At 67.5% G+C, this 207,003-nt stretch carries 182 protein-coding genes and 4 tRNA genes (1 of these 186 running past the window's edge); 146 read left to right on the forward strand and 40 right to left on the reverse strand.

The window, feature by feature from the left end:
- On the forward strand, nucleotides 1-393 hold the 3' end of the coding sequence (locus TBIF_RS17595) for a cytochrome P450 (protein ID WP_024796068.1). Its footprint begins 963 nt before the window's first position; the window shows 393 of its 1,356 coding nt (coding positions 964-1,356); its start codon lies off the left edge, out of view; the stop codon is at nucleotides 391-393.
- A 79-nt stretch (nucleotides 394-472) separates the two neighbouring features.
- The gene (locus TBIF_RS17600) at nucleotides 473-1,321 is read left to right on the forward strand and encodes an alpha/beta fold hydrolase (protein ID WP_024796069.1); all 849 of its coding nucleotides are present in this window, start codon (nucleotides 473-475) and stop codon (nucleotides 1,319-1,321) included.
- A 69-nt stretch (nucleotides 1,322-1,390) separates the two neighbouring features.
- On the opposite strand, the gene TBIF_RS17605 is transcribed toward TBIF_RS17600, so the two are convergent.
- Nucleotides 1,391-2,572, reverse strand: a complete 1,182-nt coding sequence (locus TBIF_RS17605) for an ATP-grasp domain-containing protein (protein ID WP_024796070.1) — start codon at nucleotides 2,570-2,572, stop codon at nucleotides 1,391-1,393.
- A 164-nt stretch (nucleotides 2,573-2,736) separates the two neighbouring features.
- On the opposite strand from TBIF_RS17605, the gene TBIF_RS17610 reads away from it, so the two are divergent.
- Nucleotides 2,737-3,675, forward strand: a complete 939-nt coding sequence (locus TBIF_RS17610; protein ID WP_024796071.1) for a hypothetical protein — start codon at nucleotides 2,737-2,739, stop codon at nucleotides 3,673-3,675.
- Nucleotides 3,676-3,711: 36 nt separating this feature from the next.
- Here TBIF_RS17610 and TBIF_RS17615 read toward each other — a convergent pair whose 3' ends face one another.
- Nucleotides 3,712-4,989: a geranylgeranyl reductase family protein gene (locus TBIF_RS17615; RefSeq protein WP_024796072.1), complete on the reverse strand. Its 1,278-nt coding sequence runs from the start codon at nucleotides 4,987-4,989 to the stop codon at nucleotides 3,712-3,714.
- 84 nt (nucleotides 4,990-5,073) lie between these two features.
- Between TBIF_RS17615 and TBIF_RS17620 the strand changes: the two genes are divergently transcribed.
- Together TBIF_RS17620 and htpX are read left to right on the forward strand one after the other, a co-directional pair.
- Nucleotides 5,074-6,129: a polyprenyl synthetase family protein gene (locus tag TBIF_RS17620; RefSeq protein ID WP_051461631.1), complete on the forward strand. Its 1,056-nt coding sequence runs from the start codon at nucleotides 5,074-5,076 to the stop codon at nucleotides 6,127-6,129.
- Nucleotides 6,130-6,209: 80 nt separating this feature from the next.
- Entirely contained in the window at nucleotides 6,210-7,070 is an 861-nt protein-coding gene (htpX, locus tag TBIF_RS17625; protein ID WP_024796074.1) for a zinc metalloprotease HtpX, read from the forward strand.
- Nucleotides 7,071-7,106: 36 nt separating this feature from the next.
- Here htpX and TBIF_RS17630 read toward each other — a convergent pair whose 3' ends face one another.
- Nucleotides 7,107-7,598: a YajQ family cyclic di-GMP-binding protein gene (locus TBIF_RS17630; RefSeq protein ID WP_024796075.1), complete on the reverse strand. Its 492-nt coding sequence runs from the start codon at nucleotides 7,596-7,598 to the stop codon at nucleotides 7,107-7,109.
- Nucleotides 7,599-7,840: 242 nt separating this feature from the next.
- On the opposite strand from TBIF_RS17630, the gene TBIF_RS17635 reads away from it, so the two are divergent.
- From TBIF_RS17635 to TBIF_RS17765, 27 genes are all read left to right on the forward strand, one after another.
- Nucleotides 7,841-7,923: transfer RNA gene (locus TBIF_RS17635), tRNA-Tyr, on the forward strand.
- Between the two features lie 227 nt (nucleotides 7,924-8,150).
- Nucleotides 8,151-8,223: transfer RNA gene (locus tag TBIF_RS17640), tRNA-Thr, on the forward strand.
- Between the two features lie 41 nt (nucleotides 8,224-8,264).
- A tRNA-Met gene (locus tag TBIF_RS17645) sits at nucleotides 8,265-8,337 on the forward strand.
- A gap of 120 nt (nucleotides 8,338-8,457) precedes the next feature.
- The gene (gene rpmG / locus TBIF_RS17650; protein ID WP_024796076.1) at nucleotides 8,458-8,622 is read left to right on the forward strand and encodes a 50S ribosomal protein L33; all 165 of its coding nucleotides are present in this window, start codon (nucleotides 8,458-8,460) and stop codon (nucleotides 8,620-8,622) included.
- Between the two features lie 73 nt (nucleotides 8,623-8,695).
- Nucleotides 8,696-9,199: a (3R)-hydroxyacyl-ACP dehydratase subunit HadA gene (hadA, locus tag TBIF_RS17655; RefSeq protein WP_024796077.1), complete on the forward strand. Its 504-nt coding sequence runs from the start codon at nucleotides 8,696-8,698 to the stop codon at nucleotides 9,197-9,199.
- On the forward strand, nucleotides 9,196-9,627 hold the full coding sequence (gene hadB, locus TBIF_RS17660; RefSeq protein ID WP_024796078.1) for a (3R)-hydroxyacyl-ACP dehydratase subunit HadB: 432 nt from the start codon (nucleotides 9,196-9,198) through the stop codon (nucleotides 9,625-9,627). Before hadA ends, hadB begins: the two co-directional genes overlap by 4 nt.
- 195 nt (nucleotides 9,628-9,822) lie before the next feature.
- Nucleotides 9,823-9,895, forward strand: a tRNA-Trp gene (locus TBIF_RS17665).
- Between the two features lie 46 nt (nucleotides 9,896-9,941).
- Nucleotides 9,942-10,373, forward strand: a complete 432-nt coding sequence (secE, locus tag TBIF_RS17670; protein ID WP_024796079.1) for a preprotein translocase subunit SecE — start codon at nucleotides 9,942-9,944, stop codon at nucleotides 10,371-10,373.
- 115 nt (nucleotides 10,374-10,488) lie between these two features.
- Nucleotides 10,489-11,298, forward strand: a complete 810-nt coding sequence (gene nusG / locus TBIF_RS17675; RefSeq protein ID WP_024796080.1) for a transcription termination/antitermination protein NusG — start codon at nucleotides 10,489-10,491, stop codon at nucleotides 11,296-11,298.
- A gap of 63 nt (nucleotides 11,299-11,361) precedes the next feature.
- Nucleotides 11,362-11,796, forward strand: coding sequence for a 50S ribosomal protein L11 (gene rplK / locus TBIF_RS17680; protein WP_024796081.1), 435 nt, complete (start codon nucleotides 11,362-11,364; stop codon nucleotides 11,794-11,796).
- 87 nt (nucleotides 11,797-11,883) lie between these two features.
- On the forward strand, nucleotides 11,884-12,594 hold the full coding sequence (gene rplA / locus TBIF_RS17685; RefSeq protein WP_024796082.1) for a 50S ribosomal protein L1: 711 nt from the start codon (nucleotides 11,884-11,886) through the stop codon (nucleotides 12,592-12,594).
- Nucleotides 12,595-12,716: 122 nt separating this feature from the next.
- Nucleotides 12,717-13,265, forward strand: a complete 549-nt coding sequence (locus TBIF_RS23905; protein ID WP_148302317.1) for a hypothetical protein — start codon at nucleotides 12,717-12,719, stop codon at nucleotides 13,263-13,265.
- Nucleotides 13,266-13,543: 278 nt separating this feature from the next.
- On the forward strand, nucleotides 13,544-14,083 hold the full coding sequence (rplJ, locus tag TBIF_RS17695) for a 50S ribosomal protein L10 (RefSeq protein ID WP_024796084.1): 540 nt from the start codon (nucleotides 13,544-13,546) through the stop codon (nucleotides 14,081-14,083).
- Nucleotides 14,084-14,182: 99 nt separating this feature from the next.
- Nucleotides 14,183-14,563, forward strand: coding sequence for a 50S ribosomal protein L7/L12 (rplL, locus tag TBIF_RS17700; RefSeq protein WP_024796085.1), 381 nt, complete (start codon nucleotides 14,183-14,185; stop codon nucleotides 14,561-14,563).
- A 272-nt stretch (nucleotides 14,564-14,835) separates the two neighbouring features.
- A complete protein-coding gene (locus TBIF_RS17705) occupies nucleotides 14,836-15,951 on the forward strand; it encodes an ABC transporter ATP-binding protein (RefSeq protein ID WP_024796086.1) in 1,116 nt (371 codons plus the stop codon).
- Nucleotides 15,944-16,765, forward strand: a complete 822-nt coding sequence (locus TBIF_RS17710) for an MlaE family ABC transporter permease (RefSeq protein WP_038171773.1) — start codon at nucleotides 15,944-15,946, stop codon at nucleotides 16,763-16,765. Before TBIF_RS17705 ends, TBIF_RS17710 begins: the two co-directional genes overlap by 8 nt.
- A gap of 8 nt (nucleotides 16,766-16,773) precedes the next feature.
- On the forward strand, nucleotides 16,774-17,631 hold the full coding sequence (locus TBIF_RS17715) for an MlaE family ABC transporter permease (RefSeq protein ID WP_024796088.1): 858 nt from the start codon (nucleotides 16,774-16,776) through the stop codon (nucleotides 17,629-17,631).
- Between the two features lie 4 nt (nucleotides 17,632-17,635).
- Nucleotides 17,636-18,964, forward strand: a complete 1,329-nt coding sequence (locus tag TBIF_RS17720; RefSeq protein WP_024796089.1) for an MCE family protein — start codon at nucleotides 17,636-17,638, stop codon at nucleotides 18,962-18,964.
- Entirely contained in the window at nucleotides 18,961-20,034 is a 1,074-nt protein-coding gene (locus tag TBIF_RS17725) for an MCE family protein (protein WP_024796090.1), read from the forward strand. Before TBIF_RS17720 ends, TBIF_RS17725 begins: the two co-directional genes overlap by 4 nt.
- The gene (locus tag TBIF_RS17730; RefSeq protein ID WP_024796091.1) at nucleotides 20,031-21,032 is read left to right on the forward strand and encodes an MCE family protein; all 1,002 of its coding nucleotides are present in this window, start codon (nucleotides 20,031-20,033) and stop codon (nucleotides 21,030-21,032) included. The genes TBIF_RS17725 and TBIF_RS17730 overlap by 4 nt, the downstream gene beginning before the upstream one ends.
- A 3-nt stretch (nucleotides 21,033-21,035) precedes the next feature.
- Complete coding sequence (locus TBIF_RS17735) at nucleotides 21,036-22,286, forward strand: MCE family protein (RefSeq protein ID WP_084611769.1); 1,251 nt, start codon at nucleotides 21,036-21,038, stop codon at nucleotides 22,284-22,286.
- Nucleotides 22,286-23,593 (forward strand): MCE family protein, encoded by a 1,308-nt coding sequence (locus TBIF_RS17740; protein WP_051461621.1) that lies wholly within the window; start codon nucleotides 22,286-22,288, stop codon nucleotides 23,591-23,593. The genes TBIF_RS17735 and TBIF_RS17740 overlap by 1 nt, the downstream gene beginning before the upstream one ends.
- Nucleotides 23,593-24,840 carry an MCE family protein gene (locus TBIF_RS17745; RefSeq protein ID WP_024796094.1) on the forward strand — a complete coding sequence of 416 codons (1,248 nt, stop codon included), beginning with the start codon at nucleotides 23,593-23,595 and terminating at the stop codon, nucleotides 24,838-24,840. The genes TBIF_RS17740 and TBIF_RS17745 overlap by 1 nt, the downstream gene beginning before the upstream one ends.
- A gap of 186 nt (nucleotides 24,841-25,026) precedes the next feature.
- Complete coding sequence (locus tag TBIF_RS17750) at nucleotides 25,027-25,704, forward strand: hypothetical protein (RefSeq protein ID WP_148302319.1); 678 nt, start codon at nucleotides 25,027-25,029, stop codon at nucleotides 25,702-25,704.
- Nucleotides 25,705-25,716: 12 nt separating this feature from the next.
- Nucleotides 25,717-26,328 (forward strand): hypothetical protein, encoded by a 612-nt coding sequence (locus tag TBIF_RS17755; protein ID WP_024796096.1) that lies wholly within the window; start codon nucleotides 25,717-25,719, stop codon nucleotides 26,326-26,328.
- A gap of 353 nt (nucleotides 26,329-26,681) precedes the next feature.
- Nucleotides 26,682-30,173 carry a DNA-directed RNA polymerase subunit beta gene (gene rpoB, locus TBIF_RS17760; RefSeq protein WP_024796097.1) on the forward strand — a complete coding sequence of 1,164 codons (3,492 nt, stop codon included), beginning with the start codon at nucleotides 26,682-26,684 and terminating at the stop codon, nucleotides 30,171-30,173.
- Nucleotides 30,174-30,296: 123 nt separating this feature from the next.
- A complete protein-coding gene (locus tag TBIF_RS17765; RefSeq protein WP_024796098.1) occupies nucleotides 30,297-34,277 on the forward strand; it encodes a DNA-directed RNA polymerase subunit beta' in 3,981 nt (1,326 codons plus the stop codon).
- A 66-nt stretch (nucleotides 34,278-34,343) separates the two neighbouring features.
- Here TBIF_RS17765 and TBIF_RS17770 read toward each other — a convergent pair whose 3' ends face one another.
- Nucleotides 34,344-34,835: a SixA phosphatase family protein gene (locus TBIF_RS17770; RefSeq protein WP_024796099.1), complete on the reverse strand. Its 492-nt coding sequence runs from the start codon at nucleotides 34,833-34,835 to the stop codon at nucleotides 34,344-34,346.
- Between the two features lie 153 nt (nucleotides 34,836-34,988).
- Here TBIF_RS17770 and TBIF_RS17775 point away from each other — a divergent pair, with 153 nt between their 5' ends.
- Both TBIF_RS17775 and TBIF_RS17780 read left to right on the forward strand, forming a co-directional pair.
- Complete coding sequence (locus tag TBIF_RS17775; RefSeq protein ID WP_038171780.1) at nucleotides 34,989-35,462, forward strand: MarR family winged helix-turn-helix transcriptional regulator; 474 nt, start codon at nucleotides 34,989-34,991, stop codon at nucleotides 35,460-35,462.
- Nucleotides 35,459-37,054 carry a DHA2 family efflux MFS transporter permease subunit gene (locus TBIF_RS17780; protein ID WP_024796101.1) on the forward strand — a complete coding sequence of 532 codons (1,596 nt, stop codon included), beginning with the start codon at nucleotides 35,459-35,461 and terminating at the stop codon, nucleotides 37,052-37,054. Before TBIF_RS17775 ends, TBIF_RS17780 begins: the two co-directional genes overlap by 4 nt.
- A 58-nt stretch (nucleotides 37,055-37,112) precedes the next feature.
- On the opposite strand, the gene TBIF_RS17785 is transcribed toward TBIF_RS17780, so the two are convergent.
- Nucleotides 37,113-38,597: a flavin monoamine oxidase family protein gene (locus TBIF_RS17785; RefSeq protein WP_024796102.1), complete on the reverse strand. Its 1,485-nt coding sequence runs from the start codon at nucleotides 38,595-38,597 to the stop codon at nucleotides 37,113-37,115.
- Between the two features lie 114 nt (nucleotides 38,598-38,711).
- On the opposite strand from TBIF_RS17785, the gene TBIF_RS17790 reads away from it, so the two are divergent.
- The 6 genes from TBIF_RS17790 (at nucleotide 38,712) to TBIF_RS17815 (ending at nucleotide 44,557) form a co-directional block, all read left to right on the forward strand.
- A complete protein-coding gene (locus TBIF_RS17790; protein WP_038171850.1) occupies nucleotides 38,712-39,254 on the forward strand; it encodes a DUF3558 domain-containing protein in 543 nt (180 codons plus the stop codon).
- Complete coding sequence (locus TBIF_RS17795; protein WP_024796104.1) at nucleotides 39,251-39,778, forward strand: DUF3558 domain-containing protein; 528 nt, start codon at nucleotides 39,251-39,253, stop codon at nucleotides 39,776-39,778. Before TBIF_RS17790 ends, TBIF_RS17795 begins: the two co-directional genes overlap by 4 nt.
- Before the next feature lie 46 nt (nucleotides 39,779-39,824).
- Nucleotides 39,825-40,733: a PaaI family thioesterase gene (locus tag TBIF_RS17800; protein WP_024796105.1), complete on the forward strand. Its 909-nt coding sequence runs from the start codon at nucleotides 39,825-39,827 to the stop codon at nucleotides 40,731-40,733.
- A gap of 115 nt (nucleotides 40,734-40,848) precedes the next feature.
- Entirely contained in the window at nucleotides 40,849-41,928 is a 1,080-nt protein-coding gene (locus TBIF_RS17805; RefSeq protein WP_051461624.1) for an iron ABC transporter substrate-binding protein, read from the forward strand.
- A gap of 56 nt (nucleotides 41,929-41,984) precedes the next feature.
- Nucleotides 41,985-43,526: an ABC transporter permease gene (locus TBIF_RS17810; protein WP_148302320.1), complete on the forward strand. Its 1,542-nt coding sequence runs from the start codon at nucleotides 41,985-41,987 to the stop codon at nucleotides 43,524-43,526.
- Entirely contained in the window at nucleotides 43,523-44,557 is a 1,035-nt protein-coding gene (locus TBIF_RS17815) for an ABC transporter ATP-binding protein (protein ID WP_024796108.1), read from the forward strand. Before TBIF_RS17810 ends, TBIF_RS17815 begins: the two co-directional genes overlap by 4 nt.
- A 78-nt stretch (nucleotides 44,558-44,635) precedes the next feature.
- Here the strand turns inward: TBIF_RS17815 and TBIF_RS26330 are convergent, their stop codons facing one another.
- The 3 genes from TBIF_RS26330 to TBIF_RS17825 form a co-directional block, all read right to left on the reverse strand.
- Nucleotides 44,636-44,809, reverse strand: a complete 174-nt coding sequence (locus tag TBIF_RS26330; protein WP_235174852.1) for a putative endonuclease domain-containing protein — start codon at nucleotides 44,807-44,809, stop codon at nucleotides 44,636-44,638.
- A complete protein-coding gene (locus TBIF_RS23910; protein ID WP_235174854.1) occupies nucleotides 44,794-45,447 on the reverse strand; it encodes a hypothetical protein in 654 nt (217 codons plus the stop codon). Before TBIF_RS23910 ends, TBIF_RS26330 begins: the two co-directional genes overlap by 16 nt.
- A gap of 190 nt (nucleotides 45,448-45,637) precedes the next feature.
- Nucleotides 45,638-46,333 carry a TetR/AcrR family transcriptional regulator gene (locus TBIF_RS17825; protein WP_024796109.1) on the reverse strand — a complete coding sequence of 232 codons (696 nt, stop codon included), beginning with the start codon at nucleotides 46,331-46,333 and terminating at the stop codon, nucleotides 45,638-45,640.
- Nucleotides 46,334-46,429: 96 nt separating this feature from the next.
- Here TBIF_RS17825 and TBIF_RS17830 point away from each other — a divergent pair, with 96 nt between their 5' ends.
- The 10 genes from TBIF_RS17830 (at nucleotide 46,430) to TBIF_RS17875 (ending at nucleotide 58,906) form a co-directional block, all read left to right on the forward strand.
- Nucleotides 46,430-47,620: a lipid-transfer protein gene (locus TBIF_RS17830; protein ID WP_024796110.1), complete on the forward strand. Its 1,191-nt coding sequence runs from the start codon at nucleotides 46,430-46,432 to the stop codon at nucleotides 47,618-47,620.
- Nucleotides 47,621-47,635: 15 nt separating this feature from the next.
- Nucleotides 47,636-48,067, forward strand: a complete 432-nt coding sequence (locus tag TBIF_RS17835) for a type II toxin-antitoxin system Rv0910 family toxin (RefSeq protein WP_024796111.1) — start codon at nucleotides 47,636-47,638, stop codon at nucleotides 48,065-48,067.
- A 5-nt stretch (nucleotides 48,068-48,072) separates the two neighbouring features.
- Nucleotides 48,073-48,936 carry a MaoC/PaaZ C-terminal domain-containing protein gene (locus TBIF_RS17840; RefSeq protein ID WP_024796112.1) on the forward strand — a complete coding sequence of 288 codons (864 nt, stop codon included), beginning with the start codon at nucleotides 48,073-48,075 and terminating at the stop codon, nucleotides 48,934-48,936.
- Between the two features lie 29 nt (nucleotides 48,937-48,965).
- Entirely contained in the window at nucleotides 48,966-49,835 is an 870-nt protein-coding gene (locus TBIF_RS17845) for an SDR family oxidoreductase (RefSeq protein ID WP_024796113.1), read from the forward strand.
- Complete coding sequence (locus TBIF_RS17850; RefSeq protein ID WP_024796114.1) at nucleotides 49,835-52,036, forward strand: acyl-CoA dehydrogenase family protein; 2,202 nt, start codon at nucleotides 49,835-49,837, stop codon at nucleotides 52,034-52,036. Before TBIF_RS17845 ends, TBIF_RS17850 begins: the two co-directional genes overlap by 1 nt.
- Nucleotides 52,037-52,294: 258 nt before the next feature.
- Entirely contained in the window at nucleotides 52,295-54,109 is a 1,815-nt protein-coding gene (locus TBIF_RS17855; protein WP_024796115.1) for an Ig-like domain-containing protein, read from the forward strand.
- A gap of 19 nt (nucleotides 54,110-54,128) precedes the next feature.
- Complete coding sequence (locus TBIF_RS17860; protein ID WP_024796116.1) at nucleotides 54,129-55,886, forward strand: Ig-like domain-containing protein; 1,758 nt, start codon at nucleotides 54,129-54,131, stop codon at nucleotides 55,884-55,886.
- Nucleotides 55,887-56,007: 121 nt separating this feature from the next.
- Nucleotides 56,008-56,730, forward strand: coding sequence for a MerR family transcriptional regulator (locus tag TBIF_RS17865; protein WP_024796117.1), 723 nt, complete (start codon nucleotides 56,008-56,010; stop codon nucleotides 56,728-56,730).
- Between the two features lie 9 nt (nucleotides 56,731-56,739).
- Nucleotides 56,740-57,588: a class I SAM-dependent methyltransferase gene (locus tag TBIF_RS17870; protein ID WP_024796118.1), complete on the forward strand. Its 849-nt coding sequence runs from the start codon at nucleotides 56,740-56,742 to the stop codon at nucleotides 57,586-57,588.
- A gap of 148 nt (nucleotides 57,589-57,736) precedes the next feature.
- Nucleotides 57,737-58,906 carry a lipase family protein gene (locus TBIF_RS17875; protein WP_024796119.1) on the forward strand — a complete coding sequence of 390 codons (1,170 nt, stop codon included), beginning with the start codon at nucleotides 57,737-57,739 and terminating at the stop codon, nucleotides 58,904-58,906.
- Between the two features lie 20 nt (nucleotides 58,907-58,926).
- On the opposite strand, the gene TBIF_RS17880 is transcribed toward TBIF_RS17875, so the two are convergent.
- The 3 genes from TBIF_RS17880 to TBIF_RS17890 all read right to left on the reverse strand — a co-directional run bounded on the left by TBIF_RS17880 (nucleotide 58,927) and on the right by TBIF_RS17890 (nucleotide 60,109).
- Nucleotides 58,927-59,364, reverse strand: coding sequence for an SRPBCC family protein (locus tag TBIF_RS17880; protein WP_024796120.1), 438 nt, complete (start codon nucleotides 59,362-59,364; stop codon nucleotides 58,927-58,929).
- Nucleotides 59,361-59,702 (reverse strand): ArsR/SmtB family transcription factor, encoded by a 342-nt coding sequence (locus TBIF_RS17885; RefSeq protein WP_024796121.1) that lies wholly within the window; start codon nucleotides 59,700-59,702, stop codon nucleotides 59,361-59,363. The genes TBIF_RS17880 and TBIF_RS17885 overlap by 4 nt, the downstream gene beginning before the upstream one ends.
- Nucleotides 59,703-59,866: 164 nt before the next feature.
- Nucleotides 59,867-60,109, reverse strand: coding sequence for a glutaredoxin domain-containing protein (locus tag TBIF_RS17890; protein WP_024796122.1), 243 nt, complete (start codon nucleotides 60,107-60,109; stop codon nucleotides 59,867-59,869).
- 578 nt (nucleotides 60,110-60,687) lie between these two features.
- Here TBIF_RS17890 and TBIF_RS17895 point away from each other — a divergent pair.
- From TBIF_RS17895 to TBIF_RS17930, 8 genes are read left to right on the forward strand one after another with little or no spacing between them, the layout of a single operon-like run.
- On the forward strand, nucleotides 60,688-61,491 hold the full coding sequence (locus TBIF_RS17895) for a TIGR03084 family metal-binding protein (protein ID WP_024796123.1): 804 nt from the start codon (nucleotides 60,688-60,690) through the stop codon (nucleotides 61,489-61,491).
- On the forward strand, nucleotides 61,491-63,206 hold the full coding sequence (locus TBIF_RS17900) for an acyclic terpene utilization AtuA family protein (protein WP_038171786.1): 1,716 nt from the start codon (nucleotides 61,491-61,493) through the stop codon (nucleotides 63,204-63,206). Before TBIF_RS17895 ends, TBIF_RS17900 begins: the two co-directional genes overlap by 1 nt.
- Nucleotides 63,203-64,378, forward strand: a complete 1,176-nt coding sequence (locus tag TBIF_RS17905) for an acyl-CoA dehydrogenase family protein (RefSeq protein WP_024796125.1) — start codon at nucleotides 63,203-63,205, stop codon at nucleotides 64,376-64,378. Before TBIF_RS17900 ends, TBIF_RS17905 begins: the two co-directional genes overlap by 4 nt.
- The gene (locus TBIF_RS17910) at nucleotides 64,375-65,973 is read left to right on the forward strand and encodes an acyl-CoA carboxylase subunit beta (protein WP_024796126.1); all 1,599 of its coding nucleotides are present in this window, start codon (nucleotides 64,375-64,377) and stop codon (nucleotides 65,971-65,973) included. The genes TBIF_RS17905 and TBIF_RS17910 overlap by 4 nt, the downstream gene beginning before the upstream one ends.
- A 10-nt stretch (nucleotides 65,974-65,983) precedes the next feature.
- Nucleotides 65,984-67,999: an ATP-binding protein gene (locus TBIF_RS17915; RefSeq protein WP_038171788.1), complete on the forward strand. Its 2,016-nt coding sequence runs from the start codon at nucleotides 65,984-65,986 to the stop codon at nucleotides 67,997-67,999.
- On the forward strand, nucleotides 67,996-69,156 hold the full coding sequence (locus TBIF_RS17920) for an acyl-CoA dehydrogenase family protein (protein WP_024796128.1): 1,161 nt from the start codon (nucleotides 67,996-67,998) through the stop codon (nucleotides 69,154-69,156). Before TBIF_RS17915 ends, TBIF_RS17920 begins: the two co-directional genes overlap by 4 nt.
- Nucleotides 69,156-69,935: an enoyl-CoA hydratase family protein gene (locus TBIF_RS17925; protein WP_024796129.1), complete on the forward strand. Its 780-nt coding sequence runs from the start codon at nucleotides 69,156-69,158 to the stop codon at nucleotides 69,933-69,935. The genes TBIF_RS17920 and TBIF_RS17925 overlap by 1 nt, the downstream gene beginning before the upstream one ends.
- Before the next feature lie 8 nt (nucleotides 69,936-69,943).
- Nucleotides 69,944-70,549 (forward strand): TetR/AcrR family transcriptional regulator, encoded by a 606-nt coding sequence (locus TBIF_RS17930; protein WP_024796130.1) that lies wholly within the window; start codon nucleotides 69,944-69,946, stop codon nucleotides 70,547-70,549.
- Here the strand turns inward: TBIF_RS17930 and TBIF_RS17935 are convergent.
- Complete coding sequence (locus tag TBIF_RS17935; RefSeq protein ID WP_148302321.1) at nucleotides 70,546-71,778, reverse strand: hypothetical protein; 1,233 nt, start codon at nucleotides 71,776-71,778, stop codon at nucleotides 70,546-70,548. The two genes, TBIF_RS17930 and TBIF_RS17935, sit on opposite strands and share 4 nt — an antisense overlap.
- A gap of 466 nt (nucleotides 71,779-72,244) precedes the next feature.
- On the opposite strand from TBIF_RS17935, the gene rpsL reads away from it, so the two are divergent.
- The 8 genes from rpsL (at nucleotide 72,245) to TBIF_RS17980 (ending at nucleotide 114,066) form a co-directional block, all read left to right on the forward strand.
- On the forward strand, nucleotides 72,245-72,619 hold the full coding sequence (gene rpsL, locus TBIF_RS17940; protein ID WP_024796132.1) for a 30S ribosomal protein S12: 375 nt from the start codon (nucleotides 72,245-72,247) through the stop codon (nucleotides 72,617-72,619).
- Nucleotides 72,619-73,089, forward strand: a complete 471-nt coding sequence (rpsG, locus tag TBIF_RS17945) for a 30S ribosomal protein S7 (RefSeq protein WP_024796133.1) — start codon at nucleotides 72,619-72,621, stop codon at nucleotides 73,087-73,089. Before rpsL ends, rpsG begins: the two co-directional genes overlap by 1 nt.
- 152 nt (nucleotides 73,090-73,241) lie before the next feature.
- The gene (fusA, locus tag TBIF_RS17950; RefSeq protein WP_024796134.1) at nucleotides 73,242-75,347 is read left to right on the forward strand and encodes an elongation factor G; all 2,106 of its coding nucleotides are present in this window, start codon (nucleotides 73,242-73,244) and stop codon (nucleotides 75,345-75,347) included.
- 153 nt (nucleotides 75,348-75,500) lie between these two features.
- A complete protein-coding gene (tuf, locus tag TBIF_RS17955; protein ID WP_024796135.1) occupies nucleotides 75,501-76,691 on the forward strand; it encodes an elongation factor Tu in 1,191 nt (396 codons plus the stop codon).
- Nucleotides 76,692-76,932: 241 nt separating this feature from the next.
- On the forward strand, nucleotides 76,933-110,799 hold the full coding sequence (locus TBIF_RS17960; RefSeq protein WP_235174856.1) for a non-ribosomal peptide synthase/polyketide synthase: 33,867 nt from the start codon (nucleotides 76,933-76,935) through the stop codon (nucleotides 110,797-110,799).
- Between the two features lie 237 nt (nucleotides 110,800-111,036).
- A complete protein-coding gene (locus TBIF_RS17970; RefSeq protein ID WP_235174858.1) occupies nucleotides 111,037-111,786 on the forward strand; it encodes an alpha/beta hydrolase fold domain-containing protein in 750 nt (249 codons plus the stop codon).
- A gap of 436 nt (nucleotides 111,787-112,222) precedes the next feature.
- Nucleotides 112,223-112,378: a hypothetical protein gene (locus TBIF_RS25790; protein WP_158506368.1), complete on the forward strand. Its 156-nt coding sequence runs from the start codon at nucleotides 112,223-112,225 to the stop codon at nucleotides 112,376-112,378.
- 530 nt (nucleotides 112,379-112,908) lie between these two features.
- Complete coding sequence (locus TBIF_RS17980) at nucleotides 112,909-114,066, forward strand: hypothetical protein (RefSeq protein ID WP_024796139.1); 1,158 nt, start codon at nucleotides 112,909-112,911, stop codon at nucleotides 114,064-114,066.
- 111 nt (nucleotides 114,067-114,177) lie between these two features.
- On the opposite strand, the gene TBIF_RS23915 is transcribed toward TBIF_RS17980, so the two are convergent.
- The 3 genes from TBIF_RS23915 to TBIF_RS23920 all read right to left on the reverse strand — a co-directional run bounded on the left by TBIF_RS23915 (nucleotide 114,178) and on the right by TBIF_RS23920 (nucleotide 116,515).
- Nucleotides 114,178-115,332 (reverse strand): hypothetical protein, encoded by a 1,155-nt coding sequence (locus TBIF_RS23915; protein WP_024796140.1) that lies wholly within the window; start codon nucleotides 115,330-115,332, stop codon nucleotides 114,178-114,180.
- 188 nt (nucleotides 115,333-115,520) lie between these two features.
- The gene (locus TBIF_RS17990; RefSeq protein WP_038171791.1) at nucleotides 115,521-115,766 is read right to left on the reverse strand and encodes a WS/DGAT domain-containing protein; all 246 of its coding nucleotides are present in this window, start codon (nucleotides 115,764-115,766) and stop codon (nucleotides 115,521-115,523) included.
- Nucleotides 115,763-116,515 (reverse strand): wax ester/triacylglycerol synthase domain-containing protein, encoded by a 753-nt coding sequence (locus TBIF_RS23920; RefSeq protein WP_084611772.1) that lies wholly within the window; start codon nucleotides 116,513-116,515, stop codon nucleotides 115,763-115,765. Before TBIF_RS23920 ends, TBIF_RS17990 begins: the two co-directional genes overlap by 4 nt.
- Before the next feature lie 238 nt (nucleotides 116,516-116,753).
- On the opposite strand from TBIF_RS23920, the gene TBIF_RS25485 reads away from it, so the two are divergent.
- The gene (locus tag TBIF_RS25485) at nucleotides 116,754-117,854 is read left to right on the forward strand and encodes an adenine nucleotide alpha hydrolase family protein (protein WP_148302322.1); all 1,101 of its coding nucleotides are present in this window, start codon (nucleotides 116,754-116,756) and stop codon (nucleotides 117,852-117,854) included.
- Between the two features lie 45 nt (nucleotides 117,855-117,899).
- Nucleotides 117,900-119,066: a hypothetical protein gene (locus tag TBIF_RS25490; RefSeq protein ID WP_148302323.1), complete on the forward strand. Its 1,167-nt coding sequence runs from the start codon at nucleotides 117,900-117,902 to the stop codon at nucleotides 119,064-119,066.
- A gap of 197 nt (nucleotides 119,067-119,263) precedes the next feature.
- Here TBIF_RS25490 and TBIF_RS18010 read toward each other — a convergent pair whose 3' ends face one another.
- Nucleotides 119,264-120,694 carry a wax ester/triacylglycerol synthase domain-containing protein gene (locus TBIF_RS18010; RefSeq protein WP_024796144.1) on the reverse strand — a complete coding sequence of 477 codons (1,431 nt, stop codon included), beginning with the start codon at nucleotides 120,692-120,694 and terminating at the stop codon, nucleotides 119,264-119,266.
- A 341-nt stretch (nucleotides 120,695-121,035) separates the two neighbouring features.
- On the reverse strand, nucleotides 121,036-121,974 hold the full coding sequence (locus tag TBIF_RS18020; RefSeq protein ID WP_024796145.1) for an esterase/lipase family protein: 939 nt from the start codon (nucleotides 121,972-121,974) through the stop codon (nucleotides 121,036-121,038).
- 255 nt (nucleotides 121,975-122,229) lie between these two features.
- Between TBIF_RS18020 and asnB the strand changes: the two genes are divergently transcribed.
- Entirely contained in the window at nucleotides 122,230-123,954 is a 1,725-nt protein-coding gene (gene asnB / locus TBIF_RS18025; RefSeq protein WP_268746922.1) for an asparagine synthase B, read from the forward strand.
- 4 nt (nucleotides 123,955-123,958) lie between these two features.
- On the opposite strand, the gene TBIF_RS18030 is transcribed toward asnB, so the two are convergent.
- The 3 genes from TBIF_RS18030 to TBIF_RS18040 are packed head-to-tail and all read right to left on the reverse strand — an operon-like array spanning nucleotide 123,959 to nucleotide 126,668.
- Nucleotides 123,959-124,897 carry an ABC transporter permease gene (locus TBIF_RS18030; RefSeq protein ID WP_051461625.1) on the reverse strand — a complete coding sequence of 313 codons (939 nt, stop codon included), beginning with the start codon at nucleotides 124,895-124,897 and terminating at the stop codon, nucleotides 123,959-123,961.
- Nucleotides 124,894-125,700, reverse strand: a complete 807-nt coding sequence (locus TBIF_RS18035) for an ABC transporter permease (RefSeq protein WP_024796148.1) — start codon at nucleotides 125,698-125,700, stop codon at nucleotides 124,894-124,896. The genes TBIF_RS18030 and TBIF_RS18035 overlap by 4 nt, the downstream gene beginning before the upstream one ends.
- Nucleotides 125,697-126,668: a daunorubicin resistance protein DrrA family ABC transporter ATP-binding protein gene (locus tag TBIF_RS18040; protein ID WP_024796149.1), complete on the reverse strand. Its 972-nt coding sequence runs from the start codon at nucleotides 126,666-126,668 to the stop codon at nucleotides 125,697-125,699. Before TBIF_RS18040 ends, TBIF_RS18035 begins: the two co-directional genes overlap by 4 nt.
- Nucleotides 126,669-127,021: 353 nt before the next feature.
- On the opposite strand from TBIF_RS18040, the gene TBIF_RS18045 reads away from it, so the two are divergent.
- The gene (locus TBIF_RS18045) at nucleotides 127,022-127,252 is read left to right on the forward strand and encodes an MbtH family protein (RefSeq protein ID WP_024796150.1); all 231 of its coding nucleotides are present in this window, start codon (nucleotides 127,022-127,024) and stop codon (nucleotides 127,250-127,252) included.
- 102 nt (nucleotides 127,253-127,354) lie between these two features.
- Here TBIF_RS18045 and TBIF_RS18050 read toward each other — a convergent pair whose 3' ends face one another.
- The 7 genes from TBIF_RS18050 to TBIF_RS18080 all read right to left on the reverse strand — a co-directional run bounded on the left by TBIF_RS18050 (nucleotide 127,355) and on the right by TBIF_RS18080 (nucleotide 130,753).
- Nucleotides 127,355-128,158, reverse strand: a complete 804-nt coding sequence (locus TBIF_RS18050; RefSeq protein WP_024796151.1) for an alpha/beta fold hydrolase — start codon at nucleotides 128,156-128,158, stop codon at nucleotides 127,355-127,357.
- 80 nt (nucleotides 128,159-128,238) lie between these two features.
- Nucleotides 128,239-128,787 (reverse strand): Asp23/Gls24 family envelope stress response protein, encoded by a 549-nt coding sequence (locus TBIF_RS18055; RefSeq protein WP_024796152.1) that lies wholly within the window; start codon nucleotides 128,785-128,787, stop codon nucleotides 128,239-128,241.
- Nucleotides 128,788-129,405 carry a DUF6286 domain-containing protein gene (locus tag TBIF_RS23925; protein WP_024796153.1) on the reverse strand — a complete coding sequence of 206 codons (618 nt, stop codon included), beginning with the start codon at nucleotides 129,403-129,405 and terminating at the stop codon, nucleotides 128,788-128,790.
- Nucleotides 129,402-129,800, reverse strand: a complete 399-nt coding sequence (locus TBIF_RS18065) for an Asp23/Gls24 family envelope stress response protein (protein WP_024796154.1) — start codon at nucleotides 129,798-129,800, stop codon at nucleotides 129,402-129,404. The genes TBIF_RS23925 and TBIF_RS18065 overlap by 4 nt, the downstream gene beginning before the upstream one ends.
- Nucleotides 129,787-129,966, reverse strand: a complete 180-nt coding sequence (locus TBIF_RS18070) for a hypothetical protein (protein ID WP_024796155.1) — start codon at nucleotides 129,964-129,966, stop codon at nucleotides 129,787-129,789. The genes TBIF_RS18065 and TBIF_RS18070 overlap by 14 nt, the downstream gene beginning before the upstream one ends.
- A complete protein-coding gene (locus TBIF_RS18075) occupies nucleotides 129,963-130,277 on the reverse strand; it encodes an Asp23/Gls24 family envelope stress response protein (RefSeq protein WP_024796156.1) in 315 nt (104 codons plus the stop codon). The genes TBIF_RS18070 and TBIF_RS18075 overlap by 4 nt, the downstream gene beginning before the upstream one ends.
- Nucleotides 130,274-130,753: an Asp23/Gls24 family envelope stress response protein gene (locus TBIF_RS18080; protein WP_024796157.1), complete on the reverse strand. Its 480-nt coding sequence runs from the start codon at nucleotides 130,751-130,753 to the stop codon at nucleotides 130,274-130,276. Before TBIF_RS18080 ends, TBIF_RS18075 begins: the two co-directional genes overlap by 4 nt.
- 164 nt (nucleotides 130,754-130,917) lie before the next feature.
- Here TBIF_RS18080 and TBIF_RS18085 point away from each other — a divergent pair, with 164 nt between their 5' ends.
- The gene (locus tag TBIF_RS18085; protein ID WP_024796158.1) at nucleotides 130,918-131,706 is read left to right on the forward strand and encodes a crotonase/enoyl-CoA hydratase family protein; all 789 of its coding nucleotides are present in this window, start codon (nucleotides 130,918-130,920) and stop codon (nucleotides 131,704-131,706) included.
- An 8-nt stretch (nucleotides 131,707-131,714) separates the two neighbouring features.
- Here the strand turns inward: TBIF_RS18085 and TBIF_RS18090 are convergent, their stop codons facing one another.
- Nucleotides 131,715-132,815 carry a CaiB/BaiF CoA transferase family protein gene (locus TBIF_RS18090; protein WP_038171795.1) on the reverse strand — a complete coding sequence of 367 codons (1,101 nt, stop codon included), beginning with the start codon at nucleotides 132,813-132,815 and terminating at the stop codon, nucleotides 131,715-131,717.
- Between the two features lie 324 nt (nucleotides 132,816-133,139).
- Between TBIF_RS18090 and TBIF_RS18095 the strand changes: the two genes are divergently transcribed.
- Genes TBIF_RS18095 through narI form a run of 5 tightly spaced genes read left to right on the forward strand, consistent with a single transcriptional unit; the run spans nucleotide 133,140 to nucleotide 141,218 of the window.
- Nucleotides 133,140-134,366, forward strand: coding sequence for a nitrate/nitrite transporter (locus TBIF_RS18095; protein ID WP_024796160.1), 1,227 nt, complete (start codon nucleotides 133,140-133,142; stop codon nucleotides 134,364-134,366).
- Between the two features lie 10 nt (nucleotides 134,367-134,376).
- Nucleotides 134,377-138,081, forward strand: coding sequence for a nitrate reductase subunit alpha (locus TBIF_RS18100; RefSeq protein ID WP_024796161.1), 3,705 nt, complete (start codon nucleotides 134,377-134,379; stop codon nucleotides 138,079-138,081).
- A 43-nt stretch (nucleotides 138,082-138,124) separates the two neighbouring features.
- The gene (gene narH / locus TBIF_RS18105; protein WP_024796162.1) at nucleotides 138,125-139,789 is read left to right on the forward strand and encodes a nitrate reductase subunit beta; all 1,665 of its coding nucleotides are present in this window, start codon (nucleotides 138,125-138,127) and stop codon (nucleotides 139,787-139,789) included.
- Nucleotides 139,786-140,478 carry a nitrate reductase molybdenum cofactor assembly chaperone gene (narJ, locus tag TBIF_RS18110; RefSeq protein WP_024796163.1) on the forward strand — a complete coding sequence of 231 codons (693 nt, stop codon included), beginning with the start codon at nucleotides 139,786-139,788 and terminating at the stop codon, nucleotides 140,476-140,478. The genes narH and narJ overlap by 4 nt, the downstream gene beginning before the upstream one ends.
- Entirely contained in the window at nucleotides 140,475-141,218 is a 744-nt protein-coding gene (gene narI, locus TBIF_RS18115) for a respiratory nitrate reductase subunit gamma (RefSeq protein ID WP_024796164.1), read from the forward strand. The genes narJ and narI overlap by 4 nt, the downstream gene beginning before the upstream one ends.
- A gap of 18 nt (nucleotides 141,219-141,236) precedes the next feature.
- Here the strand turns inward: narI and TBIF_RS18120 are convergent, their stop codons facing one another.
- Nucleotides 141,237-142,103: an oxygenase MpaB family protein gene (locus tag TBIF_RS18120; protein WP_024796165.1), complete on the reverse strand. Its 867-nt coding sequence runs from the start codon at nucleotides 142,101-142,103 to the stop codon at nucleotides 141,237-141,239.
- 103 nt (nucleotides 142,104-142,206) lie between these two features.
- Between TBIF_RS18120 and TBIF_RS18125 the strand changes: the two genes are divergently transcribed.
- The 10 genes from TBIF_RS18125 to TBIF_RS18170 all read left to right on the forward strand — a co-directional run bounded on the left by TBIF_RS18125 (nucleotide 142,207) and on the right by TBIF_RS18170 (nucleotide 150,658).
- A complete protein-coding gene (locus TBIF_RS18125) occupies nucleotides 142,207-142,806 on the forward strand; it encodes a TetR/AcrR family transcriptional regulator (RefSeq protein ID WP_024796166.1) in 600 nt (199 codons plus the stop codon).
- A gap of 16 nt (nucleotides 142,807-142,822) precedes the next feature.
- On the forward strand, nucleotides 142,823-143,431 hold the full coding sequence (locus tag TBIF_RS18130; RefSeq protein WP_024796167.1) for a TetR/AcrR family transcriptional regulator: 609 nt from the start codon (nucleotides 142,823-142,825) through the stop codon (nucleotides 143,429-143,431).
- A 55-nt stretch (nucleotides 143,432-143,486) separates the two neighbouring features.
- Nucleotides 143,487-143,702, forward strand: coding sequence for a helix-turn-helix transcriptional regulator (locus tag TBIF_RS18135; RefSeq protein WP_024796168.1), 216 nt, complete (start codon nucleotides 143,487-143,489; stop codon nucleotides 143,700-143,702).
- A gap of 3 nt (nucleotides 143,703-143,705) precedes the next feature.
- Complete coding sequence (locus TBIF_RS18140; protein WP_024796169.1) at nucleotides 143,706-144,218, forward strand: hypothetical protein; 513 nt, start codon at nucleotides 143,706-143,708, stop codon at nucleotides 144,216-144,218.
- Between the two features lie 74 nt (nucleotides 144,219-144,292).
- Nucleotides 144,293-145,501: an acyl-CoA dehydrogenase family protein gene (locus TBIF_RS18145; RefSeq protein ID WP_024796170.1), complete on the forward strand. Its 1,209-nt coding sequence runs from the start codon at nucleotides 144,293-144,295 to the stop codon at nucleotides 145,499-145,501.
- Nucleotides 145,498-146,529, forward strand: a complete 1,032-nt coding sequence (locus TBIF_RS18150; RefSeq protein WP_024796171.1) for a phosphotransferase family protein — start codon at nucleotides 145,498-145,500, stop codon at nucleotides 146,527-146,529. Before TBIF_RS18145 ends, TBIF_RS18150 begins: the two co-directional genes overlap by 4 nt.
- A complete protein-coding gene (locus tag TBIF_RS18155) occupies nucleotides 146,526-147,260 on the forward strand; it encodes an SDR family NAD(P)-dependent oxidoreductase (RefSeq protein ID WP_024796172.1) in 735 nt (244 codons plus the stop codon). The genes TBIF_RS18150 and TBIF_RS18155 overlap by 4 nt, the downstream gene beginning before the upstream one ends.
- A gap of 109 nt (nucleotides 147,261-147,369) precedes the next feature.
- Complete coding sequence (locus tag TBIF_RS18160) at nucleotides 147,370-147,825, forward strand: helix-turn-helix transcriptional regulator (protein ID WP_024796173.1); 456 nt, start codon at nucleotides 147,370-147,372, stop codon at nucleotides 147,823-147,825.
- Nucleotides 147,826-147,835: 10 nt separating this feature from the next.
- The gene (locus TBIF_RS18165; RefSeq protein WP_024796174.1) at nucleotides 147,836-148,252 is read left to right on the forward strand and encodes a VOC family protein; all 417 of its coding nucleotides are present in this window, start codon (nucleotides 147,836-147,838) and stop codon (nucleotides 148,250-148,252) included.
- A 45-nt stretch (nucleotides 148,253-148,297) separates the two neighbouring features.
- Nucleotides 148,298-150,658: an ATP-binding cassette domain-containing protein gene (locus tag TBIF_RS18170; RefSeq protein WP_024796175.1), complete on the forward strand. Its 2,361-nt coding sequence runs from the start codon at nucleotides 148,298-148,300 to the stop codon at nucleotides 150,656-150,658.
- A gap of 17 nt (nucleotides 150,659-150,675) precedes the next feature.
- Here TBIF_RS18170 and TBIF_RS18175 read toward each other — a convergent pair whose 3' ends face one another.
- The 4 genes from TBIF_RS18175 to TBIF_RS18190 all read right to left on the reverse strand — a co-directional run bounded on the left by TBIF_RS18175 (nucleotide 150,676) and on the right by TBIF_RS18190 (nucleotide 153,638).
- The gene (locus TBIF_RS18175) at nucleotides 150,676-151,215 is read right to left on the reverse strand and encodes a PIN domain-containing protein (protein WP_235174860.1); all 540 of its coding nucleotides are present in this window, start codon (nucleotides 151,213-151,215) and stop codon (nucleotides 150,676-150,678) included.
- A gap of 13 nt (nucleotides 151,216-151,228) precedes the next feature.
- Nucleotides 151,229-151,663, reverse strand: a complete 435-nt coding sequence (locus TBIF_RS18180; protein WP_024796177.1) for a helix-turn-helix domain-containing protein — start codon at nucleotides 151,661-151,663, stop codon at nucleotides 151,229-151,231.
- A 92-nt stretch (nucleotides 151,664-151,755) separates the two neighbouring features.
- Nucleotides 151,756-152,463, reverse strand: a complete 708-nt coding sequence (locus TBIF_RS18185) for a GntR family transcriptional regulator (protein ID WP_024796178.1) — start codon at nucleotides 152,461-152,463, stop codon at nucleotides 151,756-151,758.
- Nucleotides 152,464-152,492: 29 nt separating this feature from the next.
- Nucleotides 152,493-153,638, reverse strand: a complete 1,146-nt coding sequence (locus TBIF_RS18190) for an acyl-CoA dehydrogenase family protein (protein ID WP_024796179.1) — start codon at nucleotides 153,636-153,638, stop codon at nucleotides 152,493-152,495.
- A 132-nt stretch (nucleotides 153,639-153,770) separates the two neighbouring features.
- Between TBIF_RS18190 and TBIF_RS23930 the strand changes: the two genes are divergently transcribed.
- Both TBIF_RS23930 and TBIF_RS18200 read left to right on the forward strand, forming a co-directional pair.
- Nucleotides 153,771-155,231: an aldehyde dehydrogenase family protein gene (locus TBIF_RS23930; RefSeq protein WP_038171798.1), complete on the forward strand. Its 1,461-nt coding sequence runs from the start codon at nucleotides 153,771-153,773 to the stop codon at nucleotides 155,229-155,231.
- A gap of 15 nt (nucleotides 155,232-155,246) precedes the next feature.
- Nucleotides 155,247-156,158, forward strand: coding sequence for an oxygenase MpaB family protein (locus TBIF_RS18200; protein WP_024796180.1), 912 nt, complete (start codon nucleotides 155,247-155,249; stop codon nucleotides 156,156-156,158).
- Nucleotides 156,159-156,164: 6 nt separating this feature from the next.
- Here TBIF_RS18200 and TBIF_RS18205 read toward each other — a convergent pair whose 3' ends face one another.
- Complete coding sequence (locus TBIF_RS18205) at nucleotides 156,165-156,500, reverse strand: hypothetical protein (protein WP_024796181.1); 336 nt, start codon at nucleotides 156,498-156,500, stop codon at nucleotides 156,165-156,167.
- A 119-nt stretch (nucleotides 156,501-156,619) separates the two neighbouring features.
- Between TBIF_RS18205 and TBIF_RS18210 the strand changes: the two genes are divergently transcribed.
- Nucleotides 156,620-157,093 carry a heme-binding beta-barrel domain-containing protein gene (locus tag TBIF_RS18210; RefSeq protein ID WP_024796182.1) on the forward strand — a complete coding sequence of 158 codons (474 nt, stop codon included), beginning with the start codon at nucleotides 156,620-156,622 and terminating at the stop codon, nucleotides 157,091-157,093.
- Here TBIF_RS18210 and TBIF_RS18215 read toward each other — a convergent pair.
- Nucleotides 157,090-158,376, reverse strand: a complete 1,287-nt coding sequence (locus TBIF_RS18215) for a TetR/AcrR family transcriptional regulator (RefSeq protein ID WP_024796183.1) — start codon at nucleotides 158,374-158,376, stop codon at nucleotides 157,090-157,092. The genes TBIF_RS18210 and TBIF_RS18215 overlap by 4 nt on opposite strands.
- A 281-nt stretch (nucleotides 158,377-158,657) precedes the next feature.
- On the opposite strand from TBIF_RS18215, the gene fadD5 reads away from it, so the two are divergent.
- The 12 genes from fadD5 (at nucleotide 158,658) to TBIF_RS23935 (ending at nucleotide 170,970) form a co-directional block, all read left to right on the forward strand.
- Nucleotides 158,658-160,241, forward strand: a complete 1,584-nt coding sequence (fadD5, locus tag TBIF_RS18220) for a fatty-acid--CoA ligase FadD5 (RefSeq protein WP_024796184.1) — start codon at nucleotides 158,658-158,660, stop codon at nucleotides 160,239-160,241.
- Nucleotides 160,242-160,455: 214 nt separating this feature from the next.
- Nucleotides 160,456-161,265 carry an MlaE family ABC transporter permease gene (locus TBIF_RS18225; protein WP_024796185.1) on the forward strand — a complete coding sequence of 270 codons (810 nt, stop codon included), beginning with the start codon at nucleotides 160,456-160,458 and terminating at the stop codon, nucleotides 161,263-161,265.
- A 16-nt stretch (nucleotides 161,266-161,281) separates the two neighbouring features.
- On the forward strand, nucleotides 161,282-162,142 hold the full coding sequence (locus tag TBIF_RS18230; protein WP_024796186.1) for an MlaE family ABC transporter permease: 861 nt from the start codon (nucleotides 161,282-161,284) through the stop codon (nucleotides 162,140-162,142).
- Between the two features lies 1 nt (nucleotide 162,143).
- The gene (locus TBIF_RS18235) at nucleotides 162,144-163,436 is read left to right on the forward strand and encodes an MCE family protein (protein WP_235174863.1); all 1,293 of its coding nucleotides are present in this window, start codon (nucleotides 162,144-162,146) and stop codon (nucleotides 163,434-163,436) included.
- Nucleotides 163,433-164,464 (forward strand): MCE family protein, encoded by a 1,032-nt coding sequence (locus tag TBIF_RS18240; protein ID WP_024796188.1) that lies wholly within the window; start codon nucleotides 163,433-163,435, stop codon nucleotides 164,462-164,464. The genes TBIF_RS18235 and TBIF_RS18240 overlap by 4 nt, the downstream gene beginning before the upstream one ends.
- 22 nt (nucleotides 164,465-164,486) lie before the next feature.
- Nucleotides 164,487-165,536, forward strand: coding sequence for an MCE family protein (locus TBIF_RS18245; protein WP_024796189.1), 1,050 nt, complete (start codon nucleotides 164,487-164,489; stop codon nucleotides 165,534-165,536).
- Nucleotides 165,533-166,645, forward strand: a complete 1,113-nt coding sequence (locus TBIF_RS18250) for an MCE family protein (protein WP_024796190.1) — start codon at nucleotides 165,533-165,535, stop codon at nucleotides 166,643-166,645. Before TBIF_RS18245 ends, TBIF_RS18250 begins: the two co-directional genes overlap by 4 nt.
- Nucleotides 166,645-167,697: an MlaD family protein gene (locus tag TBIF_RS18255; protein ID WP_024796191.1), complete on the forward strand. Its 1,053-nt coding sequence runs from the start codon at nucleotides 166,645-166,647 to the stop codon at nucleotides 167,695-167,697. The genes TBIF_RS18250 and TBIF_RS18255 overlap by 1 nt, the downstream gene beginning before the upstream one ends.
- Nucleotides 167,694-168,911 (forward strand): MlaD family protein, encoded by a 1,218-nt coding sequence (locus TBIF_RS18260; protein ID WP_024796192.1) that lies wholly within the window; start codon nucleotides 167,694-167,696, stop codon nucleotides 168,909-168,911. The genes TBIF_RS18255 and TBIF_RS18260 overlap by 4 nt, the downstream gene beginning before the upstream one ends.
- Before the next feature lie 2 nt (nucleotides 168,912-168,913).
- Nucleotides 168,914-169,450: an Rv1363c family protein gene (locus TBIF_RS18265; protein WP_024796193.1), complete on the forward strand. Its 537-nt coding sequence runs from the start codon at nucleotides 168,914-168,916 to the stop codon at nucleotides 169,448-169,450.
- A 73-nt stretch (nucleotides 169,451-169,523) separates the two neighbouring features.
- Nucleotides 169,524-170,429: an oxygenase MpaB family protein gene (locus TBIF_RS18270; protein ID WP_024796194.1), complete on the forward strand. Its 906-nt coding sequence runs from the start codon at nucleotides 169,524-169,526 to the stop codon at nucleotides 170,427-170,429.
- A 4-nt stretch (nucleotides 170,430-170,433) separates the two neighbouring features.
- Nucleotides 170,434-170,970, forward strand: a complete 537-nt coding sequence (locus tag TBIF_RS23935; RefSeq protein WP_084611774.1) for an oxygenase MpaB family protein — start codon at nucleotides 170,434-170,436, stop codon at nucleotides 170,968-170,970.
- On the opposite strand, the gene TBIF_RS18280 is transcribed toward TBIF_RS23935, so the two are convergent.
- Complete coding sequence (locus tag TBIF_RS18280; protein ID WP_024796196.1) at nucleotides 170,954-171,451, reverse strand: hotdog fold domain-containing protein; 498 nt, start codon at nucleotides 171,449-171,451, stop codon at nucleotides 170,954-170,956. The genes TBIF_RS23935 and TBIF_RS18280 overlap by 17 nt on opposite strands.
- Before the next feature lie 515 nt (nucleotides 171,452-171,966).
- Here TBIF_RS18280 and rpsJ point away from each other — a divergent pair.
- From rpsJ to map, 24 genes are all read left to right on the forward strand, one after another.
- A complete protein-coding gene (gene rpsJ / locus TBIF_RS18285; protein ID WP_003938093.1) occupies nucleotides 171,967-172,272 on the forward strand; it encodes a 30S ribosomal protein S10 in 306 nt (101 codons plus the stop codon).
- 28 nt (nucleotides 172,273-172,300) lie between these two features.
- Entirely contained in the window at nucleotides 172,301-172,957 is a 657-nt protein-coding gene (gene rplC, locus TBIF_RS18290; RefSeq protein ID WP_024796197.1) for a 50S ribosomal protein L3, read from the forward strand.
- On the forward strand, nucleotides 172,954-173,610 hold the full coding sequence (rplD, locus tag TBIF_RS18295) for a 50S ribosomal protein L4 (RefSeq protein WP_024796198.1): 657 nt from the start codon (nucleotides 172,954-172,956) through the stop codon (nucleotides 173,608-173,610). The genes rplC and rplD overlap by 4 nt, the downstream gene beginning before the upstream one ends.
- Nucleotides 173,607-173,921, forward strand: coding sequence for a 50S ribosomal protein L23 (gene rplW, locus TBIF_RS18300; RefSeq protein WP_038171805.1), 315 nt, complete (start codon nucleotides 173,607-173,609; stop codon nucleotides 173,919-173,921). Before rplD ends, rplW begins: the two co-directional genes overlap by 4 nt.
- 51 nt (nucleotides 173,922-173,972) lie before the next feature.
- Nucleotides 173,973-174,812 (forward strand): 50S ribosomal protein L2, encoded by an 840-nt coding sequence (gene rplB, locus TBIF_RS18305; RefSeq protein ID WP_024796200.1) that lies wholly within the window; start codon nucleotides 173,973-173,975, stop codon nucleotides 174,810-174,812.
- A gap of 13 nt (nucleotides 174,813-174,825) precedes the next feature.
- A complete protein-coding gene (gene rpsS / locus TBIF_RS18310) occupies nucleotides 174,826-175,107 on the forward strand; it encodes a 30S ribosomal protein S19 (RefSeq protein ID WP_024796201.1) in 282 nt (93 codons plus the stop codon).
- Nucleotides 175,104-175,511 carry a 50S ribosomal protein L22 gene (gene rplV, locus TBIF_RS18315; protein ID WP_024796202.1) on the forward strand — a complete coding sequence of 136 codons (408 nt, stop codon included), beginning with the start codon at nucleotides 175,104-175,106 and terminating at the stop codon, nucleotides 175,509-175,511. The genes rpsS and rplV overlap by 4 nt, the downstream gene beginning before the upstream one ends.
- Nucleotides 175,511-176,293 (forward strand): 30S ribosomal protein S3, encoded by a 783-nt coding sequence (gene rpsC, locus TBIF_RS18320; protein ID WP_024796203.1) that lies wholly within the window; start codon nucleotides 175,511-175,513, stop codon nucleotides 176,291-176,293. Before rplV ends, rpsC begins: the two co-directional genes overlap by 1 nt.
- Nucleotides 176,294-176,295: 2 nt before the next feature.
- The gene (rplP, locus tag TBIF_RS18325) at nucleotides 176,296-176,712 is read left to right on the forward strand and encodes a 50S ribosomal protein L16 (RefSeq protein ID WP_024796204.1); all 417 of its coding nucleotides are present in this window, start codon (nucleotides 176,296-176,298) and stop codon (nucleotides 176,710-176,712) included.
- Entirely contained in the window at nucleotides 176,712-176,948 is a 237-nt protein-coding gene (gene rpmC / locus TBIF_RS18330) for a 50S ribosomal protein L29 (protein ID WP_024796205.1), read from the forward strand. Before rplP ends, rpmC begins: the two co-directional genes overlap by 1 nt.
- Nucleotides 176,945-177,244 (forward strand): 30S ribosomal protein S17, encoded by a 300-nt coding sequence (rpsQ, locus tag TBIF_RS18335; RefSeq protein ID WP_024796206.1) that lies wholly within the window; start codon nucleotides 176,945-176,947, stop codon nucleotides 177,242-177,244. The genes rpmC and rpsQ overlap by 4 nt, the downstream gene beginning before the upstream one ends.
- A gap of 354 nt (nucleotides 177,245-177,598) precedes the next feature.
- A complete protein-coding gene (gene rplN, locus TBIF_RS18340) occupies nucleotides 177,599-177,967 on the forward strand; it encodes a 50S ribosomal protein L14 (RefSeq protein ID WP_024796207.1) in 369 nt (122 codons plus the stop codon).
- The gene (rplX, locus tag TBIF_RS18345; protein ID WP_024796208.1) at nucleotides 177,967-178,281 is read left to right on the forward strand and encodes a 50S ribosomal protein L24; all 315 of its coding nucleotides are present in this window, start codon (nucleotides 177,967-177,969) and stop codon (nucleotides 178,279-178,281) included. Before rplN ends, rplX begins: the two co-directional genes overlap by 1 nt.
- Before the next feature lies 1 nt (nucleotide 178,282).
- Nucleotides 178,283-178,849, forward strand: coding sequence for a 50S ribosomal protein L5 (gene rplE / locus TBIF_RS18350; protein WP_024796209.1), 567 nt, complete (start codon nucleotides 178,283-178,285; stop codon nucleotides 178,847-178,849).
- Between the two features lie 2 nt (nucleotides 178,850-178,851).
- Nucleotides 178,852-179,037, forward strand: a complete 186-nt coding sequence (locus tag TBIF_RS18355; RefSeq protein ID WP_024796210.1) for a type Z 30S ribosomal protein S14 — start codon at nucleotides 178,852-178,854, stop codon at nucleotides 179,035-179,037.
- A gap of 92 nt (nucleotides 179,038-179,129) precedes the next feature.
- Nucleotides 179,130-179,528, forward strand: coding sequence for a 30S ribosomal protein S8 (rpsH, locus tag TBIF_RS18360; protein ID WP_024796211.1), 399 nt, complete (start codon nucleotides 179,130-179,132; stop codon nucleotides 179,526-179,528).
- A gap of 11 nt (nucleotides 179,529-179,539) precedes the next feature.
- Nucleotides 179,540-180,079: a 50S ribosomal protein L6 gene (rplF, locus tag TBIF_RS18365; protein WP_024796212.1), complete on the forward strand. Its 540-nt coding sequence runs from the start codon at nucleotides 179,540-179,542 to the stop codon at nucleotides 180,077-180,079.
- Complete coding sequence (rplR, locus tag TBIF_RS18370) at nucleotides 180,080-180,490, forward strand: 50S ribosomal protein L18 (protein ID WP_024796213.1); 411 nt, start codon at nucleotides 180,080-180,082, stop codon at nucleotides 180,488-180,490.
- 31 nt (nucleotides 180,491-180,521) lie between these two features.
- The gene (gene rpsE / locus TBIF_RS18375) at nucleotides 180,522-181,196 is read left to right on the forward strand and encodes a 30S ribosomal protein S5 (RefSeq protein ID WP_024796214.1); all 675 of its coding nucleotides are present in this window, start codon (nucleotides 180,522-180,524) and stop codon (nucleotides 181,194-181,196) included.
- A gap of 2 nt (nucleotides 181,197-181,198) precedes the next feature.
- Nucleotides 181,199-181,378 carry a 50S ribosomal protein L30 gene (gene rpmD / locus TBIF_RS18380; protein ID WP_024796215.1) on the forward strand — a complete coding sequence of 60 codons (180 nt, stop codon included), beginning with the start codon at nucleotides 181,199-181,201 and terminating at the stop codon, nucleotides 181,376-181,378.
- A gap of 2 nt (nucleotides 181,379-181,380) precedes the next feature.
- Complete coding sequence (gene rplO, locus TBIF_RS18385) at nucleotides 181,381-181,827, forward strand: 50S ribosomal protein L15 (protein ID WP_024796216.1); 447 nt, start codon at nucleotides 181,381-181,383, stop codon at nucleotides 181,825-181,827.
- Between the two features lie 239 nt (nucleotides 181,828-182,066).
- Nucleotides 182,067-183,374 (forward strand): preprotein translocase subunit SecY, encoded by a 1,308-nt coding sequence (gene secY, locus TBIF_RS18390; protein WP_024796217.1) that lies wholly within the window; start codon nucleotides 182,067-182,069, stop codon nucleotides 183,372-183,374.
- Nucleotides 183,371-183,916: an adenylate kinase gene (locus TBIF_RS18395; RefSeq protein WP_024796218.1), complete on the forward strand. Its 546-nt coding sequence runs from the start codon at nucleotides 183,371-183,373 to the stop codon at nucleotides 183,914-183,916. Before secY ends, TBIF_RS18395 begins: the two co-directional genes overlap by 4 nt.
- A gap of 11 nt (nucleotides 183,917-183,927) precedes the next feature.
- Entirely contained in the window at nucleotides 183,928-184,719 is a 792-nt protein-coding gene (gene map / locus TBIF_RS18400) for a type I methionyl aminopeptidase (RefSeq protein ID WP_024796219.1), read from the forward strand.
- 78 nt (nucleotides 184,720-184,797) lie between these two features.
- Here map and dtd read toward each other — a convergent pair whose 3' ends face one another.
- Together dtd and TBIF_RS18410 are read right to left on the reverse strand one after the other, a co-directional pair.
- Nucleotides 184,798-185,232, reverse strand: coding sequence for a D-aminoacyl-tRNA deacylase (gene dtd / locus TBIF_RS18405; RefSeq protein ID WP_024796220.1), 435 nt, complete (start codon nucleotides 185,230-185,232; stop codon nucleotides 184,798-184,800).
- Nucleotides 185,229-185,693, reverse strand: a complete 465-nt coding sequence (locus TBIF_RS18410) for a hypothetical protein (RefSeq protein WP_024796221.1) — start codon at nucleotides 185,691-185,693, stop codon at nucleotides 185,229-185,231. The genes dtd and TBIF_RS18410 overlap by 4 nt, the downstream gene beginning before the upstream one ends.
- Before the next feature lie 301 nt (nucleotides 185,694-185,994).
- Between TBIF_RS18410 and infA the strand changes: the two genes are divergently transcribed.
- From infA to glmM, 12 genes are all read left to right on the forward strand, one after another.
- A complete protein-coding gene (infA, locus tag TBIF_RS18415) occupies nucleotides 185,995-186,216 on the forward strand; it encodes a translation initiation factor IF-1 (RefSeq protein WP_024796222.1) in 222 nt (73 codons plus the stop codon).
- 103 nt (nucleotides 186,217-186,319) lie between these two features.
- Nucleotides 186,320-186,433 (forward strand): 50S ribosomal protein L36, encoded by a 114-nt coding sequence (gene rpmJ, locus TBIF_RS18420; RefSeq protein ID WP_024796223.1) that lies wholly within the window; start codon nucleotides 186,320-186,322, stop codon nucleotides 186,431-186,433.
- 179 nt (nucleotides 186,434-186,612) lie between these two features.
- Nucleotides 186,613-186,987 (forward strand): 30S ribosomal protein S13, encoded by a 375-nt coding sequence (rpsM, locus tag TBIF_RS18425; RefSeq protein ID WP_024796224.1) that lies wholly within the window; start codon nucleotides 186,613-186,615, stop codon nucleotides 186,985-186,987.
- Between the two features lie 3 nt (nucleotides 186,988-186,990).
- Nucleotides 186,991-187,398, forward strand: a complete 408-nt coding sequence (gene rpsK, locus TBIF_RS18430) for a 30S ribosomal protein S11 (protein WP_024796225.1) — start codon at nucleotides 186,991-186,993, stop codon at nucleotides 187,396-187,398.
- Nucleotides 187,399-187,419: 21 nt separating this feature from the next.
- Nucleotides 187,420-188,025, forward strand: coding sequence for a 30S ribosomal protein S4 (rpsD, locus tag TBIF_RS18435; protein ID WP_024796226.1), 606 nt, complete (start codon nucleotides 187,420-187,422; stop codon nucleotides 188,023-188,025).
- Nucleotides 188,026-188,132: 107 nt separating this feature from the next.
- Nucleotides 188,133-189,188 carry a DNA-directed RNA polymerase subunit alpha gene (locus TBIF_RS18440; RefSeq protein ID WP_024796227.1) on the forward strand — a complete coding sequence of 352 codons (1,056 nt, stop codon included), beginning with the start codon at nucleotides 188,133-188,135 and terminating at the stop codon, nucleotides 189,186-189,188.
- 58 nt (nucleotides 189,189-189,246) lie between these two features.
- Nucleotides 189,247-189,792: a 50S ribosomal protein L17 gene (gene rplQ / locus TBIF_RS18445; RefSeq protein WP_024796228.1), complete on the forward strand. Its 546-nt coding sequence runs from the start codon at nucleotides 189,247-189,249 to the stop codon at nucleotides 189,790-189,792.
- 72 nt (nucleotides 189,793-189,864) lie between these two features.
- Complete coding sequence (truA, locus tag TBIF_RS18450) at nucleotides 189,865-190,725, forward strand: tRNA pseudouridine(38-40) synthase TruA (protein WP_024796229.1); 861 nt, start codon at nucleotides 189,865-189,867, stop codon at nucleotides 190,723-190,725.
- Entirely contained in the window at nucleotides 190,715-191,545 is an 831-nt protein-coding gene (locus TBIF_RS18455) for a hypothetical protein (protein WP_038171809.1), read from the forward strand. The genes truA and TBIF_RS18455 overlap by 11 nt, the downstream gene beginning before the upstream one ends.
- 468 nt (nucleotides 191,546-192,013) lie before the next feature.
- Nucleotides 192,014-192,457 (forward strand): 50S ribosomal protein L13, encoded by a 444-nt coding sequence (gene rplM / locus TBIF_RS18460; RefSeq protein ID WP_024796231.1) that lies wholly within the window; start codon nucleotides 192,014-192,016, stop codon nucleotides 192,455-192,457.
- A complete protein-coding gene (gene rpsI, locus TBIF_RS18465; protein ID WP_038171811.1) occupies nucleotides 192,454-193,002 on the forward strand; it encodes a 30S ribosomal protein S9 in 549 nt (182 codons plus the stop codon). Before rplM ends, rpsI begins: the two co-directional genes overlap by 4 nt.
- A gap of 144 nt (nucleotides 193,003-193,146) precedes the next feature.
- Complete coding sequence (gene glmM, locus TBIF_RS18470) at nucleotides 193,147-194,511, forward strand: phosphoglucosamine mutase (RefSeq protein ID WP_024796233.1); 1,365 nt, start codon at nucleotides 193,147-193,149, stop codon at nucleotides 194,509-194,511.
- A gap of 307 nt (nucleotides 194,512-194,818) precedes the next feature.
- Here glmM and TBIF_RS18475 read toward each other — a convergent pair whose 3' ends face one another.
- The gene (locus TBIF_RS18475; RefSeq protein WP_024796234.1) at nucleotides 194,819-195,694 is read right to left on the reverse strand and encodes a poly(ethylene terephthalate) hydrolase family protein; all 876 of its coding nucleotides are present in this window, start codon (nucleotides 195,692-195,694) and stop codon (nucleotides 194,819-194,821) included.
- A gap of 96 nt (nucleotides 195,695-195,790) precedes the next feature.
- On the opposite strand from TBIF_RS18475, the gene glmS reads away from it, so the two are divergent.
- The 7 genes from glmS to tsaD are packed head-to-tail and all read left to right on the forward strand — an operon-like array spanning nucleotide 195,791 to nucleotide 202,952.
- Entirely contained in the window at nucleotides 195,791-197,656 is a 1,866-nt protein-coding gene (gene glmS, locus TBIF_RS18480) for a glutamine--fructose-6-phosphate transaminase (isomerizing) (protein ID WP_024796235.1), read from the forward strand.
- A 10-nt stretch (nucleotides 197,657-197,666) separates the two neighbouring features.
- Nucleotides 197,667-199,130 (forward strand): NAD(P)H-hydrate dehydratase, encoded by a 1,464-nt coding sequence (locus TBIF_RS18485; RefSeq protein ID WP_024796236.1) that lies wholly within the window; start codon nucleotides 197,667-197,669, stop codon nucleotides 199,128-199,130.
- Nucleotides 199,131-199,132: 2 nt separating this feature from the next.
- Complete coding sequence (gene alr / locus TBIF_RS18490; protein WP_024796237.1) at nucleotides 199,133-200,272, forward strand: alanine racemase; 1,140 nt, start codon at nucleotides 199,133-199,135, stop codon at nucleotides 200,270-200,272.
- Nucleotides 200,269-200,709: a tRNA (adenosine(37)-N6)-threonylcarbamoyltransferase complex ATPase subunit type 1 TsaE gene (tsaE, locus tag TBIF_RS18495; RefSeq protein ID WP_024796238.1), complete on the forward strand. Its 441-nt coding sequence runs from the start codon at nucleotides 200,269-200,271 to the stop codon at nucleotides 200,707-200,709. The genes alr and tsaE overlap by 4 nt, the downstream gene beginning before the upstream one ends.
- A gap of 22 nt (nucleotides 200,710-200,731) precedes the next feature.
- Nucleotides 200,732-201,430: a tRNA (adenosine(37)-N6)-threonylcarbamoyltransferase complex dimerization subunit type 1 TsaB gene (gene tsaB, locus TBIF_RS18500; protein ID WP_024796239.1), complete on the forward strand. Its 699-nt coding sequence runs from the start codon at nucleotides 200,732-200,734 to the stop codon at nucleotides 201,428-201,430.
- Nucleotides 201,427-201,912: a ribosomal protein S18-alanine N-acetyltransferase gene (gene rimI, locus TBIF_RS18505; RefSeq protein ID WP_024796240.1), complete on the forward strand. Its 486-nt coding sequence runs from the start codon at nucleotides 201,427-201,429 to the stop codon at nucleotides 201,910-201,912. Before tsaB ends, rimI begins: the two co-directional genes overlap by 4 nt.
- Nucleotides 201,909-202,952, forward strand: coding sequence for a tRNA (adenosine(37)-N6)-threonylcarbamoyltransferase complex transferase subunit TsaD (gene tsaD, locus TBIF_RS18510; protein WP_024796241.1), 1,044 nt, complete (start codon nucleotides 201,909-201,911; stop codon nucleotides 202,950-202,952). The genes rimI and tsaD overlap by 4 nt, the downstream gene beginning before the upstream one ends.
- A gap of 4 nt (nucleotides 202,953-202,956) precedes the next feature.
- Here tsaD and TBIF_RS18515 read toward each other — a convergent pair whose 3' ends face one another.
- Nucleotides 202,957-204,711: a TIGR03767 family metallophosphoesterase gene (locus TBIF_RS18515; protein ID WP_024796242.1), complete on the reverse strand. Its 1,755-nt coding sequence runs from the start codon at nucleotides 204,709-204,711 to the stop codon at nucleotides 202,957-202,959.
- 257 nt (nucleotides 204,712-204,968) lie between these two features.
- On the opposite strand from TBIF_RS18515, the gene groES reads away from it, so the two are divergent.
- Nucleotides 204,969-205,271 (forward strand): co-chaperone GroES, encoded by a 303-nt coding sequence (gene groES / locus TBIF_RS18520; protein ID WP_024796243.1) that lies wholly within the window; start codon nucleotides 204,969-204,971, stop codon nucleotides 205,269-205,271.
- Nucleotides 205,272-205,366: 95 nt separating this feature from the next.
- Nucleotides 205,367-206,977: a chaperonin GroEL gene (groL, locus tag TBIF_RS18525; RefSeq protein WP_024796244.1), complete on the forward strand. Its 1,611-nt coding sequence runs from the start codon at nucleotides 205,367-205,369 to the stop codon at nucleotides 206,975-206,977.
- Nucleotides 206,978-207,003 lie beyond the last annotated feature (26 nt).

Consider the following 207,003-nt stretch of genomic DNA (forward strand, 5'->3'; position numbering starts at 1 on the left):
CTGAACTCGCCGGTGCCGGGCCTGGCGCGCCGGGCGGTGCGGGACACGGAGATCTGCGGCAGCTTCGTGCCGAAGGGGGCCTATGTCACCGCGACGCCGATGGCCAGCCACTACGACCCGTCGCTGTGGACGAGCCCGGAGCACTTCGACCCCGACCGCTTCTCGCCGGAGCGCGCAGAGGACAAGCGGCATCGGTTCGCGTGGATGCCGTTCGGCGGGGGCGTGCACAAGTGCATCGGGATGTACTTCGCCCAGCTCGAGGTCAAGACCGTCATGCACCATCTGCTGCGCGGCTACGAGTGGTCAGTGCCGGCGGAGTACCGGTGGAAGCTCGACAACACGACGCTGCCGGTGCCGAAGGACCGGCTGCCGGTGACGCTCCGCGCGCGGTAAGTTCGGCGGCCCGCCGCGGCCGTGGTTAAAGTTGAACTCATGCCCACCGTCCGGGGGGACAGCGAGGAAGCATGGTGTTATGAACGACGGTTTCGAGATGATCGCCCGTGAGCCCGGGGTGGAGCTGGCGGTCAAGCGCTCCGGATCCGGCCCGGCGGTCCTACTGATCGGCGGGTTGGGCATGCCCTCCCTGGTATGGGACATCTGTGGGCTGGCGGAGGCGTTGATCGCCGAGGGGTTCAGCGTCATCTCGTACAACGCCCGCGGCATGGCGCCTTCCTCCGCACCCGCGGCGCCCTACTCGATCGCGGGACTCGCGGAGGACGCGACCGCGATCTTGGACCACTTCGAGGTGGCCGACGCAATCGTCGTCGCGTATTCGATGGGCTGCTACATCGCCCAAACGCTGCTGCGCGAGAGCCCTGAGCGGGTGCGGGCAACGGTCCTGTTCGCGGGGCTGCAGCCGACGCCGTTCAACAGCATCGTCGGCGAGATGGAGCTGGGGCTGATCGAGAAGTACGGCGAGGTGCCCCACGAGGTGCTGGTCTTCGAGCAGCTGGTCACCACGCTGCACCCGGCGATGCTGCAGGACCCGGTGATGGTGCAGAACTGGCGAGATCTGCTGGCGGCGGGCAGTGGCGGCTGGGCGGGGCCGGAGGGCTTCAAGGGCCAGCTGGCCGCGTCGCAGGAGTGGCTCGGCGCGGGCGAGCCGATGCCGGAGCGGCTGGCTGAGATCGCGGTGCCGACTCTGGTCCTGGCTTTCGAGCACGACCTGTTCTTCCCACCGGCCCAGTCCGAGGCGACCGCGCGGCTGATCCCGCAGGCGGAGTTCGCGCAGATCGACGGCGTCGGGCACGGCGGTCTGTTCACCGGCCCCGGAGACAGCGTGGCGAGGATCGCGAAATTCTGCGTGGAGCAGGGCAAATAGCGAACCGGCAGCGTGCGGACAGATCCGCGCGCTGCCGGTTGAGCTGGCCTGGACAGTCGGCCGAGTCCCCTACTTGGGGAGGGGGTGGCCGTCCCACTCGTGGTCGTGCATGAACGCCTCGGGGATGCCCACCTTGTAGCGGACGGCCTCGCGGAGGATGCTCACCATCGCCAGCGGCATCGCGAAGGCCGGCTTCAGATCGTTGCGCTGGGTGATGACCTCGTCGGTGCGCAGCACATCGCGGATGAACTCGCGCATCGTGTGGCCGCCCCGCGCCGACTTCCGCCAGCCGTACATGAGCATGCCTGGACCGACCATCTTGCGCACCCCGGGATTGGGGGTGACCACGGTGTCATTGGTGCCGAAGAACGCGCGGTCGATCTGGTTGTTGGCCTCGAAGAGCATGATTCCGCTGGTGGCGCGCGGGTTGCACTCGATGGTCAGGAGGCGGCCGTCCGGCACGTCGATGAAGTCGAAGCCGATCTGGCCGGTGAAGTTGATCGCCTTCACGCGGTCGCGGACCCACTGCGCGATGGCCTCGTGCTCCACATGCGCGTAGTCCAAGCAGGAGTGGCCATCGATGGCGTAGTTCACCGGATAGAGGGTGTGGGCGAGCACTTCGCCATTGCGGCAGATCGAGTACGAGCAGTAGTTCTTGCCCTTGATCCACTCCTGCGCGATCCACGGGTTGCCGGGATCGAAGGTCACGTCCGGGAGGTTGCCAGGGTAGACCTTGTGGACGTCCTGCGACCCGCGGGAGTAACACTGCTTCAGCGCGAACGGCACCGTGAAGTCCAGGGCCTCGAGCTCCTCCTGGCTGCTGACCCGGGCAAACTTCATGGTGTCCACACCGAGGGAGTCGAGCAGCACCTGGAACTCATACTTGTTGTGCAGCCGGACTTCGGACTCGAAGTCGGAGAGGAACAATTGGCAGCTGTCCGGGAAGAGGTCCGGGTAGCGGCGCACCACCTGGGCGAGGATGTCCGTCTCCTCATGGACGGTGATCACTAGGTCGATGTGCTGCTCACGCACGATGCGGGCGATGTCGCGGGCCCACTCGACGGGCTCAAACTTCGGCCGTGCCACCCGGAACGCCTTCGTCACCGAGTTGGAGTAGCGCGAGATGGGGAAGCGCACTGAGTCCGCGACAAACACGGTGTGGCCGCCGGCTCCCATCAACCTGGCAATGTCTAGAGTTAGGAAAGACCTGCCAAAGGTGATGAGAATGTTTTTCCCACCTTGGTTGGACATCTGACCTCCGAGTTGACTAATTATTAGATGATGATTGGCATGCTAACGGACCTGCCATGATCTGAGACATATTATTTGCTCTGAGCACGGCCTGATTCGCGGACCCGTCAAGTGTTCATTACTCTGATGGCTTTGACAAAATTCATTAGGAAAGGGGTGGGCGCGTGTTCTTTTTTGGGGTGCTCTTCGCCAGCCTCGCTGCCGTTGCTTACGGGGTCTCGACGGTCCTGCGGGCGATGGGCGCACGCGATGCGGCGATCCTCGAGGAAGGGCAGTCGTCCGCCACCACCAAGAATGACGGCCCGTCGCTCGAATCCACCGTGAACACCTTCCGGAACCCGGAGTTCGTGTGGGGCACAGCATTTTTGGTAGTCGGCTTCATGGGTGGGGCGGTGGCGGCCAGATTCCTGCCCCTATTCCTATCGCAGACCATTGTCTCAGCCAACCTCATTGTCACCGCGCTGATCGGCTCCGTCGCACTTCGCAATAAGCTGCACGGCCGCGACTGGGTGGCGATGACCGTGGTGATCGGGTCGCTGTGCGCGTTGGGGTTCTCGTCCTCACACACGACCGGCGGCGGCGAGGACCGCACCTTCCACTGGGCCCTGTTCAGCGCGACGATGGTGCTGTCCGCCGTCGCGCTGTTGTGCGTGTGGAAATTGGGCAAGCGGGGGCCACTGCTGTACGGCGCGATCGCGGGCGCGATGTTCGGGATTATCGCGGTGGGCGTGCGAATCCTGGACGGAGTGGACCCCTTCGACCCGGCGGTGCTGCTACTGGACCCGGCCGCCTGGACCATCGCGGTCGCGGGCAGCGTCGGCTTCTACGTGCAGACTGTCGCGTTGCAGGTCGGGCGGGTCAATGGGGTGACGGCGGTACTGGTGGTCGGGGAGACCGCGGTGCCTGGCTTCATCGGCGTCCTGTTCTTGGCCGATGCCGCGAAGCCCGGTCTGCAGTGGTTGGCGGTCGTCGGCTTCGTCGGTGCGGTCGTCGGCGCGATCCTGGTGGCGCTGTACAACTCTGGCGAGTCCGACCACCTGGACGAGAAGGCGCCGCCCGCCGGTGGTTGGAGCCTGCGGGGCCGTTTCTCCACGGCGCACTAGGACGCCGGCGGCCCGCCCCGGGCTCCAGGCTTCTGGCTAGTCGCTGAACGGGGGCCGCTCGTCCACCCGCAGCGAGCCGCGCCCCGCAGTGCGCCACGCGCGGGCCACCACATCGGAGTCCTCCTCGGTGACGAGGTTGCCCATCACCCGCACCGCGACCTTCATCAGAGTCCGCGAGCGCATGCCGACGGGCCCGGTGGCGGGGAGGAAGCGCGGGACGGTGAGCAGCCCGGCGAGCCGGCGGGCGATCGAGAACGCCGCGCCGTAGTGCTCGCCCAGCAGAGCAGGCCAGGCCCTGGTCAGATTCGTGTCCAGGCCGCGCTCGCCCAGCAGGTCGACGAGTAGCCGGCCACCCTCAAGCCCGTAGTCGATGCCCTCGCCGTTGAGGGGGTTCACGCACGCGGCCGCATCCCCCACCAGCGCCCAGTTGGCGCCCGCGACGCCGGAGACCGCGCCGCCCATCGGGAGTAGGGCCGACGCGATCGCGTCGGGCTCGCCCGTCAGCCCCCAGTCGGCGCGGCGCTGCTCCACGTAGTGGTTGAGCAGGGGACGCAGCGCGCCGGGGGAGGGGCGCTTGGCCGTCGCGAGGGAGCCGACGCCGATGTTCACCCGGCCGTCGCCGAGGGGGAAGATCCACCCGTAGCCGGCCATCAGGGTGTCGGCGGGGTCGCGCAGTTCCAGATGTGAGGAGATCCAGGGGTCGTCATGGCGCGCGGAGTCGATATAGGCGCGTGCCGCCACGCCGTAGGCGGTGTCCCGGTGCCACTGCCGGCCCAGGAGCTTGCCCAGGGTGGAGCGGACGCCATCCGCGACGACGAGCACCTGGCAGCGGATAGTGTGCTCGCCGGCCGCGGTCCGCAGGGTCACCGAATCCACGCGGCCACCCGTCTCGAGCACCCGGATCGCCTGTGCGCCCTGGGCCATCACGGCGCCGGACTCCACGGCGGCCCTGCGGAGATGGTCATCCAGCTCGGCGCGGGGGACGGCGCTGCCCTCGTCGGGCAGGGAGCCGCCCGGCCATGGCAGCGTGAGGTCCTGGCCGAAGCCCATCAGGCGCAGGCCCTTGTTCACGGTGTGCCCGCGCACCCACGCGCCGAGGCCCAGTCGGTCCAGCTCCGCTAGCGCTCGGGGGGTCAGCCCATCACCGCAGGTCTTGTCGCGGGGGAAGGTTGCGGAGTCCACCAGGACCACGTCATATCCCGCGCGCGCGGCCCACGCGGCGGTGGCCGCGCCAGCCGGTCCGGCGCCGACGACAAGCACCTCGGCTGATGAGGGCAGAACACCAGGATTGGGACCAGTTAGGGTGGACGACACCAGTCCATCTTGTCAGGCGCTGCCAGCGATACCCGTCACCGCTACCATTGCGCTACGCGGGGGGCGCCACGAGTCGGCATGACAATGGTGGGACCCGAGCAACGAGACAGGACGGGTATTGAGATCGTGAGCACAGACGGGTCTACGGACACGATTGTCGCCGGGGTTGATCTGGGCGATCCGGTCTTCGCCGATCACATCCGCAACCGGATGGAAGACGTGGAGAAGCTGCTGATCAGCGAGCTGTCCATGGGGGAGGACTTCCTCACCGAGCCGGTGCTGCACCTCGCCATCGCCGGCGGGAAGCGCTTCCGCCCGCTGTTCACTTTGCTGACCAGCCAGTTCGGTCCCCACCCGGAGAGCTCCGACGTGGTCACCGCGTCGGTGGTTCTGGAGCTGGTGCACCTGGCGACGCTCTACCACGACGATGTGATGGACGAGGCCACGATGCGCCGGGGCGCCGTCAGCGCGAACTCGCGCTGGGGCAACAGCGTCGCGATCCTGGCTGGCGACTACCTGTTCGCGCAGGCCTCCCGCCTGGTGTCCACACTGGGCCCCGCCGCCGTCGAGATGATCGCTGTCACCTTCGCGGCCCTCGTCACAGGGCAGATGCGGGAGACCGTCGGCGCACGGGAGACCGCGCCCGTCGAGCACTACCTCGAGGTCATCAGTGAGAAGACGGCGTCGCTGATCGCCGCGGCCGGCAAGTTCGGCGGCACCTTCTCCGGCGCGGACAACGAGCGCATCGCGACCCTGCAGCGACTTGGCGACGCGGTCGGCATGGCCTTCCAGATCTCCGATGACATCATCGACATCTCGTCGAACTCCGACCAATCCGGCAAGACCCCGGGCACCGATCTCGTCGAGGGCGTGCACACCCTGCCGGTGCTGTTCGCGCTGGCCGAGGAGGGGCCCGACGCGGCCCGGCTGCTGGAGCTGCTGAAAGAGCCGGTCGCCAATGACACCGATCTCGCCGAGGCGCTGGCGCTGCTCGACGCGTCCCCCGGCATGGGCAAGGCCAAGGTCGTTCTCGGCGAGTACGCCGAGCGGGCCCGGGCGGAGCTGCGCACTTTGCCAGCGGGGCAGGCCAACACCTCGCTCCAGCGGCTGGTGGACTACACCGTCGAACGAGTCGGTTAGCGGCCAGGCCGGCGGGGAATGGGAACCGCCGGCCCCTGCTGACCGTTGGGTGTGTGTGTACCTCTTGTGAAGGAGTTGACGTGCATTCACACGCAAATGGCCTGAAGACAGCGCTCTTGCTCGGCGGCATGTCGGCGCTGATCGTCGTGATCGGCGGGCTCTTCGGCCAGACCGCCCTCATCATCGCCGTCGTCCTGGCCGTGGGCATGAACGCCTATGTGTACTTCAACAGCGACAAGCTGGCTCTCAAGGCCATGCACGCGATCCCCGTGACCGAGGTCGAACAGCCCGCGATGTACCGCATAGTGCGGGAGCTCGCGACCATCGCGCACAAGCCCATGCCGCGGCTCTACATCAGCCCCACCAACGCCCCCAACGCCTTCGCCACGGGTCGCAACCCGCAGAACGCGGCTGTGTGCTGCACCCAGGGCATCCTGGACCTCCTGGACGAGAGGGAGCTGCGGGGAGTCCTGGGGCATGAGCTCTCCCACGTCTACAACCGCGACATTCTGATCTCGTCCGTGGCGGGCGCGATGGCGGCCGTCATCACGGGCCTGGCCAACTTCGCGATGTTCGCGGGGATGTTTGGAGGGCGCCAGGAGGGGTCCAACCCGTTGGCGCTACTGCTGGTCGCGATGCTGGGGCCGGTCGCCGCGGGCCTGGTCAAGATGTCCGTCTCCCGTTCCCGGGAGTACCAGGCGGACCAGTCTGGCGCGGAGCTCTCCGGGGATCCGATGGCGCTGGCCTCGGCTCTGCGCAAGCTCGAATACGGCACCCAGGCCGCGCCGCTCCCGCCGGACCCGAAGCTGGCCGCGCAGTCCCACATGATGATCGCGAACCCGTTCCGGGTGGGGGAGAAGATGGGCAACATGTTCGCCTCGCATCCGCCTATGGCGGAGCGCATCCAACGGCTGGAGGGGATGGCCGGGCGCCGTCTCTGAGCGGACGCGCCCGGCCCCTGCCCGCAGTCTGGGGAGCTAGCGGTAGTTCACGAACTGCAGCGCGATGCCGAAGTCAGTGCCCTTGAGCAGCGCGATGACCTGTTGCAGGTCGTCGCGCTTCTTGCTCGAGACCCGCAGCTCGTCACCCTGGATCTGCGCCTTCGCGCCCTTGGGGCCCTCATCGCGAATCGTCTTCGCGATCTTCTTGGCGTTCTCGCTGGTGATGCCCTGCACGATGGTGCCGGTCAGCTTGAAGCCCTTGCCGGAGGCGATGGGCTCCCCCGCCTCGAAGGCCTTCAGTGAGATATCGCGTCGGATCAGCTTCTCCTTGAGCACCTCCAGGGCGGCGAGGGTGCGCTCCTCCGCGTCGGCGGTGATCACGATGTCCTCCTCGCCGGACCAGGCGATGCCGGCGCCGGTGTTGCGGAAGTCATAGCGGGTCGTCAACTCTTTGGCCGCTTGCTGCAACGCGTTGTCGACCTCCTGCCGGTCGACCTTGCTCACCACGTCGAAGGATGAATCAGCCACCACACACTCCTTTGCTGCTTGTGCGCCGACGAAAGGCTCGTCGACGCGATCAGACTTGTCCGGTCCGGGGACGATCCGAGACTGGACCGGACCACACCCCTAAGACCGTATAGGGGACGTGAAAACCCTGCGATGCACACCGATTTGCCAGCCGGTTTGCGTTCCCATGGGGGATAGCCTGTAGTCTCCGTAACGCACACAGCGAACAAATCCCCTCGGGGGTTTATCGCCGTGTGCAGCACGGCAGATTGCCCGAGCGGCCAATGGGAGCGGACTGTAAATCCGCCGGCTTACGCCTACGTAGGTTCGAATCCTACATCTGCCACACCATGGAGGTCCCCGGACCGCAGCGCAAGTTGCAGTCCGGGGACTTTTTTGGAGCGAGTTACTGGGAAGGTCTCCGGATCTGCCTGGAATACCCGCGCTGAACTGCCGATTTGGTGTCTTGGCGGGTCAGTGTGTAATCTTGCGAAGGCTTAACCAACAGGTGGTCGAGGGGCAGGGCGCGCAGCAGTGTGCGTCCATGTGCCACGATGACGGTAGGCAGAGCACGCCCCCTTAGCTCAGACGGTAGAGCGTCTCCATGGTAAGGAGAAGGTCAACGGTTCGATTCCGTTAGGGGGCTCGTTGAGGAGTAAGGTGAGAAATCGTCTTACGCTCAAGCGTGGCGGTGTAGCTCAGCTGGTAGAGCAAACGACTCATAATCGTTGTGTCGCCGGTTCAAGTCCGGCCATCGCTACTAAGTTCCACTTACCTAAGTAGGACTGCTCCAAGTAGGACTGCACGGCCCCCAATCGAGGGAGTTCGGCGCTAGGCCGAATTCTCCACAAGTACTGTTTTACCCAAAGGAAGGCATCTCGTGGCTGGCTCCGACGTTCGTCCAAAGATCACGCTGGCCTGCGAGGTTTGCAAGCATCGTAACTACATCACTCGCAAGAACCGTCGGAACAACCCCGACCGTCTCGAGATGAAGAAGTTCTGCCCCAACTGCGTTGCCCACCAGGTGCACCGCGAGACTCGCTAAAGGTTTTCAGTAAGAAGACGCGGCAACGGCTCCGGCCGCTGCCGCGTATTTTTTTGTTTCGGAAGAGGTCAACATGGCTGTGAACCCGAACTTCATCGACACCCACTATCACGTCGAGGACGTGTACGACGTGGGGCGAGAGAAGGTCCGCGAGTACGCGCTCGCAGTGAAGAACAGCCATCCGGCTCATCACGATGACGCGGCCGCGAAGGAACTGGGCTTCGACGGGCTGCTTGCGCCGCCCACGTTCGTCGCGATCTTCGGCGTCATCGCGCAGTCGCGGCTGCTGGAGCTCGGCGGGCTGGACGTCACCCGGGTGATGCAGACCGACCAGCGGATCATCTTCCATAAGCCGCTGGTGTCCGGTGTGCGCCTGGACTGCGAGGTCTCCGTGGACTCGGTCCGCGAGATGGCCGGCTCCGACATCGTCGTCACGAAGAACGTCATCACCGACAAGTCCGGGGATCCGGTGCTGACGACGTACACGACGATCGTCCACATGGCCGAGGATGCTGCCGCCGAAGACGCTGCCGCCGTTGTCGTTGCCGTCGCCGATGCCCAGGAGGCGCAGAAATGACCCGTCGTGCATTCGACAGCGTGAGCGTCGGTGACCTGCTGCCGGCCGCGATCGTGCCGCTGGAGCGCTTCGAGCTGATCCGCTATGCGGGCGTCTCCGGCGACCTGAACCCGATCCACTGGGACGACTCGATCGCGCACCAGATCGGCCTGGACGGCGCGGTGGCCCACGGCATGCTGACGATGGGGATCGGCGGCGGCTTCATCAACGAGTGGGTCGACGACCCCAGCGCGATGCTCGAGATCAACGTGCGGTTCACCAGCCCGGTCTATGTGCCGGCGCAGCTGGACGGTCCCGCCGAGATCGAGTTCGAGGGCAGGGTGAAGTCCCTGGACGCGGAGGCGAAGACGGCGGTGATCGCCATCGTCGCGCGGTCGCAGGGCAAGAAGATATTTGGCCGCGCGACAGCGACCGTCCAACTAGCGTGAACCCGTAGCCGCCCACTCGATTGGGACGTCGGCGTCGGGTGAAGTACACTGAGATTTCTGCGAGGGTCTGTAGCTTTGCGCTGTCTGTTTGCCGCGTTTGTTCGGGATGAATTTTCCCGGTCGAATATGGTGGGGCAGCGGGTCGCGAGAGCCGAGCAGGACGGTCGCAAGCCACAGCAGTGGCGAAGTGACCAAAGGGGCGTAGCTCAATTGGCAGAGCAGCGGTCTCCAAAACCGCAGGTTGCAGGTTCAAGTCCTGTCGCCCCTGCCCCGGAATTCAATGGATTTCGGCGGCTGCGATCGAGAGGAGCACGGTGAGCGACGAGCAGGACAAGAATGAGAGCGGGGCCGCGGATGCGGCTGGGCGCTCTGCGTCCGGTGAGTCCGCGAACTCGAGTTCCGATAGTTCGGTCTCCAAGAGCGCGGCGGCTGGTGCGATGCGCCCAAGTGGCAAGCGCAAAGCCGAAGCGAACGAGTCCGAAGCCAGCTCGGCGGCCGTTCAGGTTGTGAAGCCGAAGGTGCGGCGTGGTTCCTCTGAGCAGGACCACGTGAGCCGGAATCCGTTCGTCCACATCCTCACCTTCTTGCGTGAGGTCGTCGCCGAGATGCGCAAGGTCATCTGGCCGACCAAGAACGAGATGGTGACGTACACCATCGTCGTGCTGATCTTTATTGTCGGGATCGTGGGATTGACCACTGGCCTGGACGTCGGATTCGGCAAAGCTGTCACCGTGATCTTCGGTTGAGGCGAGCACCCATGAGCAAGGCCGATGGCCCCCGTGCGAACGCCCCCATTAAACCGATACTGGACGCGCGCCGCATTGGCGCCGCAGGTGACAAGACGAAGAAAGCGAGTGCCCAGTGAGCACCCACGAGAACGATGACGAGCAGTCGGATGTCGACCTGTCTGGCGCGGAAGAGGTTGACACCGACGCCGTGGCCGAGGCCGACACGCCAGCTGAGCCTGTCGTCGCCGAGGATGCCGACGCTGTAGACGGCCCGGACGAGTCGGCCGCTGCCGAGCAGCCTGCCGAGGAGGAGCCCGCCGAAGAGGTGGACCCCATCGTGGCGCTGAAGAAGGAGCTTCGTCGGCTCCCGGGTGACTGGTACGTCATCCACTCCTACGCCGGTTACGAGAACAAGGTGAAGACCAACCTCGAGACCCGCGTCCAGAACCTTGACGTCGGCGACTACATCTTCCAGGTCGAGGTTCCGACCGAAGAAGTCACCGAGATCAAGAACGGCCAGCGCAAGCTGGTCAACCGCAAGATCCTGCCCGGCTACATCCTCGTGCGGATGGAGCTCAACGACGAGTCCTGGGGTGCGGTCCGAAACACCCCCGGCGTCACCGGCTTCGTGGGGGCAACCTCCAAGCCGTCGGCGTTGAAGCTCAATGAGGTTGTCAAATTCCTGTTGCCCCAGGGCGACAAGAAGGCCGGCAGCGCGGGCAAGAGCTCGGATGGCACCGCGACGGATGCGCTGGGCGCCCCGATCATCGAGGTCGACTTCGAGATCGGCGAGTCCGTGACCATCATGGATGGCGCATTCGCGACGCTGCCTGCCAGCATCAGCGAGGTCAACGCCGAGCAGCAGAAGCTGAAGGTGCTGGTGTCCATCTTCGGCCGGGAGACCCCGGTCGAGTTGAACTTCAGTCAGGTTTCGAAGATCTGATCAGCCCTCAGCATCAATTACACATCCCGGTGAATAGCCGGGGACCGGAATAGGAAACGAAAGATGCCCCCGAAGAAGAAGAAGCTCACTGGGCTTATCAAGCTCCAGATCAACGCAGGCATGGCCAACCCGGCCCCTCCCGTTGGTCCCGCGCTCGGTCAGCACGGCGTCAACATCATGGAGTTCTGCAAGGCCTACAACGCGGCGACCGAGTCGCAGCGCGGCAATGTGGTCCCCGTGGTCATCTCGGTCTACGAGGACCGCTCGTTCGACTTCAAGCTGAAGTCGCCGCCGGCCTCGAAGCTCCTGCTCAAGGCTGCCAGCGTGGCCAAGGGCTCGGGCGAGCCGCACAAGGACAAGGTCGGCTCCGTGACCATGGACCAGCTGCGTGAGATCGCCAAGGTCAAGCAGGAGGACCTCAACTCCAACGATGTTGAGGCCGCCGCCAAGATCATCGCCGGCACCGCACGCTCGATGGGTATCACTGTCAACGGCTAATAGCCCTTGATCTGAACCCCCCAGAACTTCCTGTGGGAGGGCCTCGCGCAGGCTCGATAACCACAACTGACCAGTAAGGACAGCAGCATGGCTAAGCGCAGCAAGGCGTACCTCGCCGCCGCGGCAAAGATTGACCGCGACAACTTCTACACCCCCCTCGAGGCTGTCGGCCTCGCCAAGGAGACCACCTCCCCGAAGATGGACGCGACCGTCGAGGTCGCCATCCGTCTCGGCGTGGATCCCCGCAAGGCGGACCAGATGGTGCGCGGCACCGTCAACCTGCCGCACGGCACCGGTAAGACGGCACGAGTCATCGTGTTCGCCGCCGGCGCGAAGGCGACCGAGGCCGAAGCAGCCGGGGCCGACGCTGTCGGCGCCGAGGACCTGATCGAGCGGATCCAGGGAGGCTGGCTCGACTTCGACGCGGCCATCGCCACCCCGGACCAGATGGCCAAGGTTGGCCGCATCGCCCGCGTGCTCGGACCGCGTGGCCTGATGCCCAACCCGAAGACCGGCACCGTCACCAACGACGTGACCAAGGCCGTTCAGGACATCAAGGGCGGTAAGATCAACTTCCGCGTGGACAAGCAGTCCAACCTGCACTTCGTCATTGGCAAGGCCTCGTTCGAGCCGGCACAGCTGGTCGAGAACTACGGTGCCGCCATTGAAGAGGTCCTCCGCGCGAAGCCGTCCTCCGCCAAGGGCCGCTACATGAAGAAGGTGACCATCACGACGACCACCGGACCGGGCATCCCGGTGGATCCGAACCGTGTGACGCGCCTGCTCGAGACGGACTAGCAGCACGCCGAGCGAGTGAATTTTGGCCAGGGCCGATCCGGAGCAATCCGGATCGGCCCTGGCTTTTGTGTACTGCCAGCAGGAATGTGGCCCGCGCCAGTACAGTGCTGATCGTGGGACTGATGAGCTTGCTGACCTTGCCTGTGCGCGTCGCCGTCGCCTATACCCAGGCCACGATCGGCGTGGCCCAACTCTTTGCGCCGGGTGGGCCGATCCGGGTCGTCTACCGGTTGGCCGACCTCACCGACGAGGACCGCCCGCTGGGGCAGGCGCTCGCACGGGGTGGCGCCGTCGACCGGCTGCTGTCCGAGGGCGGAGTCCTGGTGCAGTTGACCGATTTCTCCGGCCCCCTCGGCAAGCTCGTCGAGCCCGGCGGACCCATTGACCGTGCGATGGCAGCCGGCGGCCCGATGGAACGGATCATCGCCGAGGAGGGGCTGCTCGACCAGTTGATGGCCCCGGGCGGCGCTATCGACCAGTTGATCCAGTTGGCCGAGGTGCTCGCCGGGCTGGTGCCACTGCTCGACAGCCTCGACGAGCCGACCCGCCGGCTCTCGGACGCGGCCACATCTCTCGGCGCGGCGATCCGGCCGCTGACCGCGACGGTAGAGGCACTCTCCGACCTGACACCGCGGATGCCGGGCCTGCCGAACGTGCTCCGGCGAGACTGATCCTCAGGGGCGCCGCCGCCGATTTGGAGTCTGGGGCAGCGCCAAGTACAGTTGCCAACGAAGTTCGACTAGATCGAAGTTCCACCGAAGACCGTAGGTCAACGCCTCTGAATCAGGGGCGGACGAAGGTCCGGGATAAACCCGGCGGCCCGCGCAGGAGGACGAGGTATCGAATTCGGACGCCGGCTTGCCGGAGTCTGAGATTCATTTACGCCCCGTGCGCCTTGCGCCGGGGCGTTTGGCTTTCTTGGACTCTTATGTGAGAGAGGAGGCGAAGTATGGCAAAGCAGGAGAAGGTCACTGCCGTTGCGGAGATTGGCGCGCGATTCAAGGAATCGAACGCTGCTGTCGTCACGGAATACCGAGGACTCTCGGTGACCGCCCTGACTGAGCTGCGTCGTGCACTCGGCGCGGACGTCACGTACTCCATCGCCAAGAACACACTGGTGAAGCGGGCAGCCGCAGAAGCCGGTGTCGAGGGTCTCGACGGCATGTTCGTCGGGCCCACCGCCATTGCGTTCGTCAAGGGCGAGGCCGTGGATGCGGCCAAGGCGATCAAGAAGTTCGCGAAGGACAACAAGGCGCTCATCATCAAGGGCGGCTACCTGGACGGCGAAGTGCTGTCCGTGGATCAGGTCAACGCAATTGCCGACCTGGAGTCCCGCGATGTCCTGCTGGCGAAGCTGGCTGGCGCGATGAAGGGCAAGACCTCACAGGCCGCTGCCCTCTTCGCTGCTCCCGCTTCGCAGGTCGCGCGCCTTGCCGCGGCACTGCAGGAGAAGAAGGCCGCAGAAGAAAGCGTCTCGGCCGACAGCTGATCCGCGCAAGCGAGTCACACCACCCCACAAGCGCACTCCGGTGCGCGCCCAATCTGTCGCGGATCGGCGGAATGGGAACCAACAGGAAGGACCGCCACCATGGCGAAGCTCACCACCGAAGAATTGTTGGACGCTTTCAAGGAGCTCACCCTCCTCGAGCTCTCTGAGTTCGTGAAGGCCTTCGAGGAGACCTTCGACGTCACCGCCGCCGCGCCCGTCGCCGTTGCCGCCGCTGGCGCGCCGGCCGCCGAGGCCGCTGCCGAGCAGGACGAGTTCGACGTCGTCCTCGAGGGCGCTGGCGAGAAGAAGATCCAGGTCATCAAGGTCGTCCGCGAGCTCGTTTCGGGCCTCGGCCTGAAGGAGGCCAAGGACCTCGTTGAGAGCGCCCCGAAGGCCATCATCGAGAAGGTCGACAAGGAGACCGCCGAGGCTGCCAAGGCGAAGCTCGAAGAGGCCGGCGCCAAGGTGTCCGTCAAGTAATTTGAGCCATCTCGGTCTCGCCTCCTAGGGGCGGGCCAACTGGCGCAGCAAAGGTGGGCCGTCCCCTCGTGGGGCGGCCCACCTTTGTCATTGTGGAACACCTGCGCCCAGCAATTAAGCCGGATGCGATCACGGCTATCCGCAGGTGAGAAGAGTCTGGGCCGAACTCTCCTTACTCGAGAGTCAGTCTGGTGCCGTGTTCTGGCCGACCATGCGTTAGAGTGACGACAGCCACATTGGAGTTCAATGCGGCATGAGCGCTGGGAGGTGCCGTGGGAGTCGAAGTTTCGGTCGAAGGCCTTACTAAGTCATTCGGATCACAGACGATTTGGCAGGACGTTTCGCTTACGCTTCCGCAGGGGGAAGTGAGCGCTCTCCTGGGGCCGTCCGGCACCGGCAAGTCAGTGTTCCTGAAGTCGCTGATCGGTTTGTTGCGCCCCGAGCGCGGCAGGATCATCATCGACGGCACCGACATCCTCCAGTGCTCCTCCAAGGAGCTGTACGAGATCCGGCAGATGTTCGGCGTCCTGTTCCAGGACGGCGCCCTGTTCGGATCGATGGACCTGTACGACAACGTCGCCTTCCCGCTCCGCGAGCACACCAAGAAGAGCGAATCCGATATCCGCAAGATCGTCATGGAGAAGCTCGAGCTCAATGGCCTCATCGGCGCGGAGCACAAGCTTCCCGGCGAGATCTCCGGCGGTATGCGCAAGCGGGCCGGCCTCGCCCGTGCGCTGGTGCTGGACCCGAAGATCATCCTGGTGGATGAGCCTGACTCCGGGCTCGATCCCGTGCGCACCACGTACCTGAGCCAGTTGCTGATCGATATCAACACCGAGATCGACGCGACCATCCTCATCGTCACGCACAACATCAACCTGGCGCGCACCGTTCCGGACAACCTGGGCATGCTCTTCCGTAAGCACCTGGTGATGTTCGGCCCGCGTGAGGTCCTGCTCACCAGCGATGAGCCGGTGGTCAAGCAGTTCCTGAACGGCAGCAAGATCGGCCCCATCGGCATGTCTGAGGAGAAGGACGACGCTCAGATGGCCGCGGAGCTGGCGCAGAAGGAAGCCGGACACCACGACGGCTCCCCGGATGACGACGTCCGCGGCGTCATCCGCCAGATGGAGGCGAGCCCGGGTCTGCCCGTCCGCGCGGCGGTCGGTCGCCGGCAGGCGCGTGTGCGCGAGATCCTGCACACCTTGCCGCCCGAGGCACAACGCGGGATCGTTGCCAGCCTCGAGGGCCGGTATGGTCCGGACTCCATGGATGGCGACTACGCGGCCGAGCCGGTGCATCATGCGGCCGTTGACGAGCCGGACACGGAGGTGTTCGCCGCCGTAGATAGAGGCGCGCACCACGTCCGCGGGGACGGGAATGTCTAACACCGGAGTTCTCACCGGTGGTAGCAAGGCGATAGATACCGCGGGCAAGGCGGTCAAGGGAGGGTTGGCTCAGGCGGGCCTGATCTTTCAGCTCTTCGTCGACGTTGCCAAGGCCTCAGTTCAGCGGCCATTCCAGTTCCGCGAGTTCATCCTGCAGGCGTGGTTCATCGCAAGCGTGACGATCCTGCCGACGATCCTGGTGGCGATTCCATTCGGCGCGACGGTGTCGCTCCAGACGGGCTCGCTGATCAAGCAGCTCGGCGCCGAGTCGTTCACCGGCGCGGCCAGTGTCGTGGCAGTGATTCAGCAGGCGAGCCCCTTGGTGGTGGCGCTGCTGATCGCTGGCGCAGCCGGATCAGCCGTGGCGGCGGACCTCGGATCGCGCACCATCCGCGAGGAGATCGACGCGATGAAGGTGCTGGGCATCGACCCCGTGCAGCGTCTGGTGGTGCCCCGTGTGCTGGGCATGGTCCTCGTGGCGGTCCTCCTCAACGGACTCGTCAGCGTGGTCGGCGTGGCCGGCGGCTATTTCTTCAACGTGGTCGCCCAGGGCGGGACCCCGGGCGCCTACCTGGCGTCGTTCTCCGCGCTGGCACAGCTGCCGGATCTGTGGATCGGCGAGATCAAGGCCGCAGTCTTCGGTCTGATCGCCGCGGTGATCGCGGCCTATAAGGGCCTGAACCCGAAGGGCGGCCCGAAGGGGGTCGGCGACGCGGTCAACGAGGGCGTCGTCATCACCTTCCTGCTCCTGTTTTTCGCGAACATCATCCTGACCGCCGTGTACATGTCGCTGGTCCCGGCAAAGGGAGCATGAGTTAAGAGATGACGATCGCAAAAGAGCACAGCATGCTGGGCATCCGTGCCAAGCGCCTCATGCAAGCGCCGCTGTCCGCGCTGGACCGTGCCGGGGAGCAGATGGGCTTCTACGGCCGCGTCATCGGCTGGGTCCCCCACACGCTGCGTCGCTATGGCCGGGAGGTCACCCGGCTGCTGGCCGAGGTGTCTTTCGGCGCGGGCGGCCTGGCCGTCATCGCCGGCACCGTCGGCGTGATTTTCATGATGTCGCTGTTCGTGGGCGTCGTGGTCGGTATGGCGGGCTATGCCGCGCTGGACCAGCTGGGCGCCTCGGTGCTCACAGGCTTCCTGTCCGCGTATGTCAACACCCGTGAGCTAGCCCCGATGATCGCGGCGCTGGGCCTCTCCGCGACCGTCGGCTGTGGCTTCACCGCCCAGCTCGGCGCCATGCGCATCTCGGAGGAGATCGACGCACTAGAGGTTATGGCGGTGCCGAGCGTGCCGTTCCTGGTCACCACCCGCATGATCGCCGGATTTGTCGCCGTGATCCCGCTGTACATTGTCGGGCTGTTGGCCTCCTATCTGGCGTCTCGACAAGTGAATACGTGGATGAACGGCCAATCGGGGGGCTCGTACGACCACTATTTCAACCTGTTCTTATCGCCGATCGATGTGCTCTGGTCGTTTGGCAAGGTGCTCATATTCGCCTTCGTGCTGATCCTGATCCACTGCTACTACGGGTTCTACGCCTCCGGCGGCCCCGCGGGAGTGGGTGTGGCGGTCGGCCGCGCGGTGCGAACCGCGATTGTGACGATCGCGGTGCTCGATTTTTTCCTGAGCCTTGCCATTTGGGGAACGACGACGACCGTGAGGGTGGGTGGCTAGAGCCATGGATTCGCAAACCTCGACACTGAAGCGTCGACTCCTGGGATTGCTGCTATTGGCTCTGGTGATCGGCTTTGTCGCGATCACCGTGCTGCAGTACAAGCAGGTGTTCACGAAGACCGCCACGATCTATTTGGAGACGGACAGCGCCGGTAACTCGCTGCCGGTGCGGGCGGACGTCAAGATCCGGGGCGTGCTGGTGGGGACGGTCGTGAGCCAGGAGGCCCGGGACAACACGGTGGTGCTCAAGCTCGAGATCAAGCCCGACCAGATGCACAACATTTCGGCGAACACCACCGCGCGACTGCTACCGAAGACGCTGTTCGGCGAGAGGTTCGTGGCCCTGCAACTGCCCTCGGATTCCACCGCCCCCATGGTCGAGATCAAGGCCGGGGGCACCATCGTGCAGGACTCATCCGGCAACGCCGTCCAAATCGACGAGATGCTGGACAAGTTGCTGCCGATCCTCCAGGCTGTGCCTCCGCAGGATCTTTCGGTGACGCTGACGTCGATCAACAACATGCTCGAGGGGCGCGGCGAGTCGATCGGCGAGCACCTGGTGCAGCTGTCCGACATCGTGACCGCGGTGGGGGACCGGCTGCCGGATGTGCAGGCGGACCTGCGCGGCTTGGCCGAGTTCTCCCGCGTGTACGCGACGGCCGCGCCTGACTTGATCGACGCGCTCGACAACTTGCGGACTACCAACGCCACCATCGTGGAGCGGCAGACGGATATTCGGGCGCTGCTGCTGTCCGCGACGGACACCGCCGCGCTGTCGGCTGATCTCCTGGACAACACCCGCGAGAGCTTCATCCGCGTCTCCGCCCAGTCCGTGCGGCCGCTGCAGGTGTTCGCGGACGCGTCGCCCGCCTTCCAGTGCACGTTCAGCTCGTTCGCCGACGTCGAGGTCAATGCCCGCGACATCGTCGGCTGGCAGGATCCGAACCCGGGCATCAGGGTGTCGCTGTCCTTCGTCAACCCGAAGGGCCGGTACCTCCCGAACCAGGACGAGCCGCGCTTGTTCGACACGCGTAAATCCAAGTGCTACCCGCTGGCACAGCCGGGTGTGCCGTACCCGATTCCGGACGGCAGTCTGAACGACGGCTCCTACCAGCCGCCGACCACCAACCCGGGTGAGGCGCAGCGGTTGTATCCGCCGTTGCCGCAGTACTCGACGGTGCCGCAGGTCGGCATCGCCGGCTCGCAGCTCGAGCAGGATGCGCTGGCCGACGTCTACTCGGGCGCCACGGGCGAGTCTCAGTCGAGCATTCCCGGCTGGACCACATTGATCGGCGCGCCCTCGCTTCGGGGCAATGAGGTGGAGTTCAAGTGAGAAGGCAACTACGGGGGCTCGGCGGCCCCATCACCAAGCTGATCATCTTCGCCGTCATCACCGTGCTCTTGACGGGCGTGCTCGCGGCCTCCATCGCCAACATCGGCGGTGGCAGCGGGTCGTCTTATAAGGCGCTCTTCGAGGATGCCACCTCGCTCAACGTCGGCGACGACGTCCGCATCGGCGGCGTGAAGGTCGGCCAGGTCGAGACGGTCAAGGTCGTCGACCGCAACCGCGCCGAGGTCGAGTTCTCCGTCAACCGGGACGGCGGCCTGCCGGCCAGCACGACGGCGGCGATCAAGTATCGCAACCTCGTGGGCCAGCGCTTCCTCTCCTTGGCAGCGGGCGAAGACGGCCAGAGCCAGATGCTCGAGGCGGGGGACACGATCCCGCTCGAGCAGACGACGCCATCGCTGAACCTGACCATGCTGTTCAACGGGTTCCGGCCGCTGTTCAAGACACTCCAGCCGGAGGACGTGAACGAGCTCGCCTACTCGATCATCCAGGTATTCCAGGGGGAGGGCGAGACGATGACGAATCTGGTGGCCAGCACCTCGAGCCTCGCGAACACCGTGGCCGATAAAGACAAGGTCATCGGAGAGGTCATCAACAATCTCAACGGAGTGCTGGAGACCGTCAACGAGCACTCGGACCAGTTCGACCAGATGATCGTCAACACCCGCGACCTCGTCGCCGGCCTGGCCGCGGACAAGGACACGGTAGGACAGTCGATCCAGAGCCTCGCAAATCTGACGGACGCGACGCAGGGCCTGCTCGAGCCGATTCGACCGTCGCTGCAGGGCTCCATCGCAGGCCTGAACAAGCTGACAACCGAGTTGAACGCGAACGGCGAAGAAGTCGACAGGGTGCTCCAGACCCTGCCGGTCAAATACGAGGCGCTGAACCGCCCGGCCATGTACGGCTCGTGGTTCCAGTTCTACCTCTGCGGCCTGGACGTGGTGTTGGGCCCGGGCCAGTCGCGCAATCTGAACCTGCCGGACTTCCCGACGGTCAACACTCCGCTGTACACCAATATCGCACCGCGTTGCCATGCGGAGGGGGGCCAATGACAGTCCGACGTAGTCCGGTGATCACCGGCATCATCGGCATCGTGATGGTGCTGCTGGCAACAGCCGCGGGCTTCTCCTTCTCGAAGCTGCCATTCTTCGGGGCCGGCACGACCTATACCGCCGAGTTCTCGGAGGCCGCGGGGCTGAAATCAGGCAACGAGGTCCGGGTCGCGGGCGTCAAGGTGGGGCAGGTGACCGGGGTCGAGCTGGACGGCAACAAGGTCCTCGTCAGCTACCGGGTGTCCGATACCTGGATTGGCGACAAGACCCGCGCCGGAATCGAGATCAAGACGCTGCTGGGCTCGAAGTACCTGAGTCTGGATCCGCAGGGCAGCCAGCTCGCCGATCCCGACGAGGTGATCCCGCTCGAGCGCACCAGCTCCCCGTACGACGTGATTGAGGCGTTCTCGGATGCGGCGCAGAGCCTTGAGGAGGTCGACACCGCGCAGCTCGCGCAGAGCATGCAGGTGCTGTCGGATGCCTTTGCCGGCACGCCGGAGAGCATTCGCGGCGCACTGGACGGCGTCACGCGGCTCTCCCAGACGATCTCCACCCGGGACGACGCGGTCCGCAAGCTGTTCGCCGAGACCAAGGAGACGAGCAAGATCGTCGCCGACCGAGATCAGGAGTTCCAGCAGCTGATCGCCAGGTCCGGCGAGCTGTTGGCGGAGCTCAACGGCCGCCGCACCGCGATCCACCAGCTGCTGGTCCAATCGCAGGAGGTGTCCAGGCAGCTCAGCGGCCTGGTCGCGGACAATGAGCAGCAGATCGGGCCGGCCCTCACCCAGTTGCAGACCTTCGTGGACCTGCTGGTGAAGAACCAGGACAACCTGGACAAGGCGATGGTCCAGGGTGCGCAGTTCTACAACCTGTTCAACAACTCGCTTGGCAACGGCCGCTGGTGGGACACCAGCGTCGGCAATATCCTGCCACCGGGCATCCCGGAACTGCCGAGCGATCGCGGTCCGATGCTGAACATCGATGGGGCGGGGAACTAACACATGGCCGTCATGAAGAAGTTATCCACCACGGCGACGACGCTGATTGTCCTCGGCGTGACGCTGGCGCTGATTGTGGGCGCTGCCGCCTGGTTCGTGCTGGCCAAGCCGAAGGCGACGACGATCACCGCCTACTTCGACCGCGCCATCGGCATCTACGTCGGCTCCGAGGTCCGAGTGCTGGGCGTGGAGGTCGGCAAAGTCACCGCGGTCACCCCGCGTGGACCCGACGTCGAGGTCGTGCTGAAGGTCAACGGGGATATCGACCTGCCGGAGGACGTGCGGGCACTGCAGGTGACCCCCTCCGTGGTGCCGGACCGTTTCATCCAGCTGACCCCGGCCTATGAGGGCGGACCCAAGCTGGACAAGACGGCGACGCTCGCGGCGGACCGCACCAAGACCCCCGTCGAGATCGACCAACTCTATGAGAGCCTCACCGAGGTCTCACAGGCGTTGGGGCCGGATGGGATGAACGCCGACGGCACGGTGACGAACCTGGTCAACACCGCCGCGGCGAACCTGGACGGCAATGGCCGGGCGCTGAACTCGACCATCGCCGAGCTCAGCGCGGCGGCCCGCACGCTGTCCGACTCCCGCGGGGACATCTTCGACACGGTCAAGAATCTGCAGGTGTTCGCGAACACGCTGGCCGTGCACGACGATGACGTCCGCCAGTTCAACACTCAGATGCAGCAGTTCAGCTCCTTCCTCGACGATGAGCGGGACAACATGGCGGGCTCAATCCAGACGCTGTCTGTTGCCCTGGGCGATGTCGCCCGCTTCGTTGGTGACAACAAGTCGCTGCTGGAGAGCAACATCGGCGGCCTCGAGACGGTGACCGGCACCATCGCGAACCGCAATGCTGAGTTGAAGGAGTCGCTCGCCCTGCTGCCCCTGGCCATCTCCAACCTGATCAACGCATACGACGCGAGCACCGGCCTGCTACATATGCGCTTGAACTTTCCGGATCTACAGGATCCGATCGGCGCCGGCTGCGAGCTGTTGAACATGGGCAAGTTGGGCCCGGGCATTCCGGAGTTCGAGGCGCTCAAGCGTCAGATGGCCCCGCTGATCAACAACTGCCACGAGATCGCGAACCAGATCACCTCGGGCGTGAAGACTCCGATGCTGAATCTGCCGTTCGGCATCCTCAGCGGGGACAACCTGCAGCGGGACCCCCTACCAGGCTCCGTGCCGGGTGAGGCCTCGCCCCGGTTTTCCGAGCCGTCCGCCCCGGCAGGAGGGGGTAACTGATGAGCACCAAGGAACAGACCGGATCGGTGCCGGTGCGGCGCGGGCTGCCGCGCCGCAAGTTCGCCGTCTCGGCGGCGTTGTGCGCGGTGGCCGTGGCGGCCTCGGCGTGCGGCACCCAGGGCGTCTACGCGATCCCGCTCCCGGGCGGCGCGGACACAGGTGAGAACCCGCTGAACATCACGGTGGACTTCGCCGATGTGGTGGACCTCGTCCCGCAGAGCGCGGTCAAGGTCGACGGGGTCACGGTGGGCAAGGTGCTGAAGATCGAGCTGGCCCCCAACGGCTGGGACGCCCGCACGAGCCTGGTGCTGCGCAGCGACGTGGACCTTCCGGCGAACGCGGTCGCGCACGTGAAACAGACAAACCTCCTCGGCGAGAAGTACGTCGAGATCGATGCGCCGGAGACGAACCCGTCGCCGAAGCTGCTCCAGAGCGGCGACACGATCCCGATCCAGAACACCGGGACCGGCGCTCAGGTCGAAGACGTCCTCGGCGCGCTGTCGATGCTCCTCAACGGCGGCGGCGTCGCCCAGCTCCAGCCCATCATCGAGGAGATGAACAAGGCCGTGGGCGGCCGCGAGCCGGAGGTGCGGGCGCTGTTCGAGCAGTTCACCAAGCTGGTGGCGGGCATCGACGAGCAGCGTGACGACATCACCCGGGCGTTCGACTCGTTGAACACCCTGAGCGGGACTGTGTTGCAGCAGCGCGAGCAGATCGACGGCGTCCTCAACGAGCTGCCAGAGGGCGTGGCGATCCTCGCCGAGCAGACTCCCCAGTTCCTGGACATGCTCACGCAGTTGGAGCGGCTCGGCGACGTCGGCTCGGGCGTGATCAACCAGACCCGCGATGACGTGATCGCCAACCTGCGGGCGCTGCGTCCCACGCTTGAGGCGCTGGGCGAAAGCGCCCCGGCACTGGTGGGCGCCCTCCCGATCTTGCCGACCTTCCCGATCCCGGACGAGATCCTGCCGGCCGTCAAGGGCGGCTACGCCAACGTCTACGTGATCTTGGATCTGCGGCTGGGGCAGGCCCTCGACAACTTGGGCGTCGGCGCGCCAGACCCGGTGTACGTCAAGCCGTACGGCGACCACCAGGTGCCGGTCGATCTGAGCAACCCCTGGATCATGGGCAACGGACCGCGCGCGGGCTGGCCCACCGTGTCGCTGCTGCCGACCCCGGACGCCGCGCCACCATTCGATCAGCGGGTAGGGGCGGCACTGCCCCTCGGCCTGGATCAGTTGCTGCCGGCGATCCCAGGCCTCGAGCCCGCCAGCGCACCGACGACCACAGGAGAGGGCGGCAACTGATGATCTCCAAGTTGATGCGGTTCCAGTTGATCGCATTTTTCGTGATCGCGGTGCTCGGCATCGTCTATGTCGGTGGCAAGTACGCGCGGCTGGACAATCTGGTCGGCATCGGCCAGTACACCGTGCACATGAACCTGAAGGAGTCCGGCGGCATCTTCCCCAACGCGGAGATCTCCTACCGCGGGGTCCCCGTCGGCCGAGTGGGGGAGATGCGGGTGACCGAGGCCGGACTGGTCGTGGACCTCAAGCTGGACTCGGGCGGACCGGATATCCCGGAGTCGACGAGGGCAGTGGTCGCCAACCGCTCGGCGATCGGTGAGCAGTTCGTCGACTTTCTACCGGAGTCCGAGAGTGGGCCGTTCTTGAAGGACGGCTCCACGATCAACTCCGATCAGACCTCCACCCCGGTGCCGATCGAGGATCTGTTCGGCTCCGTGTCCGCGCTCACGGGATCGATCCCCGTCGACGCCCTCCACACGACGTTCACCGAGTTGGGCGCGGCGTTGAATGGCCGCGGTGGCGATCTGGCGAGCCTGGTCGACTCCGTGAACCTGCTGACGGAGGCTGGCCACGAGGCCCTGCCGCAGACGCTGTCGCTGATCACGGACAGCGTCACCGTGTTGGGGACGCAGGCGGCGCAGGGCTCGGCGATCCAGTCGTTCTCCTCGGACCTGGACCGGATCACAGCCCAGCTCAAGTCCAGTGATCCCGACGTGCGGGCGCTAATCGGCACCGCGCAGGACGCCAGCACCCAGATTGGCGACTTCGTGGCCACCAGCGGCAACGACATCACCGCACTGCTCGTCCACACCGACGTGATCACCAAGGCGGCGGATGACGTCTGGGAGGGTCTCCGGGTCCTGCTAGCTGCGCTGCCGGCGCTGGGTGCCGCGGCGCCCGCGCTCGCGCCCGGTGACGGCGCGATCCACATGGGCGTGGTGCTCGAGACCAACAACCCGGTCCCCTGCAGCACGGGCTATGAGGGCACTCAGCAGATCCTGGCGGAGATGAAGGCACAGAACCCGAACTTCGACGACACCACCGATGATTTCCCGGTGAACCTGGACGCGCGTTGCGCCGTCCCGGTGGGCAACCCGTCGGGTGTGCGGAGCTCGGACCGGATCGCGCTGGCGGATCCGGACATCGTGCAGCCGTGGGACAACAAGCCCAAGCAGTTCCCGGACACCCTGTATCTGCGCCCAATCGCCTCGCAGCTGGCCACCGTCATGGGTGTGACGCCCCGCTAGTCCGAGGGGCGATTGCCAAGCCCGCGGCGCGGCCAGTCCTGGACGAATAGGGCCGGCGGCGCCGCGGGACTGCGTTGGAGAGCCTCGGGCCCAGGTGCGCGTAGCCTCCATGTGGATGACCGGCGATTTCTAGAGACGACCTTGTAGAGACGACCCGTTAGAGACGACCTTGTGGATGGGACAACCTTGAACGCACCGACGACCACGCCGCCGGAGCCAATGCCGAAGACGCGCAAGCGGGCCTTGGCCGCAGTGTGCGCGTTGCTGGTCCTCGCGCTCGTCGGCGCCGTCGTCGGCGGGGCCATGTGGGCGGTGGCCGCGCTGGGCAACGACACCCCGTTCGGCAACGCGGACGCCGTGGCCCAGCGCGAGCAGTTTCTGGCCGACGCGACCCAGGCCGCCATGAGTTTGACGACGGTCACGCCGGACGAGACCGACGCGATGATCGCCAACATCCAGTCCGCGAGCACGGGGGGATTGGCCGCGGATCTTGAGGATGCGTCGGTGCGCGAGCAACTCGCCAACGACATCAAGGCGCGTGGCGTCACGCAGATTCCGACAGTCGTGTCGATCTCCGCCTCGAAGTTAGACGCCGACGCGGGTTCCGGCCAGGCGCTGGTCTTCATCGCGCAGACGGTCACCGGGGATACCGGGGAATCGGTGTTGCGGCGCCAGGGCATCTCGCTGGATCTGGCCCAGGTCGACGGGGTCTGGAAGGTCTCCACTATGTCGCAACTGTTCGAGGGGTTCGGCACGATGCCGGGCGCGACCCTCGCCCCGGCTGATCCAGATGCGACTGCCACCGACCCTGGCGTCTCGACCGGGGGCTCCGCGCCCGCCGCCGAGAACCCGGCCGGATCCTAGGAGGAGGCACCAATGGGCTCACTTGAGAAGAACGCCGCAGAGCCGGCCGCGCAGGACGATGGCGCTGCGGCCACCGAACCTGCCACCACCGCCCCAGCCGAGGTGGAGGGCTGGCGCCGAGTCATCGTCGTGGGCATCGCCGCAGCGCTCTGCGCGGTGCTCGCGGGAGTTTTCTTCGTCCAGCGCAACAGCGCCGCCGATGACGCCGCATCCGCGCACTCCGAGGTCAACACAGCGTTCGTGGACGGGGTGGCCACCGCTGGGGTCGCGACCGCCGCCCGGGACATCATCACCACGATCTACACGTACGACTACAACACCATCGACGGGCATTCTGACCGCATCCGGCCACTGATGACGTCGGGCATGTTCGACGAGTACCAGAGCATGTCCCCGCCGAACTCTGAGATCATCAAGCAGGCGAAGACCTCGGTCTCGGCCGCCATAGACGAGCTCGGCGTGGGTGTCGTGTCGATCACCGGCGACACGGCGGTGGCCGAGGTGCTCCTCGGTATCGAGGGCAACAACGACGGTGCCGATATCGCGTCCGCGAAGATGCCACTGAGGGTGACGCTGAACAAAGTCGACGGCCAGTGGATTGCCTCCGAAATCAACCCCATCTGACAGCGAAACGCCGGGGCGGGTCTTGACGTGTGGGGCAAGAACAGTCACGCTGTTCCCCGACACATGAGGTACTCACAGAATTCCTAGGCTGCCCCGCCGGACGCGAAACATCCCGGCCGGGGGCGCGCTTTGCCGCCAGCTCGACAAGGGCCCAATTCTCCGCTATGGTTGGACGTTGCGCTGATTGCCTCCTGTCCGCTCTTCGATGTTTGGCCGGCAAATCGTCCTGACCATAGGTTATGGCAGTTCGATTCGACCGCGTCCTGCCCGAGGGTTTGTTTCCGGTTGCGATCAGCAAACTCCGCAGAATAGGTACAGCGGCGGCCGCTCGAACATCGGGCGGCCCGCGTGAGGTGCTGGAAGGACGCATCTTGGCAGTCTCTCGCCAGTCCAAGTCAGAATCCGGAATCCCCGGGGCTCCAAAGAGGATTTCGTTCGCGAAGATCCGGGAACCTCTGGAGGTGCCCGGGCTTCTTGATATCCAGACGGACTCTTTCGAATGGTTGGTCGGTTCCCCGAGGTGGCGTGATCGTGCGATCGCCCGCGGCGATGGTGCTCAGAGGGGTGGCCTCGAGGAGATCCTCACCGAGCTGTCGCCCATCGAGGACTTCGCCGGCTCGATGTCGCTCACGTTCACTGATCCGCATTTCGAGGATGTCAAGGCTCCCATGGAGGAGTGCAAGGAAAAAGACATCACGTACGCGGCGCCTCTCTTCGTGACCGCCGAGTTCATCAATAATGAGACCGGTGAGATCAAGAGCCAGACGGTCTTCATGGGCGATTTCCCCATGATGACGCCGAAGGGCACGTTCATCATCAACGGCACCGAGCGTGTCGTCGTCTCCCAGCTGGTGCGCAGCCCCGGCGTCTACTTCGATGAGACCATCGATAAGACGACCGAGAAGGAGCTGCACAGCGTCAAGGTGATCCCGGGCCGCGGTGCGTGGCTCGAGTTCGACGTGGACAAGCGCGACACCGTCGGTGTCCGCATCGATCGCAAGCGTCGCCAGCCGGTCACCGTGCTGCTGAAGGCACTGGGCTGGACGAGCGAAATGATCCAGGAGCGCTTCGGCTTCTCCGAGATCATGATGACGACGCTGGAGAAGGATTCCACCGCCGGCGTCGACGAGGCCCTGCTGGACATCTATCGCAAGCTGCGCCCGGGCGAGCCTCCCACAAAGGAGAGCGCGCAGACGCTGCTGGAGAACCTGTTCTTCAAGGACAAGCGTTACGACCTGGCCCGCGTGGGCCGGTACAAGATCAACAAGAAGCTGGGCCTGACGTCGGCGACGACCGATGACCCGCTGGTGCTGACCGAGTCGGATATTGTCACGACTGTCGAGTACCTCGTGCGTCTGCACGAGGGCCACAAGTCGATGGTCTCGCCGGACGGCGTCGAGGTCCCCGTCGAGGTCGATGACATCGACCACTTCGGCAACCGTCGCCTGCGCACGGTCGGCGAGCTGATCCAGAACCAGATCCGCGTCGGCCTGTCCCGCATGGAGCGCGTCGTCCGCGAGCGCATGACCACGCAGGACGTCGAGGCGATCACCCCGCAGACCCTGATCAACATCCGACCGGTGTCGGCCGCGATCAAGGAGTTCTTCGGAACCTCGCAGCTCTCGCAGTTCATGGACCAGAACAACCCGCTCTCGGGCCTGACGCATAAGCGTCGCCTGTCCGCGTTGGGCCCCGGTGGCCTCTCGCGTGAGCGCGCTGGTCTCGAGGTTCGAGACGTGCACCCGTCGCACTACGGCCGCATGTGCCCGATCGAGACCCCTGAGGGTCCGAACATCGGACTGATCGGCTCGCTCTCGGTGTACGCGCGGGTCAACCCGTTCGGCTTCATCGAGACGCCGTACCGCAAGGTCATCGACGGCGTCGTCACCGACGACGTCGACTACCTGACCGCCGACGAGGAGGACCGCCACATCGTGGCGCAGGCCAACTCGGCTTCCGACGCGAACGGCGTCCTTACGGACGAGCGTGTGCTCGTGCGCAAGAAGGGTGGCGAGGTCGAGTACGTCCCGCCCGTCGAGGTCGACTACGTGGACGTCTCCCCGCGCCAGATGGTGTCGGTCGCGACCGCGATGATCCCCTTCCTCGAGCATGACGACGCGAACCGTGCCCTGATGGGCGCGAACATGCAGCGTCAGGCTGTGCCGCTGGTCCGTTCCGAGTCGCCGCTCGTGGGCACCGGCATGGAGCTGCGTGCCGCGGTCGACGCCGGAGATTGCGTCACCACGGACAAGGCTGGCGTCATCGAGGAGGTGTCGGCGGACTTCATCACGGTGATGGCGGACGACGGCACCCGTCAGACGCACCTGCTGCGCAAGTTCGAGCGCTCCAACCAGGGCACCTCGGCCAACCAGACGCCGATCATCAATGACGGCGATCGCGTCGAGGCCGGACAGGTCCTCGCGGACGGTCCGTGCACCCAGAACGGTGAGATGGCGCTCGGCAAGAACCTGCTCGTGGCGATCATGCCGTGGGAAGGCCACAACTACGAGGACGCGATCATCCTCTCGCAGCGCATCGTCGAAGAGGACGTGCTGACCTCGATCCACATCGAGGAATATGAGATCGATGCCCGTGACACGAAGCTGGGCGCCGAGGAGATCACGCGGGATATCCCGAACGTCTCCGAGGAGGTCCTCGCCGACCTGGACGAGCGCGGCATCATCCGCATCGGCGCCGAGGTCCGCGACGGCGACGTGCTCGTCGGCAAGGTCACGCCCAAGGGCGAGACGGAGCTGACCCCGGAGGAGCGCCTCCTGCGCGCCATCTTCGGTGAGAAGGCCCGCGAGGTTCGCGACACGTCGCTGAAGGTTCCGCACGGCGAGTCCGGCAAGGTCATCGGGGTCCGCATGGTCTCCCGCGACGACGACGACGAGTTGGCGCCTGGCGTCAACGAGCTGGTCCGTGTCTACGTGGCGCAGAAGCGCAAGATCCAGGACGGCGACAAGCTCGCCGGCCGCCACGGCAACAAGGGCGTCATCGGCAAGATCCTGCCCCAGGAGGACATGCCGTTCCTCCCGGACGGCACGCCGATCGACATCATCCTGAACACGCACGGTGTGCCCCGTCGTATGAACATCGGCCAGATCATGGAGACCCACCTCGGGTGGATCGCCAAGACCGGCTGGAAGGTCGAGGGCGACCCCGAGTGGGCCAAGCGCCTGCCCGAGGAGATGTTGGAGGCGCCTGCCGACTCCAACACCGCGACCCCCGTGTTCGACGGCGCGGAGCCGGACGAGATCGAGGGCATGCTCGCCTGCACGCTCAAGAACCGCGACGGCGAGCGCATGGTCGACGGGACGGGCAAGGCGGTGCTGTTCGACGGCCGCTCCGGTGAGCCCTTCCCGTACCCGGTTGCTGTCGGCTACATGTACATCATCAAGCTGCACCACCTGGTGGACGACAAGATTCACGCTCGCTCCACCGGGCCGTACTCGATGATCACGCAGCAGCCGCTGGGCGGTAAGGCCCAGTTCGGTGGCCAGCGATTCGGTGAGATGGAGTGCTGGGCCATGCAGGCCTACGGCGCTGCATACACCCTGCAGGAGCTGCTGACGATCAAGTCGGATGACGTGGTCGGCCGCGTGAAGGTGTACGAGGCGATCGTCAAGGGCGAGAACATTCCGGAGCCCGGCATTCCGGAGTCGTTCAAGGTTCTCCTCAAGGAGCTGCAGTCGCTCTGCCTCAATGTCGAGGTGCTGGCGTCCGATGGCAAGGCCATCGAGATGGGCAGCTCTGACGATGAGGACCTGGAGCGGGCGGCAGCGAACTTGGGCATCAACCTGTCCAAGAACGAGTCGGCCACCATGGACGATCTGGTCAACTAGGTTTTCGGTCTCCGGCCGGGAGTGATCCCGGCCGGAGGCGGCAACTCAACTTTGAATTTGGCAGTCAGGACAGGGCGCTCCACCGGCCCAGTCCATATCCCATAAAAGGGGAAAGGAAGTTACGTGCTCGACGTCAACTTCTTCGACGAACTCCGAATCGGTCTCGCCACCGCAGAGGACATTCGCAACTGGTCCTTCGGCGAGGTAAAGAAGCCGGAGACCATCAACTACCGCACGCTCAAGCCCGAGAAAGACGGCTTGTTCTGCGAGAAGATCTTTGGTCCCACCAGGGACTGGGAGTGCTACTGCGGCAAGTACAAGCGCGTGCGCTTCAAGGGCATCATCTGCGAGCGCTGCGGCGTCGAGGTGACCCGCGCCAAGGTTCGCCGTGAGCGCATGGGCCACATCGAGCTCGCCGCTCCGGTGACGCACATCTGGTACTTCAAGGGTGTTCCGTCCCGTCTGGGCTACCTGCTGGACCTGGCCCCGAAGGATCTCGAGAAGATCATCTACTTCGCGGCATACGTCATCACCGCCGTCGAGGACGAGCTGCGTCACAACGAGCTCTCCACCCTCGAGGCTGAGATGACCGTCGAGAAGAAGGGTGTCGAGGACCAGCGCGACACCGATCTCGAGGAGCGGGCCCAGAAGCTGGAGTCCGACCTGGCGACTCTTGAGGCCGAGGGCGCCAAGGCTGACGCCCGTCGCAAGGTCAAGGATGCCGGCGAGCGCGAGATGCGCCACATCCGCGAGCGTGCGCAGCGTGAGCTGGACTACCTGCAGGAGGTCTGGACGACCTTCATCAAGCTGGAGACCAAGCAGCTCATCATCGATGAGCGCCTGTACAACGACCTTGAGGACCGCTACGGCGAGTACTTCACGGGCACCATGGGCGCCGAGGCGATCAAGAAGCTCATCGAGATCTATGACATCGATGCCGAGGCCGAGGATCTGCGGGAGACCATCCGCAGCGGCAAGGGCCAGAAGAAGCTGCGCGCGCTGAAGCGACTCAAGGTCGTCGCGGCGTTCCAGCGCTCGGGCAACTCGCCGCTGGGCATGGTCCTGGACTGCGTCCCGGTTATCCCGCCGGAGCTGCGTCCGATGGTCCAGCTCGATGGTGGCCGTTTCGCCACCTCGGACCTGAACGACCTGTACCGTCGCGTGATCAACCGCAACAACCGTCTCAAGAGGCTGATCGATCTCGGCGCGCCCGAGATCATCGTCAACAACGAGAAGCGCATGCTGCAGGAGTCTGTGGACGCGCTGTTCGACAACGGCCGTCGTGGCCGTCCCGTCACCGGTCCGGGCAACCGCCCGCTGAAGTCGCTGTCCGACTTGCTCAAGGGCAAGCAGGGCCGCTTCCGTCAGAACCTGCTGGGCAAGCGCGTCGACTACTCGGGTCGTTCCGTGATCGTCGTCGGCCCCCAGCTGAAGCTGCACCAGTGTGGTCTGCCGAAGCTGATGGCACTCGAACTGTTCAAGCCGTTCGTGATGAAGCGCCTGGTGGATCTCAACCACGCGCAGAACATCAAGTCCGCCAAGCGGATGGTCGAGCGTCAGCGCAGCCAGGTGTGGGACGTCCTCGAAGAGGTCATCAACGAGCACCCGGTGATGCTGAACCGCGCGCCGACGCTGCACCGTCTGGGCATCCAGGCGTTCGAGCCGCAGCTCGTCGAGGGCAAGGCCATTCAGCTGCACCCGCTCGTTTGTGAGGCGTTCAACGCCGACTTCGATGGTGACCAGATGGCCGTGCACCTTCCGCTCTCCGCGGAGGCGCAGGCCGAGGCCCGCATCCTGATGCTGTCCTCGAACAACATCCTGTCTCCCGCGTCGGGCCGACCCCTGGCCATGCCGCGACTGGACATGGTCACGGGTATGTACCACCTGACCCGTCTGGTCGAGGGCGCACTGGGCGAGCAGAAGCCCGCCGCCACCGACGAGGCCGCGTTCGGCGTGTACTCCACGCCGGCCGAGGCGCAGATGGCCGTCGACCGCGACGTGCTGTCCGTGCAGGCAAGCATCCGGATCCGCCTGGACAAGCAGCGTCCGTCGAAGGCCGTAGAGGCCGAGTTGTTCCCGGAGGGCTGGAAGTACGGCCAGCCGTGGATCGCCGACACGACGCTGGGTCGGGTGCTTTTCAACGAGCTCCTGCCCGCGGACTACCACTTCGTCAACGACGTCATGCCGAAGAAGCGCCAGGCCGAGATCATCAACGATCTCGCCGAGCGTTACCCGATGATCGTCGTCGCGCAGACGGTGGACAAGCTCAAGGACACGGGCTTCCACTGGGCCACCCGTTCCGGCGTGACCATCGCCATGACGGATGTCCTGGTGCCGCCGGAGAAGGAAGCGATCCTCGAGGCCTTCGAGGCGCGTGCAGAGCAGATCGAGAAGCTCTACCAGCGCGGCAAGCTCGGCAAGACCGAGCGCAACGGCGAGCTGGTCAAGATCTGGTCGGAGGCCACCGATGAGGTCGCCGTCGCCATGGAGGCGAACTACCCGGACGACAACCCGATTCCGATGATCGTGAAGTCGGGCGCCGCGGGCAACATGACCCAGGTGCGCGCGCTCGCGGGCATGAAGGGTCTGGTGACCAACCCCAAGGGCGAGTTCATCCCGCGTCCGATCAAGTCCTCGTTCCGTGAGGGCCTGACCGTGCTCGAGTACTTCATTAACACGCACGGTGCCCGTAAGGGCCTGGCGGACACCGCACTGCGCACCGCCGACTCGGGTTACCTGACCCGTCGTCTGGTGGATGTCTCGCAGGACGTCATCGTCCGCGAGGTCGACTGCGGCACCCCGCGCGGCATTACGATCTCCATCGCCGAGCCCGAGCTCGACGCGAACGGCGAGCCCACCGGCAAGCTGCTCCGCGACGCGCATGTGGAGACTGCGGCCTTCGCCCGGACCCTGTCCTCGGACGCGGTCGATGCCGACGGCAACGTCGTCGTCCAGGCCGGGTTCGACCTCGGCGACCCGGCGATCGAGGCACTGCTCGACGCCCACATCACCAAGGTCAAGGTCCGCTCGGTCCTGACCTGTGGCACGGGCACGGGCGTGTGCGCCCTCTGCTACGGCCGCTCGATGGCCACCGGCAAGCTCGTCGACATCGGCGAGGCCGTCGGTATTGTCGCCGCGCAGTCCATTGGTGAGCCGGGTACCCAGCTGACCATGCGTACGTTCCACCAGGGTGGTGCGGCCGGCGCGGACATCACGGGCGGTCTGCCCCGAGTCCAGGAGCTGTTCGAGGCACGTATCCCGAAGGGACGCGCCCCGATCTCGGAGCAGTCCGGCCGGGTGCGCATCGAGGACGACGACCGCTTCTACACGATCACGGTGGTCCCAGACGACGGCGGCGAAGAGGTTGTCTACGACAAGCTCTCCAAGCGCCAGCGTCTGGCCAAGCACCGTCCCGAGGGCGAGGCCTACGAGCGTCCCCTGCAGGCCGGCGACCACGTCGAGGTGGGCCAGAAGCTCCTCGAGGGCGCTGCCGACCCGCACGAGGTCCTGCGCATCATGGGTCCCCGCGACGTGCAGATCCACCTGGTCAACGAGGTGCAGGAGGTGTATCGCGCACAGGGTGTGTCGATCCACGACAAGCACATCGAGGTCATCGTGCGGCAGATGTTGCGCCGCGTCACGATCATCGACTCGGGCGCGACGGAGTTCCTGCCCGGCGCGTTGATCGAGCGCAGCGACTTCGACACGGCGAACCGCCGGGCCGTCGGCGAGGGCAACGAGCCGGCCGCAGGCCGTCCGGTGCTCATGGGCATCACGAAGGCCTCGCTGGCCACTGACTCGTGGCTGTCCGCGGCGTCGTTCCAGGAGACCACCCGAGTGCTGACCGATGCGGCCATCAACCGTCGCAGCGATAAGCTCATCGGCCTCAAGGAGAACGTGATCATCGGTAAGCTGATCCCGGCCGGAACTGGTATCAACCGGTACCGGAACATCCAGGTCCAGCCGACCGAGGAGGCTCGCGCCGCCGCATACGCGGTGCCGGCCTACGACGATCAGTACTACGGCCCGGACGGCGGCTTCGGCGCCGCCACCGGTGCGGCCGTCCCGCTGGACGATTACCCGTTCGGCGGCGACTACCGCTAAGCCTGCACCAACACACCGCGGCCCCCGACTCGATTCGAGTCGGGGGCCGCAGTGGTTTCCAGGCCGTCAGCGCGGGATCGTGAACTCGGTGACGGCGGCGGCTCCGGTCGTGGCGCCCGGCTGCAGGTCCGACCACTCGCCGGGGACCTCGATGACGGCGTAGGCGGAGGTGGGGAAGCGGTCGAGGATCTCGTCGGTGTGCGGGCCGGAAGGGTCGAGCTGCAGGATGGTCTCCGGGATTCCGGGGAAATGCGCCACGACAAGCAGCGTCTGGACGGAATCATCTGTTTCGGCGATGTCCAGGAGGATGCTCTCGGGGTCCGCCAGATACAGCCGGGGGGAGAACTCGGTCGGGACGTCGAGCTCGGTGGCGGCGAGGGTTTGGCGGGTGCGCTCCGCGGTGGAGCACAGCGCCGCGTCCACGTCGTAGCGCTCCAGGAGCTCGCCGGCCAGCGCCGCCTCGTGGCGGCCGCGGGGAGCCAACGGGCGGTCATGGTCGGCAATGCCGAACGGGCTCTCGGCCTTGCCGTGGCGCATCAAGATGAGGGTGCGGGTCATACCCCGACGCTAGTCGGTGGCGTGTATTACGAGGACAACGTGTCTCCGTGTGCGGAGCGGGTCGGCTGAGCCGACTGCGCCGCCAAGGGCCTGTGTCGAAGGTCATAATCCTTGCATTGGCGCACTAGTTGCACCGCCGTTACTATTTCGCCTGTGGATCAAACTGCTGCCGAGAGGCTCTCCTGCGCGATCGGGGTGCTCCTGGACCGCCTGCATGGCGGCTGCCAGACCGAGCTATTCGATGCGCTCCTCGATCTTGACCTTTCCTTCACCCAGGCCAGGGTGGTGTTCACGCTTGCCAAGCATGGCACCGCCCTGCAGATCAACGAGCTCGCAGAGCAGCTCGGGGTCTCCGTGGCGACCGCGGGCCGCAACGTGGAGCAAGTGATGGCGCTGGGCCTGGTGCACCGACGCGAGGATGCGGAGGACCGGCGCATCAAGCTGGTCACCCTGTCCGAGCAAGGGCAGGAGACCGCGCGCGTCTACGAAAGCGTCATGCGGGCACAGATTCAGACCTTTGTGCAGGTTGTGCCAGGCGAAGAAGCCTCCTTGCTGGCCGACGCACTCAATAACGCACTTGCAGGCGCTGACCTGCTCGCTGCCGACAGTCAGGACTTCGCACGATGAGTAAATCCCCATCCCCGGCGGCTGGGCCGCCCGGCGCGGCGCCGGCCGTCGACCCGGACAAGCTGGACGCGACCGTCCTGAAGATCTCCGCGGTGGTGGTGCTCGGTGCGATTATGTCGATCCTCGACATCACCGTGGTGTCCGTCGCGCTACCGACCTTCCAGCAGGTGTTCGGCAGCGATGGCGTTCCGCAGACCTACGCCGCCGTCGCCTGGACGATGACCGCGTACACGCTGGCGCTGGCCACCGTGATCCCGGTGACGGGTTGGGCCTCTGACCGGTTCGGCACCAAGCGCCTCTACATTGTCGCGCTGGTGCTGTTCATTCTCGGCTCCGTGGCCTGCGCCTTCGCGTGGGACCTGCCCTCGCTGATCGGCTTCCGCGTGCTCCAGGGCCTCGGCGGCGGCATGCTGATGCCGCTGGGCATGACGATCATGACCCGTGCGGCCGGGCCGCGGCGCATCGGCCGCGTCATGGCCGTGCTCGGCGTCCCAATGCTCCTGGGTCCCATCGCGGGCCCGATCCTCGGCGGCTGGCTCATCGAGGTCGCGTCCTGGCACTGGATCTTCATCATCAACCTGCCGCTGGGCATCATCGCGCTCATCGTGACGCTCAAGGTGCTGCCGAGCGACGCGCCCAAGCCGTCCGAGTCCTTCGACTTCGTCGGCATGCTGCTGCTCTCGCCGGGCCTGGCGCTGTTCCTGTTCGGCGTCTCCTCGATCCCGGAGGCCGGCACCGTCGCGGCCACCAAGGTTCTGGTGCCTGGGCTCATCGGCCTGGCCCTGGTGGTGGCATTCGTGTTCCACGCGCTGCGCAAGAAGGGCGCGCTGATCGATCTGTCCCTGTTCAAGAACCGCCAGTTGACGATCGCGGTGATCACCATGGCCATCTTCATCGTCGCGTTCATGGGCTCGGGGCTGCTGTTCCCCAGCTACTTCATGCAGGTGCGTGGTGAGTCCACCCTGATGGCCGGGCTCCTCATCGCGCCGCAGGGGCTGGGCGCGATGCTGACCATGCCGTTGGCCGGCAAGCTCGTGGACAAAATTGGGCCCGGCAAGATCGTGATAGTCGGCTTGGCGCTGATCGCCGTCGGTATGGGCTCGTTCAGCCAGCTCTCGGCGGACACGTCCTACTGGATCCTCGGTGGCTCGCTTGCGGTGATGGGCATGGGCATGGGCGCCACTATGATGCCGCTGATGACCGCCGCGTTGGCGACTCTGACGGACCACCAGATCGCCCGGGGCTCGACGCTGATGAACATCGTCCAGCAGACCGCCGGCTCCATCGGCACCGCCGTGATGTCGGTGGTCCTGACTGCGCAGCTGGCCAGCCATGCGCTCGCCAGCCCGGCCATCGCGTCGCAGGCCGACGAGCAGGCCGCTAGCATGTTCAACCTGTCCCCGGCGCAAATGCTGGAGGGGCTAGGCCAGGCCGCAGACTCCTTCGGGGTCACTTTCCTGTTGGCAACCGCACTGGTTCTCGTGGCGCTAATCCCCACGTTCTTCCTGCCGCGCAAGCCCATCAGCCCGCCCAGCGCGGATGACGCAGATGCGGCGGCCAACCCCGCCGCCTCCGCGGCAATGATGCACTGATCTGAGCTGTATGAAAGCGCGCCCTCGGCCACTGGCCGGGGGCGCGCTTTGCTTCGGGTCAGAGCGCGTCGAGGATCTCCTGGGCGGCCCGCTCGCCGGAGCGCACCGCGCCGTCCATGTAGCCGGTCCAGTAGTCGGCCGTCTCGGTCCCGGCCCAGTGCACCGTGCCGCATGGCTCGCGCAGCGCCCGGCCAAGGTCGGTCAGCGCGCCGGGCCGCGTGGTGGCGACGGGCCCACCGCGCGAGTACTCTTCGCCGTCCCAGCGCATGAAGCCGAAGTCGACGGGGTGGCGCGCCGCCTCGCCGAAGTAGCGCACAAAGCACTCGATCGCCTCCGCCTCGAGCTCCGCGGGGGAGGCGTTGTCGAGCCGGCGCATCTCGGACGCGGAGATGAAGCCCATCAGGATGCCGGCGCTGCCGTCCTCCGGCGAGTTGTCATAGGTGACGTCGATCGGACCCTGGTCACTGGTGGCCTGTCCGGTCAGCCCGGCCTCCCGCCAGAAGGCGGTGGGGTAGACGGCCATCACCTTGGCGATCGAGCCCATCGCGTAATGCTGGTTGAGCTGCAGCTTATTGGCGGGCAGGGTGGGGGAGAAATCGATGGTCGGCAACATCGCCGGGGACATCGCGACGACGCACCGGCGGGCGTTGACGGTGTGGCCGTCGGCGGTCACGGTCACGCCACCGCCGGTCTGCGCGATGGACCGGACCGGGGCGTCGAGGATGACGCGCTCGCCGAGGGACTTCGCCATCGCGATGGGGATCTGCTGGGCGCCGCCGACGAACAGCTCCTCCTGGGCGCCGTCGCGCACGTTGATGAGCCGATCGACGGTGCCGGGGTGCTGCTCGTTGCCCGCGGCGGCGATGTAGTTGAGCATGTACAGCATCGACACCTCGTGGGGCAGCACGGACAGCGTCGCGCTGCCCGCCAGGCCCAGCAGGAACTTGGCGCTGTCGGTGACCGAGTTGGCGGCGATCCACTGCGCGAAGGTCTGCGAGTCGAACTCCCTGGCTCGGGCGAACTCCCAGGGGCGGCCGACAGGGAATCCATTCGCGAGACCGTTGAGGGTCTCCTGGGCCAGTGCCACCTCCGCGATGCCGATATCGAGGGGGATGGCGCCGAGGGGGCCGTCCGCGTCGAAGGTGCTGCGCTGGCCTGCGCGGTAGTACACGTTCTGGCCGGTGTTGAAGGTCTGCAGCCGCTGGACCCCGAATTCCTGCGCCAGCGCGATCATCCGGTCCTGCGTGGGTCCGATGAACTCTGCGCCGCCGTCGAGCACCCGGCCGCCGCGAGTCTTGATGGAGTAGACGCGGCCGCCCACCCGGTCGCGGGCCTCGAGCACCAGGACCGACTTGCCGGCGGCGGTGAGCGCGCGGGCCGCGGCCAGTCCGGACATCCCCGCCCCGATCACCACGACGTCCACATCGCGGCTGGAGCCCGAGCTCGCGAGGGCGGGCCCGGTGCCCGCCGCGGCAACAGCGAGCCCGCCGGCGGCGGCTGCGGCGCCGAAGAGTGCTTGCCTTCTGCTGATTCTTGCGGACATTCGCTTGTTCCCCGAACTATTGAGTGAGCCTCTTCCAATGTGGACATTAGTTCAGGTTTGGCGGTTGGAGAGCGCAATGGCCCAAAATTGGTACAGTTTCCGGCCGTGGGACTTATGCGGGTGGGCGTCGGCCGGGGCGGGTTCGGCGCTGTGCTGTGCGGGCTCGTCGTCGCCCCCGTGCTGCTCGCGGGCTGCGGTTCCGGCGCGGGGCCGGGCCCTGCCGCGGCACCGGCTGCGGACGCGCCGATGGTCGCCGAGCCGGGCCCCTTCCTGCAGATGTGCGGCGGGGTGAGCGACGAGGAGTTCCTGCGGCTCACCACGCTCCCGGCCGGGATGAGTTCCTTCCATAACCTGGTTGGCTGCTCGTGGGACGACATGGCGGGCGGCGGGCATGGCAGCCTCTCCTGGTATCGGGGCAGCCCCATCGAGCGGGAGCACACCATCGTGGACACCACTGGCCGGGTGGTGCAGGCGATCTCGATCGCCGGCCATGACGGCTACGAGGGGCGGACCTCGGACGGGACGCTCTGCGAGGTCGGGATCAGCCTCGGGGACGACTTCTATGTCTGGTCCCTCGTCCTCCCGCCAGCACTGGGCGTCGACACGTGCGGGGTGGCGCGGCAGTTGGCGACAATGACCTTGGAGCGGGCCCAATGACGACTCGAGGAAGTCTCGGCGCCGGCTCCGCTGCGCTGGCGCTCGCCATGCTGCCCCTGGTGGCCGGCTGTGTCAGCGCGTCGCCGACCCCGGACGTCAACGAGACCGCCGGGCCGGCCCACCCCAGGGACTTCGCGAAGCTGCTGCGGGAATGCCAAGTGGTGGAGCCGCTGGAGCTCGCGGACATCACCGGGGTGCCGGATCTGGCCTCGACCTTCTCGGGCGCGATCTGCCGCTGGAACAGCACGGACGGCTCCGCGATGGTGACGCTCAACTGGTTCGAGCACGGCTCTATGCGCGTGGAGAAGGACACCGCGGAGCGGCTCGGCTACGAGGTGGAGAACGAGAAGCTCGGCGGGTCCGTTGTCTACGTGGAACGCGACCCCAACGACCAGTCTTCCTGTGGGGTCACCGCGCGGGCCTCCGACCAGGGGATTATTGGCTGGTGGGTGCAGGGGTCGGTGGCCGATCCCTGCCAGGCGGCGCTGGATCTCGCGGCCTTGAGCCTGAATCGGGCGTTCTGACCAGCCCGCTGGCTGGGCGGTAAGTCGCTCAGACTTTAATGGGGCTGTGACTTCCGACGCACGACAAGCCCCGCTGTTTGATCCCGTGAACGCTGCGATGGGTGTGCATCTGCGAGAACGGGGCGAGAACGGCCTGGTCTACGAGCAGGAGTTGGGCAAGCGATTCCACGATCACCGCGGCCAGTCGACGCTCGGCTCCGTGGGTGTGCTGCTGGACACGGCCGTCGCGGGGACGATCTACGCGAGCCTGCCCTCCGGCCAGCGCTCCGTGGCCGCATCCCTGACGGTCTCGTCCGCGAAAGCGCTGCCCGCCGCCGGCATCGTCACCGCCTTCGGGCGCAGCGAGCACGTTGATGTCGCCGCCGGCACCGGCCTGGCGTCGGGCTCCCTGCGCGACGCGGACGGCGACGTGTGCGCCATCATCAGCGCCCGCGGGGTCGTGGTGGACCGCAAGTTCGACCACAGCGGCGTCGAGGGCGAACCTCGACTGCCGTCCGCGGGTGTGGCCGTCGCGGATACCGACGCGGAGTTGAGCCAACGGCTGGGCCTGGACGTGGTGCAGGGCATGGCGCTGGGCGAGATCCCGCGCGGCGCGATGGCGGATCTGCTCGAGCTGGAACTCCGAATCGTCGAGACCGGCGCCGTCACCGCGGTGCTGACCCCGCAGGAGTGGATGGCCAATAGCATGGGCACTCTGCAGGGCGGCATCTTGCTTGCCGTCGCCGACCAGATCTGCGGGCTCGCCGCGGAGACCGCCACCGACCCGGGTGAGCGCTACCGCGTGCTGGACCTGCGCACCGACTTCGTGCGGTCCCCGGACGTGACGGGCCCGGACATCCGCCTGGAGGCGAATGTGGTGCGGGTGGGGCGGCGCATCGAGCTGGTCGAGGCGCGGATCGCGACCTCCGGCGGCAAGCTGCTGACCCGTGCGTCCGCGAGCGTCCAGCGGTTCTGACCACCCCTGTGTCGAGTGCCACATTCTGGACGATGCCAGCTAAGGCTAACCTGGCAGATACGGCCGCTCGCCGAGCTGCCGTATCCCAGACCATCTTCAGGCAGGACGATCGAATATGAGAGCCACCGGAGCACCCGCACCCCACACCGGACGAACAGGCGCATGGCGCCGTCGGACCCTGGCACTCGGTGGGGCGGTGCTGGCCTCGGCGCTGGTGCTCGCGGGTTGTGGCAGTTCCGACTCAAGCTCCGACTCAAGCTCCGGCGCGGGCGAGATCACCGTCTATAACGCGCAGCATGACTCGCTGACGCAGGCCTGGGCGGACGAGTTCACCGCGGAGACCGGTGTCAAGGTCAACCTGCGCAACGGTGGCGACAGCGAGATGGCCGCCCAGCTTGTCGCGGAGGGCTCTAAGTCCCCGGCCGACGTCTTCCTCACCGAGAACTCCCCGGCCATGGCGCAGGTGGAGACCGCGGGCCTGTTCGCCGACGTGGACCCGGCGACCATCGCCCAGGTCCCCGAGCAGTTCCGCCCGTCGACCGGAAAGTGGACCGGTATCGCCGCCCGCAGCACCGTCTTCGCCTACAACAAGGACAAGCTCGTCGAGGACCAGCTGCCGGTCTCGATCATGGACCTGCAGGACCCGTCGTGGCAGGGCCGCTGGGGGGCGTCGCCGTCGGGCGCGGACTTCCAGGCGATCGTCAGCGCCATGCTCGAGCTCAAGGGGGCCGACGCCACGAAGACCTGGCTCGAGGGGATGAAGGCCAACGCCAAGACCTACCAGGGCAACAGTGCCGTGATGAAGGGCGTCAACGCCGGCGAGATCGACGGCGGCGTCATTTACCACTACTACTGGTTCGGCGATCAGGCCAAGACCGGCGAGAACTCCAAGAACGTGACGCTGCACTACTTCAAAAACGAGGACCCCGGCGCATTCGTCAGCATCTCCGGCGGCGGCGTCTTGGAGTCCAGCAAGAACCAGGACCAGGCGCAGCAGTTCCTCCAGTTCATCACCGGTAAGAAGGGCCAGGAGATCCTGCAGACGGGCACCTCGTTCGAGTACCCGGTCGGCAGCGACATCGCCGCGAACCCGGCGTTGGTGCCCCTCGACCAGCTGCAGTACCCGGCCATCGACCCGGAGAAGCTCAACGGGCCCGAGGTTGTTGACCTGATGACGGCGGCGGGACTGATCTAATTCGTACCGTCATTCCGGGACGCCTCGCGCGCCCAACCCCCGCGGCTGCCGAGCCAGTGCTCAGGCAGCCGCGGGGTTCCCGGCCGCGTCGTCCGCCCGCGTTGGTGGTGGTGGTCGTCGCGCTGCTCACCGCAGCGGCCTTCGTCCCGCTGGGCTTCGTGGTGTACTCCAGCTACCAGGCCGGCTGGGACAATATCCGCGCGCTGGTCTTCCGTGCCCGCGTCGGCGAGCTGCTGACGAACACCGGGCTGCTGGTGCTCGTGACGGTCCCGCTGTGCGTCGCGCTCGGCGTGGCCGTCGCTTGGCTCGTGGAGCGGACCACGGTGTTCGGCTCTAGGCTGTGGGCGCCGGCGCTGGCCGCCCCGCTCGCCGTGCCCGCGTTCGTCAACAGCTACGCGTGGGTGACGGTGTTCCCCTCGCTGCACGGACTCTGGGCCGGCGTCTTGATCACCACCCTGTCCTACTTTCCGCTGGTCTACCTCCCTGTGCTCGCCGCGCTCCGCCGGCTCGATGCGCAGGTCGAGGAGTCCGCGACGGCGCTCGGCTGCGGCCGGCTGACCGTGTTCTTCCGCGTGGTGCTGCCCCAACTGCGCCTCGCGATCCTCGGCGGCGGGCTGCTGGTGACGCTGCACCTGCTCTCCGAGTACGGCGCGTTCTCGATGATCCGCTTCGACACGTTCACCACTGCGATCTTCGGGCAGTTCAAGTCCACCTTCAACGGCATGGCCGGCAACATGCTGGCGGGGGTGCTGGTGCTGTGCTGCCTGCTGGTGCTGCTGATCGAGGGCGGCGCGCGCGGCAAGTCCCGCTATGCCCGCATCGGCTCCGGCACGGCGCAGACGGCCACCCCGCTGCGACTAGGCACGCTGCAGCTGCCGGCGCAGGCCGTGCTCGCCGTGGTGCTCGGCGCGGCGTTGGGCGTGCCGCTGGTGGTCATCGGCCGCTGGCTCGCGAGCGGCGGCGCCGCGGTGTGGCAGAGCTCGACTCTCGTCGAGGCGCTGGGCCAGACCCTGATGTACGGCGCGGTCGGCGCGGTGGTGACGACGGTGCTCGCGTTCCCGATCGCGTGGATTGCGGTGCGGTACCCGGGCCGGTTCTCGAAGTTCGTGGAGGGCTCCAATTATGTGACGAGCGCGCTGCCGGGCATTGTGGTGGCATTGGCGCTGATCACGGTGTTCATCCAGACGGACTGGTACCAAACTGTATTTGTCGTGTTCGCCGCGTACCTGTTGATGTTCATCCCCCGCGCGCTGGTTAGCGTGCGCGCGGGCCTTGCCCAGGTGCCGGTCGACCTCGAGGAGGCCGCGCAGGCGCTCGGCAAGAGCCCCGCCTGGGCATTCCTGAAGGTGACGCTGCGGCTGACGGCGCCGGCGGCCGCGTCGGGCATGGCCCTGGTGTTCATCGCCATCGTCACTGAGCTGACGGCGACGCTCATGCTCTCGCCCACCGGCACCTCGACGCTAGCCACGCAGTTCTGGTCGCTCAGCGGTGAGCTGGACTACGCGGGCGCGGCGCCGTTCGCGCTGATCATGGTGGCCGTGTCGCTGCCGGTGACCTACATTCTGTTCCGACAATCTCAGAAAGCGGCCGGGGTATGAGCGGGCTCGATATCGAGGCAGTGCGAAAGTCCTTCAGCGCGACGGAGGTCCTGCGCGGAATCGACCTGACCGTGCAGGCCGGGAGCACGACGGCGATTGTGGGCGCATCGGGCTGCGGTAAGACCACGCTGCTGCGCATCATCGCTGGCTTCGAGACGCCCGACGCGGGATCGATCGCCCTCGACGGGCGCACCCTCGCGCAGGGCCGTCAAGTGGTGCCCGCGCATAAGCGGGGGATCGGCTACGTCGCCCAGGACGGCGCGCTATTCCCGCACCTGAGCGTCCGCGAGAACATCATGTTCGGCCTGCCTTGGCGTCGGCGCCGCTCCCACCGCGGGGTCGCCGAACTGCTGGCGATGGTCTCGCTTGAGGAGAACTTCGCGGACCGCCGGCCCGAGGAGCTCTCCGGCGGCCAGCAGCAGCGGGTCGCCCTCGCGCGAGCACTGGCGCTGGAGCCCAAGCTGATGCTGCTCGACGAGCCGTTCTCCGCGCTCGACGCTGGACTGCGCGCCGCGATGCGTAAATCCGTGCGGGACACCCTCGCCGCATCCGGAGTCACCACGGTGCTGGTCACGCACGACCAGGAGGAGGCTATGTCCTTCGCCGACCAAGTCGCGGTGATGCGCACGGGCGTGCTCACCCAGGTGGGGCCACCGCAGGAGGTGTACGCGCATCCTGTGGACCGGTTCACTGCGGAGTTCTTGGGCGACGTCGTGATGCTGCCCGCGACCGTCACTGGCACGGGCGTCGCGGACTGCGTGCTGGGTGTGGTGCCGGTGCCGCAGGGGACGCCCATGGGCACCGCGCAGATCATGCTGCGGCCCGAGCAGATCGTGGCCACCTCTGCGTCGGTTGGCGGTGTCGCAGTGGTGCTCGAGCGGGAGTTCCTGGGCCACGACTCGCTGCTGCGACTGCGGCTGAATACCAGCTCGGTGGGGGACTTTTCCGTGCGGCAGATGAGCGTGATCGCACCGGCCGTCGGCACCTCGGTGAGTCTGCGCGTGCTCGGCGAGGCCGTGGTGCTGGCGTAGCCTCATCGAGGCCGCGAGTGCGCAGGTAATCGGAAGAATTCGCCATTTCCTCCGATTACCTGCGCACTCGCGGGATGGCTAGATCGGGCAGCCCGCCGCGCGCAGTTTCGCCCGCACGCGGGCGACGATCAGCTGCCGTTCGCCGCGGAGCATCTTGGCGTTGACCCGCACCACCCGCCACCCCAGCTCCGCGAGCTCTTCATAGCGGCAGATGTCCTTGGTCCGCTGGCGCTCGTCTAGCCAATGGTGCACGCCGTCGTACTCCACTGCCGTGCGCCATTCCTCCCAGCCGAGATCGCAGGTGGCGACCACATGGTCCCAGCCGTTGCGCACTTTGACCTGGGTCTGCGGTCGTGGGAGTCCGGCCCGGATGAGGACAGCCGCGTGCGCGTCTCAGGCGGGGACTGCGCCCCGGCGTCGAGGAGCCGGATGATATTCCGTAGGCGCTTGTTGCCACGGGTCCGTGGATGATCGGCAATGACCTGGAGGATCTGGTCCGGCGAGAGTCCGGTGGCGGCGCAGAGCGCGTCGAGCACCTCGACGGCGTGGTCATGGTTCAGCCATCGGCCCAGGTCGAAGGCCGTGCGCGCGGGGCTGGTGATGCGCATGCCAGCGCGGATTACCGTCTCGCCGGGCAGGAGCGTGTCCGCGTGGACGGTGATGCCGGGGACGGATCGGCGGCTGCCCGAGCGGATCAGTTCGGCGGGGGCGTGATCGTCGATCCACTTTGAGCCCAACACTGCGGCGGCGGAGAACCCGGCGAGCACCCCGTCGGGGCCGCCCCAGGTAGAGGCGGCCTGGGCGCGGATCAGCGGGGAGAGGTCGGTGCCACGGCTGATGTAGACATCGCGGTGCAGCCGCCGGTGCAGGGTGAGTTGGTGTTTGGTCAAGAGCCCTTGTTGGACGGCGTCGGACCCCAAGAACGGACTGTCGAGTTCCCCCATGGGCCAAGCCTGGCCGATTTGCCGGCGAAATTGGGGGCCGAATCAAGATCTGTGGATAACTCGGCCCAGGCGTGCGCAGTTAGTCGGAAGAATCCGCAGATTTCTCCGATTACCTGCGCACGCGCGGCGTGGAGTTCTAGAGCAGGTCGCTGATGAGGGTCTGTGGCGAGAGTGTGGTGCCCAGCTGGCGCAGGTTGCCGTCGAGCACCTGCCAGATCGACACCGCGAGGAAGCCCCGCAGCTTATCCAGGGGCAGCTGGGAGTTCGCGTGCGCGAGCCAGCGGTTGACGGAGACGTCGACCAGTCCGATCACCCCGAACGCGAGTGACTCCGCGAGCACCGAATCGTGGCCGAGCGATGTGAGCATCAGCTCGAACAGGCCCGTGAGCTGCACAGCGATGGCGGTCTTGGTGCCCGTGACCACGCGGGAGCCCGTCGTGCGCCTGCTTGCGGAGCCCGTGCCGAGGAACTGGTGCAGCTTCGGGGAGGCGACGATCCAATCGAGGTAGGTGTCCACTGCCTGGTCGATGGCCTGCGCGATGTTGCCCGTGGGGGTCAGGGCCGGCGCGAGGTTCGCCATCAGCTTGTCGATGATGCGCGCGCGGATCGCCTCGTCGAGGTCGCCGCGATCTTTGAAGTGGCGGTACACCACCGAGCGGGGGACCTCGGCGCGCTCGGCGATTTGCAGGACGCCGATGTCGGAGCCGGACTCGTTAATGGTGTCGATCGCGGCCTGCAGGATCCGCTCGCGGCGTTGTGCCTTGTGGTCGTCCCACCGGGTGGAGCGGCCGTCGACCTCCACTGTCTCGTCGGGCGGCGGTTTTCGGGGCATCTGCCAGACACTACCCACAGGGGGATTGACGTAACAGGATGTCTCACTTAGTTTAGTGGAACAACGTGTCTCATACACATTTAGGGAGTCGGGAAAATGGGCAACAGGGTATTCGTCGTCGGAGTCGGCATGACGAAGTTCGAGAAGCCGGGCTCGCGAGAATGGGACTACCCGGATATGGCACGCGAGGCCGGGACGATGGCCCTGGAAGACGCGGGCATCGACTACAACCTGGTCAAGCAGGCCTACGTCGGCTATGTCTACGGCGAGTCCACCTCTGGCCAGCGCGCCGTCTACGAGCTGGGCATGACCGGCATCCCCGTGGTCAACGTCAACAACAACTGCTCAACGGGCTCCACCGCACTGTTCCTCGCCACCCAGGCTGTGCGCGGCGGGGCCGTCGACTGCGCCCTGGCGCTGGGCTTCGAGAAGATGCAGAAGGGCTCACTCGGCTCCACCTATGACGACCGCGAGCAGCCGCTGATGCGCCACCTCCTGGCCCTCGCGGAGCTCCAGGAGTTCGCGATGCCGCCCGCGCCGTACATGTTCGGCGCCGCGGGCCTCGAGCACATGGAGCGCTTCGGCACCACCGCCGAGCACTTCGCGAAGATCGCGGTGAAGAACCACAAGCACTCCGTGAACAACCCGTATGCCCAGTTCCAGGACGAGTACACCCTCGAGCAGATCCTCGAGTCCCGCCAGATCCACGGCCCGCTGACCAAGCTGCAGTGCTCGCCCACCTCGGACGGCGCGGGCGCGGCGATCATCGTCAGCGAGGACTTCGTGGACCGCCACGGGCTCGCCGATCAGGCCGTGGAGATCGTCGGCCAGTCCATGGTCACCGACATGAACAGCACCTTCGACGATAAGAGCGCGCTCAGCCTCGTCGGCGCAGACATGACCCGCAAGGCCGCCGAGCAGGTCTATGCGCAGTCCGGCCTGGCCGCCGCGGACATCGATGTGATCGAGCTGCATGACTGCTTTTCCTCCAACGAGCTCCTCACCTATGAGGCGCTCGGCCTGTGCCCCGAGGGCGACGGCGGCAAGTTGATCGACGCTGGCGACACCACCTACGGCGGTCGCTGGGTCGTCAACCCCTCCGGCGGGCTCATCTCAAAGGGCCACCCGCTCGGCGCGACTGGCCTGGCCCAGACCGCCGAGCTCAGCTGGCAGCTCCGCGGCACCGCGGACAAGCGCCAGGTCGACGGGGCGAAGGTGGCCCTCGCGCACAACATCGGCCTCGGCGGCGCCGTCGTCGTCACCGCATACCGTCCCGCAAACCGCTGATCTAGGAGTTCCGCAATGGCATCTGTTTCCGTTTCCGTGTCCCTGCCCACCGCCCCCGAGAAGACGTGGGAGGGCCTCTCAGACCTCGCGCGCTGGGAGGACTGGCTGACCATCCACCAGTCCTGGAAGTCCGAGCTGCCCGCCGAGGTGGCGGTGGGCGCGCAGTTCACCGAGGTCGTGTCCGTGATGGGCATGGCAAACAAGATCGAGTGGACCGTCACCGCCGTCGACGTGCCGAGCATGGTCACGATCGCGGGCACCGGCATGGCGGGCGTGACCGTGGAGTTCACGCTCAGCGTGGATCCCGAGGGCACGGGCTCCACAGCGTCGATCGAGGCGAGTTTCAAGGGCACGATGATCGTCGGCCCCATCGGCAAGGCCGTCGCGAAGAACGCGAAAGGCGACCTTGAGGTCTCCCTCGCCAAGTTCGCAGAGCTGTACGGGTAGCGGGCATGACCACGCCGACCGTTGCGTTCGACGCCGCCGCCATCGGCGAGTGGACCGACCCCGAGCACTTCGAGGTCACCGCCGAGCGAATCGCCGAATACGCTGCCGCCACCAACGATCCCTGCCCGCAGCACCTGAGCGGGGAGGTCGCGCCGCCGGTGTTCGCCGTCGTGCCGGTCTTCTTCTCGATGGCCCCCGCCGCGCTGTCCGTGGCACCGGTGGAATTGTTGATGAAGCTGGTGCACGGCGAGCAGGACTTCCTATTCCACCGCCCGATCGTCGCCGGCGACAAGTTGGTGGTTCGCGCCAAGCCGATCGGCTTCGAGGGCCGTGAGAACGGCTCCTCTGTGGTCATCTACGCCGAGACCCGCACGGAGGCAGGCGAGCTCGTCAACGAGCAGTGGATGACCGCGTTCTTCCGCCGGGTCGACGCCGGCCCCGGGGTGGGTGCGCTCGCCCCGGGCCACAAGTTCGACGACGCGTTGCACGTCGCCGAGCCCGTGGTGGTGGCCGATCAGCGCATCGACGAGGACCAGACCTTCCGGTACTCGCCCGCCTCCGGCGACCCCATGCCGATCCACCTCGACGAGGAGATCGCGCAGATGTCCGGGCTGCCCGGGATTATCAACCACGGCCTGTGCACCATGGCGTTCACCTCGTGGGCGGCGGTGATGGAACTGGCCGACGGCGACACCGCCCGACTGCGCAGGCTCGCGGTGCGGTTCGCCAAGCCCGTGCTGCCGGGTGCGGAGATGCGGACGAAGTTCTGGAGAGCCGCCGACGCGGAGGGCTCGACGTCCTATGCATTTGAGACGGCCGTCGGCGCGGATCTCGTGATCAAGGACGGCCTCGTCGTCATCAGCGATTAGCCCTACCCCTCAACCTAGGAGAAATACACGTGGGAACCCTTGAAGGACGCGTCGCGATCGTCACCGGCGCTGGCCGGGGCATCGGCCGCGAGCACGCGCTGCTGTTCGCCCGCGAGGGTGCGGCGGTGGTCGTCAACGACCTCGGCGGCGCCAACGATGGCACCGGTGCGGACGCGAGCCCGGCGCAGCAAGTGGTGGACGAGATCATGGCGGCCGGCGGCAGTGCCGTCGCGAACACCGACAGCGTCAGCTCGTGGAACGGGGCGAAGGGCCTGGTAGAGCAGGCAATAGGCGAGTTCGGCCGCCTCGACATCCTCGTCAACAACGCGGGCATCCTCCGCGACGCGTTCATCGCGGGAATGGATGAGGCCCATTGGGATTCGGTGATCGCAGTGCACCTGAAGGGCCACGCCGCGACGCTGCACCACGCCGCCGCCTATTGGAAGGCGCAGTCTAAAGCGGGGGTGGAGGTCAACGCCTCGGTGATCAACACCGCGTCTGCGTCGGGCACGTTCATGCCCAACGCCGGGCAGGGCAACTATGGCGCGGCGAAGGCCGGCATCGCCGCGCTGACGCTCGTCGCCGCAGATGAACTCGACCGCTATGGCGTGCGAGTGAATGCCATCGCGCCGATTGCCCGCACCCGCCTCACCCTCGCGACCCCGGGCATGGGTGCGCTGTTCGCGGAGGAGGTGCCGGAGGGCGAGTTTGATGCGTTCGGTCCCGAGAATATTTCGCCGCTGGTCGCCCGCCTGGCTGCCGGGGACTGCAAGATCACCGGCAAGGTCTACGCGGTGCAGGGCGGTGCTATCACGGAGCTCGTCAACTGGTCCGGCGGCGACACCATCGAGAGTGAAGGCCCTTGGACCACAACCGGTCTCGCGAACAGGATCGGCTGATGGCCAAGAACGCGTACGAGCTGGGTCTAGGGCTGACGCCAGAGCACATGGCCCTCGCGGAGTCGGTGGAGGCGTTCGCTGAGCGCACGATCTCCGCCGACGCCGTCCGCGCCGCGCTCGAGGCCCGGCACGAGGAGAAGTTTCCGCCGTTCTGGTCAGCGCTGGTGGGCCAGGACCTACTGGGCCTGCACGTATCCGACACGCACGGCGGATCGGATGCCGGGTTGCTGACCTTGGCCGTGGCGCTCGAGGCGCTCGGCCGCAGTGCCGCCCCAGGGCCGTTCGTCCCCACCGCGCTCGCGGCTGCGCTCTTGACGGCGTCGGACTCGAAGGCGGCTATCGAGCTGCTGCCAGGACTGTTGGACGGAACTCGCACGGGCGCAGTGGCTTTGGGCGAACCGATCGAAGCAACCCTGGATGACGGTGTGCTGGTTCTCTCCGGCGCGTTGGACGCCGTGCTCGGCGGGCTCCAAGCGGATGTCGTCATCCTGCCGGTGCGCCTCGACGGGCAGGCTCGCTGGGTCGCCGTCGACGGGGCGGATCTGGAGCGCACCGAGCAGGACAGCTTGGACCTGTTGCGGCGCTCGGCGCGGGTGGCGGCCACGGAGCTGCGCACGCCGGCCGATCGGCTGCTCGACGGGCTGGCAGAAGCCCGCGGAAGATCCATCGCCGCAGTGGTTTTGGGTGCGGAAGCCGTCGGCCTGATGTCCTGGTGCGTCGCCACCGCATCGGAGTATGCGAAGACGCGGGTGCAGTTCGGCCGGCCCATCGGTCAGTTCCAGGCGGTCAAGCACATGTGCGCCCGCATGGGCATCGCGCTCGAACAGGCCAGGGCCGCGCTCTGGGACGCGGCGTGCGCACTGGACGCGGGGGACGCGACGGCGGACTTCGCCGCCGACATCGCCGCGGTGATCGTGCCGGACGCGGCCGTGACCGTCGCTCAGGACTGCATCCAGGTCCACGGGGGCATCGGCTTCACCTGGGAGCACGATGCCCACCTGTACTACCGTCGGGCGCTGGCGATCCGAGGCGTGCTCGGCAGCCGCGAGGGCCGGGTGAACCGGGTCTCGGACGCCTCGCTGAGCGGCGTCGGGCGGGCCTCCACGCTTGAGCTGCCCGCGGAGGCCGAGGAGATCCGCGGACCGATCACGGTGGCGCTCAAGGCTATTGCCGGGGTCGACGACGAGGACGACCAGCTGGTCGCGCTCGGCGACGGCGGCTGGGTGCAGCCGCACCTGCCCACGCCCTATGGACGCGGCGCCGGGCCTCTGGAGCAGATCGTGATCTCGCAGGAGATCGCCGCCGCCGACATCGCCATGCCGCAGCTGTTGATGGGCGGCTGGGCGGTGCAAGCGGTCGTCGCGCACGGCACCGAGCGGCAGAAGCGGGACCTGGCCGTGCCGACCTTGCGCGGGGACCTCGTGTGGTGCCAGCTGTTCAGCGAGCCGGGCGCCGGCTCCGACTTGGCGTCGCTGACGACCAAGGCGGAGAAGGTCGAGGGCGGATGGAAGATCGCCGGCCAGAAGATCTGGACCACCGTCGCACAGTTCTCGGATTGGGCCATGCTCATTGCCCGCACGGACCCGGCCAAGCCGAAGCACGCGGGCATCACGTACTTCGTGCTCGACATGTCCAGCCCCGGCGTCACCGTCCGGCCGCTGCGCGAGATGACCGGCTCGGCGCTGTTCAATGAGGTTTTCTTGGACGGCGTGTTCATCCCCGACGAGAACGTCGTCGGGGCGGTGAACGACGGCTGGCACGTCGCGCGCACGACTCTCGCCGGCGAGCGGGTCGCGCTGAGCCAGAAGATGGAGGCCTACGCGACGGACAAGGACCTCCTCGCCTTCGCACGCGGCAGGGAGCTCTCGCCGGTGGGCCGCTATGAGCTGGGCGAGTTGGTGGCGCAGAGCCAGGCGGTCGACCTGATCAGCGCGCGCATCGTGCTCAAACAGCTCTCCGGGGCAGACGTGAGCACCACGTCCAGCGTCGGCAAGTTGCTGGCCATGGGCCTGGGCCAGCAGATCGCCGAGTTCGTGGTGGCACAACTGGGTGCGGCGGGCACCGTGGCTGTGCCTGGCCAGCCCAGCGACAAGGCCATGGAGCAGCTCATCGCCGGGCGCGCGACGACGATCTACGGCGGCACCACCGAGGTGCAGCTCAATGTGATCGGGGAGCGGATGCTGGGGCTGCCGCGGGATTGACCGGGGGCGGAGTGGGCGGTCGCGGCCGGGGGGCGCGGCCGCCCAGTCCGTTTTGCCCGACGAATCCGGCCCGGGACCCGACGTCGGCATGCATATTCCGAGCGGAAGGGCAAGGAGTCCTGTGATTCCTCCCCGATTTATGGGAAGAGAGTAGCGGAAACAACCGTCTTGGACGATAGTGTTATAAATCACATTCGGTTGTAGTCCTCGCGCCTACGGATCCGTTGGGCGTGACCGCAAGTCTCGCAAGGAGAATCCATGGCAACCCGCTTCTTGAAGCGAACTGCCGCGCCGTTCACGGTCCTCGTCAGCGTTATTGCGCTGGCTCTGGCCATGATCGGCACGGCAACCGCAGATCCGACGGCCCCCCCGATCTCCTCGACCGGAGATAGAACCGCAGACAACCTCGGCTGGAACTTCCAGGTCGTCGGTGACAATATCCTCGAGCCGGGCGACACCGTCACCTACCGTGCCAGCATCTGGGAGAACTCGAAGGCTGGCGGGTTCCTCAATCTCGGCCGCTACATCACGGCGATGAGGCAGGTGGCTCCGGCGGGATTCGAGTACGAGAGCTCGGTCGTGTCCATGGATGCCACCGTTAGCTCGGAGGGGGACGACGGCGTCAAGGCGACCTGCACCGGTGGCGGCTGCAAGAGCGCGCCCCTGAATGCCGCGACGGGCTTCAAGGTCATCGGCGGGACCGTCCTAACCTACGACGTCACATTCAAGGTGCCGGCGGACCATGCTCCAGGTGACTACGACAGCTCCTTCATCTTTGACGTCGCGACGTTCAGTAGCGCACAGGGCGCGAGCCCCTCGGGCGTGAAGGTCCGCGTCGAGGACAGCCGCGTGAGCACCACGACCACGCTCGAGCTCCCGGCCAAGGCCGGGCTCGGCTCTGAGACCGAGCTCAAGGCGAAGGTCACTCCGGCCGGGGCCGAGGGCACGGTGCAGTTCTACATCGACGGCACCGGCGTGGGCTCCCCGCAGACGGTCGACGCGAGCGGCACCGCGGCGCTGGGCCACACCTTCGACGCAATGGGCGACTTCGCGATCTCCGCGAAGTACACCGCGACCGGCGGCCACCATGACTCCGAGGCGACCGCGCAGACCCTCGAGGTCGGCAACATCGACACCGCCACCGCCTTGGAAATCCCGGCCACGGCCGAGGCGGGCGCCAGCGTCGCACTGAAGGCGAACGTGACCCCGGCCAACGCCCAGGGCACTGTGCAGTTCGCCGTCGACGGCGTCAACGTCGGCAACCCGGTCTCGGTCAGTGGCGGCCAGGCCACCCTCGACCATCGCTTCGACAACCCCGGCGCTCCCGAGGTCACCGCAAGCTTCGTCGGCGGCTTCGGCTTTGAGAACTCCGAGGCTGCGGCCCAGCAGGTCAGCGTCGCGTACGGCGCCTGGCAGACCACCACCGTGGTCGTCGAGCCCGTCTTCGCGGAGTCCGGCAGCCCGACCAACCTGATGGCGACCGTCCGCCCGATCCCGACCGGTGGCGAGATCATCTTCCGCGTCGACGGCTCTGAGGTTGGCCGCGCGGATGTCGGCACCGCCGACGGCGTCGCGGTCCTTGAGCACACCTTCGGCGCTGCCGGGGCGTACCAGGTGGTGGCCGAGTACACCGGCACCGCCGGCTTCGACGAGTCCACCTCCGGCGCGTTCACCGCGACGGTCCAGGACGCACCGCCCGTGTTGACCGCGGTCGACGCGAACCTGAGCGTCCAAGGTCTGTCGGTTGAGGGCCAGACGGTCACGCTGATTGCGACCGTGAACCCCGCGGACGCCGTCGGCACCGTGCAGTTCTACAAGGGTGCGGAGGCCATCGGCGGCCCCATCGAGGTGGTCGAGGGCAAGGCGACCATCACGACCTCCCTCGAGTTCGAGGGCACGCAGGTGCTTTCCGCCAAGTTCCTCGGCGGCGATGGATTCCGGGACACGGTCTCGAACCCCGTCGTGCTCAACGTCTCCGGCCAGCCGGAGGCCCCTGAGGAAGGTGCGGGCAGCCTTGGCAGCCTGCTGGACGGCCCGCTCGCGGGCTTGCTCGCCGGATCGCTGGGTGGCTGACATGACTACAGGAGGACGGATGGGTTCCAAGCTGTACCGCTTTGTCGCTCCATTCGCGGTGGGTGCGACGATCGTCTCGGGCGCGGCACTGCTCGCCACATCGGCGGGGGCGGACACGGTCACGACCACGACCGCGTTCATGAACGCGTGCCAGGCGACGCCGTCGAGCAGCCTGGCAGGCGGACCTCAAACGCAGGCGCAAGAGGCGTCGGTGGATGTCCAGGCACCGGATAGGGTCTCGCCGGGCGAGGACTTCGACGTGCTGATCACTCCGCCGCCGATTTCGATCGCCAACGACCTCGGGTCGGGTGCCAGCCTGCAGAACGTCTCGCGGCTCAAGATCGATGTCGCGATGCCGGCCAACGCCTCGTTCCTCGGGGCCGAGGTAATGCCCGGCACGTCCACGGGTCTCAGCGGCAAGGCCCCCGGCGTCATCGTGGTCAACGATGCCGGCAGCCCCGACCCGAACGGCACCATCATCCGGCTGTCCGGCGACAACGAGACGATCGGCAATGCCCCCGGCAGCTCGAAGAGCTCCGAGGGCGGCATCCGGGCGGTGGCATCGGGCAGCACCACCACGTTCCAGCTGCCGCAGGTCAAGGCCAAGCTGAAGGCCGGCACGACCGGAGTGGTCGAGATGAAGCTGCGCACCGCGGGCAACGCGGGGCTGTTCGGCAACGACGCGAACTTCCTCACGTTCCTGCCCAAGGCCAGCGCGCCCATCGTCGGCACCGTGTGGGCTCCGACCCAGTGCAGCCCGCGTGACGGCGCCGGTAGCCCGCTCAACACCGGCGCTGGCGCGCTGGCGACCATCGAGGTCGTGCGCGGTGTCACCAACACCGTCACACACCTGGACGGCCCGAGCGTGGTCACCAACGGCGGCCAGTTCAATCTGAACGCCACCGTGGTGCCGACCCCCGAGGCCGGCACTGTCCAGTTCGCGATGGACGGCGTGGACGTTGGCGGACCGGTGGACGTGGTCGGCGGCAAGGCCTCGCGGACGCAGTCTCTCGACGAGGACGGCGAGTACGTCTACACCGCCCGCTACAGCGGCGCGGAGTTCTACAACACGTCGGTGTCCGGGGACAAGACGGTCAAGGTGTCCACCGAGGACATCGCGACCACGACGACGGTCACCGGCCCGGCGCAGGACGCATACCGCGGCGAGCCGGTCAACCTCACCGCGAAGGTTGAGCCGGGCGTCTCCGGCGGCACGATGACCTTCGAGGTCGGCGGCGTCTCCGTCGGCACGGCAGAGGTCAAGGATGACGGTGCGGCCGTGTTGCCGCACACATTCGACACCAACGGGACCCACCGCGTGGTGGCGCGCTACTCCGGCGACACCGGGATCGCGCCCTCCTCCTCGCAGCAGTTCCCGGTCAGCGTCACCGAGGCTCCCGCCTCAGACGTGGCGACGACGGCCGTGGTCGACCAGGTCGGCTCGGTGGCCAAGGGCGCGGCCGTGACGCTCACGGCGCGGCTGGATCCGGCCGATGCGCGCGGCACGGTGCAGTTCAACCTGGGCGACCAGCTGCTCGGCGGCCCGGTCCAGGTGGTGAACGGCGTCGCGACTATGACGACCGTCTTCCAGAACCCGGGCGAGTTCGTCCTCACCGCCCAGTACACGGCTGACAGCGGATTCATCGACTCGGCCGCTGACCCGGTCGAGGTCACAGTCACCGGCGACCCGGACACCCTGCCGGGCCAGCCCGGCGGTGGCGGTGCGGGCAGCATGGATCTCGGCAGCCTCACCTCGCTCTTCGGAGGCATGAGCTGACCCACTGATTAGACGGCACAGGGCGGGCATCCCGAGATCTCGGGATGCCCGCCCTTTGCGTTGATTCATGCCTCTCACTAGTGTTTTTGACATAATAGGTCGCACACGAGACCCTTTCATCATGACTGAGATGACCTCCGCTGAGGCTGCCGAAGTTCTCGGGGTCAGCTCTCGGCAAGTGGCCCGCTTGGTCGCCGGCGGCCAGGTCCTGCGGACCAGGACGGTGGGCCGGACGTTTTTGCTCGACGAGGCGTCCGTGCGCAGAGTTCAGCGCGAGTCGGCGGGCAGCGGTCGGGCTTGGGCGGAGCCGACCTGCTGGGCTGCGTTGGCCGTGCTTTCCGGACAGCCCGCGCAGTGGCTCGGGCCTTCGGCGCGAACCCGGCTTGCGCATCGGCTGCGCAAGGCTGGTGCCGGTGATCTGGCTGCGGCCACGAGGCGGCGCGCCGTCGCACACCGCTTCGCGGGTCGCCCGGGGATCCTGCCCGAACTGCGCGAGTATGTCGTCGCCAGCGGGCGGGACGCGGCCTGGGCCTCGAATGATCGGTTCCGGCTGGCCGGCCCCAGCGAGATCGCGGAGGGGTATGCCCATGTCGAGAACATCCCGATGATCGTCGCCGAGTTCGCGCTGGCGCCGGACCCGGGCGGGAACATCGTCCTGCGTGGCGTGCGCTCGGCGGACGGCTTCGACATGGGGGCGACGCCCATCGCGGCCGTGGCGGTGGATCTGATGGAGTCGCTCGACCCGCTGGAGCGCGCTTCCGGCCAGCGGGTGTTGTCAGAGCTGTCGGCGGCCTATCGCAGGAGTGAGACCAGCATGCGGCGCTCCCCACGGGCGCAGGATTAAACTGGCCGCGTGAGAGAAACTGAGCAGGCCATCGGGACCCTGGACTGGGACGGCGCCCAGGGGGACTTCTGGGTGCGCGAACAGCAGCAGCAGGACGCCACGCTCAGCCCGTTCGTGCCCACCTTGCTGGACGCGGCGCATATCGGCGACGGCGAGTCCGTGCTGGACCTTGGTTGTGGGTGCGGCGCGACGACCCTCGCGGCGGCGCAGCGGGTCGGAGCCACGGGCCGCGCTGTGGGTGTCGACATCTCGACCGCGATGCTCGACAAGGCACGCGAATTGGCCAAGGAGGGCGGCACGGAGTTCTCCGGGGCCGAGTTCCACAGGGCCGATGTGCAGGTCCACGAGTTCATCCCAGGATCCTTCGACGCGGCGATCAGCCGCTTCGGCGTCATGTTCTTCGATGACCCCCGGGCGGCCTTCCGCAACATCGCGCACGCGCTGCGCCCCGGCGGCCGCCTCAGCTATGTCTGCTGGCAACCGGCGAAGGAGAACCCGCACATCTCGCTGCCGATTCGCGCGATCATCAACGCTTTCCCCGACGCCCTGCCACAGGGGACCCCGCAGCCCCCCTTCAGCATGGCGGACCCGAAGGTCATTCGAGAGTTGTTGGCCGCGACAGGCTTTTGCGACGTCGAGATTGTGTCAGTGGTGCAAGACCTGCGGGTGGGCGACAACCCGGAACAGGTCCTGGAGCACTACCTCGCGCAGCCGATGGTCCGGAAACTGCTCGACGGGCAACCGCGGGAGCTCGTAGTCAAGGTGTCTGAGCGGATCACCGCCCAGCTCGCCGACAATCAGCGTGTCGACGGCGTGTATCTCGGCTCGGCCGCCTGGCTGGTCACCGCTATCCGCTGAGCCGTCGATGGGCTAGCAACGTGAGTCCTCCAGTGCGCGCCAGGCGGTGGCTGTCACGGCTACTGAGGCTTTCGCGTAGACGCCCCTGAGCGGGATGGGGGCGGGTTACGGTGGTCCCCAGAATTCTGCGAACTTTAGGGAGTGACCGATGGGCGTACGCGTGGCGGGTCGAGTCAAGTCATATGCGCTGGTGGGCGCACTGACGGTGGGCTTAGCCCTCGCCGGATCGCCGGCAGTAGCCAGCGCGGACCCCGTCGGGACAGTGATATCCCAGGAGCAGCTGCCGGGCGAATTCTGGATCCCCGGCACCGCCGACGCCAAGCGGATCACCTACGCGACGACGGGGCCGAACGACGCGGAGGCGCTGAGCACCGGCATGGTGTTCATCCCCGAGGGCACCCCGCCGCCGGGCGGCTGGCCCGTGATCTCGTGGGCGCACGGCACCGTCGGGCTCGCAGACCAGTGCGCGCCGTCGCGGACCGGGCCGAGCGAGCGCGACCGCGGCTACCTGGCCACCTGGATGGAGCAGGGCTACGCGATCGTCGCCACCGACTACGCGGGCCTCGGCACCGACGGAGGCATGCCCTACCTCGACGGAAAGGTGGAGGCGCACAACGTCGTCGACATGGTGAAGGCCGGGCAGGGTTTGGGTCTCGGCCTGTCGAAGGCCTGGGTCACCATCGGCCAGTCGCAGGGTGGCGGCGCGGCGATCACCACGGCGCGCTATGCCACCGAGTACGGCCCCGGCCTGGACTATCGCGGGGCGGTGGGCACCGGAGTGCCGGCCTACATCGAGAACATCGTCGCCATCGCGGGGCCGAACATGCCGCCGATCGCGCTGCCCACGGGCATGACGGCCTACGGCATGCTGATTCTCGCGGGCCTGGACGTCTCGCATCCTGAGCTGGATCTGCCGAGTTTCCTCAACGACCGTGGCCGTGAGCTCCTCGACCAGGCCAACACGCTGTGCCTCGACCCGTTCAAGGAGAAGATCGCGGGAACGGTCCTCGGGGATATCTTCACCAAGCCGCTGGCCGACATCCCCAACTTCCACGGGATTCTCCACGACTATATGGGCATGCCGGAGCAGGGTTTTGACAAGCCATTCTTCATCGGCCAGGGCCTCAAGGACACCGACATCATCATGCCGTCGACCCTCATCTACGCGACGACCCTGGCTGCGAACCAGCAGCCGCTGACGTTCCGCGCCTACCCCACGGACCACAGCGGGACGATGGCCGCGTCGCTCCCGGACACCGTCCCCTTCGTGCGTGCGCTATTCGACGGTCACGCGCCGGCCCCGTCCTTCGGCAGCTAGCGGTCCGCTGATCGGGGCCGTCAATGGGCCAGGCGCTCAAGTAGAAGGTCGAAGGCGCTGTCCCAGCCGTCGTAGACGTTGCCGTCGCCCGGTGTGCCGCCAATGCCGCGCAGGTGGAATGTCATCTCGGTCTTGTCGCCGAGTGCAACCAGCGTCACGGTGACCACGGGGGAGTCCTCGACAGGGTCGTCGGGCAGGCCCCAGGTGAAGGAGAGTCGCGACGGCTCGTCGATCTCCAGGTACTGCCCGCCCGTGGGGTACTCCTCGCCGGTGGCGTCGTTGACCATCGTGTAGCGGTAGCGGCCGCCCACGTGGAAATCGAAGTGCACGCTCTCGCGGGGTGTGCTGACTCCGCGGGGATGCCACCACAGTGGGGCCTCGTCGGGGTCGGTCCACGCTTGCCAGAGGATCTCGCGTGGCGCGTCGAAGGTTCGGGTAATGGTGAATTCTGCGGTCATGGCGTCTTTCCCTTCGTGATCTCGCGCAGGCGCTCGTCGAGGGCGTCGAAGCTCTCCTGCCAATCGCGCAGGTGCTTGTCGACCCAGGCCGCGGCCTCGTCGAGTGGTTCGGTGCGCAAGGAGCAGGTGCGCCATTGCGCGTGGGCGGTGCGGGTGATCAGGCCGGCTCGCTCGAGGACCTTGAGATGCTGGGAGACGGCCGGCTTGCTGATCGGGAGCGGTTCCGCGAGCTCGCCCGCGGTGGCGGGACCCTGGCTCAGGCGGGTGATGATCGCGCGCCTGGTCGGATCGGACAATGCCGCGAACACGAGGTCCAACGGTGCCGCGCCCTCAGTCATTACATGACCTCCTTAATTAAGTGATCCATTAAGTATGCGCCGATCGGAGGGCGCGGTCAAGGGGGAATGCCCTCGCAGTCTCGCGTGGTTAGGCGCGGGTGGATCACCGCTGCGCACCACTGCGAGCCCGCCGCCGCTCGTCACTCGCGACTAGGGGCGCCGCATCAGGTCAGCCGGCGCAGCGCGTCGCGGACCAATTTGGGCGACGGGTTCACATGCGGGACGCCTTCGATCACCACGGTTGGGACGGTCTCGTTGCCGTCGGCGACCGAGCGGACGAAGGCGGCGGCGTCGGGGTCCCGCCAAATATTCACCATTGTGGGCCGTAAACCCCGTATCGCGAGCGAGAATCGGAGGCGTTGGCAGAACACACAACCGGGGCGCCAGTACACGGTGACTTCGGGCATCTTCCCAGTGTGGCACGGCCGCGGCGGATCCGTACGCCGGCTTTGTGGCCGAGCCGCGGTTGCCGAACCTGGTGTCGATTCGTAGTTGGTAGTCCTGCCCGGGCCCTACGTTCCGCGGGCACCAGACGCCCGTTTCGCCGGGAATCTAGGCGATGAGGATCGGGCTTCGCCCGCTCATGCGGCCAGAAGCGGTCCGTGTTCGCTGCGACCTGGGCAAACGGCCCAACGGCGTGGTCAGGATTTTCACCAGCGGGCACCTGACCTGCGATTGCCATGGTCGAGCGGCCTAAACCCCCCGTTGGTGAAGGCTGGCCAGCTGCCACCACTCGCGCCACCTGGGCTTTTCCCGTGACACCCGATTCGAGGCTCGTTCACCGGGGGATTTGCGGTGTCCGATGCGCCTGATTGGTGCGATGCGGGCGTTGTCTGCCCGCGCAACGTAGGCCCGCGGCAGGACTATCCGCAGAGTTGCGCTCCGAGGCTGCCGCAGAGGGGGTGGCGGCGACATGGCCTGTTGAATACCTCTATAACAATCATGCGTGCTTGATTTTTGTAGACACAGGTGTGATGCTGGTCGCATGGCAGCTCTCGACGCGGTATTGGCAGACCTGACGGCGGAAGGCGAGGCGCTCGACGCGCTTGTCGCCGGCCTGGCCCCTGACGGGTGGACGACGCAGACGCCCGCGGACGGCTGGACCATCGCGCACCAAATAGCGCATCTGTCCTGGACTGACGGCAGCGCGACGCTTGCTGCGACCGACGCCGAGGCCTTCCAGGAGCAGGTCGTCGAGGCGTGGCGGGACCCCACCGGATTCGTGGATAAGGCGGCCGAGGCTGGCGCGCAGAGCCCGCCGGCGCGGCTGCTGGCGCAGTGGCGGACGGGGCGACGGGGAATGGTCGACGCGCTCGCCGCCTACCCAGAGGGGAAGAAACTGCCCTGGTACGGCCCGCCGATGAGCGCGACCTCGATGGCCACCGCCCGCATCATGGAGACGTGGGCGCATGGCGAGGACGTCGCGGACGCGCTCGGCGTCATCCGCGAGCCCACCGCCCGGCTCAGGCACGTCGCCCACATCGGCGTCCGCGCACGGAATTTCGCGTTCTCGGTCCACGAGCTCGCGCCGCCGGCGGAGGAGTTCCGGGTGGAGCTCACCGCGCCCGCCGGCGGCCTTTGGACGTGGGGCCCCGAGGACGCGGCGCAGAAGGTCACCGGCCCGGCCCTCGACTTTTGCCTGCTGGTCACCCAGCGCCGGCACCTCGACGACACCGCGCTGGCGGCCCAGGGCGACGACGCGCAGAAGTGGCTGACCATCGCCCAGGCCTTCGCGGGCACGCCTGGCGGGGGCCGCGCACCGCTAGACCAGAACAGCAAGGAGTCCTGATGCTCGGCGACAACCCCGACCTGATCCGGATCGGGAACTGCTCTGGCTTCTACGGCGACCGCATCTCCGCGATGCGGGAGATGCTCGAGGGCGGCGACCTAGATGTGCTCACCGGCGACTACCTCGCTGAGCTGACCATGCTCATCCTCGGCCGCGACAAGCTCAAGGACGCGAGCCTGGGATACGCGAAAACCTTTGTCCGCCAACTGCGGGACTGCCTGGCCCTGGCGCTGGAGAAAAATGTGCAGATCGTCGTCAACGCCGGCGGACTCAACCCGGCGGGCCTGACGGAGCAGCTGCGCGAGCTGGCCGCGGAGCAGGGGCTGGCAGCGAAATTCGCACACGTGGAGGGCGACGACCTGCTGCCGCGCGCCGCGGAGCTGGGCCTGGGTGAGCCGCTGACCGCCAACGCCTACCTCGGCGCATGGGGCATCGTGGCGGCGCTCAACTCCGGCGCGGACGTCGTCGTCACCGGCCGGGTCACGGACGCCTCCGTCATCGTGGGGCCCGCCGCCGCGCACTTCGACTGGGCCAGAACCGATTACGACGCGATCGCGGGTGCCGTGATCGCCGGCCATATCATCGAGTGCGGCACCCAGGCCACCGGCGGCAATTACAGCTTCTTCCAAGAGGTTGAGGATCTGGGCCGCCCGGGCTTTCCCATTGCGGAGATCCGCCGCGACGGCTCCTGCGTGATCACCAAACACGACGGGACGGGGGGTGCGGTCAGCGTCGGCACTGTCACCGCGCAGCTGATGTACGAGATCCAGGGCGCGCGGTACGCCAACCCCGACGCGACCGCCCGCCTCGACACCCTCGAGCTGACCGAGCTGGCCCCGAACCGCGTGCAGGTCAGCGGCGTCACCGGCGAGGCCCCGCCGCCGGAGCTGAAGGTCTCGCTCAACACCATCGGCGGCTTCCGCAACGAGATGATCTTCGTGCTCACCGGTCTGGACATCGAGGCCAAGGCGGAGCTGGCCAAGAGCCAGCTCGAGTCCTGGCTGACCACTAGGCCCGCCGAGCTCACCTGGACTCTGGCCCGGCTGGATAGGCCCAACGCCGAGACGCAGGAGCAGGCCAGTGCGCTGCTGCGCTGCGTGGTGCGCGATCCCGACCCGAACAAGGTCGGCCGCGCGTTCTCAGGCGTCGCCGTCGAGCTCGCCCTGGCCAGCTACCCGGGCGCGAACTTCACCGCGATGCCCGGCAACGGCGCGCCGTATGGGGTGTTCACCCCCGGCTATGTGGACCGCCGCAAGGTGCCGCACATTGCGGTGCTCGCCGACGGGACACGCGTGGACATCGCGCCTGCAGCCGAGACCCAGGAACTGGCTCCTGTGACGGAACCCGCTCTGCCACAAGCATTCCCGAGCGGAGAGACCGTGCCGTCACCACTCGGGCTGGTGGCCGCCGCGCGCAGCGGGGACAAGGGCGGCAACGCCAACATCGGAGTCTGGGTCCGCACCGACGCCGAGTGGTCCTGGCTGGCCCACGCGCTCACCGTCGACGAGCTCAAGCGGATGCTCCCCGAGGCCGCCGAGCTGAATATCACCCGCACGACACTGCCCAAGCTCAAGGCCGTCAACTTCGTCATCGAGGGACTGCTCGGGGAGGGCGTCGCCTACAACGCGCGCTTCGACCCGCAGGCCAAGGGCCTCGCCGAGTGGCTGCGCTCGCGCCATATCGCCATCCCCGCCAACCTTCTGGAGACCACGTGACCGACCGCTGGAACACCACCGATCGCTGGAACAACGGGGACGCGCAGGCCCTGCGCGGGACCATCCGCGCCTTCATGGCGAAGGAGGTGCTGCCGCATCAGAACCAGTGGGAGCGCGAGGGCGAGCTGCCGCGCGACCTGCACAAGAAGGCCGGCGCGCTCGGCCTGCTGGGCGCGTCCTTCCCCGAATCGGTCGGCGGCGGCGAGGGGGACCCTGCCGTCGCGCTGATCATCTGCGAGGAGATGCACTACGCGGGGGGCTCTGGCGGGATGTTCGCCTCGCTGTTCACGTGCGGGATCGCGCTGCCGCACCTCGTTGCCGCGGGCGACCCCGAGCAGATCGAGAGGTGGGTCAAGCCCACCCTCCGCGGCGAGCTGATCGGCTCGCTTGCGATCACGGAGCCGGGTGGGGGCAGCGATGTCGGGCATCTGACCACCTCGGCGCGTCGGGAGGGCGACCACTACATCGTCAATGGCGCCAAGACCTTCATCACCTCGGGCGTGCGGGCGGACTTCGTGGTCACCGCGGTCCGGACGGGCACGTCGGAGCAGGGCGCGGCGGGGGTATCCCTCCTCGTGATCGAGAGCGGCACACCGGGATTCACCGTCACGCGCAGGCTCGAGAAGATGGGCTGGCTGTCCTCGGACACGGCGGAGCTGTCCTTTGTGGACTGCCGGGTGCCGGCGGCGAACCTGGTCGGCCCGGAGAACTCCGGCTTCGCGCAGATCGCGATGGCCTTCGTGACCGAGCGTGTCGCCCTGGCCGCGCAGGCCTACGCCAGCGCGCAGCGGTGCCTGGACCTGACGGCGCAGTGGTGCCGGGACCGCGAGACATTCGGCAAGCCGCTGATCGCGCGTCAAGCCGTGCAGAACACCCTGGCCGAGATGGCCCGCAAGATCGACGTCGCCCGCGTCTACACCCGCCACGTCGTCGACCGCTACAGCGCGGGGGAGACGGACCTGATCGCGGAGGTCTGCTTCGCGAAGAACACCGCGGTCGAGACCGGCGAGTGGGTGGCGCACCAGGCGGTGCAGCTCTTCGGCGGCGCGGGCTATATGCGGGAGAGCGAAGTCGAGCGGCAGTACCGCGACATGCGGATCCTCGGGATCGGCGGCGGCACCACAGAGATACTCACCGCGCTGGCGGCAAAGCGATTGGGGTACCAGCGATGACGGCAATCAGGTCCACCTTGGACAACACCGGCGAGGAGTACGCCGCCGCGGCCGCGGCCATGGCCGACAAGCTCGCCGAGGTCCAACTCGAAGCGGACAAGGCCGTGGGCGGTGGCGGTCCCAAATATGTTGAGCGCCACCGCAAACGCGGCAAGCTCCTCGCGCGTGAGCGCATCGAGCTGCTCATCGACGAGGACTCGCCGTTCCTGGAGCTGTGCACGTTCGCGGCCTGGGGCAGCGACTTCCCGGTGGGCGGCAACGTCGTGGCGGGGATCGGCGTCATCGAGGGCGTCGAGTGCATGATCGTCGCCAACGACCCCACCTCCCGCGGCGGCGCCAGCAACCCGTGGACGGTCAAGAAGATCTTCCGCATCAACGAGATCTGCGAGCAGAACCGCCTGCCGATGATCTCCCTCGTCGAGTCCGCCGGCGCGGACCTGCCCACGCAGAAGGAGGTCTTCGTCCCCGGCGGGCGGCTGTTCCGAGACCTCACCCGCGCGTCGGCGGCCGGGATCCCCACGGTCGCACTGGTATTCGGCAACTCCACGGCCGGCGGCGCGTACATCCCCGGCATGTCGGACCACGTGGTGATGATCAAGGAGCAGTCGAAGGTCTTCCTCGGCGGACCGCCCCTGGTCAAGATGGCCACCGGGGAGGACTCTGACGACGAGTCCCTCGGCGGCGCTGAGATGCACGCCCGCAAATCCGGGCTGGCGGACTACCTCGCGCAGGACGAGCAGGACGCGATCCGCCTCGGCCGCGCCATCGTCAAACGCCTGAACTGGCAGAAGAAGGGCCCGGCCCCGCGCGCGGACTACGCGGACCCGCTCTACCCGGAGGAGGACCTGCTCGGGATCGTGCCCGACGACCTCAAGATCCCGTTCGACCCCCGCGAGGTCATCGCCCGCCTCGTCGACGGCTCCGATTTCGACGAGTTCAAGGGCCTCTACGGCTCCTCGCTGGTCACCGGCTGGGCCGAGCTGCACGGCTACCCCGTCGGGATCCTCGCGAACGCGCAGGGCGTGCTGTTCAGCGAGGAGGCGCAGAAGGCGGCGCAGTTCATCCAGCTCGCCAACCGCGCGAACACGCCACTGCTGTTCCTGCACAACACCACTGGATACATGGTCGGCAAGGAATACGAGCAGGGCGGCATCATCAAGCACGGCGCGATGATGATCAACGCGGTCTCCAACTCCAAGGTCCCGCACCTGTCGCTGCTGATGGGCGCGTCCTACGGCGCCGGGCACTACGGGATGTGCGGCCGGGCCTACGACCCCCGCTTCCTGTTCGCCTGGCCCAGCGCAAAGTCCGCGGTCATGGGCCCGGCCCAGCTGGCCGGCGTCATCTCCATCGTCTCGCGCGCCTCTGCGGAGTCCCGCGGCCTGCCATTCGACGAGGAGGCCGACGCGGGCATGCGCGCGCTGGTCGAGGCCCAGATCGAGGCCGAGTCCCTGCCGCTGTTCATGTCCGGTCGCGTGTACGACGACGGCATCATCGACCCCCGCGACACCCGCACCGTCCTGGGCCTGTGCCTCTCGGCGATCGCGACCGCCCCGATCGAAGGCGCCGCGAACTTCGGCGTCTTCAGAATGTGAGCCCGCTGCGATGACCAACAAAAGAGCCGCGATTACCAGCATCCTCGTGGCCAACCGCGGCGAGATCGCCCGCCGCGTCTTCGCCACCGCCCGCGCCGCCGGCATCGACACCGTCGCCGTCTACTCCGACGCCGACGCGGACTCCCCGCATGTGCGCGAGGCCGACACCGCGGTCCGGCTCCCCGGCAACACCCCCGCCGAGACCTACCTGCGCGGCGACCTCATCATCGCCGCAGCGAAAGCCGCGGGCGCCGACGCGATCCATCCCGGCTACGGCTTCCTCTCGGAGAACGCCGAGTTCGCGAAGGCCGTGCAGGCGGCGGGACTGACCTGGATCGGGCCGCCCGTCACCTCGATCGAGCTGATGGGCTCCAAGGTCGAGTCCAAGAAGATGATGGCCGCGGCCGGGGTGCCCGTACTCAGGGAGCTCAGGGCGAGCGAGGTCACCGCGGCCATGCTCCCGGTGCTGATCAAGGCGTCCGCGGGCGGCGGCGGCCGCGGCATGCGCGTGGTGCGCGACGTCGCCGATCTGGCCACGGAGCTCGAGTACGCCAGCGCCGAGGCGGCCTCCGCCTTCGGCGACCCCACCGTGTTCTGCGAGCGCTACCTCGAGACCGGCCGCCACATCGAGGTGCAGGTCATGGCCGATAAGCACGGCGCGGTGTGGGCGGTCGGCGAGCGCGAGTGCTCCATCCAGCGCCGGCACCAGAAGGTGGTCGAGGAGGCCCCGTCGCCGCTGGTCGAGCGCATCCCCGGCATGCGGGAGCAGCTGTATAAGGCGGCCGTCGACGCCACCGCCGCCATCGGCTACGAGGGTGCCGGCACGGTGGAGTTTTTGGCTGACGACGAGGGCGGCTTCTACTTCCTCGAGATGAACACCCGCCTGCAGGTGGAGCACCCGGTCACCGAGCTCACCACGGGCCTGGACCTCGTAGAACTGCAACTACAGGTCGCCGCCGGCGAGCGCCTGCCCGCCGAGCAGCCCGCACTGACGGGCCACTCCATCGAGGTCCGTCTCTACGCCGAGGATCCCGCGCAGGACTGGCAGCCGCAGTCCGGCACCGTGCACACGTTCGCGGTGCCCGGGGTGGACGTGGAATTCGCGGGTGCGGGTCCTCGTGATCGCGGCCTGCGCCTGGACTCCGGCATCGTCGACGGCTCCGTTGTCGGCGTGCACTACGACCCGATGCTGGCCAAGGTCATCTCCTGGGCCCCGACGCGCGCGGCCGCGGCCCGCCAACTCGCGACCGCCCTCGCGAAGTCGAAGATCCACGGCCTCGTCACCAACCGCGACCTGCTGGTGCACGTCCTGCGGCACCCCGCGTTCCTGGCGGGGGACACCGACACCGCGTTCTTCGCCACCCACGGCCTCGACACGCTCTCCGCGCCGCTCGCGTCGGCGGAGACGGAGCGGCTGTCCGCGCTCGCCGCGGCGCTGGCCCTCGCGGCCGCCAACCGGGCATCGGCCCGCGTGCAGTCCCGGCTGCCCAGCGGCTTCCGCAACATCGCCTCGCAACCGCAGCGCAAAACCCTGGTGGGCCAACGCGAGACCTATGACGTCGACTACCGGCTCACCCGCGACGGCCTCGAGACCGACCTCGTGGCCGGCGTGGCGCTCATCGCGGCCAGCCCGGACAAGGTGGTGCTCGATGTGGGGGGCGTGCGCCAGAGCTTCGCCGTCGCCCGCCACGGGGACGCGGTGTTCGTCGACTCCGCCCGCGGGGGCTGCGCGTTCACCGTCGTGCCTAAATTTGTGGACCCGTCCGCGGTGGTGGCCGCCGGGTCGCTGCTGGCCCCCATGCCCGGCACCGTGATCCGGCTCGGCGCGGCGGTGGGCGACACCGTCGTCGCCGGGCAGCCGGTGCTGTGGCTCGAGGCCATGAAGATGGAGCACAAGATCACCGCCCCCGCCGACGGTGTGCTCACCGAGCTCGACGTCGCCGTCGGGCAGCAAGTCGACGTGGGCGCCGTGCTCGCCGTCGTGTCAGATCCAACAGCAGAGACCGAAGCAGGGGAGCACGCATGAGTTTCATCGAGACCGAAGAGCAGAAGGCACTCCGCACGGCGGTCGCCAGTTTGGGCGAGCGCTACAACTATGTCGACTACGTGCTGCCGCGCGCCCGTAAGGGCGAGCCGCTCACGGCGCTGTGGAACGAGGCGGGCAAGCTCGGCTTCCTCGGCGTGAACCTGCCCGAGGAGTATGGCGGCGGCGGTGCCGGGATCTACGAGTTGGCGCTGGTCCAGGAGGAGATGGCGGCCCAGGGTGCGGGCCTGCTGCTCGTCGTCGTCTCGCCCGCCATCTGCGGCACCATCATCGGCAAGTACGGCACCGACGCCCAGAAGGATAAGTGGATGCCGGGCCTGGCCGACGGCTCCAAGATCATGGCGTTCGGCATCACCGAGCCCGACGCCGGCTCCAACTCGCACCAGATCACCACCACCGCCCGGCGCGACGGTGAGGACTGGCTGCTGCGCGGCAACAAGATCTTCATCTCCGGCGTGGACCAGGCCGACGCGGTCTTGATCGTCGCGCGCACCGAGGACCACCGCTCCGGCAAGCTCAAGCCCGCGCTGTTCATCGTGCCCACGGACTCTGCGAACTTCGTCAAGCAGCGCATGGAGATGGACATCGTGGAGGCGGACAGCCAGTTCACGCTGTTCCTCGACGACGTCCGCCTGCCCGCCGACGCGCTCGTCGGCTCCGAGGACGCGGCGCTGATGCAACTGTTCGCGGGCCTGAACCCGGAGCGCATCCTCGGCGCGGCGATGGCCATCGGCATGGGCCGCTACGCGCTCAACGCCGCAGTGAAATATGCCAACGAGCGCACCGTGTGGAAGACGCCGATCGGCGCGCACCAGGGCATCGCGCACCCCCTGGCGCAGGTCAAGATCGAGCTGGAGCTCGCGAAGGTCATGATGCAGAAGGCGGCGACGCTCTATGACAGCGGCGACGACTTCGGCGCCGCCGAAGCCGCCAATATGGCCAAGTACGCGGCCGCCGAGGCCAGCATCAAGGCCCTCGACCAGGCGATCCAGACGCACGGCGGCGGCGGGCTGACCAAGGAGTACGGTCTCGCGGCGATGCTCGGCGCGGCCCGTATCGCGCGCGTGGCCCCCGTCAGCCGGGAGATGATCCTGAACTTCGTCGCCCAGCACAGCCTGGGCCTGCCGAGGTCCTACTGATGACTCCGTATGTGCGGTACGAGGTGGCGGATGGCTGCGCCACTATCACCCTGGACTCCCCGCACAATCGCAACGCCATCTCCGCGAAGCTGCTCACCGAGCTGCACCGGGGACTGGCGGACGCCGCGACCGACCCGGCGGTGCGGGCCGTCGTGCTCACCCACACCGGCAACACGTTCTGCGCGGGGGCGGACCTGGCCGAGGCGTCCGGGTCCGCGGCACCCCAAGACCCCGCCGCGGCCGCCGCGCAGCGGACCCAGGGCATGGTCGACCTGCTGCGGGCGTTCCTCGAGCTGCCCAAGCCCATCATCGCCGCGCTCGACGGGCACGTGCGGGCCGGCGGCATGGGCATCGTCGGCGCCTGCGACCTGGTGGTGGCGGGGCCCAAGTCGACGTTCGCGCTCACCGAGGTCCGGCTGGGCCTGGCCGCATCGATCATCTCGTTGACGCTGCTGCCGCGGATGAGCCCGCGCGCGGTCAGCCGCTACTTCCTGACGGGGGAGAAGTTTGACGCCGCCCAGGCGGAGCAGATCGGCCTGATCACTATCGCGGCAGCGGACCCGGAAGCGGCCGTCGCCGGGCTGGTGGCCGAGCTCCGCAAGTGCTCGCCGCAGGGGCTCGCCGAGTCGAAGGTGTTGGCCAATACCGTCGCGCTCGCGGGATTCGACGCGGCGGCGCAGCAGGTGGCCGCTCAGTCCGCTCGGCTGTTTGGCACTCCAGAGGCGATGGAGGGCATGATGTCCTTTTTGCAGAAGCGTCCAGCTAGCTGGGCCGAGTAGTGACGTCGATCAAGGAGCCACAGCAGGACCGCAGCCGCGCCACGCGCCAACGGCTACTGGAATCGACCATCGAGTGCCTCGCCGCGCGGGGCTGGGCCGCGACCACCGTCGCAGAGGTGGCCGAGCATGCGGGCGTCTCGCGAGGGGCGGCTCAGCACCATTACCCGACGCGCGAGGACCTGATCACCGGCGCCCTGGAGTTCATGTTCGACAGCCGCACCGCCGCGATCCGTGAGATGGCGCCGGGCCTGGCGGACGGGCCGGGCCGCACGGAGGCAGTGGTGCAGGGCATGGTCGACTACTTCACCGGGACCCTGTTCAAGGCGGCGCTGCAGGTGTGGACCGCGGCGGCGGCCGACGAGCGTCTGAAGGACCGCATCGTGCCCCTAGAGGCGAAGTTCGGCCGCGTCGCGCACCGGATGACCATCGAGATGCTCGGGGCCGACGACTCCGACCCCGTCACCCACCGCCTGGTGCAGGCCACCCTGGACCTGGCACGTGGCCTCGGCCTAGCCGATGTGCTCACAGACGACTCCGCCCGCCGGGGCCGCATCGTCCAACAGTGGGCGGCGACGCTCGACTCGGCGATCGTGCCGCCGCGCATCGACGGCTAGTTCTGCTGATGCTTGGTGGTGCCCTCCGCACCGCCGGACGCGTTCACGATCTTCGCTAGGCAATGCTCCTGGTCCAGGCCGTTGCCCGCGCACCATGAAAGGGCAGCCTGGTAGGTCGACATGGGGCTGCCAACCACCGTCACCCAGTAGCTCTCGAGGGAGTCGAAGCTGGCCCAGTCGCCAGACCAGAGCAGCAGCGTCTCCGGAAAGCGGGCCTTGTTCTCGAGGAACTCCCGCAGGATCGCCTCGTTATCCCAGGTGATCCCGTCGGCGACCAGCCCGACCTTCTTGGAGCTGATCTGCGGCAGCCACTGGTTCTGCAGGCCCCGCAGGGTGCTTGCATCGGCGGCCTTCAGGTCCTCCAGGGTGGCCAGCGCCGCGGCATCGGCACTGCCGCTCTGCGGGGTGCCCGGGCGCGCCGCCGTCAATGCGCTCGGGTTCTGCACGGCGCTCTCGGTCGCGGTGGCAGAGTTGCCGGCGAGGGCGGCCGTCAGCACGAGGTTGCCCGACGCCATCTCAGTGGGACGCCAATAGGAGCCGGCGGGGAAGACCAGGCTCACCTGCGCGGACTCGTCCCCGCGGAGGACGATCGGCGTAGCGGACAGATCGAAGCTGCCGGCCGCCACATCCTTGCCGCCGGAGGTCACTGCCACCTGGAAGTCGCTGTTGGTGACGATGTCGCCCCCGGGGCAGGCCGCCGTCATCGTCGCGGTGACCGCGAGCCCCGCGCTGGTTTGCGTGACGGACTGCCCGGTCATCTTCGGCGGGGTGGAGCAGGGCGTGATGGCTGCGACCGTCTCCGACGAATGCGACGACGCGCCGCCCGGGCTCGCACCGGCCACGGTGCCGTCGGAGACAGCGGCGTCGCCGGTGAAGAACAGCGTGTAGATCAGCACGCCGGCGAGTGCCAAGGCCAGGACCAGCCCGCCCCCGATTACCCAGCCAACCTTGCTTTTGCGCTCGGCCGGGCCGTGCGGATAAACGGGTTGCCCGTAACCGGGCTGCTGGCTGTACCCCTGTTGGTCGTATCCCTGCTGTGCCCAGGCCGGGGGCGCCGCGGACCAGCCGGCCTGGGTCTGCGTCCAGCCGGCGGAGCCGGCCGGCGGCTGCTGGGGCTCGTGATCCGGTGCCGGATAGGGCTGGCCCGGCCACTGCTGTTGCGGCGGCGGCTGCGGAGGCTGCCACGGTTGCTGTGGCGGCGGGGCATGGGGATCGGGTCGATTAGGCATCGCACCGCTTTCGGATGGGATTCATCGTTTGCCGAACGGAGGTCCGTCTAATATATGGCCTCAGCGACCCGGAGGGGGCGGGTTTATGCGGGCCCAGCGGGCCTGACCGCACAGATTCGGGCCGCGGATTCAGTGCCATGGCCGCGATCAGTCGGTACCGTGGGAGAGAGCTCGCGCGTACCAGTCGCAGACCGCTTTGACCATCGGGCACGCCGACAGGTATCGTTGACGATCGTGCCCGGCTTGCCGGGTTGATCTGTGTGCCTGCCCGACGGTATGGCCGTGAGCTAGTCCTGGTGAAACCCCAGGTACGAGCCCACTGGCTGCGCTGTGTGGGGTATGCGACACGCCCGACCGAGGGGTGCGGGTGAGGGGCAGCAGCTTTCTTGTCCCAACTGCGAGAACCCTAATTTCAGACAGCCAGAACTGCTCCGGAAAGCCTCCGGGGCACAAGAGAAAGACGGTTATGCCAACCATTCAGCAGCTGGTCCGCAAGGGCCGCAAGGATAAGACGAAGGGGGGCACGACCATTGCGCTGAAGGGCTCCCCCCAGCGCCGTGGTGTGTGCACCCGCGTCTACACCACGACTCCGAAGAAGCCGAACTCGGCGCTTCGTAAGGTCGCTCGTGTCCGCCTGACCACCGCAGTCGAGGTCACCGCGTACATCCCCGGTGAGGGCCACAACCTGCAGGAGCACTCTATGGTGCTCGTGCGCGGCGGTCGTGTGAAGGACCTTCCGGGTGTCCGTTACAAGATCATCCGCGGCTCGCTTGACACCCAGGGTGTCAAGGGTCGCAAGCAGGGACGTTCCAAGTACGGCGCCAAGAAGGAGAAGAGCTAATGCCACGTAAGGGCCCCGCTCCGAAGCGTCCGCTCATCAACGATCCGGTCTACGGATCGCCTTTGGTGTCGCAGCTTGTCAACAAGATCCTCGTGGACGGCAAGAAGTCCACCGCCGAGCGCATCGTCTACCAGGCGATGGAGCAGGCACGCGAGAAGACGGGCACCGACCCCGTCGTGACCCTGAAGCGCGCGCTGGACAACGTCAAGCCCGCCCTTGAGGTGCGCAGCCGCCGTGTCGGTGGCGCCACCTACCAGGTGCCGGTCGAGGTTCGCCCCGGCCGTTCCACCACGCTGGCCATGCGCTGGCTGGTCACGTTCTCCCGCGCACGTCGTGAGAAGACGATGGTCGAGCGTCTCGCCAACGAGATCCTGGATGCGAGCAACGGCCTTGGCGCCGCTGTGAAGCGTCGTGAGGATACGCACAAGATGGCTGAGGCCAACAAGGCGTTCGCGCACTACCGCTGGTGAATTCGTCCCGGTAGGGCGAAAATGGGCACCTGCCCGTCTCGCCCTACCGGGCGCTTCACGGTGTCGGTCGATCAGGGCCGGCGCATTAGCTAGACAGCCCGACCATGGGTCAACCGAATACCGAGTTACGAGTAACGAGCGGGGAAATTCCAGTGGCACTTGACGTGCTAACCGACCTCAACAAGGTCCGCAATATCGGCATCATGGCGCACATCGATGCTGGCAAGACCACCACGACTGAGCGCATTCTCTTCTACACCGGCATCAACTACAAGATCGGTGAGACGCACGACGGCGCGTCGACGATGGACTGGATGGAGCAGGAGCAGGAGCGTGGCATCACGATCACCTCTGCCGCCACCACGTGCTACTGGCACGACAACCAGATCAACATCATCGACACCCCCGGCCACGTCGACTTCACTGTCGAGGTCGAGCGTTCGCTGCGCGTGCTCGATGGCGCCGTTGCCGTGTTCGACGGCAAGGAGGGCGTTGAGCCCCAGTCGGAGCAGGTCTGGCGCCAGGCCGACAAGTACGACGTCCCCCGCATTTGCTTCGTCAACAAGATGGACAAGCTGGGCGCGGACTTCTACTACACCGTGAAGACCATCATCGAGCGCCTCGGCGCGAAGCCACTGGTCATCCAGCTGCCGATCGGCGCTGAGGATCACTTCGACGGCGTTGTCGACCTCGTCGAGATGAAGGCCTACACCTGGCGCGGCACGGTGCCCGTCGGCACCGACGCCACCATCGAGGAGATCCCCGAGGATCTCAAGGAGAAGGCCGCGGAGTACCGCGAGAAGCTCCTCGAGACCATCTCGGAGTCCGACGATGCGCTCATGGAGAAGTTCTTCGGCGGCGAGGAGATCTCCGTCGCGGAGATCAAGATCGCCATCCGCAAGATGACCGTCAACAGCGAGATCTACCCGGTGCTGTGTGGCAGTGCGTTCAAGAACAAGGGCGTTCAGCCCATGCTCGACGCCGTCATCGATTACCTGCCCTCCCCGCTGGACGTCGAGGCCACCACCGGCCTCGTCCCCGGCAAGGAGGACGAGGTCATCACCCGCAAGCCGTCCAAGGACGAGCCCTTCGCGGGTCTGGCGTTCAAGGTGGCGACGCACCCGTTCTTCGGTCGTCTGACCTACGTGCGCGTCTACTCCGGCGAGATCGACTCCGGCGCCCAGGTCCTCAACTCGACCAAGGGCAAGAAGGAGCGCGTCGGCAAGCTGTTCCAGATGCACTCCAACAAGGAGAACCCGGTTGGGCACGCCTTCGCTGGCCACATCTACGCGTTCATCGGTCTGAAGGACACGACGACCGGCGACACGCTCTGCGATATCGCGAACCCGATCGTCCTCGAGTCGATGACGTTCCCGGCCCCGGTCATCGAGGTCTCGATCGAGCCGAAGACCAAGGGCGACCAGGAGAAGCTGGGCACCGCGATCCAGAAGCTGGCTGAAGAGGACCCCACGTTCTCCGTCAAGCTGGACGAGGACACCGGCCAGACCGTCATCGGCGGCATGGGCGAGCTGCACCTGGACATCCTCGTCGAGCGCATGCGCCGCGAGTTCAAGGTCGACGCCAATGTCGGCAAGCCCCAGGTGGCGTACCGCGAGACCATCCGCAAGCCGGTCATCAAGTACTCCTACACCCACAAGAAGCAGACCGGTGGCTCCGGCCAGTTCGCAAAGGTCATCATCAACCTCGAGCCGTTCACGTCCGAGGAAGAGGATGTGACCTACACGTTCGAGAACAAGGTCACCGGTGGCCGCGTGCCCCGCGAGTACATCCCCGCGGTGGACGCCGGCGCGCAGGACGCCATGCAGTACGGCATCCTGGCCGGCTACCCGGTGGTCAACGTCAAGGTGACGCTGACCGACGGTGCGTACCACGACGTCGACTCCTCGGAGATGGCGTTCAAGGTTGCCGGCTCGATCGCTTTCAAGGAAGCGGCCCGCATGGCGAGCCCTGTCATCCTGGAGCCGATCATGGCTGTCGAGGTCATCACGCCCGAGGATTACATGGGCGAGGTGATCGGCGACCTCAACTCTCGCCGTGGCCAGATTCAGGCCATGGAGGAGCGCAGCGGAGCGCGTATCGTCAAGGCACACGTTCCGCTGTCGGAGATGTTCGGCTACATCGGAGACCTCCGGTCGAAGACACAGGGCCGGGCGAACTACTCCATGGTGTTCGACTCCTACGCAGAGGTTCCCTCGACCGTGTCGAAGGAAATCATCGCGAAGGCGACTGGAGAGTAGACTCTTCGGCGCCCCGGGGTCGATGACACCAGGGGTACGGGGGAGAATTACCCTCCCACCGGTCGGGCCTGTGCACGACCTGCTTTACAACTAAAGACCATCAAACCGTACTGCTGCACCGCAGCAAGCACAATCAGTCCAGGAGGACATCCAGTGGCGAAGGCGAAGTTCGAGCGGACAAAGCCGCACGTCAACATCGGTACCATCGGTCACGTTGACCACGGTAAGACGACCACCACCGCTGCCATCACCAAGGTGCTCGCCGATGTTTACCCCGACCTGAACGAGGCCTCGGCCTTCGATCAGATTGACAAGGCCCCCGAGGAGAAGGCTCGCGGCATCACGATCAACATCTCGCATGTTGAGTACCAGACGGAAAAGCGCCACTACGCGCACGTCGATGCCCCGGGTCACGCTGACTACATCAAGAACATGATCACGGGTGCGGCGCAGATGGACGGCGCGATCCTGGTCGTGGCGGCCACCGACGGCCCGATGCCCCAGACGCGTGAGCACGTGCTGCTCGCCCGCCAGGTCGGCGTGCCCTACATCCTCGTCGCCCTGAACAAGGCCGACATGGTCGACGACGAGGAAATCCTCGAGCTCGTCGAGATGGAGGTCCGCGAACTGCTGGCCTCGCAGGACTTCGACGAGGACGCGCCGGTCATCCCGATCTCGGCACTCAAGGCGCTCGAGGGCGACCCCAAGTGGACCCAGAGCATCGTCGACCTCATGGCGGCTGTGGACGAGTCCATCCCGGACCCCGTCCGCGAGACCGACAAGCCCTTCCTCATGCCCGTCGAGGATGTCTTCACGATCACCGGTCGTGGCACGGTCGTCACCGGCCGTATCGAGCGTGGCGTTGTCAACGTGAACGAGGAGGTGGAGCTCATCGGCATCAAGGAGACCTCCACCAAGACCACGGTCACCGGCATCGAGATGTTCCGCAAGCTGCTTGACCAGGGCATGGCGGGCGACAACGTCGGCCTCCTCGTCCGTGGCATCAAGCGCGAGGACGTCGAGCGTGGCCAGGTTGTCATCAAGCCCGGCGCGTACACCCCGCACACCGAGTTCGAGGGCCAGGCGTACATCCTGTCCAAGGACGAGGGCGGCCGTCACACGCCGTTCTTCAACAACTACCGCCCGCAGTTCTACTTCCGCACCACGGACGTTACGGGCGTTGTGACCCTCCCCGAGGGCACTGAGATGGTCATGCCCGGTGACAACACCGAGATGATCGTCAAGCTGATCCAGCCGGTCGCCATGGACGAGGGCCTGCGTTTCGCGATCCGTGAGGGTGGCCGCACCGTCGGCGCCGGTCGCGTCGTGAAGATCCTCGCCTGATAGCTGTATCTCAAGGAGGCGGCGTCGACCCCTATAAGGGGGTCGGCGCCGTTCGCCATTGATGGCGGCTCGGGGCCGTTTGGGTAACAGTCGTCCCCAACACAGCGATGAGTCTAAGGAGCCTGGTTAGCGGCAGTTTGAGCTATACAACAATCAGGAAAGTATTGCTTTTTATCGCTGAAGCGCGCGGCGAGTGGCATCGAGGAGATCATTGCCTGGATGTCGGGAATCGGAGTTTAACGTGGGTGGCTATCAAGCTGACGGATCGACAGACCGGGAAGGTTCGGCCAGGCGGGTTCCGCCCAACGCTTTCCCGTTGTCCAACGCGCAACTGGGCATGTGGCTGTCGCAGCAGCTGAGCCCAGGCGTGCCCATCAACATGGCGCAGTATGTCGAGCTCGACGGCCACATCGATTTGGCGTTGTTCGAGAAGGCCCTGATTGTCGTGGGCAAGGAGCTCGGCTCCGGCTACTTGAGGCTCATCGACGTTGATGGCACTCCGTATCAGCTCGTGGACCGCTCCATCGATGATTCGTTGATCCTGGTGGATTTTTCTGCTGAAGAAGACCCCTCCGCCGCGGCTCAGCACTGGATGCGTGAGGAGTACTCACGCCCGTTGGATCTGCTCGTGGACCGACTGGTCGTGTGCGCGATGCTCAAGCTCGGTCCGGACCGCCACTACTGGTACGCCCGTATCCACCACGTGGCGCTCGACGGCACCGGCTCGATGACTCTGATGACGCGCACCGCAGCGGTGTACACGGAACTCCTCGCGGGACGCACGCTGGCGCCGGTGTCGGTCGATGGACTCGTCGATATCACGGATTCCGAGACGCGGTATCGCAACTCTCCACGATTCGAGAAGGATCGCGCGTACTGGCACGCAATCGCCAAGGATCTCCCCGAGCCGACGACTCTGGCATTGCGGCAGGCTCCGGTCCAGGCGCTGAACCGAGTCTCGAGCGCCGCGCTGTCGGATAAGGCCGTCAGCCTGATGTCCGACCACAGCGCCAACACTGGCCAGTCCTTCGCGCCGACCACGATCGCGGCCTTCGCGGCCTACCTCTCGAGGATGGGCGGAAGCCGACAGATCTCGCTGAGCCTGCCGGTTTCGGCGCGGACTACGGCCAGCATGCGCCGATCTGGTGGGATGATCTCCAATGTGGTGCCGCTGTGCGTGGATGTCGCGCCGGACATCACGGTAGAGGCGCTGGTCAACAGCGTCCAGGTCCAGCTTGTCGGCGCTCTGCGTCACCAGCAGTATCGGGCTGAGGACATTCGCCATGATGGTGGCGGCTGGGGTGGCCAGCGGGCGTTCTTCGGGCCGCTGATCAACATCATGATGGGCCTGGGAAACCTTCAGCTTGGCGATGTGAATGGCCGTCTGAACGTGCTTTCATCTGGTCCTGTCGACGATATGATCGTGAACCTCTATGAGAGCGGTCATGGCAAGAGCAGGACACATATCGACTTCAGCGCCAACCCGGAGCGGTATACAGACGACGAGCTGGACAGCCACCATCGCCGGTTCACAGAGTTCTTCGAGGTGTTTGTCGGTGCCGGCCCACAGGCCCTGGTCTCCTCCCTGGACGTGGTGTCGGCGGTGGAGCGGGACACGGTCCTAGCGGAGTTCAACCTGTCCGCGGCCGAGTTCCCGGCGAAGACCGTCGTTGAGCTGTTCGACGATCAGGTGGCGGCGACACCCGACGCGCCGGCGCTGAGTTTTGGCGACGAGACGCTGACGTACCGCGAGTTCGACGAGCGGGTTAACAGCTTGGCGCGCTATCTCCGTGACGTTGGCGTGGGGCCCGAGGCTCGCGTCGGAATTGTGCTGTCTCGATCGATAGACCTGCTTGTCGGCATCTACGCGATCCTGAAGGCGGGCGGCGCCTATATTCCGCTCGATCCAGAGCATCCGGCCGACCGGAGCCGCTACGTTCTTGACTCGGCGCAGGCGCGGTGCGTCCTCACGCGGTCACGCGACAGCTCGCCCGGTGACTGGCCAGGACATAATGTGGTCGATCTGGACTCGATCGACCTCTCCACGTTCGACAGTTCGCCGGTCACCGACGCGGACCGGCTGTCCCCCCTCCGTCCGGCGAACACCGCCTACCTGATCTACACCTCCGGGTCGACGGGTGAGCCCAAGGGCGTGGCGGTGACGCACGCCGCCATCTCGAACCAAGTGCAGTGGTTGGCCGCGGAGTACGGTTTCGGACCTGCGGACACCGTGCTGCAGAAGACCCCGGTGACGTTCGACGTCTCACTGTGGGAGCTATTCGTGCCGTTGACCACGGGCGGTGCCCTGGCGATTGCAGAGCCCGGCGGCCACCGTGACCCTGAGTACCTCGCCCGGGCCATCGCTGCGCACTCCGTCACCGCTATCTCCTTCGTGCCGTCGATGCTGGCGGCATTCCTCGGCAGCGCCCCCGCCGCGCCGTGCGATTCTCTCCGGCTGGTCTTCTCGGCCGGCGAGGCGCTACAGGAGGCCACCGTCGATCGTTTCGCGCGGTTCGGCTACGGCATGCTGCACAACTTGTACGGTCCGACGGAGGCCGCGGTCCACTCGACCGCCTGGCCCGTCGCACCCGGCGACCACGGCTCCGTGCCCATCGGCGCTCCAGTTGCCAACACCAAGACCTATGTGCTGGACAGCCGCCTGCAGCCGGTGTCCGTCGGCGTCAGGGGAGAGCTCTATCTCGCGGGCGACCAGCTGGCCCGCGGATATGAGGGGCGCACGGATCTGACCGCGGAATGCTTCGTCGCCAATCCCTTTGGCGCTCCGGGCGAGCGGATGTATCGCACCGGCGACCTCGTCCGCTGGCGTGCAGACGGTGCGCTGGAGTACATCGGACGCGCGGACTTCCAGGTCAAGGTTCGCGGCTATCGCATTGAGCTCGGAGAGATCGAGGCGGCACTGGTGCGCGCGGAGCAGGTGCGGCAGGCCGTGGCTGTGGTGCACGAGTCCGCGACCGGCTCCAAGTTGGTCGCGTACGTGACCTTGGACGCGGGAACCACTGCAGAGCCCGCCGCAATTGCGAACAGCACCGCGTCGTCGTTGCCCAGCTATATGGTTCCGGACCTGGTCGTGATCGTCGATGAGTTCCCTGTGGGCGCGGCCGGCAAGCTCGACCGTAGCCAGTTGCCGGAGCCCGATTTCTCGTTCGACACTGTTGAGTTCCGGGAAGCGGAGTCTCCCATCGAGGAGATTCTCACGACGGTGTTCCAGGAGTTGCTCGGCATCGAGAGCATCGGTGTCGATGACTCGTTCTTCGCTCTCGGTGGTGACAGCATCGTCGCGATCCAACTTGTCTCGCGCGCGAAGCTCGCCGGCATCGTGTTCCAGGCCCGCGACGTGTTTGAGTGCCGGACCGTCGCGAAGCTCGCGCAGGTCGCGACGCTGGCCGACGCCGGCGGCATCGTGGTGCCAGACGAGCTGCCCGGCGGCGGGGTGGGCGCGATGGAGCCCTCGCCGATCATGCAGTCATTTTTCGAGCGGGCCGGCGGCAAATCGCGATACAGCCAGGCCATCATGGTCACCGCGCCCCTGGGCGCCGACAGCGCGCTGCTGGCGCCAGTGGCCGCCGCTGTGGTCGACCATCATGACGCCCTGCGGCTCTCCGAGGTAGGCGGCCAGCTCGAGGTCCTTCCCGCTGGCTCGGTAGACCCCGCGGCGCTGGTCACCGAGGTGCATACAGCTGCCGCGTTTGACAGCGCGGAGTTCCGTCGACTGGCGGCTGAGAACCTGAGCGCCGCCTCGTCGAGGTTGAACCCAGCGGCAGGCCTGATGGTTCAGTTTGTGCTGTTCTTCGACCCAGCTCAGGCAGCTTTGGGCCGTGAGGGCCGGTTGCTGATCGTCGCGCACCATCTGTCTGTCGACGGGGTTTCTTGGCGAATCATCCTGCCGGACCTGGCGATGGCGTGGGGCACGCTGATGGCGGGGGAGGAGCTCTCTCTCGCCCCGGTCGGCACCTCGGCGCGCAGGTGGATGGCCGAGCTCAAGGACGTCGCACAGTCCCCGTCGGTGGTGGCGGAGCTGCCGCACTGGCGCGAGACCCTGGACGGTCCTGATCCGATGCTCGGCACACGCGCTCTCGACGCTGCCGTGGACGTGGCAGAGCGTGTCCGCCAGGTCCAGGTAGAGATGACGCCCGAGGTGACCAGGGCGCTCTTGACCACTGTGCCGGAGGCTTTTCACGGCAATGTCAACGACGGCCTGCTCACGGGGCTCGCGATGGCGGTCGCGCGGTGGCGCCAGTCGCGGGGCGTGGGCGAGTCCTCGGTGCTGGTATCGCTGGAGGGCCACGGGCGGGAGGAGTCATTGCTCCCCGGTGCGGACCTGACGCGGACCGTGGGTTGGTTCACCACGGTGTTCCCCGTCCGCCTGGATCTGGCTGGCGTGGACGTGGACGACGCGTTCGCGGGTGGCGCTGCCGCTGGCTCCGCCATCAAGGCGGTCAAGGAGATGCTGCTCCGCGTCCCATCGCGCGGCATCGGCTACGGGCTGCTGCGGCACCTCAATGAGGAGACCTCGCGTGAACTCGCGGCCTTGCCCGCGCCGCAGATCGTTTTCAACTACCTGGGGCGGGTCGTGGCGGGCGAGATCCCCGCAGAGGTGCGCCGGGCCGGGTGGGTCCCGGATAAGGAGCTCGCGGACCTGACCGGGGCGAAGGACCCGGACATGACCATCGCCACGGCGCTGGAGATCAACGCGATATCTTCGGAGGGCGAGGACGGCGAACGCCTCACCGCGACCTTCGACTTCCCGACTGGCGTCCTGGACGAGGGCGATGTCGAAGAGCTTGCGCAACTGTGGGCACAGGCCCTTGCGGCCCTCGCCGAACATGCCGCGCGGCCGGGCTCGGGCGGGCTCACGCCGTCGGATGTCCCGCTCGTCTCCGTTACCCAGTCACAGCTGGAGTGCTGGGAACGCGCATACCCGGCGATGCAGGACGCGTGGTCGCTGACTCCGCTGCAGGAGGGCCTGTTCTTCCACGCGCTGCTGGCCGAGCAAGCCGTCGATATCTACACGGCGCAGGTGGAGCTCGAGCTGCGCGGAGCCGTGGACGAGGACCGGATGCGCGCGGCCTGCCAGGCTTTGATCGACCGACACGCGAACTTGCGCACAGCATTCCGGCAGGGCTCGGACGGTTCGGCGGTCCAGGTGGTCCTAGACGCCGCAGAAGCCCCGTGGCGGGCAGTGGACTTGACCGTCGGGGAGACATTCGACGCCGATCGCGCCGAGGAGGAGTGCCAGCGCCTGCTCTTAGCCGACCGCGAGGCCAGGTTCGACATGACCGCGCCGCCACTGGTGCGTTTCCTGCTGGTGAAGGTGTCCGCGGACCGCTACCGGTTGGCCGTCACCAACCACCACATCCTCTTGGACGGCTGGTCGACGCCGCTGCTCGTGCGTGATCTGCTGGTGCTCTATGCGACGGGCGGGGCCACGGCCGAGTTGCCTCGAGTGCGTCCGTACCACGATTTCCTCAAGTGGCTCTCGACGCGGGACTCCGCGGAGTCGTTGGCCGCGTGGGTCACCGCGCTGCAGAGTGTCGAGGATCCGACGATGCTGTCCCCGAGCACTGGGGGATCCGGCAAAGCGACGGACTCCGAAGAGCTCGAATTCGAACTGTCGCCGAAAGTTGAATCGGGTCTGATCCGGGTCGCACGCAATCTCGGCGTCACGCCGAACACCGCGGTCCAAGCGGTGTGGGGCATCCTCCTGGGCAGGCAGACCAACCAGACGGACGTGGTGTTCGGCGCGACGGTGTCAGGCCGCCCGCCGGCGCTGAACGGGATTGAGTCGATGCTCGGGCTGTTCATCAACACCGTGCCGGTGCGGGTGCGGCTCGATGAGGACGAGACGTTCGCAGACCTGCTCAGCCGGGTCCAGATCGAACAGGCTGATCTGCTCGACCACCACCAGGTCGGACTGGTGGACATCCAGCGCGAGCTGGGTCTGGGGCAGCTGTTTGACACCCTTACCGTGTTCGAGTCCTACCCCATTGACCGCGGCGGGCTGACCGCGGACACCGATATCGCCGGAATGCACCTCGATGATGTCCGCGTGCATGACGCGTCCCACTATCCGCTGACGTTGGTGGCGCTGCAGGACCCGACGCTGCACTTCAAGTTGAAGTATCTGCCCGCGATCATTGAACGGGCCGAGGTGGAGAACCTTGCCGCCCAGATGGTCCGAATCATCGAGTCTGTGGTGAAGAACTCGAAGGCGCCCATCGGGGAGTTGGAGATCCTGAGCGCGGAGGACGTGGCGCGGCTGGCTCCCGTCCGCGGTCTGCCGGCTGAGGTCCACGACTTGGAGTTCTTCGCCGCGATGGCCGCCCGGAATCCGCAGGGGACAGCTGTCTCTTTCGCGGGCGAGAAGCTCACCTACGCCGAGCTCGACGCGTGCTCCAACCGTCTCGCCCGGCTGCTGATCTCGCGTGGTGTCGGCCCCGAGACATTTGTGGCGCTGGGCATGACGCGCTCCATCCACTCCGTTGTCGGGATGTGGGCAGTGCTCAAGGCCGGCGGTGCGTTCGTGCCCGTCGACCCGAACTATCCCGCGGACCGCGTCGCGCACATGCTCACGGACTCCGGAGCCGCGCTTGGCTTGACTGTCGGCGTCGAGCGGCGGCTGCTGCCCGACGAGGGCACCCACTGGCTGATCGTCGACGGGTTCGAGCTGGCGACCGAGCTGGCCGGGCATGCGGACACCCCCGTCGCCGCGGCGGAGCGGTTGGGCCGCACCCGTGTGGACAGCGCCGCTTACGTGATCTACACATCGGGGTCCACGGGCGCCCCGAAGGGCGTCGTGGTCACCCGCACCGGCCTGGCGAACTTTGCCATCGAGCAGCGCGAGCGCTACGGCATCACCGCGGACTCGCACGTGCTGCACGTGGCGTCGCCGAGTTTCGACGCGTCGGTGCTGGAGTACACGATGGCGTTCGGCAGCGGTGCGACGCTGGTCATCAGCCCCCCGACCGTCTACGGCGGCGAGGAACTGCACGAGCTGATCCTCGAGGAGGGCGTCACGCACGCCTTCATCACGCCGTCGGCTCTGGCCTCGGTCGAGCCCGCCGGGCTCGACGTCCTCCAGCACCTCGTGGTCGGCGGCGAGGCGGTGCCCGCGGAGATCGCGAACCGCTGGGCTCCCGGCCGCAACCTGTACAACGGCTACGGGCCGACAGAGACCACGATCATGATCGCCATCAGCGACCCGATGACGGCGGGCCAGCCGATCAGCATCGGCGGCCCGGTGCGCGGCGCAGAGCTCATCGTGCTCGATGAGCGCCTGCGCGTGGTGCCGGTCGGGGGGGTCGGCGAGCTCTACGCGGCCGGTGCCGGGCTTGCCCGTGGCTACCACGACCGTCCCGAGCTCAACGCGGAGCGGTTCGTCGCGAACCCGTACGGCGAGCCCGGCGACCGGATGTACCGAACTGGCGACCTGGTGCGCTGGAACGAGGACCTCACACTCGAGTATCTGGGCCGGTCGGATTCGCAGGTCAAGGTCCGAGGCTTCCGCATCGAGCTCGGCGAGATCGACGCGGCGCTCACGGCGCACCCCGCTGTCGACTTCGCGGCCACGATCGGCCACGAGGGCCACGACGGCCAGACCCAACTGGTGGCGTACGTGCGGGCTGTCCCGGGCCGATCTGTGGACGCCACGGAGCTTAAGGCGTTCGTCGGCGAGTCGCTGGCCGCGTACATGGTGCCCGCGTCGATCATGCTGGTGAACGCGGTACCGCTCACCCCCGTCGGCAAGCTTGACCGCCGCGCGCTGCCTGATCCTGTGTTCTCGTCGGGCCACACCACGTTCGTGGCGCCGGACTCCTCCGTAGAGGAGATTATCGCCGATGTGTTCGCCGAGGTCCTCGCGATTGCTCGGGTCGGTGTCACTGACAGCTTCTTCGACCTCGGCGGCGATTCCCTCGTCGCCACGAAAGTCGTCGTCCGGATCAACTCCGCGCTGAAGTCCGCGATCACGGTCCGCGACCTATTCGAGGCGCCCACGGTGCGCAAGCTCGCCGCCCGCGTCGCGACTTTCGCGGCGGGCGGGGCGCGACCAGCGCTGGTCGCCCGTCCGCGCCCCACGGTGCTGCCGCTATCGCTGGCACAGCAGAGCATGTGGCTGGCCAACCGCTTCGACGTCGACTCGGCGGCGTACAACATCCCACTTGCCGTGCACCTGACCGGCGAATTGGACATCGCGGCGATGTCTAGCGCCGTGGAGGATGTGCTGGAGCGGCATGAGTCGCTGCGGACGGTGTTCCCCGACTCCGCCAACGGACCGTTCCAACAGATCGTGCCGGCGGCCAACGTCGACTGGGATCTGACGCCAGTGGACGTGGCGGCAGACGAGATCCTGCGCGTCCTCGAGGAGTTCGCCTCCGAGGGCTTCGACGTCACCACCGCCCCGCCGGTCCGGATTAGGCTCCATCGGTTCGTGAATGATGAGGTTGACGGTGACCAGTTCGTACTGGTGATGGTGGTGCACCACATCGCGGCCGACGGCGCCTCGCTGCTACCGCTGGTCCGCGATGTGATGGCGGCGTACATCGCGCGGTCCACGGGCTCCGCGCCCAACTGGCAGCCCCTCGAGGTGCAATACGCGGACTTCGCCCTATGGCAGCAGGACTTCCTCGGTAGCCCCGCGGATTCGGCATCGGTGGCCGGGAAGCAGCTTGCGCACTGGTCGAAGACCCTCGCGGGGGCGCCGGCGCTGCTGGGCCTGCCGACGGACCGGCCCCGCCCTGAGCGCCGCTCGCGCGCGGGTGGCCATGTGCCGTTCATCCTCAACGCCAGGCAGCATGAGACGCTCTCGGCGCTGGCCCGCAAGCACGACGGTTCACTATTCATGGTGGTCCACGCGGCCCTCGCCGTGCTGCTGTCCCGCCTCAGCGGCGACGACGACATCGTGGTCGGCACCCCGACTTTCGGCCGTGGCGAACGCGCGCTCGACGATCTGGTCGGCATGCTCGTCAACACCCTCGCGCTGCGCACCGGCGTCGACGCCAACGCCACGTTCAACGAGTTGCTGTCCACGGTGCGGGAAGCAGACCTGGCGGCCTTTGGCAACGCGGATGTGCCGTTCGAGACGCTGGTGCAGGAGCTGCGGGTGCCCCGCGCCACGTCGCACTCGCCGCTGTTCCAGGTCATGTTGGCATTCCAGAACAACCAGCAGGCAACGCTGGAACTGCCGGGGCTAACGGTCAATGTGTTGACCGACATGGTGGAGGCGTCGAAGTTCGACCTGACCTTCACCCTCAGCGAGCAGTTGCCGGGCCACGGCGATCCGGAGGAGCTTGCCGGCACGCTCAGCTACACGGCCGACATCTTCGATCGGGCGAGCGCCGAGCGACTCGTCGAGCGGTACCTCCTGATCATCGATGAGATTTGCGCGGACCCGGATGTCGTCGTCGGCGATATCGAGATTCGCTCTGAAGCAGAAAGAGGCGCTTTGACCCCTGCCCGTCGCCAGCGAGTGATGACCGTGCGAGAACTGCCGCAGCTATTGGCCGCGGCGGCGGAGTCGGATCCCGATGCGGTGGCCGTCTCACATGACGGAATGCAGGTGACCTATCGGGAATTCGACGAGCGGCTGCGAATGCTGCACAGCTCGCTTTCCGAGCGCGGCATGGACGACCAGGCAATCGTCTCCGTGGTGCTGTCCGGCCTGGTGCCGACCATCATGATGGCGCCGCCGTCGGCCGACGGCTCCGACGGCTTCGGCGCGATCCTGGACCAGGTCATCGCCGACGCACACGCGCTGGTCGGGGACATCGAGATCGTCGTGCCCGTGGCACCGGTGGCCGAGGCGGCCTCGTCTGATGACGCCGCGCCGGCAGACGGTTGGCCGCTGGCGAGCGCCGTGGCGCTGTGGCAGGGCCAGGTCGCGGACGGGCCCGAGCGGGAAGTGGTCGTCGCCGACGGCGTCCGGCTGGGCCGACGCGAGCTGAACGCCCGCGCGAACCAACTCGCGCGCGAGCTGCGGGAGCGCGGGGCGGGACCGGACTCGGTCGTCGCGCTAGTGGTGCCGCGCGGGGTCGACTGGGTGGTGGGCATGCTCGCCGCGTGGAAGGCCGGCGCGGCGTACTGTCCGATCGACCCGGACTGGCCGCTGGAGCGGATCGTCGATCTGGTGGAGACGCTGTCCGCGGCCGTCGTGGTCGCCAACCGCGTCTGGGCCGCGGCGGCAGCGGCCCCGTTTGAGGTGCTCAACCTGGACGCGGCGGCGACTCGCGAGCTGCTGGCCGCGCACGACGCGACAGATCTGCCGGAGCAGTGGACGGCGCCGTCGGCTGGGGACCGGCTTGCCTATGTCATCACCACGTCCGGCTCGACGGGCAAGCCGAAGCCGACCATGGTGCCAATGCGCGGCGTGTCCAACACCTTCCAGTGGTACCGGCGCTCGCTCGCGTTCGAGGCGGGCACCGGCGTGCTCGTCGCGAACTCGCCGCTGTTCGACCAGACGCAGAAGAACATCTGGACGACGCTGTCCTACGGCGGCGTCCTGCACCTCGCGGAGAGCGGCTTCGAGCCGAACTCGATCCTCGGGATCATCGGCACGGGCGAGGTCGCGATCGCGAACATGGCACCCAGCGTGTTCGAGGTGCTCGCTGACCTCGACCAGGACCGCGTCATCCCCAACCTCGAGTGGGTCGTGCTCGGGGGCGAGCAAATCCAGGATGCGACGTGCGCGCCGCTGATCGGCACGCAGACGCGGCTGCTCAACACCTACGGTCCCACGGAGTGCTCGGACACGACCTCGGAGTTTGAGGTCGCACTCTCCTCGGACGGACATTCCTCCGACGGCCCGGTTCCCATCGGCGCGGCCTTCGAGGGCGTCGACTATCACGTCTTGGACTCGCGTCTTCGGCCTGTCCCCGTCGGTGTGACGGGTGAGCTGTATATCGGCGGGATCGTCGTGGGCCGTGGCTACGGTGGCATGGCGGGGCTCACAGCCGCCAGCTTCGTGGCGGACCCGTTTGGGCCCGCGGGTGCACGCATGTATGCCACCGGCGACCTGGTCCGGGAACGGTCCGACGGTGAGCTGGTGTTCGTCGGCCGCTCGGATTTCCAGGTGAAGATCCGCGGCATGCGCATCGAGCTCGGTGAGATCGAGTCGGCGCTCACGTCCACGTGCGACGTGTTGCAGGCGGTCGTCGTGCTGCACGAGGACGAGGCGGGCCAGCACCTGGTCGCGTACATCACCACAGTGGCCGGCGCTGCGCTGAGCACCGACGATGTGCTCGCCGCGCTGGCGGAGACGCTGCCGTCGCACATGGTCCCTGACCTATTGATGGTCCTCGACGAGATGCCGTTGACCACGAGCGGCAAGATCAATCGCAACACCCTGCCCGCGCCTGAGTTCACGGCGCGCGCCGAGGAGTATGTGGCCCCGCGTGACGAGCGCGAGCGCCTGCTGGTGGAGATCTTCGCCGACGTGCTCGGCGTCGACCGGATCGGCGTCACCACCTCGTTCTTCGATCTGGGCGGAAACTCGCTCAGCGCGGCCAGGGTCGCGGCGCGGGCCAGTGCGGCGCTCGGCGTTGAGATCAGCTTGCGGGATCTATTCGAGGCGCCGTCCGTGGCGGAGCTTGCGGCTTTCTCGCGCGGCGACGCGGTGGCAAGTGTCATCGCCCGCCCGGCGCTGGCAGCGGTCTCGCCGCGCCCAGAGCCGCTCCCGCTCTCGCTCGCGCAGCAGCGGATGTGGCTGCTCAACCGCTATGACCCGGAGTCACCCGCGTACAACATCCCGCTGGCGGTGCGCTTCGCCGGCGACTTGGACTCGGACGCGATGGCTGCGGCGCTGACCGATGTCGTGGCCCGGCAGGAGTCGCTGCGCACGGTGTTCCCCGTGTCGCTGAACGGCACGGCGGGCGGCACACAGGTGATCGTGCCGATCGAGGATATCGACCTGGGCCTTACTCCGGTCTCGGTGGACGAGTCCGACCTCACCGACACGCTGTTGGAGATCGGTGGCCGTGGCTTCGACGTCACGACCGCGGTCCCGGTCCGCGCGCGCCTGCTGCGCCTGAGCCCCACCGACCACATGCTGGTACTGGTGCTGCACCACATTGTCGCGGACGGCGGCTCCGCGATGCCGCTGGCCCGAGACGTGATGACCGCGTACACCGCTCGCAAGCGCGGGGCGTCCCCGCAGTGGGCGCCGCTTGAGGTCCAGTACGCGGACTACGCGCTGTGGCAGCGGGACGTCTTGGGCGTGGAAGATGACCCAGACTCGTTGGGCGCCAAGCAGATCGAGTACTGGAAGCAGACTCTCGAGGGGGTCTCCGAGCCGCTCGCGCTCCCGATGGACCGCCCGCGGCCGCGGACCCGGGCGATGCGGGGCGCGTCGGTCCGCTTCGACCTGGACGCGCAGACGCACGCCGCAGTGGTCGAGCTGGCCCAGGCGAATAACGTGTCGGTGTTCATGGCGCTGCAGGCGGCGCTGGCGGCGCTGCTCGCCCGGGTCTCGGGCACCGACGACGTGGTGCTCGGGGTGGCGGTCGCCGGGCGCGGCGAGCAGGCCCTCGAGGACCTGGTCGGCATGTTCGTCAACACCCTGGTGCTGCGCAGCCGCGTCGCCCCGGAGATGAGCTTCGCGGACCTGCTCAGCCAGGTGCGTGAGACCGACCTGGCCGCGTTCAGCAACTCGGACGTCCCATTCGAGCGGCTGGTCGAGGCGCTGGACCCAGAGCGGTCAACGTCGTATTCGCCGCTGGTCCAGGTCATCATGACGCACCAGCTCGAGGAGGTCTCGGCGATCGAGATCGACGGGCTGACTGTGGCCCCGGCGGCGATCGACGTCGGCGTGGCCAAGTTCGACCTCACCGTCGACCTGTCCGAGCGACGTTCCGACACCGGCGCCCCCGAGGGCCTCGGCGTGCTGATCGGCTACGCGACGGACATCTTCGACGAGCCGACCGTCACGGCGCTCGCGGACCGATACCAGCGGGTGCTCGCGAGCGCGGTCTCGGACGCCTCGGTGGCCGTCGGCCAGATCGACCTGTTCGACGAGTCTGAGCGTGCGAGCCTCGTCCCCGCCCGCGGCGCCGGCGGCCAGAGCCCCGTCGTCCTGGCGGAGATCCTGCGCGCCGCGGTGGCCCAGAACCCGGCCGGCGTGGCGGTGGCCGGCGGCGGCCGAGAGCTCACCTACACCGAGCTGGACGAGCGCTCCAACGCCCTGGCCCGAGTCCTCATCGACCGTGGCGCCGGGCCGGAGACCTTCGTGGCGCTCGGGATGACCCGCTCTATCGAGTCCGTGCTGGGCGTGTGGGCGGTCGCCAAGACCGGCGCCGCGTTTGTGCCGGTGGACCCGAACTACCCCGCGGACCGCGTCGAGCACATGCTTGCCGACTCCGGCGCGGGACTCGGGCTGACCGTCTCGGGCGAGGCCGACAGGCTGCCACAGGGCGTCGACTGGCTGGTGCTGGACGGGCCGGAATGCGTGGCACTGTGCGCGGGCAAGTCGGCCGCCCCGATTACGGACACGGAGCGGCGCGGCGCGGTGACACCGGCGAACGCCGCCTACGTCATCTACACCTCGGGCACCACCGGCAAGCCGAAGGGCGTCGTCGCGACGCACGGCGGGCTGGCGAACGTCGCCGCGGCCCAGCGCCGGGACTACGGCATCACCAAGGACTCGCGGACGCTGCACTTCGCGTCGCCGAGCTTCGACGCGTCCGTCCTGGAGCTGCTGCTGGCGGTCTCTGCCGGCGCGGCCATGCAGATCGCCCCGGCGGAGCTCTACGGCGGACCCGACCTCGCGAGCTTCCTGCGCGAGCGGGCCGTCACGCACGCCTTCATCACCCCGGCCGCGCTGAACTCGGTCGATCCCTCGGGGCTGGAGAGCCTCGAGTCGATCGCCGTCGGCGGCGAGGCGTGGGGCCAGGAGCTGGTGCAGAAGTGGGCGCCCGGGCGCCGGCTGCACAACTGCTACGGCCCGACCGAGACGACGATCATCACCAGCATCGGCGCGCCGCTGCAGGTCGGCGGCCCGCTGACAATGGGCGGCCCGATCGGCGGCATGTCCGCGGTGGTCCTCGACGGCCGCCTGCAGCCCGTCCCGCGCGGCGTCGCGGGAGACCTGTATCTGTCGGGTGGCGGCGTCACCCGCGGCTACCATGGGAACCCGGGGCTCACCTCGGACAAGTTCGTTGCCAACCCGTTCGGCGAGCCCGGCGCACGGATGTACCGCACCGGCGACGTCGTGCGGTGGACCCATGGCGACGAGCTCGAGTACGTCGGCCGCAGCGACTTCCAGGTGAAGGTCCGCGGCTTCCGCATCGAGCTCGGTGAGATCGACAACGTCCTGCGGGACCATCGGTCGATCGAGTTCGCCGCCACGGAGGCGCTCACCGCGCCATCCGGCGAGAAGGTGCTCGTCGCATACCTGCTGCCAGCGGACGGCGCCGAGGGCTCCGGGACAATCGACACCGCGCAGATCGCCCGGCACGTCGGCGAGTTCCTGCCCGGGTACATGGTGCCGTCGTACTTCGTCGTCCTGGGCGAGGTGCCGCTGACGCCGGTTGGCAAGCTCGACCGCCGCGCGCTGCCGGAGCCCGACTACTCGGCGCGCACCGGGGAGTTCCGCGCGCCGGTCACCACGCTGGAGAAGACGATCGCCGCAGAGTTCGCCGCGGTGCTGGGCGTGGAGCAGGTTGGCCTGGACGACTCGTTCTTCGCCCTCGGCGGCAACTCGCTGATCGCCACGAAGGGCATCAGCCGGATCAACGCCGCGACCGGCGCAGACGCGAAGGTCCGCGTGCTGTTCGAGGCGCCCACGGTCGAGGAGCTGGCCCTGCGGCTGGCGCCACTGGTCGGGGCGGGAGCGGCCCGCCCGGCGCTGGTGCCGCAGGAGCGCCCCGAGCGGATCCCGCTCGCGCTGGCGCAGCAACGCATGTGGTTCATCAACCGCCTCGAGCCGGATTCCGCCACCTACAACATCCCGTTGGCGCTACGGCTCTCGGGCGCGCTAGATCTGAGCGCGCTGCGTGCGGCGATGCACGATGTGCTCGCGCGGCACGAGTCGCTGCGCACGGTGTACCCCGACTCCGTGGACGGGCCGGCCCAGCGCATCCTCGCCCCGGGCGAGGTCGACGCGACAGTGGAGCTCGTCCCGGTCTCGGGCGAGGAGGATCTGAATCGTCAGATGCTGGCGTTCGGCTCACGCGGCTTCGACCTGACCGCGGAGCCCGCGGTGCGGGCCGCGATCTTCCAGTCGGCCCCGGCGGAGCACGTGCTGCTGCTCGTGGTGCACCACATCACGGCCGACGGCTCGTCCCTCGCCCCGCTGGGACGAGACCTGATGCTGGCCTACGCCTCCCGGGCGGCGGGCCAGGCCCCGGCCTGGCAGCCGCTCCCGGTGCAGTACGCGGACTTCGCGATCTGGCAGCGCGACCTGCTCGGCTCGGCGGATGACGAGCAATCGCGGTTCTCCCACCAACTCGGCTACTGGCGCGAGGCGCTGGCCGGCCTGCCCGACGTGTTGGAGCTGCCGCTGGACCGCCCGCGCGGCCCCGAGCGGTCCGCCGCCGGCTCCGTCGTCGAGTTCGAGATCGACGCCGATCTCCACGGGGCGATGGCGGCGCTTGCACAGGGCATCAGCGCATCGGAGTTCATGCTCGCCCATGCGGCGTTGTCAGTGCTGCTGGCCCGGCTCAGCGGGGCGAGCGACATCGCGATCAGCACCCCCGTCGCCGGGCGTGGTGACGAGGCCCTTGACGACCTCGTCGGCATGTTCGTCAACACCATGGTGATGCGCACGGACGTCCAGCCGGACGCCACCTTCGCCCAGATCGTGTCCGCGGTGCGTGACAGCGATCTCGCAGGCTTTGACAACGTCGACGTGCCGTTCGAGCAGCTCGTCGACGAGCTGCGGCCGACACGTTCGTCGGCCTACTCGCCACTGGCGCAGGTCATGCTGAGCTTCCAGAATCTCGAGCGGCCCACCGTCGAGCTGGCGGGGCTGACGGTGAGCCCGCTGGACCCGGAGGTGACGACAGCTCAGTCTGACCTCGCGCTGACGCTGGTGGAGAACTTCGACGCCGACGGCGTCCGGTCCGGCATGAGCGGGTACCTGGAGTTCGCCACCGATATCTTCGACCGCGACACCGTCGCGCGGCTGGCCGAGCGGTTCACCCTGGTGCTGGCGGCAGGCGTCGCGGATGCTGACGTCGTGGTCGGCGATATCGACATCCTCACCGACGACGAGAAGTCCACGCAGGGGCAGTCGGCGGCCGCCCCCTCGCTGGCCAGCCAACCGGTTGCGGAGAGCCTGCACTCCCGGCCGTTGCCCGAGCTACTCGACCAGGCCGCAGCCCTGCGGCCGGACGGCATCGCGGTGGCGCGAGGGGACGTCACAGTCACCTACCGCCAGCTGCACGAGAAGTCCACGGAGCTGGCGAAGAGCCTGGCGGCCATGGGCGTCGGCGCGGAGGCGGCGGTCACCGTCGCGCTGTCGACACTGGTGCCGGGGCTGCTCGACGGTGAGGCTGGCGAGCAGTTCGCCACCACGTTCGCCGCGGAGCTTGCCGCGGTCGTCGCGGAGACCTCCGCCGAGGCGGAGATCCCGCCGGCGCTGGGCAGGTTCGCCGCCCAGGTTGCGCGGACCCCGGACGCGACGGCTCTCGTGTTCGAGGGCGAGACGCTGACCTACCGCGAGTTCGACGAGCGGTCGAACCGCCTGGCACGCCTGCTGATTGGCAGGGGAGCGGGCCCGGAGACCAGGGTTGGCGTCGGCATCAGCCGCTCCTTCGATGCCATGGTCGCGATGTACGCGGTGTTCAAGGCTGGCGCGGTCTATGTGCCGCTCGACCCCGAGCACCCGGCCGATCGCACGGCGTATGTCCTGGAGATCGCGGAGCCGGTGTGCGTGTTGACGAGGCGCTCCGAGAACCTGGCATTCCCCGCGGACCTCGACGTGGTGGACCTCGACACCCTGGATTTGGCGGCTGGGGACCCGTCGCCCGTGACCGACGCGGAGCGCGTGCGCCCGCTGCTGGGCGCGCACGAGTGCTACGCGATCTTCACGTCGGGCTCCACGGGCCGGCCGAAGGGCGTCGTGTGCACGTACGACGGTTTTGACAACCAGATGCAGTGGACCATCGACCAGTACAGGTTGACCGCCGACGACCGCATCGTGCAGAAGGCCCCGTACACGTTCGACGTGGCCATGTGGGAGTCCGTCGCGCCGCTGATGGTCGGCGCGCGGATCGTGATCGCCCGGCCCGGCGGGCACCGCGAGCCGGACTACCTGTCCGAGCTGATCCGCCGCGAGCAGATCTCCGTGGTGGAGTTCGTCCCGTCGATGCTGGACCTGTTCATGTCCGGGGAGTACGGGGATGTGCTGTCCTCCGTGCGGTACGTGGTGGCCGGCGGCGAGGCGCTGCCCTCGGAGCTGGTAACCCGGTTCCGGGAGATCAGCGACTCGACCCTCGCCAACACCTACGGGCCGACGGAGTTCACGGTCACGGCGACCTACTCCGAGCTGGACAAGCCCTTCGGGGCGATCGTGCCGATCGGCGTGCCGCTGCTCAACTCCGGCGGCTATGTGCTGGACCCGCGGATGAAAATCGTGCCAAAGGGCGTCGCGGGAGAGCTGTATCTCTCGGGCGTGCAGCTCGCGCGCGGCTATATGGGCCGTGCGGACCTGACCTCGGAGCGGTTCGTGGCCGACCCGTTCGGGACATCCGGTGATCGGATGTACCGCACCGGCGACCTGGTCCGCTGGAACAACCACGATGAGCTGGAGTTCTTGGGCCGCACCGACTTCCAGGTGAAGGTCCGCGGCCTGCGGATCGAGCTCGGCGAGATCGAGTCGGTCCTGCTGGGCCAGGAGTCTGTCTCGCAGGCGGTGGTGACGGTGCACGAGGGGCCCATGGGCCAGCGCATCGTGGGATACGTCGTCCCCAGCGCGGGAACGGTGTTCGACGCCGAGGCGCTGCTCGCCGCATGCGGAGTGGAGCTGCCGGACTACATGGTCCCCGACGTCGTCATGGCGCTGGCGGAGATGCCGCTCAACGCCAACGGCAAGCTGGACCGCAAGGCGCTGCCGGAGCCGGACCTGTCGGTGGTGGAGCGTGACTACCGCGCGCCGGAGAACGAGACGCAGCGCGTGATCGCGGAGATCTTCGCGGCGCTGGTCGGCATCGAGTTGGTCGGCGTCGACGAGTCCTTCTTCGAACTGGGCGGGAACTCGCTGTCCAGCACGCGGGCGGTAGCTCGGATCAACGATGCGCTCGGCGCGGGCCTGACCGTGCGGAACTTCTTCGACGCGCCGACGGCTCTCGACCTCGCCGCTCTCGTCGAGGCGGCCGGGCCCACTGCGGGAGCCGAGCGCCGTCCGCTCGCGCCGCAGGAGCGGCCGGAGCGGATCCCGCTGTCGCTGGCGCAGCGGCGCATGTGGTTCGTCAACCAGTTCGACACTGGCTCCGCGGCGTACAACATGCCGATGGCGGTGCGGCTCAAGGGGGACATCGACCCCGACGCCATCCGCGCCGCGGTCGCTGATGTCACGGGCCGACACGAGTCGCTGCGGACTGTGTTCCCGGACTCGGATGCCGGCCCCAGCCAGGTGATCCTCCCGGTCGAGGCCAGCGTCACCGCCTACGAGCAGGCCACGGTCGCGGACGAGACGGAGCTGGCCGCGCGGCTGGCCGAGCTGGCGACCACCGGCTTCGACGTCAGCGTCGAGGTGCCGGTGCGGGTCGCGCTGTTCGAGGTCGCGCCCGACGACCACGTCCTGATCATGGTGGTCCACCACATCTCGGCGGACGGGGCGTCGATGGCGCCGCTGTTCCGGGATGTCGTCACCGCCTATGTGGCCCGGGCGGCTGGCTTGGCTCCCCAGTGGGAGCCGCTCGCGGTGCAGTACGCGGACTACGCGATCTGGCAGCGAGAGATCCTCGGCGACGAGACGGACCCGGAGTCCCTCGTCGGCCGCCAGATCGAGCACTGGCGCCAGAACCTCACCGGCATGCCGGACCTGTTGGAATTGCCCACCGACCGGCCACGGCAGGCGCAGCAGTCCTTCGCCGGAGACTCGCTCCAGTTTACTGTGCCGGCGCAGACCCACCGGGGCCTCGAGGAGCTGGCCCAGAGCCGCGACGTGAGCATGTTCATGGTGCTCCACGCGGCGCTGGCGGTGCTGCTCGAGCGCCTCAGCGCGCAGGAGGACATCGCCATCGGCACCCCCGTGGCGGGCCGTGGCAGCGAGGCGCTCGACGACCTCGTCGGCATGTTCGTCAACACGCTGGTGCTGCGCACACAGATCGACCCCGACGAGTCCTTCACGGAACTGCTGGCGCAGGTCCGGGACACGGATGTCGACGCGTTTAGCAACTCTGACGTGCCGTTCGAGCGACTGGTCGAGGTGCTCGACGTCCAGCGGTCCACGGCGCACCAGCCGCTGTTCCAGGTGGCGCTGTCCTTCGACAACAACGAGGACGCGACGTTCGCGCTCCCCGGTCTCGAGCTCTCCGTGCTCGAGACCCCGCTGCACGTCTCGAAGTTCGAACTTCAGCTAAGTGTGCGGGAGAGCCACGGGGCAGACGGCTCCGCGGCGGGCATCCTCGCCGACTTCACCTATGCCACCGCCCTTTTCGACAAGTCGACGGCGGAGTCCTTCGGCCGTCGACTGCTGCGAATCCTGGATGCGGTTGTCGCGGATCCGGAGCTCGCGGTCGGCGTGATCGAGATCCTTGATGACGACGAGCGCATCACCCCCGCGGTGCTGCAGAGCATCGGCGCCGCGGACGTGCCCGCGCAGACGCTGCCGCAACTGCTAGATCTGGGAGTGCGGCAGGGCCCCGATGCTGTCGCAGTCACCTGCGCCGGTGTCGACCTGACCTACCGCGAGCTGGACGAGCGCTCGAACCGGCTCGCACGCGTGCTGATCGCGCGCGGCGCCGGTCCGGAGACGGTGGTCGCGCTCGCGCTGCGCCGCTCCCTGGAGTCGATCACCGGGATCTGGGCCATCGCCAAGACTGGCGCGGCCTACATGCCGCTGGACCCGAAGTACCCGCGCGAGCGCGTCGTCGAGATGCTCGAGGACTCCGCGGCCGTGGTCGGGCTGACGGTGCGGGAGCATCACGCGGCGCTGCCGGCCGCCGCCTCGTGGATCGTGCTGGACGACGCCGCCACCGGGCTGGAAATCGCCCGCGCGGACAGCGCCCCGATCGCCGACGCGGACCGGCTGGCGCCAATGGACGTAGACCAGTCCGCGTACGTTATCTACACCTCCGGCTCCACGGGCAAGCCCAAGGGGGTGCTGGTAACGCACCGCGGGCTAGCCAGCCTGTCGGCTGACATCCGCGCGCAGTACGGGGTGGGAAAGAGCTCGCGGGTGCTGCATGTGGCCTCGCCGAGTTTCGACACCTCGGTCGGCGAGCTGCTGGCCGCGTTCACCGCCGGCGCCACCCTGGTGGTCGCCCCGGCGGACGTGTTCGGCGGCGAGGAACTGGCCGAGGTGATCGCCGAGGAACGGGCGACGACGATCGTCCTGACGCCGACCGCGCTGATGACTGTCGACCCCACCGGACTGGACTGCGTCGAGACCGTCATCGTCGGCGGCGATATCTGCCCGCCAGAACTGGTGGCCCGCTGGGCGCCGGCACATACGATGCGCAACGCGTACGGCCCCACCGAGACCACCGTCATCGTCACGATCACGCCGCCGATGGTCGCGGCCGAGCGGGTGACAATCGGCGCCGCGATGAGCGGGGTGTCGGCGATGATCCTCGACTCTCGCCTGCGCCCAGTCCCCAGGGGCGTGCCGGGCGAGCTCTATATCGGCGGGGCCGGGACGGCCCGCGGATACCACGGGCAGCCGGCCCTCACCGCAGACCGTTTTGTGGCGAATCCGTTCACCGACGGCGAGCGGATGTACCGCACCGGCGACGTCGTCCGCAGGGTCACTGATCAGCAGATCGAGTACGTCGGCCGCTCCGACTTCCAGGTGCAGGTGCGCGGCTTCCGCGTCGAGCTCGGCGAGATCGACGCCGTGCTGACGGAGGTGCCGGGCGTGCACTTCGCGGTGACGATCGGGCACGACGACCAGACCGGCCAGACCGCGCTGGTGTCCTACGTGCACGCGGCGGCCGGGCACACGCTCGACACCGCCACGATGACCGCGCACGCCGCCCGGCGCCTGCCCGCGCACATGGTGCCAGCACAGGTGATCTTTCTGGATGAGGTGCCGCTGACCCGGATCGGCAAGCTGGACCGGGACCGCCTGCCCGAGCCGCAGTTCACGTCCACCACCAGGGCGTTCCGCACACCCGCCTCGGGACTGGAGCAGACTGTCGCCGCGGTGTTCGCGGAGATCCTCGAAGTGGACCACGTCGGCGCCGACGACGGCTTCTTCGACCTCGGCGGCAACTCGCTGATCGCCACCCGCGCCATCTCCCGAATCCGCGCCGCCACCGGCACGCGGGTCGGCGTCCGGGACCTGTTTGAGGCGCCAGACGTGGCCACCCTGGCCGCGCGGCTCACGACGCTGGCCAGCGATGTGGACGACAGTCCTGCCCTGCGTGATGTGGTCCGCCCGGACCGGCTGCCGCTGTCGATGGCGCAGTCCCGCATGTGGTTCCTCAACCGCTTCGACCCGGAGTCCTCCGCTTACAACATCCCGCTTGTCGTCCGGCTGCGGGGCACCCTCGACACGGGGGCCCTCGCGGCGGCGATCGGGGATGTCGTCGAGCGGCACGAGACGCTCCGCACGATCTACCCGGACTCCGCGGAGGGCCCGCACCAGGTGATCCTCCCGGCCGACGACGAACGGCTCGGCCAGGTCGCAGTCCCCGTGCCCGTTCCCGTCGACGAGCAGGGCCTGCGGGAGCAGCTGCTCGAGCTGGTCGAGACGAGCTTCGACGTCACGACGGCCGTCCCGGCGCGCCTGCGGCTGTTCACGCTGGGGCCAGACGACGTGGTGCTGGCCGCGGTCATCCACCACGTCTCGACCGACGGCGAGTCGACCGCGCCGTTCGTGCGCGACATCATGATCGCCTACGCCGCGCGCGCCGCCGGCGAGATCCCGACGTTCGCGCCGCTGCCGGTGCAATACGCGGACTACGCGGTGTGGCAGCGCGCGGTGCTCGGCGACGAGGCGGATCCGACGAGCCTGATCTCTGCGCAGATCAAGCACTGGCGCACGGCGCTGTCCGGCCTGCCGGACCTGCTCGAGCTGCCGATCGGCCGCGTGCGTCCGCCCATGCAGACCCTGCGCGGCGGGATCGTCGAGTTCCCGGTGGCCGCCGAGGCGCACGGCCGCCTGGAGGCGTTGGCCAAGCGGCACGGCGTCACCCCGTTCATGGTGGCGCACGCCGCGTTCGCGGTCCTGCTGCACCGCTTGACCGGCGCGGACGACATCGCGGTGGGCACGCCCATCGCCGGTCGCGGGGAGCAGGACCTCGACGGCCTGATCGGCATGTTCGTCAACACCCTCGCGCTGCGCGCCCAGGTGACCGGCGACATGAGCTTCGAGCAGCTGATCGGCGAGGTCCGCGAGCGCGACCTGGCCGCGTTCTCGCATGCGGACGTGCCGTTCGAGCGGCTCGTGGAGGTGCTCAACCCGACCCGTACGACCGCCCACCACCCCATCGTCCAGGTCGGCTTCTCGTTCCAGAACACCACGCGGGCGGAGCTGACGCTCCCGGGCCTAACGGTGACGCCGCTGGAGGCGGGCGGCGAGACCGCCCAGTTCGACCTGCACCTGATCTTGTCCGACGAGCACACCGAGGACGGCGCGGCCGCGGGCATCGCGGGCGTCTTCACGTTCGCCGAGGACCTGTTCGACCGCGCCACGGTGGAGCGCTTCGCGCGGCAGTTCACCACGCTGCTGGACGGCGCGCTCGGCGCGCCCGAGACGGCTGTCGGCGACCTCGAGCTGCTGGGCGCGCTGGAGCAGGCCCACATCGTCGACGGCTGGAACGACACCCGTCACGAGCTGCCCGAGACGACGCTGCCGGCGATGTTCGCGGCGGCCGTCGACCAGGACCCCGCGGCCACGGCCCTGGTGTTCGAGGGGACAGAACTGTCCTACGCGGCCTTCGCCGCGCGGGTCCGGCCCTTCGCCCGCCACCTCATCGGGCTCGGGGTGGGGCCGGAGGTCCGGGTGGGCCTCGCGATCCCACGCTCGGTGGAGCTGCTGGTCGCCATGTACGCGATCGCCGAGGCCGGCGGCGTGTACGTGCCGATAGACCCGGAGCACCCGGCGGAGCGCACGGCCCACGTCCTCGCCAGCGCCGCGCCGATGTGCGTGGTGACCACGACGACGGCCGGCCTCGCGTTGCCCGACGACATGGCCACGGTCCTGCTCGACGAGTGGGAGCCCGCGCCTGGCGATATCGCCGTGGCCGTGCCCGTGGCCGATGCCGAGCGCCGCGCGCCGCTGCGCCCCGAGAACACCGCCTACATCATCTACACCTCCGGCTCGACGGGGCGGCCCAAGGGCGTCGCCGTCCCGCACGCCGCCATCGCCAACCAGTTGCGGTGGAAGCAGGCGCACTACCCGCTGACGGCGGACGACGCCGTCCTGCAGAAGACCCCGGACACCTTCGACCTGTCCGTCTGGGAGTTCTGGTGGGCGCTGACCGCCGGGGCCAGGCTGGTCGTCGCCAAGCCGGGCGGCCACCGCGACCCCGAGTACCTCGCGCAGGTGATGGCGGAGCAGCGGGTCACCACCGCGCACTTCGTCCCGTCCCTGCTCACCGCGTTCATGGCCGTGATCAGTCCCGAGCGGGTCACCGCGCTGCGCCAGGTGCTGTGCATCGGCGAGGCGCTGCCGGTCGAGACCGTCGCGCGGTTCCGGACCTTCAGCACGGCCGCGATCCACAACCTGTACGGGCCGACAGAGGCCGCGGTGAGTGTCACCGCGCACGAGTGCGCGCCGGACGAGACGGGCGTGGTGCCGATCGGCCGCCCCGAGTGGAACACCCGCGCCTACGTCCTCGACGCCAGGCTGCGCCCGGTGCCGGTGGGTGTCACGGGCGAGCTGTATCTCGCGGGCGCGCAGCTGGCGAGGGGCTACTTCGGCAGCGCCGACCAGACCGCCGGCAGCTTCGTCGCCGACCCCTTCCACGGTGTCGGCGAGCGGATGTACCGCACCGGCGACTTGGCGCGCTGGAACGCGGACGGCGAGTTGGAGTACGTGGGCCGCGTCGACTTCCAGGTGAAGATGCGCGGCTTCCGGATCGAGCTCGGCGACATCGAGGCGGCACTGCTCGCCGCGCCCGCCGTGGCCGAGTCCGTGGTGGTGCTGCACCGCGATGAGCATGTCGGCGACCGGTTGGTCGGCTACGTCGTGCCGACGGCCGACGCCGCGATGGCCGGCGCCGCGGTGGACGTCGCCGCAGTGGACATCGAAGAGGTGCTGGACGGCGTGCGTTCACGGCTGCCCGGCTACATGGTGCCGTCCGTCCTGGTGGTGCTGGACGCGCTGCCGCTGAGCGTGAACGGCAAGCTGGACCGGCGTGCGCTGCCCGTGCCCGAGTTCGGCTCCGCGGCAGGCGCTTTCGTCGCCCCCCGCACGCCCCTCGAGGAGGTCGTCGCAGGGATCTTCGCGGACGTGCTCGGCGTCGAGCGCGTCGGCGTCGCCGACAGCTTCTTCGACCTGGGCGGCAACTCGCTCGTCGCCACCAGAGTGGTCGCCCGCGTCAACGCGGCGCTGAGCACCAGCATCGGGGTCCGCGAGTTGTTCGAGGCGCCGACGGTCGGCGCACTGGCGACGCGCGCCGAGCGCGCCGGCACCGGGACCGCCCGCCCGGCGCTGACCGCCCGGGGCGCGGTCGAGCGAATCCCGGTGTCGCCGGCGCAGTCCCGCATGTGGTTCCTCAACCAGTTCGACACCAGCTCCGCGGCCTACAACGTGCCCCTGGCAGTCCGGCTGAGCGGCGACCTCGACGTGTCGGCGCTGCAGAAGGCGCTGGTCGACGTCCTGGAGCGGCATGAGAGCCTGCGGACCGTCTATCCAGACAATGGCCACGGCCCCGAGCAGGTGCTGGTCCCGGTGGCGGAGTTCGCCGACGGGCCGCTGACGGCTGAGGCCGTCGCCGACGAGGCCGAACTCCTGGCCCGCGCGGTCGAGCTGGTCGCCACAGGCTTCGACGTCACGGCCGCGGTGCCGCTGCGGGTGGCGCTGTTCGAGTCCGCGCCGGACGAGCACGTGCTGGTTGTCGTCATCCACCACATCTCCGCGGACGGCGCGTCGATGGCGCCGCTGGCCAAGGACGTGATGATCGCCTACAGCGCCCGCGCCGCGGGCGAGGCGCCCGGCTGGTCGCCGCTGCCCGTCCAGTACGGGGACTTCGCGTTGTGGCAGCGGGTGCTGCTCGGCGAGGAGTCCGATCCGGACTCGCTCGCCGCCCGCCAGGTCGAGTACTGGCGCACCCGGCTCGCGGACCTGCCGGACGTGCTGGAGTTGCCGTCCGACCGCCCGCGGCCGGCGGTGGCGTCGCTGCGCGGCGCGCACCTGGACGTCGAGATCGGCGCGGAGCTGCAGGGCCGCCTGCACCGGCTGGCGCACGCGCACAACTCATCCCTGTTCATGGTGGTGCACGCGGCGTTGGCAGTGGTGCTCGCACGATTGAGCGGCTCCGACGACATCGCGATCGGCGTGGCCATCGAGGGCCGCGGCGAGGCCGCGCTGGACGAGCTGGTCGGCATGTTCGTCAACACGCTGGTGCTGCGGACGGAGGTGGACCGGTCCACCTCGTTCGCCGGCCTGCTGGCGCAGGTGCGCGCCGACGACCTCGGCGCGTTCACCAACACCGACGTGCCGTTCGAGCGGCTCGTGGAGGTCCTGAACCCGGAGCGCTCCACCGCGCACTCGCCGCTGTTCCAGGTCGCCCTCGCGTTCCAAAACAACGAGCGGGCGGAGCTGGAGCTGCCGGGGCTGACGGTCAGCGGGCTGGACACGCCGATCGACACCGCGAAGTTCGACCTGCAGGTGACGGTCGCCGAGTCCTACGACGACCACGGCGCGTCGGCGGGCATGACCGCCGGCCTCACCTACGCCACCGACCTGTTCGACGCGGGCACGGTCCGCGCGCTCGGCGACACGCTGGTGCGGCTGCTCGACGAGATCACCGCGGCCGCCGGCGCCGAGGTCCCTGTCGGCGACCTCGACCTGCTGACCGGGGCACAGTTCTCGGAGCTGGTCCCAGTGCACGGGCAGGGCCCTGTGCCGGCGGCGACGCTGGGGCAGATCCTCGCGACCGCGGCGGCTTCCGCGCCCGGGAACGACGCGGTGGTGGACGGCGACCGGTCGCTCACCTACGCGGAGCTGGACGCACGCTCGAACCAGGTCGCCCGGCAGCTGCTCGACAAGGGCGTCGGCACCGGCGATTTCGTCGCGATCGGGATCACCCGCTCGCTGGAGTCGATCCTCGCGCTGTGGGCGGTGGCCAAGACCGGCGCGGCCTTCATCCCCGTCGACCCCAACTACCCGGCCGACCGCGTCGCGCACATGCTCACGGACTCCGGCGCGGCGCACGGCGTCACGCTGGCCCAGCACCAGGACGCGCTGGCGGACTCGGCAGACTGGCTGGTCCTCGACGACCCGGCCGTGGCCGCCGCGCTGGCGGCGGCCCCCGCGGACGCGATCACGGACGCCGACCGGCGCGCGCTGGCCCAGGTCACCGACATCGCCTACGTCATCTACACCTCCGGGTCCACCGGCGTGCCGAAGGGCGTGGAGGTCACGCACACCGGCATCGCGAACATGGCGCGCGAGGCCGTCGAGACCTTCGGCCTGACGCCGAGCGCGCGAGTCCTGCACTTCGCGTCGCCGAGCTTCGACGCGTCGATCTTCGAGCTGTTGCTCGCCTTCTCCGGCGCGTCGACGATGGTCATCGCGCCCACGACGGTCTACGGCGGCGACGAGCTCGCGGCGGTGCTGGTCCGCGATCAGGTCAGCCACGCCTTCATCACCCCCGCGGCGCTGGCGTCCGTCGACCCCGTCGGCCTCGAGCAGCTGCGGGTGCTCGCGGTGGCCGGCGAGGCCTGCCCGCCCGAGCTGATGCAGCGCTGGGCCCCCGGCCGCGAAATGTTCAACCTGTACGGCCCCACCGAGGCCACCATCTGGACCACGACCAGCGGCCCGATGGACCCGGCCGAGCCGGTGCTGATCGGCGGCCCCGTCCGTGGCGTCAGCCTGCTGGTGCTGGACGACCGGCTGCGCCCGGTCCCGGTAGGCGTGGCCGGCGAGCTGTATGTGACAGGTCCCGCGCTGGCCCGCGGCTACCACGACCGCCCCTGGATGACGGCGGAGCGCTTCGTGGCGAACCCGTTCGCCGACGTCGCCGGCGAGCGGATGTACCGCACCGGCGACCTGGTCCGCTGGCTCCGAGGCGAGGACTCGGCCCTGGCGCTTGACTATGTGGGCCGCACCGACTTCCAGGTCAAGGTGCGCGGCTTCCGAGTCGAGCTGGGCGAGATCGACGCGGCGCTGTCCGCGCACCCGGAGATCGACTTCGCGGCCACGATCGGCCACACCCGGGACGATATCGGCCGCACGGCGCTGGTGTCCTACGTGCGCGCGGTCGACGGGTCCGCGGTGACGGCCGAGGCGCTGGCGGAGTTCGTCGGGCAGACGCTCCCGGCGTACATGGTGCCGTCGTCGATCATGCTGATCGACGAGATTCCGCTGACCGGCGCGGGCAAGCTCGACCGCAGGGCGCTGCCGGAGCCGGTGTTCGCGCTCGCGGAGCGGGCCTACCGCGCGCCGGGCACCGAGCTGGAGGCCGCGCTGGCGGAGCTCTACGCCGAGGTCCTCGGTGTGGAGCGTGTGGGCGTCGACGACTCCTTCTTCGCGCTGGGCGGCGACAGCATTGTGTCGATCCAACTGGTCTCGCGCGCCAAGGCCGCGGGCATCGTGTTCGCGGCGCGGGACGTGTTCGAGCGCAAATCCGTTGCGGCGCTGGCCGAGGTCGCGGGTTGGGCGGCGGACGAGGTCGAGGTGGTGCTCGACGAACTGCCCGGCGGCCCGGTGGGCACCCTGCCGGCGACCCCGATCATGCGCTGGCTGACCGAGAACGGCGGCGACTACACGCAGTTCTCCCAGGCCTCGTTCGTGACCCTGCCTGTGGGCGCGAGCCGAGACCGCCTGGCTCGCACCTTTGCGGCGCTGCTCGAGCGCCATGACGCGCTCCGCGCCCGGCTGACCCGGACTGCGGACGGCCCGTGGCTGCTCGACGTGCCCCCCGCGGGGACCGTGGCCGACGCCGACGCGCTGATCGAGCGCGTCCAGTTCGCGGACGCCCCCGGCACCGCGGAATTCGCGCGGCTCGCCACGCAGGCGCAGGACGACGCCGCGGCCCGGCTCGACCCGGCTGCCGGCGTGATGGTCCAGCTCGTCTGGTTCGACCCCGCGCCGAGCCTGCCGGCGCAGTCCGGCCGGCTGCTGGTGCTGGCGCACCACCTCGTGGTCGACGGCGTCTCCTGGCGGCTGATCCTGCCGGACCTCGCGACCGCGTGGGCGCAGGCCGAGGACGGCTCCACCCCCACCCTCGAGCGCGGCGGCACCTCGCTGCGCACGTGGTCCCACGCGCTGGGCGCCGCCGCGTCCGCGCCGGAGACCGCCGGGGAGCTCGAGTACTGGCGCGGCGTGCTGGACGGGCCGGACCCGGCCCTCGGCGCGCGGCCGTACGACGCGGCCGTCGACGTCGCGTCGACGCTTGAGCGCGTCGACATCGAGCTGCCGACCGCGGTCACGCAGGCGCTGCTGACCGCGGTGCCGGAGGTCTACCGCGGCGGCGTGAACGACGGTCTGCTGACCGCGCTGGCGCTCGCGGTGGCGCAGTGGCGGGCGCGTCGCGGCGTCGACGAGCAGACCGTGCTGATCAACCTCGAGGGCCACGGCCGCGAGGTAGAGGTGGTCCCCGGCGCGGACCTGTCCCGCACCGTCGGCTGGTTCACCTCCCTGTACCCCGTGCGGCTCGACGTGGCCGGCGCGGAGCACTCCGGCCTGGACCACTCTGTCCTGGACCTCGACGACGCTTTCACGGGCGGCCTCGCGACCGGCACGGCACTCAAGGCCGTGAAGGAGCAGCTGCTGGCGATCCCACGGCGCGGTATGGGCTTCGGCATGCTCCGCTACTCGGACATCCCCGCGGCCGCCGCGCTCGCGGGACCTGCCCCGCAGATCGGGTTCAACTACCTCGGCCGTGCGGGCGGCGGGGACCTGCCGGCGGAGTTCCGCGACTTCGGCTGGGTCCCAGACGGCGAGTCCGTCTCGCTCGGCGGCGCCATGGACGCGAGCATGCCCGCACCGGCGGTGCTGTCGATCAACGCGATCACCACGGACACGGCCGACGGCCCGGTCCTGTCGGCGAACTTCGCGTTCGCCACGGGGATCCTGGACGAGGCGGACGTGCGCGAGCTGGCGGGCCTGTGGCAGGACGCCGCGGCCGCGGTCGCCGCGCATGTCGCGACGCCGGCGGCCGGCGGCTTGACGCCGTCGGACCTCCCGCTGGTGCGGGTCGGCCAGCGCGGCATCGACGAGCTCGAGCGGCGCTACCCGACGGCGGCCGACATCTGGTCGCTCTCGCCGCTGCAGGCCGGCATGTACTTCCACTCGCAGCTCGCGGGGGAGTCCCTGGACGTCTACACCTCGCAGGTGGTCCTCGGCCTCGAGGGCACAGTGGACGCGGACCGGCTCCGCTCGGCGGCGCGCGCGCTGCTCCTGCGGCACCCGAACCTGCGGACGGCATTCACGAACGACGAGAACGGTGTCGCGGTCCAGGTCGTCGTCGACGATATCGACCCGCCCTGGCGCGAGGTCGACCTCACCGGCCTGCCCGCGGCGGAGCGCGCCGCGGAGCTGCGCCGGCTGACCGAGGAGAACCGCTACGCGCGATTCGAGATGGCGACGGCACCGCTGATGCGGTTCCTGCTGGTCAAGAGTGGCCCGGACACGTACCACCTCGCGGCGGCCAACCACCACATCCTGCTCGACGGCTGGTCGATGCCGCTGCTGATGAAGGACCTGTTATTCCTGTACGCGACCAGCGCGGACGCCTCCATGCTGCCGCGGGTGCGGCCGTACCGGGACTTCTTGTCGTGGCTGTCCGCGCAGGACGTTGCGGCGGGGCGCGCCGCGTGGCAGGCCGCGCTGGGCGGCATCGACAGTCCGACGATCGTGGCGCCGCAGGCCGCGGGAACCCCGCTGGCCGGCGAGTCCGGCCGGTACACGGTGGCTCTCGGCGCAGAGACAACGCGTCGCCTCTCGCAGCTCACCCGCGAGCACGGCGTCACGATGAACACCGTCGTGCAAGCGGCGTGGGGCCTGTCGCTGTCCGCGCTGACCGGACGCGACGACGTCGTGTTCGGCACCACCGTCTCCGGCCGCCCGCCGGAGCTGGGCGGCGTCGAATCGATGGTCGGCCTATTCATCAACACGATTCCGGTCCGCGTGCGGCTCGATCCCGAGGAGACGCTGCTCGGTCTGCTGGACCGCGTGCAGTCTGAGCAGGCGAGCCTGTTCGGCCACCACTACCTCGCGCTGAACCAGATTCAGCAGGCGGCGGGGGTCGGAGCATTGTTCGACACGCTGACGATCTTCGAGTCGTATCCGGTGGATGAGGCCGGGCTGTCGGCGCAGACGAACATCGACGGCATGCGGATCACGGCCGCGGAGATCTCGGACGCGTCGCACTTCCCGCTGACGCTGCTCGCCGAGGAGAGCCCGGAGCTCGATCTCAAGATCACCTACCGGCCGGAGATCTTCGACGGCCCGTTTATCGCGGAGTTCGCGGCCCGCCTGGCGGGTGTCCTGGACACGCTCGCGCTGCGCGGCGACACCGCCGTCGGCCGGCTCAACCTGCTGAGCGAGGCGGAGCGCGCGCTGGTGCTCGAGGGGTGGAACGACACGGCGAACGACGTGCCTCCCGCGACGGCCGTCGAGCTGCTTGCGGCGCAGGCGCTGCGGACCCCGGACGCGGTGGCCGTGGTGCACGAGGGCGGCCAGCGGACCTATGCCGAGTTCGCCGCCGACGTGCGGCGCCTCGCCGGGCACCTGCGGTCGAGCGGCGTGGGCGCGGGCTCGAACGTGGCCGTCTGCATGCGCAGATCGCTGGACCAGGTCACCGCCATCCACGCGGTGCTGGCGGCGGGCGCGGCCTATGTGCCCGTGGACCCGGAGCACCCGGCCGACCGCATCGCGCACGTCCTGGACTCCGCGCGGCCGGTCTGCACGCTGACCGTCGGATCCGACGCGGGCAGCCTGCCCGACGGCGTCCCCGCGATCTGCGTGGACGAGCTGGAGCTGGCCGAGCCCGCAGGCTGGGAGCCGCAGCGCGTGGAGCTGGACGGCACCGCGTATGTGCTGTTCACGTCGGGCTCGACGGGCCGGCCGAAGGGCGTCGAGGTCACCCATCGCGCGCTGGCGAATCAGCTGACGTGGATGCGGGAGCGGTTCGGCGTCACCGCGGACGACGTGCTGCTGCAGAAGACTCCGTTCACCTTCGACGCGTCGGTGTGGGAGCTGTTCCTGCCGCTGGTCACCGGCGGCACGCTGGTCATCGCCGCCCCCGAGGGCCACAAGGACCCGGAGTACATGGCCGCGGCGGTCGAGGCGCACGCGGTGACCGTCGTGCAGTTCGTGCCGTCGGTGCTGACGCTGTTCCTGCAGTCTGCGGGCAGCCGGGACCTGTCCTCGCTGCGGCTGGTGTTCGCCGGCGGCGAGCCGCTGGCCCCCGCGCTCGCGGAGCGGGTGCGGGAGGCGTCGGCCGCGAATTTGGTGAACCTCTACGGGCCGACGGAGGTGACGATTAACTCGGTCGCCACCGTCGTCGACCCGGCGCGGGCCGTGACCCCGATCGGCGTCCCGGTGTGGAACACCCAGGCCTACGTGCTCGACAGCCGGCTCCGGCCGGTGTCGATCGGCGCGGTCGGCGAGCTCTACCTTGCGGGCGAGCAGCTGGCCCGCGGCTACGCCGGACGTGCGGATCTCACGGCCGAGCGGTTCGTGGCCAACCCCTTCGGCGGCGCTGGCACGCGGATGTACCGCACCGGCGACCTGGTCCGCTGGGACCGCGACGGCCAGCTCGAGTACATCGGCCGCAGCGACTTCCAGGTGAAGCTGCGGGGGCTGCGCATCGAGCTCGGTGAGATCGAGAACGTGCTCGAGACGCATCCGCGGGTCGCGCAGTCCGTCGTCGTCGTGTCCGAGAGCCACCACGGCCAACAGCTTGTCGCGTATGTGACGGCATTGGGACAGGACCCGAGCCAGGCCGAGCTCACCGCCTTCGCGGGCGCCGAGCTGCCGGACTACATGGTGCCGGACGTGGTCATGGTGCTGGACCGGTTCCCGCTCGGGACCAGCGGCAAGGTCGACCGCGCTGCGCTGCCGGCGCCCGAGCTGGCGGCGGCCGCCGAGTACCGGGCGCCGCTGCCCGGCTCCGAGAGCACTCTCGCGGCCCTGTTCGCGGAGGTGCTCGGGGTGGAGCGGGTCGGCGCGGAGGACTCGTTCTTCGCGCTCGGCGGCGACAGCATCGTGTCGATGCAGCTGGTCGCGCGAGCACGCGCGGCGGGCGTCCCGTTCACCGCCCGCGATGTGTTCGAGCAGCGCACCGTCGCCGAGCTCGCCAAGGTCGTCGACGCGGGCTCCGGGCCCGTGCTCGAGGAGCTTGACGGCGGCGGCGTGGGCCTGGCGCCCGTGAACCCGGTGGTCGCCAAGATGCTGGAGCGCGGCGGCGACTACGACCGCTTCGTCATGCCGATTCTGTTGACCCTGCGCGCGGGCGTCACGGCGGACGAGGTGGCCCGCACGCTGCAGGCCGTCGTCGACCAGCACGACGTGCTGCGTGGCCGGCTTGCTCCGGCCGGCCCGGACGCCACAGCGGACGCACCTGAGCTGCGGGTGGACCCCGTCGGCACGGTCGACGTGCGCTCGTGGATCCGACGGGTGGACCTGGCGGACGTCGTCCCGGGCGGTTCCGAGTCCGACGAGTCTGCGTTCGCCGAGCTGGCGTCCGCCGAGCTCGACTCCGCGATCGACCGGGTCGACCCGCGCACCGGCGCGGCCGTGCAGGTCGTCTGGTTCGCGCCGGCCTCCGACGAGGTCGCGGGCCGGCTGCTGATTGTGCCGCACCACATCGTTGTCGACTCGGTGTCCTGGCAGATCCTGGTGCCGGACCTCGTGGTCGCCGGCGCCCAGATCGCGGAGGGCCAGGCGCCGCACTTGCAGCCCGTGGGCACCTCGATGCGGACGTGGGCGCACGGCCAGGTGGCAGCTGCGCAGGCTCCCGAGCGGTTGGCGGAGCTCGAGCATTGGCGTTCGACGCTGACCGGGTCGGACCCCCTGCTCGGCACGCGCGCGCTGGATCTGGCGACGGACCAGGTGCGCACGCTCGACAGGATGGAGATGCATCTGCCCGTGGAGCTCACGGAGTACCTGGTGAAGCAGATGCCGGCCGCCGTGGGCGTCGACACGGCCGACGTCCTCGTCGGCGCGTTGGCGATGGCGCTGGCCCGGTGGCGACGGGACCGGGGAGTCGACGAGACCGCTGCGCTGCTGACGCTGGAGGGCCACGGCCGCGAGGAGTCGGTTGTGCCCGGCGCGGACCTGTCCCGCACGGTGGGCTGGTTCACCTCCATGTACCCGGCGCGGGTAGATGTGCGCGACGCGGACCTGGACGCGGCCTTCGCCGGCGGGCCCGCGGCGCTCGACGCGCTCCGGTCCGTCCAAGGGGACCTCGCGGCCACCCCGGACCGCGGGATCGGCTACGGCATGCTGCGGTACCTCAACCCGCAGACGGCCGAGCGGATGCGGGAGTGGGACGAGCCGCAGATCGTGTTCAACTACCTCGGCCGCGTCGACGGGGGAGCGGCCGAGGCCAGGGCCGAGGCTGGAACCGTCGGCTGGCTGCCCGCGGGCGAGGAGCTCGCCCCGACCTTCTCCAGCGCGATGCCGGCCCAGGCCGTGCTCGACATCCAGTCGACGGTCCAGGAGACAGAGTCCGGACAGCGGTACTCGGCGTACGTCTCGTTCGTGCCGGCGATCCTCGACCGCGGCGACGTGGCGAAGCTGCTGGACCTGTGGACGCAGGCGATCTCAGCTGCTGCTCAGGCGGCGGGCCTACCTTCGAGGGGTGTGGCTGGCTGAGCGCGCGGGGTCGGAACAGGTGTGATTGGTCGAAGCAGATCTGGTAGGAGGTTTCTAGTGGGCCTGAGGCTGCCGCGGGGCAGTGTCGCTATGCGGATCGCCTACTGGGCGATGCGAGTGGTGCGGCGCGTCAAGCCGTCACGCGCGGCCGGGGGCATCGATCGGCTGGCGGGATCCGCGCGGGCAGCCAAGCCCGCCAGCTTGCCGCGATCGGTCAGTTGCGCCTGCACAGTGAAGGTGACGAGCTGGCAGGGCATGCCGGTGCACACGCTTTCACCAAGGGGCGCTGGTGGGGGAGCCGCGGGCGGCGGCAAACGGATGATGTTCCTGCACGGCGGCGGGTACACCACGCCGATCCACAGTGCCCACTGGAAACTAGCGGCGAAGATCGCGGTGCAGAACAACCTGACAGTCATCGTCCCCACGTTCGCGCTGGCCCCCGAGGGGAATGTTCAGGACGGCCTGGCCAGGCTGCTGGGCCTGTACCAGGACCTGATTCGCGACGGAAGCCCGGTGGACTACCTTGCGGGGGACTCCTCGGGCGGTGGCTTCGCCTACGCCTTCAGCCAGCGGATCCGCGACGAGGGCTTAGCGCTGCCGCGTCGAGTGTTCCTCTTCTCCCCGTGGCTCGACATCACGTTGGAGAATCCGGACATCGAGGCCCTCGCTCGCAAGGAGCCGATCCTCGACGTCCCCACCCTCCGCCGCTTTGGGCTGAAATGGGCTGGCGGAGACGATCCCAAGTCGAGTTCGGTGAGCCCGATCTTTGGTGACCTCACAGGACTCCCACCGGTACACATATTTATTGGCACCAAAGATATCTTCCTCGCGGATTGCCGGGCGCTGGTGCGGAAGGCCCGAGAGGTGAACGCGGATGTTTGGTTCTATGAGTATTTCGGAGCGTTCCACGTATTCATGTGGCTCGACTGGCTGCCGGAATCGCGGCACGTTTTCCGCGAGATCCGGAAGATCACACGGCAGGACTGATTAGGCAAGCCCCCAATTCCTATGTCGTCCAAACAGTCTAATTAGAGGAAGTGATTGGGGACGTATTGGATTGCCTCATACCGTGGGGGTGTCAGCGACGGGCAATCGAGAATCTCGCGACCGTATCGACGCGGCGGGTGGCGAGGACGGGTCGCGCAGGGTTCGTGTAGCGAGTCCGAGGGGCCTGGTGGCGTCTTGGCGGCGATTCGATGGTCGGGCACTCCCTCTTCTCTGTGTGTTGGATCATAGTTCCTGAATACAGTCGCCAGGCGGGCCGTGAAATCGGTCGATCGTCCATTAGCGCTGTCGATGCTGGTACCGGCGGTACACAGTGATTTGCGAGGTCAGCGGTGTGGGGGCTGGCGGATTGAGGGGGGCAATGCGGTGCGGCGCGATGCGCTGCCGAACGATGTTAGTTCGGCTAGCGTTCTGGGCCATGCGTAAAATTTTGGACTACTTTGGGATGCTGTTTCGGGCTGATGAGAAGGAGTTTGGCTTCTTTCTCGGACGGGGACGTCCGTCATCGAGCGACGTGGCGAATGATCCAGTCACGATCGAGCGGATCGACGGAGATGAAGTCTCCGAGCATTAGGGCTGGTCACCGACGGTGGCCGCAACCGGATCACGGCGGATGCATAGTCCGATAGAGGCGTGTCATCTGTGAGGCTTGCCGATGAGCCCTTGAGCGCCGGCGCCGTCGTCGAGCGATTTGCTGTCCGTCGGGCTGCCCGGCCTAAGCGGGAACGTTCTGTGCCATCGAGCAGGTCAGTCCGGGGGCTGTCTAACTCTATCCGTTTGGCGTCGAATGCGAACGTGCCGGGGGGCGGACGGAGGGATTGCTCCGCTGCCTCGTTCGGTGTCGACGATCATCTGAAATGGCAATAGGGCAATTGATATTTTGTCCGCGAAGCTAATCACTCCATTTTGGGATTATTCCACGGCGCGCTGCACAGGTGGAGTGCGAGGATTTCAATCTGGATGGCCGCTTCGAGAGGGTCTTGAATAGACGGCGGGGGAGCCGTATATTAAAGGGGAATGGTGGCGAGATTGTCGAGGCGGTTTCGCTTCGACGGTCGCTGTCCAATAGGGGGGCTCGTGGTAGATGTGATGACAGTGGATCCGATGGTGGGTACCGACTCTGAGGTGTCGGCGGTGCTGGCGATTGGCAAGAGGAAACGCGTCGCAAGAACCAGCGCGAACGTGCCGTTGGTCCAGAGTGCTACGCCGTGGTTGGCGCCGTCGGTGCTGGTGGCGATGCGCCATGAGGCCGACCTGGAGATCGCGGGTCCGGTGGACGAGATGGCGCTGGCTGGGGCGGAGCGGGCGCAGGCCGTGATGCACGGTTGGTACCCGGCTCAGATGCGCAGGGTTGCAGTCCGCGCCGATTCGGTGGAGGTGCCGGTATCGGCCGAGGGCCGAGGGGTGGGGTGCTTCTTCTCCGGAGGCGTGGACTCGTTCTACTCCGCGATCAAGCACTCGGATGAGATCACCCACCTGATCTTCATCCACGGGTTCGACATCGGCCTGAACAACGAGGATCTGGCGGATCGGACCCGCACGGCTCTGCGTGCCGCGGCCGCAGACCTGGGTAAGCCGCTCATCGAGGTTCGGACCAACCTGCGTCAGGTCCACACCGGGTTCGGGCTGGATTGGGAGGCGCATTCACACGGAAGCCTGCTCGCGCATGTTGCGCAGGTGCTGGGTGGTCAGCTGAGCAAGATCTACCTGCCCGCGTCGTTTCCCGCTACCGCGATGGTTCCCTATGCAACGCACCCGGACCTGGATCTGCACTGGTCCTCCACTGCGGTGGAGTTGGTGCACGACGGAGTGGAGGCGAGTCGGCCTCAGAAGGTCGCGGCTTTCGCTCACAACGACGCGGCTATGCGGAACCTGAGGGTCTGTTGGTACAACCGTGAGAACGACTACAACTGCGGGAAATGCGAGAAGTGCATCCGCACCATGATGAACATCAGGATCGCCGGGGCCAGCGGCCGTTGCTCAACCCTGCCGGCGGAGATCCCATGGGACCTGTACGCACGGACCTACATGACATCAGGCGGCATCGAGAGCGCGCAGGAGAACCTCGACGGGATGAGGGAGCTCGGCTATGACGACCCGCAGCTGGAGGCGGCGCTCCGGGGCGTTCTCGACCGCCCGCGCCTGACCAACGAGCTGCTGCATATGAGGAAGATAGCGGCGATCGCGCCCGCGTTCGCCGAGTTCCTCTGGACCCAGATGACCTCGGTGCGCGAGCGGCGGATGGCGCGGGCCACGCAGTGACATCGGCGTCCTGGGGACGCAGTTCGTAGCCGACACGGCAATGGCCCTCCGCAGGGGAGCACATCCTCTGCGGAGGGCCGTCCGTCCTGTCCGGTGCGTCACCGCGCCGTTCTAGATCCGTTTCAGGGCCTTGTCGCGAACCGTCATGGCGAGCACCTTGGCCGCGATTATGCTCTGGTAGTACATCGCCTTGGCCTTCTGCAGCGGGCCTCGATTCAGGGCCTTCACCAGCGCCGCCCGCAACTCGGGGTCGTCGACCCCCAGCTTGTCCATCGCGTCCAGGTTCTCGCGGACGAAGAACTTCCCGTTCACCTCGTCCATGATGACGCGCTCGAGCGATTTGATGGGGTCGATGTCCGGCATCGCGGTGCACCGGCCGACGGCCCCAGCGATCCGGAAGTTGATGACCGTGCGCACGCACTTCTCGCACTCACCGCAGTTCTGGATATCGTTTCGGTTCCAGAAGCACACGCGGAGGTGGCGCATAGCGGCCTCGTTGTCCTTGATCACCTCGCACTTCATCACCCGGTTCGACTCGAACCCGTCGTAGATCAGCTGGGTCGCAGTGCTGGACCAGTTGTGGTCCAGCTCAGGGTGGCTGCCGTAGGGTGCGAGATGGCCTACGGAATGGGAGGCGGGCACAAGGATTGAGTGGATGTGGTCCGACAGGAGCAGCGCGGTGTGCGCCAGCGCGACGCCGTGCCCAAGATCCCAGCCGTTGTGGTAGCCCTCGTAGAAGTTCCGGATGTTGGTGCGGATCTCGATGAGCTCCTTGCCGAGGTCCTTCGCGGCCGCGCGCAGCGCCTTCAGAGTGGTCTCGGCGTAGCGCTCGTTGCTGAGGAAGATGTCGAAGCCGTGCACCCACACGAGGTGGGTGACCTCGTCCAGGTTGCTCACCGTGGAATGGAAGGAGTCGACGCCGCCGCTGAAGAAGCAGCCGATCCCGCGGCCATCGGGCGCGTCGTCGGTGGTGGGCTCCGCGACTATCTCGACCTTGTGGAACTTCTCCGGCCACCACGACGTGATGAGGTCCTGCGCGGCAGAACTTCCGTTCAGCGCGGTGCTGTCCACCGGGCCGGCGAGCCGCAGCGGGACGTTCTTCTCCATCGCATAGGCGAGAGCAGGGGCGAGCCACGGCGTGTGTGTCTTGTTCAGGGAGACATTGGCGGTCTCCTCGATCACGAACCTCGTGGAGCCCCAGGAGATCTCCGCGCGCGCCTCGTTCTCCCCCGCGGGCAGTACCTTCAGCTGGACCATATCCGACATGAGACCATTCTCCGATCTGTGCGCCTTGCGGGAGGATTTCCCTTGCGGCGGCGTCAACAGCGGAGCTGGGGTCCGCGATCTAGCATTTTACGGTAACTAAATCCGTCATGCTCGTCGGGGTGTGATCCATTGCATATCGCGGGCCGATTCGGCATGGGCCAGATGAATTCTGGTGAAGGTGGCAGGCTCTATCCAGCTCCGCGAATTGACGCGGACAGCTCCTCGAAAGCGGTGCTCAGCAATGCCGAGTAATGGTCGGGATCGGGCATTCGCTCGGGGGTGGAGACGAAGGTGATCGTCACCTCGTCGCCCAACGACGCGATCATGTGGCAGAGATCCTCGTAGTTCTCCATCGCCAGCACCCCGAAGGCGGATGTAGAGTTGGCACCGAAGAAGTGCAGGTCAGCGGGACCTCGGGGCACGTTGGTGATCATGGTGTTGGCATACGGCGTGGTTGTCCCGGCGTCGGGCACGCGCGCAGTCTCTGGACCGGATCGGGCTCTTGAGTGTGCAGTTCCACGAACATCGGCAGAAATTGATTGACCGATTCGCCGGGGCGGTACTTCCGCATCGACATCGGGACTAGTGCCGCGAGGGACTGGTCGGGAAGTTCGTTAAGGGGACTTAAGTATTCGGACAATGCACGCGAGATGACGGTCATCATCAGATCGTTTAAGGTGGCGTCGGTTTGCGCCTTGATCGCACGGACCTCGCGGAGTGAGAAGTGAGCCACCCCGAATGTCCGGGACCCACTGATCCGGTGGTCGAATCGGGTGCGTGGACGCAGCCGGGTGGGAGGGACGAGGTCCCCGCGGCCGGCCGCGCGCTTCACCTCTCGGCTGGCGGCCAGCACATCCCGCGTGCCGGCGACGATCTTCCCGAATTGCGCCGGCAGGCCCGCCACGGCGTCGGCGAGCAGCGCGGCGGGGCCGGGGATGGGCTGAGCTCCGCTGTCGCTGGCGCTGTCGGCAGGCGCGGACACGTCGTCGGCGAACAGTTTGCGGGCGATCTCCACGATCGCGTCGGCCGGCAACCAGTCGACTTGGTGGACGCGGGTGAAGACGTCTAATTGCCATGGCGGCGTTGTGAGATCGAACCTGGCGCGGCTTGCCGGGCGCTGATGCATAAGGCACGCAAGACGCAGGCCGACGTGAGGTTCTACGAGTACCTCGGGGCGTTCCATGTTTTTATGTCGCTTGGCTCGCTGCCGGAGTCGCGGGATGTTTTTCGCAAGACTCACCAGGTTTCGACAGTGGATTTGACATCGACACGGACCAGCGAGGAAAATTACTGAGGAGATCTGGCACTAAATTTTCTACCAACGTTAGGCAAATCAAATAAATAAGATCACTAGTCTTAAGCCGCTTCCAGGGGCAGACCATGAAGTATCTGCGCTGATTTCGACGGGCAAGAAACGGCGGGTGGCTAAAACCAGCGCCAATGTGCCGTTGGATAAGACCTCAACGCCATGGTTGGCTGCATCCACGATTGTTGCGATGCGCCAGTCCGGCAATCTTGAGATCGCTGGCGTCGTGGACAAGATTGCTCTTGAAGGTGTTGGGTTCGCTCAAACTGTAATGAGCGGATGGTACCCAAAGGACATGTCAAAAATTGAAATTGACGCGCAAGATGTGGAGTCCCCGGAGCTAGTGGATTCGAGAGGCGTCGGGTGTTTCTTCTCCGGGGGCGTCGACTCATTCTATTCGACAGTCAAACATCTTGAGGAAATTACCCATCTGATTTTCATACACGGATTTGATATCAGCCTGGATAATGTCGACTTGGCTGAACGAACGCTGGCGGCCCTCCGAAAATCTGCCGCAGATCTGGGCAAGCCCCTTATTGAGGTGCGTACGAACTTGAGGCAGGTGCACGCCACGTTTGGTCTCGATTGGAAGGCTCACTCGCATGGTGCCCTGCTTGCACATGTGGCCCTACTTTTGTCGCCGCATCTGAGCCGAGTTTATGTGCCGGCTTCGGTTACCTCTGAGGACTATCCCCCATACGGGACACACCCTGACTTGGACCCACTTTGGTCTTCTTCTGGTGTTGAGATTATCCACGACGGCATCGATGCAACCCGCGCGCAGAAGGTTAAGGTATTCGCTGATAATGATGCGGCGATGGCTAATCTTCGAGTTTGTTGGTTCAACAAGGAGAACGACTACAACTGTGGGAAATGCGAAAAATGCATCCGAACTCTAATGAATATTAGGATTGCCGGCGCTAGTGGACGATGTTCGACATTGCCAGCGGAAGTGCCACTCGATATATTCTCTCGTACTTACCTCGACAAGAGTGCTAAAAAAAGTGCTATCGAGAACCTCACCGCAATGTCTGAGATGGGTTGGCAGGATCCGGAGTTGGAGGCGGCGCTCAAGTCTGCGGTCAATCGTCCGGTATTGACCAACGAGTTGTTTCATGCCCGAGATCTCGCATTACTGATACCGGAATTCGCCAAGTTCATGTGGTCTTGGGGCACTTCCTCCAGTAAGCGAAAGACCACAATGGCCTTGGATTAGTCAAGTTTCCCGTAGCTTGTAAATAGTCGATCATAGGACAAATATATGCTGGCAGAAATGTCGATTAGAACACTCCATTCTGATGCAGATGAGGCGAAGGCTGAGATCTCCTGGGGCAGTGATAAATTTACGGTGGAAGTGACCGCGAATGTCACTCTGAATAAGTCCTACACTCCATGGCTTGCGGTGGGGATAGCGCATGCCATGGAGAAGGATATCTCGATACTGCACCTTGACGGGCCGGTCGATGAGGAAGCTTTAAGCCTGAGTTCACCTGCACAGGAGCTAGTAAATTTGTGGTGGCCTGAGAGGTACCGCCATGTCAATATTGATGCGGCGGTCGCCGCCAACCCAGAATCTTTTCCGGCTGGACGTGGTATCGGTTGCTTCTTCAGTGGAGGGCTCGACTCTTTCTACTCGGCTATCAACAATCTAGATGACATTACACACCTCATCTGGGTGCATGGGTTTGATATCTACCTGAGTAACACAGAATATGCTGATGTTACACGTGACTCTATCCGCTTAGCGGCGAAGAGCCTCGGAAAGGAGTTGATCGAGCTCACGTCGAATGTTCGACACATTTACGATGGGAACGGTCGCGGCTGGACGCATTTAGGGCACGGCGTCGCACTGGCTCATGTTGCACATTTATTGTCCGATCATTTGCACACAGTGATTATTCCCGCCTCGTTTTCCACAGGGCACTTTATGCCGCATGGGACGCATCCTGAGTTAGATCATCTCTGGTCTGGAGGGGCGATGCGACTGGTTCATGATGGAGCAGACGCTGACCGGGTGATGAAGGCGAGAAGAATTAAAGATAATGTCACGGCTATGTCGTACCTGCGTGTCTGCTATTGGAATCGCACAGAATTCTACAACTGTGGGAAATGCGAGAAATGCGTACGGACAATTATCAACTTCCGCATAGCAGGCGGGGACGGCAAGTGCCTGACGTTGCCTCAGGTCGATCCAGTCAGGGCCCTGCGGGGAGTTGTTGTTAAGGAAAATAAAGTCCGCGAGAGCCTTGATGCACTGAAGGCGTCCGAAGTTCAGGACGTGGAGCTTGAAAGGGCGCTGGAAGAAGCGCTCGATCGTAAGACTTTGGCAAATTTGAAGGCACGATTGTTTGAGAGCATGCGAACGGGAAAGATCCTTATGCTCGTCATCCGCGGTAAAATTGTCAAGCGAACCCGGCCTGCGGCGTGAGGCGATTGAGAAGGATAGACGAGTAGATGGGACCCAAGCGGGGAGTAATCGTTTGCGTTGTTGCTACGACGCTATGACACCGCCCACCAGGGCATTGGAGCATCCTAAAGTCGATGACCCCGGACCTGGTGGGAACCCCGGCAACTCGCGCACTCACGGTTTGGTGGTGTGGGGCAGGGGTGCGCGAAGGTATGAGGCTAAGTCGACTCGCCTGAGGTACGGATGGCGTCGGACAACTCCAAGTACGCGTCTTTCAGGAGTTCTCCGTAGTGATCAACGTCCGGCATGGCCTCTGGAGTGGACACGAAGGTGATCGTAAGCTCGTCGCCTAGAGAGGCAATCAGGTGGCAGAGGCCATCATTGTCCTCCAACGCCAACACGCCAAAGGCGGATGTGGCCTTTGCGCCCAAGAACTGAAGATCGGCGCGTCCGCGGGGCACATTGGTTATCATCGTGTTGGCGTAGGGGGTAGAGGGGCCGCCGTCGGGCATAAGTCTGCTGATGGCCGAAATGCCACGAACCGCGAAGCCCGGCACGTACTTGATGCCAGAGTTCGATCGAATGACTGTGTCCTTGCTATTTCGAGTCTTCTCCAACTTCGAGGACTTGCTAATCGCGCTTAAGCGGAGCTTCGGATCTTCAATTTTCGTGTGGAGGTCCACAAACATTGGCAAAAATTGATTAACCGATTCGCTGGGTCGGTATTTACGTGTCGACATCGGAACAAGTGCCGCCAGCGATTCGGCGGGAAGTTCTCTCAGTGAAGTCAGATAATTTGACAGCCCCAGCGATACAACAGTCATTATCAAGTCGTTGACGGTAGAATCGCCCGCCTGGCTTGCAAGTGCTCGTACGTCGCTAAGAGGGAGACGGACAACGCCGAAGGTTCGAGCGCCACTGATCTTGTGGTCGAATCTGGTCCGTGGGCGGAGTCTGGTGGGAAGAACAACCGTGCCGGCGTCGACTTCCTGTTTGACATCACGGCTGGCCGCAAGAATGTCTTTGGCTCCGGAAAACATCGTCCGGATCTGTGTCGGCACACCGGTCAATGCGTCCTTGAGCAGTGCAGCAGATCCGGGGATGGCGTCTGATGTCGCATGAGAATCAGACGTGTCATCTACTTGCCCGGTGAACAACTTTCGTGCGATCTCAACGCTGGCGATGCCATCGCAGGCGCTGTGGTGGAATTTTAAAACTACGACGGTTGCGTTGGGAGGCAGGCCATCGACCTGGTGGACCTGAGTGAACACGTGCAGTTGCCACGGTGGTCGAGTGAGGTCGAACCGATCTTCGGTGATGTCCAGGATCCGCCGGCGAACTTCGTCCCAGGTTGTGATCGTGGATTCTGTGACAAAAATGTGGGCTTGGAGATCGACATTTTCATCACGGACCCAGTACGGGGGGGCGATGTCTGCGGGCACTCGTAGCAGTCGTCGCTGGAATAACGCGGACGTGTGAAGTCGCGCTTGCATCCACGAGAACACATCGTCCTTGCGGACCGGTTGTCCACTGCCTTGACCGTTGTCGAAGGCATAGATGCTGACGATATTCGTGGGCATGGTGGAGCGTTCCATGTAGACGAAGGCGGCGTCACGCGGTGCCAACTGGGTGAGGTTATTCTGCTGCACGGGGCATCCTGTACTCTCAGCGACTTTTTGAGGTTGGAACGACTCTGTCACTGTTCAACTTGGTGGTGCGCGATAGAACAGTTGGACCATATTGCTCATCCGACAGGGAAGGTGCGCCGTGTTGTCGAAACCATCCCGTCGGAACTGACGGCGACTGCCTATGATGATCCGCAGTCGCCTCATTATGCACCTCTGTGTCCGGGCAGCAACGAGTGACATGCGGTGGTGCAGGTGTGGAGGTCTAGCGGTCTTGAGAAGACCACGGCGGAGGCCGAGTTGCCCACGCAAAAGTTTCTGGCTGCGAGCTCCTGGCAAACGTTAGTTGAAGAAACGTAACTTGATCAGCTGCATGGCGCGGCATGTGAGATGGGGTATGTGCTGCTCAATGCGGACTGGACGAGGTGGATAGCCCGTGGCGCGGAGGTCAGCCCATCGTGGCTGACCTGGGCTGTGTCGCAGCCGTCCTGGATCCACACGTTGTGCACGGTGGCGCCGTCGCCGGGGGCGAGGAACGTGGCCTCGGGCGGGGTGGAGACCTTGTCGTCCCGGCTGGCGACTACGGTGTACTGGACTCCAGGCACGGTGTCTCCGCCCGCGTTGAGCTCCTGGAGGAAGGTGGAGCCCGCCATCTGCTCCGCGTACGCGGGGCCCATCGCCCGGTTCAGGGCGGCATACGCGGGCAGGCCGATGCGCTGGCCGAACTCGGACAGCGCGAGGACATCGCCGAAGGTGGAGCCGTGGTTGGTCGCGCCCAGTGTCACGAGGGAGTGGACGGCGTTCTGGGCGGGGTCGGCGGGGTTGGCCCCACCGTTGAAGCGCAGATACTGCCGGGCGACCACGCCGCCCTGCGAGTGCCCGACGATGTCGACTTGGGCCGCGCCGGTCGCGGACCGGACTTGCTCGACGAAGCCCGCGAGTTCCACGGCCGAATCACGGATATCGGCCATGCCGGCCGCATCGAGGAGGGTGGCGGGGTTGACCAGGGGTCCATGTCCGTAATCGAGGGCGAAGACGCAGTAGCCCTCGTCGGCCAACTGGGGCGCGAGCGTGGACCACACCGACTTGTTGGCCCAGGTGCCGTGCACCAGCACCACCGGCCTCGGGTGCTCTGCGGTGGTGCGGCAGGACCAGTCGTTGGCGCCGGCGAGGGCATCGGTGTCGGTGCCGGTGATGATCCGAGAGATTACGTTCGCGGAGGCCGGCGCGGAGACGCTGACGGACAGGCCCAACGGCAACAGGACCGCCGCTACCACTGCCGACGCCTTCTTCGCCCAGGTCATTTTTGGGGTGCTCCTCTGGCTGGGTGGCGCTGGCACCGGTGACGATGCGGGTGGGAACGCCGAGTTGGTTGAATCTTGGCCGATGTTACCACCGTGAATATTGTGACCATTGTGACTGGTGTGGCCTGTGGTGATCATCACCGCAGGTGGGTGGCTCTCCGATATCGTAACGAAAGGCCCCGTGCGGACGACGTGTAGGGGAGTGGGTCCGCCGATTGCTAACGTCGTCCCGTGGACCATCCGGGCACCAGCGATATGTGTCCCGCTAATCGCCCTGTGGCAAGGAGTTGTGTCGAAGTGTGCTCGATCTTTGGGATGTTTGGACCGCAGAATGGCGACCAGGTGTCGCTGCGGCTACAAGCGGTCGAGCTGTCCCGGCGGCAGCGTCATCGTGGGCCCGACTGGAGCGGCGTGTACGTCGGGGACAATGCGATCCTGGTGCATGAGCGGCTCGCCATTGTCGATCCGACCAGCGGCGCCCAGCCGCTGCGGTCGCGAGACGGCCACCTAGCGCTGGCGGTCAACGGCGAGGTCTACAACCACAGCGAACTGCGGGCCGGGAGCGACTACGAGTTCACCACCGGCTCCGACAGCGAGGTGATCAACTCGCTCTACCGCGAGAGCGGCCCGGAGTTCATCGGCCGGCTGAACGGGATCTTCGCCTTCGCGCTGTGGGACGCCGAGCTGGGCAGGTTCCTCATCGCCCGCGATCCCATGGGCGTGTGCCCCCTGTACTGGGGACACGACGCGGAGGGGCGGACCCTCGTCGCCTCCGAGATGAAGGCGCTGGCGGGGGTCTGCGAGGACGTGACTGCCTTCCCCCCCGGCCACATCTACGACAGCGCGACGGGCGAACTGCGCCGCTACTACCAGCGGCCGTGGCGCGAGTACGCCGCCACCGTGGACGTCGAGGTCACACCGGTGCAGTTGCGCACGGCCTTCGAGGACGCGGTCGCTCGGCAGATGATGGCGGACGTGCCCCACGGGGTATTGCTATCCGGCGGGCTCGACTCGTCGCTCGTCGCGGCCTGCGCGGCCAAGTTCGCCAGGTCCCAGGCCGAGAACGCCGTGTCCGCGGACGGGGAGACAGCGGAGGTCGCGCGTCTGCTCTCCTTCGCGATCGGGCTTGAGGGCTCGCCCGACCTCGCCGCGGCGGAGTGCGCCGCGGACGGGATCGGGACCGACCACCACGGTTTTGTGTACACGTTCCAGGAGGGCCTGGACGCGCTGCCCGAGGTGATCCGGCACATCGAGACCTACGACGTGACCACGATCCGGGCGTCCACTCCGATGTTCCTGCTCGCCCGCCGGATCAAGGCGATGGGCGTGAAGATGGTGTTGTCCGGGGAAGGCGCCGACGAGATGTTCGGCGGCTATCTGTACTTCCACAAGGCGCCGTCGGCCGAGGCGTTCCACGAGGAGACTGTCCGCAAGCTCGACGCCCTGCACAACTATGACTGCCTGCGTGCGAACAAGTCGATGATGGCCTGGGGCGTGGAGGCCCGGGTGCCGTTCCTGGACCTGGAGTTCCTCGACCTCGCGATGAGCATGGACGCGGAGGCCAAGCTGGCCGGCGGCTCGCGGATGGAGAAGGCGGTGCTGCGGGAGGCCTTCGAGGGCGTGCTGCCGGAGCAGATCCTGTGGCGGCAGAAGGAGCAGTTCAGCGACGGCGTCGGCTATGGCTGGATCGATGGGCTCAAGGACCACGCAGAGCAGGTGGTCAGCGACGCGGAGTTCGACGCCGCAGCGGCGCGGTTCCCGCTAAACACGCCAGAGACCAAGGAGTCGTTCCTATATCGGACGATCTTCGAGGCTAACTTCCCCGGTGCGGCGTTCGCGGCCACTGTGCCCGGCGGCAAGTCGATCGCCTGCTCGACGCCGGCCGCGCTTGAGTGGGACCCGGCCTTCGCGGCGATGGCGGACCCGTCCGGCCGGTCGGTGCGGGGTGTGCACGCTGAGGCGCTGGCCGCCCAACCGTGACTGGCTATCGGCCAGGCTGTGCGGCCCGCTGATAGCCGCGGATCGCCGGGTAGATGAACAGCGCCACCAGCCCCACCGCCCACCCGATGGTCATCAGGAGCGGGGTCGCGAGTGGGCCGCCGACGGACAGCGCCTTCATAGTCTCGACCGCGCAGCTCATCGGCTGGTACCGGACGAACCCCTGCAGCCAGACCGGGTAGGCCATTACCGGGACGAAGCCCGAGTTGAAGAACATCAACAGCGACGTGGCCAACGAGATCAGCTCGACCAGCCGTGCCTTGCCGCCGTACACGGCAGCGGCGGTGACCATGCTGGCGAACCCCACACCGAACATCAGCGGGACGAGGTACAGGCCGATGGCGGCCATGACGCCCTGATCGAATCGGAACCCCAGCACCACCCCCATCGCGAGGATGATCGCGGTGGTGACCATGATGCGGATGATCTCGGCGATCATCCTGCCGATAAAGCTGGAAGCGCGATGTACTGGAAGCACCCAGAAGCGGGTCAGCAGGCCGTCGCGTTGCTCGAGGTTCAGGGTGACGGCGCCGATCATGGATCCGACCATCGACGCGACTAGGGCCATCATCGCGGTCTGCCCGTAGATCGCGCTGGTGCCCGTTGCGGAGCTGATGGAGTTGCCGAGCACGATCTGGAACATCACGAGCATCAGCGCCGGGTACAACAGCGCCTGCACGGTGGTGAGCGGGTCACGGGACCAGCGGATCAGGAGCCGCTGAGTCTGGATCAGGCTCTGGCGCGCAAGCGCGGACAGCGACTTCTCGGACGGCGTGGAGGCCAGTGGGGGGAAGGCGAGCGCGTTGTCGACTAATTCGGCTGGTGCCGCAGGTACAACGCCGGCTGATGTTGAGCGGGCAGGTGTCATCGACCCGGGGACAAATTGGACCGTGGGCGCGTCATCGGACGCGAGGCGGTGTTTCATGTTCTCCTCGTGCTCGCCCAGATGGACACACCGGCAAACGCAAACAGCGCGCCGATGGTCCACACGAGTGCCGGCCACAGGACCTGCCAGGTCACTCCGCCGGAGGTCATGTCCCGCATGGCGTTCGCGATCAGCGAGATTGGTTGGTTTCGGACGAACGGGTGGATCCACTCGGGAAAGCTTGCGATCGGCACAAACCCGGTGGACAGCATGCCGAGGATCAACTGCGGCAGGGTCAACGCCTGGGTGGTTGACTCGGGCGTCGCCGACAGCGTGCCGATCGCGTCGCCGCCCATGGTCAAGGCGACCCCGACAAGCAGCGCCATCGAGAGGAACCCGATCGTCTGGCCGACTCCCAGGCTGAAGCGGAACCCGATGGCGTAGCCGCACACGACGGCCACCAGCAGCGAGATGCATAATCGGAACACGTTTGAGGACATCCGCGCCGCGAATGGCACGCCGGCGCGAATCGGCATGGTCTTGAGCCTGTCGTTCATACCCTCGGTGCGGTCCATAGCCGCGGCCATCGCGGCGGACAGCGCGGTGAAGGACAGTGCCTGCAGCGCGATGATCGGCATCAAGAACTGGGCGTAGTTGACGCCCTGGAAACTCATCACGAACTTCAGCGGTAGATAGAAGCCGACGGTGAAGACGATGGGGGAGAGCGCTGCGGTGGCGACCGTGCCGTTGCGCAGGGCTGGCGTGATCAACCGCATGCTTAGCGCCCACCACTGCTGGATGGCGGACGGCTGTGGCTTGCGTCGGCGGCCCACGTGGCGGGGGGTGTCCGTGATGACCGTCACGAGGCGGTTCCAGCCGGTGACGACTCGCCGGTGAGAGACAAGAAGACCTGGTCGAGGGAAGGACGACGCAGCGCGATGTCGATCAACTCGATCTGCGCCTGGTCCAAGCGTCGGAGAACCTCGGCCAGCGTCTGCGCACCGCCGGGGGCGGGGACTGACAGTGAGACTGTCTCGGCATTGATCTCCGACCGGAGACCAGGCGGCAGGAGATTGCCGAGGGCGGCGACCATCTGGGGAATCTCGTGGGTGTGCAGGGGGATGACCTCGCAGTAGCTGGTCCCGATGCGCGCCTTCAGCTCGTCAGCGGTGCCCTCCGCGATCACGGCGCCGTTGTCGATGACGATGATGTTGTCGCTGAGCACGTCGGCCTCTTCGAGGTACTGCGTGGTCAGAAGTGTGGTGATGCCCTGGTCTCGCAACCGGTCGACGAGGTCCCAGACGCTTTGACGGCTGCGGGGATCGAGTCCCGTGGTGGGCTCGTCCAAGAACACCACTTGCGGACGCACCACGAGGCCGCACGCGATGTCGATGCGCCGCCGCATGCCGCCGGAGTACTGGCCGACGCGGCGGTCCGCGGCGTACTCCAGGTCGAACTCCTCGAGCAGCTGCCCGGCGCGGCGGATGGCGGACTGCTTGTCCAGGCCCATCAGGCGGCCGAACAAGATCAGGTTCTCCCGAGCGGACAGCATGTTGTCCAGTGCCGCAGATTGCCCGGTCAACATGATTGAGCGGCGGACCGCCGCGGGGTCGTGGGCAACATCGTGGCCCGCGACGATGGCGCGGCCGCCATCCGGGCGGACCAGGGTGGAGAGGACGTTGACCATCGTTGACTTGCCGGCGCCGTTGGGGCCGAGGATGCCTAGTACCTGCCCGCGCTCGGCGCGGAAGCTGACTCCGCGCAGTGCTTTCACCTGGCCGAAGGACTTCGTGATGCCCTCAACTAGAACGCCCGGTTCGGACTCAATCATAGGATCTCCACTGCACGGTCGATGGGGGATTGCGAACGATGGCCGGGATCAGAGCTCATGGACACTAGGTCGCCACATTATGGCATGACCGGTCACAGGAGTATTTCGCATGTTGCCCTGTGGGTGCCATATTGGGTATCGCCGGGGTGGGAGTTGCCGTTACCGTGATTCACGTTACGCGGCCAGTGCGGACCGGGGTGCCAGCCTGCTGAACGCACGCTCGACTCTCAGCGGGATTTCGGCTTCTGCGGGAGTCGGCAGTAACATGACTCGGGCGCGGGGGGATGTAACCTGTGCGAGGTCCAGGATCGGCCACATGGTCGCTGCTGGCCGAGAATATTGAGAGGACTTCTGTGAGCAACCCGTTTGATGACTCTGACGCCAAGTTCAAAGTGTTGGTGAACGCGGAGAACCAGCACTCGCTTTGGCCGGTCTTCGCTGAGGTGCCCGCAGGTTGGACTGTCGTCTTCGGCGAGGACAGCCGCGAGGCCTGCGTCGAATACATCGAGAAGAATTGGACCGATATGCGGCCCCAGAGCCTTATCGAGGCCATGGAGGCGGACAAGAAGAACACCCAGGCCTAACCCCCTGGGCGGTCTCAGACCGGCGCCGGCACGCGACTCCCGCGGCCGGCGTATTGCTTTGTCAAAAGCTGGTGGGGCAATACGCCTGCGCGGGTTCGACCCTTAGTTGTCCGATAAGAAGTCGAGCAACAGGCTGTTGACCTCTTTTGGGCGCTCAAGATAGCCATAGTGGCCGCAGTCGGCGATCTCCTCGTAGCGCGCGCCGGGAATGGCCTGCGCCACTTCCCGGCCGAGGTAGGTCGGTGTCAGGCGATCGTCGGCGAAGCCAACAATCATGCACGGAACCGAGATGCCGCGATATGCCGCGACACGATTGCCGCCGCGGTCCATCTGCATTTGCGCCCGGATGCCCGCGGTGCGGGATGGCGTGGAGAACTCGAAGATGTCCAGCCAGTTGGGGCCCTCGTTCGGGTCCTCGATAGTGGTTGGTGACAGGTTCAAGATTGCCGTGATCGCGGCCTGATACTGCGCCGGCAATGTCACGTTCGCATCGAATAGCGCACGTTGGCCCTCGGCGAGACGCTCTTGAAACACACTGGGGCGGCCGTAGGTTGCCAGCATCACAGCTTTTGCCACCAGGTCGGGCCGGGCCAACGCGAGTTCCTGGGTGATCCGTGCGCCCATCGACGTGCCGACCACGCGGGCGGGGCCGCCGAGGTAATCGATGAGCGCGGCGATATCGGCGACCATATCGTCGAGGGTGAATCCTTGGGTGCACTCGTCGGAGGGGGCGATGCCCCGGTTGTCTACGGTCACCACTTGGAAGCCCGCCGCCACGAGCGGTGGAACCTGGTTCACGTTCCACACGCGTCCCGGGCTGCCCGTTCCCATCACCAGGACGACTAGTGGGCCGGAGCCGTGCACCTGGTAGTTGAGTCGGATTCCGTTGAGTACTGCGATGGGCATTACATTCTCCCCTGTAGGCGTCGGCTCATTGTTTCATTTCGGGCGGTGCCGACGGGTTCGGGGTGAGCGGGTGGCCAGGGCTAAGGCTTGGCCACCTGGACGAGGAATCGATAGCTTGGGGTATTGGGGCCGAACGACGCGGCCGCCTGCGTCGCCGTCGACTCCAGCAGGGCGCGCAGAGGCCCGACGTCGGTGTGCGGGCTGATTCGGATGTCGATCGAAATTGTCGGCGTCCCGCCGATCCTCCGGGCAGTCGATTTCGCTCTCAAGACTCCGTCGATGCCTTCGAGCGAGGCCGCGATTGCGCCACCGACCGCAACCGGGCTCACCGTGAGCCGGCCCATGGACCGCAGCGCGAGGTCCACAGTGCGATGGGGGCGTGGGCGCAGCAACGCGACGACGAGAGCGAGTCCGGTGAGCAGACACACGGCGGCCGCGACGCCAAGTGCCCACGGCCACCATTGTTGCTGTGCGGCAGTGAAATACCAGAGCCGGTCCATCCGTTGGGACAGGGAGCTCGCCAGCGGTATGCCGGCCCAGATCCCGATGCCAAAGAGCCCGCAGCCGAGCAGGAGGACACCCGAGATCAGCGCGACCACGCGAGCGGCCAGGGCGGTGGGCCGGCCCACTTAGATCACCCGCCGACGCTGATCAGGGGTGTGCGCGATGCCCGGCAGGACGGTCACCCGGACTTCCAGGGGCCGCTGGAGCTCCTCGACCAGGGCCGTCACCCGATCATGTAGTCGTTCCCGAAGCATCGCGGACTGCTCCTCGAAGGCCTTCTCCTCGATGGCCTGGTCGGCGGAGGTCTGGAGGGGCTCGCCGACATGGTGCGCCGCGGTCACCGCCACCTCCGCCCGCCGGGCGGTCACGGTGGTGATGGCGGTCAGCACGTTGGGCTCCTCGAAGGCGATGGCGCTGCACATCCGCGCGACGTCAGTGGGCCGGAGCCAGATGCCAGTGTCAGATTTAAGTGGCAGATGCGTGCGCGCGCGCGGCTTGAGCGCGGCAGCGATCAGCACGAGGCCGAGGACCGTCGCGGCTGGGGCGGCGCCCATCATCCAGTCTTGCCACTGCAGCTGGGCGATCCATACGGAGGCGTTGGCCAACCATGGCTCGCCGTCGATCAACTGTTGATTGATGACCAGTTCGCGGATGCAAAGCCCCGCTATCCCGCACAGAGCCAAGCCGAGCAGTACCGCGGGCGCAGTCGCCGCGGGCGACCGACGGGGCTCGAGGGCACTCATGAGACCCGGGTGGCGGACTGCCGGAGGAGCGGGGGGAGGGCAGGAGGCAGGACGCGGGTGATGGAGACATCTGCGCGGGCGACTGTCATTCCTGTTAGCCGCTGGAGGTGGTCAGCGACCGTGACCTGCACAGCCCGGGCGATCTCAGTGAGAACACACGGCCAGTCCACGGCGATCTGAACGAGGACGGTGAGTTCGCCGTCGCGATTGATGGCGAGCGCACGCGGCAACTCCCGGACCCCCACCGAGCTGATCTCCTGGCCGTGGCGGACCACGCCGGGCACGGCGAGCGCGGCGGTGGTCGCGATCCGGTTCAGCGCGCGATCCTTGATGGTCAGCGTCCCCCGATCGCCCGGATCGATGGGCTCGGCGAAGTCCGGGTCAGCCACGGCCACGGCCGCGCAGAATCGACGTGAGATCGATGGTGCCGTCGAGGTGGGCGCCGACGACGAGGCCAACGGTGCCGAGGACAAGCGCGAAGAGGAAGCCGGTGAACCCGCCGGTGGTCGCGGCGAGCACGAGCAAGATGCCGGCAATCATGCCGATGGCCGCCGAATTCATGAGGACTCCTGGGGTGTCGATAGTTCGGGGGGATATGGGACGAGATCTTCGATGGTGACCACCACAGACCGGGATTCGTGGCCGAGCACGCGGGCGACGGCGAGCCGCACGGCGTCGGCCACCGCGATGAGGTCCGTGCCCTCATAGAGGGTGAGGTGCACATGGGCCTCGCCGTCTTCGACACGCAGGCCGCGGATCCGTCGACCAGGAAGATAAGTGGCGATGGTCCCGTGGACGCCGCCGTGCAGTGCGGCGACGCCGCCGACCGCGAGGACTGCCCTCTCCAGCGTGGGCAGGTCGGGTTCGGTCACTGCACCCTCGACTGTGCCGGGGCCTCCACCTGGTCGTCGTCCTCCTCGAGGAACACGTCGTGGACGGTGACGTTGACCTCGACGACCTCGAGCCCCGTCATCCGCTCCACCGCGGCGATCACATTGCGGCGGACACCGGAGGCGAGATCGTTGATCGCCACGCCATACTCCGCGACGATGCCGATATCGACGGCCGTCTGGCGCTCGCCGACCTCCACGGCCACACCCTGCGAATGATTGACGCGGGCGCCCGGGATGCGCTCGCGCAAGGCGCCGACCACCCGGCCGGTGCCACCGCCCAGGCTGTGGACGCCGTCGATCTCGCGGGTGGCCATGCCGGCGATCTTCGCGACGACGGTGTCCGCGATGATCGTGCGACCGTGGTCGTTGACCAACTCCGTCGAGTCTGCGGCGCGGCCCGACTGGCCAGGATCGTCAGGGGACTTCTTCGAACCTTCTGCAGCCGTGGTAGCCATCGCGTGTGATCTCCCTGCGTTGCCGTGATTGGGATAGGCGCTCGCCTGCGGACAACTGTACGACCGATTGTGGGGCAGCGCTGGCCCACGGGGTCTTTGGCATCGATGTCCGGCGCAGCGGATAGCGTGTGAGACGGAACACAGTGCCCATTTCGAGGAGGACCATGTCAGAGCATGCAGAGAACCCTGCCGACGCAGCGGTGCTGACCGAGCGTCGCGGGCGAGTTTTGATCGTCACGATCAACCGGCCCGAGGCCCGCAACTCCGTCAACACCGCGGTGGCCACGGGCATCGCCGCGGCGATGGACGAGCTGGACGGTAGCGCCGACCTCTCCGTCGCCGTGCTCACCGGGGCCGGCGGCAACTTCTGCTCGGGCATGGACCTCAAGGCATTCCTGCGCGGCGAACTGCCCATGCTGCCGGGCCGGGGATTCGCCGGCATCACCGAGTCCCCGCCGAAGAAGCCGCTGATCGCCGCGGTCGAGGGCTATGCGCTGGCCGGCGGCACCGAGATCGCCCTGTGCGCCGACTTGATTGTGGCCTCCAGTACGGCGAACTTCGGCATCCCCGAGGTCCGGCGCGGACTCGTGGCAGTGGGCGGCGGCCTGATCCGCCTGCCCCGCCGCATCCCCTTCCAGGTGGCGATGGAACTGGCGCTGACCGGTGAGAACTTGGCCGCTGCCGACGCGCACCGATTCGGCCTGGTCAACCGGATCACCGAGCCCGGCGGCGCGCTGGCCACGGCGCTGGAGCTGGCGGAGAAGATCGCCGCCAACGGCCCGCTGGCGGTGGCCGCCACCAAGCAGGTCTTGGTGCAGGCCGCGGACTGGTCCTCCGATGAGGCGTTCGGCAAGCAGATGGAGATCGCCGGGCACGTGTTCGGCTCCGAGGACGCTAAGGAGGGGCCACGGGCCTTCGCAGAGAAGCGGGCCCCGGTCTGGCAGGGCCGCTAGCTGGCAGCCTAAGCCCAGATGCTGTCGATGGCCGTGTACTCCTGCGGGGGAGCGGCGGGCCGGTCGGCGGGGGTGCGCGAGAACCGGGGGGCGGGCATCGGCTGCGTGACGCCGTCGAGTTCGGACAGGATCCCGCGCGCCGCCACGTGGGGGTGCGCGGACGCCTCCTCGAAGGTGAGGATCGGGGTGGCGCAGGCGTCGGTGCCGTCGAACACCGCTGCCCACTCGTCGCGCGACTTGCTGAGGAACTTCTGCGTGAGGATCTCGCGCAGCTGCGGCCAGGTCCGCGGATCCTGCTGCGAGGGGACCGCGGCTGGATCGAGCTCCAGGCCCTCGAGCAGGACGGCCCAGAACTGCGGCTCGATGGCGCCCACGGCGAAGTACTTGCCGTCGCCGCACTCGTAGGTGTCGTAGTAGGGTGCGCCGCCGTCGAGCATGTTGCGGCCGCGCTCGTCGGACCACATCCCGGTGGACCGCCACGTCCACATCATCTGCGCCAGCAGGGCGGAGCCATCGATCATGGCAGCGTCGATGACCTGGCCGCGGCCGGAGACCGTCCGCTCATGCATGGCGGCGAGGATGCCGAACACCAGGAACATCGAGCCGCCGCCGAAGTCGCCGACGAGGTTGAGCGGCGGGACGGGGCGCTCGCCCGCGCGCCCGATGGCGTGCAGGATGCCGGTGAGGGAGATGTAGTTCATGTCGTGGCCGGCGCTGTTGGACAGGGGGCCGTCCTGCCCCCAGCCGGTCATCCGCCCGTAGATGAGCCGGGGGTTGCGGGCCAGGCACTCGTCAGGACCCAGGCCCATCCGCTCGGTGACGCCCGGGCGGAAGCCCTCGATGAGGATGTCGGCCTTGGCGATGAGGCCGAGGACCTTCTCGATGTCGGCGGGGTCCTTCAGATTGGCGGCCACGGCGCGGCGCCCGCGCAGCATCTGGTCCGTCGCCGGCAGCTGCCCGTCGCGCTGGATCCGGATGACGTCCGCGCCCAGATCGGCGAGGAGCATCGCGGCGTGCGGGCCGGGCCCGATACCCGCGAGCTCGACAACCCGCACCCCGCTCAGGGGGCCTCCGCGGGACGGGGCGGCGTCAGGCGTGGCAAAACTCACGGGAATCTCCAAGCTGTTCGGGGCGGGGATTTTTTCAGCCTAACAACCCGGTGGGGACCGCAATTCATAGGCGTCGCAACTCGATTGTGCACTTACGCTGGGGAATGTTAAAGCATGCTCCCATGGCCAAATTAATCCTACTGACCTGTGGGTTTTCGAAGATATGCGCTTTTAATAAGGAATTGTTTCCGGGTCTCGCGGAGTTGCTCCAAGGTTAGGTGCAGGTGGGTTAGGTTGGCTGTGTGCCGGTGCGGGGAGTGCTGAATATCCGTCAGCGGCTCGTGTGCAACATCTCGTGAATATCGAGGCGGACGGGCGGCTCCGATGGCGACCAAGTTAGGGCAGACGGGGAATCTGGCGCTGGCGACCTTTGTGTCGATGGTCAACTTTTGGGCCTGGAATGTGATCGGGCCGATGTCCTCGAAACTGTCCGACGAGATGGGGCTGACGGCCTCCCAGAGCGCGGTGCTGGTCGCGATGCCGGTGCTGGTCGGCTCCCTCGGCCGCATCCCGGTGGGGGCGCTGACGGACAAGTTCGGCGGCCGGGTGATGTTCCTCGCGGTCTCGCTGGCCTCGATTATCCCGGTTCTGGCCGTCGGAATCTTCGGCAACGCCAACCAGTACGTGCCCCTGCTGGCGTCCGCATTCCTGCTCGGCATCGCGGGCACGGTGTTCACGGTCGGCATCCCGTTCGTCAACTCCTGGTACCCGCCGGAGCGGCGCGGCTTCGCGACCGGCGTGTTCGGCGCGGGCATGGTCGGCACCGCGGTCTCGGCGTTCTTCACGCCGCGGTTCGTGAACATCTTCGGCCACATCCAGACGCACGTCATCTTGGCGGTGCTGCTCGCGGTCACCGCGGTGCTCGTCTATTTCTTCCTCAGCGACGCCCCGGTCTGGCAGCCGCAGACGGACCCGTTCTTCCCGAAGCTGTGGGCCGCCGCGAAGCTGCCCGTCACGTGGAACATGTGTGTGCTCTACGGCGTCGTGTTCGGCGGCTTCGTCGCCTTCAGCACCTACCTGCCCACCTACATCAAAACAATCGACCTCTACGATTTCGACGCCATCCAGGCTGGCACCCGCACCGCCGCGTTCGCGCTGGCCGCCGTCGTAGCCCGCCCTCTCGGCGGCATGCTGTCCGACAAGATCCAACCCAAGATCGTCGTGCTCGGCTCCCTCGCCGGGACCGCGGTGATGGCAGCGCTGGTCAACATCCAGCCGGCCCCGGAACTGCAGGCGGGCCTGGTATTCGGCGGGCTGGCGTTCTTCCTCGGCATCGGCACCGGTGGCGTGTTCGCCTGGCTCTCGCGGCTCACCCCGGCCAACCGCGTCGGCAGCGTGACCGGCCTGGTCAGCGCCGCGGGCGGCCTCGGCGGCTACTTCCCGCCGCTGGTCATGGGCGCCACCTACAACGCGGCCGGGAACAACTACCACGTGGGACTGATCCTGCTGGTGATCACCGCGGCCGTCGTGTTCGTCTACACGTTCTTCCTGGTGCCGGCGACCGATCCGACCAAGCGGGTCTCCCGCGACCGCAAGGCCATCAACTCATGAGGAGCGCGCAGTGACCCCACCCGTAATCCCCGCCACCGACGGGCCGGTGGCGGACCTGCTCCTGGACGCGGGCCGGTTCTTCCGCCGCAAGAGCGAGTTCTCCAAGGACAAGCGGACCATCAGCAAGGTCGGCGGGCGCGAGGGCGACGTGTTCTACCGCGATCGCTGGAGCCACGACAAGGTGGTCCGCTCCACGCACGGGGTCAACTGCACCGGCTCCTGCTCGTGGAAGATCTACGTCAAGGACGGCATCATCACCTGGGAGACGCAGGAGACCGACTACCCGTCGGTGGGCCCGGACCGCCCCGAGTACGAGCCGCGCGGCTGCCCCCGCGGCGCCGCGTTCTCCTGGTACACGTACTCGCCGACCCGCGTCCGCTATCCGTATGGGCGCGGCGTGCTGATGGAGATGTACCGAGAGGCGAAGGCCCGCCTCGGCGACCCGGTGCTGGCCTGGGCCGACATCCAGTCCGACCCGCTGCGCCGCCGGCAGTATCAGCAGGCGCGCGGCAAGGGCGGCCTCGTCCGCATCGGCTGGGACGAGGCCACCGAGATGATCGCCGCGGCCCACGTGCACACCATCAAGGAGTACGGCCCGGACCGCGTCGCCGGCTTCTCGCCGATCCCCGCGATGTCGATGGTCTCGCACGCGGCCGGCGCGCGGTTCGTGGAGCTGCTCGGCGGCGTCATGACCTCCTTTTACGACTGGTACGCGGACCTGCCCGTCGCGTCGCCCCAGGTGTTCGGGGACCAGACGGACGTGCCAGAGTCCGGCGACTGGTGGGACGCGTCCTACCTGCTGATGTGGGGCTCCAACGTGCCGATCACCCGCACTCCGGACGCGCACTGGATGACGGAGGTCCGCTACCGAGGTTCCAAGGTCGTCTCCATCAGCCCGGACTACGCGGACAACACGAAGTTCGCCGACGAGTGGATGCCGTGCGCGGCGGGCACCGACGGCGCGATGGCGATGGCGATGGGCCACGTCATCTTGAAGGACTACTTCATCGACAAGCGCGTGCCGTTCTTCGTGGACTTCGCGCAGCAGTTCACGGACCTGCCGTTCCTGGTCAAGCTCGAGGAGCGCGACGGCGCCTATATCGCGGGCAAGCACCTCATGGCGTCTGATCTGGGACAGGCCGCCGGGGGTCGCCATGCAGAGGGCGCGAACCTCAAGCCGGTCCTGATCGACGGCCGCACCGGCGAGCCCGCGGTCCCGAACGGCTCGCTGGGGGACCGCTACACCGAGTCCGGCATGGGCAAGTGGAACCTGGACCTGGAGGGGATCGTCCCGCAGCTAACCATGGCTGATTCCGGCGGGGATTCTGTGGAGCTCCTGATGACGGGCTTCGACAGCGTCGACGGATCCGCGGAGATCCTGCGTCGCGGCGTGCCCGTGCGGCGGGTCGGCGAGCATCTGGTGTGCACGGTCTTCGACCTGCTGCTGGCGCAATACGGCGTCTCGCGCCCCGGACTGCCGGGCGTCTGGCCCACCGGCTTCGATGACCCCAGCCAGCCGTACACCCCCGCGTGGCAGGAGGCGATCACGGGCGTGAGCGCCGAGCAGGTCATCCGTATCGCCCGCGAAATGGCGGACAACTCCGAGGAGTCCGGCGGGCGCACCATGATCATCATGGGCGCCGGCATCTGCCAGTGGTTCCACGGCGACGCCACCTATCGCGCGGTGCTCTCGCTGCTGCTGCTCACCGGCTCGATGGGCCGCAATGGTGGCGGCTGGGCGCACTATGTGGGGCAGGAGAAGGTCCGCCCCATCACCGGCTACAGCACCCTGGCGATGGGCCTGGACTGGTCCCGCCCGCCGCGCACCATGACCGGCACGTCGTACTGGTACACCCACACCAACCAGTGGAGCTACGACGGCTACCGCGCCGACGCGCTCACCACCCCGCTGGGCCGCGGCCGCTTCAAGGACAAGCACACGATGGATGTGCTCACCGCCGCGACGGCGATGGGCTGGTCCCCGTTCTTCCCGCAGTTCGACCGCTCCAGCCTGGACCTGGCCGACGAGGCCGCTGCGGCGGGTGTCGACGCCGCGGAGTACGTCGCGGGCAAGCTGGGCTCCGGCGAGCTCAAGCTCTCGGTGACGGACCCAGACGCGCCGGAGAACTGGCCGCGCGTGCTCAGCGTGTGGCGCTCGAACCTGCTGGGCTCCTCCAGCAAGGGGAACGAGTACTTCCTCAAGCACCTGCTCGGCACGTCGTCCAACCTGCGCGCCGAGCGCACGCCGGAGGAGTTGCGTCCGCAGTCCGTCGTCAGCCACGACGAGGTTCCCGAGGGCAAGCTCGACATGGTGATGTCGATCGACTTCCGGATGACGTCGACCACCCTGCTCTCGGACATCGTGCTGCCCGCCGCCACCTGGTACGAGAAGGCGGACCTGTCCAGCACCGACATGCACCCCTACGTGCACGCGTTCACCCCGGCGATCGACCCGCCGTGGGAGTCGCGCTCGGACTACGAAGCCTTCCAGGCCATCGCGAAGGTGTTCAGCAAGATGGCTGAGACGCACCTCGGGATCCGCAAGGACGTGGTGCTCGGCACCCTGCAGCACGACACCCCCGGCGAGACGGCGTACCCGGGCGGGGTCGAGAACAACTGGCTCGAGACGGGCGCTACGCCAATCCCGGGCAAGACGATGGGCCCCATCGCGGTGGTCGAGCGAAACTACCCGGCGATCGCGGAGATGTGGGGTTCGCTCGGCCCCCTCGTCGACACGCTCGGCATGACGACGAAGGCCATCACGTACCGGCCCGACGAGGAGGTCCAGCAGCTCAAAGAGCGCCACGGCGTGATGAGCCACGGTGTCGCGGCGGGCCGGCCGGCCCTGGACACCGATGTGAAGATGTGCGAGGCGATCCTGCTGCTCTCCGGCACGACGAACGGGCGCCTGGCCGTGCAGGGCTTCAAGCAGCTGGAGGCGCGCACCGGCCAGAAGATTGCGCACCTGGCGGAGGGGGAGGAGGGCAAGCGGATCACGTACGCCGACACCCAGGCGCGCCCCGTCCCCGTGATCACCAGCCCTGAGTGGTCCGGCAGCGAGCACGGCGGCCGCCGCTACGCCCCATTCACGCAGAACATCGAGCACCTCAAACCGTTCCACACGGTCACCGGCCGCATGCACTTCTTCCAGGACCATGACTGGCTCGAGGAGATGGGCGAGCAGCTGCCCGTGTACCGGCCGCCGCTGGACCTGCACAAGCTGTTCGGCGAGCCGCAGCTGGGCGAGACCGGCGAGCTGGGCCTGGCCGTGCGCTATCTGACCCCGCACTCCAAGTGGTCCATCCACTCGGAGTACCAGGACAACCTGCTCATGCTCTCCCTCTCGCGGGGCGGGCCCACCATGTGGATGAGCCCGGGCGACGCCGAGAAGATCAAGGTCAAGGACAACGACTGGATCGAGGCGGTCAACCGCAACGGCGTGCTGGTGTGCCGCGCGATCGTCTCGCACCGCATGCCCGACGGCGTCGTGTTCGTCTACCACGTGCAGGAGCGCACCATCGACGTGCCGCTCACGGAGACCACCGGCACCCGCGGCGGCATCCACAACTCGCTGACACGGGTGCTGGTCAAACCATCGCACCTGGCGGGCGGCTACGGCCAGAACAGCTACGCGTTCAACTATCTAGGCCCCACCGGCAACCAGCGCGACGAGGTCACGATTGTCCGCCGCCGCTCCCAGGAGGTCACCTACTGATGCGCCCCGGCGACTTGATGAACCCCAGCGAAGCGAGGCAAGTATGAAGGTCATGGCTCAGATGGCGATGGTGATGAACCTCGACAAGTGCATCGGCTGCCACACGTGCTCGGTCACGTGCAAGCAGGCGTGGACCAACCGCCCCGGCGTCGAGTACGTGTGGTTCAACAACGTGGAGACCCGGCCCGGTCAAGGCTATCCGCGCACGTACGAGGACCAGGACAAGTGGGAGGGCGGCTGGGTCCGGGACAAGAAGGGCCGACTGAGACTGCGCGCGGGCGGCCGGGCGAAAAAGTTGGTCTCGATCTTCTCGAACCCGAAGATGCCGACTATGCAGGACTACTACGAGCCCTGGACCTACGACTACGAGAACCTGACCACCGCGCCGCTGGGCGAGCACTTCCCGGTGGCGAAGCCGCGCAGCCTCATCAGCGGCAAGCCGATGAAGATTTCGTGGTCCGCCAACTGGGACGACGACCTCGCGGGCAGCCCCGAGATCGTCCCGGGCGACCCGATCCTGGCCAAGATAAGCGCGGAGATCAAGCTCGAGCTCTCTGAGACGTTCATGTTCTACCTGCCGCGGATCTGCGAGCACTGCCTGAACCCGTCGTGCGCGGCGTCCTGCCCGTCGGGCGCGATCTACAAGCGCAGCGAGGACGGCATCGTCCTGGTCGACCAGGACAAATGCCGCGGCTGGCGCATGTGCGTCTCCGGCTGCCCCTATAAGAAGGTGTACTTCAACCACAAGACGGGCAAGGCCGAGAAGTGCACGTTCTGCTACCCGCGCATCGAGGTCGGGCTGCCGACCGTGTGCGCGGAGACGTGCGTCGGGCGGCTGCGCTACATCGGGCTGGTGCTTTACGACGCCGACGCGGTCCTCGCAGCCGCGTCGGTGGAGGACGAGAAGGACCTCTACCAGGCGCAGATGGACGTGATCCTGGACCCGAACGACCCGGCCGTGATCGCCGGGGCGCGTGCGGAGGGCATCTCGGAGGACTGGCTGGAAGCCGCGCGGAAATCTCCCATCTACTCCCTGATCAAGACGTACAAGGTGGCGCTGCCGCTGCATCCGGAATACCGGACGATGCCGATGGTCTGGTACATCCCGCCGCTGTCCCCGGTGGTCGACGCCGTCGCGCGGAGCGGGCACGACGCGGAGGAGGCAGGCAACCTCTTCGGGGCCATCGACGCGCTGCGCATCCCCAAGGAGTACCTGGCCGAGCTGTTCGCCGCGGGCGACGTCGGGCTGATCGACGACGTGCTGCACAAGCTCGCCGCGATGCGGTCCTACATGCGCGATATCAACATGGGCCGCGAGCCGCAGCCGCACATCCCGCACGCCGTGGGCCTGAGCGAGGAGGAGATCTACGAGATGTACCGACTGCTCGCGCTGGCCAAATACGACGAGCGCTACGTCATCCCCACCGCCTACGCCGCCGAGGGCCACAAACTCGAGGAGACGGCGACGGAGTGCGCCCTCGACTTCGACGGCGGGCCCGGCATGAGCGAGGGATCCGGGCCGTTCGGCGAGACCAGCGGCAGCCCGGTTCCGGTGGCCGTCGAGACATTCCAGGCGCTCAAGACCCGGCAGACCAGCGAGTCCTCGGTGCGTCCCGGCGGCTCCCGCGTGAACCTGCTGAACTGGGACGGGCAGGGCGTGCCACCGGGCATCTTCCCCTCTCGCGATGGCGGCGGTGAGGTCAAGTGAGGCGGCTGCTCGGCCGGCCCGCGAAGGTCACCGACCGGCATCGGCAGCTGGTCTGGCAGGCGGCGTCGCTGCTGCTGGCCTACCCCGACGACGAGCACGAGGCGCGGTTGGCGCTAGTCTCGCGCGCGCTCGGCGAGCTGCCCCCGGCGCTGGCAGATCCCCTCGCGGAGGCCGTGGCCGGGCTCTCGCGAATGACGGCGCTCGACGCCGCCAAGGAGTACGTGGAGACCTTCGACCTGCGGCGCAAGCGTGCGCTGTTCCTGACCTACTGGACGGATGGGGACACCCGCAACCGCGGCAACTCGATGCTGCTGTTCGCCAACACCTACCGCGACTGCGGCGTCGAGCCCCCATCCGACGAGCTGCCGGACCACCTCGCCGTCGTGCTCGAGTTCGGCGCGACGGTCGACGTCGCCGGCGGGCTGGCGCTGCTGGCGAAGCATCGGGCGCCCCTGGAACTGCTGCGGCTGGCCCTGGAAGAGATGCCCTCCCCGTATGCGGGGGCCATCGTCGCGGTGCTCGCCACCGTCCCCGAACCGGACCCGGAGGCCACCCGCCTGGAGGCGCTGCGGCTGGCCGAGCAGGGCCCGCCCGCGGAATCCGTCGGGTTGAGCCCGTACTCCGTGACGATCCCCGTCGAGCAGCTCACCGCGGGGCTTCGCGGAAACCAGGCAGGAGTGGTCCGATGAGCGTGTTCAAGCAGGAGATCTTCTGGGACGTCGTCCCCTATGTCAGCCTGGCTATCCTCATCGTCGGCCTGACCTGGCGGTACCGCTACGACAAGTTTGGCTGGACCACCCGCTCCTCGGAGCTGTACGAGTCCAAGCTGCTCAGCGTCGCCAGCCCGATGTTCCACTACGGCATCCTCGTCGTGATCGTCGGGCACGTCATCGGGCTCGTGATCCCGCAGAGCTGGACGGCGGCGATCGGCATCGACGAGCACCTGTACCACTGGAGCGCGCTGATCTTGGGCGGCATCGCGGGCCTGGCCACGCTCGTCGGCATCGGTCTGCTGATCTACCGGCGCCGGACCATCGGCCCGGTGTTCATCGCGACCACCAAAAACGACAAGCTGATGTATGTGGCGCTGCTCGCCGCGATCATCGCGGGCCTGGCCACCACAGTCATCGGCATGACCCCGGCCGGGCAGGCCCCGGAGGCGAACTATCGCGACACCGTGGCCCCGTGGTTCCGGTCCATCTGGATCCTGCAGCCCGACGGCGTCGCGATGGCCGCCGCGCCGCTGCAATTCCACATTCACGTGATCATCGCGCTGGTGCTGTTCGCGCTGCTGCCGTTCACCCGGCTGGTGCACATGTTCAGCGCGCCCATCGGCTACCTGTTCCGGCCGTACGTGGTCTACCGCAGTCGCAGCGAGGCCGGCCGCGACCAGTTGCTGGGCTCCTCGCCGAGCCGCCGGGGCTGGTGATTCCGCCGGGTGTGAGAACTAGCGCGCGACCCCGCGGCCCGACGCCAGCCGCTTGCGCATGTCCCGCAGATATAGCTTCGACGGCAGGGTACGGACGGGCCGGGGAATGAATCGGTAGACCACCGGTAGCACGCGGAAGAGCAGGTCGAACGCGCGTTGATGCCGCGGTCCCCACGTCATCTGGAATGCCTCGCGGGCGCGCGGGGGCAACAGCCCGGCGGTGACGAAGTTGTTCAGCGGCATCCCCAGGCGGATGAACCACGGGGCCTGCCCGCCGGACAGGAGCTTGTTGACGAAGGCCAGCACCTGGTAGTCGACCTCGAGGCCCTCGATCTGTCGGTCCCAGTACGCGTTGAACGCGGCGAGATCCCTGGGCCACATCTCGGGCTTGACCTGCAGGGCGTTGCCGTACTCCATCGACTCGCGGTAGATCCGCTCCGCGGAGGCGGGGTCGAGGGGACCGTGGAAGCGCTCGAACAGGTCGATCCCGCCCTTATAGAGCGTGGCCGCGACCCACAGTTGCAGATCGGGGTCGAACGCGCTGTAGGACTTCGCGCGCACGGGGATATGTGCCTTGTTGACCATCTTGATGATGGCCTTCTTCTCCTCCGGGGTGCCCAGGGAAATCGCATAGATATAGCTCATCGTGGTGCGCAGGCGGCTGAGCGGCTCGCTGAGCACTTCGCTGTGGTCGGCGACGCCGTGGCCCACGCCGGGCACCGCGAGCTGGAGCAGGACGGCCGCGCCCGCGCCGAGGAAGATGAAGCTCTCGTCGACATAGTCGGCCATCCCGATAGTGGGGGAGCCGTCGGCGTTTGTGGTGGCGAGCGGGGGCAGCGGCTGCCATTCGGTCGGCGGGGCCTGATCGGTTTCTGGGTTGGCCATCGGAACTCTCCCCTGGACGCAGTAGACTGATGCAACGATTCATCGTCAACTGTTGCAGTGTTGCGGCCATTTGGCAAGGAATCTTCGATAACTTAGGAGGGGCATGTCAGTGTCGGTGGACCCCGATGAGGCAATTTTGCTGGCCGCGCTCGAGCAGTTCGCGCTGACGGGCGTCAGGCGGACCAGCACCGACGACATCGCGCGCCGGGCCGGGGTCAACCGCGCGACGCTCTATCGGCGGCTCGGCACCAAGGATGAGATCGTCGGCGCCGCCTACCTCTTCGAGGCCGCCCGGGTGCTGGCGGGCATCGAGTCGGCAATCGCGGGCATCGTGGACCTGGACGAGTACATCGCCACGTTCTTCATCGCGACGCTGCGCGGAGTCCGCGAGAACCGGCTGCTGGCCCAGCTGCTGCTGGTCGATCGCGAGGAGACCGTTCGGGCCCTGACCGCTGGCGCGGGCGGAGTGTTGGAGTTGGCGTCGGCATTCCTTGTCGAGAAGATCGAGGGAATTCGCGAGCGGCACGGGGCGGCGGAGGGTCGGGAACCGGAGCTCGGCGACGTCGAGGCGCTCGCGGGCATGCTGGCCCGGTTGACGCAATCGCTGCTGCTCACGCCCGACGGGCCGCCGCGCGTGGACACCGACGTGCAGATGCGGGAGTTCGCGCGGACCCTCCTGGCGCCGATGATCAAGGGGTGCTGAACCTATGGTTGGGGCCATGAACTCGGAACAGGCGTCGTGGCGCGAGTACCGCGAATCAAGCCTGTCCAAGCCCCTTGCCGGAGCGCTGGCGGCGTTCGTCGAACAGGGCTATCACGGCGCGTCCATCCGCGACATCGCCGCGCGGGCGCAGCTGTCGGTGCCCGGGCTCTACCACCACTACCCGTCCAAGCAGGCGCTGCTGATGGGGTTGGTGAACGCGGCGATGGACGAGCTCCTCGCCCGCAGCGTGCAGGCGGAGCAGGGTGCGGGGCCCAGTCCCGAGGCCAGATTCGACGCGGTGGTGGAGTCGTTGCTGCGCTTCCACATGGCGCGGCGCGAGTTGGCCTTCGTCGCGTCGACGGAGGCGCGCAGCATGGGGGGAGAGGCTCGGCACGAGTACATCGGCCGCCGGGACGAGCAGCAGCGGATGCTGGACCGGATCGTTGCGGATGGCGTCGAGCAGGGGGTCTTCGCGGCGAAGTATCCGGCCGACGCGGCGCGCGCGGTCGCGACGATGTGCGTGGCGGTCTCCAGCTGGTACCGCCCGGACGGGCCGCTCGCGCCGGACGAGCTCGCGAAGAGATACCTCGACATCGCCCACGGGATGGTCGGCGCCCGGCAGTAGGCCTGAAAGACAAGTCCACTTGACATGAGATGACAAGTGGACTTGACTTCATGTTGTGTCCGAGACGTTGCAGGGGAACCGAGTGCGCGAGCATCGCCGTGCCGCGCGGCTGACCCAGTCCGAGTTGGGCGCTGCGGTGGGGGTGAGCCGGCAGACCATCGTCTCGATGGAGGGCGGCAAATACTCGCCCAGTGTGTACCTGGCGCTGCGGCTCGCTCGGCACCTCGGCGTCAGCGTCGAGACCCTGTTCGCAATCCCGGAGGAGGCGTAGGCGATGAGTGTTCTTGTGACGACGGCGCGATTTGTGGGGGATCTGGATAGCGAGTTCTATGCCGACGAGCGCCAGCGGGAGGTGTGGAACGAGGCCTCGGCCGTCGGATTCCAGGTCCTGAACTGGGCCCTGGTGATCGCCGCCGCGATCCTGCCGTGGGCGGCGGGTCGCACCGGCGCGTGGATCGCGCTCGGCCTGCTGGTCGGCTGGGTTGCGGTGTCTTTCCTCGTGCTGGCCTACGCGCGGGCTCTGGAGGTGGATTTGTACGTGGTGGCCTCGCTGTGGACTCCGAGATCGGTCGTCATGGTGGCGGTCTACCTGGTCGGCGCGCTGGGGGTGATCCTGCGGCTGGTCCTCGCCGACACCTCGGATCTGGGCGGCACGATCGCCGGCGGGGCGGTGGGCGCGGCACTGGCCGCGGTGGGCGTCAGCTGGGGGATCTCGCGGACCCGACGCAAGGCGCGGGACTCGGAGTTGGCGCGCGATGCGGCCGAGTCGCAGGCTTTCGAGGCTTGACGGTCCCCGCCGCATATGGGAGCCTCTGAGAGACCGAGCGATCGATCGGTCGGTCTAGATTGAGGAGCTGACCAGTGGCAATCGACCTACAGCATGAGCCTGAGACCTTGAGCCTGATCGCGCACACCACGGACTTCGTCCGTGACTACGTGCTGCCGATCGAGGACGAGTTCGCCGGCGACATCGAGGCCGCGGGCGGCGACGCCAGGCGCGTCGAGATGAACCAGGCCGCGCGTGCGGCTGGCGTCTTCGCCCCGCACGCGCCCACTGAGTTCGGCGGCCACGAGCTGAATATGTGCGAGCGCGCCCCGGTCTTCGAGGCCGGCGGCTACTCCCTGTTCGGCCCCGCCGCCCTGCACATCGCCGCGCCCGACGAGGGCAACATCCACATGCTGGGCGAGATCGCTGACGAGCGCCAGCGCGAGCTGTTCCTCGGCCCGCTGGCCCGCGGCGACGTCCGCTCCGCCTTTGCGATGACTGAGCCCGCCCCCGGTGCCGGCGCGGACCCCGCCGCGCTGACGACCCGCGCCGACCAGGTCCCCGGCGGCTGGCAGATCAACGGCCACAAGTGGTTCATCACCGGCGCGGACGGCGCGGCGTTCTTCATCATCATGGCCCGCACCGAGGGGCAGCCCGGCGACCGCGGCGGCGCCACGATGTTCCTCGCCCCGGCCGAGAGTCCCGGCCTGCGCGTGGGCCGGCACATCACCACGCTGGACCGCTCGATGATCGGCGGCCACTGCGAGGTGTTCTTCGAGGACCTCTTCGTGCCCGACGAGAACGTGCTCGGCGAGGTCGGCCAGGGCTACGCCGGCGCGCAGGTCCGCCTCGGCCCGGCCCGTATGACGCACGTGATGCGCTGGCTCGGCGCCGCCCGCCGCGGCCACGATATCGCCGTCGCCCACTCCGCCAAGCGCAAGGCGTTCGGCTCGCGCCTGGGCGACCTCGGCATGGTCCAGAAGATGATCGCGGACAACGAGATCGATATCGCGGCCACCCGTGCGCTGCTCATGCGGGCCTGCTGGGAGCTCGACAACGGCGGCGTCGCCGACGACTCCACCTCGATCGCCAAGACCTACGCGGCCGAGGCCGTCGGCCGCATCGTCGACAACTCCATCCAGATCTGCGGCGGGCTCGGCGTCTCCGAGGACCTGCCGCTGGCCCGCCTGTCCCGCGAGGTCCGCCCGTTCCGCGTGTACGACGGGCCCTCCGAGGTGCACCGCTGGGCCATCGCCAAGCGCGCCGTCCGCCGAGCCCGCAACGCCGCAGGGGAGACCCGATGACCGACGCTGCGATGAACCTTCCTGCGCTGCAAGACTATTTGGCCGAGCAGGGTGTGGCGCTGCAGGGCGAGCTGACGGCGGAGCTGATCGCCGGCGGCAAGTCCAACCTGACCTACGCCATCTCCGACGGTGCCAACAAGTGGGTGCTGCGGCGCCCGCCCGTGTCGGGGCTCACCCCGTCCGCGCATGACATGGCGCGTGAGTTCCGCGTCGTCTCCGGCCTGCGGGGCTCGGGCGTGCCGGTGGCGGACGCGATCGTGCTGTGCGAGGACAATTCGGTGCTGGGCGCGCCGTTCGCGATGGTCGAGTTCGTCGAGGGCCAGGTGATCCGCAACGAGTCGGAGCTCGCCCGCTACTCCGACGCGGACCTCACGCGCTGCACCGACGAGCTGGTCCGGGTGCTCGCCGCGCTGCACAACGTCGACTACCAGGCCGCGGGCCTCGGCGAGTTCGGCCGGCCCGACGGCTACCTCACCAGGCAGGTGGGGCTGTGGGCGAAGCAGTGGGGCCGGGTAAAGGACGGCGAGCTCGCCGCGAATGACTCAGACGTGGAGCGCCTGCACCGTGCCCTCGAGACGATGATCCCCACCCAGGCCGCGGCCACCATCGTGCACGGGGACTACCGCATCGACAACACCATCCTCGACGCCGACGACGTGGGCCAGGTCCGCGCGGTCGTCGACTGGGAGCTCTCCACGCTCGGCGACCCGCTCACCGACGTCGCGATGATGTGCGTCTACCGCGACCCGGCGCTGGAACTGGTGCTCGGGGAGCCCGCCGCGTGGACGAGCTCTCGGCTGGCGTCCGCGGATGAGCTGGCCCAGCAATACTCGACCGCGTCAGGCCGGGAACTGGCGAACTGGGGCTTCTACCTGGGCCTGGCCAACTTCAAGCTCGCGGTGATCGCCGCGGGCATCGACCATCGGTACCGCTCCGGGGCGACGGTCGGCGACGGGTTCGACAAGGCGATCGACGCCGTGCCGATCTTCCTCGCGGCCGGCCTGCGCGCGGTGAAGGAGCAGTCATGAACTCGGCGTTGGTGACCGGTGCCTCGCGGGGCATCGGACTCGGCATCGCCACTCGGCTGGCGGAGCAGGGCAGGGGGCTGACGATCACCTCGCGGACCCAGTCAACGCTCGACGCGGTGGCGGACCAGCTCCGCGCGGCCGGGTCGCCGCACGTGCTCGCCGTGGCCGGGGACATGGCGGACCCGGAGCACCTGGCCGCCGCGGTCAAGGCGCACGGCGAGCAGTTCGGAACGATGGACGCGCTGGTGCTCAATGCCGGGGTCGGCACCGCCGGGACCATCGCGGAGTACCCGATGCGCCGCTTCGAGAAGTCGATCGCCGTGAACCTGCGCGCGCCGATGGTGCTCATGCAGGAGGCGCTGCCACTGCTGCGTGCCGCGGCCGCCGCGAACCCAGGCCGCGGCGCGAAGGTCATCGCGCTGGCCTCGATCGCCGGCGTCTACGCCGAGGCCGGGCTCGGCGTGTACGGCGCGACGAAGGCGGCGCTGCTCTCGATGATCGACGCGCTCAACGCGGAAGAGTCTGCGGGCGGCGTCACCGGCGCGGCGCTGGCCCCCGCCTACGTCGACACGGACATGGCTGCCTGGACGCACGACACCGTGCCGCCGGAGACGATGATCCAGGTCTCCGACATTGTCGAGCTCGTCGACGCACTGCTGCGGCTGTCCTCCCGGGCCGTGGTGCCGAGGCTGGTAGTGAACCGCGCCGGAGCGTCTGCCTTCCAGGCCTAGCCCTGCATTGTTGCGAACGTGACCGACATTGTTGAGGCATCGCCCGAGAGGGGATATCAACAACGTCGGTCACGTTCGTCTATGCCGCCGCGCCGCTAGGATCGAGCAGGTGACGAGCTCCGCAAACACCCCGCGCGTGGGTACCCAGCGCCTGCGCGACCTCGCGTTGCTGCGGAGGGTCCGCGACCGCATCGACCGGGAGTACGCGCAGCCCCTGGACGTCGAGGAGCTCGCCCGCGGCGCGCACATGTCCGCCGGGCACCTGAGCCGCCAGTTCAAGCTGGCCTACGGCGAATCGCCCTACTCCTATCTGATGACGCGGCGCATCGAGCGCGCGATGGCGCTGCTGCGCGGGGGAGAGCTCAGCGTGACCGAGGTGTGCTTCGCGGTGGGCTCGTCCTCGCTGGGGACCTTCAGCACCCGCTTCACCGAGCTGGTCGGGATGCCTCCGAGCCGCTACCGCGCCGAGGCATTGGAGGGCGGGCTGGGGTTGCCGTCGTGCGTCGCGAAACAGGTGACGAGACCGATCAGGAATCGAGAAGCGCCAGCGCCGGGCCGGGCTTAAAGTCGCTGACATGGACAGCAATTTGAAGATTCACTGGACCTTCCTCCCGCACACCGACCCCGACGCGGCGCTCGCGTTCTACCGCGACACCCTGGGCTTCGAGGTGCGCAACGACGTCGGCTACGGCGATAGCCGGTGGCTTACCGTCGGGCCCGTCGGGCAGCCGGACACCGCGCTGGTCCTGGAGCCGCCGGCCGCTGACCCCGGCATCACCGACGACGAGCGCCGCCTGATCACCGAGATGATGGCGAAGGGCACGTTTGCCCGGGCGGTGCTCTCGACCACCGACCTCGACGGGACCTTCGCGCGGTTGCAGGCCGCCGGCGCCGAGGTGGTGCAGGAGCCGATCACGCATCCCTACGGCATCAAGGACTGCGCGTTCCGGGACCCGTCGGGCAACCTGATCCGCATCAACGAGGTCTCCTGACTGCCCGCGCCTAGACTCCTTTCCAACCCCCCAGATGGAGAACAGATGAGCCAGCACCCCGCCGACAGCCACGACCTGATCCGGGTGCAGGGCGCCCGCGTAAACAACCTCAAGGACATCAGCGTCGAGATCCCGAAGCGCCGGCTGACGGTGTTCACCGGCGTCTCCGGCTCGGGCAAGAGCTCCTTGGTCTTCGGCACCATCGCCGCGGAGTCGCAGCGGATGATCAACGAGACCTACAGCGCGTTCGTGCAGGGCTTCATGCCGACGCTGGCCCGGCCGGACGTGGACGTGCTCGACGGGCTGACCACCGCGATCCTTGTCGACCAGGAGCGGATGGGGGCGGATCCGCGCTCGACCGTGGGCACCGCCACCGACGCCAACGCGATGCTCCGGATCCTGTTCAGCCGGCTCGGCGACCCGCACATCGGCTCGGCCCAGGCGTACTCGTTCAACGTCGCGTCGGCCTCCGGAGCGGGCGCGATCACGGTCGAGCGCGGTGGGCAGACGGTGAAGGAGAAACGGACGTTCAGCGTCACCGGCGGCATGTGCCCGCGCTGCGAGGGCCGCGGCGCGGTCACCGATTTCGATCTCACCGCGCTCTACGACTCCTCGAAATCGCTCAGCGAGGGCGCGCTCACTATCCCCGGCTACAGCATGGACGGCTGGTACGGGCGCATCTACCGGGGTTGCGGCTACTTCGACCCGGATAAGCCGATCGCCAAGTTCACCAAGAAGGAGCTCGCCGCGCTCTTGTACAAGGAGCCCACCAAGATCAAGGTCGAGGGCATCAACCTCACCTACTCCGGCCTGATCCCGCAGATCCAGAAGTCCTTCCTGGCCAAGGACCGCGAGGCGATGCAGCCGCACATCCGCGTGTTCGTGGACCGCGCGGTCGTCTTCACCACCTGCCCCGACTGCGACGGCACCCGCTTGAGCGAGGCCGCCCGCTCGTCGAAGATCAACGGCATCAGCATCGCCGACGCCTGCAAGATGCAGATCAGCGACCTCGCCGCGTGGGTGCGGGGGATCGACGACCCCGCCATGGCCCCACTGGTGGAGACGCTCCAGCGCACCCTGGACTCCTTCGTCGAGATCGGTCTCGGCTACCTGTCGCTGGATCGCCCGTCGGGCACCCTGTCCGGCGGCGAGGCGCAGCGCACCAAGATGATCCGCCACCTCGGCTCCTCCCTCACGGACATCACGTACGTGTTCGACGAGCCGACGATCGGCCTGCACCCCCACGACATCGCCCGGATGAACACCCTGCTGCTGCAGTTGCGCGATAAGGGCAACACCGTGCTGGTGGTGGAGCACAAGCCGGAGGCCATCGCGATCGCCGACCACATCGTGGACCTTGGACCCCGCGCGGGCGCGGCTGGCGGGCAGGTCGTGTTCGAGGGCACCCTCGAGGGGCTGCGCGCCAGTGACACCCTCACCGGTCGCCACCTCGACGACCGCGCCGCGCTGAAGGAGACCGTCCGCGCATGCGACGGCGCGCTCGAGATCCGCGGGGCGGACGCGAACAACCTCCGCGGCGTCGACGTCGACATCCCGCTCGGCGTGCTCACCGTGGTCACAGGCGTCGCCGGCTCCGGCAAGAGCTCGCTGATCCACGGGTCGGTGGCCGGCAGGGAGGGCGTGGTCGCGATCGGCCAGGGCGCGATCCGCGGCTCGCGGCGCAGTAACCCCGCGACGTACACCGGGCTGCTGGACCCCATCCGCAAGGCTTTCGCCAAGGAGAACGGGGTCAAGCCCGGGCTCTTCAGCGCAAACTCCGACGGCGCGTGCCCGGTCTGCAAGGGCGCCGGCGTCATCTACTCGGACTTGGCGATGATGGCCGGCGTGGCCACCGTCTGCGAGGTCTGCGAGGGCAAGCGCTTCCAGGCCGCGGTGCTGGACTACCTCCTGGGCGGGCGCAACATCAGCGAGGTGCTGACGATGCCCGTCGCCGAGGCCGTGGAGTTCTTCGCGAAGGACGGGCCCTTTAGCCTGCCCGCCGCACACAAGATCCTGCTCCGCATGCAGGACGTGGGCCTGGGCTATCTGACCCTGGGACAGCCCCTGACCACCCTGTCTGGCGGCGAGCGCCAGCGCATCAAACTCGCCACGCACCTCGGCGAGAAGGGCGGGGTGTACGTCCTAGATGAGCCGACGACCGGCCTGCACCTCGCGGACGTCGAGCAGCTCCTCGGTCTGCTGGACCGCCTGGTCGACGCCGGCAAATCCGTCATCGTCATCGAGCACCACCAGGCCGTGATGGCGCATGCCGACTGGATCATCGACCTGGGCCCCGGCGCGGGGCACGACGGCGGCCGCATCGTCTTCGAGGGCACCCCGCAGGAGCTGGTCGCCGGCGCCTCGACGCTGACCGGGGAGCACCTGGCGGCATACGTCGGGGTGTGATCCCGCGTTGCTCGCGGTTAGCAGCGAAGAGCGGCTGCGGAGATGGGCAGGCCCGCCGCGGCCAGGCGGTCACAGACATCGGCCGGTGTTCCGGGAGGGTTGCGCCATGCCGCGGCGGTGGCGCTGATGGATTGGCGCACTCCTGCGCCGTCGAGAGCGACGAGATCCATCACAAATTCGTCTGGGTGGAGTGCCTGGATATCGAATTCAGCAAGCTCAGCGGCCGGGAAGTCACGCAGATTCGCTGTCACGATGACCTGTGCGCCGCAGCGGATTGCAGCGGCGAGCACGTGCCGATCGTGCCTGTCCGGCAGTGTTAGCGCTGGGATTAGGTGCTGGTATCCGGTTACGTGGCAGTCCGGCACTGCTTTATTCATCAACTCGCGCAGAGCGGCCAGTCTGCCGCCGGGGATGTCCGGTCTGTCGGCGGCGAGGTTCCGAAAGGTCTCATCGAGAATCTCGTCTGTCCACCGAGCCTGAATCAATCCACTCTGGGACAAGCGAATCAGGACGTCGCGAAGCACATTCGGGTACAGCACGTTCGCGTCGTAGAGCACCGTTAAGGCCACGTCAATACAGCCCGAGGTCCTCAGTCAGTGCGGCGAGGTCGTCTGCTGCTTGGCGGGCATCTGCCTGCTGGGCGCGCTGATACGTCAGCAGCGACGAAGCCAGAATTCGGCGATGCCGACCAACCCTGCGGTACTGGAATTGGCCTTGGTCCAGCAGTTTGATCACGTGGGGGCGAGAGACGTTGAGCAACTCGGCGGCCTGTTGCGTGGTCAGCTCGGCATTTGCGGGGACCAGCGTTACACCTTGGCCAGCGGCCATATTGGCCAACAGGTCCTGAATCTGTTCGAAGGCAACTCTGGGCAAGTGGACCGACTGGGCCGACCCGGGGATGGTCATGTCAACGGTCTCGGTGTCGGAGGCGACGTCTCGGAGCGCGGACAGAGCTTGCCGTGCCTGCTCTTGTTCTATGGAGCTGGGATGGACCACGGCGGACATGCGACGCCTCCTGTCAACCGAAATATACGCAACCATTTAATCGAAATATACGCAACCATCGAATTATTTGCAACAGAGTGCCTGGAGGAGAATTATGCTTCCGCCCACATCCCGATCTGCTCCAGGTGCGCGATCAGCCGCTGCGCGCCATCCGTGAACTGGATCCGGGTCTCGGCCTCCACCGCGTCGAGGTCGCCGGTCTTCAGCGCCTCGATCAGCCGCTCATGGCTGGTGACGGCCAACTCCTGCCAGCCCGGGTCGCCGGAGTAGAGCTCCTGAGGGGTGTAGCGCAGGGCGCTGTTGAGGAACCACGCGAGCTTGCTGGCGTCCGCGGAGATGTTGATCAGGCGATGGAACTCGAACTCGAAGCGGACGATCTCCGGCTCGTCGCCGGCGCGGACGGCGGCCCGCAGCGAGTGGTTGAGGAACTGGAGCCGGGCGATCGTCTCGGGCGCGATCGCGGCGGCCGCGCGCAGGCTCAGCTGCACGGCGATCTGCTCCTGCAGCCAGAAGATGTCGGTGACGTCGGCGCGGGACAGCGCCGCGACGATGTAGCCGCGGTGGGGGACCGACTCGACCATCCCCTCCCCGCGCAGCGTCAGCAGCGCCTCGCGGACGGGGGTGACGCTGACGCCGAGCTCGGCTGCGGTCTCGTCGAGCCGGATGAACTCGCCCGGCCGGACCTGTCCCGTCATGATGCGCCGTCGGACATGGTTCGCCACATCCTCGGACAGTTGCGGCCGGCGCGCCAGCGCCCCGGGCCCTGACGTGCCCGCTGCGCCGCGCGCCGTTGCCGCCATGACGTTCGCTCCCTGTTGTCCGAAAGTGCCTAGAGTCCGTAGCTTTTGCCGACGATATCGCGCTGGATCTCGTTAGTTCCACCGTAGATGGAGGAGACCAGCGCGGCACGCACATGCTGCTCCATATCGAATTCCATGGCGTAGCCGTAGCCGCCCATCATCTGCATGCCCTCGAGCGCGACCTTCTTGGCGGTCTCGGTCGCCTTGAGCTTGACCATCGACGCCTCGCGCGGGAACAGCTTGGTGGGGTTGGCGTCGATCTGGCGTGCCACCTTGTAGACGAGCAGGCGGGTGCACTCGATCTCGGTGGCCATGTCGGCGACACGGTGGCGGATCGCCTGGAAGGTGCCGACTGGGCGGCCGAACTGCTTGCGGGTGGTGATGAACTCCAGGGCGTCGTTGAACGCGCGCTGCGCGGTGCCGAGCATCATGGCGCCGAGGATCAGGCGCTCGATGTTCAGGCCCGTCATCAGCTGGTTCCAGCCGCCGCCCACCTCGCCGATCACCGCGTCATCGGGGAGGAAGCAGTCGGTGAAGTAGAGGTCGTTGGTCTCCTTCTTGCCGCCCATGAGCTCGATCGGGTGAATCTTGAGGCCTGCGGTGCCGGCGGGCACGTGAAACATTGTCAACCCCTGGTGCTTGCTCTCGCCGCGGGAGGTGCGGGCGACGAGGAGGATCGCGTCGGCGATGTGGGCGTTGGAGCACCACGTCTTCTGGCCGTTGATGAGCCAGCCGCCCTCGACCTTCTCGGCCTTGCAGCTGAGGTTGCCGACGTCGGAGCCGGCCTCGGGCTCGGACATCGAGATGGAGTAGGTGCCGCCGTCGACGATCCCGCCGAGCACCTCCTTCTTCTGCGCTGGGGAGCCGAACTTCTGGTACGCCGCGCCGGTGATCAGCGTCGGGCCGATGCCGCCGATGGGGGCCATGCCCTTCGCGGACTCCTCGAGCAGGATGCACAGGTCCACCATCGAGCCGTCCGCGCCGCCGTACTCCGCGGGCGTGGACAGGCCGAGCCAGCCCAGCTGCGCCATCTTGCGGTAGAGCCCGTCATTGTGGTTCTGGCCGCCGCGGTCGGTGAGCTCGTCGCGCTGCCCGCGGGTGCCGGCCTCGCGCTGGCAGAAATCGGCGACGGCCTTGGCGAAGTCGGCCTGCTCGGGGGTGAAATCGAATGACATGGGGTTCTCCAGAGGGTTCGGGTGCTTGTCCTGGACGGCAGCACCGCCTAATGTGAGCGTCGCAACAGTGAATCACATCAAATATATGTGATGTGAACTGAGTCGTCGAGGGAAAATTCACAAGGGGAGCGCATGACGGTGGAGATGTTCGACAGCCTCGACCCCCGGGACGACGCGGTGCTCGCGAGCTACCCGGTGGCCGGCGAGCAGGAGGTGCAGGGCGCCGTCGAGCGAGGTCGGACGGCCGCCCGGTGGTGGGCCGAGCAGGGCTTCGACGGGCGCAAGCGCTGGCTGCTCGAGTTCAAGCGGGCCATCGCCGCCGACGCGCAGTCCCTCGCGAGGGTGATCTCCCGCGAGACCGGCAAACCCGTGGACGACGCGCTCCTCGAGGTGATGCTCGCCGTCGAGCACCTCGACTGGGCCGCGAAGAATGCGGAGAAGACGCTGCGCCGACGCAAGGTCGCCGCGGGCCTGGTCAGCTCGAACCAGGCGGCGTCCGTCGGCTACCGGCCCTTCGGCGTGGTCGGCGTCATCGGGCCGTGGAACTATCCGCTGTACACGCCCATGGGCTCGATCTCCTATGCGCTGGCCGCGGGCAACGCCATCGTGTTCAAGCCCAGCGAGCTCACCCCCGGCGTCGGCGTCTGGCTGGCGGAGAAATGGGAGTCGATGGCCCCGATGCAGCCGGTCCTGCAGGTCGTCACCGGCCTGGGCGCGACGGGCGCGGCGCTGTGCCGCTCGGGGGTGGACAAGATCGCGTTCACCGGCTCCACCGCGACGGCCAAGAAGGTGATGGCCACCTGCGCGGAGACCCTGACCCCGATGGTGGCTGAGTGCGGCGGCAAGGACGCGATGCTGGTGGCGGAGGACGCCGACCTCGACGCGGCCGCGGATTTCGCGGTGTTCGGCGGCTTCGGCAATGCCGGGCAGACCTGCGTCGGCGTCGAGCGGATCTACGTCTGCGCCCCGGTTTACGAGGAGTTCCTGGCCAAGCTGGTCACGCGTGCGGGCAAGCTCACGCCCGGCGAGTCGTACGGCCCGATGACACTCGGCAGCCAGACCGCGGTGGTGCGCGGGCACATCGCCGCCGCGCTGAAAGATGGCGCCACCGCAGTGCTCGGCGGCCTCGACTCGGTGGACGAGCGCTATATTTCCCCCGTGATCCTCACCGGCGTGCCGGAGGACTCGGCGGCGATGCGCGAGGAGACCTTCGGCCCCGTCCTCATCGTCAACCAGGTCCCAGACCTCGCCGAGGCCGTCGAGCTGGCCAACGCCTCGAAGTACGGCCTCGCCGGCTCGGTGTTCACCAAGAGCAAGGCCCGCGGCCGGGCCGTCGCCGCGCAGCTCGAGACCGGCGGCGTCACCGTCAACTCCGTCCTCGGCTTCGCCGGGGTGGCGGCGCTGCCGCTGGGCGGGGTGGGGGACTCCGGCTTCGGCCGCATCCACGGCGCGGACGGGCTGCGAGAGTTCTCCGCCGCATCCGCCCGCACTGTGCAAAAGTTCCACGCCCCGCTGAATCTGCTGACGATGGCCCGCAAGCGGCGCGACATGACCATCGCGGCGGCCCTGCTCAAATTCCGGCACGCTCGTTAGAGACAGGAACAGAAAATGACGAGAACCCCATCAGCCCCGAGTGGACGCTTCGGCTGGTTGCGCCGCATCGAGTCCCTGGACCCGGTGGCGGATCGGCACGAGATCCACCGGATCACGGCCGGCCACGAGTTCCCCTGGGACTATCAGCGCTCGCTGGAGTTCGCGCTGTTCCGCACCTATTGCTCGCCGCGGGTCTCGGCGGTGCTCAAACAGTCCGGCGAGTTCGAGCACCACCCGCAGAAACGCTATGACGACACCGCGATCCTGATGGCGGAGATGCTCGATCACGGTATGGACTCCGATCGCGGCCAGGAGTCCGTCCGCAATATCAACCGGATGCACGGGCAGTACGACATCGCCAACGAGGACATGCTCTACGTGCTCTCGACGTTCATCTTCGATCCCCTCGACTGGATCGATCGCTACGGCTGGCGGCGCCTGCACCCGAAGGAGCGGCTCGCCGCGTTCTACTTCTACAAGGAGATCGGCGAGCGGATGGCCATCTCGGACATCCCGGATACGCTCCCCGAATTCCAGCGCTTCAAGCTCGAGTACGAGGCGCGCGAGTTCCGGTACTCGCCGGACAACCATGACATCGGCACCTACACCCTGGACCTTTTCAGCGGCTGGTTCCCGCGGCCCCTGCGGCCGCTGGTGCGGCGCGGGGCGTACGCGTTCCTCGGCGAGCAGATGACGACGGCGTTCGGGTTCCCGTCGGGCTCGCCCCGGCTCCGGGAGTTCCTGATGGCCGGGCTGCGGCTGCGGGCGCGCGTCGTCCGGTGGTTGCCGCCGCGGCGCGTCGCGCGGGTGACCGGGGACCCCGGCAACCGCACCTATCCGGGCTATCCGACGGGTTACCGGCCGCGCGACTTGGGCACGCCGCGGGTCTCGCCGCTGGCTGCGCGTATGAGTGCCGGGAGCCGCTGACAAGAGCTACTGCGGGCCGAACCCGCCGCCGAGGACCGTGTGCGCGTCGCCCTTCAACTCGACGAAGATCACGTGCGTTGGCGTCGCGCCGGTGTTCTCGCCGAAGTGCTCCTGGGCCGGCAGCCACATCGCGGCGCCGGCCTGGATGTCCACGTCGACGACTCTGGGGCCCGCGTGCAGCCGTCGACGAAACGAGCTCAACGTGCACATCACGCTGTTCGGGTGCAGGTGCGGAGTCGTGATGTCGCCGGGGAAGTCGTGATAGTCGAGGACGCGGACAAACTCGTTCTCGAAGACCACCGAGTAGTGCTCGGGATTGCTGATGACCGGGTCTGTGCTCATATCCGATTGTGCTCCCGGCGCCCATCCTGCGGCTATGCCCTGGGCCCTGATGATACGAACTCGGTACGGTGGCGGGGCTGGCGCGGTTGCGGTCGGCGCACACCTGATGGAGGCAAGGCATGACGGCAGATGTGGGACCTTTGGGCGACCTGGCGGCATTCGCGGGGCACTGGACCGGGACCGGGACGGGGCACTATCCGACCATCGCGGACTTCGCGTATGAGGAGGAGATCACCTTCACCCCCAGCGGCCGGCCCTTCCTGACTTACCACTCCCGCACCTGGTCGCCGGGCCGGACGAAGCCGATGCACACCGAGAACGGCTATCTGCGCAGGACCGGCAGCGGGGCCGTCGAACTGCTGATCTCCCAGCCGACGGGCTTCACCGAGCTGCACCGCGGCGAGCTGGTCGACGGCGTCCTCGAGCTGGAGCTGGTCAACCTTGGCGCCTCGCCGGAGGCTAAGCCCGTGCACGCGACGCGGCGCCGGCTCACGGTCGCGGAGGAGGTGGTGGGCTATGACATGTGGATGTCGCACGCCGACACCCCGATGACGCACCACTTGACCGCCGAGCTGCGCCGCGCTGCGGGCTAGGCGGGTTTGGCGCCGTGGCCCAGGAGCGTCGCGAGCATCAGCGTGCGCACCCGCAGCCGCACGGTGGCGGACTGGTCGAAGTGCGTGAGCCGGCCTAGGTCCAGGACCAGGCCGAACGCCGCGTGGACCAGGTATCGGGCCTCGCTGAGCATCAACTCCGGCCGCAACTCCCACAGCAGCCGGGACCATATCTCGATGTTCTTGCGCTGCACCGAGTGCAGGGCCGCACGCCGGGGTCCGGGCAGATTGGCGATCTCGGCGAAGTAGACGGACAACAGCTCGCTCTGCTGGAACGACAGGTCCGTGTACGCCTCGACGAGGCGGTTCAATTTCTGCTCCGCGTCCTGCTCGCCGCCGAGCACGGCGGACTGGGCGTCTTCGAGGCGTGTCGCGGCACGCTGGAAGATGGCCTCGAGGAGGTCCAGCTTGCTGTCGTAGGACCGGTACAGGCCCGACGCGGTGATGCCGGCGGCATTCGCGATCTGCTCGATGCTCACCTCGTGGTAGCCGTGCCGGTAGAACAGGTGCAGCGATTCCCGCAGCAGGGCCTCCCTCTTGGTCTCCGCCGCGGGCGCCGCCGGCAGGGGATGCGCCCAGGTCACGATGTCGCTATCGGGGGCCACCGGCAGGTCCACGGCCAGCACGGCCCAGCATGCGGCCAGCAGCAGCGGGCTGATGCGCTTGGCGGAAAGCGGTGCCCGATGGGCCGTGATGCTGCCGGAGATGCTGAGGATGGTGGCGGTCAGGATCTTCGCCTCGTCAGCGCTGATCGTCGGCCGCAGCTGCGCCAGGGGATCGAGCAGCCGTTGGTTGAGGGTGGACATCGAGGCCTTCAAATACGCGAGGTCCTCTTTGTGGAGGAAACGGCCCTCCCAGCGGTAGAGGCCGCCTGTGCGGCGGTTCTCGACGGCGAGCTGGATCAGCGCGGACAGGATCTGGTCGATCTGCTCGCCGGCTGGTAGCGCCGCGGCGGAGTCGTCGGCCGGCTCGGGCAGCGCGGACGCGCGTAGGAGCCCGTTGACCAGCTCCAGAACGGCATGCTGGAACAGGGCGTACTTGTTCGGGAAGTGCCGATAGAGGGCGGGGCCGGAGATGCCGAGGACGCCGGCGATGTCGTCGACGCCGACGGCGTGGTAGCCGCGCTCGCTGAAGGCCTCTGCGGCCACCGCGGCGATCTGCGACTTCCGGTTCTTTGGTCGCCGCTTCGGCGGTCCCTTGGGTCCGCTCGGGCGGCCACTCTCGCCGCTGTCGATGACTGTCGCCATCCTGCTATCCGCAGTCATCGCCGCGGCACCTCCTATTGCATAGCGACGCCGCCCGACCGGCCCCGAAAAGTCGTTGAATGCGATCTTGCCACGGATACTAGAAGTGAAGGGTAATTCTGACTTTCCCGGTGCTGAGCGTATCCTGCCGCCGCGTAGAGGCTGAGCGCAGGGGTCCTCCGCTGGTCTGAGAATTAGCGTTAACAAAACCCTTCCTCTTGTCGGCTGAGTGTGTAATACTCGTCACAGCGACCTTCGGGGGCGCACACCGGATCCGCCTCCGAGCCAAGAGAGGACAGTAAATGAGCATTGCTGTAGACCCGGCCGGGGAGCCGCAGCGGTTCCGCAGGAACAACTGGAACAACTGGGTGGCGGCGCACGCCGTGATGCGCGGCGACAAGGCCGCGTTCCGATACCTCGGCCAGGACACCAGTTGGCGTCAGCTGCACGAGCGTTCCGAGTCGATGGCGTCCGCGCTGCACAGGCGGGGCGTCGTCAAGGGCGACCGGGTCCTGCTGCTCACGCTCAACCGCACGGAGTTCTTCGAGGCGGTGCTGGCGATCAACGCCCTGGGCGCCATCGCGGTCCCGGTCAACTTCCGCCTCACGCCGCCGGAGATCGCGTTCATCGTCCGCAACTCCGGGGCCAAGGCGATCTTCACGGAGGCCATGCTCGCGCCGCTCGTCGCAGCGGTTCGCGCCGCCACCCCGGAGCTGGCCCTGGTGGTCAACATGGGCGCGGAGACCGAGGGTGATGTCCTCGGCTACGAGGCGCTGGTCGGGGAGGCCGGCGAGCCGCATCCCGCGATCGACCTGCCGGAGGATCTGCCGAGCCTGATCCTGTACACCTCGGGCACCACCGGCTCACCCAAGGGTGCGGTGCTCTCGCACTCGAATATGACGGCCCAGGCGATCACCTGCATTCGCGCCATGGAGCATGCCGGCGAGGATGAGATCGGACTTCTGGCCGCGCCCGCCTTCCACGTCGCGGCCCTCGGCTCGGTGGCGCCCACGCTGATGCTCGGCGGGCTCACCGTCATCCACCCGCTCAAGGCCTTCGACCCGGCCGATGTGCTCGATACCTGGGAGAAGGAGCGCGTCACCACGGTGTTCCTCGTCCCAGTGCAGTGGCAGGCGATCTGCGCCGACCCCACCGTCAAGGATCGCGACCTGTGCCTGCGGGTGATCAGCTGGGGAGCCGCGCCATCGTCGGACTCCATCTTGCGCGCCATGGCGGAGACGTTCCCGGACGCCCGCAACGTGGCGGTGTTCGGCCAAACGGAGATGTCCCCGATCACCTGCGTGCTCGAGGGCAAGGATGCGCTGCGCAAGCTGGGCTCCGTCGGCCAGCCGATCCCCACGATCCAGACCCGAGTCGTCGACGACGAGATGAACGACGTCGCCACCGGCGAGATCGGGGAGATCGTCTACCGCGGCCCGACGATGATGCAGGAGTACTGGGACAACCCCGCGGCGACGGCGGAGGCGTTCGCCGGTGGCTGGTTCCACTCGGGCGACCTCGTGCGCCGCGACGAGGAGGGCTTCGTCTACGTCGTCGACCGCAAGAAGGACATGATCATCTCCGGCGGGGAGAACATCTACTGCGCGGAGGTTGAGAACGCGCTATTCAGCCACCCGCGGATCCTCGAGGCGGCGGTGATCGGACGGCCCGACCAGAAATGGACCGAGGTCCCCGTCGCGGTCGTCGCGCTCAAGGACGGCGGGGTGGACGGCGACCTCACGATTGCGGAGCTCTCCGAGTTCTTGGGCGACCGGCTGGCCCGCTACAAGCATCCGCGGGACATCGTGATCGTCGACGCGCTGCCGCGCAATGCGAGCGGCAAGGTCGTCAAGGGCGCGCTGCGCGAGGTGACGGCGGCGGTCTAGGCCGGGGGTAGGACCAGGGGGAAGGGCAGGCGGCTGGCCGCTCCGATTCAATCGGGGCGGCCAGTGGCCTTGACTGGGGAAAGTCGATGTTCAGCGCCGTGGAGCGCGGGTGTCACGATGAGAATTTCCGTTCACATAATGCTTGTGGTCCGGTGTGAACTGTGTCATGCTCAACACGGAATTATCAGACTTTGGAGGGGGAGGTGGTGCGGCCATGACCTATGAGCTCCCAGAACCCAAGGGTCCCGCCAGCGATGTCGCCATCCAGGGCGGCTACCTCATCGGGTTCTCCGTGCAGGCGATCATCGGCCTGATCCGCTCGGTGTTCGGCTGGCGGCTGTCGATGAAGGAGACCGTCACCCAGATCCTGTTCATCGGCCGGGTGAGCACGGGCCCGTCCCTGCTGCTGATGATCCCGATTGGCGTCTTCATCGCGGTCTCCGTCGGCGAGTTGGCCGGCCGGATCGGCGCCGGCGGCTACTCCGGGGCCGTCGTGGCATTCATCATCGTCGGCCAGGCCGCGGCGATGGTGTGCGCGCTGATGATGGCCGGGGTCGCCGGCTCGGCGATCTGCACCGACCTGGGCTCCCGCAAGATCCGCGAGGAGATCGACGCCATCGAGGTGATGGGCATCGACGCGGTCGAGCGCCTCGTCGGGCCCCGGCTGGTCGCCGCGGTCGTCGTGTCCTTGGCACTGTGCGCGATGGTCACCTTCGGCGGCGTGCTGGCCTGCTACCTCTACCACATCTACATCCAGCATCAGCCCGCCGGAACTTTCCTGGCGACCTTCAGCCAGTACGGCCGGCTCTCCGACTTCGGGATGGCGATGGTCAAGTCCGCGGTCTTCGGTCTGGCCTCGACCCTGGTCGCCACCTTCAAGGGTCTGCACGCCAAGGGCGGCCCGCGCGGGGTGGCGGATGCGGTCAACGAGGCCGTCGTGCTGGCGTTCGCGCTGGTCTTCATCCTGAACACGGCACTGTCCGCGCTGTACACCGTGATCGTGCCGGCAGTGGGGTCCTACTGATGGGGGGACTGAGCTGATGATCGGATTCGACAATGTCGCGCGGGTGAACGCCCAGGCGCTGCGCCCCGTCAAGGCCGTCTACACCGGGTTTGTCGACGTCGGCAAGCACGTCACCTTCATGTTCCGCACCATCGTCTCGATCCCGTTCACGTTGGTCCGCTACCGCAAGCACGTGCTCAACCAGATCAGCGAGGTCAGCTTCGGCACCAACTCGCTGCTCTCCGGCGGCGGCACCATCGGCATCGTGTTCGCGATGTCCCTGGCCGCCGCGATGATGCTGGGCGTCGAGACGCAGCGCGGGCTCGAACTCGTGGGCATGACGACCATGTCCGGCATGCTCTCGGCCATCGCGAACACCCGCGAGCTGGCGCCTGTTGTCGTGGGCATCGCCCTCGCCGCGAAGGTCGGCACCGGCTTCACCGCCCAGATCGGCGCGATGCGGATCTCCGACGAGATCGACGCGCTGGACTCGATGGCCATCCGCTCGATCCCCTTCCTCGCCGGCACCCGCGTCATCGCCGCCATGGTGTGCGTGCTGCCGATCTTCATGATCGGCCTGCTCGCCAGCTACCTGTCGACGCGGCTCGTGGTCGTGTTCTTCAACGGCGCCTCGGCCGGCACCTACGACTACTTCTTCCACTTGGCGCTCTCGCCGACGGACCTGCTGTACTCCGCCATCAAGGCCATGGTCTTCGCGGCCGTCGTGTCCCTGGTGCATTGCTCCTACGGGTACTTCGCCTCGGGCGGGCCGTCCGGGGTGGGCCAGGCGGCGGGCCGCGCGCTGCGCACCTCGATCCTGGCCATCGGCATCCTCGACGTGGTGCTGACGTTCGCAATGTGGGGCCTGGTCCCCACGATCCCGGGCATGGGGTTCTGACGTGCGGTCCGGGTCGCGGGACGAGATGACGGGCGCCAGCCGCCTCGCCCTCGCTTTGCGCGGGTTGCTCGCCGCAATTGTGATCGTCGTCGTCAGCGGCTTGCTGGTCCTCAAGGGCGGCGGCGGCCTGCACAACAACCCGGAGGTCCTCGTGTCGATCCCCGCCAGCGCGGGCCTGATCAGTGGGGAGGCCCCAGTCCGGTATGCGGGCGTGAACGTGGGCCGGATCGGCGGAATCGAGTCCGGCGCGCAGGCGTCCATCGTCCGCCTTGAGGTCAACTCCGCCGATATCGCGAACATCCCCGCCAACGTGCAGGCCCGCGTCGTGCCCCGCACCTTCTTCGGCGACATCTACATCCAGCTCGTGGACTCCGCGGACTCGCCCTCGCCCGTCGGCCTGCGGAGCGGCGACCACATCATGGTCGACACGGGTCCGGAATCCGTCGCGCTGTACGGGGTCTTCGAGAAGGTCGCGAACACCCTCGCGGCGATGCAGCCGGAGAAGATGCAGACCGCGCTCACCGCGCTGAGCCAGGCGCTCGACGGCCGCGGCGCGGCCATCGGGGAGACCATCGACAACCTGTCGGACGCCGCGGGCACGGTGACGCCGGCGCTGCGCGAGTTCGTCGAGGCCACCCCCGAGTTCACGACCGTCCTCGCCGGGCTGGAGGAGGCCGCCCCTGACGTCCTGGGCCTGCTGGCCGCGGCGACGACGGTGTCCCAGAACATCGTCGACAACCAGGACGGCATCGCGAACACCCTGGCCGCCGCGGCCGGCTACGCGGACGCGGCGAGCCCGTTCATCGACGCCAAGCGCGGCGAGATCACCACCGTCCTGAACTCTGCGGGCATCATCCTGGCGACCACGGGGGCGAACTCGGCTGGGCTCACCGAGACGTTGACGGCGGCCCACGAGTTCGGCCTGAAGGGCGGCAAGGTGTTCGCGACAGGCAAGTTCAACATCACCACCGTCGCCACCTTCCAGGACCCGCTGCCGTATTCGGCCGCGGACTGCCCGGTGTATGTGGGGACCGCCAATCCGGGCTGCGCGGCCCACGCCGCCGCCCCGGGCAGCAGCCATCCGGTGGGCCTGGCTCCGACGCTCGAGCAGGCCACGGACCTGACCGTGTCGATCCCGGTGGTGGACGCCCGCGGGGAAGCCCCGGTGCTCAGGGCTCTGGAGGACAGCGTGCGTGGTCAGGCCGCGGGCCCGGACGCGGACACGGCGCCGAACCCGGCCACCGTCACGCTGCTGGGCCCGCTGGTGCGAGGTAACGAGGTGGAGGTCCGATGAAACTCGGCTGGTATCCCGTGGCCAAGGCCGTGGCCTTCGTCGCGGCGGGGGCGGCGTGCGCGGTGCTGGTCGCCAACACGTTGACGGTGCCGGTCCGCGGTGCCACAGACGGGTACACGGTGGAGTTCACCGACGTCGAAGGCCTCGGCGCGGGCAACGCGGTGACCCTGGCCGGCGTCCGGGTGGGCCGGGTGGACTCCATCGCGTTCGCCGACGCCGGCGGCGGGACCAGCAAGGCGGTGGTGGGCATCGAGGTCGAGTCCGCCCATGCCCTCGCGGCCACGGCGACCGCCACGGTCCGCTACGGCGACATGCTCGGCGCGCGGTACATCGCGCTCGAGCAGCCCGCCGGCTGGACGGGCGCCGCGGGTCCGGAGCTCGAGCCCGGCGGCACGATCCCGCTATCGCGGACCACGCCGCCTGTCGACCTGACCGCGCTGATGAACGGCTTCAAGCCGCTGTTCCAGGCACTCGACCCGGACCAGGTCAACACCCTGGCGCGGGCGTTCGTCGACACCTTCAACGGGCAGGGGCAGGCGGTCAACGACCTGCTCGTGCAGATCGGGGACGTCAGCTCGGGCCTGGCGGACCGCCAGGAGGTGGTGCGCCAGCTCGTGGAGAACATGGGCGCGCTACTCGCCTCGGTCGATGCCCGGGCCCCGCAGCTGGAGGAGCTCGTCGTCGGGCTGGGGCAGCTCACCGACTCAGTCGCCGGCGATAGCGACCGCCTGGTCTCACTGCTGGACCAGGGCAACACCGCCGTCGCCACCCTCGCCGGCGCGATGGAACGGTCCAACGGCGATCTCAGCCGGTCGATCACCGAGCTGACCACGATGACCGACGTCTGGGTCTCCCAGACCGAGCAGTTCACGGGGTTCCTCGGGCGGATGCCCGGCTTCGCGAACGCCATCAACAGGATCTCCGGGTACGGCGGCTTCGTGAGCCTGTATCTGTGCAACATGACACTCAAGGCGGGGGACCTGGAGGCCAACATCTTCGGCGCCACACACTCCCCGACCTGCCGATGAGCGCGGGAGGTGCAGGACCCAGATGTTCCTAGTCAAACTGATCGACGTCTTCGTCGGGATTATCCGATTCTTGTTCACCGGCGACCGGCGCAACAATAGCGGCACCCCGCTCGCGCTGGGTGCGCTCGGCATCGTCGTGCTGCTGGTGGGCCTGTTCGGGGCCCTTGCCATCCCGCGGATCTGGTACACGTCCAACACCCACTCTTATTCGGCCGAGATGGTGAACGCCAGCGGCCTGAGCGGCGGGGACCCGGTATATGTCGCCGGCGTCCCGGCCGGCCGCGTGGAGGCGGTGCGGCTGGTCGAGGACCACGTGGTGGTGGACTTCCGCCTCGACAAGGGCCAACCGCTCGGCAACCGCACAACGGCCACCGTCCGGCTCAAGACCGTGCTCGGCAAGCGGTACCTCGAGGTGGTGCCCGGCGGGGTCGCAGGCGAGGGCGAGAACCTGATTCCGCTGGCGCGCACCACCGTGCCCTACAGCCTCGACGATGTCAGCCGCGACGCGACCACCACGGCGCAGGGCATTGACGTCGACGCGATGCAGGAGATGATGACGACCCTGACCCAGGTGCTGCCGGCGGACTCCGAGGAACTGGGCAAGGCACTCGCCGGCATCAGCGGCGCCTCCGAGGCATTCGCGCAGAACGGCGAGCAGGTCGACCACCTGCTGGTGATGTCGCGGCAACTCTCGGACATGGTCGCCAAGCAGGAGGACTCGTTGGTTGGCACACTCGGCAGCGCGCAGACCGTCGTCTCGATCCTGGCGGTGCGCAAGCAGGCGCTGACGGACATGGCGGATCGGCTCAGTGCCATCCTGGCCACGCTGGCCGCGTCCTTCACCGAGAACGACGAGAAGTTCAGCCAGCTGGTCACGAACCTGACCGCCGTCACCGGCACCCTCAAGGACAGCGCGGCGAGCATCGACGGGGTGCTGGCTCGGTTGCCATCGGCGCTGCGGTCCGCGACGGACGCCACGGGCAACGGCCCGTGGACGGATGTCACGGCGCCGTCGGCGATCATCCCCGACAACCTGCTCTGCTTCGTCGGCGTTATGCAGGGGTGCAAATGAGAACTCCGCAGACCAAAACGCGCCCGTGGGGAAAGATCGTCTCCGCCGCGGTGCTCGTCGCCGCAGTGGTCGCGGCCGGCTGGTATGTCTTCGGCGGCACGGACAACTCCCGGTCCGTCACCGCGAACTTCAGCTATGTCAACGGCATCTACGTCGGCAGCAAGGTCACCATCCTCGGCGTGCCGGTCGGCACGGTCACCGACGTGACCCCGCAGGGCGCGACTGTCCAAGTGCGGATGACCATGCCCGACGACGTGTTGCTGGCCGCCGATGCCAGCGCCTACGTGCTCAACCCCTCGGTGATCTCGGACCGGCATGTGGAGCTGGGGCCGGTCTACCAGGGCGGCCCGCGACTCGAGGACGGCGCGGAGATCCCGCCGGAGCGCTCCCACGCGCCCATCGACTTCGACGGGCTGATGGGCAGCATCAGCACGCTCACGGACGCGCTGGGCGGGGACGGGCAGGTGGGCGACCTGCTGACCCAGTCCGCCGACGGCTGGCGCGGGCAGGGCGAGGCCTTCAACTCCGCCATCGTCAACCTGAGTGCGGCGACGGGGGTGGTGGGCGCTCGCGCCGAGGATATCGGCGCGCTGGTCGCCAACATGGGCTCGCTGATGCAGGCCCTCGACGCGCGGCAGGTCAGCCTGGACGACATGGTGACCGGCCTCGGCGACCTGGGGGACCAGTGGTCGGCCGAGCGGATTGATATCGCCACCCCGCTGCGGGACCTGCAAGTGGTCCTCGACGAGGTGGACAGCTTCATGGCCGAGCACGGCGACGACGTCGGCGCCATCACCCAGAACGTGAACGCGCTGGGCACGGTGCTGACCCAGCACCAGGCGGGATTGGCGGAGTTCATGGACGTGGTCCCGCTGCTGATGCAAAACCTCGGCAACTCGGTGGGCGACGACGAGCGCGGCCGGATCCGGCTCAACATCTCGACCGCGCTCACGCAGTTCACCGTCGCGGACCAGTTGTGCAAGGACTACCCGATGCCGCTGTGCACCGGGGCCGGACTGACCAACCCGATCTCCTTCCCGATCAGCGCGTCGGACCCGCTGGGGATCGTCTCGGTGCTCACCGGGAAACCTGCGCAGGGGGGCAACTGATGGCCCGCTCGGCCGGGATCGCGGTCGTGCTCGGCGCAGTGCTGCTCTCGGGCTGCGGCCTGGGCATGCAGGATCTGCCCGTCGGACGCTCCGTCGGCGGGGACTCCTATGCCGTGCAGCTGCAGTTGGCCACCGCGGCCGGGCTGGTGCTGGGCGCGGAGGTGCGGGCCGGGCAGCAGGTGATCGGCCGGGTCGCCGCCATGGAGACCGACGCGGTCGGCGCGAAGGTCACGCTGAGTCTGAACTCGGCCGTGCCCCTGGCCCGGGACGTGCACGCCTCCCTGGAACTGCCGTCGGCGCTGGGCAACCCGTTCATCCGGCTCGTCGATCCCGACCCGGGCGCGGGGGAGCAGGCACAGGTCCTACGTGCCGGGGATGTGATCGAGCAGCGCCGCACCGACATCGGCCCGCAGATCGAGAGCACCCTCGCGGCCCTCGGGATGGTCGTCAACGGCAGCGGCATGAGCCAGATGCAGGTGGTGGTGGAGGAGCTCAACACCGCGTTCGGGGGCCGCTCCGGGGAGGTGCGCGGACTCACCACGACGATGCGGGAGTTGTTCGGCCAGGCCGCGGCGAACCAGGACGACTTCGACGAGGCCATCGTGTTGGCGGCGCGCATCTCCGAGCAGTTCGTCAACCAGCAACAGGTGCTCGACGGCTTCCTGGACACCGTCCCCGCCGCGGTCGAGGCGCTGGGCCGCCAACGCGACACCATCTCGTCGCTGCTGGACTCGAGCACCCAGCTCGCCGCGAACGCCAACACGATCCTGGCGGGCTCCCCGCACGGGCTGGACCAGATGCTGGGCGACGCCACCTCGGTGATCGGCGCGCTCGGCGCATTCAACGACCGCATCGGGGAGGCCCTGGGCAACATGAACACGTTCATCGACAATTTCGAGACCGCGGCCCGCGGCGACTACCTGATGTTCGACGGTGCGCTGGACATCCCCGAGACGCTGCGGACGCTGTGGCTCGGCCCGGCCGCCCCGGCAACGCCGTCACCGGAGCCGCTGCTGAGCATCGAGAACCTACTGCCGGGCGGCGGGCGATGAGGCGGCTGGCGCTGATCCAGCTGATCTTGTTCGCGATCACGGCGGCGGTGGTGATCCCGTTCGGCATCAACTACGTCATCGGACCACAGGCGTTCGGCGAGACCACCGCCGTGTACGCGCAGATGGACGACGCGCTGGGGCTGACTGTGGGCACCGCGGTCACCTACCGCGGGGTGTCCATCGGTGAGGTGTCCGCCGTCCGGCTGGACCTGGACAACGGTGGGGCGCGCGTGGACTTCACGCTCGACCCCGGCGTGCGGGTGCCCGTCGACAGCGTCGCGAAGGTCGGCATGGGCACCGCCGCCGGCATTCAGAACGTCGACATCTACCCGATGAGCGACGCCGAACCGTACCTGCAGTCGGGGGACCGGCTGGCGGCGCCGCAGGACCAGCAGCCGCCGCAGATGAGCGAGCTGATGCTGCAGGCCTCCCGGCTGCTCGAGAATGTGGACCCGCAGGCGATCCAGGTGCTGGGCACGGAGCTCGGCGCGTCGTTCGACGGGCTGGGGCCGAGCCTGGCCAGCCTGATCGACAATGGCGCCGTGCTCTCCGCACAGGTCAGCGAGCAGGCGCCGACGATCGCCGAGCTGCTCGGGCGCACGACCTCGCTGGTCACGACCATGGCGGGGGAGCGCGAGTCCTTCCCGCGGGGCATGCTCGCGGCGCGCGATGTCACGGAGCAGCTGGTGGCCGCCGGCCCGACGCTGACCGCGATCGCGGGCTCGGCGCCCGCCACCATCACGACGGCCACCGAGTTGTTCCAGCGGTATGAGTCGGACTTCGGCGTGCTGTTCGGCGACCTGTCCACGGTGCTGCCGATCATCTCGGACCGGGAGCTGGCGCTGCGGTCGGGCCTGGTGGACATCCCCTTCGGGCTCGGCCGGCTCGCGATGATCGTCAAGGGCGAGCGGGCGGACTTCTCCCTGATCGCGACCCAGGGCCAAGTGTGCAATTACGATGCGCCTCGTCGCGCCGTGGGGGATATGGCCCCGGCCGAGCCGCAACTGACGAACTATTGCCCGCCCGAGCCGAATCTCGCCACCCGCGGCGCCCGGAACGCGCCGCGGCCCAACGGCCTCGGGCTAGAGCTGGCCACGAGCCCGGGCACGGTGATCGGGCCGCCCGTGGTCAAGGATCCGATCCTGCTGCCGACGGGAGTGGAGGCGCTCCAGTCCTGGGAAGCCCTTCTACACGATGTCCAGAATGGGAATTGAGCATGACAACCGACACCCCCAACCCCGACGCCACCAGCCCTGACACGCCCAGAGCCCGCGGGATCCTGCGGCAGCCGCTGGCCTGGGTCGCGGTGGTCCTGCTGCTCGCGCTGGTCGGCACGGCGGTCGCACTCGTCTTGGCCCTAAGGGGGGCCGGCGACGCGGACCAGCGTGCGGAGCAGGCCCAGTCGGTGGCCCGTGACTATGGGTTGGCGCTGGCGCAGGTGGATTACCGGACCCTGGATCAGAACCGGGACCAGGCCGCGGCGCTGACGACGGAGTCCTTCAGAGGCCCGACGAGTGAGATCTTCGATCTGTTCGCGACCACGCTCACCGACGCGGAGTCCGTCTCCACGGCGACCGCCGACGAGGTGGGCATCGCCAGCATCGATGACGACTCGGCGGTGGCGCTGGTGTTCCTCAATCAGCGGTCCGTCAATCTCACCAATCCGGAGGGGGCGGTGCAGGGCCACCGGCTGCGGGTGGAACTGGTGCGCGATGGCGGCCAATGGCTGGTCAATGGGGCGGAGTTCAAGTAGGCAGGGGCCTAGCCAGGCCCGCGAAAACCTGGAATACTCGTTAACAAAGGTTGGGCGAGGCAAGGGGATGGGCATGGCAGCACGACTTCTCGGGGATCAGACCGCGCAGCCGCGGTTGACCACCGCGCAGACTCGCATTCAGATCACGCAGACGACCCGGCGCTGGAACAAGAGCAAGGTCGACCTCACGGACGCCCTGGACTTCTGGTCCTTCGCCGGCGGCGCCGCCAACGTCATCCAGCAGCTCGGCTGGCCCGAGGTCGCGTATGGCGTGATGGAGTCCAAGGTGACCACCGGCGGGCTGATGTTCCACCCGTGGAAGCGCGCGCGCACCACCTTCCAGTACCTGGCCGTCGCGATCCTGGGCACCGACGAGGAGAGGGCAGCCTTCCGCGAGGCCGTCAACAGCGTGCACCGGCACGTGCAGTCCGACGCGAACAGTCCCGTCAAGTACAACGCCTTCAACCGGGAACTGCAGATGTATGTCGCCGCCTGCTTGTTCATCGGGTTCGAGGACAGCCACCAGCTCCTCTACGGCAAGTTCACCCCCGAGCAGGCGGAGCACTTCTATCAGTCCGCGTCGCCCCTGGGCACCACGCTGCAGGTCCAGGCGGACCAGTGGCCCGCCACCCGCGTGGAGTTCGACCGGTACTGGAACATCGCCTGCGAGCGGATCACCATGGACGAGCGCACCCGCGCCTACCTGATGGACCTGGTGCACCTGCGGATGATCGCCTGGCCGCTGCGGATCATGTTCGGCCCGCTGCTCCAATTCCTCACCGCCGGATTCCTGCCCCCGCTCTTCCGCGAGGAGCTGGACATCGAGTGGACGGAGACGGACCGGCGACGGTTCGAGAACCTCTTCGTGTTCGTCTCCTTCGTCAACCGCTTCATCCCGAAGTTCATCCGGGGCGGGGGCACCTACGGGATGATGGCGGACGTGCGGCGGCGGCTGAACGCCGGCAAGAACCTGGTCTGAGGCCATGCGGGAAATGCTCACCGCGGACTCGTTTGTCTGGCGCTATCTGGGGGACCGCCGCTATGAGCTGGTGCTGCCCCGGGCAGTGAGCCTGCAGATGCTGCACCCCGGGGTGGGCGCGGCGACGCTGGCGCACTCGCAGACCCCCACCAGGCTCTGGCTGCACAAGTCCGCCAGCGTGCCGCAGCTGGTCAATATGGCCTACTCGACCCGCGATCTGTCCACCGTCATCCGCGCGGGCCATCGGCATGTGAAGGGCGTCGACGACCACGGCGAGCGCTACCACGCGCTAAATCCGGAGTTGTTCTTCTTTGTCCACGCCACCTACGTGGACTCCCTGGTCACGATGGTCAACCGGTTCATCCGGCCGCTGTCCGCGCGCTTCGGCGACCAGGCGGCGATCCGGCGCTTCGCTGTCCGACGCAAGGCCCGGGTCGCCCTGCAGCCGAGCCGACGCCTCACCGCGGACGTGCGCCGGACCATCGCCACCGATGGTCAGACCTACGCCGACGGGGCGGCTGGGCTTAGCTCTTCGGCGTGACCCACGTGGTGATCTGCGCGCGCACTACCTCCACGCCCTGCTTGTCCATGATCGAGATCGGCACCATCAGCTCCGCGCCCTCGGTGATCGCCGCGAAATCGGGCACCTCGTCGAGCTTGGCGATCGCGCGCAGACCGGTGTTGGCCTTCGTCACGTACTCCACCGACATGGCCTTCGGGATCCACCGGTGGGTGTTCGGCACAGTGGCCTCGCACAGCATGCCCATCGCGGTCTCAGCGAGGTTGCAGGCGGCGATAGCGTGGAAGGTGCCCAGGTGGTTGTGCACGCCCCACCACTTCGGCGCGGTGACCTCGCAGCGGCCCGGCTCCATCACGCGCACCACCGGCAGCACGGTCGCGAAGTAGGGCACACGCACGCACATCGCGACCGAGAAGAGCCGCGCGCCAAGACTATTCGCGGGCAGGCGGAGTCGGCTGCGGTAGGTGGGGCTGGCGGTGGATAGATTCTGCGCAGAAGTCATGGAGGCAGCGTAGTGGCCCCGGCCCGTGGGCGCGCCCTACGATGTGACGCATTCGATTTGGAGTGTGGCGCACCGTCGGGCATACTGTTGGGGTTGCCTTGCGCGACGGATCGGTGTCATGAGGAGCCAGTAGTTCTAAAGCTGGCTTCAAAGGGGCCGCCCCCGCCGCGAGTTGTATGAGTCGCTGCATTACTGTGGTCGACTGGTCGGCACCGAGGCAAGTACACGACGTACCTATTTGGTGCTCGACTGCGAGCTAGAAGCGGTACGTCTCCCATGTTCGAGGGCATTCCACCCCGTCAGAGTAATCTGGCTGGAAGGAAAAGCTGCGAGCGTGGGGGAAGCAGCCGGGCGACACGCCCGACCGCGTGTACCGCAGGACCATGACAGTTGAACAGCGGCGACGGACGGGCAGAGCCCCGTGCGGGTTCGATGTATCCACTGTTTGTGGTCCGGGAAAGAAATCTCGTGACGCCGTAAGGCGTCATGACCCCCGAAAGGTAAGGACAACAAGCGTGGCGGGACAGAAGATCCGCATCAGGCTCAAGGCCTATGACCATGAGGCGATTGACGCGTCTGCGCGCAAAATCGTCGAGACGGTCACCCGTACCGGCGCTCGCGTCGTCGGACCGGTGCCGTTGCCCACTGAGAAGAACGTGTACTGCGTCATCCGCTCACCGCACAAGTACAAGGATTCGCGCGAGCACTTTGAGATGCGCACCCACAAGCGTCTCATCGACATCCTGGACCCGACGCCGAAGACGGTAGACGCGCTCATGCGCATTGATCTGCCGGCCAGCGTCGACGTCAACATTCAGTGAGCCTTGGAAGACGCAGCGGAGACATTCAATGACTAACACCGAGATCAAAGGCATTCTGGGCAGCAAGCTCGGCATGACCCAGGTCTTCGACGAGAACAACCGGGTTGTCCCGGTGACCGTCGTCAAGGCCGGGCCTTGTGTCGTCACCCAGGTGCGTACCGAGGAGCTCGACGGCTACAGCGCCGTCCAGCTCGCATTCGGAGCCATCGACCCGCGGAAGGTCGACATGCCGACCGCCGGGCATTACGCAAAGGCGGGCGTTACCCCCCGTCGCCACATCGTCGAGCTTCGCGTCCCGAACGCCTCCTCTTACAAGGTTGGCCAGGAGCTGGGTGTCGATGTGTTCGCCGACGGAAACTTCGTCGACGTCACCGGCACCAGCAAGGGCAAGGGCTACGCCGGCGTCATGAAGCGTCACGGCTTCAAGGGCCAGGGCGCAAGCCACGGCACGCAGGCTGTGCACCGTCGCCCCGGTTCCATTGGCGGCGCGTCCACCCCCGGCCGTGTCTTCAAGGGCAAGCGCATGGCAGGCCGCATGGGTAGCGATCGCGTTACCACGCAGAACCTGACCGTCCACAAGGTGGACACCGAGGCCGGCATTCTGCTGATCAAGGGTGCGATCCCCGGCCGTAAGGGCGGCCTTGTGATCGTCCGGACTGCAGTGAAGGGTGGTGCATCCGCATGAGCAACGACAAGACCGTGAACCTCTCGCTGGACGTTCATCTGCCCGGCGGCGGGACCAAGGGTTCCGTTGACCTGCCGGCAGGGATCTTCGATATCGAGCCGAACATCGCGCTGATGCACCAGGTCGTCACGGCCCAGCTTGCAGCAGCACGTCAGGGCACGCACTCGACCAAGACCCGCGGGGAGGTGCGTGGCGGTGGCCGTAAGCCTTACCGTCAGAAGGGCACCGGCCGTGCGCGTCAGGGTTCGACGCGTGCGCCTCAGTTCGTCGGCGGTGGCGTGGTCCACGGACCGAAGCCGCGCGACTACTCGCAGCGCACCCCCAAGAAGATGATTGCCGCCGCCCTGCGCGGAGCACTCACCGACCGGATCCGCAACGAGCGCATCCACCTGATCAGCGAGCTCGTGCCGGGACAGGATCCCTCCACCAAGGGCGCCAAGACGTTCCTCGCGCAGCTCAGCGATCGCAAGAAGGTCCTCCTGGTCATCGACCGCGAGGACACCGCTGCCTGGCAGAGCGTGCGCAACCTTGAGGGTGTGCACCCGATCGCGCCGGACCAGCTCAACACCTACGACGTGCTGAACAGCGATGACGTGATCTTCAGCGTTGCCGCACTGAACAGCTTCGTTGCAGCGAAGGAGGTTTCGGCATGAGTATCGCTGAGATCAAGTCCGATCCGCGCGACATTCTGATCGCGCCGGTTATCTCGGAGAAGTCGTACGCGCTCATGGAGCAGAACTCGTACACCTTCATCGTGCACCCGGACTCAAATAAGACGCAGATCAAGATCGCCGTGGAGAGTGTCTTCGGCGTGACTGTCACCAGCGTCAATACGGCCAACCGGCAGGGCAAGCGTAAGCGCACCCGCGCGGGCTTCGGCAAGCGCAAGAATACGAAGCGCGCGATCGTGACGCTGTCCAGTGACAGCAAGCCCATCGAGCTCTTCGGAGGTCCGGTCGGTTAGCCCTCAGGGCTAACCAATCGGAACTCGTAGAAGGTAAGGACGAGAAGACTCATGGCAATCCGCAAGTATAAGCCGACAACCCCGGGCCGTCGTGGCGCGAGCGTCGCTGATTTCGCTGAGATCACGCGCTCCACCCCCGAGAAGTCCCTGGTTCGTCCGCTCCACAGCAAGGGTGGTCGAAATGCGCATGGCCGCATCACCACCCGTCACCAGGGTGGCGGGCACAAGCGTGCCTACCGCCTGATCGATTTCCGTCGCAACGACAAGGACGGTGTGCCGGCCAAGGTTGCGCACATCGAGTACGACCCGAACCGCACCTCGCGGATCGCACTGCTGCACTACTTGGACGGCGAGAAGCGCTACATCATCGCCCCCAAGAACCTGAAGCAGGGCGACAAGGTCGAGTCCGGCGTCGGCGCTGACATCAAGCCCGGCAACAACCTGCCGCTGCGCAACATCCCCGCGGGCACCGTCGTGCATGCGGTGGAGCTGCGTCCCGGTGGCGGCGCCAAGATGGCGCGTTCGGCTGGCACCAGCATTCAGCTGCTGGGCAAGGAAGGCGCGCACGCCACACTGCGTATGCCCTCCGGCGAGATCCGCCGCGTCGATGTGCGCTGCCGCGCATCCATCGGCGAGGTCGGCAACGCCGAGCAGTCGAACATCAACTGGGGCAAGGCCGGCCGTATGCGCTGGAAGGGCAAGCGTCCCAGCGTCCGCGGTGTCGTGATGAACCCCGTCGACCACCCGCATGGTGGTGGCGAGGGCAAGACCTCCGGTGGTCGCCACCCGGTCAGCCCGTGGGGTCAGCTCGAGGGCCGCACCCGCAAGCCCAAGAAGGCGAGCGACAGCATGATTGTCCGCCGTCGCCGCACCGGCAAGAACAAGCGCTAGGAGGGAGTGAAGGATGCCACGCAGCCTTAAGAAGGGCCCGTTCGTCGATGATCACCTCCTCGCGAAGGTTGATCGCCAGAACGAGAAGGGGACCAAGCAGGTCATCAAGACCTGGTCCCGCCGCTCAACCATTATCCCTGACTTCATCGGTCACACGTTTGCCGTCCACGACGGACGCAAGCACATCCCGGTCTTCGTCTCGGACAACATGGTTGGTCATAAGCTCGGCGAGTTCGCGCCGACTAGGACGTTCAAGGGCCACATCAAGGACGACCGGAAGAATAAGCGTCGATGAGTAATCAGACAAGTGCTGCGACTTCTTCGCAGACGGTAAAGGCGACCGCTCGGTTTGTGCGAGTGACGCCAATGAAGGCGCGCCGCGTCGTGGACCTGGTCCGCGGTCGGAGCGTTGAGGACGCGCTGAACATCCTGCGGTTCGCACCGCAGGCTGCCAGCGAGCCCGTCGGGAAGGTTGTGGCCAGCGCCGCAGCCAACGCGACCAACAACCACGATCTGGACGCCCGCACGCTCGTCGTGACGGCTGCCTACGTCGATGAGGGCCCGACCATGAAGCGGTTCCAGCCGCGTGCACAGGGTCGTGCGTTCCGCATTCGCAAGCGCACCAGCCACATCACCATCGAGGTCCAGTCGGTGCCCAGCGAGGGCAACGCACGTGGCCGTCGGAAGGGAGCTCAGTAGTGGGCCAGAAAATTAACCCGCACGGCTTCCGCCTCGGCATCACGACCGACTGGCGCTCGCGCTGGTTCGCGGACAAGCAGTATGCGGAGTACGTGAAGGAAGACGTCGCGATCCGCAAGCTCCTCGCCACTGGCATGGAGCGGGCCGGCATCTCCAAGGTGGAGATCGAGCGCACCCGTGATCGGGTTCGCGTCGACATCTTCACCGCTCGCCCGGGCATCGTCATCGGTCGCCGCGGCACCGAGGCCGACCGCATCCGCGGCAAGCTGGAGAAGCTCACCGCCAAGCAGGTCCAGCTGAACATCCTCGAGGTCAAGAACCCCGAGGCTGACGCTCAGCTGGTCGCGCAGGGCGTTGCCGAGCAGCTCTCGAACCGTGTCGCATTCCGTCGCGCCATGCGTAAGGCCATTCAGTCGGCCATGCGTCAGCCTTCGGTCCAGGGCATTCGCGTGCAGTGCTCCGGTCGTCTCGGCGGCGCCGAGATGTCCCGCTCGGAGTTCTACCGCGAAGGCCGTGTCCCGCTGCACACCTTGCGTGCGGACATCGACTACGGGTTCTTCGAGGCGAAGACCACCTTCGGCCGCATCGGTGTGAAGGTCTGGATTTACAAGGGTGACGTCGTCGGTGGGCGCAAGGAGATCGCCGCGAACGCAGCAGCTGCTGCCGCCGCGGATCGCGATCGCCCGCGTCGTCAAGAGCGACCGACCCGCACGCGTCGTCCGGCTGTCGCCGGCGCCGCAGCGCCGGCGGAAGCGCCCGTGGCTAAGAATCAGGAGGGCTGACGATGTTGATGCCTCGCCGCGTCAAGCACCGCAAGCAGCACCACCCCAGCCGCAGTGGCATGTCCAAGGGTGGCAACCAGGTCTCGTTCGGTGACTACGGCATTCAGGCTCTCGAGCCCGCCTACATCACCAACCGGCAGATCGAGGCAGCTCGTATTGCCATGACCCGCCACATCAAGCGTGGCGGCAAGATCTGGATCAACATCTTCCCGGACCGTCCCCTCACCAAGAAGCCTGCCGAGACCCGCATGGGTTCCGGTAAGGGTTCTCCCGAGTGGTGGATCGCGAATGTCAAGCCGGGTCGGATCATGTTCGAGATGAGCTACCCGAACGAAGAGACTGCTCGCGAGGCCCTGCGCCGCGCGCAGCACAAGCTCCCCTGCAAGACTCGTATCGTAACAAGGGAGGGGCAGTTCTGATGGCAACCGGAACGCAAGCCTCCGAGCTCCGTGAGCTCACCGAGGAAGAGTTGGTCACCGGTCTTCGTGAGGCGAAGGAAGAGCTTTTCAACCTTCGTTTCCAGATGGCTACCGGCCAGTTGGACAACAACCGTCGACTGCGGACGGTCCGGCGCAACATCGCCAAGATCTACACCGTGATGCGCGAGCGCGAGCTCGGCCTGGCGGTCGGTCCCGATGAGGATGGCGCCGCATGAGTGAGGACAAGACTGTGAGCACGAAGAACGAGACCGGAGCCGAGGATCGGGCAAAGCGCAAGCTGCGCACCGGTTACGTCGTCTCCGACAAGATGGAGAAGACGATCGTCGTCGAGCTCGAGGATCGCGTCAAGCATCCTCTGTACGGCAAGATCATCCGACGCACCACCAAGGTGAAGGCGCACGACGAGAACTCTCTCGCCGGCGTCGGCGACCTGGTCCAGCTCATGGAGACCCGACCCCTGTCGGCGACCAAGCGCTGGCGCCTGGTTGAGATCCTGGAGAAGGCCAAGTAAGAACAGTTTTACTGACATAGGCGGTCCGCACCCTCGGGTGTGGGCCGCCTACGCCATTTTGCGCACGGCACAGCCCTCGCGACGGCGAGCGCGTAGACAAACGTGCGGGTTTTTACGAAAATCGGCACGTTTATCTACACGCTCGAGGATCGTCAGGCAACAACCTCAGCGCCCGGCCCGGTGTAGCGCCGCGTGACTGAGCCCGCGGCGCTTGGAACCCCGATTTGGTATCTGCTAAGGGGTTCCCTACACTAGGGGGGTTGCCTTAGGCGATTTTCGCCCTAGGCGCGCGAGACCGCGTGTGTCGGGACGGAAATCCGGCACATATTTAGAGTCCAGGTCAAGGAGAATTCAGTGATCCAGCAGGAGTCGCGAGTTCGCGTCGCCGACAACACGGGTGCCAAGGAAATCTTGTGCATCCGCGTGCTCGGTGGCTCGGGCCGTCGCTATGCCGGGATTGGCGATGTCATCGTTGCAACGGTGAAGGACGCCATCCCCGGTGGAAACATCAAGAAGGGCGAGCTTGTCAAGGCTGTTATCGTCCGCACCGCGAAGGAGCGTCGCCGTCCGGATGGCTCGTACATCCGTTTTGACGAGAACGCCGCGGTGCTGATCAAGCCGGACAATGATCCCCGTGGAACCCGCATCTTCGGCCCGGTTGGCCGCGAGCTGCGTGACAAGAAGTACATGAAGATCATCTCGCTTGCGCCGGAGGTGCTGTAATGAAGGTGCATAAGGGCGATACGGTCATCATCATCTCGGGCAAGGACAAGGGCGCGAAGGGCAAGGTCATCAAGGCCATGCCTGAAACGGGCAAGGTCCTGGTCGAGGGCGTTAACCGCATCAAGAAGCACACTGCAGTCTCGGCGAACCAGGCCGGCGCGCAGGTTGGCGGCATTGTCACCCAGGAGGCGCCCATCCAGGTCTCCAACGTGATGGTTGTCGACTCCGAGGGGAATCCCACCCGTGTCGGTTACCGCACCGGTGACAACGGCAAGCGCGTGCGAATCTCCCGTCGCAGCGGGAAGGACATCTGAGATGACTACGACTGAGAACAAGATCCAGCCGCGGCTCAAGCTCCGGTACCGCGCAGAGGTTCGCGACGCGATGAACGAGAAGTTCGCGTACGAGAACGTCATGCAGATTCCCGGCCTCGTCAAGATCGTCGTCAACATGGGTGTCGGCGACGCCGCCCGTGACGCGAAGCTGATCAACGGCGCCGTGCGCGACCTGTCGCTGATCACGGGCCAGAAGCCCGAGATCCGGCTGGCGCGCAAGTCCATCGCACAGTTCAAGCTGCGCGAGGGCATGCCCATTGGCGCGCGGGTCACCCTGCGCGGCGACCGGATGTGGGAGTTCCTCGATCGACTGCTGTCGATCGCGCTGCCCCGTATCCGCGACTTCCGTGGCCTGTCGGGCACTCAGTTCGACGGCAACGGCAACTACACGTTCGGCCTGAACGAGCAGTCGATGTTCCACGAGATCGATATTGATTCGATCGACCGCCCCCGCGGCATGGACATCACGGTTGTCACGACGGCCACCAACAACGTCGAGGGCCGCGAGCTGCTCAAGCAGCTCGGCTTCCCGTTCAAGGAGAACTGACCATGGCTAAGAAGGCCCTGATCAACAAGGCCAACCGCAAGCCTAAATTCGCGGTTCGCGGATACACGCGGTGCAACAAGTGCGGCCGCCCGCACTCGGTCTACCGCAAATTCGGACTTTGCCGCATCTGCCTTCGCGAGATGGCACACGCTGGCGAGCTGCCGGGCGTTCACAAGAGCTCCTGGTAAAAACCTCCATACCACTTCGCGGTAGGCCTGCTGCTTGGCTCTTGAGCCGGGCAAGAGGGAACCGCTGCGAGAAAGGTGCACAGGTCGACTAAATGACCATGACAGACCCCATCGCAGACATGCTCACGCGTCTGCGTAACGCAAACTCTGCGTATCACGACACGGTTTCGATGCCCTCATCGAAGCTGAAGGTCAGGATCGCAGAAATTCTCAAGCGCGAGGGCTACATCGGCGGCTTCAAGGTTGAAGCAGCCCGTGTCGGCGAGTCCCTCACGCTTGACCTCAAATTCGGCCCCTCACGTGAGCGCAGCATCGCGGGTCTTCGACGCGTGTCGAAGCCCGGCCTCCGTGTTTATGCCAATTCCACCAACCTGCCCAAGGTTCTCGGCGGCCTCGGCGTGGCGATCATCTCCACGTCCACTGGCCTGCTCACCGACCGCCAGGCAGCACAGCAGCGGGTAGGCGGGGAAGTCCTCGCCTACGTCTGGTAGGGGGTCGAGATATGTCGCGTATTGGAAAGCATCCAGTCGGCGTCCCATCGGGCGTTGACGTCAGCATCAACGGCCAGCAGATCACCGTCAAGGGCCCCAAGGGCGCCCTGGACCTCACCCTGAACGACGCCGTCGGCGTCGAGAAGGCCGAGGACGGCTCCCTGCAGGTCACCCGTGCCAACGACGCGCGAGAGAGCCGTGCCCTGCACGGCCTGTCGCGCACACTGGTGGACAACATGGTTATCGGCGTCACCGCCGGCTACACCATCAAGATGGAGATCCACGGCGTCGGCTACCGCGTCGCGCTCAAGGGCAACACCCTCGAGTTCGCGCTGGGCTACAGCCACCCGGTCATCATGGAGGCGCCCGAGGGCGTCACCTTCACTGTGGAGAACCCCACCCGGTTCACGATCATCGGTATCGACAAGCAGAAGGTCGGCCAGGTCGGAGCCAACATCAAGCGGTTGCGCAAGCATGACCCCTACAAGGGCAAGGGCATCCGCTACGAAGGCGAGCAGGTCCGTCGCAAGGTCGGAAAGACGGGTAAGTAAATGAGCCAAAAGACAGCAAACACAGAGGGAAAGCGCGTCCAGCTCGGTAAGGATGCCTCGACCAAGCGTCGTATCTCCCGCACCCGTCGTCACTTCCGTCTTCGCAAGAAGATCTCGGGCACCCCTGCCCGTCCGCGTCTCGTGGTGAACCGCTCCTCGCGGCACATCCACGTGCAGCTGATCGACGACCTCGCGGGCCGGACGCTGGCTTCAGCGTCCAGCATCGAGGCCGACGTTCGTGCAATCGACGGGGACAAGAAGGCACATGGTGCCAAGGTGGGCGAGCTCATTGCAGCGCGCGCCCTTGCAGCCGGTGTCGACACGGTCGTGTTCGACCGCGGTGGCAACAACTACCACGGCCGGATTGCGGCGCTCGCCGACGCAGCTCGCGAAGGCGGGTTGAAGTTCTGATGATGATCTCCACAAATGGAAGGACTGTCTGATGCCGGGACGTCAGCGTCGTGACGGCGGACGGGGTCCCGCCGGGCCGAATGGCCCAAGCAATGAGCCCCAGGCAGGCGGCCAGGCAGGCGGCCAGGGCCGTGACAACCGTGGCGGTGGCCGAGGCGGTCGCGATGGCGGTCGTGGTCGCGAGCCTGAGAAGTCGCAGTTCATCGAGCGCGTGGTTGCTATCAACCGCGTCTCGAAGGTCGTCAAGGGTGGTCGTCGCTTCAGCTTCACCGCGCTGGTGATCGTGGGCGACGGCAACGGATTGGTCGGCGTCGGCTACGGCAAGGCCAAGGAAGTTCCCGCGGCCATTCAGAAGGGTGTCGAGGAGGCTCGTAAGAGCTTCTTCCGCGTTCCGATGATCGGCACCACCATCACGCACCCCGTTCAGGGTGAGGCGGCGGCGGGCGTGGTCATGCTGCGTCCGGCGAGCCCCGGTACCGGTGTTATCGCCGGTGGCGCGGTTCGTGCGGTGCTTGAGTGCGCCGGCATCGCGGACATCCTGTCGAAGTCGCTGGGTAGCGACAACGCGATCAACGTGGTGCATGCCACTGTGGCGGGCCTGAAGGCTCTGCGTCGTCCCGAAGAGGTTGCCGCCGCGCGCGGTCTGCCGATCGAGGACGTCGCACCCGCAGCCATGCTCCGGGCACGCGCCGGACAGGGAGCATAACCATGGCTCAGCTGAAGGTAACCCAGATCCGAAGCTCGATCGGTAGCAAGCACAACCAGCGGGAAAGCCTGCGTACGCTCGGCTTGAGGAAGATTCGCCAGACGGTTGTCCGCGAGGACACCCCTGAGAACCTCGGGCTGATCAACGTGGTGCGCCACCTCGTCACTGTTGAGGAGGTCTAACCATGACCATCAAACTGCATCACCTGCGCCCGGCGCCGGGATCCAAGTCCGACAAGATTCGCGTCGGTCGTGGTGAAGGCGGCAAGCGCGGCAAGACCGCGGGTCGCGGTACCAAGGGCACCAAGGCACGTAAGAATGTGCCTGCCGCCTTCGAGGGCGGGCAGATGCCGCTGCACATGCGGCTGCCCAAGCTCAAGGGATTCAAGAACCGGTTCCGCACCGAATACCAGGTTGTCAACCTTGGTGACATCGGCCGGCTGTTCCCGGAGGGTGGTGTCATTGGCGTCGACGAGCTCGTCGCCGCCGGCGCCGTCCGTAAGAACCAGCTCGTCAAGGTGCTGGCGCAGGGCGAACTGAAGGGCAAGGTCGATGTGACCGCCAACAAGTTCTCCGGCGCCGCCAAGGAGAAGATCGAGGCAGCCGGTGGCACCATCACCGTGCTCGTCTAAGTTCTCCTCTCCGTAGTAGTAGTTCTCGACGCCTGGCCGAGCGATCGGCGAGGCTGTCGTGAATGACATGAGATGGCCGTGGACGGGACCGTTAGGGTTCCGTCCACGGCCATTCTCAACAGTGGACATTCTTGTGTGCAGCGGACACTGTTACAGTTTCACCCGTTGTCCGCGCATACCGCAGGGCAGCAGTGCGGCCGCTGGCGACAGGGCCATTCAGCACCCATCCAGGAGGACACTTGCTTTCGGCCTTCGGATCAGCCTTCAGGACACCCGACCTGCGGCGAAAGATCCTCTTCACGCTCGCGCTCATCGTCCTGTACCGGGTGGGCGCGATGATGCCGTCCCCCGGCGTCAACTTCAAGAACATCCAAGAGTGCTCCGCAGGTGTGCTGGACTCGGACACGTCAGGTGTGTACTCCCTGATCAACCTGTTCTCCGGTGGTGCGCTGCTACAGCTCTCGGTCTTTGCGATCGGCATCATGCCGTACATCACCGCGAGCATCATCGTGCAGCTGCTCACCGTCGTCATCCCCAAGTTCGAGGACCTCCGCAAGGAGGGCCAATCGGGCCAGGCGAAGATGACGCAGTACACCCGCTACATCACCGTCGCATTGGCGCTGCTCCAGTCCACCGGCTTCGTTGCGCTCGCCAAGAGCGGCAACCTGCTGCAAGGCTGTGACAAGCCCATTCTCGCGGACGAGTCGATGTTCGGGCTCCTGGTGATCGTGCTGGTCATGTCCTCCGGCGGCATCCTGCTGATGTGGATGGGCGAGCTGATCACCGAGAAGGGCGTCGGCAACGGCATGTCGATCCTGATCTTCATCAGCATCGGCGCGGGCCTGCCCGGCATGGGCAAGGCCATCCTGGACGAGGGCGGCCTCCGCTTCACCCTGGTGATGTTCGCGGTGCTCGCGATCCTCGTCGGCGTGGTCTTCATCGAGCAGGGCCAGCGCCGGATCCCGGTGCAGTACGCCAAGCGGATGGTCGGCCGACGCATGTACGGCGGCTCGTCCACGTACCTGCCGTTGAAGGTGAACCAGGCTGGCGTGATCCCCGTGATCTTCGCGTCCTCGCTGCTCTACCTGCCGACATTGATCTCTCAGCTCACCCGCGGCGATGGCGCCGATCCGCACTGGTGGAACACGTTCCTCGACAAGTACTTCGCCAACCCGCAGAGCACCGGCTATATCGTCATCTACTTCCTGCTGATCCTGTTCTTCACGTACTTCTACGTCGCGATCACCTTCAACCCGGAGGAACGCGCCGACGAGATGAAGAAGTACGGCGGCTTCATTCCCGGCATCCGCCCGGGTGGCCCCACAGTGAAGTACCTGCAGTTCGTGCTCAACCGGATCACCCTGGTGGGCGCGCTGTACCTCGGCGGGATCACGATCTTGCCCAACTTCTTCCTTGGCGCCGCTGCCACGGCCGGTATGGCCTTCGGCGGCACCTCGATCCTGATCCTCGTCGTTGTCGCATTGGACACGTCGAAGCAGATCGAAAGCCAGTTGTTGCAGAGAAATTACGAAGGGTTCCTCCGATGAGAATTGTTTTGCTTGGCCCGCCCGGAGCTGGCAAAGGCACGCAGGCCACGATCCTGTCCGAGAAGCTTGGCGTTCCGCACATCTCCACTGGAGATCTGTTCCGCGCCAACATCGGCCAGGGCACCCCGCTGGGCATCGAGGCGAAGCAGTACCTCGACGCCGGCAACCTGGTCCCGAGCGACCTGACTAACCGCATGGTCGAGGCGCGCCTGTCGGAGGCCGACGCCGCCGGCGGCTTCCTGCTCGACGGTTTCCCGCGCACGATCGGCCAGGCCGAGGCGCTCTCGGAGATCCTGGGCCGGCTCGGCGCCGCGCTCGACGCGGTCCTGGAGTTCCAGGTCGACGAGGACGTGGTGGTTGAGCGCATGCTCGCCCGCGGCCGCGACGATGACAAGGAAGACGTCATCCGCAACCGCCTCCGCGTCTACCGCGAGGAGACCCAGCCGCTGCTGGACCACTACAAGGGCCTCGAGGTCAGCGTCGACGCCGTCGGCGAGGTCGACGAAGTCAACGCCCGCGCCCTGGCCGCGCTCGGCAAGTAGAGGCGTAGGTCATGGGCTTTATCAAGAAGAAGGTCGTGCCGTTCCGCTCCGCGGGCGAGCTCGACGCGATGGCGGCCGCCGGCGCGATTGTCGGCGCCGCCCTCGTAGCGGTGCGCGACGCGGCCAAGCCCGGCGTGAGCACGCTGGAGCTGGACGCGATCGCCGAGGCCGTCATTAGGGACGCGGCGGCTGTGCCCTCGTTCCTCGGCTACCACGGGTTCACCGGCTCGATCTGCTCGTCCATCAACGACGTCGTGGTGCATGGCATTCCGTCCGCCACCGACGTGCTGGGGGAGGGCGACCTGCTCTCGATCGACTGCGGCGCGATCCTCGATGGCTGGCACGGCGACTCCGCCTGGACCTTCGGGATCGGCGAGATCACCGCGGCCGAGAAGGAATTGAACGAGGCGACAGAGCTTTCTCTGCTTGCCGGCATCGAGGCGATGCTCGACGGCAGCCGGCTCACCGACATCTCACATGCCATCGAGCTGGGCACCCTCGCGGCCGGCAAGCGCCACAAGCGCACGTACGGCATCGTCGACGGCTACGGCGGGCACGGCATCGGCCGCGAGATGCACATGGACCCGTTCCTATCCAACGAGGGCGCGCCCGGCAAGGGGCCACGGCTGGTGGTCGGCTCAGTGCTGGCGATCGAGCCGATGCTCACGCTGGGCACGGACCAGACAACCGTGCTCGATGACGGCTGGACCGTCATCACGGACGACAAGACCAAGGCGTCCCATTGGGAGCACACCGTGGCGGTCACCGCAGACGGCCCCAGGATCTTGACCGTGCGGCCGTAGCAGCCACACCTGAGCTCGTCGATGCCGTCCCCCGCATGCCGGGGACGGCATCGTCGTCCCCGGGGCCTGGCGCGGCTGCTAGACGTCCACGATGACCGTCACGGGCCCGTCGTTGACCAGGCTGACGCTCATGTCCGCGCCAAAGCGTCCCGTCTCCACCTGCGCGCCAAGCTCCCGCAGCCGATCGATCACCGCCTGCACCAGGGCCTCTGCCACGGCCCCGGGCGCCGCCTGGTTCCAGGATGGGCGCCGGCCCTTGGCCGTGTTGGCGTACAGCGTGAACTGGCTGATCACCAACAACGGCGCGGCACAGTCCGAGGCAGAGCGCTCGCCGTCGAGGATGCGCAGGCGCCACACCTTCTCGGCCAGTGCCTTGGCCGTCGCAGCGTCGTCGCCGTGCGTGACGCCGACCAGCACCACAAGGCCCTGCCCAGGGGCGGGGGAGATGGCTCCCAGCACCTCGCCGGCCACGCTCACGGACGCGGCGGTGACGCGTTGGAGCACCGCCCTCATCGCTGCACGCCGGGGACCGCTTGCGTGTCGAGCCGGGTGGCTGGCTTGCCTGGCTCGCGTCGCCAGCGGTCCCCGCGGACGTCGGTGAAGAGCACGGTGGGGATCTGGGCGGAATCGCCGTGGGCGGCGGGCAGCCGCGTCTCGCCCGGCACCACGAAGGGTGCCTGGAGGGTCTCGGTGACCGGCTCTGCGGTGGGGGAGGGGCCCGGCGGCGCCGAGTGGTAGATGATGTCGACGTCGTGGATGGGATGGCCGGAGCCATTGGCCACGATCAGCTCGCCGCCTGTGAACCAGGCGGTGACCCGGTCGACATGCTCACGTCTGGCGCGGTGGCGGTCCTCCAGCTCCCTGGCCAGGCGGTGGCGACGTTCCTTGTGTATCTGGAGGAAGCCGATGCCGAACGCGGCGACGGTGCCGATCGAGCCAGTCCAGGTGGCAAGATCTCCATAACGTTGGGGCAAGGTGACTCCACAATCTCAAGCCGGCCGTCGGGCATGGCGGCCAGCGGTCCGAATGGGACTCCATCTCAGCCGATCCCCTCCGGTCCGGCAAGCTGCAGCACTGTTTTCGTCTCTGGCCATATGCGGTGTATGCTGGTCGATTGGTGCGTACTGAGCGCCGGTTGGAGGCCGTCTACGGTCGCTCGCCGACACGATAGACACAGCAGTGTGCGCCACCAACCAGGTAGACGAGTAGGCGTCAGGTGCCAGCTCCCCGGACCGTGAGGTCTGGGCGCGGACCTACGCCAGGATCGCGGAGGACATGGCCAAGAAGGAAGGCGCCATCGAGGTCGAGGGACGTGTGGTCGAGCCACTGCCCAACGCAATGTTTCGCGTTGAGCTGGAAAACGGACACAAGGTTCTCGCCCACATCAGTGGCAAAATGCGGCAGCACTACATCCGCATTCTGCCCGAGGACCGCGTGGTGGTGGAACTTTCGCCCTACGACCTCACACGTGGGCGGATTGTCTACCGCTACAAGTAGAGACTTCCTCGACCGATCCCGGTCGAGGGAAACAGTTCCACTCCGTTGAGCGCAGCTAGCTGCGCCACAAGGAGGGGACGCGACTTCAGGAGATTAGACAGACGTGAAGGTGCAACCGAGCGTCAAGAAGATCTGCGAGAAGTGCAAGGTGATTCGGCGTCATGGCCGGGTCATGGTGATCTGCGAGAACCAGCGTCACAAGCAGCGTCAGGGTTAACCAGAGCGCACCGGCCACCGCACTAACGCGATCGGCTTGCCAGCGATAGGCATTTACAAAGAAGACCTCCCAGCGCCATCCACTCGATACGCGAGTGGTGCACCCCCGGACCGGAGGCCGGGGCCCCATATGGGGGACGGGCTGGGAGCAGACCTCCGCACACCGAATAGGAATGCCACATGGCACGTCTCTCAGGTGTAGATCTTCCTCGCGAGAAGCGAATGGAGATTGCACTTACTTACATCTACGGCATCGGGCGTACCCGATCCAAAGAGATCCTCGATGCAACCGGCGTGAGCCCGGACCTGCGTAGCAAGGATCTCACCGACGAGGACATCGTCAAGCTCCGTGAATACATTGAGACCTCCCTGAAGGTTGAGGGCGACCTGCGCCGTGAGGTGCAGGCCGACATCCGCCGGAAGATGGAGATTGGCTGCTACCAGGGCCTGCGGCACCGCCGTGGTCTGCCCGTGCGTGGCCAGCGCACCAAGACCAACGCGCGCACCCGCAAGGGCCCGAAGAAGACCATCGCCGGCAAGAAGAAGGCCAGGTAAGCAATGCCACCCAAGTCACGCAGCACTGGCCCCAAGAAGGCCACCCGTCGCAGGGAAAAGAAGAACGTCCCGCACGGCCACGCGCATATCAAGAGCACGTTCAGCAACACGATCGTCTCGATCACCGATCCCCAGGGCAACGTCGTCGCCTGGGCGTCCTCGGGACATGTCGGCTTCAAGGGCTCGCGCAAGTCGACCCCGTTCGCCGCCCAGCTCGCCGCCGAGAGCGCTGCCCGCAAGGCGCAGGAGCACGGCGTCAAGAAGGTCGACGTCTTCGTCAAGGGACCCGGCTCCGGTCGTGAGACCGCGATCCGTTCGCTCCAGGCCGCTGGCCTGGAGGTCGGCACCATCTCCGATGTCACCCCCCAGCCGCACAATGGCTGCCGTCCGCCCAAGCGGCGTCGGGTCTAGCGGGAAAGGAAAGCATAAACAATGGCACGTTATACCGGCCCCATTACCCGCAAGTCGCGTCGTCTGCGCGTCGACCTCGTCGGAGGCGACCAGGCTTTTGAGCGTCGTCCGTATCCGCCCGGCCAGCACGGCCGCGCGCGGATCAAGGAGAGCGAGTACCTGCTCCAGCTGCAGGAGAAGCAGAAGGCTCGCTTCACCTACGGCGTCATGGAGAAGCAGTTCCGCCGCTACTACGCCGAGGCCGCAAGCCGCCCCGGCAAGACCGGTGAAGTCCTGCTGATCCTGCTCGAGAGCCGTCTCGACAACGTTGTCTACCGTTCGGGCCTGGCCCGCACGCGTCGACAGGCACGTCAGCTCGTTAGCCACGGGCACTTCCTGGTGAACAACCAGAAGGTGAACATCCCCAGCTACCGCGTCTCCCAGTACGACATCATTGATGTCAAGGAGAAGTCGCTGACCACGCTGCCGTTCCAGGTCGCTCGCGAGACCCAGGGCGACCGCCCGGTCCCGAGCTGGCTGCAGGTCGTCGGTTCGCGTCTCCGGGTGCTGGTCCACCAGCTGCCCGAGCGCTCGCAGATCGACGTTCCGATGCAGGAACAGCTCATCGTCGAGTTCTACTCGAAGTAGTAGCACCCGTCCACCGTTCGGCGCCGACGCCCCAGTGCGGCGGCGCCGAACGGTGGAGGCATCACGAGGACGTCAAATAGTGGACGTCCAAACAGGAGGAACACCTAATGCTTATCTCGCAGCGACCCGTATTGACCGAAGAGGTCATCGCTGACGACCGCTCGAAGTTCGTCATCGAGCCGTTGGAGCCCGGTTTCGGGTACACGCTTGGCAACTCGCTTCGTCGCACGCTGCTGTCGTCCATTCCGGGCGCGGCGGTGACCAGCATCCGTATTGACGGCGTGCTGCACGAATTCACCACCATCCCCGGTGTGAAGGAAGACGTCACCGAGATCATCCTCAACCTCAAGGGCCTCGTCGTGAGCTCCGAAGAGGACGAGCCGGTCACCATGTATGTCCGCATGCAGGGCCCGGGCGTTGTCACCGCGGGGGACATTGTTCCTCCCAGTGGCGTTGCCGTGCACAACCCGGATCTGCACATCGCGACCCTGAACGACAAGGGCAAGCTCGAGATCGAGCTGGTCGTCGAGCGCGGTCGTGGCTATGTGCCTGCGATTCAGAACAAGGACGCTGGCGCGGAGATCGGCCGTATCCCGGTCGACTCCATCTACTCGCCGGTGCTCAAGGTGACCTACAAGGTCGAGGCCACTCGTGTGGAACAGCGCACGGACTTCGACCGCCTGATCCTGGACGTCGAGACGAAGAACTCGATCGTTCCCCGTGATGCACTCGCCTCGGCCGGCAAGACGCTGGTCGAACTGTTCGGTTTGGCGCAGGAGCTCAACTTCGAGGCCGAGGGCATTGAGATCGGGCCCTCCCCCGTCGAGGCGGATCACATTGCCGCGTACTCGCTGCCGATCGAGGAGCTGAACCTCGCGGTGCGCTCGTACAACTGCTTCAAGCGCGAGGGTGTGTTCACCGTCGGCGAGCTGGTTGGCCGGAGTGAATCCGACCTGCTGGACATTCGCAACTTCGGTCAGAAGTCCATCAACGAGGTCAAGGTCGCCCTTGCCGCGCTGGGCTTGGCGCTGAAGGACAGCCCCCCCGGGTTCGATCCGGCCTCCATCGCCGGCTATGACCCCGAGACCGGCACCTGGACCGACACCGACGCCGACGACGGCACCGGTGACGAGCAGGACTTCGCCGAAACTGAACAGCTGTAATTAGTCTTCACCCGGAGCGTCCGCGCGGCGGTTCGGGGTCCATACAAGGAGCACTCAAATGCCAAAGCCCACCAAGGGTGCCCGTCTCGGCGGGTCGGCTTCGCACCAGAAGGCCATTCTGGCCAATCTGGCCAGTGCACTCTTCGAGCACGGTCGTATCAAGACGACCGAGTCGAAGGCCAAGCGTCTGCGTCCCTACGCGGAAAAGCTGGTCACGCACGCTAAGGCTGGCACGCTGGCCAGCCGTCGCGAGGTCATGAAGCACCTGAACGACAAGGACGTTGTCCACAAGCTGTTCGCCGAGATCGGTCCGCACTTCGCGGAGCGTGACGGTGGATACCTCCGCATCATCAAGACGGTGCCGCGCAAGGGCGATAACGCCCCGATGGCGGTTATCGAGCTGGTGCAGGAGCAGACCGTGTCCTCCGAGGCGGACCGCGCACGTCGCGTGGCCGCGTCGCAGGCGGACAACCCGGTCGAGGAGGTGGTGGCCGAGGCCACCGCCGACGAGGTCGAGAACGCCGACGCCGTGGTCGACGCCATCGAAGAAGAGAACGCCACAGCCGCGGACGCGGCTGAGGGCGAAGACGCCAAGAAGGACTAGTCTTCCTTGGCGCCTGCGCACGATTTGTCGAGCGAGCCCGTCTCCCCGCAAGGGGATGGCGGGCTCGCTCGCTTGCGTCTCGATATTGCCTATGACGGCACCGACTTCTCCGGCTGGGCCACCCAGCCGGGCCTGCGCACCGTGTGCGGGGTCCTCGAGGAGGGCTTCTCCACCGTGCTGCGCACCCCCGTGCGCCTGACGGTCGCCGGCCGCACCGACGCCGGAGTCCACGCGACGGCGCAGGCGGCGCACGTCGACGTGCCGATCGACGCGGTGCCCGACGGGGACCCCGGCCGGCTCGTGCGGCGGATGGCCCGCTTTCTGCCCCTCGACGTCCGGGTCCTCGCCATCTCGTGGGCGCACCCTGATTTCGACGCTCGATTCTCCGCCTACCGCCGCCACTACGCGTACCGCGTCGCCACCGCCGCCTATGGCGCGATGCCGGCGCGGACCCGTGACACGGCGTCGTTCCCCGGGGCGGTCGACCTCAACAAGATGCGGGCGGGCTCCCAGGCGTTGCTGGGACTCCATGATTTCGCCGCGTTCTGCCGCCGCCGCGAGGGTGCGACGACGGTCCGCGAGCTGCAGCGCTTCGACTGGGTCCCAGACGACGGCGACCCCTCCGTGCTCACCGCCCACGTCAGCGCCGACGCGTTCTGCTGGTCCATGGTGCGCAGTCTGGTGGGCGCCGCGATGGCCGTCGGGCAGGGCAAGCGCCCGGTCAGCTGGTTGAGCGGCCTACTGGCTGAGCGCGAGCGGACCAGCTCGATCTCCGTCGCGCCCGCGAAGGGCCTGAGCCTGGTAGGTGTCGACTACCCTCCGGACTCCGAGCTCGCGCAGCGCAACCTGCGGACGATGGACCGGCGCGCCGCGATTGATCCGGGGGGCGCCGGGCCCGGGCTGGTCCCGGGTGGGGACTGCTGTGCCGGGTGAGGGCCCCATAGGCGGCCCGAGCTTCGTCGCCCTCGACCTGACCCGCGCGGACCTGCGCGGCTATCGGGACGGCGCGGTCCGCAGAATGCCCGCCGCGGTGTTCGGCGACGACTCAGGGGGCCTCGCGTTCGGGGATGCGGCGCTGAGCCGCGGACACGCCGCGCCCGCAGGCGTCGAGACCTGCCTGCTGGATTGGGTGGACGATCAACACCTGGCGCTGGGCGCGCGGCTGTACGAGGTCGAGCACCTTCTCCGAGCGCTGCTGGAGCACGCGGTGCGTGGGCTGGGCGGACTGGTTGGCGGGGCGCCGACGCCGGACTTGCTGGTGGTGACTGTCCCCGAGTACTGGGGCGGGCCGCGGCGCGGCGTCCTCGAGCGGGGCGCGGCTGGCCTGGCCCACCGGGTGGAGCTCGTCTCCTCGTCAACCGCGATCCTGGCTGGCGCCCTCGCGGACTTCCCCGACTCCGACCTCCGGAAGGTTGTCGTCGCGGAGCAGGAGCGCGAACGGGCGGTGGCCTATGTGGTGGCCAACCCCACCCAGCTGCTGCCCGCTGAGCGGGAGGGCTCGGCCCTGCCGCTCGTGGTCCATGACGGCCCGCCCAGCGACGACGCCGCCGGCGTGGCGGCCCTGTGGAGCCTGGTGGGCAGAGCCGCGGGGCAGGGGCTGGCGGCGAGCACGGTCGTGATCGCGCCGCGCGGTGTCCGGGAGCTGCCCGCAGAGCTCTGGCGGAAGGCGCCCGCGCAGGTGCGGATAGTCGACGGGGACTGTGCTCTGCGCGGTGCGGTGGTGCTCGCGCAGCGAGTATCAGGCCTGGTCTAGGCCCGCTGCGCAGCTGCCGAAAACTAAGTGTGAACTCAGGGGAACCGTCCGCGTGATCGGGGCGTCGTAGTAGTTGTGGGGGGAAGTTCGGGCAGCGACCCCGGGGGGGGTGGTCCGAACACAGTGGGGGACAGGGGGGGCAAGAAAAGAGGGGGGCGGCCGGGCGCGGTTGTCGCCGGGTTGGAGGGACCGGCGACTGCAGGGGCGCTCGGCAACAGATGGCGCGGACACTGGATGGGAGGATCCAGCGTCCGCGCCATCTTCGCGTTGGGGCGGCCGGTCTGGGCTTCGCTTTGACTAGGGGGCGTTGGAATCGGTAAGCTGCATCGTTGGTGTGTGCTTCCGTGCGAAGTCCGGTTCTGCCGGTCCTATCGCGGGGAAGGCCTCGGGTCTCAACCGGCCGCCGGGGGTTAAGAAGTTCGCACATCGTTTGGCCGGCAGCACGATTGATTTAGACGAGGAATCTCTGTGTCTACGTACACCCCGAAGGCCGGTGACCTGACCCATGAGTGGTATGTCATCGACGCCACTGATGTGGTGCTCGGCCGCCTAGCCGTGCAGGCAGCCACGCTGCTGCGCGGCAAGCACAAGCCCACCTACGCCCCGCACATGGATGGCGGCGACTACGTCGTCATCATCAACGCCGAGAAGGTTCACCTCTCCGGCAACAAGCTGGCGGACAAGCGCACCTACCGCCACTCCGGCTACCCCGGCGGCCTGAGCTCGCGCACCGCAGGCGAGATCCTGGCGAAGACCGCCGATCGCCTCGTTGAGACCGCGATCAAGGGCATGCTCCCGCACACCAAGCTCGGCAACGCGATGGCGTCCAAGCTCAAGGTGTACGCAGGCCCGAACCATCCCCACACCGCGCAGCAGCCGGTGCCTTTCGAGATCAAGCAGGTGGCACAGTGACCACGCCGGAAGAGCAGAACGTGACCGAGAACTTGGAAGTTTCCATCGGCGAGAGCGTCGAGGCGGCCGCGGCCGTGGAGGCTGTCGAGGTCGTCGAGGAGACCCTCGAGATCGCAGCGGAGGAGCCGGAAGCGGCCCGCCCCGCGCCGATCGTCTTCGATCGCCCGATTCAGACCGTCGGCCGCCGCAAGGAGGCTGTCGCTCGCGTCCGCCTCATGCCCGGCACCGGCGTGTTCACGCTGAACGGCCGCACCATGGAGGATTACTTCCCCAACAAGGTGCACCAGCAGCTGATCAAGGCGCCGCTGGTCCTCGTTGACCGCGCGGAGCAGTTCGACGTGTTCGTGCGCCTGCACGGCGGCGGCCCGTCCGGCCAGGCCGGCGCGCTGCGTCTGGGCATCGCCCGTGCGCTGCTCGAGGTCTCGGCCGAGGAGCGCGGCGTGCTCAAGGCCGCTGGCTTCCTGACGCGTGACGCGCGTGCGGTCGAGCGTAAGAAGTACGGCCTGAAGAAGGCACGTAAGGCTTCGCAGTACTCGAAGCGCTGATGTAGCGTCCCCGCCCGGGCTTGTGCCTGGGCGGCGGCGTGTTTGCACTACCCGCAAGCGGGCGTCCAGCGACACCGGACGCCCGCTTGCGGCATTCTCTGCACGGGCAGATAGCAGGATGAGCACAGGGGAAGGCCGGTCGACATGTCACGACTCTTTGGTACCGATGGGGTGCGAGGCGAGGCGAATTCGTACTTGACGGCCGAGCTCGCGCTGTTGATCGCCGAGGCGGCCGCGTTGGTTCTGGCCAAGCCCGCCGCTGGCAGGTCGGCCGGGCACAAGCCCGTCGCCGTGGTCGGTCGGGACCCCCGCGCTAGCGGCGAGATGCTGGAGGCCGCGGTCAGCGCGGGGTTGGCAGCGTGCGGAGTCGACGTGCTCCTCGTGGGCGTGGTGCCGACGCCGGCTGTCGCCTATCTGACCGCCGTGTACGAGGCAGACCTGGGCGTGATGATCTCCGCCTCCCACAATGCGATGCCCGATAACGGCATCAAGATCTTCGGCCCCGGCGGCCACAAGCTCGGCGACGGCGTCGAGGACCAGATCGAGGAACTGCTGCACCCGGACGGCGCGGACGCCCGGCGCGCACGGCGTCCCGTCGGCGCGCAGATCGGGCGGGTGCGCCACGCGCACGAGGCGCTTGGCCGGTACCTGGAGCACCTGGCGACCTCGTCGACGCGGTCTCTCGCCGGCGTGACCGTCGTGGTCGACTGCGCCAACGGGGCCGCGCATCGCGCCGGGCCCCTGGCCTACCGCGCGGCCGGCGCCACCGTTATCTCGATCCATGACGAGCCGGACGGGCTCAACATCAACGACAAGTGCGGGTCCACGCACCTGGAGGACCTGCAGCGCGCGGTGGTCGAGCAGGGGGCAGACCTGGGCCTGGCACACGACGGCGACGCGGACCGCTGCCTCGCAGTCGACGCGGCGGGCAACGTGATCGACGGCGACGTGATCATGGCTATCCTCGCGATCGCGATGAACGAGGCGGGCGAGCTCGCGGAGAACACCCTCGTGGCCACCGTGATGAGCAATCTCGGCCTGCACATCGCGATGCGGGCGGCCGGCATCGAGGTCCGCACCACCGGTGTCGGGGATCGCTACGTGCTGGAGGAGCTGCGGGCCGGGGAGTTCAGCCTTGGCGGCGAGCAATCCGGGCACGTGGTGCTGCCTGCCTTCGGCACAACGGGCGACGGCGTCCTGACCGGTCTGCGGCTGATGGCGCGGATGGCGCAGACGGGGTCCACGCTCGCGGAGCTGGGCTCCGTGCTGACGGTGCTGCCGCAGGTGCTGATCAACGTGGGCGGGGTGGACAAGAATGCCGTCGCGGATTCGGTCGCGGTCGCGGACGCGGTCGTCGGCGCGGAGGGGGAGCTCGGCGCCGCGGGCCGGGTGCTGCTGCGCCCGTCGGGCACCGAGCCGGTGGTCCGGGTGATGGTGGAGGCCGCGGACACGGCGACGGCGCAGCGGATCGCGGAGTCGCTGGCCGCGGTGGTCGCCGGGGCCAGGTAGCCAGGCCAGACAACGGGGGTGGGGGATGACCACGGACAATGCGCATATAGGGCGGGAACACGGGCATGCCGGCGCCGCGATCTATGACCGGGCGAGGCGGCTTATCGCCAACGGGGCTTTCGGCGAGCCCGGACGGCAAGCCCGTCCAGGGAGCGTGCCGGCGCCGCCGACTTCGGCGCCAGCGCCCGTGCGATCGGTCATCAAGCGACCCATGTCCCAGCCGTTGGCAGCACCGGACCCGGATGAGGACTTAGAGTTCCTCGACGGCCGGTGGACCTCCGAGGGCTGGTAGCGCGGACCCGAGCGGTCAGCGCAGCGAGAGCACGGTGCGCACCAGGCCCGTGGGCTTCTGCTCCAGCGGCTCTGCCAGGGATTCCTGGGCCACGGGCAGGCTGCCGGCGAGCTCGGTCTCGGCATCGGCGAACACGGCGTAGGCCTTATCGCCCGTGAGCTGGTGCAGCAGGTAGCCGGTCAGCAGCGCGCGCACGGCCAGCTGGGTCTTGCGCTCGCTGGCGGGGAGCCCGAGGAACCCGGCCCAGCGGCGGCCCTCGACCAGGCCCTCCTCGGTGGCGGCGGGCAGGACCCGGGTTCGGGCCTCGCCGCCCCAGCTCTGCGCGAGCGCGACGGCGTCTGCGGCGGCGAGGGTGTCGGTGCCGGGCGCGGCCACGATGAGCGCGGGCGCGGTGATGCCGGGGGCGATGCCCTCGGCCGGCGGGTCGACGGGCGCGGGGAACAGTGCGGCGACGGCGGCGAGCGTGCCCCCCGCGGCTGTCCGCTCGCTGGCGGCCAGCACCGCGGCACCGGCCCCGAAACCGTGCCCGGCCAGGGCCAGGCGGCTGGGATGGACGCTGATATTGCCGTCGCGGCCCAGGCGCACGCTGGCGCAGATGTCGAGGGTGGCCGTCAGATCCGCGGCGAGCTCGCGCGCTGACGGCAGGAGCCCGCGTTGGGTGGCGGGGGCGGCCGCGACAATGCCCCAGGAGGCGAGGTGCGCCAGCGTCTCGAGGTAGTGCTGGGGTCCATTGAGCCAGCCGTGCCCGAAGGCGACGGCCGGTAGGCCGAGGCCGGACTCCGGGGTGCAGACGACGCCGGGCAGGCCCGCGAAGGCTAGATCGCCGCGCAACACCCGGTGGGGGCCGCGTCGGGACAGATTCCGGACCAGGTTCTTGGGTTTTGGTGCCACACGTGAACGATAGCCGGTGCCGACCCCCGCCGCGGGGACCCGCCTTGGGTTGTCTGCCAGGGGGCGGGCCGGAGTGAGCAAGTACTCTTGGAGGCTATGTGTGGAATTGTGGGATACGTCGGCCACCGTCCAGCGCTCGGCGTTGTGGTGGAGGCCCTGCGACGGATGGAATATCGGGGATATGACTCGGCCGGTGTGGCCATCTTGGGCGAGGACGGAAAGCTTGCGGTAGAGCGCCGCGCGGGTAGCCCGCAGGTCTTGGTGGACGCGTTGGCGGACCATGACCCGGCGGAGTTCGCCGGCACCGCGGGCATCGGCCATACCCGCTGGGCCACCCACGGCCGGCCCACGGATCGCAATGCGCATCCGCATCGGGACGCCACCGGCGAGTTCGCCGTGGTCCACAACGGCATCATCGAGAACTTCATCCCGCTGCGCGCGGAGCTCGAGGCCGCTGGCATCGAGCTGGAGAGCGACACCGACAGCGAGGTCGCGGCGCACCTGGTGGCCCTGGCCTACGCCGAGGGGCCGACGGCCGGCGACTTCGTCGCCAGCGTGCGCTCGGTGCTGCAGCGCCTAGAGGGCGCGTTCACCCTGGTCTTCGCGCACGCCGGCCACCCCGACACCATCGTCGCGGCCCGCCGCTCTACCCCGCTGGTGATCGGCGTCGGCGAGGGCGAGATGTTCCTCGGCTCGGACGTGGCGGCGTTCATCGAGCACACCCGCGAGGCCGTCGAGCTGGGCCAGGACCAGGTCGTCGTGATCACGGCCGACGGCTATAAGGTCACCGACTTCTTCGGCGGCGAGGACGTGGAGATCCGCCCGTTCACCATCGACTGGGACCTCAAGGCCGCGGAGAAGGGCGGCTACAACTACTTCATGCTCAAGGAGATCCAGGAGCAGCCCCAGGCCGTCGCGGAGACGCTGATGGGCCACCTCGTCGACGGCGAGATCATCCTGGACGAGCAACGCCTGTCCGCGCAGGATCTGCGCGATATCGACAAGGTCTTCGTCGTCGCCTGTGGCACGGCCTATCACTCCGGCCTCGTCGCGAAATACGCCATCGAGCACTGGACCCGCCTGCCCGTCGAGGTCGAGCTCGCCAGCGAGTTCCGCTACCGCGACCCGGTCCTCGGCCAGAACACGCTGGTCGTCGCGATCTCCCAGTCCGGCGAGACCGCCGACACCCTCGAGGCCGTCCGGCACGCCAAGGACCAGGGGGCGCGGGTCCTCGCGGTGTGCAACACCAACGGCGCTCAGATCCCGCGCGAGGCCGACGCGGTCCTCTACACCCGGGCGGGACCGGAGATTGGCGTCGCCTCGACCAAGTGCTTCCTGGCACAGGTCACAGCGAACTACCTCGTCGGGCTCGCCCTGGCGCAGGCGCGCGGCACCAAGTACCAGGACGAGATCATGCGTGAGTTCGCCGAGCTCGAGGCGATGCCCGAGCTGATCGAGAAGGTCCTCGGGACCCTTGATCCGGTGCGCGCGCTGGCCCGCGAGCTCAAGGACTCCCCGGCTGTGCTGTTCGTCGGCCGCCACGTGGGCTACCCGGTGGCCCTGGAAGGCGCGCTCAAGCTCAAGGAGCTCGCGTACATGCACGCCGAGGGCTTCGCCGCCGGCGAGCTCAAGCACGGCCCGATCGCGCTGCTCGAGGACGGGCTGCCCGTCTTCGTGGTGATGCCGTCGCCGAAGGGCCGCGCGGTGCTGCACTCGAAGATGCTCAGCAACATCCGGGAGATCCAGGCCCGTGGCGCGCGCACCATCGTCATCGCCGAGGAGGGCGACGAGTTGGTGCGGCCGTTCGCGGATCACTTGATCGAGATCCCGGCCTGCCCCACACTGCTGCAGCCGCTGCTCTCCACGGTGCCGCTGCAGGCGTTCGCGGCGGAGCTGGCGGAGGCCAAGGGCTACGACGTGGACAAGCCCCGCAACCTCGCGAAAGCCGTTGTGGTCGAGTAGGACCCGCGCGATGCGTGAATTTCACTCCGTGGCGGCCGTCCGCGCGTCTGAGGCCCCGCTGCTGGCGGCCCTGCCCGACGGCGTCCTCATGCGCCGCGCGGCGCATGGGCTCGCGCGCGTGGTCGCGGCCGAGCTCAAGGGACGCGTCGGCGGGGTAGCCGGCCGGGCGGTCGGACTGCTCGTCGGCTCCGGCGACAACGGCGGCGACGCGCTGTGGGCGGGCGCCATGCTGCGCGGCCGCGGCGTCGCCGTCACCGCGGTGCTGCTCGACCCCGCGCGGGCCCATCACGCGGGCCTGACGGCGCTGCTCGCCGCGGGCGGCCGCATAGTGGACCGGCTGCCGGCGGTGGACCTCGTCCTCGACGGCATCGTGGGCATCTCCGGCCGAGGGCCGCTACGCCCGGCCGCGGCGGAGCTGGTCTCCCAGGTGCGCGCGCCGATCATCGCGGTGGACCTGCCCAGCGGTGTGGACCCGGACACCGGCACCACATCGGGGCCGGCGGTGCGCGCCGCGGTCACCGTCGCCTTCGGCGCGCTCAAGCCCGTGCACGCGCTTGCCGCGGACCGCTGCGGCCGGGTGGAGTTGATCGACATCGGGCTGGCCCTGCCCGCGCCGGAGCTCACCGCGCTCGGGGCGGCCGATGCCGGCGCGCTCTGGCCGGTACCCGGGCCGGACGACGATAAGTACTCGCAGGGCGTCACGGGGATCATCGCCGGCTCGCACACCTATCCGGGCGCCGCGATCCTGTGCGCGGGCGCGGCGGTGGCCGCCACGTCGGGCATGGTCCGCTACGTCGGCACCGGCCGCACGGAAGTCCTGACGGCCTGGCCGGAGATCGTGGCGACGGAGCGGCTCGCGGACGCGGCCCGGGTGCAGGCCTGGGTGGTCGGGCCCGGTATGGGGGTCGACGCCGCTGCTGGGGAGCTGCTGCGGACGGTGCTGGCCACGGACCTGCCGGTGCTGGTGGACGCGGACGGGCTGACCCTGTTGGCGGCGAACCCCCAGTGGGCGCGGGCACGACGGGCCCCGACGCTGCTCACCCCGCACGCCGGGGAGTTCGCGCGGCTCGCCCGGCCCCATCCCGAGGTGCCCAGCCCCGTCGCGGACCGGGTGGGCGCGGCGCGGGCGCTGGCCGCGGACCTTGGCGTGAGCGTTCTGTTGAAGGGCCGCGCCACCGTCATCGCGGACCCGGATGGTCAGGTCCGCGTCAACGAGGCTGGCGGCTCGTGGGAGTCCACGGCGGGCTCGGGGGACATCCTGGCGGGACTTATCGGCGCGCTGCTCGCGGCGGGACTGGACCCGCTCCGGGCGGCCGCGGCGGGAGCGCGCGTGCACTCGCGGGCGGCGGAACTGGCGGCGCTGGGCGGCACGGCCGTCGGCGCCCCCATCTCCGCGTCGGCCATGCTCGCACAGGTGCGTCCGGCGGTGCGGGCCGTTCGGGCGGCGGCCAGCGCGCAGTGGCAGAATTGGTAGCCATGACGTCCGCCGACCAGCAAGCGCTAGCGACAATCGACCTCGAGGCCATCGCCCACAACGTGGGGGTGGTGCGCGAGTGCTCGCCCGGCGTGCCGATCATGGCCGTGGTCAAGGCCGACGGCTACGGGCACGGCGCGGTGCGGGTGGCGCGGGCGATGCTGGCCGCGGGCGTGCGCGAGTTCGGCGTCTGCACCCTCGAAGAGGCCCTCGAGCTGCGCGGTGCGGGCATCGCAGCGCCCATCTTGTCCTGGCTGCACTCCGCGGGCGCCGATTTCGGCCCCGCCCTGGCCGCGGGCATCGAGCTGGCCATCCCGACCCCCGCACACCTGGCGGGGATCGTCGCGGCGGCGCAGGCTGTCGGCACCGTCGCCGTCGTCTCGGTCAAGGTGGACACCGGCCTCAACCGCAACGGGGTCACCGTGCAGGAGTGGCCCGAGTTGCTGGCGCGGCTCGTGGAGGCCGAGGCCGAGGGCACCGTGCGGGTGCGCGGTATCTTCACCCACTTCGCCCGGGCGGACGAGCCCGACCACCCCGTGATCGAGCTCCAGGCCGAGCGGCTGCGCAAGATCGCGGCGGAAGCCCGCGCGGCGGGGCTGGCGCCCGCGGTGGTCCACGCGGCCAACTCCGCGGCCTCGTTGACCCGGCCCGACCTCGCCTTCGACATGGTGCGACCCGGCATCGCGCTCTACGGCCTCTCGCCCATGCCCGAGGTGGGCGATTTCGGACTGCGGCCCGTGATGCGGGTCTCCGGGCGCCTGGTCCGGGTCAAAAAGGTCGCCGCAGGCGAGGGCGTGTCCTATGGGCACACATGGACGACGCCGCAGGACACCGTCGTGGGCATCGTGCCCCTCGGCTATGCGGACGGGGTGCCGCGGGTGCTGAGCGGCAAGTTCGACGTCCTCATCAACGGGGAGCTGCGCCCCGCGGTGGGCCGGGTCTGCATGGACCAGTTCGTGGTGGACCTGGGGCTCGAGACGACGGCGGCGCCGGGTGACGAGGCCGTCCTCTTCGGCGACCCGCGCCGCGGCGAGCCGCACGCGCAAGCGTGGGCGGACCAGCTGGGGACCATCCACTACGAGGTGGTCACCGGCATCAAGGGCCGGGTCGAGCGCCACTACCTTGGAGGGCCAGAACTGTGACGAGCAGCCGATCCTTGGCGAGCGCCGAGGACACCGAGGACTTCGGCCGCGCGCTCGCCGCGGAGCTCACGCGCGGGGACCTGGTCATCCTGGACGGGCCGTTGGGCGCGGGCAAGACTGTCTTGGCGCGGGGGATCGCGGCCGGCTTGGGCGTGCAGGGGCCGGTGACCTCGCCCACCTACGTCATCGCCCGCGAGCACCCGGCCGGCGACGGCCAGCTGGCGATGGTGCATATGGACGCGTACCGGCTGGGCGCGGGGCCGCATGCACTGGACGAGCTGGACGCACTGGACCTCGACACCGAGCTCACCGAGGCCGTCGTGGTCGTCGAGTGGGGCGAGGGCTTGGTGGAACGGCTTGCGGACCGGCACCTGCTGATCCGCCTGCGACGCGACCCCGACACCGATATCCGCACCGCCGAATGGGGCTGGCACTAATTCGCCAGTAGAATCGGCGATCGTGCTCGTACTCGCAGTGGATACCTCGACCCCCGCCGTCACCGCCGGCCTCGTCCGCCTCGGCGCGGACGGCGCCGCGCACACCCTGGCCGTGCGCCGCACCGTGGACTCCCGCGCGCACGCCGAGGTGCTGACCCCACAGATCATGGCGTGCCTCGCAGAGGCCGGTGCCGTCGCCGCGGACCTCGCCGCGGTGGTGGTCGGCGCAGGTCCCGGCCCGTTCACCGGGCTGCGCGTGGGCATGGTCACCGCGGCGTCCTTCGGCGACGCCCTCGGCATCCCCGTGCACGGCATCTGCAGCCTCGACGCGATCGCGCAGCAGGTATTCGCCCAGGAGGGCGTGGAGCCGGGCGAGCTGCTGGTGGTCACCGACGCGCGCCGACGCGAGATCTACTGGGCGCGCTACCGCGCTGGCGTGCGCGTCGACGGGCCGGCCGTCATCGCCCCCGCCGAGCTCGACCCGGCCAGCGCGGACACCGTCGCCGGATCACCCGAGCACGCCGCGCTGTTCGCCCTGCCAGTCCACGACGCCCCGAGCCCCGAACCCGCCGCGATGGTCGCCGTCGCGGCCGCCGCGCTGCTGTCCGGCTCGGACCCCGAGCCGCTGATTCCGCTGTATCTGCGCCGGCCCGACGCCACCGAGCCCCAACCCCGAAAGCCCAAGGCTGAAGCCAAGCCCGCCGCGCAGGCCGCCGGATGACGGTGGAGTTGGGGCCGCTGCTGCGCACCGACTCGGACCGGTGCGCGCAGCTGGAGGTCGAGCTCTTCCCCGGCGAGAGCCCCTGGCCGGCGGCCGCGTTCCGCGAGGAGCTGCGGGCCTCGCACAACCACTACTTCGCGGCGCGCGAGGATGGCGAGTTGCTCGGCTATGCCGGCATCTCCGCGCTCGGCGGCGCCGACTATCCCGAGGCCGAGGTCCACACCATCGGCGTCGACCCGCGCGCACAGGGCCGCGGCATCGGCCGGTTGCTCTTGGCCGCGATGCTCACGGTGGCCGACGCCCGCGGCGGGCCCGTGTTCCTGGACGTGCGCTGGGACAACCTCCCGGCGATCGGGCTGTACGAGAGCGCGGGGTTCACCCGCGTGGGCGTGCGTAAGAACTATTACCAGCCGGCCGGCGCGGACGCGTATGTCATGCGCCGCGAGGCATTGAACGCGAATCTAGAGGAGAACCCGTCATGATCGTCATGGGCATCGAGAGCTCCTGCGATGAGACCGGGGTCGGCGTCGTGCGCCTGCACACCGACGGCCCCCGCGCCGGCGAGCTGGACCTGCTTGCCGACGAGGTCGCCTCCAGCGTCGACGAGCACGCGCGCTTCGGCGGTGTCGTCCCCGAGATCGCGTCGCGCGCGCACCTCGAGGCGATGGTCCCGACCATGCGCCGCGCCCTGGCCGCCGCCGGCATCGACAAGCCCGACGCGATCGCGGCCACCATCGGACCAGGGCTCGCGGGCGCGCTGCTGGTGGGCGCCTCGGCGGCGAAGGCGTATTCGGCGGCCTGGGGAGTGCCGTTCTATGGGATCAACCACCTGGGCTCGCACGTCGCCGTCGACACCCTGGAGAACGGGCCGATGCCGCCGTGCGTCGTGCTCCTGGTCTCCGGCGGGCACACCCAACTGCTGCAGGTGTCCACGCTGGGGGAGCCGATCATCGAGCTCGGCTCCACCGTCGACGACGCCGCCGGCGAGGCCTATGACAAGGTCGCCCGCCTCCTCGACATCGGCTACCCGGGCGGCCCCGTGCTGGACAAGCTGGCGCAGACCGGCGACCCCAAGGCGATCAAGTTCCCGCGCGGCATGACCGGCAGCCGCGACGCCCGCCACGCGTTCTCGTTCTCGGGCCTGAAGACCGCGGTGGCCCGGCACGTGGAGAAGTGCGAGCGGGACGGCGTGGCCTACTCGCCCGCCGATGTGGCCGCCAGCTTCCAGGAGGCCGTCGCGGACGTGCTCACGATGAAGGCCGTCCGAGCCTGCCAGGACGCCGGGGTGACGACGCTCGTCATCGGTGGGGGCGTGGCCGCGAACTCGCGGTTGCGGGCCCTCGCCGAACAGCGCTGCGCCGCCGCCGGCATCACGCTGCGGGTGCCCAGCCCGCGGCTGTGCACGGACAACGGCGTGATGGTCGCCGCGCTGGGCGCGCACCTGATCCACGCTGGCGCGCAGCCCTCGCCGCTGACGGTGTCGACAAACCCGGGCCTGTCTGTGAGCGTCAGCCAGCCCTGAACGCCTAGCGCAGCGGGGACGCGAGCAGCAGCTCGACGTTCTGGGCCTCCGGCGTGCCGAGGCGGTCGGGGTCCGTGTTGACGTCGTTGAACGCCAGCTCCCGGTACAGCGAGGCCAGCCCGTGCTGGGAGAGGTCCGAGTAGTCGCTCGCGTACGGGGCGTCGGCCTCGATGAGCGTGGCCAGCAGCGAGAGGGTGCCGTCGTTGTTGTCGGCGATCTCGATGATGCGGGCCTGCTGCGGGAAGTCGATGTGGGAGGCCGTGTTGATCTCCCAGAAGCCCTGCTCCGGGGTGGGGCCGGCGTGCGGGAAGATCCGGTTGTCATGCGTGTGCCCGTTGACCCAGGCGCACACGTTGGGGAAGCGCTTGAGCAGGGCGATGAGCTCCGCGCCGGAGTGGCGGGACTCGAGGGGATTCTCGGGGTCCGGGAGCAGCGTGTCCATGGTGTCGGAAGTGTGGTGGCTGAACAGCACGAAGAGGGTGTCCTCGCGCTGCTGGGAGGTCATCCCGCCATCGGTTCCGTAGTAGCGGCTGCTGCCGGCGACGAGGGTGTCCTCGATCCACCGGAGCTGCGCCGCGCCCAACGAGCCGTCGACGAAGCCCGCGCGATTGGTCGAGTCCATGCTGATGCCGACGACGCCGGGGGAGATGTCGAAGCTGTAGTAGCCGGCGCCGGTCTCGACCGACTCGGCGGTGAAGCCGTGCCCGTGCGGCCCGGGGCCGGTGGCGCCGTCCTGCAGGTGCGCGGCCATGAACTCGCGCGGGGTGAACGGCGCGCGTCGGGCATCGGGGGTGACGATCCAACCGAAGTCCGTCAGGCCCGTGAGCAGCGCGGGGACCGCGGCGGGGTCGTTGCGCATCGCCTGGGCGATCGCGTCGGCGTCGGCCTGGGTGGATGGGATGCCGAGCTTGAGGTTGCTGGTGTACAGCGCGGTGATGGGGCCGATGCCGCTGGGTGCGGTGCCGAGCACGCTGTCGTCGTGGTTGCCGAACACCGAGTACCACGGGATGTCGAGGCCGGGGCTCGAGATCGGGGCCAGGGCCGCCCTGAGGAAGCCCTCGATCACGGGGAAGCCGGCGTCGTCGAACATGCCAGGGGTGCGCTGCTCTGGGTTCCAGTACAGGCCTACTCCGGAGTCCTGGGTCCCCTCGTAGCGGTCGGGATCGCCGGTGTTGGGCGTGAGCGCGCCGCCATTCATGGTGGTGAGCAGCCACTCGAGCTCGATGTGCTCGTGGTTGTCGGTGTTGTCGCCGGTGGTGACCACGGCGTCGAACGCCCGCCCGGTGATGGGGCCGCGGCGGAGCTGGTTGATCCGGTTGACGAGCGAGACCAGGCCCTGCGTCGTGAGCGTGTCCTGGGGGCGCGACGCGGAGCCGATCAGCGGGTGCACGAACTCCACGCGCACGGGGGACTGGGCATCGAGGATGTGCATGTCTGTCATCTGCACAATCGACGACAAGCACCGACGGGTGTTGGCGCGCCCAGGCTTCGCCGCGGCGAGCTCGGTGCGCACGATCACGGGCCAGCCCGCGCCGGCGGTGAGCTTGCGGTAGCCGGTGCTCCCCAGTGGCACCGCGACCTGTTCCAGGGTGGTGCCGGCGATGGTCCCGGCGACCGTGTCCGCGGAGGCGACGGCGGGGGCCCAGAAGCCGCCGCCGAGCTGGCCAGAGGCCATCGCGCCCACCGCGTTGAGGCCGATGGCGCCGCCGATACCGATGCCCGCGGCGCCGAGGAACTTCCTGCGATTGATTCCAGTCACAAGCCAAAGAGTAGGTGACCCGTCCGACTTTGTGGGGCAGGTCATGCCGATAGGCAGTTTGGCCGGGCTTGCGGCTAAGGGTTGAGAGCTGGCACTCGCATGTATAGAGTGCTAGTTGGCACTGATGCAGTCTCGGCTCCCGCGACGACGATACTGCGCCATGGGCCACTGAGCTAGGCACCACCACACTGCTTCATACATCCAGCCCTGGAACTTAGGTTCCGGGCGCACAGACCCCTGAAAGTTGAGGGCTAATCGTGGCGAGCGTGAACATTAAGCCGCTCGAGGACCGGATCCTCGTCAAGGCAAACGAAGCTGAGACGACCACCGCCTCCGGCCTCGTCATCCCCGACACGGCGAAGGAAAAGCCCCAAGAGGGCACCGTCGTCGCAGTTGGACCGGGTCGCTGGGACGAGGATGGCGACAAGCGCATCCCCGTCGACGTCAGCGAGGGCGACGTTGTCGTCTACAGCAAGTACGGCGGCACCGAGATCAGCCACCAGGGCCAGGACTACCTGATCCTGTCGGCGCGCGACGTCCTCGCGGTCGTTGGCAAGTAGCCAAAGGTTTTTCACGCCGCCCCGGGCTCCCGTCGTCTTCGACGGTCCCGGGGCGGCGTGCTATCACCCGCCGAGGCCAGTAGATAGAGGAGAACATGGCCAAGCAGATTGAGTTCAATGAGAAGGCCCGCCAGGCAATTGGGCGCGGCGTCGACCAGTTGACCGACGCGGTGAAGGTCACGCTCGGCCCGCGCGGCCGTTACGTGGTGCTCGCCAAGGCGTTCGGCGGCCCCACGGTCACCAACGACGGCGTGTCCATCGCCCGCGAGATCGACCTCGAGGACCCCTTCGAGAACCTCGGCGCGCAGCTCGTCAAGAGCGTCGCGACCAAGACCAATGATGTGGCCGGCGACGGCACCACCACCGCGACCGTCCTGGCACAGGCGATCATCGCCGGCGGCATGCGCAACCTCGCGGCCGGCGCGAACCCCATGGCCCTGGGTCGCGGCATCGACCGCGCCGCCGCGACCGTGTCGGACGCGCTGCTCGCCGCGGCCGTGCCTGTCGAGGGCAAGGCCGCCATCGCGCAGGTCGCCACCGTGTCCTCCCGGGACTCCGAGGTCGGCGAGATGGTCGGCCAGGCCATGACGGTGGTCGGCGTCGACGGCGTCGTCACCGTCGAGGAGTCCTCCACCATGGACACCGAGCTCGAGGTCACCGAGGGCGTCCAGTTCGACAAGGGCTACCTGTCGCCGTACTTCGTCACGGACTTCGACGAGCAGAAGGCGATCCTCGAGGACGCGTACGTCCTGCTCTTCCGCGAGAAGATCAGCGCGCTCGCGGACATTCTGCCGCTGCTGGAGAAGATTGCCGAGTCCGGCAAGCCGCTGCTGATCATCGCCGAGGACGTCGAGGGCGAGGCGCTCTCGACCCTGGCGGTCAACGCGCTCCGCAAGACCCTGAAGGCCGTCGCCGTGAAGGCGCCGTTCTTCGGCGACCGCCGCAAGGCGTTCCTCGACGATCTCGCGATCGTCACCGCCGGCCAGGTCATCACGGCCGACGTGGGCCTGTCACTGGCCACCACCGAGCTCGAGCAGCTCGGCCGGGTTCGCCGCATCGTGGTCTCGAAGTCCGACACGACCATTGTGGAAGGCGCGGGCAGCACGGAGGACATCGCCAAGCGCATCGCACAACTGCGCGGTGAGATCGAGAAGAGCGACTCCGACTGGGATCGCGAGAAGCTGCAGGAGCGGCTCGCCAAGCTCGGCGGCGGCGTGGCCGTCATCAAGGTCGGCGCGGCCACCGAGACCGAGCTCAAGGAGCGCAAGCACCGGGTCGAGGACGCGGTCGCAGCGGCCAAGGCCGCGGTCGAGGAGGGCATCGTCGCCGGTGGCGGCTCCGCCCTTATCGCGGCGGCCCGTGGGCTCGACGAGCTCGAGGCCACCGGTGACGAGGCCGTCGGCATCGCCGTGGTTCGCGCCGCGCTGAACGCCCCGCTGTTCTGGATCGCGGCCAACGCGGGCCAGGACGGGTCGGTCGTGGTCAGCAAGGTGTCCGAGATGGCAGTGGGCCACGGCTTCAACGCGGCGACGCTCGCCTACGGCGACCTCATCGCCGACGGTGTCGTGGACCCGGTCAAGGTGACGCGGTCGGCGGTTGTCAATGCGGCCTCGGTCGCGCGGATGGTCCTCACCACGGAGAGCGCCGTCGTCGACAAGCCGGTCGACGCGCCCGCGTTCGACGCGCACGCCGGTCACCAGCACTAAGAGGTACCGAATTGCGGCGGGGGGCG

The sequence above is a fragment of the Tomitella biformata AHU 1821 genome, assembly GCF_000524475.1.
GTDB classification, from domain to species: domain Bacteria; phylum Actinomycetota; class Actinomycetes; order Mycobacteriales; family Mycobacteriaceae; genus Tomitella; species Tomitella biformata.

Coding starts and splice junctions, on each gene's coding strand:
- TBIF_RS18215 (WP_024796183.1), bottom strand. CDS start 158,376: ATGACTGCGGATAGCAGGATGGCGACAGTCATCGACAGCGGCGAGAGT.
- TBIF_RS18280 (WP_024796196.1), bottom strand. CDS start 171,451: ATGACTTCTGCGCAGAATCTATCCACCGCCAGCCCCACCTACCGCAGC.
- rpsH (WP_024796211.1), top strand. CDS start 179,130: ATGACCATGACAGACCCCATCGCAGACATGCTCACGCGTCTGCGTAAC.
- TBIF_RS18180 (WP_024796177.1), bottom strand. CDS start 151,663: ATGTCCGCCGTGGTCCATCCCAGCTCCATAGAACAAGAGCAGGCACGG.
- rpmD (WP_024796215.1), top strand. CDS start 181,199: ATGGCTCAGCTGAAGGTAACCCAGATCCGAAGCTCGATCGGTAGCAAG.
- TBIF_RS17865 (WP_024796117.1), top strand. CDS start 56,008: ATGACTGAGATGACCTCCGCTGAGGCTGCCGAAGTTCTCGGGGTCAGC.
- TBIF_RS17825 (WP_024796109.1), bottom strand. CDS start 46,333: ATGCCCCGAAAACCGCCGCCCGACGAGACAGTGGAGGTCGACGGCCGC.
- TBIF_RS18265 (WP_024796193.1), top strand. CDS start 168,914: ATGACAACCGACACCCCCAACCCCGACGCCACCAGCCCTGACACGCCC.
- TBIF_RS18030 (WP_051461625.1), bottom strand. CDS start 124,897: ATGAAACACCGCCTCGCGTCCGATGACGCGCCCACGGTCCAATTTGTC.
- rplQ (WP_024796228.1), top strand. CDS start 189,247: ATGCCAAAGCCCACCAAGGGTGCCCGTCTCGGCGGGTCGGCTTCGCAC.
- TBIF_RS17815 (WP_024796108.1), top strand. CDS start 43,523: ATGAGCGGGCTCGATATCGAGGCAGTGCGAAAGTCCTTCAGCGCGACG.
- rplD (WP_024796198.1), top strand. CDS start 172,954: ATGAGCAACGACAAGACCGTGAACCTCTCGCTGGACGTTCATCTGCCC.
- alr (WP_024796237.1), top strand. CDS start 199,133: ATGACGTCCGCCGACCAGCAAGCGCTAGCGACAATCGACCTCGAGGCC.
- rplB (WP_024796200.1), top strand. CDS start 173,973: ATGGCAATCCGCAAGTATAAGCCGACAACCCCGGGCCGTCGTGGCGCG.
- TBIF_RS18270 (WP_024796194.1), top strand. CDS start 169,524: ATGGCAGCACGACTTCTCGGGGATCAGACCGCGCAGCCGCGGTTGACC.
- TBIF_RS17990 (WP_038171791.1), bottom strand. CDS start 115,766: ATGATCACCAACGTGCCCCGAGGTCCCGCTGACCTGCACTTCTTCGGT.
- rplX (WP_024796208.1), top strand. CDS start 177,967: ATGAAGGTGCATAAGGGCGATACGGTCATCATCATCTCGGGCAAGGAC.
- TBIF_RS18125 (WP_024796166.1), top strand. CDS start 142,207: ATGTCAGTGTCGGTGGACCCCGATGAGGCAATTTTGCTGGCCGCGCTC.
- TBIF_RS17830 (WP_024796110.1), top strand. CDS start 46,430: ATGGGCAACAGGGTATTCGTCGTCGGAGTCGGCATGACGAAGTTCGAG.
- TBIF_RS18190 (WP_024796179.1), bottom strand. CDS start 153,638: ATGTCATTCGATTTCACCCCCGAGCAGGCCGACTTCGCCAAGGCCGTC.
- rplR (WP_024796213.1), top strand. CDS start 180,080: ATGAGCCAAAAGACAGCAAACACAGAGGGAAAGCGCGTCCAGCTCGGT.
- TBIF_RS18130 (WP_024796167.1), top strand. CDS start 142,823: ATGAACTCGGAACAGGCGTCGTGGCGCGAGTACCGCGAATCAAGCCTG.
- TBIF_RS17730 (WP_024796091.1), top strand. CDS start 20,031: ATGACAGTCCGACGTAGTCCGGTGATCACCGGCATCATCGGCATCGTG.
- TBIF_RS17720 (WP_024796089.1), top strand. CDS start 17,636: ATGGATTCGCAAACCTCGACACTGAAGCGTCGACTCCTGGGATTGCTG.
- TBIF_RS18095 (WP_024796160.1), top strand. CDS start 133,140: ATGGCGACCAAGTTAGGGCAGACGGGGAATCTGGCGCTGGCGACCTTT.
- rplF (WP_024796212.1), top strand. CDS start 179,540: ATGTCGCGTATTGGAAAGCATCCAGTCGGCGTCCCATCGGGCGTTGAC.
- rplP (WP_024796204.1), top strand. CDS start 176,296: ATGTTGATGCCTCGCCGCGTCAAGCACCGCAAGCAGCACCACCCCAGC.
- narI (WP_024796164.1), top strand. CDS start 140,475: ATGAGCGTGTTCAAGCAGGAGATCTTCTGGGACGTCGTCCCCTATGTC.
- TBIF_RS17600 (WP_024796069.1), top strand. CDS start 473: ATGAACGACGGTTTCGAGATGATCGCCCGTGAGCCCGGGGTGGAGCTG.
- TBIF_RS17880 (WP_024796120.1), bottom strand. CDS start 59,364: ATGACCGCAGAATTCACCATTACCCGAACCTTCGACGCGCCACGCGAG.
- TBIF_RS18250 (WP_024796190.1), top strand. CDS start 165,533: ATGAGAACTCCGCAGACCAAAACGCGCCCGTGGGGAAAGATCGTCTCC.
- TBIF_RS17890 (WP_024796122.1), bottom strand. CDS start 60,109: ATGCCCGAAGTCACCGTGTACTGGCGCCCCGGTTGTGTGTTCTGCCAA.
- TBIF_RS23925 (WP_024796153.1), bottom strand. CDS start 129,405: ATGAGTGCCCTCGAGCCCCGTCGGTCGCCCGCGGCGACTGCGCCCGCG.
- TBIF_RS18245 (WP_024796189.1), top strand. CDS start 164,487: ATGTTCCTAGTCAAACTGATCGACGTCTTCGTCGGGATTATCCGATTC.
- TBIF_RS17835 (WP_024796111.1), top strand. CDS start 47,636: ATGGCATCTGTTTCCGTTTCCGTGTCCCTGCCCACCGCCCCCGAGAAG.
- rpsQ (WP_024796206.1), top strand. CDS start 176,945: ATGAGTGAGGACAAGACTGTGAGCACGAAGAACGAGACCGGAGCCGAG.
- rplO (WP_024796216.1), top strand. CDS start 181,381: ATGACCATCAAACTGCATCACCTGCGCCCGGCGCCGGGATCCAAGTCC.
- rplV (WP_024796202.1), top strand. CDS start 175,104: ATGAGTAATCAGACAAGTGCTGCGACTTCTTCGCAGACGGTAAAGGCG.
- groL (WP_024796244.1), top strand. CDS start 205,367: ATGGCCAAGCAGATTGAGTTCAATGAGAAGGCCCGCCAGGCAATTGGG.
- rplE (WP_024796209.1), top strand. CDS start 178,283: ATGACTACGACTGAGAACAAGATCCAGCCGCGGCTCAAGCTCCGGTAC.
- TBIF_RS18230 (WP_024796186.1), top strand. CDS start 161,282: ATGATCGGATTCGACAATGTCGCGCGGGTGAACGCCCAGGCGCTGCGC.
- TBIF_RS17895 (WP_024796123.1), top strand. CDS start 60,688: ATGGCAGCTCTCGACGCGGTATTGGCAGACCTGACGGCGGAAGGCGAG.
- TBIF_RS18205 (WP_024796181.1), bottom strand. CDS start 156,500: ATGAGCACAGACCCGGTCATCAGCAATCCCGAGCACTACTCGGTGGTC.
- TBIF_RS23930 (WP_038171798.1), top strand. CDS start 153,771: ATGACGGTGGAGATGTTCGACAGCCTCGACCCCCGGGACGACGCGGTG.
- rpsM (WP_024796224.1), top strand. CDS start 186,613: ATGGCACGTCTCTCAGGTGTAGATCTTCCTCGCGAGAAGCGAATGGAG.
- rplC (WP_024796197.1), top strand. CDS start 172,301: ATGACTAACACCGAGATCAAAGGCATTCTGGGCAGCAAGCTCGGCATG.
- asnB (WP_268746922.1), top strand. CDS start 122,230: ATGTGTCCCGCTAATCGCCCTGTGGCAAGGAGTTGTGTCGAAGTGTGC.
- TBIF_RS17860 (WP_024796116.1), top strand. CDS start 54,129: ATGGGTTCCAAGCTGTACCGCTTTGTCGCTCCATTCGCGGTGGGTGCG.
- TBIF_RS17980 (WP_024796139.1), top strand. CDS start 112,909: ATGGTGGGTACCGACTCTGAGGTGTCGGCGGTGCTGGCGATTGGCAAG.
- TBIF_RS17850 (WP_024796114.1), top strand. CDS start 49,835: ATGGCCAAGAACGCGTACGAGCTGGGTCTAGGGCTGACGCCAGAGCAC.
- TBIF_RS18140 (WP_024796169.1), top strand. CDS start 143,706: ATGAGTGTTCTTGTGACGACGGCGCGATTTGTGGGGGATCTGGATAGC.
- rplL (WP_024796085.1), top strand. CDS start 14,183: ATGGCGAAGCTCACCACCGAAGAATTGTTGGACGCTTTCAAGGAGCTC.
- TBIF_RS17710 (WP_038171773.1), top strand. CDS start 15,944: ATGTCTAACACCGGAGTTCTCACCGGTGGTAGCAAGGCGATAGATACC.
- TBIF_RS18085 (WP_024796158.1), top strand. CDS start 130,918: ATGTCAGAGCATGCAGAGAACCCTGCCGACGCAGCGGTGCTGACCGAG.
- TBIF_RS23915 (WP_024796140.1), bottom strand. CDS start 115,332: ATGTCGGATATGGTCCAGCTGAAGGTACTGCCCGCGGGGGAGAACGAG.
- rplW (WP_038171805.1), top strand. CDS start 173,607: ATGAGTATCGCTGAGATCAAGTCCGATCCGCGCGACATTCTGATCGCG.
- TBIF_RS18485 (WP_024796236.1), top strand. CDS start 197,667: ATGCGTGAATTTCACTCCGTGGCGGCCGTCCGCGCGTCTGAGGCCCCG.
- TBIF_RS25490 (WP_148302323.1), top strand. CDS start 117,900: ATGCTGGCAGAAATGTCGATTAGAACACTCCATTCTGATGCAGATGAG.
- TBIF_RS18020 (WP_024796145.1), bottom strand. CDS start 121,974: ATGACCTGGGCGAAGAAGGCGTCGGCAGTGGTAGCGGCGGTCCTGTTG.
- hadA (WP_024796077.1), top strand. CDS start 8,696: ATGGCTGTGAACCCGAACTTCATCGACACCCACTATCACGTCGAGGAC.
- TBIF_RS17915 (WP_038171788.1), top strand. CDS start 65,984: ATGACCAACAAAAGAGCCGCGATTACCAGCATCCTCGTGGCCAACCGC.
- infA (WP_024796222.1), top strand. CDS start 185,995: ATGGCCAAGAAGGAAGGCGCCATCGAGGTCGAGGGACGTGTGGTCGAG.
- TBIF_RS17855 (WP_024796115.1), top strand. CDS start 52,295: ATGGCAACCCGCTTCTTGAAGCGAACTGCCGCGCCGTTCACGGTCCTC.
- TBIF_RS17935 (WP_148302321.1), bottom strand. CDS start 71,778: ATGCCTAATCGACCCGATCCCCATGCCCCGCCGCCACAGCAACCGTGG.
- TBIF_RS17755 (WP_024796096.1), top strand. CDS start 25,717: ATGGGCTCACTTGAGAAGAACGCCGCAGAGCCGGCCGCGCAGGACGAT.
- TBIF_RS18355 (WP_024796210.1), top strand. CDS start 178,852: ATGGCTAAGAAGGCCCTGATCAACAAGGCCAACCGCAAGCCTAAATTC.
- TBIF_RS18070 (WP_024796155.1), bottom strand. CDS start 129,966: ATGAATTCGGCGGCCATCGGCATGATTGCCGGCATCTTGCTCGTGCTC.
- TBIF_RS17795 (WP_024796104.1), top strand. CDS start 39,251: ATGACGACTCGAGGAAGTCTCGGCGCCGGCTCCGCTGCGCTGGCGCTC.
- tsaD (WP_024796241.1), top strand. CDS start 201,909: ATGATCGTCATGGGCATCGAGAGCTCCTGCGATGAGACCGGGGTCGGC.
- TBIF_RS17790 (WP_038171850.1), top strand. CDS start 38,712: ATGCGGGTGGGCGTCGGCCGGGGCGGGTTCGGCGCTGTGCTGTGCGGG.
- TBIF_RS18120 (WP_024796165.1), bottom strand. CDS start 142,103: ATGGCCAACCCAGAAACCGATCAGGCCCCGCCGACCGAATGGCAGCCG.
- TBIF_RS18255 (WP_024796191.1), top strand. CDS start 166,645: ATGGCCCGCTCGGCCGGGATCGCGGTCGTGCTCGGCGCAGTGCTGCTC.
- TBIF_RS17840 (WP_024796112.1), top strand. CDS start 48,073: ATGACCACGCCGACCGTTGCGTTCGACGCCGCCGCCATCGGCGAGTGG.
- TBIF_RS17920 (WP_024796128.1), top strand. CDS start 67,996: ATGAGTTTCATCGAGACCGAAGAGCAGAAGGCACTCCGCACGGCGGTC.
- rpsS (WP_024796201.1), top strand. CDS start 174,826: ATGCCACGCAGCCTTAAGAAGGGCCCGTTCGTCGATGATCACCTCCTC.
- TBIF_RS18225 (WP_024796185.1), top strand. CDS start 160,456: ATGACCTATGAGCTCCCAGAACCCAAGGGTCCCGCCAGCGATGTCGCC.
- TBIF_RS18165 (WP_024796174.1), top strand. CDS start 147,836: ATGGACAGCAATTTGAAGATTCACTGGACCTTCCTCCCGCACACCGAC.
- rplA (WP_024796082.1), top strand. CDS start 11,884: ATGGCTAAGCGCAGCAAGGCGTACCTCGCCGCCGCGGCAAAGATTGAC.
- TBIF_RS18150 (WP_024796171.1), top strand. CDS start 145,498: ATGACCGACGCTGCGATGAACCTTCCTGCGCTGCAAGACTATTTGGCC.
- fadD5 (WP_024796184.1), top strand. CDS start 158,658: ATGAGCATTGCTGTAGACCCGGCCGGGGAGCCGCAGCGGTTCCGCAGG.
- TBIF_RS23920 (WP_084611772.1), bottom strand. CDS start 116,515: ATGGAACGCCCCGAGGTACTCGTAGAACCTCACGTCGGCCTGCGTCTT.
- rpsE (WP_024796214.1), top strand. CDS start 180,522: ATGCCGGGACGTCAGCGTCGTGACGGCGGACGGGGTCCCGCCGGGCCG.
- narH (WP_024796162.1), top strand. CDS start 138,125: ATGAAGGTCATGGCTCAGATGGCGATGGTGATGAACCTCGACAAGTGC.
- rpsL (WP_024796132.1), top strand. CDS start 72,245: ATGCCAACCATTCAGCAGCTGGTCCGCAAGGGCCGCAAGGATAAGACG.
- TBIF_RS18440 (WP_024796227.1), top strand. CDS start 188,133: ATGCTTATCTCGCAGCGACCCGTATTGACCGAAGAGGTCATCGCTGAC.
- rpsG (WP_024796133.1), top strand. CDS start 72,619: ATGCCACGTAAGGGCCCCGCTCCGAAGCGTCCGCTCATCAACGATCCG.
- TBIF_RS17740 (WP_051461621.1), top strand. CDS start 22,286: ATGAGCACCAAGGAACAGACCGGATCGGTGCCGGTGCGGCGCGGGCTG.
- TBIF_RS17885 (WP_024796121.1), bottom strand. CDS start 59,702: ATGACTGAGGGCGCGGCACCGTTGGACCTCGTGTTCGCGGCATTGTCC.
- TBIF_RS17605 (WP_024796070.1), bottom strand. CDS start 2,572: ATGTCCAACCAAGGTGGGAAAAACATTCTCATCACCTTTGGCAGGTCT.
- TBIF_RS18200 (WP_024796180.1), top strand. CDS start 155,247: ATGACGAGAACCCCATCAGCCCCGAGTGGACGCTTCGGCTGGTTGCGC.
- rpsK (WP_024796225.1), top strand. CDS start 186,991: ATGCCACCCAAGTCACGCAGCACTGGCCCCAAGAAGGCCACCCGTCGC.
- TBIF_RS18040 (WP_024796149.1), bottom strand. CDS start 126,668: ATGATTGAGTCCGAACCGGGCGTTCTAGTTGAGGGCATCACGAAGTCC.
- rpsD (WP_024796226.1), top strand. CDS start 187,420: ATGGCACGTTATACCGGCCCCATTACCCGCAAGTCGCGTCGTCTGCGC.
- TBIF_RS17620 (WP_051461631.1), top strand. CDS start 5,074: ATGGTGGGACCCGAGCAACGAGACAGGACGGGTATTGAGATCGTGAGC.
- TBIF_RS17735 (WP_084611769.1), top strand. CDS start 21,036: ATGGCCGTCATGAAGAAGTTATCCACCACGGCGACGACGCTGATTGTC.
- TBIF_RS18050 (WP_024796151.1), bottom strand. CDS start 128,158: ATGCCCATCGCAGTACTCAACGGAATCCGACTCAACTACCAGGTGCAC.
- rplJ (WP_024796084.1), top strand. CDS start 13,544: ATGGCAAAGCAGGAGAAGGTCACTGCCGTTGCGGAGATTGGCGCGCGA.
- hadB (WP_024796078.1), top strand. CDS start 9,196: ATGACCCGTCGTGCATTCGACAGCGTGAGCGTCGGTGACCTGCTGCCG.
- TBIF_RS17770 (WP_024796099.1), bottom strand. CDS start 34,835: ATGACCCGCACCCTCATCTTGATGCGCCACGGCAAGGCCGAGAGCCCG.
- dtd (WP_024796220.1), bottom strand. CDS start 185,232: ATGAGGGCGGTGCTCCAACGCGTCACCGCCGCGTCCGTGAGCGTGGCC.
- TBIF_RS18260 (WP_024796192.1), top strand. CDS start 167,694: ATGAGGCGGCTGGCGCTGATCCAGCTGATCTTGTTCGCGATCACGGCG.
- TBIF_RS17875 (WP_024796119.1), top strand. CDS start 57,737: ATGGGCGTACGCGTGGCGGGTCGAGTCAAGTCATATGCGCTGGTGGGC.
- TBIF_RS18395 (WP_024796218.1), top strand. CDS start 183,371: ATGAGAATTGTTTTGCTTGGCCCGCCCGGAGCTGGCAAAGGCACGCAG.
- TBIF_RS18155 (WP_024796172.1), top strand. CDS start 146,526: ATGAACTCGGCGTTGGTGACCGGTGCCTCGCGGGGCATCGGACTCGGC.
- TBIF_RS18185 (WP_024796178.1), bottom strand. CDS start 152,463: ATGGCGGCAACGGCGCGCGGCGCAGCGGGCACGTCAGGGCCCGGGGCG.
- TBIF_RS17805 (WP_051461624.1), top strand. CDS start 40,849: ATGAGAGCCACCGGAGCACCCGCACCCCACACCGGACGAACAGGCGCA.
- TBIF_RS17780 (WP_024796101.1), top strand. CDS start 35,459: ATGAGTAAATCCCCATCCCCGGCGGCTGGGCCGCCCGGCGCGGCGCCG.
- TBIF_RS23905 (WP_148302317.1), top strand. CDS start 12,717: ATGAGCTTGCTGACCTTGCCTGTGCGCGTCGCCGTCGCCTATACCCAG.
- TBIF_RS17785 (WP_024796102.1), bottom strand. CDS start 38,597: ATGTCCGCAAGAATCAGCAGAAGGCAAGCACTCTTCGGCGCCGCAGCC.
- TBIF_RS18210 (WP_024796182.1), top strand. CDS start 156,620: ATGACGGCAGATGTGGGACCTTTGGGCGACCTGGCGGCATTCGCGGGG.
- TBIF_RS17900 (WP_038171786.1), top strand. CDS start 61,491: ATGCTCGGCGACAACCCCGACCTGATCCGGATCGGGAACTGCTCTGGC.
- TBIF_RS17715 (WP_024796088.1), top strand. CDS start 16,774: ATGACGATCGCAAAAGAGCACAGCATGCTGGGCATCCGTGCCAAGCGC.
- TBIF_RS17745 (WP_024796094.1), top strand. CDS start 23,593: ATGATCTCCAAGTTGATGCGGTTCCAGTTGATCGCATTTTTCGTGATC.
- TBIF_RS18240 (WP_024796188.1), top strand. CDS start 163,433: ATGAAACTCGGCTGGTATCCCGTGGCCAAGGCCGTGGCCTTCGTCGCG.
- TBIF_RS25790 (WP_158506368.1), top strand. CDS start 112,223: ATGCGTAAAATTTTGGACTACTTTGGGATGCTGTTTCGGGCTGATGAG.
- map (WP_024796219.1), top strand. CDS start 183,928: ATGGGCTTTATCAAGAAGAAGGTCGTGCCGTTCCGCTCCGCGGGCGAG.
- rplK (WP_024796081.1), top strand. CDS start 11,362: ATGCCCCCGAAGAAGAAGAAGCTCACTGGGCTTATCAAGCTCCAGATC.
- glmS (WP_024796235.1), top strand. CDS start 195,791: ATGTGTGGAATTGTGGGATACGTCGGCCACCGTCCAGCGCTCGGCGTT.
- glmM (WP_024796233.1), top strand. CDS start 193,147: ATGTCACGACTCTTTGGTACCGATGGGGTGCGAGGCGAGGCGAATTCG.
- rpmC (WP_024796205.1), top strand. CDS start 176,712: ATGGCAACCGGAACGCAAGCCTCCGAGCTCCGTGAGCTCACCGAGGAA.
- TBIF_RS18080 (WP_024796157.1), bottom strand. CDS start 130,753: ATGGCTACCACGGCTGCAGAAGGTTCGAAGAAGTCCCCTGACGATCCT.
- rimI (WP_024796240.1), top strand. CDS start 201,427: ATGACGGTGGAGTTGGGGCCGCTGCTGCGCACCGACTCGGACCGGTGC.
- TBIF_RS18170 (WP_024796175.1), top strand. CDS start 148,298: ATGAGCCAGCACCCCGCCGACAGCCACGACCTGATCCGGGTGCAGGGC.
- TBIF_RS17925 (WP_024796129.1), top strand. CDS start 69,156: ATGACTCCGTATGTGCGGTACGAGGTGGCGGATGGCTGCGCCACTATC.
- TBIF_RS23935 (WP_084611774.1), top strand. CDS start 170,434: ATGCGGGAAATGCTCACCGCGGACTCGTTTGTCTGGCGCTATCTGGGG.
- TBIF_RS17910 (WP_024796126.1), top strand. CDS start 64,375: ATGACGGCAATCAGGTCCACCTTGGACAACACCGGCGAGGAGTACGCC.